This window comes from Suttonella sp. R2A3 (assembly GCF_021513215.1).
Classification (GTDB): Bacteria; Pseudomonadota; Gammaproteobacteria; order Cardiobacteriales; family Cardiobacteriaceae; genus JAHUUI01.
Genome location: NZ_CP090975.1, coordinates 1,520,001 through 1,690,000, shown reverse-complemented (window position 1 = coordinate 1,690,000; position 170,000 = coordinate 1,520,001). Strand labels below are relative to the sequence as shown.

Here is a 170,000-nt window from a genome sequence, read left to right as displayed (position 1 = left end):
ACCCGGCAACCGTCACCGACGCCTACGCGATGAGCGTGCATAAGTCACAAGGCTCTGAGTTTGACTATGTCGCCTTGCTCGGGCGCGCCCAAGACGAAAACATACTCAGCCGCGAATGGTTCTACACTGGGGTAACGCGTGCGAAAACGTCGCTCAGTCTCTATATGGACAAAACAGCGATTCACTACTGCCTTGCCCACCCGAGCCAACGCTCAACCGGACTCGGCATCCTGCTTGATCAACATACCGCTTAATCGCACCAAGGTGCGATTATCGGCAAACACACGTTAGAGACTGATACAATGCGCGCTTCATTTACCGCATAAAACGCTATGACAGACGATACCGAACAAACCCCTTCTTTAATTGAATTTCCCTGCGAATTTCCGATTAAAGTGATGGGAAAAAATACCGCAGATTTCCGCGCATTGGTACTTAAAACCAGCAACACCCTAATCGACAAAGACCGTCTTTTACGCATCGATGAGCAGTTGAGCAGCAACGAAAAATACTTATCATGCACGATTGTCGCCACCTTTGACGACCAAGCCTCGATTGATGCCGTATATCAACACCTCACCGCCAGCCCACTCGTGCTTATGGCGCTATGATCGAGGTTGTTCACTTAGGTCTGCGTCCTTATCGCGAAGTATGGCAGGCAATGCGCGACTACACCGAAGCGCGCGATACAACGAGCGCCGATCAACTGTGGCTGGTTGAACACCCACCGGTTTATACCCAAGGGCTTGCCGGTAAAGCCGAGCATATCTTAAACCCGGCTGATATCGAGGTCATTCAGATCGACCGCGGCGGCCAAGTGACCTATCATGGTCCTGGGCAAGCAGTAATTTATTTACTGCTTGATCTTAAGCGCGCCGAACTTGGCGTGCGACCGCTGGTTAGCTTAATCGAGCATAGCGTAATTGCGCTGCTCGCCGATTATCAGATTGAGAGTGTTGCGCGCGCTGATGCGCCCGGCGTGTATGTGGGTGAGCAGAAAATCGCCTCACTGGGTTTAAAAATCCGCAAAGGCTGTACTTATCATGGCCTCGCGATCAATGTCGCAATGGATCTCACACCTTTTTCAGGGATCAACCCTTGTGGGCTTAATAACATCACCATGACCCAGATCAAAGATCACAGTAGCGAGCAAAACACCCGGACAGTTGCTGAGCGTTGCGCTGCGCATATCCAGCGCTTATGGCAAGAAAAAACCGGACAAAAGTCCGGTTGATTAGGCAGTGTTATTCGCTAAAACGGTGCTTAATTATAAAGCACGAATCGAGACGTTTGCCGTCCCTTGATTGATCACGCCAAGTTTTTGCGCTGCACCTTTAGATAAATCCAAAATACGGTCACCATGGAATGGACCACGGTCATTAACCGTCACAACAATCGATTTACCGGTCGCTTTATTGGTCACTTCAATTTTCGTGCCCAATGGCAGACGCTTGTGCGCGGCCGTCATGGCATACATATCAAAAATCTCACCACTGGCGGTTTTGCGGCCGTGGAATTTACCACCATACCAAGAGGCGCTGCCTTCCTGACTAAAGCCTTCGCTGCTTGACAAGGTGGTGTAGCGTTTGCCGCGTACCGTGTAAGATACGGCGCGCGCCACTGTACGGTTCGAGCTCACAGCGCTCGGGGTTTTCACTTTAACCGCAGCAACGGTCACATTTGCGCGTTCTTCTTCGACGCTCTCAACCACTTTCGCAGCAATCGCGGCTTGGTCATAGACGTTAAAAAGGCTTGGCGCACTCAGGTTTTCAGCAGAAGCAGCAAGCATACAAAACACGCTGCCCAGCGCTAATAGTTGGGTTTTACTCATCATCACTCGTTTGATCCTCACGTTGTTCACGCAACTCGGCGGCCAGATCAATCACCGCCATCGCGTACAAAGGTGAGGTATTATAGCGAGTTATCACGAAGAAATTATGATAAGTGAGCCACCACTCTTCTCCCTCGAGCCCTTCTAAGACAAGGCTGCCCACCATAACGGGTGTTTCAGCGCCTTTCTGTTCCATGACAATTTGTTCATCTTCTTGCTTTTTCTCGAACAAGCTGTTTCGATCGAAATACGGTTTATGGCTTTGCCCAAAATGCTCTGCCGTTGGTGCTTCTTCAAGCCGCTCAACGTACTTACCGCCCGACTCCCAGTCGCGGTTCGCGAGATAATTTGCCACACTACCGATCGCATCATCGGCGCTGTTCCATAAATCCACTTTGCCATCGCCATCATAGTCGAGCGCATCGTTGGTGTAGCTGGTTGGCATAAACTGCCCCATACCCATCGCGCCGGCATAAGAGCCTTGGATTTGTAGCGGATTCCAATTCTCACGACGCGCTAAACGCAAAAATTCATCCCACTGTTCGCAGAAAAACGCCGCCCGCTTCGGATAATCAAAGCACAACGTCGATAGCGCCGCGAATGCTGGCGTATTGCCGGTCACTTTGCCATAGCGCGTTTCCACCCCAATAATCGCGACAACAATAGCTGGATCCACGCCAAAGGTTTCTTCAGCGCGAGAGAGCACCTCAGCGTACTCATCCCAAAACGCCACGCCATTATCAATACGCGCCTGGTCTAAAAAAATCGGCCGGTATTCGGCCCAGGTTTTGGTTTTTTCCGCCGGGCGGCTAATTTTCTCAAGCACTGACTCATCCGGCTCAACCGCAAGCAACAGCGACTGTAAATACGCCTCATCAAAACCCTCATTTTCTGCTAAAGCGTTCGCGCGCGCTAACGCTTCATCGCGAAACGCGTAGCTGTTCTCGTTCACCGTTTCTGCTTCTTCGCCAGTGGCCACCATCGCTAAAACTAATGCACACCACCCTAAAATCTGTCTCATAATCGCCCTCCTTCTACTTGGCGCATATAGCTGCGTCCTAGCGCGAGCGCCAAACCCATACCTGCCAGAAACGTCAACATCGCGCTGCCACCAAAGCTGATAAACAGTAGCGGCAAACCGACCACCGGTAAAAAACCGCTTACCATACCAATATTGATAAAGACATTCACGAATAAAATAAAAAAGATCGCCCCGCACACCATACGCGCGTAGCGATGACTGAGCTGTGTGGATAGCCATAGGCCACGCAAAATCAGCGCAGTGTAAAGGATAAGCAACACGGCGACCCCAAATAGCCCCCATTCTTCAGCCAACACCGCAAAAATAAAATCGGTATCCGATTCAGGCAGGAATTCCAACTGCGATTGGGTACCCTGCATAAATCCTTTACCGCTCACCCCACCGGAGCCAATGGCAATTTTTGATTGAATAATATGATAGCCCGCACCCCACGGATCCACTTCCGGGTTAAATAGCGTCAGTACCCGTTCTTTTTGATAATCCGCAATGCCAAACGCCCAAAATAGCGGCACACCAAAAGCCGCCGCCACACCACCAGCGGCGATAACCCACCAAGAAAGCCCAGCGAGAAACAAGGTCACCAACCCCGATAGCGCCACCAAAATAGCTGTACCCAAATCAGGCTCTTCGCGAATCAGCAACACCGGCAGCGCAATTAGCGCCAAAGACAGCAACACATCGAGCAGATTAGGATGGCGCGGCTTAAACGAAAACCACCAAGCAATGATCATCACCATCACCACCTTACCAAACTCCGAAGGTTGCAAGCGTATCGGCCCAAGGTTAATCCAGCGCTGCGCACCGCCTGCACTTGCACCAACAAAAAGCACCAACACCAACAGCGCCAGAAACCCAACGTAGGCTACAGGCGATAGATGAATGAGCCACTTCACCGGCATCACTAAAATCACAAATACCACCAGCGCGCCCATCAAGATACGCAAACCTTGCGCTTGTACCAGCGCCATACCGCCACCGATACTATAGAGCATCAACAAACTCAGCAGCAGCAACGCGACCACCAGCACGCTGATCCACGGATCGACCTGCCACCATCGCCGCGGCGGCGCAACCGGTGTGTTGACCGAATAATCAAGCATTATCTGCCTCGCTGAGGTAATGATCGATAATCTCGGCCACCATCGGCGCAGCGGTTGAGCTGCCACCACCACCACGCTCAACCACCATACTCACTGCAATCCTTGGCGCGTCTGCTGGCGCATAAGCGACAAACATCGCGTTATCTTGATGCTCATCAGCCAGCTCATCGGCGCTCAAGCGGCGATTATCCTGAAAAGAGATCACTTGTACCGTCCCTGATTTACCCGCCATGCGATACTTCCGCTTCGCCCCGACGTTGCGCGCAGTGCCGTAGCGGCTGTGCATCACCGCTTCCATCGCTTTTTTTACCCGTTGCCAAGCGGCCTCATCATACAGCGGTACTTTTGTGCCTTGCTTACCGGCTTGATTGGTTAAAAAAGCTTCTTTTTCTGGATCATAAACCTGACGCAATAAATGCGGCTGATAAAACACCCCATCGTTGGCGATCAGCGCAGTCATTTGTGCAAGTTGCAACGGTGTCGTGGTAAGAAAACCTTGACCAATACTGATATTGATCGTGTCACCGATATACCAGGACGTGTCATGCTGCGCTTTTTTCCATTCTGGCGTCGGTAAAATACCGCTGCTTTCATCAGGCAAATCGATCCCGGTTTGTTCACCAAATGAAAACTGCGCAGCGTACTCGCTAATTCGTGCTACACCCAATTTATAGCCTAGCGAATAAAAATACACATCACACGACTGCGCTATCGCGTGGTGCAAATCCATCGAACCATGACCGCTGCGGTTCCAACAATGAAAGCGTCGCTTGGTGCTGCTATCAGGGATACGATAGTTCCCTGAGCAAAACACCGAACTGTTTGCATCAAACACCCCATAATGCAACCCAGCAAGCCCCATCATCGGCTTAATGACTGAGCCCGGCGCATAACGCCCACGCACCGCGCGGTGATACATCGGACTAAACGGATCATCGAGCAGGCGCTGGTATTGTCGGTGGGTAATGCCGCGCACAAATAAATTCGCGTCAAACGACGGCTTTGACACCATCGCCAGCACCTCCCCATTACGCGGATCAAGCGCCACACACGCGCCACGATAATTTCCCATCGCCGCATACACCTGCTCTTGTAGCGTCACATCAAGCGATAAATACACATCCTGCCCACGCTGCGCCGGCAGCTCGCTCAACAGCCGCACCATATTGCCGTTCGCATCTGCCTCAAGCTGCTGCGAGCCTGATTTACCACGCAGCCGCTCTTCGTATTGTTTCTCCAGTCCTGAGCGACCAATTGAGTTGATCCCGTGATAATCTTCCAGGTTAATCACCGCTAAATCTTTCTCGCTGATGCGGTTGGTATAGCCAAGCACATGTGAGAGCAAACTGCCGTAAGGATAATAGCGCTCATAAGTCGACTCAATCGCTACCCCGGGAAAACGATAGAGCAGCGTTGACAGGCGGTAGTATTCCGCTTCACCCAGCGAAGGTTTTAACACCACATACTCATAACGCCGACTACGCGCAAATGCCTCGAGAAAATCCGCACGCTCTTGCGCGCTCAGCGCTACCGTGCCGGCCAACGTATCGAGCAAGGCTTGTGCATTCGCGACTTGTGAGGGGTTCGCTACCAACTGATAGCGCAGAATATTTTCGGTTAGCGCGCGGCCCTTGCGGTCATAAATCATCCCTCGCTCGGGCACAATTGGCTTCACCCGCACACGATTACCCTGCGCACGGGTACGGTAATGATCATGGCGCAACACTTGTAAATAAAACATCCGCGCAAACAGCGCGAATAACCCGGCAAATGCCAAGCCGCCGAGCAACAACACCCGCCGCGCAAAGCCTTGCCGCAAATATTGCTCGTTTTCAGCCTTACTCGCTTGAGCCTTACTCATGTGCTGATCCGCGGCGTTTAGGTGCGCGCTGCCAAACCAGCCATTGCACGACCGGCCAAATCAGCGCTTGCGCAAACACACTCCACCACCAACCGGGTACCGCCGCATCACCAACCAACACATACAATAAAAACCACTTCAGCAACACCAACGCCAACGAGGCAAACAGCACAATCACCAGCCGCGTCATTTGTGAGACCAATAGCCACACTCGCCCAACCGGTAGCAGCGCAAAAAACGTCAACGCGTAATACACACCAGTAAAGCCTAGCGACACACCAGCAGTAACATCAGCAAACAACGTAAACGGCAACACCAGCAACCAGCGAATGCGCACCACACCTTGCACCTGCAGCGACAGGAGCAGCAGCAATAAAAGATCCGGTAACAACAACCAGCTCACGCCATAACTCAGCATTACCATCAATGCTGTAACAAGCACCATCATCACCACAAACGCAAAATTACCGTATTTACGCATGATCATCCCCCACACTTGGGGTTTGTTCGCTTTCCGCTGCGTTTTCTTCTCGCGGCGCCGGCGGACCAATCGGCAATACTGGCGGCGCCTCTTCTTCGCTTTTATCGAGTAACAACACCTCAAGCAGCTCGTTGATTTGCGCCGAAGGTGTGAGGGTGGCTTCTAAAAACGAGCGCCGCTGATCGCGGTCAAGTCGTGTGACTGTCGCCACCGGATAACCACGCGGATAAATGCCGCCAAGCCCTGAGCTGATCAGTTCATCGCCTTCTTGTAGATCGCTATTAATACGTAAATTAGAGAGCGCCAAACCGCCGCGTTCACTCGAGCCAGTGACGACCGTGCGTTCTCGCGTGCGCGCCACATACACCGGTAAACGACTGCGCGCATCGCTAATCAGCATCACTTTCGCCTCATGCGCGTACACCTCGACCACTTGCCCGACCAAGCCATAAGGATCAATCACCGCCTGGTGCAGATATACCCCATCGCGCGCGCCCTTACTAATGGTGATCGTTTCGTGGAAGCCATTAATATCGCTATCGCGCAACTCCGCCACAGATACCGGCACCCGCACATCAAGCACCGAATCCATCAGCATACGCAGGCGGCGGTTTTCGGTTTGTAAGTGACCTGTGAGTAGCGTTTGTGCGCGCAGCGCCTGGTTTTCATCACGCAGTCGTTCAATATCGGCCTGCAGTGCATCTTTATCCTGCCATTGTTTGATGCCGCCGCTTATCGCGCGTAACGGTGCTTGTAGCACATCGCGGCTCGGCACATACGCCCATTCATAAATCAACCCACGCAGTGGGCCAAGCAAGGTTGTCTGCTGGGAAAGCGTTAAGATCAACGCCACCAGCACAGTAAACATAATCAATGGCAGGCGCCCACGATCCCGAGGTTGTGTGCGCTCACCGTGCTCTAAAAACACCCCGACCTCTTGATGCGTTCAGCACCATTAATTCATCAAAAATGACGCTACACCGCGCTGATCGAGCAACTCCAATACTTTCCCACCGCCACGTGCCACACAGGTTAGCGGATCTTCAGCGACCACCACATTAAGCCGCGTTTCTTCCATCAGCAAACGGTCTAAATCGCGCAACAGCGCGCCGCCACCAGTCAGCACAATCCCACGGTCAGCGACATCCGCGGCAAGCTCTGGAGGAGTGAGCTCCAGCGCCTGTTTAATCGCGCGAACAATACCGCCTAAAGGCTCTTGCAGCGCTTCCAGTACTTCATTCGAGTTAATCGTAAAGCTGCGTGGTGCGCCTTCTTGTTGATTGGTGCCGCGCACCTCAAGCTCTAAAATCTCACTGCTCGGATACGCACAGCCAATCTCTTTTTTAATCCGCTCTGCGGTCGGCAAGCCAATAATAATCCCGAAATTACGCCGCACATAATCGATAATCGCGCTGTCAAACTTATCGCCACCAATACGCACCGACGCCGAATAAACAATCCCGTTTAACGAAATAACCGCAACTTCCGAGGTCCCACCACCAATATCGATCACCATCGAACCGTAGGCCTCATCCACCGGAATCCCGGCGCCAATCGCAGCCGCCATCGGCTCTTGGATTAAAAACACATCGCGCGCACCGGCCGCTTCTGCTGCATCTCGAATCGCGCGTTTCTCTACCTGCGTAGCTCCTGATGGCACACACACCAGAATCCGCGGACTCGGCTTAAACAGCCCACGCCGCCCATGCGCCTGTTTGATAAAATGCGTCAGCATCATCGAAGTGATTTTATAATCAGCGATCACGCCATCTTGCAATGGACGCACCGTGGTCAAATTGCCCGGCGTACGCCCAAGCATTTGTTTCGCCTGTGTGCCGTAAGCGACAATTTTCTTGCGCCCATCCTGATCTTCAGCAATCGCCACTACCGACGGCTCATCAAGCACCAAGCCCTCATCACGCACATAAACCAACGTATTCGCTGTCCCCAGATCGATCGATAAATCGCTGGAAAACAGACTACTCAACCATTTAAAAGCCATATTGATATCCTCAAAATCACACCCGACCGCGCACAAGCGCTGCCTAAATCAGGTGCATAAACCATGCGGATATGATACCTTTCTATACGTTTTTTTGAAGCATTTTTTCGAATTATGAGCAACCTCGACCGCGACACTATTGCCAAAACCGCCGCGCTTGCCCGCCTTGCGTTGAGCGAAGAGCAACAAACCCGCCTGATGCAAGAATTAGGCGACATCTTTGATCTATGCGAAACGATTAACCGCGATGACATTCGCGCCAAAGCACCGCTCGCCCACCCATTAGGCGAAAAGCAACGCCTGCGCGCCGATGAAGCCACCAAGCGCGACATGCACGCAAGCATCGCCGAAAACGCGCCATACGCCGAAGATGGCTTTATCACCGTCCCGAAAGTGATTGAATAAGGAGCGCTCATGAGTATTCACCAACACAGCGTCGCCGAGCTCAGCCGCTTGTTAGCACAAGGCGAAACCAGCGCCGAAGCGCTTTGCGAACATTACCTCGCGCGCATCCAAGAACACGACAGCGCGCTCAACAGCTTCATCCGCGTTGAAGCAGAACACGCCAAACAAGCCGCGCGCGAATCGGATAAGCGTCGCGCTACCGGCAAAGCCCTTTCGCCACTCGATGGCATCCCGATGGCGCACAAAGACCTCTTTTGCACCAAAAATATCCCAACCACTGCCGCCTCAAAAATGCTCGAAAGTTTTGTACCTTCTTATAGTGCAACGATTGTTGAGCACCTTGAGCGCGCCGGCGCAGTGATGCTCGGCAAACTCTCGATGGACGAATTCGCGATGGGCTCATCGAACGAGCGCAGTTATTTTGGCGCGGTCAAAAACCCCTGGAATCACGAGCACATTCCCGGTGGCTCATCGGGCGGTTCGGCAGCCGCGGTTGCCGCGCGTTTAGTGCCGTATGCGACCGGCTCGGATACCGGCGGCTCGATCCGCCAACCGGCGGCTTTTTGTGGCGTGACCGGCATCAAACCGACTTATGGCACGCTCTCGCGCTACGGCATGATCGCCTTTGCCTCAAGCCTCGATCAGCCTGGACCACTGGCGGCAAGCGCCGAAGACCTCGCGCTGATCTTAAACCAAATGAGCGGCTTTGATCCCAAAGACTCAACCGCCAGCCGACAAACCCACACTGTTTTTGATGGTGAACTCGATCGCCCCTTACAAGGACTGACGATTGGCCTACCGAAAGCGTATTTCGCCGACCTTGACCCAACAATGAGTGAGCGCATTCACGCAGTGGCGAAACAATACGAAGCGCTCGGCGCGACGCTCAAAGACATCACCTTAGAGTATAACGACGTCGCGATCGCCACCTATTATCTAATCGCCAGCGCAGAAGCTTCATCGAACCTCTCGCGTTATGACGGCGTACGCTATGGTTATCGCTGCGACTCCCCGAAAGACTTACTCGATCTCTATCAGCGCAGCCGCGGTGAAGGCTTTGGCGATGAAGTGAAACGCCGGATTATGATCGGCACCCACGCGCTATCGGCTGGCTACTACGACGCATACTACGAACAAGCGCGCCGCGCACGTCGCGCGATCCTGGACGATTTCAACGCCGCGTTTAATGAGGTCGATGTGATCCTCGGCCCGACCACACCAACCCCGGCATTTAAGCTAGGGGATAAAACCGACGATCCGGTGCAGATGTTCTTAGGCGACTTATATACGGTATCAGTCAACCTCGCAGGCCTGCCAGCAATCAGTCACCCGGCCGGCTTTATTAACGGACTCCCAGTGGGTGCGCAGTTAATCGGCGCGCACTTTAGCGAACCGCGCCTGCTCTCAATCGCCCATCAATACCAACAGGTCAATAACGATCACCGCAAGCTACCCGAGGCGCATCAATAAAGCTTGCCAAGGAGTAAGGTTATATAGCTGCGCGCGCCATGTTAGCGCGCGTTTTATTCTGCTATACTTTACCTATCTAATCACACAAAGGAGAACCCTTATGTTGCATGAATACCGCGAGTTAATTGCCGAACTCAAGCAAAGCGACAACCATTTCGCGAAGTTGTTTAACGAACACAACGAGCTTGATGAAGAAGTTAATCGCCTGGAAAATGACCCAGTTGCGGTCAGTCGTCACGACGAAATTGAACAAAAAAAGCGCCGCAAACTGAAATTAAAAGATGAAATTTACGACATCTTGCGTGACACCGAGCGAAACCGCAACAGCTAAGCATGATTTAAATAAATCCACGAAAGCCCCGCCACTGCGGGGTTTTTTCATGGCTCTTGACAAAAAAACGTACTCCGCAGAGAATGAATCTGTTGCAAAAAAACTACAAAAAACTTTTTTTTCGTTTTTCTGCAACAAAAGTGTTGCAACCATACAAAAAACACAGTATGATTGACCTCGGATTAGGCAATCCTTGAATATACATTAGCTCTCTAGGAGACTCACATGAAAAAATCATTGATCGCATTAGCAGTTGCTGCAGGCTCAATCGCCGCGGTACAAGCTGATACTACAACTTTATACGGTTCACTCGGCTACTCAATCTCTGTTGCTGACAGCACTGGCGAAGGCAAAACTGCTGTAGACAAACTCCAAGAAAACGTTTGGGATCTACAAACTACCACTAGCAAAATTGGTGTTAAAGGCACTGAAGACTTAGGTAACGGTTTACAAGCTTTCTTCAAATTTGAAGGTACAGGCGCTTTAGCTGACAGTCGTTATGCTTACATCGGTTTGAAAGGTGACTTCGGTACGGTAACCATCGGTCGTCAAGACAGCGTATGGAAATTAGCGACCACTTATAACGACATTTTCAATGATGTTTACTTCAAAGGCCACATGGGCACAGGTCGTGTACCTAAAGCAATCAGCTATGTATCTCCAAGCATGGGTGGCTTGAACTTAGCTGGCGCGATCATCCTTGATGGCGACGCTTCAGTTATCAAAACCTCTGACAACAAAGGTGTTGATGCTTACCAAATCGGCGCGTTGTACAACAACAACGGCTTGTTCGCTGGTGCAGCTTACCACTTCCAGCACGGTGATGCTAGCAGTCCTAAAGCGACAACTGAGTTTGTTGGCCTGAACATTGGTTACTCAAACGACACGTTTAAAGTAGGCTTTGGTGCTGAACACCAAGCAAGCGCTGATGAGTACTACAACTTAGCTGGTGAGTACTACTTCGGTCAAAACACTTTGCGTGCAGGTATTGGCTACGAAACTAATGACGATAAAGATTTAGAAATCGCATTAGGCTACCAGTACAACTTGAGCCAGCGTACTTACGCTTGGGTTGAAGGTACTTACCTCAAGTCTGACGCTGACGCAAAAGATGGCAACTACAAAGCATTGGTTGGTATCCGCCACGATTTCTAATCTGAACTTTCAGAGTAGAACGAAAAAAGCGAGCTTCGGCTCGCTTTTTTTATGCTCTAAATAATGGCGATGCTCAGATGGATGCGCTGTCACATAAAACAAATCTAATCTGACCCTGAAATCCACGTACAAATGCGTTAAAATACCCCACAAAGATTATACGATACACCCAGCGCTGCACCACTCATCGGTTGCACGCGCTGTCGTTGTTGTATCATTTAAACATCATTAAGGCATCAGGTATTTGTGGAACACTATCTCGGGATCATTTTTGCCACGGTTCTGGTAAATAACTTCGTTCTCAGCCAGTTTCTTGGTCTGTGTCCGTTTATGGGCGTATCGCGCAAAATGGACACCGCGCTCGGCATGGGTTTTGCCACCGCATTTGTGCTTACGCTCGCCTCAGTGAGCGCGTACTTAATCGATAAATACCTGCTCGTGCCCTATGGCATCGAATACTTACGCACCATCAGCTTTATTGTCGCAATCGCTGTGTTAGTCGGGCTCACTGAATTATTTATCGCCAAAACCAGTCCGCTGCTGCACCGCGTGCTCGGCGTGTACTTACCGCTCATCACCACCAATTGTGCGGTGCTTGGCGTGGCACTCTTAAATAGCGCCACCCAGCATAACCTGCTCGAATCCGCCGTCTATGGCTTTGGCGCTGCGGTTGGCTTTTCTTTAGTACTCGCCCTGTTCGCCGCCATGCGCGAACGCTTAGAAGCCGCTGATGTACCGCGCTTCTTCAAAGGCTCACCGATTGCGCTGATCACTGCCGGGATTATGGCGATCGCCTTCATGGGCTTTGGAGGCTGGGTATGATATGGATCATGATTGGTCTTGTTGCGCTGATCGTGATCATCGCGCTATGCGGCGCCCTGCTCGGCTTTTTTGCTGTCCGCTTTAAAACCGATGAAGATCCGTTGGTGGAAAAAATTGATGCGATCTTGCCACAAACGCAATGTGGTCAGTGCGGCTATCCGGGGTGTAAACCGTATGCCAAAGCGATCGCCGATGGCGAGGCAGATATCAATCAATGCCCACCCGGTGGCCAGGAAGGCGTGGAAAAGCTCGCCGATTTGCTCGGCGTGGAAGCCAAACCACTTAATGAAAGCCACGGTGAAGAAAAAGCGCCGGAAGTCGCCTACATTATCGAGGATTGGTGTATTGGTTGCACGCGCTGCATCAAAGCGTGTCCGGTCGATGCAATTTTAGGTGCGAACCAGAAAATGCACACCATTATCAGCGACGAATGCACCGGCTGCGAGCTGTGCGTCGATCCGTGTCCAGTCGATTGCATCATTATGGTGCCGCGTCCGAGCGGTGCAGATGAATGGGTGCCACCGAAACCTGGAGAAAAGTCTTGATGAGACGGTTAAGCGATTGGTTTGCCCAGTTCAAACCAAGTACTAAAGCATTTCACGGCGGGCTACATGTACCGGCGCATAAAACGCAATCAACTCAGAAACCAAGCCGCGCTGCCGTAATCGCGCCGATACTTTTTGTCTCGTTACGCCAACGCGACGGAAAAATGCAGATTCCTGAGGTCAGCGTCGGTGATCGTGTGTTGCGTGGGCAAATTATCAGCCGCCCAAGCTCACCAGCGTCTGTGCCACGTCATGCACCGACTTCGGGCACCGTACAAGCGATTGGCCAACATGCCGATGTGCACGCCTCAAATATGTCCGCGCAGTGTATTGTGATTGAATCAGACGGCAAAGACGAAGCGCAGCCGCCACTGGCGGATTTAAGCGATTACACCGCGCATTCGCGCGACGACCTGCTCGCGCGCATCCAGCAATGCGGTATTGCTGGCTTAGGTGGCGCAGGCTTTCCTACCGCACGCAAACTCCAACACACCACGCGCACACTGGTGATCAACGCCGCTGAATGTGAACCGTATATCACCTGCGACGACATGCAGATTCGTGAGTGCAGCGCTGAAATCATTAAAGGCGCTCAAATCACCGCACATATCTTGGGCGCAGAGCGGATTCTCTTTGGTATCGAAGACGACAAACCCGAAGCGATCGAGACCTTAAAACAAGCCGTCCTTGCTGCCGATGATCCACGTATTAGCGTGCAAGTCGTGCCAACCAAATACCCATCAGGGAATTCACGGCAGTTATTCGAGTTGCTGCTTGGGGTACGTGTGCCACCCGATCAGCATGCCACCGATTTTGGCCTGATTTGCCATAACAGCGGCACCATCAAAGCGATCCACGATGCGATCATCCTCGGTCAGCCGTTGATTGAGCGCTATGTGAGCGTGACCGGTGAAGCGATTGCTAAACCGCAAGTGTTGCGTGCACGCATCGGCACACCGATTAACGCCTTGCTCGCCGAAGCTGGCGGCGCCGATGATCAGGCTCGGTTGCTGATTGGTGGCCCGATGATGGGCTATGCGATCAGCGACTACAGCGCCGGGCTTAAAAAAACCACTAACTGCATCCTGCTCTTGCCCCACACGCCCAGCGAGGTGGAAGAGGCGTGCATCCGCTGCGCCCGCTGTAGCGACGCCTGCCCTATGGAGTTATTACCGCAGCAGCTCTATTGGTATTCGCGCAACGAAAAACACGATCAATTAGCGCATTACCGACTGTTTGATTGTATCGAATGCGGGGTGTGCGCCAGCGTGTGTCCGTCGAATATTCCGTTGGTGCAGTACTATCGCCATAGCAAAGCCGATATGCGCCAGGCCTCGCGCGAACAAGCGCACGCTGAGCGCGCACGCAAACGCCATGAAGCGCGCGAAGCCCGCCTTGAGCGCGAAAAAGCCGAACGTGAAGCGCGTATGGCTGAGCGACGTGCCCACCTACACGCCAAACAAAATGCTAATAACCAAAATGATCAAGCCAGCAACGCAGACGATAAACAAAGCGCGATCGAAGCGGCAAAAGCACGCGCTGCCGAGCGCCGATTCAAGAGACAAAGCAATGAAGGCTTCGACCCAACTACACAAGAGCAAACCAGCGACAGCAAAAAAGCAGCGATTGAAGCGGCTAAAGAACGCGCCGCAGCTAGACGTGCTGAGCGCAAAAAAGCCAACAGTGATGAAACGGATTCTGGCACTTTAGGCGAAAAACCTCGCGAAGACAAATTAGCTGAGGCGCGCCGTCAAGCACGTCAGCAGCAAAAAGCCGCTGAGAGTAAAACAGATAATGAAGCAGGTAGCGCGGCTGAAACCGATGCTACCGAACGTGAGGATAAACTAGCGGCCGCGAAAGCAAAAGCTGAGGCCCGCCGTAAAGCACGTCAACAGCAAAAGACGGCTGAAAATAAAACAGATAACGCAGACGACGTTGACGCTGCCGAGCGTGAAGACAAACTAGCGGCTGCGAAAGCAAAAGCCGAAGCGCGCCGTCAAGCGCGTCAGCAGCAAAAAGCCGCTGAGAGTAAAACAGATAATAAAGCAGAGAGCGCGAACAACGTTGAGGCTACCGAACGTGAGGATAAACTAGCGGCTGCGAAAGCAAAAGCCGAAGCGCGCCGTCAAGCGCGTCAGCAGCAAAAAGCCGCTGAGAGTAAAACAGATAATAAAGCAGAGAGCGCGAACAACGTTGAGGCTACCGAACGTGAGGATAAACTAGCGGCCGCGAAAGCAAAAGCTGAAGCGCGCCGTAAAGTACGTCAACAGCAAAAGACGGCTGAAAATAAAACAGATAATAAAGCAGAGAGCGCGAACGACGTTGAGGCTACCGAGCGTGAAGACAAACTAGCGGCCGCAAAAGCCAAAGCTGAAGCGCGCCGTAAAGCGCGAGAACAAAGGAAGGAATCATGACCAGCGCCCCATATATCCACATTGCCCCGTCTATGCGCAGCATTATGTGGCGCGTGTGCGCGGGGTTGTTGCCTGGTGTTGCGCTACTCATCTATTTCGAGGGCGCGCGCTGGCTGGGCCTGCTCGCCTTTGCCGCCGGTGTCGCACTACTCAGCGAAGGCGTGATCTTACTCATTCGCCGTAAGGCGCGTTTATTCGGTCAGTTAAGCGACGGTAGCGCAGTCTTAAGCGCCCTACTGCTCGTGCTCTGTCTGCCGCCTAGTGTGCCGCTGTGGCTGATCGCAATCGGGATATTTTTTGCCTTGGTCTTTGGCAAGCAACTCTACGGCGGCCTAGGGATGAATATCTTTAATCCGGCGATGGTCGGCTACTGCTTTTTGTTAGTCAGCTTCCCTGTACTGATGAGTCAGCACAGCATCGATTGGTTGCCGCTCTCAAGCCTGTGGCAATCAGTTGACGCCAGCACTGGCGCGACGCTACTCGATACCTCGCGTATGGACCGTATCGCCGGCGAGAGCATCGGGACATACAATCCGTGGCAGGCCTCAATCATGAGTGTAAATCTCGCATGGCTAGCTGGTGGCCTATGGCTCGCTTGGCAGCGCTGCCTTGACTGGCGGATTGTCGCTGGCGTCTTGCTCGGTGGATTTATCACTGCGGCGATGTTTTGGGGGATTGATGGCGAGCGCTATCTCGACCCGATCACCCAGCTCTTTAGCGGCGCACTAATTTTCGGCGCCTGCTTTATCGCCACCGACCCTGTATCAGCGGCAACCACACCGTTAGGGCGCTGGGTTTATGCGCTATTGATCGGTGTGCTGACCATTTGCATCCGCAACCTCGGTAATTTCCCTGATGGCGTGGCGTTTGCTGTGTTGCTCGCTAATGCCTGTGTGCCGCTGATTGACCCACTCACCCAACCCCGCTACCGCTGATGGACCCACTGATGAATCGCTTTATCCCCTCCACCATCACCAAACCGTCGCTGATCCTCGGCGCGTTTTCTGCGGCGTGTTTACTCGCGGTCAGCGCGATCTTTTTCCTCGTCCAGCCGCAAATTGAAACCCAGCGCACGAATGCCCTGCTCGCGCAGTTCCGCGCGATCGCGCCTGAGGCAAACATTGAAGCTGAGCTGCTTGAGCACGCTGAGCTGCGCACCTTAAACGACCACCCGATTGTCGTTTACGCACTCGATAATGGCGCGCATTTTATTAAGGCGACCACAGGAAAAGGCTACAGCGGCGATATCACCCTGCTGATCGGTATCGAAGCCGATAACCAAACCCTGCTTGGTGTGCGCACGTTGGCGCACAAGGAAACGCCAGGGCTCGGCGATAAAATCGAGGCGCGTCTTTCACCGTGGATTTTAGCGTTTGATGGCCGCTCACTTAAAGATACGCGCTTCAGTGTTCGTAAAGATGGTGGCGATTTTGACGCCTTTACTGGTGCCACGATCACCCCACGCGCGGTAACCAATTTGGTCGGTGCGATATTAAGCGATTGGTATTTGGAGAACGAGCATGAATGACGAACAACGCACGCTCATGCACAACGGCTTATGGAAGAATAACCCAGCGCTGGTGCAAATCCTTGGGCTGTGTCCGCTACTTGCGGTGTCAAATAACACGATCAACGCCCTCGGGCTTGGTATTGCAACGCTGTTTGTGTTGATCTTATCGAACACCCTGGTGGCGGCAACGCGGCATTGGGTGCGTAGCGAGATTCGTATTCCAGTGTTTGTGTTGCTGATTGCTTCAGCAGTAACGATTGCCGAAACCTTGATCCAGGCTTTTGCCTATCCGCTCTATCAAGCGCTCGGTATTTACTTAGCGCTGATTGTCACCAATTGCGCAATCATTGCGCGCGCCGAGGCATATGCAGTGAAAAACTCGGTACCGATGGCGGCGCTCGATGGCGCATTTATGGGCGTGGGCTTTATGTGGGTGCTGGTGCTATTGGGCGCGATGCGCGAAATCCTCAGTCAAGGGACGATTTTGGCTGGCGCAGACCGTTTATTTGGTGAAGGCGTTGATCTCACCATCAGCGTGATGAATTTAGAAAGCGGCATCATTTTAGCTGCCCTACCTGCTGGCGCGTTTATCGGCTATGGACTGCTGATTGCAGCGAAAAACGCCATTGATCATTACTCTGGTAAACGCAGAGTCCATCTCGCCAACCCTTATACCAAGACACCCACTTCGATTGAACACGAGCAAATCACTCGATGAATAAAAAAACCATCCGTGAGCTGTTTACTCGTCTGCGCGCTGCAAATCCTGAACCAAAAACGGAGCTCAACTACAGCAATGAATTCGAGCTGCTGATCGCGGTGATGCTGTCTGCACAAGCCACCGATATTGGGGTCAATAAAGCGACAGCCAAGCTGTTTCCTGTGGCCAACACGCCGCAAGCAATTTATGACCTAGGCGAAGACGGCCTAAAAAGCTATATCAAAACGATTGGTCTGTTTAACAGCAAAGCCGCGAATGTGATTAAAACCTGCCGTCTGTTGCTCGATGAGCATGAAGGAAAAGTACCACAAACGCGCGACGGGCTTGAGCGCTTACCGGGCGTGGGGCGCAAAACGGCTAACGTGGTGCTCAATACCGCCTTTGGGCAAGTGGCGATGGCGGTCGATACGCATATTTTTCGCGTGTCGAACCGTACCGGACTCGCGCCGGGAAAAAACGTACGTCAGGTGGAAGACAAACTGCTCAAAGTAGTGCCCGATGAATTTATCCTTGATGCACACCATTGGCTGATTTTACACGGCCGCTACACCTGCACCGCACGCAAACCGCACTGCACCAGTTGTCTGATTTCTGACCTGTGCGAGAATCCACAATTTAGCGATTAAAGCTACAATACACCGCCATGAAACTCACCCCGCAAACCATTCCACCACCAATTCTTTTCCTAAGCTTTGCTTTACTCATGCGCATGATTGCGCCAATTGCCCCACAGATTATGCTGCCGTTTAATCTACGTTTGGGCATGGTGGGGTTGATTGTGGCGTTGGCGATAATCTTTGGTGTGGGTGGTTTATTAGCATTCAAGCGTGCCCGCACAACCACCAGCCCATTTAAAGGCGCACGCGCTGCCGCTTTAGTGACAACTGGTGTGTATCGCTTTTCGCGCAACCCAATGTATTTAGCCCTAGCGTTGTTATTGGTTGCACTCGTGTTTTGGCTACAAGCGCCACTACTGTTTATCGGTGTTGCCGGCTTTATCTGGACGATGAACCATCTACAGATTCGCGCGGAAGAAAACGCGCTGCAGCGCCTATTTGGCAAGGCGTATCAAGACTACCAGGCGCGCGTTTGCCGCTGGCTATAATCCTTGAAGCCTATTTAGAGCATAAAAAAGGCGCAGCAAGCTGCGCCTTTTTTATTTTGCCTGTGGCTTAGACTTGTCGCTCAACAAGTTTCTGCTTGATCTCGGCAATTGCTTTCGCCGGGTTCAACCCTTTCGGACAGGTATTGGTACAGTTCATAATCGTGTGACAACGATAGAGCTTGAAGCTGTCTTCAAGGAAGTCCAGGCGCTCAGCGGTGGCTTCGTCACGACTGTCTTGGATCCAGCGGTGCGCTTGGAGCAAGATCGCTGGACCTAAGTATTTATCGCCATTCCACCAGTAGCTTGGACACGAAGTTGAACAGCTCGCGCACATAATACATTCGTACAAGCCATCAAGCTTAGCGCGCTCTTCTTCGCTTTGTAAGCGTTCACGCTCTGGCGCAGGCGTTTCGGTTTGCAGCCAAGGTTTGATCGAGGCGTGCTGTGCGTAGAAATGGGTGAGATCAGGCACCAAATCCTTAACCACGTGCATATGCGGCAGTGGGTAGATATTGACGTCTTTTTTCACATCATCAATCGATTTGGTACACGCCAGGGTGTTTGTGCCATCGATATTCATCGCACACGAACCGCAAATCCCTTCACGACAAGAACGACGGAAGGTGAGTGTGCTATCGATTTCATTTTTGATTTTGATCAGCGCATCAAGCACCATCGGTCCGCAGTCATCCATATCAATCTCATAGGTATCGGTACGTGGGTTTTGATCGTCGCCCGGATCCCAACGGTAAATCTTAAACGCGCGAACATTGGTTGCGCCTTTGGGTGCAGGATAATGCTTGCCTTTTTTTATGGTTGAATTAGCGGGAAGTTTGAATTCTGCCATGATATTGCCTCCTTAATACACACGTTTCTTCGGTTTGACGTACTCGACTTCATCAGTACCTGTGAAGTCATGGACTGGACGGTAGTCGATTTTGACTGTGCCGTCGTCGTCAAGCCAGGTCAGCGTGTGTTTCATCCAGTTCGCATCATCGCGATCCGGATAATCTTCATGCGCGTGTCCACCGCGACTTTCTTTACGATTCTCTGCGGCCACGATGGAGACTTGCGCACAACCAAGCAGGTTAGCAAGCTCAAATGTTTCAACTAAATCGGTGTTCCAGTTGAGGCTCTTATCGGTCACACGCACGCCATCAAAGCTCTGATATACCTCATTTACTTTGTTCACACCTTCGATTAGGCTGTCGCTGGTGCGGAATACCCCGGCATGATTTTGCATATCACGCTGCATCGCATCGCGAATCTCAGCGGTTGCCGTATCACCATTGGCTTCATGAATGCGCGCAAAGCGATCGAGTGCTTTTTCAAGCGCTGCCTCTGGGATTGGTGCAGGGGTTGTATTTGGTTTAATCACGTCACGTGCGCGGTGCGCCGCAGCACGACCAAAGACGACCAGATCAAGCAGCGAGTTCGAGCCAAGGCGGTTCGCACCATGCACCGAGACACAGCCTGCCTCACCAATCGCCATCAACCCTGGTACCACGTAATCAGGATCACCATCTTTAAGCTGCACTACCTCACCATGATAGTTGGTTGGGATGCCGCCCATGTTGTAGTGGACGGTCGGTAAAATCGGGCTTGGTTCTTTAGTCACATCAACGCCTGCGAAAATACGCGCGGTTTCGGCGATCCCCGGCAAACGTTTGTTGATCACATCCGCACCTAAATGCTCTAAGTGCAGGTAGATATGGTCTTTGTTTTTACCCACACCACGGCCTTCGCGGATCTCGATCGCTTCAGCGCGCGAGACCACATCACGTGAGGCGAGATCTTTAGCGTTTGGTGCGTAGCGTTCCATAAAACGCTCGCCTTCGCTGTTGGTCAAATAGCCACCTTCACCACGACACCCTTCGGTCATTAAGCAGCCAGAGCCGTAGATGCCAGTTGGGTGGAATTGGGTGAATTCCATATCTTGCAGGGCAAGGCCAGCACGCAGTACCATGCCGTTACCATCGCCGGTACAGGTGTGCGCTGAAGTCGCGGATAACCAAGCGCGACCATAGCCACCTGTCGCCAACACCACCATTTGTGCGTTAAAGACATGCAGCTCGCCTTTGGCTAAATCGAGCGCTAATACGCCGCGGCATGAGCCATCTTCACCCATAAGCAGATCGGTAGCGAAATATTCGATGAAGAACTCTGCGTGGTTACGCAGCGCTTGTTGATAGAGGGTATGCAAGATCGCGTGTCCAGTACGGTCAGCGGCGGCACACGTTCGCTCAGCTTGTCCTTCACCAAAGTGGGTGGTCATCCCACCAAACGGACGCTGATAAATTTTACCTTCAGCGTTACGCGAAAACGGTACGCCATAATGTTCTAATTCAATAATTGCCGGAATCGCCTCACGACACATATAGGCAATCGCGTCTTGGTCGCCCAGCCAGTCCGAGCCTTTCACTGTGTCATAAAAGTGCCACTGCCACTTATCTTCGCCCATATTACCAAGCGCGCCAGCGATCCCGCCTTGCGCAGCAACAGTGTGCGAACGGGTTGGGAAGACTTTGGTTACACAGGCGGTTTTTAAGCCTTCGAGCGCCATACCGAATGTGGCACGCAAGCCTGCGCCACCAGCGCCGACCACGACAACGTCGTAAGAATGATGATGAATGGTGTATTTTTTTGTCATGATGAAAAAGGTCCTTAATTAGTGCGCGAGTCCGAGGCGGATAATAGAGACGATGGCAATCAGCGCGCCAATCAAACACACGCCTTTAACCGCAATCAACGCCAGCCATTTGCTCTGTTCGTGGTGAATATAGTCTTCGATCACTACTTGCAGACCCAGCGCCGCATGATAAAAACCGGTGATAATAAAGGCTAAAGACAGACCGCTATTCAGAGGATTAGCAAACCAAGCCTGAACCGCTGCAAAGCCTTCTGCGTCGCTTAACACGATCAGTGAAAAGAGAAAATACAGTACTAAAGGAATCAAAATCACTGCACTGGCGCGCTGGACGATAAAATGATGGGTACCGTTATGACCTGAACCCAGTCCTTTGGCTTTTTTTAAGGATTGTAAAATACTCATAATGATTTTTCCTTATAGCTTAGAGCAAAATGCACAGCCATACGGCTAATGTGATGACTACAGTGGCGATTTGTACGATGCGTGCGCTTTTTTTCGCACAGGGAATGTCCAGCCCTTTACCAGCGTCCCAGGACAAATGACGGATACCATTACAGAAATGATAAATCAGCGCCCCCGACCAGAAAAACAAAATCATCATCACAAAGAAATTGCCAAAAAAGGCACTCGCGGTTTCATAGCCATCTTTGCCGCTTGCGCTCATCGCGAGCCACCAAGTAATCAGCAGCAGGCCTACGGCGCTTGCGACCCCGGTGGCGCGGTGCAAAATGAGACATCGCCATGGTGAATTGCCAACGATACACCTGAAGGTGCGGAGATAAGGGTCGATTATCGTTTTCCATAATTGCCTCGAATGTTATTTTTAGTGGATGCATCGCAAGATCAGCAACCTTGCGGCACTTTGGGTGCTTATAAGGCGTACCAACGCCCTACCATCGATAAAGCACCTTAAGCTTTTCTTAATAAATTATAGCAGAACCACTGCCAGATTGGCGGAGCAATCGCCTGCTAATCTTGACTTAAAAATGAGAATTATTGACGTTTGTAATATCTTAAAAATCCACACAACGCCCGTTACGTTCCCAATCGCCGTAACGCGTTGGTTCAAGCCCTTTCGGCCCGCCAGTTTCTTTTTTGTTATTGCTTGATTGGCTGTTTTCCACCTCGGCTTCAGTGGCTGTTTTGGGCGCGTCTTGCGCGGCATTTTTTGAAGGTTCAGACATCATCTTACTCCTATCGTTAACCTAGCTATACTTATAGTACGCCTATCGCAGCTTTCATGCCAGCTTAGCAGGCGATAAAATGTATCATGGCATGTAATATTGAAATAACGAGGATGAATACTGCCATGACTCAAGAAATGGCTTGGTTGCATTTAACCGGCAGCGACGTTAACAGCTTTCTCCAAGGTCAGCTAACCAACGACCTGACACGCCTAGATCAGGATAATTGGCAGCTTGCCGCTTACTGCTCACCACTGGGTAAAGTGCTCGCGGTGGTGTGGTTATTACGCATTGACGACGGCGTGTTATTAGGCTCTTCAGCCGATGTCATCGACACCTTAGCCAAGCGTTTAAACCTGTTTGTGTTGCGTAGCGATGTCACCATCAGCCCTTATCCTTGTGTGAGCTATACTGAGACACACCAAGAAGAGACTAACGAGCGCAGCGTAGTGCGTAAAGCGGATCGCTTTATCCTCGACGGCTTTGCCGGCTATCGCGTGGTATTAGCCAATCAAGCGCCGGATGAAGCTTTGAGTGTCGCCCTACCGCGTATTCGCGCTGGAATCGCGCAAATTTATCCAGCCACCAGCGATCAATTTTTACCACAGGCTTTAGCGCTTGATGCCGCTGATGGGGTGAGCTTTACCAAGGGCTGCTATGTGGGCCAAGAAAACGTGGCCCGCCTGCACTATAAATCACAAAATCGTCAGTATTTAATCAGCGCAGAAACCGATATTGGCGCCTCTATCGCGCCCGGCGATATTATTCGCAGCGGCACCCAACGCGCTGGTGTGATACTTGATAGCGCTCAAGATGGTGAGCGCTATATTGTGCAAGCAGTAGTCCATGAACGCATGCTTGATATGTTGCTAACATTGGACGGCAAGCACGATCTGCGGTATGTTAAACGCAATTTTAATTAACGAGGCAAGCGACGATGGAACGCATCAAGCGCAAGAAACTAACCACCCGCGACAAAGCATTACTGGTCAACTTAGACGAGCGCAAATATGGGACAATCGTTGAAATTGGCGCTGGTCAAGAAGTGGCGCGCGAATTTTTCCGCGCAGGTGCGGCTGCCGGTACGATTGCGAAAACGATGTCGGCGTATGACATGCAATTCTCCAACGCGATTTATGGCGCGGACCCTAACGGTCGCTATGTCAGTCGTAGTCGGCTGTGCGCAATGCTCGAGCGCGAATTCAGCCAAGTGGTTGATCGTGTGCAGGACACCCGCCCGAAGAGCTCAACCTTTTTTGCCTACGCCGCTACCGTGGCTGCGAAAAGCTTTAATCGCGACAATGAATGCCACGCCTGGAGCGGGATTCGTGTCCAGCTTTATCCTGAAGCGCCACCGAGCGATATTATTGTCCATGTACGGATGCTCGATGAAGACGCGAACGCCCAGCAAGAAGCGCTTGGTGTGTTAGGGGTGAACCTGATTTATGGCGCGTATTTTCTTTATGAAGACCCACGTGAGCTGATTGATTCGCTCACCGATGGGATTGGCACTGATCGCCTGGAAATCGACAGTATCGAATTTTTTGGCCCGTATTTTGAAGACGAAGACAACCGCTGCCTGAACCTACACCTCATCCGCTCTTGGAAAACGCGCGCGATCATGTTTAACCCTGAAGGGAAAGTGTGCGTACCTTCTGAGCTGTTGTATAAAAACAATATCTTGGTGATGCGCGGTGCGTTCAAGCCGTTTACGAAAATCAACGAAGATATGATGGCGCAGGGGATGAAAGAATTTAGCAGCTTACACGGCATCAGTCGCGATAATACGCTGATGCTCGCGGAAATCACCCTCAACCAGTTAGTCGGCAATAATGAAAACGTTGATGACCGGGATTTTGTTGAGCGCGTTGATCAGCTGACTGCGCTCGGTTATCACGTGATGATTTCTGACTATGTGCGTTATTTCCGTTTGCGCGCGTATTTCCGTCAATTCACCCAAAAGCAAATCGGTTTAGTGATGGGGATGAGCAATATCCGCCAGATTTTTGATGAGGATTTTTACCGCGGTGTGCCCGGCGGGATTATGGAAGGTTTGGGTAAATTATTCCCAGATAATACGATTGTTTATGCCTACCCTGAGCTTGATAGCGACGACGAAGAAATCAGCTACCAGAATATCGAACTGCCCAATCATTTAATGCACCTCTACCGACATTTGATTGAAAATGGCTTCTTACGCGGGATCAACGATTCGAACGCGGCGCTGTTTCATATTCAATCGCGCGAGGTGTTACAAGGCATTCAAGAAGGGATTGAAGGCTGGGAAGACGATGTGCCAGAGCCGGTTGCCGCATTGATCAAAGAGCAACGCTTATTTGGTTATCGCTCGCGCTAAACGCGTCACCATCACGCAGCGTTGCATAGTTTGTTATCATAGGACTTTATCGAGATATTTGGCGGAGGATATATGGGAAATGTGGACATGAATCTGATTATTGCCGGCGCGGTCGGTTTTGTGATTGGTGCTGTGATTTTTGGTATCATCGCAATCTCGCGCAAAAGCAAAGACTCTAAAGATTACAGCGCATTGAAAAAGGAATTTGACACCTACCGTAGCGAAGTGAACGCCCATTTCGCGAAAACGGCCGATGCGGTAGATAACCTCACCAAAAGCTACAAAGAGGTGTTTAATCACTTAAGCGACGGTGCGCAGCATTTGATGGATGACAAAGCCTTGCAAGCGCAGTTAGAAAAGCGTCAAGGTAAAGCCGTAACCTTAGCATATCTCGTTGACGAACAAGACGCCTCAGCGGATAAACGCACCTCAATTGACCAGCAAAGTGTGGTCAACAAGCCAACTGATGCTACAAAAAAATCAGCAGCAGAAGCTAAATCAAGTGAACAGGCAGCGCCTAAACCAACCGAAGCTGATGCGAGCGCTAACAAGCAATCTGCCGATCAGACAAAAACAGCTGAAGCAGCAAAGAAAGACGCTCCGAGCAAGCCTGCCACCAATGCTGATAACGCAAAAAAAACTTCTAGCAGCAAACCTGCAAGCGCTGATGCAGAAGCCAAGACCGAACAACCAGCGAAAAGCAATGTCCATATCGCCGCAGAAAAAGCCGGCTTAAAACCTGCTACAAAAAACACAGCCGATCCAATCAAAGCCAATGAGCATGAAACGGCGGTTGAATCAGTCAAAAAACACATCAATGGCAATAAATCATGAACACCCTAGCAAAACGTGCCTTATTAGCGATAGGCGCCACAACCTTTTTAGCAGCTTGTGGCGGTGCCAGCATGTCTGGACTTAGCGAAAACAATCAGACTTGGCAATTGGTCAGTGGCGAGGCCGATGGTCAAGCCATGGACCTTAGCCAGAGTGCTAAAGCGGTCACCTTATCATTTGTTGATGGTGAGGCTATAGTTGGCCAGGGTCCGGTAAACCAATACCGTTACCCAGTGACGATTAGCGGCGGCAATATCCATGCCGATGCCCCATTAATCACCACTCGTATGGCAGGCCCTATGCCGGCAATGCAGTTTGAGCAAAGCTACTTTACCGCGCTTGAGCAAGCCCAGCACATCTCTCGAAGCGATAAAAAGCTGACCATTTCTGGCGATGGCGTAGCGCTTATTTACCAACCGCAATAACATAAATAAGCGCTCTAAAAGCGTTCATTAGGAATCATTTACTCGTACGCCTGCTGATGGCCTGGCGTGCTTTTAGCCTATAGAGGCGCAATACAAGCGCTTAAGATGATTTCTCAGTTGCTGCTTTTGCATAAAAATAAAGCGCAAAAACCACCGCTAGAATATAAAACAGCGGATCTAAAACAAAGCGTGTCATATAGAGATTAGCGATCAGCGCGCTTAAAGTGAGCGGTGCGCACAACAGGCTGAGTTTTTTATAACCATCTCGCCATACAAACACATTAAGATAGAGCACCAGCGTGGCGATTAACGCTGGCCAAACGCTGTAATGCGATATCACACTCTGGGTATGATTGCTTAGCCACTCGCTGACAAATTTGCCAGGCAAACGACTGCTATCATTGAGCAAGGTAATGTTGCTGGCAAGGATAATCAAGGTCAGCAAATAGCGCAGCAAGCATAATAACAACAAACCGTTAAACAGCGCGTGACGCAGCGATGGTGGTCTTTTAAGACAGTAATAGAGACCTATCCCGGGCAGCACGATATAACACAGCAAATACCCTAGCGTGAGCAGCTCGCTGAGCAATTTTGGCAATACTGGCAAATAGCCAATCAGCCTCGATTCGCTGTATTCATAGGATAAAAACGGAAAAAGGTTACTCACCAAAGGCGACAGCAACCAGCACAAGGCAAGCAGCACCAAGCCAAACCAGCGCGATTGCCCACCGCGCAAATATAGCCAAAACGCAGCAATCCACCAGCCGAGCGCTATCACGCTCGGAATAATAAATTGCTGGTAATAGCCGTTCATCACGCCGCCCATTTCGCGGTATAACACATACTCCGGCCATACCACGACTGCGGAGAGAAATGCCGCGACGATAATGATAAATGCGCTAACCAAAACCGCCAATCTGATAAAGCGGTTGATTGAGGAACTCACCGGTTGCACTCCCTAAATGGGTGGCTTAAATATTAACAAATTATAATATCTCGGCAACTTTATCAAGTTATTTTTTCGTGAATACAGCATTCGCTGAGTTAACCTAATACGCAACACCCTATGAGTGCGCTGCGCATTAGGCTTAAGATAAAGCGATTAAATCGTGGTCCAGTCGAGCAGGACCTTACCGCTTTTACCACTAATCATCGTCGCAAAAGCTTGCTCATAATCGCTCGCGGAAAACGTATGCGTGATCATCGGCGCGAGGTTGAGCCCACCTTGAATCAACGCCGGCATTTTATACCACGTTTCAAACATCTCTCGTCCGTAGATGCCTTTAATGGTCAGTCCTTTAAAAATCACCTGATTCCAATCGATCGCCATCTCACCCGGCGGAATACCAAGCAGTGCCACATTGCCGCCGTGATTCATGGTGGCGAGCATTTGTCGGAACGCCTGTTCGTTGCCGGACATTTCCAGCCCGACATCAAAGCCTTCGTGCATTTCCAGCTCGCGCATGACTTCAGTTAAATCCGTGTTACTGACATTGACCGCACGCGTCACACCTAGACGTTCGGCAAGCTGCAGTCGATCAGGGTTCACATCGGTGATCACCACATGACGCGCGCCAGCTTGTTTGGCCACTGCTGCTGCCATAATCCCAATCGGGCCAGCACCGGTAATCAGCACATCTTCGCCCACAAGGTTAAAGGCGAGCGCGGTGTGTACCGCATTACCAAACGGGTCGAAAATCGCCGCCAGATCGTCGCTGATATTATCGGGAATCGGGAACGCATTGAACGCGGGGATCGCTAAATACTCGGCAAAACAGCCTGGACGGTTAACGCCCACGCCTTCGGTATTGCGGCAAAGGTGACGACGACCAGCGCGGCAATTACGGCAATGACCACAGGTAATATGCCCTTCGCCAGAAACGCGCTGACCAATACTAAAGCCTTCTACTTCTGAACCAATCTCAACCACACGCCCGACATATTCATGACCGACATGCATCGGCACAGGAATGGTTTTCTCTGCCCACGCGTCCCATTGCCAGATGTGCACATCTGTGCCACAAATCGCGGTTTTATCAATTTTTATCAAGAGGTCATTGTGACCAATGCTCGGCACAGCAACGTCTTGCATCTCGAGCCCTACGCCAGCGTGTGCTTTAACTAACGCTTTCATTGTTTTCATGAAATTACTCCCAATTTTTGACCAACGCGGGTAAAAGCGTCAATCGCTTGATCGATTTGCGCTTCGCTGTGCGCTGCCGACATTTGTGTACGAATGCGTGCCTTGCCTTTTGGCACCACCGGATAAGAAAACGCGATCACATAGATCCCTTCATCAAGCAGGGCATCAGCCATTTGGCTGGCCAATGCCGCATCATGGAGCATCACCGGAATAATCGGATGCTCACCGGGAACCAATTCAAAGCCAGCAGCGCTTAGGCCTTCCCGGAATCGCTTGGCGTTTGCTTGCACGCGTGCGCGCAACGCTTCACCTTGTTCATTGATCAGAGAGAGCACTTCAAGGCTCGCGGCAACAATCGCTGGCGCAAGACTGTTAGAAAATAAATACGGACGTGAGCGCTCTCGCAATAGGTCAACAATCGGCTGACGTGCGGCAATGTAGCCACCAGACGCCCCACCTAACGCCTTACCAAGTGTTCCGCTATAAATATCGACTTGCTCACTCACCCCACAGTATTCGGGGGTGCCCGCGCCGGTCTCGCCAATAAAGCCAACCGCATGCGAGTCATCAACCATCACCAGCGCGTTATAGCACTCAGCCAATTGACAGATACTCGCTAAATCCGCGATGATCCCATCCATTGAGAACACCCCGTCTGTTACCACCAGCTTAAAGCGCGCCCCATCAGCATCAGCGGCTTGTAATTGCGTTTCTAAATCGGCCATATCGTTATTGGCATAACGGTAGCGCTTGGCTTTACACAGGCGCACGCCGTCGATAATCGATGCGTGGTTGAGCGCATCAGAAATGATCGCATCTTCCGCGGTGAGCAGCGTTTCAAACAGACCAGTATTGGCATCAAAACAGCTCGAATAGAGGATACTGTCGTCGGTACCTAACCAATCACTCAAAGCGCGCTCGAGTTGTTTATGTGGGTTTTGCGTGCCGCAGATAAAGCGCACTGAGGCGCAGCCAAAGCCATAATCATCCATGCCTTTTTTTGCTGCCGCGATCAAATGCGGATTATCAGCCAGGCCGAGATAATTATTCGCGCAAAAATTGATCACCTCTTTGCCGCTAGTCAACGAAATAGCTGCCCCTTGTGGGCCAGCGATAATGCGTTCACTTTTGCTAAAACCAGCTTGCTTAATCCCAGCAAGCTCGTTATTGAGATGATCAAGGAATTCAGTATTCATGCCATACTCCTGTCGAAAAACAACAATGCCCTGCCACAGTGTGGCAAGGCATCTTTTAATCAAAACCGTTTAGAGTGTGCCGGCTTTCTTCTGCGCTGATAAATCAGCCGCCGCGGTGAACAACACATCGGTAGAAGAGTTCAGGCCAGTTTCCGCACTGTCTTGGACCACACCAATGATAAAGCCAATGCCGACCACTTGTGCGGCGATGCCATCATCGATGCCAAATAAGCTACACGCCATCGGAATCAGCAACAGCGAGCCACCAGGAACCCCAGACGCGCCACAGGCGCCCAGAGTTGCCAAGAAGCATAATAATACTGCGGTCACCGGATGTACGTCCACACCTAAAGTATTAGCAGCTGCTAAGGTCATAATCGTGATGGTGATCGCAGCCCCTGCCATATTGATCGTCGCACCCAAAGGAATCGAAATACTGTAGGTTTCTTCGCGCAACTCAAGCTCGCGCGCCAGGCGCATATTCACCGGAATGTTTGCCGCTGAACTGCGCATGAAGAATGCCGTAATCCCACTTTGCATGAGGCATTTAAAGACCAGTGGATAAGGATTTTGGCGCAACTTCACCCAGACGATGATTGGGTTGACCACCAAGGCGACAAATAACATGGCACCGACCAAAATAACGAGTACATGTGCGTAGTTCGCGAGTTCACCCAAACCAGTATCAGCGATGGTGAAGGCGATCAAACCAAAAATACCGATCGGGGCTAAACGGATCACCCAACCAACGATTTTGCCGATCACATCAGCGGCGTCATTGAGCACCGTTTTGGTTGCTCCTTCGGTATGGCGTAGCGCAAAGCCAATCAAGGTCGCCCATACAAGAATACCGATATAATTAGCGTTGAGTACGGCGCGAACCGGATTATCAACCATATTAAACGCTAAGGTTTTCAGTACGCTGCCCAAGCCGCTTGGCGGATCAATGCTCGCCTGATCAATATCTAAGGTAAAGGTCACCGGCCAAATATAGCTTGCCGCAACCGCCACTAACGCAGCCGCGAAGGTTCCAAAGACATACATGATTAAAATCGCGCGAATATTAGTTGGCTGTCCTGCTTGATGCTGGGCGATGGCGTGTGCGACTAAAATGAACACCAACACAGGTGCCACCGCTTTCAGTGCGCTAACAAACAAACTCCCGAGAATGCCGACAGACAAAGCGCCTTGTGGCCAAACGAGTGCTAAAATAATACCTAAAATCAAAGCAATGATAATTTGTAGCACCAAACTACCTTGCATGAGCCGCCGAATGATTTGTTGCATGGTTATCTCTCTATAGTTAAAATCGCGGCAACTATAGCATAGTTTAACGAATCGTCCATAATAATTAATAACTATCGGAAAGCAACAATCTTCCAAGAAGATCAAGGTCAGTATGACAGGAAGCGTTGTGCATTTATTGCGACAATAGTTATTTCAGTAATATGAGAAGCATACAATGAAACAATGGATTTTATTAGGATTGATATTCTGTTCTGGGCTATTACATGCCGCAGAAAAAATATGGGTGATTGACGTACGCAGCGTACAGGAATATCGCGCCGAACACATTGGCGAAGCGGCACTAATGCCCTACGATAACATCGCGCAAATAATTACTTCATCTGAGATTGCCAAAGACGACACGGTCTATCTTTATTGCCGCAGTGGTCGCCGCGCGGAAATAGCCAGGCAAACATTGCAGGATATGGGCTATACGAATGTTGTGAATTTAGGCAGTATGCAAGACGCCAAAGCTTTTTTACTCGAGACACTCCCAGAATAGGCTCGCTTTATCATTACCCTCGCACGAGCGTAATCATGATGTGCAGCCCCTGTTCCGGTGTTTCTCTGTTACAAGCACTGAGTTTGCCAGCCAATTCATCAACGATTACGGCTTTAGCAATCGCCAGTCCCAGACCATAACCACCGGTTTTGCGCGTACGCGAACCATCCAATCGTACAAACGGCATAAATATCCGGGCTAAATCCGCCTCAGCCACCCCACTGCCTTGATCACTGATGCTGATGTTAATGTTGGCAACATCCGCCTGTACAGCCACCTCAATAACACCACCATCAGGACTGTGCGCCAGCGCATTACGCAGAATATTCTCCAGCGCGCTTGCCAAGCGTTCAGGGTTAGCGTACGTGGTGAGTGTTTCAGCGATGTTTAGCACAACGGTGCAGCCACGCTCGCGCCCCTCATAGCGTAAATCGTCACACAACTGCCTTAGTAGCGTTGTCAGATTAACGCGTTGCGCATCATCTTGCTGATGCAATCCGGCCTGTTGAATATGGATAATGTGTCCAACCAACGCGTTCATCCGCACGCTTTCCTTGCTGATTTGTGTCAAATGCTGCGTTGCCTGAGGCGCTTTTTCTTGTGCCAGCGCAATCGCCACATCCATTCGCGCCAACGGTGAGCGTAATTCGTGGGCAATATCGCTAAGCATTTGTTTGCGTGCGCGTTGGTGTTCGCAAAGCTGCGTCGCCATTTGCGCAATATCATTGCCCAGCTCGCCAAGTTCGTCGCTACGCACGTTGACCAACGGCTCGGCAGCTTGATAATCACCTTCGGCAATTTGTCGCACCGCCTGGCGCAAACGTTGAATATGCCTGCTGAGATAGCGCGATAACCACCAGCAAATCAATGCACTAATACCCAATAGAATAGGCAGCCTAATCGATTTTTTTGCTGTCCCGCTGCCGTCCACTCTTCCATACTTAAACGCGGGGTCAGGGTGAGCACATAGCGTTCACCGGCCATACTTTGAATCAATTCCTCACGCTCGTCTGCATAGGCAGACAGCGCAATATCCAGTGAGTTATGCGGTTTGTGAGAATGTTCGCTCGGCGGATTAGGGGTGTGTTTCCGTGAGGCTTCACGCGGCACCCAAAAGAGTGGTTCTCCTTGTGGCGTAGTGATACGAATTTCTCGTGCAAGCGTGGGTTGTTGTGCAAAAATTGTGCGCACGACCGAAAGTTCATCACGACGCAAGGCGTCTCGAATTAAATCACGCTGTTCCAATAATTGCTCAAGATGCTGCATCATAGTCTGCTTGGTGGCGCGCTCACGTAGCCAAAATTCGCTGCGCACCGAAAACACGACAACCAGCACGACGGTAACCAGCATTGAGAAAAAGATTTTCCAGAACAGATTGAGGCGCATCAAATCACCAATTGGTAGCCTTTACCGCGCACCGATTTAATCGGGTCATCGGCAAGCGGATGCAGCTTTTTACGCAACCGCGAGATATGTACATCCACACTACGGTCAAACGGCAACAATTCACGTTGTAAGACTTCTTGCGACAACGTTTCTTTACTCACCACTTCACCATGGCGCCGCAGCAGGCAATCAAGCATATCGAATTCGCTGCCGGTCAGGGTAATTTCATCACCATCAAGCAAACAGCGGCGCATACTCCGATTCAAGCTTAGACGCGGATGATTGGTCGTTGATGACTGTTCATTGTGCGCGCGCTTGCATACGGCATGAATACGCGCCAACAGTTCACGAGGATGACAAGGTTTGGGAAGATAGTCATCCGCACCAAGCTCCAATCCTAAAATACGGTCAATGTCATCACCTTTAGCGGTCAGCATAATCACCGGGACATCCGCCACATTAGGCAACTGCCGCAAGACGCTGATTCCGTCTAATTCCGGCATCATAATATCGAGCACCAACAAATCAATCCCACCTTGTGCGACCCGCGCCAATGCCGCTTTACCATCGTGTACTGTTTCGGTTGATAATCCATGATTGCGTAAATATTCGCTCAGTAATTCGCTGAGTTCATCGTCATCATCGGCAAGCAAAATATTGAGCATACTGCCTCCTGTTTAGACACATTATCTGGCTCAGTGGGCCTATTGCCAAGCGATTTAGTCATTTGTTACCTTTCTTTACTTTTATCTACAGAAGCTTACATGAAGGTTGGTTACGATAAACCTGTCGATATAGCCATCCCTATTCAGCTATGTGACGACCTTAACGTAACAGGAGAGACTCATGAAAAAAACGACTAGTGCTTTTTTAATTGGTTCAGCAGTAACCATTGCTTTAGTGGTTGGTATCGGATTTTTTACCGGTGGATACCACCGCCTGCATAACCATCAATATGGCTACGCAACCGACGCTAATTGGCAGGCGTCACATCAACAAACAAAAAACTGTTGGCGTGGTAGCCATGAGCGTGGTGGCCATGGACAAGGCAGGAATAACTCGATGAAATGGCATCAAAACGCACCACAAAATACCGTGATTGAAGAACCGGTTATAGAAAATCCGCCAGAAACACCCCTTAACCAAGAGACATCCAGCTAAACACTTTATGTGATTAACCCAACATAGCCGCCTTAATTTGGTGGCTTTTATTGTGTCTGACCGCATACAAAACGTACGGTTTCATGTACGCAAATGATATAGTGCCACCTTTTAGGCGAAAGCAGGAATACGCCATGACACAACAAGCCATTATCTTACCGTGCGCTAAAGGCAGCGAACAGGTGCTCGCTGAAGAAGCCGCAGCGCTCGGTCTCGAGAACCCTCGCATTGGGGTATCGGTGGTTTCCGGCTATGGCGATTTACAAACCGCCTATCAATTATGCCTCGGTTCGCGCGTTGCCAGCCGTGTGCTATGGGTACTCAGCGAAGGCGAGATCACAAACCCCGATGAACTCTATGAACTCACCGCCAGTGTGCCATGGGATGATCATTTGAGCGCAGACAACACCTTTGCTGTACGATTTAACGGCATCGGCTGTGGTATCCGTAACACCCAGTTTGGCGGACTCAAGGTTAAAGACGCAGTGGTTGATGTGCTACGCAGCAAGCTGCATCGTCGTCCGGATGTTGATAGTAAAAACCCCGATATCAGCATTGAGGCACACCTGCGTAAAGGCAAGGTCACGCTGGCGCTCGATCTTTCCGGCGGTGCACTGCATCAGCGCGGCTATCGCCAGGCGCAAGGCGTGGCGCCTATTAAGGAACACCTCGCGGCCACCCTGCTCTACCGCGCACAATGGCCAAAACTCGCCGCACAAGGCGCTTCGCTGATCGATCCGATGTGTGGCGCAGGAACGTTGCTCATTGAAGCAATCATGATGGCCGCTGACGTTGCTCCTGGTCTGCAACGTGAACGCTTTGGCTTTGAACATTGGCAGAGCCATGTGCCGGCACAATGGCGACGCTTACGTGATGAAGCCAATGCGCGTGCTGAAGCCGGTTTAGCGGCGATCAAGAACAAAATATACGGCTTTGACCAAGACGGACGTACTCTTGCTGCCGCGAGAGCCAATATTGCCGCAGCTGGATTTGAATCACTGATTCATCTAGAGCGCCGCAGTGTTGCGGATTTACGCGCCCAACCTGCCTACGGCCAGCAAGGGCTCTTGCTCTCGAACCCACCTTATGGCGAACGTATTGGTGAATTACCGGATCTCATCGCAACTTACGAAGCGCTCGGGCAAGCGTTTAAAACCTTCCCTGCCGACTGGCATATGGCGCTGATTTCCAGCAATCAGGATATGCTCAAACGGCTGCATTTGCGTAGCGATAAAACCTATCAGGCGTTTAACGGCGCGATTGAATCGCGAATTGCGCTTTACTTGCGCGCCAGCCAACCCGAAGACGCCGATGAGAGCGCAGCCCCTGATGCACCGAAACTCAGCGATCAGGCGCAAATGTTCGCCAATCGCTTGCGCAAGAACGTCAAGAGCGGACGTAAAGCGGCGGCGAAACGTGGCACCAATGCGTGGCGGGTATATGATCAAGATATGCCTGAATACGCCTTTGCGATTGATGTATATGCTGACTGGGCGCATGTGCAGGAATACGCGCCACCGAAAACCATCGACCCTGATAAGGCGCGACAACGCGTTTATGATGTGGTGCAGGTTATTCCGGAAGTTTTAGACATTCCAGCAGAACACGTGGTGCTGAAAACGCGCGCACGACAAAGCGGCAAACAGCAATACCAGCAGCGTGAAGCACGAGAGCAATGGTTTGGCGTTCAAGAAGGCGCGGCCACCTTACTAGTCAACTTATACGATTACCTCGATACCGGACTGTTTTTAGACCATCGCCTGATGCGCGAACGCCTATCGCGGGAGGCCGAAGGCAAGCGTGTACTCAATTTGTTTTGCTACACCGCGAGCGCCAGTGTGCACGCAGCGCTTGGTGGCGCGAGTTACACCACCAGCGTAGACCTCTCCCAAACTTATCTCGACTGGGCACAACGCAATTTTGACGCCAATGGCTTAAGCGACCGCCATCGTTTAATCAAAGCCGATGTGATGCGCTGGATTGCTGAAGGCCAGAGCGAATTTGATCTCATTTTCTGCGACCCTCCAACCTTTTCGAACACCAAAAAAGAAGATCGCGTGTTTGATGTACAGCACGACCAACGCACCCTGATCGATGCCTGCATGCGCCGTTTAGCCAAAGGTGGTACGCTGTATTTTTCCAATAACTATCGGGGCTTTAAGCTCGATGAAGCGATTAGTGAGGCATATCACGTCGAGGAAATCAGCCCGGCAACGATCGATTTTGATTTTCAGCGTCGCCCGAATATTCATCGCGTCTGGGCGATTACCCATAAGTCATAAACATAAATCACCAGTGGCATAGTCCTTGCTTTACATTAAATTATAAAAATTATTGATTTAAGTTTAGCGCTCTAGCTTGCAGAGGAACTGCAATAGCAACACCTTGGAGCAAAAGGACAGGGAATGAATCATATTTATAAAACCATCTGGAATGAAGCATTAGGCGTTTGGGTTGCGGTAAGCGAATTAAGCAAACAACCGCACACCCGTGCCTGCTCAGCACTATCGCTCGGTGTGTTGAGTGCGCTGTTTTCAACCCAAGCTGTTGGCGGTATAAACTGCCCACCAAGTAATATCACTGGTGACAATGTTGCTTATTACTGCACCTCAGGTTCTGGTAATAGCTTCATTAAAAATGGCATTACTGAATCACAGATCACCCTCGAAGCCAATGATTCAGCGATCAGCATTGATAAAACGGGCAATTATTTTGGTGGCGGCGGTATTGCTCTACGCTATAAAGGCAATGAAGAAGCCAGTATCAAAGTGGATGCTCAAGCATTCGACGCAATAAATACCAATGGCACATATGCGCGTGGCATTTATGGACATATTGAACAAAATGGTGATGTCAACATTGTTCTAGGGGAAAAAGCCGGTAGCATAAATACCGCACAACAAGGCTCTTCTGCGGTTGGCGCTCGTGTTGATGGTACTGGCGACACAAACATTACCATGAATGGCGGTGAAATACGCACGATGGGAGATGGCAGCGCTCACGGCTTAGACGCCAATACCCATGATGGAAATGCTCAGGCAGTATTAAACGCCGGCAGTATCACCACCAACACCAGTAGCTACAGCGCCGGGGTTGCTGCTAGTGTCAGGGGCAAAGGAACAGCAACCGCGACTATGAATGGGGGCAACATCATCGTCGGCACAGACAGCGATATAGAAAACCACAATTCTATCGGTGTTGCTGCAATACAAACTGGATCAGGTGCAGCAAACGCCACAATGACTGGTGGAACCATCACCGTGAATGATACACAAGGTATCGGCACACACGGTGTACAAGCAGTTATCAGGAATACCGATAATAGCGCCGATGCGACCGCTCGTATGACTGGTGGTGAAATATATATTAACAATAACAATTCACGTGCTGTAATTACTCGTGTAGAGGGTCAAGGCAATGCCATTGCTGAAGTGCGCGAAGACACTGGTAGCACAAACATCACGGTAAATGCTCATGATAGCAATGCGATTTTTGCGCGTATTGCTAACCCAGAAGGCCCTCAAACCAGCTCAGGTAACGCTTACGCCACACTCTATGGCGGCACACTAGACCTTACTGGTGACGAAAGTCACGCTATTCGATCAGAAGTTCAAAGTACTGACCCTAATGCTGAGCAAATAGCTCAAGCTAAGATGGAAAATGGTCAGATTAGTACTGATGGCGTTGGTGCTCATGGCGTCTTGGCAAGATTCAGAGATCCAGATGATCAAGGATTAAACCAGCAAGGCACCGCTATCGTCTCTGTGAACGGCGGCACGATCACCACCCAACAAAGCACAAGCACAGGGGCTTATGCTTTCCACCCTGGCTCTCAAGGACGCACTGAAGCCACCCAAACTGCTGGCGAGATCACCACTAACGGTGAAGATAGCGATGGTTTAGTGGCTAAAACTTCAGCATATGACGCTAGTGATTCAGCCTCTATCACCACCCAAGCCAAAGTCATACAATCGGGTGGCAGTATTACCACTTCTGGCAATGCCTCTGAGGGGATCGTCGCACAAACAGGCGAAGGCTATATTGTTGAGGATTTAGCAGCATTTGCGAATGCTGGCGTGGTAGAAGTTACGCAAAGCCAAGGTGCAGCAATCAAGACCAGTGGTAATCAAGCCAATGGCATTACCGCTCAAGGCGGCCAAGATGGCACAGCCACAATCACTCAAGCAGGTAGTATCACAACCACTGGTGCAGGTACCTATGGGCTACCAATCAGTGGTGTTTTTGCCGCAGCAGGTAAACAAGTTACCGTGCAACAAAACGATACCGGTGAGATTTTCTCTAGCGGCAATCAAGCCAATGGCATTACCGCGATCGCAACCCAAGGTGATATTACGCTCGATATTCAGGGAAATATTCGCACGACACGTAACGCCCTTGAGACGCGCACGCAAGTTGCAAAAAATGAGCCAAAAAACACCTCAATAATTAACATTAGCGACAGTGCGGAGCTGAGTGGTGAGCAGGTTTTATTCAACGACGGTGGGCATTCGATAACGACCGTAGGCGCAGCTACATTAGCAGGTGCATTCAGCCTTAATGACGGCAATGATCAACTCACCTTCAATATGACCGATCTCAGCAACATCACTGAGATCGATGGCGGTGTGGATGTTGATGTCAGCAATGAATTTGACAACCTAACCTTGAATGATATCTATGGTGAGTACTCAGCGGATCGACTGAAAAACTGGGAACGCATTAATATCAATCGCAGTCAACTGACCTTAACTGGCGACAACCTTATCGTCGGCAAAGGCAGCGCTGGCGATCAAGTCGGGGGGTTATTCCTTAGCGAAGGCAGCCACTTAGCTATGCGCTCTGATAGTAGCGTCTCGCGCATTACCGGGGATGTGTACAACCAAAATGCTACCATCAATCTTCGCCAGACGAGCGGCGGTCAATTTAGCGAACTCACAATCGATGGTGATTATGCTGGCGATGATGGCAGCTTATTAATGAACACTCAGCTAGGTGATGATAATAGCCCAACCGATAAACTGATTGTCAGCGGTAATACTTCGGGCAAAACCAAGGTAACCGTCACCAATTCAGGAGGACCAGGTGGACAGACGGTTAATGGTATCAAACTCATCCAAATCGATGGCAGCTCACAAGCTGATAATTTTAGCCTGGCACGTCCTGTCCAATCAGGTGCTTATGAATATCGTTTACTCCGTGAAGTTAGTGATGGAGATTTTTATCTACGCAGTCATTACACCAATTCATCGAATGCTCCAGAAATTTATCGACCCGCTATACCAGGCTATGTGATGGCACAATTAGCCAACCAGGAAACGCTAAATGCCCTTTCAGGCAATCGTTTACATCAACGCGTGGGCGAACAAGAATCGTTACGTTGGAACACTGAAACCTCGCATGACCAACAAACCTGGGGACGCACGCATGTTAATAACATCACCCTCGAAGGTAAAGAGCGGTTCGCTTTAGAACAAAATACCCAACTCATCCAGTTTGGATGGGATATGGATATCAATCGCGACAACCAACAAAGGCGCCAACATAGCGGCATATATGCAGGCTACGCCAATAGCGATGCAGCCCTATTTGACCGCAAACGTTCATTACTTGGCCAGGCGACGTATTCCGGCGATCTAGATAGTGACACATTGACGCTTGGTGGCTACCATACCCGCTATAACGAACAAGGCGATTATCTGAACATCATCGGTGGCGTACATTACCTACGCAATCGCTTCCAAGATCGCTATGGCATCAATGCCACACAGCAAGGCTTAGGTGTTACGGCCTCGGTTGAGGCCGGCAGACCACGCGCCATTAACAACCGTGAGCATTGGTATATTGAGCCACAGGCGCAGCTCTCCTGGCAAATGACACGCTACAACAAGTTCAACGATGCCATCAGCCGTGTAGGTAGTAGCATAAGCCAGAGTTTGCGTCCACGCCTTGGTGTGCGTATTGGCTACAACAACAAACCACAAAAAACCAATAAACGCGCAAGTAATGCGTATATTACGGCCAATGTGTTGCAGGAACTGCTACATCCCACCAAGGTTCGCGTTGGTCAAACCAACATTCGTGAAAAGCTTGACCACAAGACCTGGATAGAAATCGATGCTGGCGGACAAATCCCTCTCGGTAACCAAAGTACGCTCTACGGTAGTGCGCAATACATACACACTTTAGACAATAAATCGCGCCAGGGTTTAAGTGGACAGGTTGGCTTACGCTATCAATGGTAGGTGCAAGCATACACACCAAACATATAGTGCATGCAGCAATTCATATTTTGTTATTTTTATAATGAATAACTTTATTGTTTATAGAACAAATGAATTAACGTCCCGCTAATGAACCAGTTCTTAACTTGCAGGATATTAAGCATTCTGATAATGTCAGCTTGTGATTAAGTGAACACTTAATCCCGAATCCGCCGAAGGATTCGCCTTAAACAATAATAAAGGAGCGACTTATGCAGTACAACATTACCGGTAAGCAGTTGGACATCAGCGAAGCGATGCGTAACTATGTTGAAGAGAAGCTCGCCAGAATTGAGGGGCACCACGATAGAATCACCAGTGCGCAAATTACTCTTAAAACAGAAAACCACCAGAAAATCGCTGAAGGAACCTTGCACGTCTCATCCGGTAAAACGTTCCACGGCGACGCGGCGCATGATGATATGTACGCCGCCATCGACAGCTTGGCTGATAAACTCGATAAACAGGTACGACGCCATAAACGCAAAATCACCGATCATCGAGAATAATAACCCAAACTCAAAAGCCTCCACTCGGAGGCTTTTCATTTTCCCCCACCAACCACCAAGCTCATAAAGGTTCAAAGCACCTCAGCCAACCATTGGCGTAGTGTGATAATCCCTGGGTTATTGGTTTGTGCATTAGGAACCGCTAAAAAATAGCCACGTTCAGATTCAAGCACATGGGTATGGATGCGCTGTAACTGCCCGCTTTCGAGTTCGTGATTTAAGAAAAACGATGGGATCAGCGCCACCCCCAGTCCGGCAATCGCTGCTTGAATGAGCATATGAAAGGTTTCAAAAAGCAGACCCGCTTGCGGTGGCTGAGGATCAAAACCACTACCGCTAAACCATTCATGCCACAGCAATGGGCGCGGGGTAAAGGTCAACTGAGGCAGGCTAGCGAGCACTGCATAATCAGCCTCACCATCGAGTAAAGATGGCGAAGCAACGGCAATGAGCCGCTCATTGTGTAGGTTGCTCACTGAAACCCCAGCGGGCACTTCATTGTTAAATGAAATCATCGCGTCATAAGGCTTCGCGCTAAAATCAATCGTGCCAGAATCAGCCGATAAGCGCAGCCGCAGCCAAGGATAGCGCTGATATAAATCGGGAAGGAGCGGAATTAAACATTGTGCAGCAAAGGTGGTGAGCACACCGATATGCAAGGTGTGGTTCGTTTGTTCGTTATCTTCTACTGCGTGTGATAAATGTTGCATACGACGCAGCACAGCCACCGCCTCTTGATAATACCACTGCCCAAGCTCGCTTAAATACAGACGCTGTTTATCGCGGATAAATAAATCCTGACCAAGCTGGGTTTCAAGCCCTTTGATCTGTTTGCTCACCGCGGCCTGGCTCACATAGAGCGCCTGCGCGGCGGCTGTTACGCTAAGCAGGCGCGCGGTGGTGACAAAATAGCGCAGAGCTTTCGTGCTCGGTAGGTTAACAAAGGGTTGTTCATTCATCGCAACATTATAACTTAAACTCATAACCTATAGAAAATATGTTGATTGCCTTGAGATAAAATATTGCTATGCTTAGCAGGATCAAAATGCACGTGCTGCCGTGTTAGAACGACCTGTTGACTGGTTAACAAATCCTATATTCGCTGATTCACTGGCGTTTTATAATGGAGCAGCTGATAGCAATCAGTCACTAAGGTAGCCCGTTTTTCAACCATTGGAGATTATTATGCGCGAATCGATTATGCCCTGCTACGCCCCACCAGAGGTTTTATTTACCAGTGGCGATGGCTGCTATCTTTATGCTGATAACGGCGATCGTTATTCAGATTTCTCCTCAGGGATTGCGGTTAATGCCTTAGGGCACGCGCATCCTAAATTAGTAAATGCTTTGCGCGAAGCCGCTGGGGGCATCTGGCATTTATCGAATATGTTTCGTGTGGACTCAGGCGAGCAATTGGCGAACAAACTCACTGAACAAACCTTTGCCGATCGCGTATTTTTTGCCAACTCTGGCGCAGAAGCGAATGAATGCGGCTTAAAAGCGATTCGCCGCTACCATTATGATAATGGTCGCCCTGAACGCTACCGCATCATTGGTATGAGTGGTTCATTCCACGGTCGCACCATCGCTACCGTTGGCGCTTCAGGCAACCCTTCCTACACCAAAGGCTTTATCCCCACCGATTATGGCTTCGACCAAGTACCTTTTGGCGATATCGACGCACTCAAGGCAATGATTGGCGAACACACCGCCGGCATCATTTTAGAACCGGTTCAAGGCGAAGGCGGGATTAAAGTCGCCGATCCTGAGTATTTAAAAGCCGTACGCGCACTGTGTGACGAGCACGATCTGGTGTTGATGTTTGACGAAGTACAATGCGGATTTGGTCGCAGCGGCTCGTTGTATGCCTACCAAACCCTGGGCGTCACCCCTGATATTCTCTCCAGCGCTAAAGGCCTTGGTGGCGGTTTCCCGATTGGCGCTTGCTTGACCAACGAAAAAATCGGCAAGCACATGGTCATCGGCACCCACGGCTCAACCTTTGGCGGCAACCCGCTGGCCACCACTGTTGGCAATGTCATGCTCGACACTGTTAGTGACGAAGCGTTTTTAACCCACGTGCGCAAGATGAGCGACTATTTACGCAGCGAGCTCACTGAATTAAGTAAGCGCGTACCTGAGGTTTATGGTGAGGTAAGCGGTATGGGGTTGATGCTTGGTATCAAAGTGACCCCGGAAAATACCGAACTGTTAGTCAAAATGCGCGACGAGCAACAGGTTTTGGTGGTCAAAGCCGGCGGTAACTCTTTGCGCTTCTTGCCACCACTGATTGTTGACAAAGCAGAGATCGATGCGCTGATTAAAGCGTTGGAATCTGTGGCTAAATGAGTGAACGATTAAGCGCGCGTTATGCCGAAACGCTAAGCTGGATTGACGACCAACAGCAATCGTTGGTCGCAACCCTCATCGAATGGGCGAATATTAACTCTGGCAGTTATCACCACGCCGGGGTCGATGCGTACCGTGAAGTGATGCGCGCGGCATTTTCTGAGCTGCTTGACGAACAAGACAGCATCGAGCAAGTCAACCTCAAACCATTTAATGTCGTCAATCAACACGGCGAAGAAGTGCCGCAAACGGTGGCTGATGGCCTGATCATCCGCAAACGCCCTGAGGCAAAAAAGCGCATTTTTTTGTGCGGCCACTTAGACACCGTCTTCCCAAAAGATCACTCTTTCCAACGCTGTCAAATACAAAATGACAACCGACTCAACGGCCCGGGTGTAGCGGATATGAAAGGTGGCATTCTAGTGATGCTCACTGCGCTCAAAGCGCTGGAGCGCGAAACGTGTGCGGCCGATATTGGCTGGGATGTGTACTTAAGCCCGGATGAAGAAATTGGTTCACAATCTTCTGCGCCGATTTTTGAGCGTTTTAAAGACAACGCCTTTGGAATGATTTATGAGCCAAGCTTACCCGGCGGTGAGTTCGTTGGCGAGCGTAAAGGCTCGGGCAATTTTAGCGTGGTCGTGCGTGGACAAGCCGCGCATGCCGGACGCGCGTTTTATGATGGACGCAACGCGATTGCTAAATTATCCGCGATCATTAGCGATCTGACTGCGCTGAATGATCCCAACCACCCGACCACGCTTAATATCGCGACTATCGAAGGTGGATCCGCGCTGAATGTGGTGCCGGATTTAGCGATCATGCGTTTTAATATTCGTGTGGCCAGTGATGAAGATGCTCAAGCGATTTTACGCGCTGTTGATGAGGTGATCGCCAACCATCAGGCTGAAGGCTTTGAGATTAGCCGTCATGGCAACCTCACCCGCCCTGCCAAACCGATGGATAACACACAAAAAGCGCTATTTGCCGCGCTAGAACGGGTCAACAACGAATTAGGTTTACCCACAGAAATCATTGCCACTGGTGGTTGCTGCGATGGTAATAACCTCAAAGCGCTGGGCATGGCCAATATCGACACCCTCGGCGTGCGGGGTGGTAATATCCATAGCGCTGATGAATTTGTGTTGCTCGACTCGCTCAGCGAGCGCGCCAAACTTTCTGCATTGATGTTGCTCGGCTTTGCCAGTGGCGACATCATTCTCGAATAAGCTTAGAGGAGATTTTATGCTGTTTTTACGCCCCGTTGAGGAGCGCGATCTAGACGATTTGCTACAGATGTCGGAGGAAGTCGGCACAGGCATGACCTCCATGCCTAGCGACCTCAACACCTGGATGGAACGCGTACGTCTATCAAAAGATACCTTTAGCAATAACGACGAAACGCTTTTTTCTGATCACGGCGTCTATTTTATGGTCGCCGAGGATAGCGAAACCGGGCATGTGGTCGGCACTACTGCGATTTATGTCGGCATCGGCACCACCACACCCTTTTATTCTTACAAACAATCGCTGCTGGTTAAATACTCTGAAACGCTGAATAAATTATTCGAAATTCGCGTACTCAATTTAGTCAACGATTTCACCCGCGCCACCGAAATCGGCTCACTGTTTTTGCGCGAACCCTATCGCATAAACCACACCGGACAATTCCTCTCGCGTGCACGCTATTTGATGTTCGCGGATTTCCCTAAGCGTTTTTCTGAAACGATTATCGCAGAGATGCGCGGCTGGCAAAGCAAAGAAGGGCATTCACCGTTTTGGCAGGCGTTAGGCAAGAAATTCTTTGATCTGCCGTTTGAAAACGCCGACCGCATTTCAGCGACTCACGGCAGTCAGTTTATTCAAGATTTGATGCCGAAATATCCGGTATATGTGAATTTATTACCCAAAGATGCTGCTGAATGTATTGGTAAGCCGCACGATGTGTCGATCAAAGCGATTTATATGCTCGAAAAAGAAGGCTTCCGCCACGATGGTTATGTTGATGTGTTCGATGGCGGCCCCACCGTACAATGCCACCGCTCGTTAATTAAATCGGTTGAAGAAGCCCAGCCACGTGAAGTGGTGATTGGTGAACCCAACGATGCCCCACGACACATCATCAGTAACGGCAACATCAGCCGCTACCGTGTGACCGTCTGCGCGGCAGAAGTCAGTAACACGACCATCACACTTTCTCAGGAAGCCGCCACTGTGCTTGGTGTACAAGCTGGTGACTCAGTGCAATCGATTCAAATGGTGGAGTAATGATCATGCAACAATGTTTTATTAACGGTCAATGGTCTCCTGGTCAGGGCGATGAACTCACTGCAACCAACCCCGCCACTGGCGAAGTTGTCTGGCAAGGACACAGCGCAAGCAGCGAAGATGTTGATCGTGCGTTTCAAGCTGCTGCCGATGCGTTTGGCGCCTGGGCGCTGCGACCACTGGAAGAGCGAATCTCGATCGTCAAGCGTTATCAAGCATTGCTCGAAGCACACAAAGAAACTATGGCTCGCGATATCATGCTCGACACCGGTAAGCCGCTGTGGGAATGTCGTACAGAAGCCGGATCAATGATTGGTAAAGTGGCTTTGTCGATCACCGCTTACCAAGAGCGCACGGGCGAGAAAAGCAGCGGTGACGCATCAATGCGTACCCGTTTAGAGCACCGCCCACATGGCGTGTGTGCCGTATTCGGCCCGTATAATTTCCCAGGCCACCTACCCAATGGCCATATTATTCCAGCACTGATTGCCGGCAATACGCTTGTGTTTAAGCCTAGTGAACAAACCCCACGCAGTGGTGAGCGCATGGTGGCACTACTCGCTGAAGCAGGTGTTCCAGCGGGGGTAATCAATTTCCTTCCAGGTGAGCTCGATACCGCAAAAGCCATCACCGCACATCCTCTGCTGCGTGGTTTCTTTTTTACTGGCAGTTCTCAGGTTGGCAAGCTCATCCATGAGCAGTTCGCCGGACAGCCGGAAAAAATTCTCGCCCTTGAAATGGGGGGTAACAATCCTTTAGTGGTGCTCGATGATGCGCCGACCGATGCGGCTGTCTATCACACCATTCAATCGGCGTTTATCACCGCCGGCCAGCGCTGTACCTGCGCACGTCGTCTCATTGTCCCGCATGGGGAAGCAGGCGATCGCTTTATTGCCGCGCTGGTTGAGGCGAGCAAAGCCTTGCATATTGCCGCACCCGATGCTGATCCTGCGCCATTTTATGCAACGGTGATCAACAACACGACTGCGAATCATCTTCTCAACGCCCAGGAAGATTTAATCGCGCTCGGCGGCAAAGCGCTGCTCACCATGCAGCGCTTAGAAGAAGATAAGCCTTATCTCAGCCCGGCGATTATAGATCTAACCGAGGCAAAAGATGTGCCTGATGAAGAGCATTTTGGCCCTTTACTGAAAGTCTATCGCGTGTCCGATTTGGATGCAGCGATCGCACTGGCCAATGCCACCCAGTACGGCCTCTCTGCAGGTATTTTTACCGAAGATGATGAGGCTTGGCAACGCTTCTATACCCTCTCACAAGCAGGCATTGTTAACCGCAACAAGCCGATTACTGGCGCGAGCGGTAATGCGCCATTTGGTGGCACAGGTTGTTCAGGTAACCATCGCCCGGGTGCGTATTACGCAGCAGATTATTGTGCCTATCCGGTGGCGAGCGTGAGTAGCGATCACTTACACATCCCAAGCGAACAACCGCCGGGTATGAGCAACAGCCGCTAATCATTACGACAATCAAAACACACGAACACGCGCTACTGATACGTAAGCGCACGATAACGAATAGAGGAATAGCATGAGTACGGCTCACGAAATTAATTTTGATGGCCTGGTTGGTAACACGCACAACTATGCCGGCTTATCATTTGGCAACGTTGCCTCAGCGAACAATAAAGGCCAGGCGTCATCGCCCAAACAAGCCGCCCTGCAAGGACTCGCTAAGATGAAAGCGCTTGCTGACAGCGGGCTAAAACAAGGCGTTTTGCCGCCGCATGTGCGTCCGTATATGCCTTATTTACGCGCGCTAGGGTTTACTGGTAACGATAGCGCTGTGTTAAACAGCCTCAAAGACCATCGTGAATACCGCAATATTTGCCATTCGGCGTCGAATATGTGGGTCGCCAATGCGGCAACGATTGCACCTTCGGCCGATACCGCTGATGGTCGCGTTCATTTCACGCCGGCAAACTTACTCTCTATGCCGCACCGTGCGATGGAAGTTGCACAAACGGCACGTAGCTTAAAAGCGATTTTTGCTAACCCTGAGCATTTTGCTCATCATCAGGCGCTACCTGATGGCATTCACAGCGATGAAGGTGCAGCGAATCACACCCGCTTTTGTCGTGAGTATGGCGATGCTGGGGTGCACTTTTTTGTGTACGGTAAATCGGTATTTAGTGGTGGCGCTGCGCCTAAGAACTTTCCTGCTCGCCAAACCCGTGAAAGCTTTGAAGCGATCGCACGCCTGCATGGTCTTGCCGAAGATCAATGCGTGTTTGCCCAGCAAAATCCTGCGGTGATTGATGCCGGCGTGTTTCATAACGATGTGATTTCTGTGGGTAATCGTCAGGTTTTATTCACTCACCAGGATGCCTTTGTCGATCAAGCGGCAGTTTATAACGCGCTACAAGCGCGTTGTGGTGCTGATTTTAGCGTGATTGAAGTGCCACGTGATGCTGTTCCGGTCTCTGATGCTGTGGGGAGTTATTTATTTAATTCACAACTGGTCAGCTTAGGCGATCAGCAGGTACTCATCGCCCCGAGCAACTGCCAAGATTATCCCAGCGTACAACGCTACCTAGAGCATACTCTGCGCCAACATCCTTCGATTGCTGACGTGCGCTATTTCGACGTGCGCCAATCGATGGCTAATGGCGGCGGGCCTGCGTGTTTGCGTTTGCGGGTGGTGCTTACTGAGCGTGAGATAGCCGCCCTTTCAGGTAATGTGTTACTCACTGAAGATTTATACGCCACATTGTGCGATTGGGTAACGCGCCATTATCGCGATCAACTCAATCCTGAAGAACTCGGCGACTCTGCACTTTTAAGCGAAACACACGCCGCACTCACTGAACTTAGCGATATTTTGCAATTACCCGACTTATACGCCTAAAAAAAGGGTGGCCTATCACAGACCACCCTTTGCAACGTTTTACGCTTAAAACTAGGCACGTTTAATCATTTTTAAAATCGCCAACAAAACAACGGCGCCTAAAAAGGCCGTACCAATCGTCGGCAAATTAATGCCGGATGTTTGAGTGGCAAAACCCAGCACGCCACCGAGCCAACCACCAATAAACGCACCAATCACGCCAACAATAATATCGCCAATCAGCCCGAAACCGCCGCCTTTAACAACCAAACCTGCAAGCCAACCAGCAACCAATCCAACAACTAACCAAGCAATAATACTCATATCAACCTCCATTAGTTAAAAAACGCTATGCAAAGAGCCACTTACCTAACGCGCCTTTGACGCCTCTTAACGTACAACAAAGCAGTCTAAGACGCCATTAAGAAATGGTGAACCACCTTGGTTTTAGCACAACGATCAGATTTGAGTTTAAGTAAACTAGACGCTGGTGCACCAATATTTGATGTTGAGATATTCTTCGATGCCATATTTTGAGCCTTCACGGCCAAACCCAGATTGTTTGACCCCACCAAATGGCGCTACTTCAGTTGAAATCAACCCGGTATTATGACCCACCATACCATAGTCAAGCCGCTCCATAACCCGCCAGGACCTTGCGGCATCGTTGGTATAAAAATAAGCCGCCAATCCAAACTCCGTATCATTAGCTGCAGCAATCACTGCTTCTTCGCTAGTAAAGGTATTAATCACGGCAATCGGGCCAAAGATTTCTTCATGGGCGATCCGCATTTCTTGCGTGATACCGGTTAAGATGGTTGGCTCGAAACTCAATGCTGAGGCTTCGTGAGGATGACCACCAAGCACACATTGTGCGCCTTTTTCCAGCGCATCAGCGACCAGCGCTTTATTTTTATCAAGCGCATCTTTATTAATCAGCGGCCCAATATCGGTTTGCTCTTGTGCTCCATCGCCAACGCGCAACGCACGCACTTTGTCGCTTAACTTAGCGATACATGCTTCAGCAATGCTCTGCTCGATGTAAATACGGTTCGCACAGATACACGTTTGTCCGGCGTTACGGTATTTCGAGGCGATAAGACCATCGACTGCTGCATCAATATCCGCATCCGCAAAAACAATAAATGGTGCATTGCCACCGAGTTCCATGGAGAGTTTTTTCAAGGTGGGTGCGCATTGTGCCATCAGCGTTCGCCCAACCTCGGTTGAGCCGGTAAACGATAATTTCTGCACCTCAACGCTTGAGGTAAGCACCCCGCCAATCTCTGAGGATTTACCGGTAACAATTTGCAGCACACCGGCTGGAATCCCTGCGCGCAGCGCCAGTTCACCTATCGCTAGCGCGGTTAATGGGGTTTCGGTTGCCGGTTTGACAATACTGGTACAACCCACTGCCATAGCTGGCGCGACTTTGCGCGTAATCATCGCAGCCGGGAAATTCCATGGCGTAATCGCTGCACATACACCAACAGGCTGCTTGATCACCACATAACGCAAATCGGGCGATTTCGCCGGAATCGTATCACCATAGACGCGTTTTCCTTCTTCAGCAAACCAGCGAATAAAGCTGTTCGCATAACGTATTTCGCCGAGTGATTCTTTAAGCGGCTTACCTTGTTCTGCGGTCATGATCGCGGCAAGGTCCTGGGTGTGTTCATCAATTAAATCCGCCCAGCAGTGCATCAACTGCGCACGATCCTCAGCGGTTCGCCGCGCCCAGGATTTTTGTGTTTTACTCGCGAACTGAATCACCGAGGTGATTTGTTCAGCGCTCAGCTGCGGCACATGAGAAAGCACATCGCCATTAAAAGGATTGGTGACTGCAATCTCAGCCTGATCTGTTGCGCCATACCAGCCGTCTTCGATCAAACATTTTGATTTTAATAATGATTTATCAGATAAATGGAGCATAACCTACCTCCTAAAGTTCGTCAGCTTAAGTACTTGATACGCCACTACGTTAATTCATGCATCGATATTATTGCGTTGTCTTTTCTTAATCCGCAGCTGCGTTAATGTTAAGACAAAGCAATTTAAGTCGATTGCTTGTGTTTAATCAGAGAAAACACCCGCCATGAACCCAGCACGGCATTAATCGCCAGTCCAACAGCAAGCCCGCCCCACAAGCCGTAGAGCCCAAAGTCAAACACATAAGCAAAGGTTAACCCGGCCGGAAAGCCTAAAATCCAATACCCGAGAATCGCGAAGTACATCGCCACACGGGTATCTTGCAATCCACGTAGAATCCCGGCGGCGATTACTTGTGTACCATCGGCGATCTGAAAAATGGCAATAATCGCCAGCACACTGCTGACTATACCGATAATCTCAGCATTATCGGTATAGAGTGCAGCAATTGATTCACGCAAACTGATCAATACACTTGCCGACACACACATCAAGAGCACTCCGAGAATAATCCCACCAAGCGCCACATGATAAACCGCGCGATAATCGCCGCGCCCTTGCTCATTAGCCGCACGAATGGTCATCGCTGACGATAAGCCCAAAGGCAGCATAAACATCATGCCGGATAAATTCAGCGCAATCTGATTCGCTGCAGTGATCAACTCACCATCGCGACTGACGATCAAACCAATCACATTAAATAACCCGGCTTCCATGACAATCGCCACCGCAATCGGCACCCCGACCTTGAGCAACAGACGAATTTGCAGCCAATCAATCGGTGCAAATGATTGAAATAGACGTAAATTGCGCCAACGCGGATTGCGGTAAATCCCATAAAACAGCAACAACGCATAGAGGATAAAGGTGGTAATCGTGGCAAGCGCCATTCCAGGAACGCCGAGTTTTGGGAAAATCCACCAGCCGGTAAGAAACACATAGTTACCGATGATATTCACCGGCAACAGCGACACCTGAATAATAATATTGCTGCGCGGATGCGCCATGCCTTCTAGGAAAAATCGTCCGCTTAACGCAACAACAAAAATCGCCGCACCCGGCGCCATCACCAGCAGATAATGATTAGCTTCGCGGGCAACGTTGGGTACTGTACCAATCCAATACGGCACATTCGAGGCCAATAAAACGAGGAAAAAGGTCAGCACGCCGAGCAAGATACTCAACCACAGCCCTTGCTGGAAACTACGCCGAATACGCCGCGCGTCGCCGTTGCCGTGATAATGCGATACCGTTGCCGAGATCGCAATCGTGGTCCCAAGCATGAATAAGAAAATCATCGAATAAATTTGCCCGGCCAAGCCAACGCTTGCCTGAGTCAGCGGACTATCATCGCCGGCCATGATTGTATCGATAACCGTTGGCGCATAGCCAAGCAGCTGTGTCGCAATCAGTGGAATGCCAAGCGTGATGCTGCGCCATAGCTGGCTAAATAGTGTGGATTGGTTGCGCATTTAGCCCACCTGAATGGAGGTTTGCGCGTATTGCACACGTGATTTTTTGGGCAACGCAATAAAATAGGCCAAGGTTAGTGGTCCAATTCGCCCGGCAAACATCATCGCCATCAACACCCATTCGCCTAATGACGAAAGCTGTGAGGTTAACCCTCGAGATAAACCCACCGTACTCAATGCAGAAACCACTTCAAACACCACATCCAAAAAACTATGCCGCTCTTCAATAACCAACAAGATAAACACACTCACCATAATCATAATGCCGGTGATGATAGTCATCGCCAGCGCTTTTTTTACTTGCCGCTCGGGAACACTACGCGCAAATACCGTTACTTGATTTTGCTGTCGCAAATACGCGCGCGTGGTGAGTAATAATACAACAAATGTGCCTAATTTTAACCCACTTGCGGTCGATAGCGAGCCACCACCGATAAACATCAGCACAATCGTTAAAAACGTGCTGCCGTCGGTGAGCTCAGCGGTATTTAATGTATTAAACCCTGCAGTGCGCGGTGTGATTGTCTGGAACCACGCCGCTAAAGCTTGATCACCAACGCTCAACCCACCAAGCGTATTAGCATTATCGTATTCCAACACCCATAGCAGCACAAACGCAAGTATATTCAGCACCACGGTAGCAATCAGCACCACCTTGGTATTGACACTAAAACGCTGCCAGCGTTGCTGCGCACGGATATCCATCAGCACAAGAAACCCTAAGCCACCAACCATAATTAAGGTGGTGATCGTCAGGTTCACCACCACACTATCCACATAAGGCATCAAACTATCCGCACTAAGCGCAAACCCGGCGTTATTAAATGCCGAAATGGTGTAAAACAGGCCTTGATACATCCCCTGCACCCAGCCAAGCTCACGTCCCCAATAAATACTCAGCACCACAAAAGCCAGGCCTTCAAAGAACAGCGCGATTTTCACCACAGACACTGCGGTGGAAGTGATCTTATTCAAGCTCACTTGTCCAAATGCTTCTTGCGCCGCCATTTGCCCAGCCATACTCAACTGACGCTGCAAGCTGAGCATCGCCAACACCGCAAAGGTCATAAAGCCCAAACCGCCAAATTGAATCAGCAACATAATCACGATTTGCCCAAACAGGGTAAATTGCGCGGTATCAACCACTGCCAAACCGGTGACTGTGACCGCTGAAGTCGCGGTAAAAAGCGCATGCGTTGCGCCAATATCTTCTTTTGCGGCAAAGGGCAGCGAGAGCAAGACCGCACCGAGCGCGATCAACAGCAAAAAACCTACGGTGAGAATCAGCGGGGGGTGCTTAAATAAAAAGCGAGACATCATAATTTGTCGTGCGCACGGTCATAAGATTTCATGGTTTTACTCAACTCGCGCAGCGCATCAAGCGTCCCACCGAGTAGCAAATGATCGCCGGCTTTGATAATGAAATCCTCATCGTGACAAGGCAGCACTTCCGTACCACGTTTCACCATGAACACATCAATATCATGTAAATCAGCAAACGCTTCTCGTACGTTACGGCCATGAAAATACGCTTTCGCCAGCACATGAATCACATACAGGCCATCACCTAACGCCATATGATCGAGCACCATCGGGTAATTCATCGCCTGCGCGATACGTTTGCCCATATCTTGCTCCGGATGCACAATGCGTCGTACATTGAGCGCGGATAAAATAGCATGATGGGCATCGCTTTTCGCCTTTACCCACACATTGTGCACCCCCATATCGCGCAGATTAAGCGTGCAAAGCACACTGGCTTCTAAATTATCACCAATACTCACCAACACCCCATCACATTGCGTGAGATTAAGCTCTTCCAGCGTACTACGATCGGTTGCATCAGCGATCACACAGTGCGTTAACGCATCGCTCAACCGATCGACTTCTTGTGCGTCGATATCTACGCCAATCACCGTATTGCCCATCGACTGTAGCTCGATAGCTGCGCTGCGCCCAAATACACCCAAACCAATGACGGCAAAAAGCATAACCACTCCTCAAAGCACGCCTACAAAGGGTTATCATACACCCGTGCCAAGCTGAATAGCCCGCTTTTTGGGTTTACTGATACCTGATTAACGAGACAAGACAGTCGCTTTATTCAGCTTCTTTATTCAGCAGGCGGTAATTGCCACAGGCTCTTTGGTCGCCATATTGACACGCCTCGCCAAACCACTTAATCGCCTGATCAACATCTCGTTCAACGCCTTGGCCCTGGTAAAGCATCACCGCTAAATTAAATTGCGCCTGTGGCTCATTTTGTTCTGCCGCTTTTTGATACCACTGCACCGCTTGTTGCGCGTCTTGTGCAACGCCACGACCACTCAAATACATACCCGCTAAATTATTTTGCGCACTAGGATGACCTTGCTCTGCCGCTTGCTGATACAAGCGAACAGCATGATCTTCATCTTGTTCAACGCCCTGCCCATCGCTATAGAGCACACCAAGGTTATTTTGCGCATCAGCATTACCCTGCTCGGCCGCTTTTTGATACCAGTCTGCAGCTTCGCTATAATCCTGTTCCACCACAAAACCAACCTCATACAGCAAACCGAGATTGAGTTGTGCTTCAGCCTGTCCCTCATCAGCTAATGCTTTGAACCCTTCGACCATCTGCTCAAGCTCAGCCTCACTCAGAATCTCTTCAGAATCTGTTTGCATCGGAAGCCTAGCTTCGGTATGTGCCCAGAGCGTTCCTGCAAGGCATATCATTAAGACAAACGCCGCTATTTTTTTAATTTGTACCATATTTTTCCTTATCGGAGGTAGTTAAGCCAATTTTTACCCTGAGCATCAATAACCCTGCTCTTCAAGCTGACGGTAGGTAAAGCACGCTTCGCGAAAACCATTATCACACGATTTTCCTAACCATTGTTTCGCAAGCGTTGCGTTCTGCTCAACGCCTTGCCCTGCGTAATACAATGATGCAAGGTTATATTGCGCGGGTCCGTGGTCTTGTTCGGCTGCTTGTTGATACCAATGCACAGCTTGCACATAATCTTTCTCCACCCCGTCACCATAGTGATACATGGTACCAATATTAAATTGCGCCTCGCTATGACCTTGTTCCGCAGCTTTTGTCTCCCAAAGTAGTGAGGCACTATAATCCTGATCAACACCACTACCGAAGGAATACATCACACCAAGCTTATGTTGACCTTCAGCATACCCTTGATCAGCGGATTTTTGATACCAGCGAACGGCCTCACGATCATCTTCCTCAACCCCATAACCATAGCGATAAAGATCACCAAGATGGCTTTGTGCACTAGCATTTCCTTGCGCAACCGCCTGTTTATACCAACGCAACGCCTCGTCATAATCCCGCGCGACGTTATCACCGTGAGCATACATGGTCCCGAGTGCATCTTGCGCTACCGCATCACCTGCTTCTGCGCGGGTTTTAGTTTCAGAAAAGCTATCGGCGTGGCTGAGTGCTGGCACAACACACAAGGCAGACGATAAAAACCACTTGTTCATCGTTTGATTCATGATTCAATCCTAAAAATTGGAAAACTGTCGCACCATGCGCGACAGTGCCGTTTACTAGAGGCGTTAAGTAAGCGCGCACCCATTAAAGGCCGGCTTCATCAATAATACGATAGTTACCACAGCCTAACCCATCACCACTATCGCACGATTTTTTAAACCATGCCTTAGCTTTTGTGACATCCTGCGCCACACCTTGGCCTTCAAAATACATCAACGCCAAATTATTTTGCGCATCCGGCAGCCCTTTTTCTGCAGCTTGTTGGTAAAGTTCAAACGCTTTTGCGTAATCTTGATCAACACCGTAGCCGTTGTAATAGATAACGCCAAGATTATAGAGTGATTCAGCAATACCTTGTTCGGCGGATTGCTCATACCAATACTTGGCCTTGCTATAATCTTGCGCAACCCCATAACCTTGCTCATACATCAGCGCGAGATTGTATTGCGCCTGAGCATCACCTTGTTCTGCAGCCTGGGTGTACAAGCCTACCGCCTTGCTTTGATCTTGAGCAACACCAATGCCATGATCATAGAGTCCACCAAGATTATTTTGTGCTGCTGCCAGGCCTTGATCGGCAGCCTTTTGATACCAGTAACGCGCTTTATCGAAGTCTTGCCCGATCTCTTTACCTTGAGCATAGAATAGGCCTAAGTTAAATTGCGCGGCCGCATTACCTTCCTCAGCCTTGATTTTCGTTTCAGAAAAGAAGTCAGCCAGTACGGTGATACTCACAACATACATCGCTAAACCAATGGCTATTGCCTTTATGTGTCTCATCGTAAGTTCCTTAACTAAGGGAAAATCCGTGACTTTTATTCTACTGCGACACAGCCAGATCGGCAAAACATAAAAAAACCGCCAACAAAGTGGCGGTTTTTAGTGATCATCACAAAGGTTGAGATTTAAGCTTCTTCAACTTCTGGCTGTGGACGATCAACGAGTTCAACGTATGCCATAGGTGCGTTGTCCCCTGGACGGAAGCCGCATTTTAAGATGCGAACGTAACCGCCTGGACGGCCTTGGTAACGTGGGGCAAGTTCGTTGAATAACTTTTGTACTGCATCACGGTTACCCAAACGCGCAAAAGCCAAACGACGTGCTGCAACAGTGTCGTTGTTTTTAGCGTGAGTGATGATTGGCTCGATCACACGACGCAGATCTTTTGCTTTTGGCAAAGTGGTTTTAATCAATTCATGTTCAATCAGCGATACCGTCATGTTTTTAAACATCGCTTTGCGGTGTGCGCTGGTCCGGCTTAGTTTACGCCCGGCTAGTTTATGTCTCATTTTTTTGCTCCAAATCCTTACTCGCTAGTTGGCTTAGTCAACCGGCCAGTGTTCAATATCCATACCCAGTTCCAAACCATGGCTGGCAAGAACTTCTTTAATTTCGTTGAGTGATTTCTTACCCAAGTTCGGGGTTTTCAGCAACTCGACTTCACTGCGGCGTACCAAATCACCAATGTTATTGATGTTCTCTGCTTTCAAGCAATTCGCGCTGCGCACGGTCAATTCCAAATCATCAACCGGACGTAACAACACCGGATCAACCTGAATTTCTTCCGCTTCTTCCTCTTCAATCTCAGTCGATTCAAGATCCACGAATACTTCGATCTGCTTGTGCAGAATGGTTGCTGCATCACGAATAGCCTGCTCAGGATCAAGCGTACCATTTGACTCAATGTCGATAATCAACTTATCGAGGTCAGTACGCTGCTCAACACGGGCCGCTTCAACGCGGAACGCAATGCGCTTAACCGGTGAGAAAGACGCATCCAAGCGCAATACATTCGGTGAGCTGCTTTCTTCATCGCTTTCTAAATTAACCACTCGATAACCACGGCCTTTTTCAACCGAAACCGTCATATTAAACGGGGTATCGCTGGTTAAATGTGCAATGACATGCTCAGGGTTGCAGATTTCGATATTCGATGGTGCTTTGAAGTCTTTCGCTTTCACTTCGCCTGCTTTGTTGACAGACAAACGCATTTCGGCGTGTTCGCCTTCGTGCATAATCAGCGCTAAGCCTTTCAAATTAAGCAACACATCGATGACGTCCTCACGCACACCGTTGATGCCGGAATATTCGTGTAAAACCCCTTCGATTTCACACTCTGTTACTGCCGCGCCTTCGATTGAAGACAGGAGCACACGGCGCAATGCCGTGCCGAGCGTATAGCCAAAGCCACGCTCTAAAGGCTCCATGGTAACCCGCGACGTATTCGGCGCGACTTCCTTGATCTGTACGATACGCGGGGTCAAAAGTTCTGTTAAAGCCATCGTCTAACGCCTCCAGTAAATGCTGTTAATGCCAGTAAACCTTACTTGGAGTAAAGCTCAACCACCAATGATTCGTTAATGTCTGCAGATAAGTCGATACGCTCAGGAACGCGCTTGAACTCGCCGCTCATTTTTGCAGTGTCCACTTCAACCCATTCAACAAACCCACGTTGTGCAGCAATTTCCAAGGCGCTTTGGATGCGAACTTGTTTGCGTGATTTTTCACACACTGAAACCACATCTTCCGCTTTAACTTGATAAGAAGCAATCGTCACACGTTGACCATTGACTTCAATCGCACCATGAGAAACCAGCTGACGTGATTCTGCACGCGTTACGCCGTAGCCCATGCGATAAACCACATTGTCCAAACGCTGCTCGAGCATTTTGAGCAAGTTTTCACCCGTTGAGCCTTTTTGCTTCGCTGCTTTTTTGTAGTAGTTGCGGAACTGACGCTCAAGTACGCCATAGGTACGCTTGAGCTTTTGTTTTTCACGCAACTGACCACCGTAGTCAGACAAACGCGTACGACGCGCGCCGTGCTGACCAGGCGCTGCACTCATATTACATTTTGATTCAACCGGGCGAACGCCTGATTTTAGTTCTAAATCCACGCCTTCACGACGCGCCAGACGGCACTTAGGTCCAATATATCTAGCCATAAATTACTCCGAATATTCCTTACACGCGACGCTTTTTCGGCGGACGACAACCATTATGTGGGATAGGGGTAACATCCGTAATTGAATGGATGTTGAATCCTGTTGCGTTTAATGCACGCACAGCGGATTCACGCCCCGGTCCTGGTCCTTTAATATTCACGTCAAGGTTCTGCACGCCATATTCTTTGGCGGCAGTGCCAGCGCGCTCTGCTGCAACCTGCGCTGCAAACGGAGTACTTTTTCTTGAACCGCGAAAACCAGAACCACCGGCAGTTGCCCAAGAAAGCGTGTTACCCTGACCATCAGTAATGGTCACGATTGTGTTGTTAAATGACGCGTGGACGTGCGCAACGGCGTCCACCACAACACGCTTTGCTTTTTTCTAACGTTTTTTTGTTTACCAGCAGCCTTAGCCATAAATTCTCTCTCTTAGATTAGCGTTTAATTGGACGACGTGGGCCCTTACGGGTACGTGCGTTGGTTTTAGTACGTTGACCACGAACCGGCAAAGAGCGACGGTGACGCAGACCACGGAAACAACCTAAGTCCATTAAACGTTTGATGTTCATGGAAACCTGACGACGCAGATCCCCTTCCACCTGATATTCACCAACAGCCGAGCGCAAAGCTTCCACTTCAGCGTCCGACAGATCGCGAATTTTTTTCGATGGTTCTACTTCGGCAGCCGCGCAAATATCGCGGGCACGAGCAGGACCAACGCCATAAATAGAGGTCAATGCCACTACCGCATGTTTATGCGTTGGGACATTAATACCAGCAATACGAGCCATGTCGTTTACTCCTAAAATAAAGGGGCGAAATTCTACTTAAATAGCGCGGAAATGTCAAACACTTCCACACCTTAGTGCTAAACCATCTTTTTTCTGTTCAGAGGTTTTTATTCGTTTTTAGCTCTAGGCCAGTTCGCGACAAAGACTCTGAAGATCGAGCGGTTTTAGCGGTAAGGTTTGTTTACTTAAGTGTTTAAGGAAACAAACCTTACAAACAGCCGCGTCAGAGGATTAACCCTGACGCTGCTTGTGACGCTTATCAGAACAAATAATACGTACACTACCGTTACGACGAATCACTCGACAGTGACGGCACATTTTTTTAACTGAAGCACTTACTTTCATGTTTTACTCCTAAACGGTTTAGCGGCGATATTGCCCGCCAAAACCAGATAAATTTGCTTTTTTCATCAGCGATTCATATTGCTTAGACATCACATGCGATTGCACTTGTGAGACGAAATCCATCGCCACAACCACTGCGATCAACAAAGATGTCCCGCCGAAGAGGAACATAATTTGCCCTTGCGCGGACCCTAAGTTCATAATCGATGGCAACACACAGACAAAGGCAACATAGATTGCACCAACCAGCGTTAAACGCTCTTGGATCATATCGATGTAGTCAGCCGTTTGACGACCTGGGCGGAAGCCTTGAATAAAGCCATTAGACTTTTTCAGGTTATCAGCCAGTTCGCGGTTTTCAAACATCATCGCAGTGTAGAAAAACGAGAACAAAATGATCAACAAACTAAAGGTTGCAATGTATAACCAGCTGCCTGGCTGAAACGCACCAATCAAATCAGAAAGGTAGCGACCAGCGGTGCTTTGCATATTACCCAAAAACGAAAAGCCCGAAACCAACAAGGTAATGATCGCTGAGGCGAAGATCGCCGGGATAACGCCACCCATATTGACCTTTAACGGCAAATGCGAGCGCTGGCCCATCGCTTGTTGATTACCACGGCGGTTTGAATAGTGGATAGCGATACGACGCTGCGCGCGTTCTACCACCACAATCAACGCAAACAAACCAATAATCACCAACATAATCAAAAAGAACTGAGCATATTGATCGTTCTCTTTGGTTTGTGCGATCAGGCTACCGATACCCGCTGGCATATTCACCGCGATACCCGCAAAGATCAGCATCGAAATGCCGTTGCCAATGCCGCGTTCAGTGATTTGTTCACCAAGCCACATCATAAATAGCGCACCGGCTGCCAAAGCAATCGTTCCAACCAGCAAGAAGCCGGGACCGCTCATCAGCGACATCCCTTGCGCCATCACGGTACGGCTAATCGCGAATCCTTGCACCAAGGCGAGCGCCAAGGTGAGGTAGCGGGTGTACTGGGTGATTTTCTTCTGCCCAGTACTGCCTTGCTGACGCAATTCCTTAAGTGGGCCATACATATGCGACATCAACTGCATAACAATCGATGCCGAAATGTAAGGCGCCACCCCAAGGGCAAGCAACGATGCATTACTCAAAGCCCCACCAGAGAACATATTGAACAACTGGAAGATCGAACCCTCCCCCTGCTCAAACATCTGGCGAATACGGTCAAGATCCACACCAGGCACCGGAATATGCGCACCCACACGATAAATAATCAGTGCAAGCACGAGATACCACAGACGCGAGGTTAACTCTTTATACGGATTTGCCGTTGGCTTCTTTGCCATAATGCGACCCCTTCTTACTCTTCGATCGAACCACCGGCAGCTTCAATCGCCGCCCGCGCACCTTTGCTCACGCCGATGCCTTGCAGCTTAACCGCTGCAGTCACATCGCCTTGCAAAAAGACTTTAGCACCCAGTGTGTGTACTGGAACCAAGCCTTGCTGCTTGAGCACATCTAAAGTGATCACTTCATCACCAGCAAGCTTGTTCAACTGCTCGGTGCGCAACTGAGCGATATTGGTTTTGCTGCGACTACGGAAGCCACGCTTAGGCAAACGACGTTGCAAAGGCATCTGACCGCCTTCAAACCCAACCTTGTGATAACCGCCAGAACGCGCTTTTTGCCCTTTATGGCCTTTACCACTGGTTTTACCTAAGCCAGAACCGATACCACGACCTAAGCGTTTTGCTGATGGACGCGAACCTTCTGCAGGTTTCAATTCATTTAATTGCATGACTTACACCTCTTCAACTTTAAGGAGATAAGACACTTTATTAATCATGCCTCGGTTCTCCGGTGTATCGAGTACGATGCGTGATTGATGCATGCGACGCAAGCCCAATCCAGCAACGCATTGCTTATGATTTTCCAAACGGCCATGCTTGCTTTTAACCAGCGTGACCCGTAATTGTTTATTCGACATTTGCGAGCACCTCTTGAACTGATTTACCACGCTTAGCGGCGATTTGCTGCGGGCTCTTCATATTCTGCAAACCGTTAATGGTTGCACGTACCACGTTACCTGGATTACGTGTGCCCATACATTTTGCCAAAACATCCTTCACACCAGCCACTTCAAATACTGCACGCATCGCACCACCAGCGATCACACCGGTACCTTCAGAGGCAGGCTGCATGTATACTTTCGCCGCACCGTGCTTACCAACCAGCGGATGCTGCAAGGTATCTTTGTGCAAATCAATACGTACCAAGCCTTTTTTCGCTTGATCCATGGCTTTTTGAATCGCCACAGGTACTTCTTTCGCTTTGCCATAGCCATAGCCAACACGGCCTTGACCATCACCAACCACGACTAATGCGGTAAAGGCAAACTGACGGCCACCTTTAACCACTTTCGTGACGCGGTTAACCGCGACTAATTTCTCGAGAAATTCGCTGTCTTGTTGACGTTCTCTTTGTTGCGCCATAACTCCCCCTTAAAACTTCAATCCGGCTTCACGTGCAGCATCTGCTAATGCTTTCACGCGACCGTGATAACGGAAGCCACTGCGGTCAAAAGCAATGTCTTCAAGGCCTAAAGACTTAGCCTGCTCACCGATTGCGGCACCAACTTTTGCTGCTGCTTCGACGTTACCAGTGCTTTTTAAGCCTTCACGTAATCCGGCTTGTACCGTTGACGCACTCGCCAACACTTTATCACCGCTGCCGCTAATGATTTGCGCGTACATGTGACGCGGGGTTTTATTTACCACCAAACTTGGCTTACCCATTTCGCGGATTTTAGCGCGGGTACGTTTACCACGGCGGATGCGATTAATTTTCTTTTGATTCATGATCTCACCCCGTTATTTTTTCTTCGCTTCTTTCATCACAACGCGCTCATCTGCATAGCGCACACCCTTGCCTTTATAAGGCTCTGGTGGACGATAAGCACGGATTTTCGCCGCGACTTCGCCAACAAGCTGCTTGTCTGAACCTTTAACCAACAATTCTGTTGCGCTTGGCGCTTCAATTGTGATGCCTTGTGGGATCGCATATTCAACAGGATGCGAGAAACCCAACGCCAGGTTAAGCTTATTGCCTTGAACTTGTGCACGATAACCGACACCGACCAATTGCAATTTCTTTTCAAAACCTTCGCTAACCCCGATCACCATATTGTTGACTAAGGTGCGCATCGTGCCACACATCGCCCAATGATCAGTGGTTTCTTTAACCGGCTTGACGTTAATCACGCCGTCGTTTTCTTCTGCCGTAATATACGGGTGCAAGTTAAGGTTCAACTCGCCTTTAGCGCCTTTAACCTTAACTTCGCTGCCATTAATCGCAACATTAACGCCTGAAGGCAGCTGTACTGGTTGTTTACCTATACGTGACATACTTACCTCCTTAAGCGACGTAGCAAAGAATTTCGCCGCCGATACCTTGTTCGCGTGCTTTGTGGTCGCTCATGACGCCTTTAGACGTTGAAACAATCGCAACGCCCAAACCACCCTGCACACGTGGCAGCTCATCTTTACCTTTAAAAATACGCAAACCAGGACGACTCACGCGCTTAATTAATTCGATGACCGGCTCACCTTGATGATATTTCAAGTGAACGGTTAACTCAGGCTTTTCATCGCCTTTAACTTCAAACGACTGGATATAGCCTTCATCTTGCAACACTTGAGCAATCGCTGCTTTGTGCTTAGAGGCAGGCATAGTAACCAGTGAACGGCCGATACGCTGCGCATTGCGGATGCGCGTTAACATATCTGCAACTGGATCAGATAACATAGTTAATTCCTCTTGGATTCAGTATCAGGTCTATTGGCAACCAATGACCCTGGAACTTAAACACCTAAACGCACCGCTAACCAGCAAGAGCCAGAGCAAAGCAGTACAAATAGGATTCTTTGCCGAAAAAGAGAACCGCTTGGTGCGAAATCTCCTTACCGCAAGGGGGCAGTATTATACCGCCCAATCAAGCATTGTCAACGCCCTAAAGCCTTATTGTGACAAATAAATCTCTTTTATGACGAATTACTGAATCAAACACTTCGTTTAACGGCCCAATCGATACTCATGAGATAACTTAACGAGCATCCAGAAAACCGACAAATTAATGCTTGTCACCACAATCACCCTCTACCACCAACAACCCTCTGCATACCAAAATGTCGCAAAGTGTAGTTTTTTTAACACGAGAAAATGCTCATTAGACCCTCTACTAAGCCATTCCTTCTCGCCTGGACTATAATTTATAGTATATGTAGATTATTTTCATTGACAACTGTTTCGGATGAAACTATATTGGGGCCATAATCAAAACAAGGAGATAAACATGAGTATTAATATCAAACAAATCCACCACGTGGCTTATCGCTGTCATGACGCTAAAGAAACTATGGAGTTTTACCGCGACAAGTTGAATATGAAATTCCTCTTAGCGATTGCAGAAGACCAGGTTCCTTCGACCAAAGCCCCCGATCCTTATATGCATTTATTTATGGATGCGGGTAATGGCAACATTTTGGCGTTTTTTGAAATTCCAACACACCCTAAAATGGACCGTGACCGCAATACCCCAGAATGGGTACAGCATATCGCCTTCGAATTAGGCAGTATGGAAGAGCTATTAGAAGCCAAAGCTGATCTCGAAAGCAAAGGGCTTGATGTGCTTGGTGTAACCGATCATGGCATTATTAAATCGATCTATTTCTTTGACCCTAATGGTCACCGTATGGAACTCACCGTTCGCACCGATAAGCCTGGTGAACTTGAAAAGCTCAATGAGGTTGCTGTGCCGATGATCGAAGAATGGGCAAAAACCAAAAAAGCACCAAAACATGCCGCGTGGATTCATGAAAATGAGTTCGCTAATAGCTAAATTAGCTGTCAGCGAAAGGATTACACACCATGATGTCAACCTACACATATCCAGAGTTTGCTTATCGCTGCTCTGAAGAACAACAAAGCGGTGTTGCACAACGTCATGACGTTGCCATTATTGGCGCAGGTCCCATTGGGCTAACTGCCGCACTAGACTGTGCGGCACGTGGCATCAAATGTGTGATTTTTGACGATAACAATACCGTAAGTGTTGGTTCACGTGCCGTTTGTTATGCCAAACGGGCTTTAGAAATATGGCAACGCTTAGGCGTTGCCGAGCCGATGTTAAAACAAGGGGTGAAATGGAAAATTGGCAAAACTTTTTTTCATGAAGAACTTGCCTATCAATTTGATTTATTACCAGAAAGTGGTCATGAACTACCCGCGATGATCAACTTGCAACAATATTATTTAGAAGAGTATCTTGTTGAGGCTTGTGACAAACATCCGTTGATTGATCTACGCTGGAAGCATCGTGTGGAAGACTTAGAGCAACACGATAATCATGTTGTGCTCACCGTAAAAACGCCTGATGGGTCTTTTTCTAGTGAAGCGCAGTGGGTTATTGCCTGTGATGGTGCGAGCAGCAGCATCCGTCGCAAAGTGGGTGCAGATTTCGAAGGCCGAGTGTTCGACGACCAGTTCCTCATTGCCGATATTGTGATGCACGGGGATTATCCGAGCGAACGCTGGTTCTGGTTCGACCCACCCTTCCATCCTGGCCAATCGGTTTTATTACATCGGCAGTCTGATAACATTTGGCGGATCGATTTCCAGCTCGGCAACGAAGCTGATGCTGAGGAATGGAAAAAGCCAGAGAATGTCCTCCCACTGTTGAAAAAAATGCTCGGTGATCGCGAGTTCGCCCTGGAATGGGTTTCTGTTTATCGCTTTGCCTGTCGTCGCATAGGTGAATTCCGCCATCAGCGGGTGTTATTTGCCGGCGATGCGGCACATCAGGTCTCTCCATTTGGTGCACGTGGTGCCAACACAGGCGTTGCGGATGTTGATAACTTGATCTGGAAGCTAAAATTAGTCCTGGATGGTAAGGCGCCAGAGCGTTTACTCGACAGCTATATGGCTGAGCGACATTACGCAGCCGATGAAAACATCCAACATTCCAGCCGTGCCACCGATTTCATCACCCCAAAAAGTCAGGCGAGTCAGATTTTGCGCGATAGTGTGCTCGAGCTTGCGAAAACGTACGAGTTTGCGCGTCCTTTAGTTAATAGTGGCCGCCTGTCTACCGCCACCAATTATCATGAATCCCCGCTCAATAGCCCTGATACGATTGGTTTTCGTGCACGCTGTGCCCCAGGTGCATTTTGTCCTGATGCCCCGATTCGTGTTAACGGTAAACCGAGCTTTTTATTACGTCATCTGGGCAAGGGATTTGTGTTACTCGCTGATCAAAGCTCAAATGTCGAAGACCTCGATGTCGATGGTATTCCCGTAAAAGCATTAGTGATTGGTCGTGATATCGAAGACAGCGATGGCGTCATTGCCGATCGTTATAGCATGAAACCAGGCAGTGTATATTTGATTCGCCCTGACCAGCATATTGCCGCACGCTGGAAAAAATACAACCGCGAAGCAGTCATCGATGCCGTACATCGTGCCACTGCCCATACTTGATAAAAAATGCAGTGCAATATGATACAAATGAGTGCAGAGCAGCGATACGCATTATAAAAAATAGCTATTTTTCATTGCATTAACGTTTGGCACACTCGCTGCACAATAAATAATAACCATCACATGAGGATACTATGCCACTGAAAACCACGAATAACAGCGCCAACCCTGACGACCTGTACGCTGCGTTTGTTCATTTACAAGAAGGCGTCGACTTTGCTGACATTCCGGCGCTTTATAGCAAGGCATTGCTGCTCCTCGCCAATCATATCGGCGATGTATCAGTGATTGAAGAAGCCTTTACTATTGCTAAATCTCATACCCTCGAGGAGTAACTTTATGAAACGATTCACTCAACCGCTTGCTGTACTCGCCATACTGAGTGCAGCATTTGCGCAAGCCGAAATCGCCCCGGAAAAGCTCAAGGTTGTGCAAACATTGCCTGCAGACTACCCTGAGCAATGGGTATTTGCTCACGATGGCGCATTCTTTCACATGAGTAACGGGCATTATATGGTGCTAGATCCGGCAGCAGAAACTGGCCCTGAACAATACAAAGGTATGGTTGATGCCTCGTTTATTTCATCCTTTGCGCAATCAAATAAACGCAATGAATTTTATGTGATCGAAACGTTTTATAGCCGCGGCTCTCGTGGTGAGCGTACGGATGTCGTCACCATCTACGACCCAGCCACCCTTTCCCCTAAAGGTGAAATAGTCTTACCTGAAGACAAATTGCGCATGAATTCGATGCCGGAGCGCTACAGCGCATTATTAGTCAACGATGACAAACATCTTGTGATCACCAATATGTCACCAGCAACGTCTGTGACGGTAGTGGACGTTGAAGCACGGAGTGTAACCGATGTACAGCCAACACCAGGCTGTGTACTCAACTACCCAACTGGAAGGAGCAACTTCTCCAGTCTGTGTGTCAATGGTTCATTTGCCAGCTACCATGTTGATGATCAAGGGAAAGCGAGCGCAGTATCGCAAGGCGATTCATTCTTCAGTCCGATGGATAATCCCATTTTTGAAAAACCGGTCATTATTGGCAGTCAGGCTTATTTCATCGCCTTCGATGGGAAAGTCTATAACGTTGATTTGAGCGGTGAGGCAGCTGTTCTTGGTGAAACCTGGTCACTACTGAACGAAGAAGACAAAGCAGCCGGTTATCGTCCAGGCGGCTGGCAACTCAATGCTCAAGATGATAATGGCCTGTTTTATGTGTTGATGCATCCAGAAGGCTACGAAGGCAGCCACAAAGATGGTGGTCCAGAGTTATGGGTTTATGATGCAAACAAACAAGAGCGCGTCAATAAAATCACCTTGGAAACCTGGGGGGTCTCAGTCGCAGCAACCCATGGTGAAAACCCTTATTTGTTAGTGACTAATGCTGAAATGCAGGTTGACGTGTATCAAGACGGTAAATACGTCCGCACCTTGGCACCATTTGGTCAAGAAACGCCGTTTATCATTCACGCAAACGAGATGTAATCATGCTTTATTGGATTGCAACCCTCACTCTTAGCGCCTTGCTTGCTGGTGCGGCATGGCATAAATGGCAGCACAATGCCGATTTTCAATCAGCACTAGCGGCTTACCGCCTGCTGCCCTTAGATGCTGTGCGTGCAACCGCGTTTGTGATTATGGGCTTAGAAGCGCTCACAGCATTACTATTATGGCTAAGCCCCATCGGTGCACTTTTAGCAGCGGCAATTTTTGCGGCTTACGCACTGGCGATGGGCATCAATCTCGCCCGTGGGCGTAGCGATATAGACTGTGGTTGTGGTGGTGTGCCTATCCACATCAGCTGGCATTTATTGCTGCGCAACGCGGCATTGATTGCGCTCGCGCTTGTTGCAGCTTTCAGTGCACCCGTACCGATGAGTATCAGCAGCGCGGTCATGACAATTTTAGCGGCGCTGTCATTATTACTCACCTATTTCACTGTTAATCAACTACTGGCCAATCGGAGTTATTGGATCAGTCAAAAAGGAACCTTCGCATGAGTCAAACGATTTTAACCACTGCTGTCATCATCTTATTTGTTGCCGTCATCGCACTAGGCGTCTTAGTCTTTTCGCTGGCACGACAAATCGGTGTGTTATACGAGCGTATCGCCCCAGCAGGCGCCCTAGCCGTTAATAAAAGCGTTAAGGCTGGCGAACAAGCCCCCGCGATCAGCGTCAAAACCATTGATGAAGAAGTGCTGAGCATTGGCGCTGCGGGCAATCGTGCGACGTTGATGTTTTTTCTCTCCCCCGATTGCCCTATTTGTAAGCAAATACTCAAACCGCTTAAATCTGCGGCTAAAGCCGAAAGCGGCTGGCTCGATGTGATTTTAGCCAGTGATGGTGATAACCTCGGCGAGCACCGCGCGTTTATCGAGCGTGAGTCCTTAGAAGCCTACCCGTATGTATTGTCTGAGGCGCTCGGCAAGACCTATGGTGTGTCTAAACTACCTTATGGTGTGTTAATTGATGAACAGCAACAGATTGTTGCGCTTGGCATCATCAACTCTCGTGAACACTTAGAAAGCCTGTTTGAGGCCAAAGAACGTGGCTTCAGCGATATCCAAAGCTATTTATCCAGCAAATCCACCAGTGACCCAAAAATGGCGTAATTCGAGGAGAATCTTATGAAATGGTTAGATAAATTTACTGAAAAAACCGTGCGTCGCGTAGCACAATCTACCTCTCGACGCAGTGTACTCACTGGCCTTGGCGCTGCCTTGGTTGGTGTGGGCGCAACCCCACTCTTACCGGTCGCACGCGCTTCTGAAAGCAATCAACCCAAATTCCCTGGTGAGGAAGGCGATCCAAACAGCTGTGATTACTGGCGTTTTTGTGCCATCGACGGCTTCCTTTGCGGCTGCTGCGGCGGTAGTGCAAATACCTGCCCACCCGGCACAGAAATGTCCCCCATCACCTGGATTGGTACGTGTAATAACCCAGTTGATGGCAAAAACTACATCATTTCGTATAACGATTGTTGCGGTAAAAGCAGCTGTGGTAATTGCTTGTGTACGCGCAACGAAAGCGATCGCCCGATGTACTTCCAAGGAAAATCAAACGATATCAACTGGTGCTTGGGTACAAGCAGTGCAATCTATAACTGCTCAACCGCGGTTGTGGTTGGTATAGAAGTAGAAAAATGATCCGTAAAACGCTCATGACCACAACGGTGACCGCCATCGCGATTACTGCTGTATTTGCTACTACTGGCACCATGCCAGGCGTGAGCGATCCTGCGCGTATGGAAAGCTTGTATCAGCTGCATTGTCAGGGCTGCCATCTACCTGGAGGTGAAGGTTTCCCTGAACATGATGTGCCGCGAATGACCGACACATTGGGCCACTTCGCCCGCTTAGAAGAGGGGCGCCGTTATTTAATCCAAGTGCCCGGTTCTTTTGGCGCCCCCATTGATAATCAAGACTTAGCAGAAATCACTAATTGGATGATTTATACCTTTAGCCCGAATACCGTCGATGAAACCTTTAAGCCTTTCACGGCTGAAGAGGTTAGTCGCCTGCGCAAGGCTTATGATGGCGATATCCTCGCCAAACGAGAAGAACTGGTTGACGCGCTCAAAGCAGCCGGCAACTATCCCGATTCAACCCAATAATAATATAGAGGAATTATGAGTAAGAAACCTTTTGCATCATCTGCTGATCTCGGCGAAAAGAAAGCGACAGTCGAAGTCATCGCTGATGGCGTATATGCACAAACGGCCGAAGGTGACCCCAACGTTGGCGCTGTAGAAGGTGAAGATTTTGTCGTTTGTTTAGAAGCACTCGCCACGCCGGCAGCCGCAAAAGAATGGTTAGCGCGACTTCGTGAACATACCGACAAACCGGTCAAATATTTAGTGCTTACCCATTACCATGCCGTGCGTGTATTAGGCGCATCAGCGTTTGAGGCCGAAAGCATCATCATGCATGAGACCACCAAAAAATTGATTGAAGAACGTGGTAAGCAAGATTGGGATAGTGAGTTTGGTCGCATGCCACGTTTGTTCCGCGAACCGCAAACCATCCCCGGACTTACTCACCCTGACATCACATTCAATGATCGTTTAGAAATTCCACTTGGTGGCGACCGTGGCAGCCTGTATTTATCATTCTATGGCCGTGGTCATACGGCCAGCGATATCATTGGTTGGCTGCCAAAACATAAAGTCTTATTTGCGGGCGATTTGGTTGAAGCTGAAGCCGCACTCTACACAGGTGACGCCTTTCACTTTGATTGGGCACGTGGCACGCTCGATAACCTCAAAGCACTTGGAGCTGAATACCTCATTGGTGGCCGTGGCCCAGTGGTTAAAGGACGCGATAATGTTGATGCCGCGATCGAACAAACCCGCAGCTTCCTTCAAGGCATGATTGATAAGGTTGGTGAAGTTCATGGTCGTGGCGGTTCGCTCAAAGAAGCATTTTTAGCTACTCACGAGCACCTTGCACCGACCTTTGGCGCCTGGCCAATTTTTGAACATTGCTTACCCTTTGATGTGCAGCGTCTATGGGATGAATACGATGGTATCGATTGGCCGCGTATTTGGACCGAAGAGCGCGATCGTGAAGTATGGGATCAACTGCAAGACTAAATGACAACCAAGTTATATAAGCTATGGCCATATTGCGCCACAGGCTTATATTTCCTATGCTAACTATCAGTAACAGCAGTTGATTTTCGTTCTTTAAGCGCGAACTTCTGCTGCTGATGCATCAATAAAACGAGGAGCATCAATCATGACAACCTTTTCTTTATGGATTAACGGTAAAGCCGTCTCCACCGCTAACACCTTTGACGTTATCAACCCCGCGGATAAATCTGTGGTCGCAGCTTGTCCTCAAGCCTCAGAACAAGACCTCGAAAATGCTGTTGCGGCAGCAAAAGAAGCCTTCCCAGCCTGGGCGGAAAAACCTTGGCAAGAACGTAGCGATTTAATGTTGAAACTCGCTGATGCGGTTGAAGCCAATATGGTCGAACTCTCCGAGCTACTCACCAAAGAACAAGGCAAACCACAAAATGGCTTTGCTGATATGGGGGCTGGCTTTGAAACGGGCGGAACTTTGGCATGGATTCGCGCAACCGCGGGCCTAACCTTACCGGTTGAAACCATTCAAGAAGGCGATGATTTAACGATTGAAGTTCACCGTAAGCCGTTAGGTGTGGTGGGTTCGATCACCCCATGGAACTATCCATTATTAATTGGTATCTGGCATATCATTCCAGCGATGCTTGCAGGTAATACAGTGGTGATGAAGCCTTCGTCACTCACCCCACTTACCACCCTACGCTTTGCTGAACTCGCCAACGAAATTCTCCCAGCTGGCGTTCTTAATGTCGTGAGTGGTGATGGTGGCATCGGTCGAATGATCACCGCCCACGAAGATATTTCAAAAATCGTGTTTACCGGTTCAACGCCAACTGGTCGTCACATTATGAAAAGCGCTGCCGGCAACCTCAAGCGCCTTACCCTTGAGCTTGGTGGTAACGATGCGGCGATTGTGTTGGATGATGTTGATGTAGCCTCAGCGGTTGGTAAAATTTTTGCCACCGCGTTTATCAATAATGGGCAAACTTGTGCCGCACTCAAGCGCCTGTATGTCCAAGATGGCGTTTATGATGCGATTTGTGAAGGCCTGACCGAAATTGCTAACAGTGTGATCACTGGTAATGGCATGAACCCAGATAGCGATTTTGGCCCATTACAGAACCCAGACCAGCTCCAACTGGTTATGGATTTAGCCGCGGATGCTAAAGAGCGCGGCGCACGCTTTTTAACCGGTGGCGAACAAACCAACACCAATGGTTACTATTACCCAATTACCTTGGTCGCCGATATCAAAGATGGTGCCCGCTTGGTTGATGAAGAACAGTTTGGCCCAATCCTGCCAATTATCCGCTTCTCTGACGTTGAGGAGGCGATTGTCCATGCAAACAATAGTCCAAATGGTCTGGGTGGATCGGTTTGGTCACAAGACATCGAACGAGCACGAGAAATCGCCAGCCGACTTGAGTGCGGCTCAGTATGGATTAACCACCATGCGGTTATCCAACCTCACGCACCATTTGGTGGAATAAAACAGTCTGGTTTTGGGGTCGAGTTTAGCGAAGCTGGATTAAAAGAATTCACCAGCATCCAAACCTTGCATGTTTACCCATAGGCTCTCAAGCTAAAAACAAAAGCCTCGCTTAAGCGAGGCTTTTTTATTATTGCTTATAGACCGATTAACCTTCGCGCATCTTTTTAAAGCCGGCGACAAAACGCGCCAGCGTATTGGATAAGATTTCGCGCTCAATCTGAATGTCGATAATATGAAAATGCGCTTCATCAGCCAGCGCTTCAGCAAAACTGTTTGCAAGCGCTGCGCGTGTTGGTGCGCGATGACCTTTTCCTCCTAAGCTTTCACCGATCGCGGCAAAATCAAGCCGAGGCAAATCGTTAAAGGCCGACTCAGGCTGAAAGGTACGTAGCATCTCCCAGCTGGCATTATTAAACACCAAGACAATCGGGTTAAAGCCATAACGAGGGGCATTCAACAACTCCCAACCGGTCATCTGAAACGCGCCATCACCAACCAAGATAATCGGACGACGACCATCAGCGGCCTGCAACCCTAGCCCCGCCGGAATTCCATAGCCCATCGTCGCGTAGAACCCTGGAGCGACCAATTCAGTAGATTCAATATCAAGGGTGGTGAAAAAACAATCCCCCATATCTGCCGCTAACGGCATTTTTTCGTGACGATGAAAATGATCATTGATCAGCGTGGCAACATCGGTTGGCGTAGACACTGCGTCATCGGCGACAAAGCCTTGTGGATAGCTTGGTAGTTGACGTTGCTTTTTAGGTACGTCACAAGCAGGTAAGCGTTCGAGTAACGCGTTTAATAACGGCTTCAAGCCAATATTAGGATAAATATGATAGCCCATCGAGCATTGACCATCGGCGGCGTGCATCACGCGGCGAAAATCAACCCGTTGTCCGGATAAACCGAAGTTATTATCCGTCAAAATCACCCCGAGCAAAAACATCGCATCGGCATCTTCAACCCGAGCGCTTAAATCCGCGTCACCTCCAGAACCAAGATATGTGCCTAACAAGGCAATATCAGGATCGTTGGCCAGCATGCCACGCCCCATCAAGGTGGTCACTACCGGGATATCTAAGCGTTTCGCGAGTTCCGCCACTTGAGCTTCAAGATCAAAACGCCGCACTTCCACCCCAACCACCAAGATCGGCTGTTCTGCATTTTGTAGCCGAGATAAGACCGCATCAGCACACGCATCGAGCGCTGCTTGCTGGTGTGGCCATAAATCATCCACTGGTGCCGGCACGGCCTCACACGGTTGAAAGACTTTATCGCGTGGGATTTCTAAATACACCGGTCTTGAATAGCGCAGGCAATTATCCAACACCCGTGCAATCGTTTGTGGCGCGGTTGATAGGTCATCTAAAATCGCTTGATCACAAGTGACCTCACGGTACACCGCAAGCTGTGAATTAAGGTCTTTTGCCTGATGGTGGACCAATAATCCGGTTTGTTTGTCCGTATCCCCCGGGCCCCCTGAAAGCACAATCACTGGTGATTTTTCTGCATAAGCCGCAGCAATCGGGTTAACCATATTAAAGCCACCTGCGCCATAAGTAACTGCTGCCACAGAAGGCGCGCAACGCATGCGTGCGGCCGCATCCGCAGCAAACCCTACCGCAGGTTCGTGACTGAGGTAATAGCACGGCAAGATCTGGCTTTCTTCAATCGCTTTAAACAATGGCAAAGCGAAATCACCAGGAATCCCAAAGATTTCTGCCACACCGCGCGCTTTTAGCGCATCTAATAAGACTTCTGCTAAAGTCATCGTTGTTCCTTCATTTAATGAATGCTTCAATCAGCTAATTCTTCTCGTTCAGCAAAATAGCTTAATGCCTGTGGGTTCGCAAGCGCACTGAGCTGCTGAACCTCACGACCATGAACCACATCACGCACCGCGAGCTCAACAATTTTGCCCGATTTTGTTCGTGGGATATCAGCAACTGCTAAGATTTTTGCCGGTACATGTCGTGGCGTACATTGCTCACGAATATGCTTTTTAATTGCGCTCACCAGCGTATCGTCGAGTGTGTAGCCCTCTTTGAGCACCACAAATAAAATCACCCGACAGTCGTTATCCCAATCTTGACCAATCACCACGCTATCGCTAATCGCTTCCATGGCATTCACCTGGTTATAAATCTCTGCCGTACCAATACGTACACCACCAGGGTTTAACACCGCATCCGAACGTCCATAGAACACCAGCCCATCATGAGCACTACGCGCGACAAAATCACCATGGTGCCAAACACCTGGAAAACGCGCCCAATACGCCTGATGATAGCGACTGCCATCCTCATCACCATAAAACCCTAGTGGGCGGTTTGGAAACGCATTACAACACACCAATTCACCCCGCTGTTCACGCACCGACTGTCCCTGTTCGTCAAACACTTGTACATCAAGCGCTAAACCACTACCCTGTGTTTCACCTCGATAAACCGGCGTCAGCGGATTACCGATCGCAAAACACCCACAAATATCAGTACCGCCCGCGATACTGGTGAGGTGAATATCGCTTTTAATCGACTGATAGACATAATCAAATTGCTCAGGCGCCAACACAGAACCGGTTGAACACAATGTGCGTAAAGCACGCAAATCATGGCTGGTTACTGGTGTAATCTGCTGCTCTTCAAGGGTGGCCAAATATTTCGCAGCCGTTCCAAACAAACTAAATTTAGCGGTTTCAGCGTAATCCCAAAGCACCTCACCATTTGGGTAAAACGGGGAACCTTCGTATAAGCAAATCGTCGCGCCACTGGCCAGGCTGCCTACCAGCCAATTCCACATCATCCAACCACAGGTAGTGAAATAAAACACCCGATCTCCAGGATGAACATCACAATGTAGGCGATGCTCTTTGAGATTATTCAGTAGCATCCCGCCCACACTATGAATGATGCATTTAGGTTTACCGGTAGTCCCTGATGAATAGAGAATATACAGCGGGTCATTAAACTCACAAGGCACAAAGGTTAGCGGCTTAGCCGAGTAAGCCGCGAGCACCTCATCCCAAGACTCTGCACAGGTTAAACGCGCTGCCTCAGCGCCAATATTGCTGATTTCTATCCAGCATTCGATGCTATCCACCGCTGAGACCACGGCTTGTGCCTTATCACGGCAGGTATGCACTTTACCGTTATAGGTATAGCCATCAACGCTAAAGAGCACTTTCGGGCGTGTTTGGCCAAAACGGTCAATCGCCCCTTCACTACCAAAATCTGGCGAAGTCGAGCTCCACACCGCACCCAACGATGTGGTGGCGAGCATGGCGATTACGGTTTGCGGGAAATTTGGCAAATAACCTGCAACCACATCCCCTGAACCTACCCCTCGCGCCTGTAACACCTGCTGCAATTGACTCACTTGCGCACGCAGATCGCACCAACTTAACGAGCCAATGCTGTTTTCTTCCACTTTATAAAGGATCGCCACCTCATCAGGGTGATGCTCACCGTATTGAAGCATGTTTTCAGCGAAATTGAGCCGAGCATTGGGGAAGAATTGCGCATGCTCAGCGCTTTCTGGTTGCTCGATCACCGGATCAGGAAAATCGCCACGGAGTTGACAAAATTCAACCAAATGCCGCCAAAATGCCGCCTGATGTTTGAGACTAAACGCATGCAGACTCGCATAGTCGCTAACCTCAGGATAATCGTTGTGCAGTGATTGAATCAATAAAGATACATTCGCTTGTTCAATACGCGAATGATCTGGTTGCCAAAGCAATACATTAGCCATCAGCGCCCCTCTCTAATCGTTATATTATGGTGCCAAGTCGCGCTTCTAGGCGCGATAATAAGTTATTAAATTGCTGCTGTTCGTCTTCACTTAACACCTCAAGCCATTGGTTTTCCCAAGCTTGAGCGAGCGGCAATAACACGGCCAGCAGCGCGTCACCTTGTTCGGTTAGACGTAAGCGATTTTGTCGTAAATCACGTTGATCAGCCTCACGCAACACATAGCCACGATCAACCAGGCCGGCGATAGCGCGTGAGGTTTTAGTTTTATCCATACGGGTCGCATCAGCGATAAATTGCGCGGTAACATCTTCTTCTGCTTGCAACCACACCAACACCCGCCACTGCGGCACACTAATGCCAAAATCTTCGTGATAAATTCGTGAAAGTTCGCATGAGGCTTTATCGGCGAGCATATTGAGTTGATAGGGTAAAAATTGCACCAAAGCAAACGAACTTCCCTCACCCATCGTCATCCTCCTGTCCATTGATTAATCAGCGTCGGTAGCCAGAGGGAAAGCCCTGGTATCAGCGCGATAAGCAGTATACGTATAATATCGGCCACGAGAAACGGCATAATCCCGCGGAAAATAGTGCCTGCAGTGACATCGGGCAACACCCCTTGCAAAACAAAGACATTCATACCAACTGGTGGTGTGATCAAGCTGATTTCAATCGCAACCACCACTAAAACGCCAAACCACACCAAGTCAAAGCCTAATCCCGCAACAATCGGGAAAAACAGTGGTACGGTCAGTAACAGCATCGACATACTTTCAAGCATACAGCCGAGCACAAAATAGATGACAATAATCAACATGATCACCATAATCGGTGAAAGCTCAGCCGCACTGATCATGCCCAGCAAGGCGTTTGGTAGTCCGGCACGATTAACAAAATTGGAAAAAATCAGCGCCGCAATGATAATCGAGAACAGCATACAGCTCGTGCGTGCACTATCAATCAGCACCTCACGCAAATCACCCCAACTCAGTTTACGATTAGCCAGAGCTAAAATCATTGCCCCAAAGGCGCCGATTGCAGCTGCTTGGGTAGGGGTAAACCATCCCGCATAAATCCCACCAATAACCAGAAAGAACAACAGCATCGTATGGCTCACACCGAGCAAACTCTGCCAGCGCTCATACCAAGAAGATTTATCAGAACGCGTACAGCCTTCGCGTCGACGAACCGAATAAACGACAGCTAATAAATACAGGATCACGCCGAGGATCCCCGGAATCAGCCCTGCAGCAAATAGATCGATAATGTTCTGTTCCGTAATAATCCCGTAAATCACTAGAATAATACTCGGAGGGATCAAAATCCCTAGCGTTCCACCAGCGGCTATTGACGCTGAAGCCAGACTATCATCGTAGCCATATTGCCGCATTTGCGGCATCGCCACTTTAGCCATCGTTGCAGCAGTCGCCAGACTCGAACCACTGATCGCACTAAAGCCACCACAGGCAAGAATCGTCGCCATCGCCTGCCCACCACGGAAGTGCCCAATAAAGGCATTCGACGCTCGATAGATCGCATCTGAAAGCCCGGCTTTATTAACAAAATTACCCATCAAGATAAACAACGGAACAATCGATAAATTGTATTCCATCGCGGTATCAACAATACGACGGGTGGTCATCGCCATTGCTGCGTTATAGTTTCCGCCGAGTAAAAAATAATAGCCAGCAAACCCTATGAATGCCATAGCAAATGCCAGTGGTACACGCGCAAACAACAATACCATCAGCGCGCCAATACCAAACAACGACTCTGTCATACTTTATCCTTTTTGCCCAAAGCAACCACCATCGCTTTAAGCAATGAAATCAACGCAGAAAGCCACCCCATCACCGCCATTACAGTAATCAAATAGCTAATCGGGATACGCAAAAATTCTGTTACATCGCCATAACTTACCGAGCGTTGGGCAAATTCGAGCAGTTTCCAACCCAGCAAGGCCAGCGCAATACTCGCACCAATATGAATAAGCACTCGCCGGGCGCGATGCAACCAAGAAGGGGTAAATTGATCCAGTAAATCCACGCTAATATGCGACTCATCCCAACAGACTAACGGAAAGATACAAAAAGTCATTACCGCCAATGCCAGTTGAGTCAGCTCAATACTGCTCTTTATGGGGGCGCTAAAGAGTTTAACGCCCAACACATCAACCACAGTAATCAGCATCATCGCCATCAGCATGAACATCGCGGGCCAGGTGAGAAAAGGCAGAAAAATCCGCTCTATCCATTGGCTAAGGCGTGTCATAAAGCGCTCCTCGCAGATTATTGATCAACACCAATATCCTTTTGAAACGCATCTAGCGCCGCTTGTGCGTCGTAGCCGTTACCTTCATTTCCTGCCACCCATTGCTCTGGAAGTTTGGCAGTCAGCTCTTTAATTTCAGCCAAAGCTGCGTCATCCACATGATTAAAGGTATGACCGATCCCTTTCGCATACTCCACGGCAATCGCATCTTGCTCATCCATCATGCGACCAAATAGTGCAGAAAGCTGCTCACCTGAGACTGCTTTGATCGCTTCTTGATCAGCTGCGTCAATTTGCGCCCAGCGATCGGGGTTAACCACGATTGAAAAGCTACCACGATATAAACCACCTGGCACCTGATAGGTGTACGGGAACACATCAGCCAAACGGAACGATTTTAACGCTTCCAGGGTCAATAACGCCCCACTAATCACACCTTGTGAAGCTGCTTCAAAAGTACCTGTTGGAGGCAGCGCAACCCCAGCGATTCCCAGATCTTCGGCAATGGTATTCATAATCCCACCACCAACACGCATCCGCTGTCCATCAAGATCAGCCCAGCCAGTTACTGGCTCTTTAGTAAAGACTTGTCCCGGGCCGTGTACCCCAACACCCAACACTTCCACACCACGATGTTCGTTGGCTTTACTTAAATAATCGCTATACACGCGCCAATAGGCCTTTGACATATCTTCAGATGAGATATCCACAAAATACGGCAACTCCGGCAGTTGGGTGGCGCTAAAACGTCCAGGATAATGCCCATGGAAAATCCAGCTGACATCACCCACACCATCAGCAACCAAGTCCATCTGTGCCTGTGGTGGACCTAAATCATAAACCACATCGAGTGTGACACGACCCTCGGTAGCCTCCTCAATAGCCTCGCCCCACTCAGGCCAAACAGTGGTATTAATGCCATGGTTTGGTGATCCCCAAGTGGATACAGTGAGCACCGTTTTTGCCCATGCACTTGATGCGGCTAACGTTGTCGCACTAATCGCTGCACCAATCAACAAGTGCTGTACATTTTTTTTCATCATTGTGTTTCCTCTATATCGTTGTCATAACAGACTATCTATCGCCGAACCATCACTACAACATTAAGATAATCTATACAGATTATCATTGCATAGGATTGTTTCGTATGCAACTATAGACACACTATTAAAACAGGAGAATAAAACGATGAAACTCGCTTCATTAAATGAAGGGCGTGACGGCAAGCTGGTTGTTGTTTCTCGCGATTTAACCCGTGCGGCGTTAGTCAATGATATTGCCCCTACCCTACAAGCAGCGCTTGATAATTGGGCGGAAATTGAGCCTAAACTGCAAGATCGTTATCGTGCGCTTAACGCAGGCGAGGTTAGCGATGCCTTTGATTTTGAACAAAATGATTGCGCTTCACCACTACCTCGTGCTTATCAATGGGCTGATGGTAGTGCGTACGTTAACCACGTTGAGCTGGTGCGTCAGGCACGCGGTGCCAAAATGCCAGAATCATTTTGGCATGACCCTTTAATATATCAAGGCGGGTCTGACAGCTTTATTCCACCACGTGCACCCATTCCTCTGGCCAGCGAAGACTGGGGCATTGATCTTGAAGCAGAAATCGCAGTCATTACCGATGATGTTCCAATGGGCGTTTCTCCACTGGCTGCTGAGAAACACATCAAATTACTGATGCTGGTTAATGATGTCTCTTTACGCAACCTGATTCCAAACGAGCTCTCTAAAGGCTTTGGGTTTTTCCAATCCAAACCTTCGTCGAGCTTTTCTCCGGTCGCAGTAACCCTTGATGAGCTTGATGACGCCTGGCGTGATGGCAAAATTCACTTGCCATTAACCAGCCACATCAACGACGAACTATTTGGTGAGCCCAACGCCGGCATCGATATGACTTTTAATTTCCCTCAACTGATTGCCCATGCCGCTAAAACCCGTCCGCTTGGTGCTGGCGCGATTATTGGCTCAGGGACAATCTCGAATTATGACCGTTCAACCGGTTCATCATGCTTGGCAGAAAAACGCATGCTAGAAATCGTCACTGATGGCAGCGCAAGCACACCATTTATGCGCTTTGGCGATACCGTACGTATTGAGATGTTTAACAAAGAAGGCGAGAGTATTTTTGGCGCGATTGACCAAAAAGTCAGCAAATATCCGGGGGCTTCATGAGTCCAGCACTTTATGGCTATTGGCGATCGAGCGCATCGTATCGGGTACGCATCGCACTTGCGCTCAAAGGCATAGACTACCATTATCAAACGGTACATTTAGTGCGTGGTGGCGGTGAACAACATCAAAAACACTTCCGCGAAATCAATCCCCAAGGTTTGATCCCGGTTTATCAAGATGAACACGGTGTATTCAGCCAGTCACAAGCGATCATCGATTACCTTGAGCTGCGCCACCCTGAGCCGGCACTACTGCCTGAAGACCCTGCAAAGCAGGCGCATGTGCGTGCACTGGCACAAATCATCGCCTGCGAGATTCATCCATTGGATAATCTCAAAGTGCTGACGTATTTAACCAGTGAGTTCGGGATTAGTGACGAACAGAAGACCGCATGGTATCAGCATTGGATTGCTGAAGGATTCACGGCCCTTGAGGCGCAAATTGGTAATGTATTGCGCGGCATGACGTTTTCTCTTGGTCGCGAGCCCGGCTACCTTGAGGCTTTTATCATCCCGCAAATGTATAACGCGCGCCGCTTTAACTGCCCTCTGACGATTATCCGCAGTTGCTCGCTTTAGACGCGGCTTGCAACGAGCTTCCTGAGTTTATTGCCGCACACCCCGAAAACCAGCCTGACGCACCGAAAGAGTAATCACTGTGAGATCGCGCTACGATAGCGCGATCTCATAAAGCCCGTGATGATAGCTGGTATCACTTTGCAGGCGAATAGGCGTTTTCAATAATGCTTGCAAGTCAGAAAAGCTCAATGATTCTTCCTCACGAATAAAATCAATCAGCTCAGGTGAACCAATCACACTGAGCATTTTTGGATTGAATTCACGGGCTTCGCGCATCAATTCACGAAATAATTCATAAACGATGGTTTCTGTGCTTTTTACATACCCTCGCCCTTCGCACGATGGGCAGGTTTCACACATCACCTGGCGCAGGCTTTCACGCGTACGTTTACGCGTCATCTCAATGATTCCTAAGGGGGAAATCGGGCTGATGGTATATTTATTTTTATCGCCACCGAGCGCCAAGATCAATGCTTCCATCACCCCTTGTTGATGCTCAGCGTTCACCATATCGATAAAATCGAGCATGATGATCCCCCCAAGGTTGCGCAGGCGCAGCTGACGAGCAATGGCATGTGCTGCCTCAAGGTTGGTACGATAAATCGTGTCGTCTTGTGATAATTTACCCACATAACCGCCAGTATTGACATCAATCGTGGTCATCGCTTCAGTCTGATCAATAATCAAATGGCCACCGGATTTCAACGGCACATGGCGTTTAAGCGAGAGTTCAATTTCATCGTCAATCCCAAAGCGGGCAAAAAGCGTTTTCTCGCCTCGGTAATGCAGCAGGCGATCCGACATTTCAAACAGGAAATTTTCGACAAAACGCGACATCTCCTGATACGCATCATGATCATCAATCGCCACTCGCGAAACCTGCGGTGAGACATAATCACGCAGCACTTTCAGATACAGCGGCAGGTCGCGATAAATCAGCGTGCCGGGTTTAGCTTGCTGCTGCGCCTGTAAAATCGCCTCCCACACCCGCTGAAGGTATTGCATATCGGCGCGCATCGCCCACATATCAGCCGATTCAATCGCGGTGCGCACGATAAACCCGCCTTGATGCCCACGATGAAAGCCGACCATTAAATCGCGCAACGATTGCCGCTGCGCCTCGGAAGCAATTTTAATCGACACCCCGATATCATCGGCGTTAGGCAAGAAAACCAGAAACCGCGAAGGAATGGAAATTTCCGTACTCAAGCGCGCGCCTTTGCTGCCAATCGGATCTTTCAGCACTTGCACGAGCAGCGTTTGCCCTTCACGCAACACATCGCTAATACGCTGTGGTGCATCCTCATCTTTGCGTCCTATATTTTTGAGGTGCAAAAAACCCGTGCGCTCTAAGCCAATATCAATAAATGCTGCGTCCATCCCTGGCAAAACCCGCTGCACTTTGCCTTTATAGATATTGCCAACGATGCCCCGTCGGCGTTCGCGCTCAACCATTACATCTTGCAAAATGCCATCTTCAACAATCGCGACACGGGTTTCGTAAGGGGTATGGTTAATCAGAATTTCGGTATTGAACGTCTCCATAAAGTTGCCTCGAAAAAGCCTGTAAAAAAATCATCTCATCCATCTGCCGTAGGCGTCTTACCAGTGCATGAACCGGTAGCCCTACCACATTGAAAAAATCTCCATTGATCGCTTCGATCAACGCTGCGCCGCGCCCTTGCACGGCATAAGCACCGGCTTTACCAAACGGTTCACCGCTGGCTATATACGCTGCAAATAACGCCTCATCGGCCGGCATCATCGTGACCTGTGTACACACTACCTCACGATAGACTTCATCACCACGACGCAGGCAGAATCCTGTCGCCACACGATGGGTACGCCCGGCTAAAGAGCGTAACATCGATAGCGCCTCAGCATCATCAGCGGGTTTGCCGAATAAGCGGTCATCTAAACCAACCAGTGTATCAGCTGCTAAAATGATCTGATCTTGAGAATAACGCCCAGCGACTGCGGACGCTTTACGCTCAGCCAGTTGGCGAACACTGTCTTCAAGCGATACGCCTTGCGCGACTGTCTCATCAACCTCAGCCGCGCACTGGGTAAATGACACGCCAAGCATCGTCAACAGATCACGCCGCCTTGGTGATTGCGATGCCAGAACCAGATTCATCGATCCCCCGATTAGTGATCGCCTTCATTATAGATACCGTAATCAACAACCACCACCTTTGCCAAATTATTTTTTAATCGCTTATTTTTAATATATTTATTTTTTATACTTTTTATGAAACACAGCGGCAAACAACTACCCATTTTTAATGGAAATAGCCAAAAGCCGCTATATATCAGCAATAAAACACTATGCTATAATTTTTCACTCAAAAATTTTATAGGTTCTCGATAGATGATCGTGCGGTATTTGTCCTTGGTGTGCGTGATGTGCCTTTTTCTCGGCGTTGGCGCAGCACGTGCCGATGATGAAGCTGATAGCAAGCACAGCTTTGCGCAAGTTGTTGAACTTGCCAAACAACGCGCCACGCGCGCTGATGCGCCGGAACAGCTCGATTTAACCGGCGTATTCAGCGATTTGAGCTACGATCAATATCGCGGCATTCGCTTTCGCCGCGAGTACAATCCGCTTGCCGACAGCGGCAGCGATTTCGCCGTTGATCTCTTGCCACCAGGATTGTTGTACAAAAGCCGTATCTTGATTTATTTAGTACGCAATGGTCAGGCTGAACTATTGCCGTTTGACCCTCAGGCGCTCGATTTTGCCGATAACCTGTTTAGCCCCGAACAGGCGCAAATCAGCGATGAAGACGCGGCCAAACTTACCTGGTCCGGTTTTCGCATTCGCTATCCGATTAACACAGCGGAGGTCAGCGACGAAATCGCCATTTTCCAAGGCGCAAGTTATTTCCGCGCAGTAGCGCGCGACACACTTTACGGTTTATCCGCGCGCGGTCTGGCGATTGGCACCGGCAGTCCCAAGGGCGAGGAATTTCCGCGCTTCACCCGCTTTTGGATTCATCAACCCATGCCGGGGGCACGGACCATTCGCGTTGAAGCACTACTGGAAAGCACCTCATTGACCGGTGCCTATGCCTTTGACATCACCCCGGGAGCGGAAACGGTATTCGTCGTCCAGGCCAGTCTATTTGCACGGCAAGCCTTGGAAGATTTTGGCATCGCGCCACTGACCTCAATGTATTATTTCTCTCCGGCGCAGCGCGCGCACATCGACGACTATCGCAATGCAGTGCACGACAGCGAAGGATTAGCGATGTTGACCGGCGCCGATGTGCGCTTGTGGCGCCCGCTTACCAACCCGCCGCGTCTGCAATTTTCCGCTTTTCAGGACCTCAATCCCAAAGGTTTCGGACTGATTCAGCGTAGCCGCGCTTTTACCGATTATGAGGACGGCGAAGCGCGCTATGAAGCGCGTCCTTCGGCATGGATTGTCCCACGGGGCGGTTGGGGCGATGGCGCGGTATCGCTCGTGGAAATTCCGGTGAATAATGAATTCAACGACAATATCGTCGCTTTTTGGAGACCCAAAGCAGCGCTACAGGCCGGCAAACGCTATGATTTCGCCTATGACCTCATTTGGTCGGCGGAAGGTTCCCCGTTCTCACGCCGCGCACGCATTGCTGGCACGCGTTCGGGTCGTTCAGTCAATCACAGCGATCAATACAGCTTTACGGTCGATTTCATCCCCAGCCACGCACAATCGTGGCTGGATCCAAACGCCCTCAAGCTTGATGTTCGCGCCTCGACAGGCGAAATTATCGCCGCACATTTGACCACACCGGAAGGCAATGGCAAGCTGCGTGCCAGCTTTGAATTCCGCCCCACGGCAACAGAGCCGGCCGAATTGTCCCTGAGCATCAATGCGGGCAACGAACAAATCGCCGAACACTGGCTGTATCGATGGATCAAACGCTAAGTGCTGTCCCACCGTCGGCGCCTTTGCCGATGCCGGTGCAATCTTTGCGCGAGGCGCCGGCCCGCAGGGCACTGCGCAGCAGCACTCGCACCCGCTGCGCCCGCGTTGTCGCCTTCGTTGGTGCGTTGATAATTGGTTCGCTCGGCAGTTGGCAGCTTTATGCCGCCTTTGGGCACAACGCGAACGCCTTACAATACGCTTTGCTCGCTCTGTTCTCGCTCACTTTTTATTGGATCGCCTTTTCCACCACCACGGCACTGGCGGGATGGTTTTCCACCTCGCGCCACATTGCACCACGCAGCGGCGAAAATCGCAGCCGTTTGGTGCTGGTGATGCCGGTTTATGGTGAAGACCCCTCCATGACCGGCGCCGCACTCCTCGCCATGGCCGAACAACTCGCCAGCACACCGCTGGCTACACGTTGCGAACTGTTCATTATTTCCGATACGCAGAATCCCGATGCATGGAGCACGGAAACCGCGGCATTTGATGTGCTGCGCCGCCATTCACCATTGCCGGTATGGTATCGCCGCCGGGTCAAGAATACCGCACGCAAAGTGGGCAATGTCGCCGATTTTGTTTCACGCTGGGGCGCACGCTACGATTATATGGTGATGCTCGACGCCGATAGTTTAATGGACGCCGCGACAATCAACGCCTTGGTCGCGCGCATGGATGCCGACCCTGAGCTCGGCTTACTGCAAACCATGCCCAGACTTACCGGCGCACAATCTTTACTCGCACGCACCATCCAATTCGCCGGCGCACTTTATGGTCCGGTGGTGGCGCGTGGCGTTGATGCCTGGCAGGGTGAAGACGGCAATTATTGGGGACATAACGCCATCATACGAACGCGCGCCTTTGCGCAAAGCTGTGCTTTACCCACATTACGTGGCCGCAGCCCAATCGGCGGACACATCATGAGTCACGATTTTGTCGAAGCCGCATTGATGCGTCGCGCCGGATGGGGGGTTCGCATGGACGCGGACTTAAGCGGCAGCTACGAAGGCCTTCCACCCACGCTTGGCGACCTTGCCGGACGTGAGCGCCGCTGGGCGCAGGGTAATTTGCAGCATCTCGGCGTCATTGGTGCAAAGGGCCTGCGCTGGCCGAACCGAATGCATTTTCTCATCGGCATACTCAGCTATTTGATGAGCCCTATCTGGCTGGCAATGCTCTTAGTCGGCGGGTTAATTACCGCGCAAACCCTGCTTGTCACCCCACAATATTTCGGCGACCATTACCAGCTTTTCCCGAATTGGCCAACCTTTGATGCCCAACGCATGCGTCTGCTTTTTTCGCCGCAATGGGCTTATTGCTGCTCCCCAAATTTATCGGCTTATGCACCACCTTGTTCAACCGTCATCGACGTCGACGCTTTGGTGGCGCATGGGCAGTAAGCATGAGTTTTATCACCGAACTGCTGATTTCCGCATTGTACGCGCCATTAATGATGCTGATGCAAACCCACCATGTCTTCGATATTCTCTTTGGACGCGACTCCGGCTGGGCCACACAAAGCCGCAACGCCGCAGTATTACCATGGCGTGACGCATTGCAGCGTTCGCGTCTGCATTTATTTTCCGGCTGGTTGCCGCTGCTCGTCCTCGTCGCACTTGCGCCGAATCAAATTATCTGGCTTTCGCCCGTACTCGCCGGACTGTGCTTGTCACCGCTGCTCACCCGCCACAGCGGCAATACACACATTGGCACCTGGCTTGAACGACACGGGTTACTCCTCACCCCTGAAGAATGGCGCACACCGAACATCATGCGCCAGGCCGAAGCACACCGCCAGTTGTTTCACGATGCGGCAGCGCTGAATTTTACCGCCATGTTGAGCGAAAAAAACCGCCTGCACGCACACCTGAGCGGTCTCACGCCCACCTCAGCTCAAGACCGCGAAACTCGCCTGCTTGCCATCACTGCGCCCGCAAAAATCGCGGCAGCGCACGACCTCGACGAAGCGCTGGAACTCCTTAGCCAGCAAGAAACGCTGTACGCCGCAGGACAACCTGATCTATTGTGGGCGCTGCACCACAAAACCCACCCATAGGATGCGCAATGATGGACACCGATATTCGTCTGACGCAATACAGCCACGGCGCAGGCTGCGGCTGCAAAATTGCCCCACAGATCCTCGAAACCATCCTTACTTCGTCGCTAAATCTGCCGCAAGACCCGAATTTACTGGTGGGACACGCCAGCAAAGACGACGCGGCAGCCTATGATTTAGGCAACGGACAGGTCATCCTCAGCACCACCGATTTTTTCATGCCAATTGTCGATGATCCGTTTGATTTTGGGCGGATCGCTGCCACCAATGCGATCAGTGATATTTATGCAATGGGTGGTCGACCACTGATGGCGATTGCTATTTTAGGATGGCCAATTAACACCCTCAGCCCAGAAGTCGCGCAACAAGTGATCGATGGTGGACGACAAGTCTGCGCTGATGCCGGCATAACCCTTGCTGGTGGCCACAGCATTGACGCACCCGAACCTATTTTTGGCTTGGCGGTGACTGGTTTGGTTGATAAAGCGCACCTACAACAAAACACTACCGCACGAGTTGGTTGCAAGCTGTTTTTAAGCAAGCCGTTAGGCGTCGGCATTTTGAGTACTGCACAAAAGCAAGGCAAACTCGCTGCAGCACACGCCCATATAGCGCGTGACAGCATGTGTCGTCTCAATGATATTGGTGCTGAAATCGCCGCCTTAGAAGGTGTACGCGCTATGACCGACGTCACCGGCTTTGGCCTGCTCGGTCATTTACTTGAGCTTTGTCAGGGCAGTAACGTCAACGCTGAGTTACATGAATCAGCGATTCCAATCCTCGATACGGTGCGTGACTATCTCGCTCAAGGTTGTATTCCTGGTGGGACGACACGGAATTTCGCCGCCTATGGCCAGCACATTACCCCGCTTGATGATAGCCAACGCGCACTCTATTGTGATCCGCAAACCAGTGGTGGGTTGTTAATCGCTGTTGACCCTGAACACGCTGAACACGTTGCAGCGCAACTACACGCAGCAGGTCTTTATGATAAACCGATAGGTGAACTGGTAACGCCACGTGAGGATTATCGTATCGCGGTCATGTCATGATAGACGCCGATAAAGCGGATTACCAGCGCCTGATCCTCAACGACATCCCATTAATCGACACCCGTGCGCCGGCTGAGTTCTCTAAAGGTGCTTTGCCGATGAGCACTAACCTGCCGCTAATGGATGATAATGAGCGTGCGCAAGTGGGTACCTGCTATAAAAAATACGGACAACACGCTGCCATTGCTTTAGGGCATCAATTAGTCAGCGGTACGCGCAAAACAACACGTATTGAAGCCTGGCTCAATTTTGCGCATACCCACCCTCAAGGCTATCTCTATTGCTGGCGCGGCGGACTGCGTAGTCAAATTGTGCAAAGCTGGCTTGCTGAAGCAGGCATCTCTTATCCACGCATTTGCGGGGGTTATAAAGCGCTGCGCCAGTTTTTGCTTGAGCAGCAAACGGCAATATTACGCGACACGCCAATGATTATTCTTGCTGGTTACACCGGTAGCGGGAAAACTGACCTATTGAAAAAACAGACCAAATGGCTGGATTTAGAAGGCTTGGCTAACCATCGTGGCAGTGCCTTTGGCAAACATCCTGACGGGCAACCCACGCAGCTCAATTTTGAAAATCGCCTCGCCTGCGCTTTAATCAAGGCGCAGTATCACTATCCAAATCAGCCATTATTACTCGAAGACGAGAGCCACCTTATTGGCCGCTGCGCTGTACCACCAGATCTGCGTGCTACCATGCAACGTGCGCCAATTGTGTTAGTCGAGGCCGATTTAGCGAGCCGCGTGGCGCATAGTTTTACCCATTACATCCTCGATAAACTCAACCTCTGGCAGACCCATCTGGGTGAGGAAGCGGGATTTGACGCTTTTAGTGACGATTTGCGTCAGTCTTTAGCTAATTTGCGCAAGCGTCTCGGCGGCCTGCGCTACCAACAATTAGCCAAAACCCTTGAAAGCGCGCTAATCGCTCACCGACGCGGCAACCCAGAGCAGCACCACACTTGGATAGAAGCCTTGTTACGTGAGTATTATGATCCGATGTATGCCCATCAGCTCGAGCAAAAAAGTGCACGCGTACTCTACCGTGGTAACACTGAGGCTGTGCATGCTTATTTACAGGAAACCAATCTCTAGGCAAAAAAATACCGGATGCTGTCTATCACATCCGGCTCGCCTCAAGAGGGCTGTTAAATAGAACGATTAGGTTCTATGAATTTCGCACCACATCGCCAGTAGACATCTGGCACTTCAATATTAGCATCGCTACTCGCTTCTGCTGACTACTCTTATCAATGAAGCTTGCAGATAAGCGGTAACACGTCGTCGATCACTCGACACTTCTTACATCATCGGTACTTAAATCCGCTGATTTTATTGCTATATTCATACCTGTAAATAATTAATTTAATGTTTTCAATGACTAAGATTTTTAGACTCACCAATTAAGCCGATTAATTCTATTAATTTTTTTACGTTATTGATCAAGTGCGTCACCAATAGTCAAAAATACCGCTAAACAATCTCTCTATTCTCAAAAATTCGTTAACAAATCAGCAAGAAAGGACGCCACTGCCGCAAAAAGTCAGTTCAGTAATGGCTGATGAAATGACTGACAGTTATGGTCAGCTTAGGCCTTAGTTTGATGGAGCATACGGCTTCACGCTAATATGGATACAACCATCATTGAAGGAGACTATCAGATGACGTCTTTACACGCAGCTTGCATCATACAAACCACCCTCGCTGATCAATCGCAAGCTGATGCGCTTATTGCTGCCTTATTAAACCAACAACTGGCAGCGTGTATCCAGCAAGAAAGCGTTCACAGCCACTACAGCTGGCAAGATAAGCTCTGTCGCGATCAAGAAATCCGCCTGAGCATCAAAACGCTCGCTTGCCATTACCCAGCAATCGAAGCGCTAATCAACACCCATCATCCCTATGATTGTCCTGAGGTGGTGATGTGGCAGCTTGATGCCCTTTCTCCTGATTATCATCAATGGCTAAGCGAGGTGTGCGCTGATGGCTAACACCTATCGATATGCGATTAAAGTGCGCAATGACGCGATTGATGTCATGGGGCATGTTAACAACGCGCGTTATGTGAGCTGGATGCAAGACGCCGCGATCGCGCATTGGACGCATATTACCGAAGAGATACAACGCGCACGTTATCTATGGGTGGCCAAGCGCCATGAAATTGATTATCTAAAGCCTGCTTTTGTTGATGAGCAGTTGATTTGTGAGACCTGGGTGAGTGAGTGTCATGGTGCTCTGTGCCTGCGACATTACCGTATCACACGTGGCGACACCCTGCTCTTAGAAGCGCAAAGCCAATGGTGTATGATCGACGCACAAAGCAATCGTGTGGCAAGAATCCCAGGACCCATCAGCGCGTTATTTTCTTAAAATGATTTATAGTCTATTATAGCTAATAATACTCAACACTTAGGATGTTGTGCGCTAGGCATAGCGGTCACCATGTTGCAAGAAATGGCCGAATACCCATCGAATTTAAGAGGATCATGTTATGAAAGCTATTCGCGTTCACGGTTTTCCACAAGCCGATAGTCAGGTTAGCGACCTGCCCCAACCAGAGGCCGGTGAAGGTGAAGTACTTGTTCAAGTTGCCTATTCATCGATCAACTATAAAGACATGCTCGCGGTCACTGGCGCAGGCAAAATCATGCGTAATTTTCCGATGACTGCGGGGATTGATGCTGCTGGTGTCGTTGCACAAGACAGTAGCCCATATCAGGCAGGCGATAACGTCTTGATTACCGGCTGTGGCTTAGGCGAAGCCCACGATGGCGGATTTGCCGAGTGGGTGTGTGTGCCGCAGGAATGGGTGATTCCACTCCCAGAAGGCTGGACAAGCAAAACAGCAATGCTGTTAGGCACCGCTGGATTTTCCGCCGCGATGGCGGTCGATGCCCTCATCGAACACGGCATCACCCCAAAAGATGGTGTCATTGCCGTGACCGGTGCTAACGGTGGTGTCGGCCTATGGGCAGTAAAACTCTTATCTCGGCTCGGCTTTCAAACGTGTGCTTTTGTGCGCAGTCCTGATGATCACCGAGACAAACTGATTAAAGATGGCGCCGATGAAGTGTACGACAGCGAAACCTTAACCACCAAACCACGTGCACTCGATAAGATGCATTTTGCTGGGGCGATCGATCAGCTTGGTGGCGATGTGCTCGCAAACCTTTTGGCACAAACTCAATCCTTCGGCTGTGTGGCCAGTATTGGCATGGCTTTTTCACCCAAGCTTGAGATGACAGTGATGCCATTTATCCTGCGCGGGGTAACCCTTACTGGCATCAGCTCGAGCAATTGTCCACGTGCACGCCGCGAACGCATATGGGCGTTGCTGGCTGAGCAATTTAGCGCTGAAGAGATCGATCAATTACCACATGGTGAAATCGAGCTTAACGAGGTGATCGAGTATTGCGCGCAGTGGTCAAAGCATCGATTTGGCCGTGTGTTGGTGCGCCTCTAACATAGCCAAATACGCCAATAAGATTTATCATAATCTTTTTGCCCCGAGGGTTTTATGCAACGTTTGGTGTTGCTGCTTAGCGCTACCGTACTGACGTTTATCACGCTCTACATCCCGCAGCCTTTGCAGCCACAGCTTGCCGAGCTTTATGGTCGCAGCACAGCTCAAGGTGGTGCGCTCACCACCGTTGCCCTAGCACCTCTAGCGATTGCCCCGATTTTTTATGGTTATCTGCTTGGCGGTATGCACCCTGCACATCTGCTGCGCTTTGCTCTAATCGGTTTAGGGCTTAGCAATATCGCTTTTGCCAGTATCCACGGTTTTCATTGGTTACTCGGCGTGCGCTTTATACAAGGCGCACTAATCCCGATTGTCATCACCGCGATCATCAGCCTGCTCTTACACAATAACCCACGGGTACAAAAAACACTCTCGCTGTATGTCGCCTTTACCATCATTGGTGGCTTTTTAGGACGCTTTTTCGCTGGTTTATTCGACACCTATTTTTATTGGCAAGTATTACCCTGGCTTATTGCCGCCCTTTTGATTGCCATCGCTTTTATGCTGCCTAAACCCACCATTGATCAAAGCAGCAGCTCTTACCAGCGGCCGCACCTCAGCGATTTAATCAACCTGCTCAAACAACGCAGCGTATTAACCTATTATCTGGTGATATTCGCGGTCTTTTCCTGCTTTGTAGGCCTGTTGAATTACCTACCGTTTATCCTTAAAAAAGCTTTCCCAGATTCGAGTTCTCTGACCGCAGGTTTGATGTACAGCGGCTATATTACTGGCGCGATTGTTGCCGTTTTTGCCGAGCGCATTGTACGCCATTTTGGCGTGCGGCAAAGTCTCGCCAACGCGATTATCCTCTTTACTCTGTCCATCGGTGTGTTGTGGTTAAAAAATATCACCTTAACCTTTATCGTGTTGTTCTTATTCTGCGCCGCGCTTTTTTTACTACATACCGTTGCTATCGCCGAAGTCAACAAACACAGCCGCTACGATAAAGGGCTAACTAACGCCTTTTACACCGCATTTTACTATGCGGGTGGCGTGTACGGCTCATTCATTCCAGGCTTGGTGTATCAACACTATGGCTTGAGCGCATTCTTAATCATGCTGATGGTAACCGCCGCATTTGGCCTCATTGGCATTCTCTCCCTAACCGGAACACCCTCAGATCAATGACTCTTGCCCCTTTTGTCCTACTCGACAGCGCCGATACCAACCGTGGTCGCCTCTATCAAGACCTACGTTCCATAGATTATTTGCACGCCAGCGAACTCGATCGTTTGGATGATTGCTTGGCTGACGGCTGGGCAAAAGGTCATCACAATGTACTCTCCCTACCCTATGAGTTTGGTCGTGACCTAATGGGAATCAGCGATCAAAACGCGGCCATGACCTGCGCGTGGTACGCGCAACGCAGCGAGATTGATGATGTCGCTGCGTTGCTCGCCAGGCAACAGATTGATGATGCACCTGCCGGCATTATCGCGCCAAATTTAACGATTAGCGAGGCCGCCTATCATCAGGCCATTGCACAAATTCATGAACACATTCGTGCAGGGGATGCCTATCAAATCAATTTCACGACCCAGTGTGAGTTTGCCTACTACGGACACCCAATAGCGCTTTATCGCGCGCTGCGTCGCGCACAACCAGCACCGTATGCCGCGCTCATTTATCATGGTGAGGATCATTGGACGCTCTCATTATCCCCAGAGCGCTTTTTTAGTGTAGAGAACCAACATCTAGTCAGTGAACCGATGAAAGGTACCGCACCGATTGTTGGTGACGGACAAGACGACGCACGCGCTGCTGCTTTAGCCAAAGATGAAAAGAACCGCGCCGAAAACTTAATGATCGTTGATTTACTGCGCAACGATGTCAGCAAAATAGCGAAACCGTTTAGCGTCCACGTCGTCAATCCTTTTGCGGTAAAAGCCCATGGTAAAGTGTGGCAAATGACTAGCGAAGTTCACGCTGATCTGCAAGAGAACACCTCTGCTGCTGCCATTATTCGCGCCCTATTTCCTTGTGGCTCGATTACTGGGGCACCTAAAGCCATGGCGATGCAACTCATTGATCAGCTTGAAGGGACTCCTCGCGGGCTGTATACCGGCAGTATCGGCTATATAGACCCTGATGGCAGTAGCTGCTTTAACATCGCGATCCGTAGCGCAGAACTAAGCGAACATGGCGGGCGAATCGGGGTCGGCAGCGGTATCACCATCGATAGCACCGCGCACGATGAATACCAGGAGTGCCACTGGAAAATTGCCTTCCTGCAGCATCCACCACAACCATTCACCCTCTTTGAAACCCTGTATGCTACAGAGCGCCAAATTGCCCTCTTGCCTGAGCATTTAGCACGCCTGAGTCGCAGCGCACACGAGCTTGGTTTTCGCTTTGATGCACGCAGCGTCACCCAGGCGTTAGAAAATTGTTTGGCTAACCTCAATCAAAGCGACTACCGGATCAAAATCAGTCTCGCGCAAGATGGATCGACAGAAGTGCGTGCGCATGAGTACGCTGGTATACCTACCAAGGTAGGCGTAGTCGTTCACGAGGAAACGCTTAGCAGGCGCGATCCGTTGCGTCGTTATAAAACCTCACAGCGCGCAGTCTATGATCGCGCCTGGCAGCAGGCAGCGGCTCATGGTGCGTTTGATGGCTTGGTGTTCAATGAAGCAGGTATCTTGCTCGAAGGTGGGCGCAGCAGTGTATTTTTATTACTTGATGGACGCTGGCATACCCCTGATCTTGCCCTTGATATCTTGCCTGGGGTAATGCGCGGCGTCATCCTTGCCAACCCTCAGCGCTATCTCAACACAGAACGCGTCTATGAATCACACCTTACCCGTGCGGATTTAGCGCGCGCTGAGCGCATGGTTATCTGTAACGCACTGCGCGGTGTATTAGACGCGGTGCTTTGCTAAGGCATAAAAAAAAACGCCCGGCAGAACCGGGCGCTTTAGGCTTCAATATAGCGCTTATAAGGCTGCTTTAGCTTTTTCTGCTAAGGCCTCAAAAACGGCTTTATCGTAAACGGCTAATTCCGCTAAAACCTTACGGTCAATCGCGATACCAGCTTTTTTCAAGCCATTGATAAAGCGGCTATAAGACAATCCATGCTGGCGTGCACCCGCGTTGATACGGATGATCCATAGCTGACGGAACTGACGCTTTTTGTTGCGACGGTCGCGATAAGCATACTGTCCTGCTTTGATCACAGACTGCTTAGCAACGCGATAAACCTTACGGCGCGCGTTGTAGTAGCCTTTTGCTGCTTTCAATACTTTTTTATGACGGGCGCGTGCTGTGACGCCTCTTTTTACTCGTGCCATAGTTTACTCCTTAACCAATCATTTGCTTGACAGCTTTAACGTCGCTGTCGTGAACCATCGTTGTACCGCGTAAATCGCGCTTACGTTTGGTTGGTTTCTTGGTCAGGATATGACGCAGGTGTGAGTGTCCGCGTTTGTAACCTGTCTTGGTTTTTTTGAAGCGCTTTGCTGCGCCTCGGTGTGTTTTCATTTTAGGCATATTAAATAACTCCGCATTGTGTTTTTAGCCTTATTTTTCTAACCCACTGGGTCAGTCCTTTAAAAACGCCAAAACACGCAATTACTTGCGTGCTCACCCGGCGCTTATATTTGCGACTTATTTTTTAACCGGTGCCATGACCATCGTCATTTGACGGCCTTCCATACCGGCTTTTTGCTCTACCGTGCCCACTTCAGCCAAATCGGCTTCGATGCGGTTGAGTAAGTCGCGTCCGAGGTTCTGGTGAGCCATTTCGCGGCCGCGAAAGCGAACCGTGACTTTAGCTTTATCACCATCATTGAGGAAACGGGTCAGGTTGCGTAGTTTGACCTGGTAGTCTCCCTCATCCGTGCCAGGACGGAATTTCACCTCTTTTACTTGGATGCGCTTCTGGTTTTTGCGCGCTTCCTGTTGCTTTTTCTGCTGTTCAAAGCGGAATTTACCGTAATCCATGATTCGGCAAACCGGTGGCTTAGCATTCGCTGCCACTTCCACCAAGTCCATATTCTGCTCATAAGCAGCTTCCAAAGCTTCATCAATTGACACCACGCCGCGTTGTTCGCCGTCGGCATCAATCAAACGAATTTCTTTATCGGTGATGTCTTCATTCACCCGAGTTTCTTGTTGCTTAGCTATTGCTAAATCTCCTGTGCTTTCGTATCAATCTTGTCACGCATAAGCTCAATCAAGGCGTCCATATCTATAGCGCCAAGATCACGTCCGTCACGTGTGCGCACTGCGAGGTTGCCAGCGCTCTTTTCTCGATCACCGGCCACCAATAAATACGGCACGCGTGCCAAAGTGTGCTCGCGGATTTTATAGCTAATTTTCTCATTACGCAAATCTTTTTCCACCCGCAGCCCGGCTTCGCTTAATTTGTCGCACACTTTTTCGACATAATCAGACTGCGCATCGGTAATCGGCATCACCACCGCTTGAACCGGCGAGAGCCACAGCGGCATCCAGCCTGCATATTGCTCAATCAAAATCCCGATAAAGCGCTCGAGCGAACCGAGTACCGCGCGGTGAATCATCACTGGCGTTTGTTTCTCACCATGCTCATCAATATATTGCGCACCTAAGCGACCCGGCATTGAGAAATCTAATTGCACCGTACCACACTGCCAACGACGTCCAATACTGTCTTTGAGGGTAAATTCAATTTTCGGCCCATAAAATGCGCCTTCGCCAGGCTGGATGACATACTCCAGGCCTTGCGCTTTAAGCGCGGCTTCCAAATCTGCCTCCGCTTTATCCCAGATTTCATCTGAACCCACACGCTGTTCAGGGCGGGTTGATAAGGCGAGCTCAATGTGTTCAAAACCGAAGTCCTGATAGACTTCGTAGACCATCTTGCAGCACGCCTCGATCTCACTTTTAATTTGCGCTTGGGTACAGAAAATATGCCCATCATCTTGCACAAAGCGTCGCACACGCATCAGGCCGTGCAGCGTACCGGAAGGTTCATTGCGGTGACAAATGCCAAATTCTGCCATACGGATCGGCAGCTCACGGTAGCTGCGCAAGCCTTGATTAAAGATCTGCACATGCCCTGGGCAGTTCATTGGCTTGACCGCATAGTCATGTTCATCGATGCAGCAGGTAAACATATTGCCGCCGAACTTATCCCAGTGCCCCGATTTTTCCCACAAACTGCGGTCCAAAATCTGCGGCGCCATCACCTCTTGATAGCCGTATTTTTGCAATTTGGTGCGCATATAGTTTTCGATTTCACGGTAAATCGTCCAACCGTGAGCATGCCAAAATACCATCCCCGGCGCTTCTTCCTGGAAATGAAACAGGCCTTGCTGTTTGCCGATCTTACGGTGATCGCGTTTTTCTGCTTCTGCGAGCTGTTCAAGGTAGGCGTTGAGTGCTTTCTTATCGCGAAAACCTACGCCATAAATCCGCTGTAACGGTTCGCCACTGGCATCGCCTCGCCAATAAGAACCCGCCAACTTGGTCAGTTTGAACGCTTTGATGTGGCCCATATTCGGTACATGCGGCCCGCGACACATATCGAGGTATTCCTGATGATGATAGAGGCCAACCTCGCGCACAGCGTCGTCAAAATCATCGATCAAGCGAATTTTATAGTCTTCACCTCGCGCGGCAAAAGTTTCACGCGCCTTAGCAACTGGTGTCCACACCTTTTCAACCTCATAACCGGTTTTTGCCAGCTCTTGCATACGCGCCTCTAAGGCTTGCAAGTCTTCTGGATTGAAGCGATGTTCCGCGGCAATGTCATAATAGAAGCCATTTTCGATCACCGGACCAATCACCATTTTCGCATCTGGCCACAACTGCTTGAGCGCATGGCCTAATAAATGCGCGGTGGAGTGGCGGATAATTTCTAACCCTTCTTCATCGCGTGCGGTAATAATCGCCACCCGCGCATCTTCTGCGATTGGGTCGCTTAAATCCTGCAAATGATCATTCACACGCACGGCCAGCGCCGCTTTAGCCAAGCCTGCGCCAATTGAGGCCGCCACGTCAGCGCCCGTGGTTGCGCCATCGAATGATTTAACGCTGCCATCGGGAAGGGTAATATCGACCATAATCGCTCCTTAATTCAGTGTTGACGCTTACCACACGCCAAGTAAATATTTGTAAAAACGCGCCATTGTACCGCGACCATCGCTTTTATACCAGAGATCAGACCGTGCATTACGCCAAACTGGTGCCAAACGCTTGGCTACGGTTAAATAAGGGCAACTCTTATCTTTTTATAGGTAAAAATGATAAAATTAACCCAAACTAAAAACCCTAGAGGAAACCCATGCCCACTCGTCAAGAACACGATCTCCTCGGTTATCGTGAAGTCCCTTCTCACGCCTATTACGGCATTCAAACGCTTAGAGCTTTTGAGAACTTCAAAGTCACCGATGTTCGCCTGAGTCGCTTTTCCACCTTTATTCGCGCGCTAGCGACGGTTAAAAAAGCCGCAGCGATCGCTAACCATCAAGTTGGCGTGTTAGACGAGCCAGTCAAGAATGCGATTTGTGCGGCGTGCGATGAACTGATTGCCGGGAAAATGCACGAAGAATTTATCGTCGATATGTTTCAAGGCGGCGCCGGCACCTCAACCAATATGAATGCCAATGAAGTTATTGCCAACCGTGCGCTGGAAATCATGGGGCATAATAAAGGTGAGTATCAATACTGCCACCCGAACAACCATGTTAACCGCTCGCAGTCGACCAACGACGCTTACCCAACCGCGCTGCATATCGCGCTTGATAATTATATTGAACGCCTGTTACGTTCGATGACCATTCTACGCGATAGCTTTATTCATAAATCCCAAGAATTTGGCGAGCACTTAAAAATGGGCCGCACGCACCTTCAAGACGCGGTGCCAATGACTGCTGGCCAGGAATTTAACGCCTTTGCGACGACGATGAAAAAAGAGATGGTGCGGCTCGAAGACATCCGCCACAAACTCTATGAAATCAACATGGGCGCAACTGCGATTGGCACCGGATTAAACGCCCCAGCAGGCTATGCCGAGGCTTGTGCTGATGCGCTCACTTTACTCACCAACAAACCCTACTACACTGCGGAAGATCTCATTCAAGCCACCCAGGACACCAGCACCTATGTGCAACTTTCCGGTAACATTCGCTTAATCGCTGCCAGGCTCTCAAAAATTGCTAACGATTTGCGTCTGTTGAGCTCGGGGCCACGTGCCGGTCTGGCGAACTATCGTCTACCAGAGATGCAGCCAGGGAGTTCGATTATGCCGGGGAAAGTGAACCCGGTGATCCCAGAAGTGGTTAATCAGGCAGCATTCCACATTATGGGCATTGACCACGCCATTGTCATGGCCGCTGAAGGCGGTCAATTACAGCTCAATGTCTTTGAGCCGGTGATTACCTTCAACCTCTTTACTGGCATCACCATGCTCGCCCATATTTGCGAAACCTTCGCTAAAAAATGCATCGACGGCATCAGCCTCAATGTCGAACATTGCCGTGAAGAAGTACTCAATAATATCGGCTTAGTAACTGCGCTTAACCCGCATATTGGCTATGACAACGCCACCTATGTCGCACAAAAAGCACTTGAGAGCGGACGCAGGGTTTACGACATCGTGCTTGAAGAAGGCATGCTCCCTCAAGATAAGCTCGATGAGATCATCGCGCCACAAAACATGGTCTACCCACAAGTTAAACCGAAACACTAAAGGAGCACATGATGTGGATCGTGCAATTAATCGTCGTTCTTGGCGCCATTTTTATTGGCGCACGACTTGGCTCTATCGCTATCGGTTATGCTGGTGGGCTCGGTGTTGCAGTCTTGTGTTTATTACTTGGCATGAGCCCTGGCAGTATTCCGATTGATGTCATTCTCATCATTATGTCGGTTATCGCTGCGATTGCGGCCATGCAGGTCGCCGGCGGTTTGGATTATTTAGTCCATATTGCCGAACGGATTTTGCGCCGCAACCCCAAACACATTACTTTTTTAGCGCCGGTTGTGACGTATGTGATGACCTTGCTGGCTGGCACAGGACACACCGCATTTTCAACCCTTCCGGTGATCGCAGAGGTGGCTAAAGAACAAGGTATTCGCCCGTCGCGCCCGTTATCGATTGCAGTGGTCGCCTCACAGATTGCCATCACCGCCTCACCCATTTCTGCAGCTGTCGTGTTTGTCAGCGGGGTGTTAGAACCGCTTGGTGTGGGCTATCTGCAACTACTCGCCATCTGTATCCCAACGACTTTTCTCGCCTGTATGCTCACCGCAGTTGTTGCTAATTTTCTGGGCAAAGAACTCGATCAAGATCCAGAATACCAGCGGCGGTTAGAAAACGGACAGGTCAGCTTACGTGGCGCGCAAGCGATTAATATCAAATCTGGCGCTAAACGTTCTGTGTTGATTTTTCTTCTCACCATCGCGGTTGTTGTGACCTACGCTACTTTGATTAGCGATAAGGTGGGGATTATTGAAAACCCAACCTTGCCACGTAACGAAGCGATTATGACCTTTATGCTGGCAGCCGCAACATTCATCGTGTTTGCGACAAAAATTGATCCGAACCGAGTGCTCAATGCCTCAACATTCAAATCGGGCATGAGCGCATGTATTTGTGTACTTGGTGTTGCTTGGCTTGGCGATACCTTTGTCAGCGCCCACTTAGAGGACATTAAAGAAACCGCCAGCCGCATCCTTGATGATTATCCGTGGATGCTCGCGGTGACCTTCTTTTTTGCGAGCATGCTGCTGTATTCACAAGCAGCGACTGCAAAAGCATTACTCCCAGCCGCTTTAGTACTTGGCGTTGAGCCACTTACCGCAATCGCTTCATTTGCTGCAGTCAGCGCCCTGTTTGTTTTGCCCACCTACCCAACCTTATTAGCGGCGGTGGAAATGGATGATACTGGCTCAACCCAAATTGGTAAATTAGTCTTTAACCACCCATTTTTAATCCCGGGAACGCTGGCCATTACGCTGAGCGTGATCTTAGGCTTTACTTGGGGGAGCGTGATCTTATAAGGCATTTTTGATCCATTGCCACTAAGGCAGATAATAAAAAAGCAGGCTCGAAAGCCTGCTTTTTTGATCCAACGATGTTGGTTCTTGCTTAGTTGTCTAATTGACGGAGCACATATTGCAAGATACCACCGTGTTGGTAGTACGCCCACTCTTTCGGGGTATCGATGCGTACACGCACGGTGAAGTTTTTCACCTCACCCTCAGGCGAGGTTGCGGTGACATCAAGCATTTTTGCGCCCTTAGTCAGTTCGGCGAAATCGAAAGTTTCATCGCCTTTTAAGCCTAAGGTTTCGCGCGTTTCACCGTCTTGGAATTGCAGTGGCAGAACGCCCATGCCAACCAAGTTCGAGCGGTGAATACGTTCAAAGCTCTCAGTGATAACCGCTTGGACACCTAGCAAAATGGTGCCTTTAGCCGCCCAGTCACGTGAAGAGCCAGTACCATATTCTTTACCGGCCAACACAACCAATGGAATATTGTTTTCTTGATACGCCATAGACGCATCGTAGATGGTTTCGACTTCGCCATTTAAGAAGTTGGTTGTCCAACCCCCTTCTGTGCCTGGGGCGAGTTCGTTACGCAGACGGATGTTACCAAAGGTCCCACGCACCATCACATCATCGTTACCACGACGTGAACCATACGAGTTAAAGTCTTTTGGTTCAACGCCTCGTCCAACCAAAAACCGTCCAGCTGGCGTTTCTGGTTTGAACGAGCCAGCAGGAGAGATATGGTCGGTAGTGATTGAATCACCTAAGCGTGCGAGAACGCGAGCGCCCTTAATTTGTGGCAACTCACTCGGTGCTTGTTTCGGCATACCTTCAAAGTATGGTGGGTTCTTGATGTAAGTTGAACTTTCATCCCAGTCATAGCTTTTCGATTCAGCGACCTGGATGTTTTGCCACATTTCAGAGCCTTTGAAGACATCGTCGTAGCCTTTGACATACATTTCACGCTCAATCGCTGAAAGTTGCTCATGCACTTCTTCAGAGGTTGGCCAGATATCTTTCAAGTAAATATCTTTACCTTCAGCGTTGGTACCGATCACATCTGAGGTGATGTCTTTACAGACCGTACCAAGCAAGGAATAAGCGACCACCAGCGGTGGTGAAGCCAGGAAATTCATTTTCACTTTAGCATGCACACGGCCTTCGAAGTTACGGTTACCTGAAAGCACGGATGCAACGGTTAGATCATGCTCATCGATCGCATCGCCTACTTCATCCGGTAATGGGCCAGAGTTACCAATACAGGTCGTACAGCCATAGCCGACCACATGGAACCCAACTTTTTCAAGATACGGAATCAGCCCAGCTTTCTCGAGATATTCAGTCACCACTTGTGAGCCTGGAGCCAATGAGGTTTTACACCACGGCTTACGAACCAAACCATTCTCAACCGCTTTTTTCGCCACCAAACCAGCAGCCAGCATCACAGATGGGTTAGAGGTGTTGGTACAACTGGTGATCGCGTTAATCACCACCGCGCCGTCTTCAAGGGTGAAGGTTTCACCATTCATCGTCACCTGCGCTGATTTAGGCTCTGCGGGCAATAATTCATTAGCTTTCTTGCTCAGTTCGGTCAGCTCGATACGGTCTTGCGGACGCTTAGGACCAGCAACCGATGGAACTACAGTCCCCATATCCAAGGTTAAGGTGGTGGTGTATTGCGGACGTGCGCCTTGCTCACGCCACATGCCTTGAGCTTTGGCATACTCACGCGTTAGCTCAATCAAATCTTCATCACGACCAGAAAGACGCATATAGTTCAGCGTTTCTTCATCAATTGGGAAGATGCCACACGTCGCACCGTATTCTGGTGCCATGTTGGCAATCGTTGCACGGTCAGCCAACGGCAGATCAACCAGGCCATCGCCGAAAAATTCAACAAATTTACCCACCACACCAAGTTCACGCAGCATTTGCGTGACGGTTAATACTAAGTCGGTCGCGGTAACCCCTGGCTGCAATTTGCCGGTTAATTCAAACCCAACAACATCAGGCACCAGCATGGTGATCGGTTGGCCAAGCATCGCCGCTTCGGCTTCGATCCCACCAACACCCCAACCAAGGACACCAAGGCCGTTGATCATGGTAGTGTGCGAGTCGGTACCAACCAGGCTATCTGGGTAGACAAGCGCTTCGTCGCCGTCGTTATTCTGGAAAACCACTTGTGCGAGGTACTCGAGGTTGACCTGGTGAACAATACCAGTATCTGGTGGTACCACACGGAATTTATCAAACGCTTTTTGCCCCCAACGCAGAAACTGATAACGCTCATTATTGCGTTCAAACTCAATCGCAGCATTTTTCTCGACTGCATCATCGCTGGCAAAATAATCCACCATCACGGAATGGTCAATAACCAGATCAACCGGCACTTGTGGGTTAATTTTCTGTGGATCACCGCCTAAGGCAACCATCGCATCGCGCATTGCGGCCAAATCGACCACACAAGGTACGCCTGTAAAATCCTGCAAAATGACGCGACTGGGACTAAAAGCGATTTCTTTTTCAGTCAGGCTGGTTGGTGTCCAGGTTGCTAATGCTTGAACGTCATCTTCAGTAACTGATTCACCGTCGCAGGTACGCAGCAAGTTTTCGAGCAAAATTTTAATCGAAAATGGCAGTTTTGCCAGATGATTACCATCAACCACCGATGATAAAGGGTAGTAGGCGTACTGTTTATCGCCCACAGACAACGATTGTTTTTTTGTCGTCATGATTGCCTCACTTTGCTATTTTAGAATAAATTCACTAACGCTCTATTTTACGACATGGCTACGATGAACACAAAGTTATCGCCCCCTTTTATCATCACGTCAGCTTATAAAATGTATTCTTTGTGCTTATATCACTCATTAGCCCATAACAAAGCACAACCATTGTAATAATCATAAAAAAGGGCGTATCAATAGGTCATATATCTAGCAGAGATTTCATTAAAAGTAGCGTATGGGTAGATGAAATAGAGAAACCCTATCTCCGAGGGAAGATACGCTGAATGAGCTTGTGATACCACTTCTCCGTTGTTTTAACAGCTTGTGTGACGTCTTGTCTTTTAGCATGCATAACACTAAGAGCATATTGTGCATCAGCATGCCCCTGCTCCGCCGCTTTTCTAAACCAATTCACCGCTGCTTCATGATCTTGCGCGACGCCTTCTCCCTTAGCATACATAAGACCAAGATTGTATTGTGCCTCAACAACCCCCTGCTCCGCCGCTTTACGATACCAATCCACCGCCGTTTCGTCATTTTGCGCGACGCCTCGTCCTTTAGCATACATAACACCAAGAGAGAATTGTGCGTCAGCATCCCCTTGCTCTGCGGCTTTGCGATACCAATTCACCGCGGCTACATAATCTTGTGTGGCGACTAGTCCTTTAGGATATATAACATCAAGGATGGCTTGTGCATCAGCATTTCCCTGCTCCACGGCTTTTCTCAACCACCCCACCGCTTCTTTATAATCTTGCGCGACACCTTCTCCAAGAGAATACATAATACCAAGCTTGGTTTGTGCCCCAGCATATCCCTGCTCCGCCGCTTTACGATACCATTTCACCGCTACTTCTTCATCACGCGCGACACCTCTTCCCATATCATACATCCAACCAAGATTGGTTTGTGCGTCAGCATCCCCTTGCTCTGCGGCTTTGCGATACCAATTCACTGCGACTTCATCATCTTGTGCGACACCTTCTCCCTTAGTATACGCAAGACCAAGAAAGTATTGTGCAGCAGCATTCCCCTGCTCTGCGGCTTTGCGATACCAATTCACTGCTGCTTCATCATCTCGCGCGACACTTTCTCCCTTAGTATACATAACAGCAAGAATGGCTTGTGCATCAGCAATCCCCTGCTCCGCAGCTTTATTAAACCAATTCACCGCCACTTCATAATCCTGCGTGATGCCTTCTCCCTTAGTATACGCAAGACCAAGAAGGTATTGAGCAGCAGCATTCCCCTGCTCTGCGGCTTTCCTCCACCAATTCACCGCTGCCCCATCATCTCGTGCGACGCCTTTTCCTTTAGCATACATAATAGCAAGATTGTTTTGTGCGTCAGCAGCCCCCTGCTCTGCCGCTTTGCGATACCATTTCACCGCTGCTTCATCATCTTGCGCAACGCCTCTTCCCTCAGCATACATAACAGCAAGATTATGTTGTGCGGTAGTATCCCCCTGTTCTGCTGCTTTGCGATACCAATTTACTGCTGCTTCATCATCTTGTGTGACACCTTTTCCATTAGCATACGCAAGACCAAGATTATATTGTGCGGCAGCGAGCCCCTGTTCTGCGGCTTTTCTCCACCAATTCACCGCTACTTCATCATCTCGTGCGACACCTTGTCCTTTAGCATACATAACACCAAGATTATGTTGTGCGTAAGCATCTCCAGCTTCAGCGCCGACTTTAGTCTCAATAAATCTCATCTTTCCTTCCTAGATCAATCGATCATTAGATTAAACGTCATGCCATTTTATTCGCAACGCATCAAAACAGGTTAAAAAATCAACCGCAGAAACAATAAAACCCCAATTATGAGAGATAATTAGGGTTTCGAGAGATGATTTAAGTGTATTTCAACCCGTACGACGCAATACCGCCAGATCAATATCTAAAAAAATATCGGTTTTGGGCACCGCGCAACAAGCGAGCACTTCGCCCGGCCCAGTATAGGCCAGTGGCGCGCGAACGTAGCTAAACTCGCCCTGCGCGCGTACCCGGCAGCTCCCGCAGTACCCTTCGCGACATTGATATTCCACCGCGTGCCCGGTGCGGATCAGACCATCAAGCAAGGTCTCACCCACCTCAAGGCGAAAACGGTGTTGATTGGTGGTGATTAACGCCATATTAGAGCTCGAAGTCATCCAAGTCGTCGAGATTGACTTCAGAATCGATCTGCCCGATGAGATACGAGCTGATTTCAACTTCCTGTGGCGCCACTTGCACATTGTCTGACGACAACCACGCGTTAATCCACGGGATCGGGTTCTGCTTGGCGTGCGGGAACGCCGGTTCGAGCCCGACCGCCTGCATGCGCAAATTGGTGATGTATTCGACATATTGCGCCAAAATATCACGATTCAAGCCAATCATCGAGCCATCTTTGAATAAATATTCCGCCCATTCTTTTTCTTGCTCAGCGGCCACACGGAAGACTTCAAACGCATCCTGCTCACATTCTTTGGCGATTTCCGCCATCTCCGGATCGTCTTGCCCGCTGCGCAGAATATTGATCATGTGCTGGGTACTAGTCAAATGCAACGCTTCATCACGCGCAATCAATTTGATGATTTTTGCATTCCCTTCCATCAATTCACGCTCGGCGAAGGCAAACGAGCACGCAAACGAGACATAAAAACGAATCGCTTCGAGCACATTCACGCACATCAAGCACAGGTAAATCTTTTTCTTCAGCTCGCGCTTGCTCACGGTAAAGCTGCAGCCATTGACTTCATGCTCACCATAACCAACCATCAAGTAGCGCTGGGTGTATTCGATCAGATCATCGTAATATTTAGCAATATCTTGCGCACGCGCTTTAATGTACTCATTCTCGACAATATCATCGAACACCACATTCGGATCGTTGACGATATTACGAATAATATGCGTATACGAGCGTGAGTGGATGGTTTCAGAAAACGACCACGTTTCAATCCAGGTTTCGAGCTCTGGGATCGACACCAGCGGCAGCAAAGCAACGTTTGGACTACGACCCTGAATAGAATCAAGCAGGGTCTGGTATTTCAGATTGCTGATGAAAATATGCTGTTCGTGTGTTGGCAAATTTTGGTAATCGATCCGGTCTTGTGAGACATCAATTTCCTCAGGACGCCAGAAAAACGACAACTGCTTTTCAATCAGCTTCTCAAACACTTCATATTTTTGCTGGTCATAGCGCGCCACATTCACCGGCTGACCGAGAAACATCGGCTCTTTTAGCTGGTCATTTTTGTTTTGCGAAAACGTACTGTAGCGATACTGGCATGATTCAGTCATGATCCACTCCGATTAAATTTTACACGCCCCGCCGGCACAATCATCGGCAAGGTCGTCTTGGTTATCAACAGCCCCATCACGCGTATTGTGATAGTACAAGGTCTTAACGCCCAGTTTATACGTTAACAATAGGTCTTTAATAAGTTGATTCATCGGCACTTTCCCACCCGGGTAGCGCTGTGGATCGTAGCTGGTGTTTGCAGAAATCGTTTGATCGACGAATTTTTGCATCACCGCCACCAACTGCAAATACCCTTCGTTACCCGGCATTTGCCATAACAGCTCATACTGGCCTTTGAGCCTGAAAAACTCCGGTACCACTTGTTTTAAAATGCCATCTTTTGACGCTTTTACCGACACAAAGCCACGTGGCGGTTCAATACCATTGGTCGCATTAGCAATCTGGCTGGAGGTTTCTGACGGCATCAGCGCACTTAAGGTTGAGTTACGCAAACCATGGGTGGTAATTTCTTTGCGCAGCGCTTCCCAATCAAGCTGCAGCGGTTCATCGCAAATTTTATCGAGCTCTTTTTTATAGGTATCGATCGGCAGCACGCCTTTACTATAGACCGTATCGGCAAATGCCGGACACGCGCCTTTTTCTTTCGCCAAGGTGTTTGATGCTTTGAGTAAATAATACTGGATCGCTTCAAACGCGCGGTGGGTGAGCCCTAATGCAGATCCGTCGCTGTATTTGGTGCCGTTTTTCGCCAAATAATACGCGTAGTTGATCACACCCACCCCAAGCGTACGGCGCTTCATCGTCGCGTTATACGCTGCTGGCACCGGGTAATCCTGATAATCGAGCAACGCATCAAGTGCGCGCACAATCAAATCGGCCACTGGCTCGATATCGGCCAAATCATCAAACGCCCCCAAATTCAGCGCAGACAACGTACACAAAGCAATCTCGCCGTCTTCATCGTTAAGATCATTGAGCGGTTTGGTCGGCAGCGCAATTTCCATACACAGATTCGACTGGCGTACCGGCGCTACCGCAGGGTCAAACGGGCTGTGGGTGTTGCAGTGATCGACGTGTTGCACATAAACCCGCCCCGTACCAGCACGCTCTTGCAACATCAATGAAAACAGATCCACCGCTGGCACGCTACGCTTACGAATCGACTCATCGGCTTCATACTTCGTATATAAGCGCTCAAATTCGTCTTGATCGGCAAAAAATGCTTCGTATAACCCCGGAACGTCTGATGGCGAAAACAGTGTAATATGTTGTTTTTTCAACAAGCGCTGATAGAGCAAGCGGTTGATTTGTACGCCGTAATCCATATGACGCACGCGGTTGGTTTCCACCCCACGGTTATTTTTCAACACCAGCAGTGATTCCACTTCCAGATGCCACATAGGATAGAACAGCGTTGCCGCCCCACCACGCACGCCACCTTGTGAGCAGCATTTCACCGCGGTTTGGAAGTGTTTATAAAACGGAATACACCCGGTATGACGCGCCTCGCCACTGCGAATTTCGCTACCCTCAGCGCGAATACGCCCAGCGTTGATACCAATCCCAGCACGCTGCGACACATAGCGAACAATCGCACTACTGGTGGCATTAATCGAATCCAGACTGTCATCACATTCAATCAGCACACACGAACTGAACTGACGTGATGGCGTGCGCACACCGCTCATAATCGGTGTCGGCAGCGACAACTTAAACGTTGAGGCTGCATCGTAAAAGCGCTTCACATAATCCAGGCGCGTGTCGCGTGGATAGTCAGCAAACAAGCACATCCCGACCAACATATACAGGAACTGTGGGCTTTCATAGACTTCGCCAGTGACACGGTTTTGCACCAAATATTTGCCTTCGAGTTGCTTAACCGCTGCGTAGGCAAAATTCATATCGCGCCAATGATCAATATAATCATTGAGTTCATTAAATTCGGCTTCGCTGTAATCAGACAAAATGTGTTTGTCATATTTACCGCGCTCGGTGAGGTTTTGCACATGCGCGTAAAAATGTGGTGGCTCGAATTCACCGTAGGCAATTTTGCGCAAATGGAAAATTGCCAAACGCGCGGCAAGATATTGATAATCAGGCGCCTGCTCTGAGATCAAATCCGCAGCAGACTTAATAATCGTTTCGTGAATATCTTTGGTACGAATACCATCGTAGAACTGAATATGGCTGCGTAATTCCACCTGTGAGACCGACACATGCTCTAAACCTTCTGCCGCCCAAGTCACCACCCGGTGAATTTTATCCAGATCGATCGGTTCTTTGCGCCCGTCGCGCTTAGTTACTTGTAAATGCTCAAAATCCACCACGCTACACCTCTAAACACAATATATATGGGGTAAAAACGATTAAGAACACTATATAGTGTGCTTTGGTGAGAATCAATCTTATTGTTCGCAGCAATTTACAGCCGCTTGTTTCTATGGCATATTCAGATTGTGGCATGTGTATTTAAGGCCATTGAGACAGGCCGGTCTGTTGATGGGTGCTCATCTCAAACCATACTTGGCTGTATTGCATAATGGTATAGCGTAAATACTGGCCAGTTGTCTGTGGCGTGCTAGGATACATGGTTTGCTGTTTTAACTGTTGTGCTTATGCTGTTTAATCGTTTAACAAGTCGCCTATCGTGCATCGTGCTGTCATGCCTTTCCTTATTTACCTTTGCCGAACCTCTGCCGGTTAAAGAAGCATTTCAACCCTCACTCACCCAAACCGACGATAACCGTTATGCACTAACGATCGATTTTGCCGCAGGGTATTATATTTATGAAGCGCGCACCTCGCTCAGCATCGATGGCGAGACGATCAGCTACAACGCCAGTCCGAGCACGATTAAAGACGACCCCTATTTTGGCGAGATGGCGGTTTGGCACAACCCGCCGATCCTAACTTTTACCAGCGAACAGCCTGTCGAAGAAGTAAGCTTACGCATGCAAGGCTGCGAAGACGGGGTGATCTGTTATCCACCGACGCAATGGACGCTCACGCCTGAACACAGTGCGAGTAGTGGCATCAGCAATTTACTCGACACAAACGACCCACAAAATACCGCAAGTGCAGCAGGTTCTGGCGAACCACTTCCAGAAGAACAGGCGTTTGCAACCACTATCGACGGCAATGGCAACCATATTTCGCTCTCAATTGTCATGCCGGAGAACTATTACCTCTATAAAGACAGCGTGCGTGTCTATGCTAACGGTGAAGAACTGACCAGCCAAATTAGCTTTCCCGCTGGCGAAGCCTATGAAGATCCGTTTCGTGGCGCACAAACCATCTATCGCGACCACCTCACCCTCGATCTTCCCCAGATTGCGGCCGATCAATTAGATTTGGTGCTCAATATACAGGGCTGCCTCGAAGGCTCGATTTGCTATCCACCGCTCACCCGCTCTTGGCAATTTGATAGCGAAACCCTTGAGGCTTTCCAAGGATCAGTGGCAGCTGATGCGCCAGTGCCCGCCCCACAAGCCGATGTTGACGCAGATAATGAGGCCTCATCCTCACCTTCATCGACACAAAGCACCACCAGCCGTGCACTAAGTGATACCGATTACCTCAGCAGTATTCTGCGCGAAAACTTTTGGCGCACCTTGCCGCTCATCCTCTTACTCGGAATTGCGCTCAGCTTTACCGCCTGTATTTATCCACTAATCCCAATCGTCACCAGCTTGGTGGTAGGCAAAGACAGCACTAAAGGACGAAGCTATGCATTGATTAGCGTCTATGTGTTGGCAATGGGCCTCGCGATGGGCGCACTGGGTGCAATCTTTGGTCTATTTGAAATCAACCTCCAGGTTATCTTACAAACCCCGTGGATTACCGCCTTAGTAGCGCTGTTTTTCGCCGCACTTGCGTTGTCACTATTTGATGTCTACAGCTTCCGCGCGCCAAATTGGCTACAACGACCGATTGATAAACTCAACCGCCGTCAACAATCTGGATCCTTTGTTGGTGCGGCGATTATGGGTGCACTCTCAGTTCTGGTGGTGAGCCCTTGTGCCACGCCAGTGCTGACAGCGCTGCTTTTATTTACCACCCAAACCACCCCTCTTAAAGGCGCCATCGCATTGTTTGTCTTCGGCGTGGGTACCGGTTTGCCGCTATTGCTGTTTGCCGGCGTCTTGCGTCGTTTTATGCCGAAAGCCGGTACTTGGATGGATATTGTGAAGAAAGGCTTTGCTTTTGCGCTGCTTGCCATCGCTGTGTGGTTAGTCGCGCGTATTCTCCCCAATCCATGGTCGCTCATTATCTGGGCACTTTATGCCTTGTTATTCGCGGTTACCGTCTTCCCTAGCGAACGCTTAACCGGCTTTATCGCTCGAACGCGCTTATTCTTAGCCGCACTCGGGCTGATTGTTGCACTGAGTCTCGGGATCAGCGCAAGTAACCATTGGTTTACCCCAAAAACCAGCCATTCAGCAAATATAGAAAATAACGCCTATGCGCGCTTCAAACTTATCGATGATGAAGCGACTCTGCATGCCGCAATCGCTAACAGTAACCAGCCGGTTATTCTCGATTTTTATGCTGATTGGTGCGTGAGCTGCATTGAATGGGAACGCAACATCTGGCAAAACCCGCGCTTCAACGCGCCGCTTGCCGACTACACACTACTGAAAATTGATGTCACCAAATTCACCAACCAGCACCAAGCAATCTTTCGCCGTCTGAATTTAGTCGGCCCTCCGGCGGTGCTGTTTTACCCGGCTACTGGTGAGCTAGAAAACCCTAAACGACGCATTATTGGCGAATTATCCGCCGATGAATTTGCGGCGGTACTCGAGGAAGAATCTACACAAAAATAAGTCAAAAAGCGGCTAAATTACGTTATAATGCGGCGATTTAACGCAATTTAACTTAAAACCTGACCGGATTATTTTTTTATATGGCACAAATTTTCGTCATCAATGGCCCCAGCTTAAACCTCCTCGGAACACGTGAACCCAACCATTATGGGCACAGTACACTTGATGACCTTGAGCAACGCTTAAACACGCTTGCTGAAGCCTTCGATCACGATTTGGAATTTATACAACATAACCACGAAGGCGCGTTAATCGACTTAATTCACGCTGCCGGCGAGCACGATGTTGATTTTATTATCTTTAACCCGGCCGCATTCACGCATACCAGCGTCGCACTACGCGACGCGCTCAGCGCTGTTAAGATCCCTTTTATTGAAGTACACTTATCGAACGTACACGCGCGTGAACCATTCCGCAAACATTCTTATTTCAGCGATATCGCTGAGGGCGTGATTAGCGGACTCGGCCCACATGGCTACGAACTGGCATTGATTGCCGCGCATCATTATCTTGAATCATCAAAGCAAAATATATAGAGGAACATTCATGGATATTCGCAAAATCAAAAAACTTATTGAGTTGCTCGAAGACAGCGATGTCAGCGAAATCGAAATCACCGAAGGTGAGGAAACGATTCGCATCAATCGCCAGCAGGCCTCTGCACCTGCAGCGCCTCAATACATTAATTTACCGCCTCAAGGCTACGCCCATGCCGGTGCGCCTGCACCACAACCGGCACCAGCGGCTGAACCACAAGGATCTGCCGAGCAAGCGAGTAAGCCATTAGACGGTAAAATCATCCGCTCACCAATGGTCGGCACGTTTTACGCTGCACCTTCTCCTGATGCGGACGATTTTGTCAGCGTTGGCCAGCAAGTGAGCGTTGGCGATACAGTGTGCATCATCGAAGCGATGAAAATGTTTAACCGCATCGAAGCCGATCTTGGCGGTAAAGTTGTTGAGATTTTAGTCGAAAACGGTCAACCGGTTGAGTACGACGAACCGCTGTTTGTCCTGCAATAAGGAGGCCGTATGTTCGACAAAGTGTTGATTGCCAACCGTGGGGAAATTGCCCTGCGTATTTTGCGCGCCTGCCATGAAATGGGCATTGAAACCGTGGCGGTGCATTCGAAAGCCGATGCGGATTTAAAGCATGTTTTGTTTGCCGATGAATCGGTGTGTATCGGTCCGGCACCTTCCAGCGAAAGCTACCTCAATATGCCGGCCATTATCGCGGCCGCTGAAGTAACGAACGCAGATGCGATTCACCCCGGCTATGGTTTTCTCTCTGAGAATGCCGATTTCGCCGAACGGGTTGAAGAATCTGGCTTTACGTTTATTGGTCCGCGCGCGGAAACGATCCGCATCATGGGCGATAAGGTTGAAGCGATCAAAACAATGAAAGCTGCCGGCATTCCGTGTGTCCCTGGCTCCGATGGTCCGCTCGATAATGACCCACAAACGATCAAAGACACCGCAGCACGCATTGGTTATCCAGTGATAGTCAAAGCTGCAGGTGGCGGCGGTGGTCGTGGCATGCGCGTCGTGCGAAGCGAGGCAGAAGTCGTTGATGCGGTGCGTCTAACCAAAACCGAAGCGCGACAAAGCTTTGGCAACGACATGGTGTACATGGAGAAATTTCTTGAAACACCGCGTCATATCGAAATCCAGGTATTATCGGATAAACACGGTAACGCCATTCATTTGGGCGAACGTGATTGCTCGCTGCAACGTCGCCATCAGAAAGTGATTGAAGAAGCGCCAGCGCCAGGCATCACAGCCGAACAACGCGCTAAAATTGGCGATATTTGTGTACAAGCGTGTCAACGCATCGGTTATCACGGTGCGGGCACATTTGAATTTCTCTACGAAAATGGCGAGTTTTTCTTCATTGAAATGAATACGCGTGTACAGGTGGAGCATCCGGTGACCGAAATGATTACCGGGGTGGATATTGTGCGCGAACAAATTCGTATCGCTGCTGGCGAGCCTTTGGCGTATAAACAAGAAGATATTGTGATCAATGGACATGCCATCGAATGCCGTATCAACGCCGAAGACCCGAAAACCTTTATCCCTTCACCGGGCAAAATCACCGAGTTTCACGCCCCGGGCGGCTTGGGTGTGCGCGTCGAATCGCATCTCTATGGCGGGTATCGCGTGCCACCCCATTACGATTCGATGATCGGCAAATTGATTACCTGGGGTGAGAACCGCGACACCGCAATCGCGCGTGCGCGTATGGCACTCTCAGAAATGGTCGTTGAAGGCATCAAAACCAACATCGCCCTGCATCAAGAACTATTGAACGATGAGGTGGTCTGCGCGGGTGGTATGGACATTCATTACCTTGAACACAAGCTGGGCCTCTCGTGAGCAACGATTGGCTGCAAATCACCTTACACGCCGATAACGAGGCGTCGATCGAACAAGTCGAGGCGGCTTTAGAAGCCGCCGGCGCCATTGCTTTGACCTATCAAGCCGGCGATGACAGCGAAATCTACGAACCGCCTGTGGGGGAAACCCCATTGTGGGCGCAAACCGCGATCACCGGATTATTTGCTAAAGACAGCGCACCAGAGTATGTACTCGCCACTCTTAAGCAGCATTTAGGCGATGATGTTGCCCTGGCACAATCGTTGCTCGCTGATAGCGAGTGGACGCGTGCCTGGCTCGATCATTTCAAACCGATTCCTTTTGGTGAGCGCCTGTGGGTTGCCGCAAGCGAACATGTGATCGAACAAGAGGACGCCATTGTGCTGCGCCTTGATCCCGGTTTGGCTTTTGGCACCGGCACCCACCCATCCACGGCGATGTGTTTGGATTATTTAGCGCATGCCGACCTTGTCGGTAAAAGCGTTTATGACTATGGCTGCGGCTCAGGAATCCTTGGCATTGCTGCAGCCCTGCTTGGTGCCAATAGCGTCTATCAAACCGACATCGACCCGCAAGCAATGACCGCCAGCGCGGACAACGCAGCCAAAAACCACATCAGCGAGCGTATTACGCTGTGTGAGAACCCGGAAAGTGCCCCACGGGTTGATTTGCTAGTCGCCAATATTCTCCTGCAGCCGCTGCGCGCGCTAAAATCGCAGTTTATGCACCATACTGATGCCGCATCGACGCTGGTTTTTGCCGGCGTCTTGGTCGAACAAGCCGAGGATTTAATCGCCCATTATGCTGATACCCACAGCCTGCGTGTGATTAATGAACGTGAAGGCTGGGTGCTGCTTGAAGGGCAGGCGCATTAATCGGTAGACGCTTATGATTCGTTTGGGCCGCTTTCATTATCCTGATCCTGTTGTTGTACTCGCGCCGATGGCTGGGGTGAGCGACCGCCCTTTCCGCAGCCTTTGCCAGCGTTACGGTGCAGATTTTAGCGTTGCAGAAATGGTCAGCGCCAAACCCGATTTGATGCACACAGCGCTATCGAAAACCCGTCTGCAGTTCGATGAAGACCCTAACTACCCAAAAATTGTCCAACTTGTTGGTGGTGAGCCTGCATTAATGGCCGAAGCTGCACAAGTTATGCAGGCACGCGGCGCTGATGTGATCGACATCAATATGGGCTGCCCGGCGAAAAAAGTGGGCAAGCAAAGCGCAGGATCAGCATTACTGGCTGATCTGAAACAAGTTGAAGCGATTTTATGCGCGACTGTCAATGCCGTGACGATCCCGGTAAGCGTTAAAACCCGCTTGGGCTTTAACGATGATACTTACACCTTAGCCGAGATGACCCGTATCGCTCAAGATTGCGGTATCGCCTTATTAAGCGTACACGGGCGCACTCGCGCGCAACGCTTCCGCGGTCAGGCCTGTTACGAACCTATTGCCGAAGTTAAAGCAAACACGCAACTGCCGGTGATTGTTAATGGTGATATAAGCAGCGCTGAACAGGCAAACCGGCTGATTGATGACTACGGCTTCGATGGGGTGATGATTGGTCGCGCCGCCCAGGGTAACCCTTGGTTATTTGCTGAGTGTCAGGCGCGAATTAATACGCGCAGTCTGCCGACGATCACCCCTCACCAAGATATCGCAGAACACATCCACGCCTTGCACGCGCTTTACGGTCGGCAAGGGGTTTTTATTGCCCGCGCGCACTTACACCATTATTATCGTCAATACCCTGATTATCAACGTGAACACCGTCCACGCATTAACCAGGCATGCAATGAGGCCGAACAAACGGCGCTCATCCAATTATTTGCTAAAGCAGCTTAACCCACAAGGCAGCCCATCATGAGCAACCCCGACATCCAACGTGCCATCGATCAGAGCATCGACAGCTATTTAGCGCATTTAGATGGCCAACACAGCGGTCAACTCTATGCATTGATGATTGGTGAGGCTGAAGCGGCCTTGTTGCGTAATGTCCTGCGCCGCTGCGATAACAACCAAAGCCAGGCCGCCAAATTGCTTGGCATCACCCGCAACACCTTGAAAAAGAAAATGTGCGCGCATGGCCTCTATAAACTGTAAACACCAGCAGCCTTGATGCCTCATCGTCTCCTTACCCCACTGTTCACGCTTTTATGGCTCACGCTCAGCTTGGGATTGAGTCCTGCCGCCTACAGCAATGCCTTTATTGATGATGGTGATCGCCGGACTCTGGCCACTTGTGTTAATACACCAGCCAGTCGTGCTAAGGGCTTGATGTATCGAGTGTGGCTGCCGCCCTATTCTGGGATGTTATTTGTGTTTCCCGAGGCGCGTCCTAGAACATTTTGGATGAAAAACACCTGGGTTCCGCTTGATATCCGTTTTTATGATGCTGACGGTCGATTACTGGCGCACTATCCTTACGCCACCCCTTGTTTAAAAGAGCCTTGTCCACTCTACAAGTCCTATACTGAAGCACAGTACGTGTTAGAAACGCGCGCCAAATACCGTCTAGCACAGAACCGTAATGCTATCGAACAACTGATTATTCGTCGCTGTCACTAAGCGCTAATGCTTCCTTTTCTTGCCTAAGCGGCGTATAATTCGCCACCCCGTGGTTCGCAACCATCCCACAGACGCGCTTAGGCGTAGTCAGCAAAAAACTAGGCAACAATATGAACAACACTCGCACTGAATCTCTCGCCGATTTATCCTTACTCGGCAAAAAGCAGACTGAATACGCGCACGATTATGCGTCACAAGTCTTGGAATCCTTTAGCAATCTACATCTTGATAACGATTATTTTGTGCATTTTATCTGCCCGGAATTTACCAGCTTATGTCCAATAACCGGCCAACCGGATTTCGCGACAATCCGTATCGCCTATATTCCGGCTGAACGCATGGTAGAGAGCAAATCGTTGAAATTGTATCTGTTTAGTTTCCGTAACCACGGCGATTTTCATGAGGATTGCATCAATATCATTATGAAAGATCTCATCACACTGATGGATCCTAAATATATTGAAGTTACTGGCGAATTTACCCCTCGAGGTGGCATCGCCATTCATCCTTATGCCAACTATGGTCGTGCGAACAGCCCTTATGCTGAGATGGCACGCACCCGATTACACACCCACACGTTACGAGATTAATCATGCTTTCATTCACCCCCGAGCAACAACGCCACGCCCTCATCTGGTTATCATTTTGGCATATTTTCATCATCGCACTTAGCAATTTCTTAGTGCAATTTCCTTTTGAATTCTATGGCCTACATACCACTTGGGGCGCGTTTTCTTTCCCCTTTATCTTTTTAACCACCGATTTAACCGTACGCGTATTTGGCCCGGCTCTAGCGCGCAAAATCATTTTTTGCGTGATGTTCCCAGCGCTCGCCATTTCTTATGTAGTTTCAGTGCTTTTTCACAATGGCAGCTTTACCGACTTGTCTGTGCTTACCTCGCTCAACACATTTGTCGCACGCATTGCGCTGGCGAGTTTTGCCGCTTACTTGATTGGCCAATTACTTGACATCAGCGTGTTTAATTATCTGCGTCGCCACCATCGCTGGTGGGTCGCCCCTAGTGCGTCCACGGTTCTCGGCAATGCCATTGATACGATCGTCTTTTTCTCAATCGCTTTTTATGCGAGCTCGGATCCGTTTATGGCCGCAAATTGGCCAGAAATCGCCCTGCTCGATTATGCGTGGAAAATCATTATCTGCACGCTGTTTTTCTTACCCGCTTACGGTTTATTACTGCGCTACTTGCTCAAGCGCCTGACCACGCTTGATCCGCATCAGCCCAGCAATGTGGCAAGTGTCATGGGTGAATAGAACCATTTTCTACGCTAAAGGGATTAGCTTCGAAGCCAACCGGCAATTGGCACGATGAGCTCGCTGGCAAACAGCATCGACATATGGGTGTGATCAACCAGCAGTTCAGCGTGCGCGCTGGGTAAATGCGTTTCAGCGCGAGAGACTGTGCCATCGTGGATTGAAGCGTCATCAAAGACTTGAAACAAGCGCCCTACCCCATAGGGTTTGCTGCCAGCTATAGAGAGCAGCGGAATCTCTTGCGGCCAATCAGGTGCGTTGCCGTCCAGGCCTTGAGGCCAGGCATGCTTAATCAGCGTACGACGCATCGCATCCGCATACAAATAGGCGGCTACGGCGCTGCCTTGATGTGGCGTTCCTAAGCTCACCACACGCCCATCTGAAAAGCCTTCTGGCCATTGCGCCTGTAGATGGCGAATCAATAAGCCACCGAGACTGTGGCCAATAAAACCCAACGGCTCACCTTGGGCAAAGGCTCTGAGTGCGGGTATTTGGATTTGCGCATTATCGTGTAAACTCTGACTGCGCGTGGGATAATTAATACTCTTACAATCAAACCCTTGCTGACTTAGGCGTTTATGCAAGGCGAGCATCACCGGCGCGCGCATAAACAAACCATGCACAATCACCAGTTTTTGCCGTTTCATGGGCGCATCCTAAAAAACTTCGCGACGATAAAGCCGAGCAGCATACCGACTATATTAGCCAGCATATCAAAGATATCACCACTGCGGTAGCTGAGCATACTTTGGATAAGCTCAATACCCAAGGCAAATACGATCAACAAGATCACCCAACGCCAAACGTTGCCACCTGCCAATAGCGCAAGCGCCATCGGTGGGGCATAAAAGAGCGCATGGACGATTTTATCGATATGCGGCAGTGTCGGCGGCTGTTCGCTACTCACTGGCATCACACAGGCGATAAGAACCAGTGCAAGCCACAGCCCAATCAACACCCGATAATGGCGCAGAAAAAAGACCCACCAAGGTGGGCCTTGAAATAATCGATGATTGCTCAGCTTACGCACCGGCCATATTTTCGCGCATGCGCACCAAATATTCGCGCAGCTGCTCACGCTCTTCTTCGCTGAAATGCTTGAGCGCGGCTTCTTTCGCTTCCACCGCGATTTCGTGCATATGGCTCATCAACGGCTGGCTTTTATCGGTGAGATAAATCAGGTTGGTCCGACGATCTTGCGGATCTTGACGACGATCGAGCAGACCATCGCGCTCGAGTTTGTCGATCTGACGGGTCAGCGTCATCGGCGCGAGATCCATGTACTCAGCCAATTTGGTTTGACTTACCCCTTCGTAGCGCGAGAGGTAAGTAAGCAGCGTCCATTGCGTGCGGGTAATCCCGAACACACGTACGTGACGATCGTAGTAGCGGTTCATTAACCGCGTCGCATCGTGCATCAAAAAGCCAAAGCCGTAGCGGAGATCATCTTGTTGGGTGTCTTTCATTGTTGATTAACTCTTTTTCGTGGTAGTTCGTGTTTTCCGTTTCGCAGAACCTTTTGCAGTGCTGGCCTTAGTTTTGCGTTTAGTCGTGGCTTTGCTTGACGTTTTTTTCGTCTTTTTGCCCTCGCCACGCTTGGCTTTGCGCTCTTTAGCCTTTTCCAATAACGCCAAACTTTCTTCCAAAGTCACTTCAGCAGGTTCTATCGTTTTTGGGATAGATGCGTTAATAGTACCATTAGTGACATAAGGTCCAAAGCGACCATTTAATACCTTTAAAGTCTCATCCCCATTTTTTATCTCTTTTATATGTTTTTTGCGATCGGCTTCTTTTTTCTCTGCGATTAATTCCAGTGCGCGCTCAAGCGAGACAGCAAGCGGATCTTCTTCCTTTGGCAGGGAGACAAATTTGCGTCCAAAACGCACATACGGACCATAACGGCCAATATTTATGACAATTTCTTCATCTTCTTCGGTTTTACCGATATGACGCGGTAGCTTAAACAGCTCCAGGGCTTGTTCGAGCTCAATATGGTCAAGATTCCAATCGTCCGGGATACTCGCAAATTTTGGCTTTTCTTCGTCGTCTTTACTCCCCAACTGAACAAACGGTCCAAAACGCCCAAAGCGCACACTAACCGGTTTACCGGTTTTCGGATCACTGCCTAACTCTCGCGCCTGCATCACTTCTTCACGCGAAATCTCTTTTTTCTCTTCGACTTGCTGGGAAAAACCTTGCCAGAACTCGTCAAGCAGCGGTTTCCAATCACGCTCGCCGCGCGATACGGCATCTAAATCGTCTTCCAAGCGCGCGGTGAAATCATAATCGACGTATTGCTCGAAATGCCCGGTGAGAAAATCATTGACGATTTTGCCGATCATCGTTGGCACAAAGCGGCGGTTATCTAAATCGATGTATTCACGACCGAGCAAGGTGGAGATGATGCTCGCATAGGTCGACGGTCGCCCAATGCCTTTTTCTTCCAGCGATTTAATCAGGCTCGCTTCTGAATAGCGCGGTGGTGGCTGGGTGAAATGCTGGGTGGCGAGGATGTCGTCAACCGCGACCTCATCTCCAACAACCATTTTTGGCAAAATGCCTTCTTCTTCATCGCTGGCATCGTCTTGATCTTCAAGATAAACGCTCATAAAGCCAGCGAATTTAATTGTTGAGCCGGTAGCTCGAAATTGATTGTCTGCACTGCCGGCATGCAAATCAATACTCACCTGCTCCAAAATAGCTGGCGCCATTTGGCAAGCTATCGTGCGCTTGCGAATCAGTTCGTATAATTTTCTCTCGTCAGCACCCATAGCGCTCAACTGATCAGCACTCAAGCGACAGTCAGTGGGGCGAATCGCTTCGTGCGCTTCCTGGGCATTCTTCGATTTAGTACTGTAGGTACGCGGTTTGCTCGGCAGATAATCATCCCCGTATTGTGCTTTAATCAAGCTGCGCAAATCACTGATTGCTTCTTGTGCCAAATTCACTGAGTCGGTACGGATATAGCTGATGTATCCTTCTTCGTAGAGGCGCTGCGCTAAGCGCATCGTACGTTGTGCGGTAAAGCGCAATTTACGCGCAGCCTCTTGCTGCAAAGTTGAGGTAATAAACGGTGCAGCAGGGTTGCGGCGACGGTCTTTAGCGACCACTTCAGCAACGGTTAAGCTTCCATTACTGAGCGCTTTTAACTCAGCCAACGCCTTATTAGCATCGGCTTCGTTATTAATCGTGAATTGCTTGACCTTCTCACCATGATAGACCGACAGCGCTGCGTTAAAGGCGTTGCCTTTAATCTGATTATTGGCGAGTATTTTCCAATATTCTTGGGCGACAAACGCCTCAATTTCACGCTCGCGCTCAACAATCATCCGCAAAGCTGGCGACTGTACGCGCCCGGCAGAAAGCCCTGGCTGAACCTTACGCCACAATAGCGGTGATAAATTAAAGCCCACTAAGTAATCAAGCGCACGGCGCGCTTGCTGGGCGTTGACTAAATCCATCGCGATATCGCGTGGATTGTCCACTGCATGCTGGATCGCGCGTTGGGTAATCTCATGAAACACCACACGGCGCACATCTTTATCTTTTAGTGCACCACGCTCGCTTAACAGCTGATGTAGGTGCCAGGAAATCGCCTCACCCTCTCGGTCGGGGTCAGTGGCGAGTAATAAGGTGTCGGCATTTTTCAGCGCTTTGCTGATCGCACCAACATGCTTGGCGTTGCGATCAATCACCTCATAATTCATCGCGAAGTCATTATCAGGCTCCACGGCACCATTTTTTGGCACTAAATCACGCACATGACCATAAGAAGCCAAGACTTCATAATCTTTTCCAAGGTATTTATGTAGCGTTTTCGCCTTTGCTGGCGATTCTACAATCAGTAATTTTGTCATAAGTTTATCTTTGTTATTGCCCTCTACGAAGCGTTAGTGCAGCGTTGGGGGACAAATAATACCGTCCATCCCCAGCACCATCGCCTCATTAAATTCTTCTTCAATATTGACCAGAACCATCGCACTGATCCAGCGCAAAATCTCAACCGGCAGCGACGTTACGCCGAGCGCTATCGTGCAATCGATGATCTTTTCAACCGCACCCATCGATACACGAGCATGGCGCGAAATATAGCGCAAATACTCCTGGCATTCGAGACCTAAATAATCGCCCTCTCGAGCGCTAAACACGCGCACAGCATTGCTACATTGCAGCTCAGGCTCGTCTTGTTTTAATTCAGAGAGTCCAACAAACCAATCCACAGCACACTGCACATCTTCTTTCATAAAACCGGCTTCACTTAGTTGGCTCGTGATTTCTTTGACATCGGTGTTGAGTATTTGTTCATTACTCATGATGTCGTCAAATATATAGAATAATACGTCGATAACCGAGTCACGCATAATCCTCTCCCCTCTTTTGTTAACCCAAGCGTCGGTAGCGGCCGCCAGGCATTCGCTCCACCAAACCATCCAACTCAAGTAATAACAGCATGGCGGAAATTTCTTCGTTCGTCAATTCTATGCGTTCGCTCAACTCGTCGATATGACAAGGATCATGCCCGAGCGCTGCGAGTAATGTTGCCTGTTGTGGGTCGCTTACCGTGGGTGACAAGTTTACTTTAGAAGTGCTTTGTATCAACCCTTTACTATGTAACAGCGCCTGCCACTGTGCGGTGATATCCGTCACATCCTCGACTAAAATCGCACCTTGTTTAATCAAAGTGTGACAGCCTTTAGCCATAGGATCGTGAATCGATCCAGGGATCGCAAACACATCCCGACCTTGCTCCAACGCCTGGCGAGCCGTGGTCAGTGAACCACTTTGCTGTGAGGCCTCCACCACCAGCACACCCAACGACAGACCGCTGATGATCCGGTTGCGTCGTGGAAAATTATGCCTGCGCACCCCACTGCCAATCGGCATTTCTGAAACCATTGCCCCTTGAGCGACAATCTCTTTAGCCAGCTGATGATGCGCGGCTGGATAGACTCGATCCAAGCCAGTAGCAACCACCGCGATTGTTTTGCCACCAGCAGCAAGAGCGGCTTGATGCGCGGCGCCATCTATCCCTAACGCCATACCACTGGTTACCACCAATCCGGCACCAGCCAGAGCACTGGCAAAATAGCGGCTGTTGCGCAGTCCGTATTGACTGGCGTTACGTGAACCAATGATCGCCATTTGTGGTGCATTAAGCGCCTCAATCTCACCATAAACAAACAACAGCGGTGGTGGGTCAGCAATTTCGCGTAATTGCGATGGATAACGTGAATCTTCTAGGGTTATGATGTAGCGCAAGGGATCTTCAGCTGCCCAATCCAGATCCGTTTGTCCCGCCTCTGGTGCTTGTCGCCATACCTGCCAACGCTTGGCGTATGCGCTACCTAGCTGTTTATTGAGCATTGCCTCGCTGGCATGAAAAAAAGCCTCCGGAGAACCGCAGGCTTGGAGAATCTGTTGGAAGGTTGCTGGTCCAATACCTGGTGCCCGCCATAAGGAACACCAGGCTTTTAATCCCTCACTCAAGGGCGCACCAGATAGTCGCTTTGTTTAATGCCGCGCGTTGAATCGAGCACAAAACCCAAACTGACCTTGTCATACACTTTATAGATCATCAAAAAGCCAATATCGTCACCAGGAATGACAACCGGCTCACCTTTAACCGATCGCACCTTACCCGTGCTTTGAATTTTCCAGATATCGCCGATTTCTGCACCGTCATCGGCGCCAAAACTCACCGTCACGCTATCAAACTCTTTAATCGACAACGTCTGGCTCTCGGTATTGTTCAAGATATAACCACGCTGACATTGATTAGATGGCAACTTTGGAAAATAACTGACTTGACGCTGCGAGACATCAAGCGGCAATAACACATCTTCTTCTTGCATGGTTTGCGCGACTTCTAAAGGCTTGAGTTTGGTCAGGCCAGTCACTGGATCGCTGTCTAACACACCCACTTCGCCAATATATTGCATTTGATAACCAACAATCGTTGGCCCGTCATAACGTTCTTCTCGCGTTTTGGCTTGTTCCACATTAAAGTCCACCACCGGTTTTGACACCCGATAAACGCCTAAACGCTCACCTTGCGGTGGATTGATCCCTTTGGTGTAGAAAAACTGTTGCTGTGAGAGGGTAATATATTCTTCATCGTTACCAAAAATGACCGGAAGCTTGTCGATAATCGCCTCATCAACAAACTGCGTTTTCGCCACAAATGGCGCGATGATATTCGCTGATAAGCTGCTCGGCTCAGCAGGCGCACCACCGACACCCGGCGAATAACGAACCACCGGACGTCCATCGGCCGTGCGTCGGCCTGTATATTCGCCATGCATGCCGCTATTACCTTCAGTAATCGACAAATACTTCTGCCCATTGATGACCACGATACTCAACACATCACCAGGATAAATTAAATGCGGATTTTTAATCTGTGGATTGTCGTGCCAGATTTGCTTCCAGTACCAGGGTTTATGTAAAAACCGACCGGAAATATCCCACAAGGTATCGCCTTTTTTGACCACGTATTGATTCGGATGGTCTTGAACAAAGGCTTGATTATTACTGATGGCATCCGTATTAGCAGCAACTGCGCCGTCTAAACATTGCTCAAGTGGACGGTCTAAATCAAAAAAACGATCTTTAGGCGTCGCACTACACCCTGCCAACACGATGACCGTTAACGCTAAGACCAGAGGTTTTTTACGGTTTGGCAACACAGCAAGGCTCCTTAATCGTTCATTTATCACGTTTTATAGATCACTGTTTATCAGCAAGCTGTAATTAGCTTTCGTAGTTATCCTTAGCGTATAATATCCTTTTTGAATTATTTTTCATATAGCAACGCAAAGATTACCCTTTTATTATGACTATTTTGCCTATTTTAATCCATCCCGACAAACGCTTACGTAAAACAGCCACCCCTGTCGAGACCTTTGACGATTCACTCAAGTCCATTGTCGATAATATGTTTGCGACAATGTACGATGCGCACGGTATTGGCCTCGCAGCCACACAGGTTGACATCCACCAGCGTATTGTAGTGATGGACATCCCAGCCGATGAAGCGACCCCTGACGCCCCACACGGCAAACACGCTTTTATCAATCCAGAGATCGTTGAACGCAGCGAAGAAACCGCATTCGGCCAAGAAGGCTGCTTGTCAATCCCTGAGCAATACGCTGATGTGGAACGCGCCACCCATATTCGCTACCGTTACCAAGATACCGAAGGCAACACCCACGAAGCCGAAGCCGATGGCTTATTAGGGGTATGTATGCAACATGAAATTGACCATTTAAATGGTGTGTTGTTCATTGACCACCTGTCGCGCCTAAAACGTGAACGACTCGAGAAAAAACTCGCCAAATGGGTTAAAACGCAACCTCTATGAGCACAGCACTACTAAAAGTTTGGTTTGCTGGCACACCGGAATTTGCCGCGCACAGCCTTATTGCGCTCATCAATGCGGCAAACGTTGAGGTTTGTGGGGTATTAACCCAGCCTGATCGTCCAGCTGGACGTGGGCGAAAATTGCAGGCAAGCGCGGTCAAAACAGTGGCGCTTGAGCATGAGCTCCCTCTGGCTCAGCCCGAAAGCCTGCGCCATCCACAGCCACTATTCGAGCAAAGCCCAGATGTGATTATCGTGGCGGCCTATGGTTTATTACTGCCACGTTGGTTTTTAGCGCTCCCTCGCCTGGGCTGTATTAATATTCATGCTTCGCTGTTACCGCGCTGGCGTGGTGCTGCGCCGATTCAGCGCGCGATTGAAGCTGGGGACGAACAAACCGGCATTGCCATCATGCAAATGGATGAAGGCTTGGATACTGGTGCAGTGTGGTTGAATAAAGCACTTACTATTCTTAAAACCGACAGCGCAAGCAGCTTACACGACAAGCTGATGACGCTCGGCGCTGACGCACTCCTTGAAGCGCTACCGATCATTGCCGAGCAAACCCAACAACCCACCCCACAAGATAATACCCTTGCTACTTATGCGCATAAGCTCAGCAAAGCCGAAGCGTTAATCGATTGGTCAGATGACGCACAGACCATTGCACGTCGCGTGCGCGCTTTCTCACCGTTTCCGGTCGCCCATACCACGCTAGAGGATAAAACCCTGCGTATCCACGACGCTCAGGTGAGTAACGCCTCAAGTGAAGCGACTCCTGGGACGATTATCGCACATGATGAGGCCGGCGTGAGCATTGCCTGCGGTGCCGGGGTATTGTGTGTGACTCGACTCCAATTTGCCGGCAAACCGATTAGTGATGCCGCGAGTCTGCGCCACGGCAACAATCTTACTGGCAAGCAATGCGTTTAGAGAACCCTCGGCAAGCAGCGCTCAACACCATCCTTGGTGTCACCAGCAAACAGCAATCGTTAACCACGCTGATCCCACGCGATAAAGCCGACCTCAAACCCAAAGATCAGCCGCTCTACCAGGCGATGGTTTATGGTTGCCTACGGGAATATCAAAGCCTATCGAGCCTGCGCGATGAACTGCTGCACCAACCGCTACAAAAAAATGCGACCACTTTGGCTGCACTGATTAACTTTGGTCTGTATCAGCTACTGCGCATGCAGCTTGGCGATCATGCGGTGATCCACGAAACGGTAGCACTGGCTGAGCACAATAATCAGGCGCGTGCTAAGGGTTTATTAAATGCGGTGTTGCGCAGCGCGCAGCGCCAGCAACAGAAGCTGATCACCCAACTCGATGAGCGGCGCTATTTCAACCTCCCCGCGTGGCTAAAAACACATTATCAACCCGAGAAAGACGCACTCGCTGCGGCTTATACCACTCAAGCGCCATTTACGCTGCGCCTGCGCCCTTCGCTTGATCGTGAACTGTGGTTAAACGAACATTCTGGTGCGCGTGCCAATACTTTAAGCCCGCAGGCGGTCACGATTGCCTCTGGCAGCGACATTCTTGCCGATCCTGCTTTCCAGCAAGGGTTGATTTCAGTGCAAGATGCGGCCGCACAACTCGCTACCGAACTGCTCGCCCCCCAAGATGGCGAACACATTTTAGACGCCTGCGCCGCCCCTGGTGGTAAAACCGGGCATATCCTCGAATACGCCAATAACCTTACACTCACTGCGCTCGATCATGACCAAGCGCGCCTTGAGCAAGTTGCTGACAATCTCGCGCGGCTTAAGCAAACAGCAACCCTGATCGCCACCGATGCTGCTGCGCTAGAAGACTGGTGGTCTGGCAAACCCTTCGACGCTATTTTATTAGACGCACCTTGTTCGGGTAGCGGGGTAATTCGTCGTCACCCTGATATCGCTTGGCTGCGTCAAGCCAAAGACTTAGCCCGTTTTCCAGAGACACAAAAACAATTACTCAACCAGCTCTGGCAAACGCTCAAACCCGGTGGTCGCCTGCTTTATACCACCTGCTCAATTTTACCCGCAGAAAACCAACAGGTGATCGAAGCGTTTTTAAGCGCGCAGCCACAAGCTAAATTAAAAACGATCAGCCATCCAGCGCTACGTGATACTGGCTATGGTATGCTGCACTTACCTGATCGTGATGGTGATGGTTTTTTCTACGCCCTATTGGAGAAAAGCCGATGAGAGCCCTGTTATTCGTATTATCGCTTGTGAGCCTGTGGACGAATGCATCGATCACCACCACCCAAGGCGCTTGCTACCTTAAAGATGGGCAAATTTATCTCGACCTTAATAACAACATTGAACTCGGCGAAGAGCCGCGTGCTGCGCTACAAAGCGGGATTGTGTTGTATTTTGCTTTTGAGGTAACCATCGATGAACACGACGGCTGGTTTGCGAAAAGCCATGATCTGCGGCGCGAACTCATGTTGCGCTATGAACATATCGCCCGACAATTCACCATCGAAGATCCTGTGACCTTACGCCAACACAGTTATAGCTCATTAGATACCGCACTCGTAGCCCTCGGTCACATTCAAGCACTGCCGCTCATCGATCGCAGCTTACTCCCTGATGATGCCAACCCACAAATCAGCGCCAACCTCACCTTGGTTTATGACAACCTCCCCGTCGCTTTACGTCTAAACGCCTTGGTTAACAAAGATTGAAACTCACCGGAGCGCCATGGACATGTCAAGTCGCTATCTAAGCACTAACCGTCTGGTTTGGTCGTTACTTGCTGGTGGCGTATGTATCTTGCTTACCCTTTCAGCCGTCTATGGGCTGAGTAATGCCGCGCTCAATCAGAACGCGCGCAGCAACCACTACATCGCTCTATTAATCGCCGCAGTAATTGGTTTGGGTATTTTGGTGGTCGTGGTTATTTGGCAGATTTACATCATCATCCGTCATCTGCGTAAGCGACAAAGCGGTGCGCGATTAACTGCTTCTTTTGCCCTGTCGATGCTCACTGCCGCCCTACTACCCGTGATGATTATCGCCTATTTTTCCTGGCAATTTTTATCTTATGATTTAGATAAAACCTTTAACAGCCGTGTCTCGACTACCCTCAACGACGCACTGCAACTTACCCGCGAAGCGATCACTCTGCGCGCCCGCCAGGCGCTTGATGATACCCGTGAACTGAGTGATCTTATCTCAGGGATCACTTACGGCGAACTAATCAACAACATCGAAGCGATGCGGCGCAATAATAATGCGATCATGCTTGCGGTGTTTGATCATCAGGGCAACGTGGTCGGCTTTGCCCACCGTAATCTATCGGTAATGACGGTGCCTGCACCAAGCCCACAAGCGCTTAGCCGTGCTAACGAGGAGCGCGAATATTTTGAATTCTCCAGTCATGATGATGAATACAGTATCAATGTGATCAGCAACATCAACAAATTAGGCCGCGAGCCGTTTTATTTACAAGCCGTGTACGCAATGCCTGAGTCGTTTAACTCGATTGCGCAATCAGTGCGACAAAACTACCGTGACTACCAAACCTATAATTACTTACAGCCACATATCACGACCAGTTTATTGCTGGTATTGATCCTGATTTTCTCCCTCACGGTGTTGTTTATTTTCTGGTTAAGCGTGTTGTTTGGTGAACACATGACCCAACCGCTACGCAGCTTGATTCGCGCCACCCGCCGTATTGCTGACGGCGATTACACCACACAAGTTAAAAATTTACCGCGCAATGACCTCGGCGCATTAGGCGCAAATTTTAACCGCATGAGCGCGGCGCTCGGTAAAGCACAAACCGCAAACGAGCAATCACAGCGCCTGCTTGCGGAGCAAAAATCCTATCTTGAAACGCTGATGGACAACATCACAGCCGGGGTCATCGTGCTCAACGCCGAGCAGCGTATTCAAACGTTCAACCCGAACGCCGAGCAAATCTTAGGGTGCTCATTAGACGACCGGCATACCCCGCCCCCAGAAAGCCAGGCGCAAGATGCCTGCGATGAACTATTAATCGCCACCGCTGAGATGCGCGAACAGGATGATGATCATTGGCAGCAGCAAGTCACGCTACGCTTGGCCAATAAACGAACGGTATTGATGTGCCGTGGCAGCCGCGTGCAAGATAATGTCAGTGGCTCAGGGGTAGATATTCTCGTGTTTGATGATATTACTGATTTCATCCACAGTCAGCGTAATGCGGCTTGGGAAGAAGTCGCACGCCGCTTAGCGCATGAGATTAAAAATCCGCTCACGCCGATCCAACTCCAAGGTGAGCGTTTACAACTAAAGCTCAGCAACAAATTAAGCGACGAAGCCGATCAGCGCATTTTACAACGCGCCACCGACACGATTATCAAACAGGTTGAGGCAATGAAAACGATTGTCAGCGATTTCAGCCAATTCGCCCGCCCGATTGAATTGCGCCGACAAAGCATCGACCTTAACGCCTTATTACAAGAGATGACCGAGCTCTATCCGGAACACGATATTCGGGTTATCGCCGATCCATCGTTACCGCAGGTCAGCATTGATCCGGTGCAATTACGCCAGGTTTTTCTTAACCTGACCAAAAACGCCTTGGAAGCGGCTGGTGAAGACGCGATTGTTGAGTGGTCTACCCAGCAAAACGATCACGGCGACATTATAATGTGCGTCGCGGATAACGGCGCAGGATTCAGCGATTTCGAACAAGATCCTTTTGAACCGTATGTGACGGGTAAGAGCAAAGGCACAGGGCTCGGCTTAGCGATTGTTAAAAAAATCATTCAAGAACACAACGGACACATTGCCGTGAGTAACAGTAGCGCCCTTGGGGGTGCTAAAATCACCATTACTTTAGCGAAACAATGAGTATCATGAGTAATCAAAGCATCACTATTTTAATTGTTGACGACGAAACGATGATTTTCGAGAGCATCGCCGATATTCTCGAAGACGAGGGCTATCAGGTGCTAACCGCGGAGAATGCCGAACAGGCACGCGAGCAGTACCGGGCGCATAGTCCTGATTTGGTCTTACTCGATATCTGGATGCCTGACACTGATGGCATCAGCCTGTTGCGCGAGTGGCAAGAAAGCGGCAACCCGAATACGATGACGATTATGATGTCAGGCCATGGCAACATCGAAACCGCGGTGGAGGCGACCAAACTCGGCGCCTATGATTTCTTGGAAAAACCGTTATCGACTGGGAAAATGCTGCTGACGATTAACCGAGCGCTACAAACCCAGGAGCTTAAGAGTCAAAACGCGGCGTTAAAATCAAAAATCGCCCCAGATATTGAACTCATTGGCAACAGCCGTGTGATGCAAGAACTACGTGAGCGCGCCACGCAACTAGCCGAGCAATCGGTGCCTTTAACGCTTACCGGTAGCGCGGGCACCGGTAAACGCCAGCTTGCGCATTATATCCACCAACACAGTCCTCGCCACGAGCAACCGTTTATCGTCGCCAATATCGCAGCGATGGATAATGAGACGATTCTTACTAACTTGGCTGGTGATAGCAAACGCGCGGGGATTATCGCCCAAGCCAATGGCGGCACGCTGTATATCGATGAGGCCAGCTTGCTCCCTACCGACGCCCAGAAACTACTCAGTCAGATCATCGAACACGAGGCCTACCAGCACGGCGATGGCAAAGGCGAGCGACACATCGATACCCGGCTGATTTTTGCCAGCCGTCTGCCGCTGAATCTGCTCAAAGAACGCCTTAGCGCGGAGCTATTTGATCATTTAAGCATCGCGACCCTCACCATTGCCGATTTAAATAGCCACAGCGAAGACATTCCTGATTTACTCGATTATTTTGTCAATCATTTCGCCGACGTTGAAGAAATGCCGTATCGTCATTTCTCGCTGGCTGCGCAAAACCTGCTTCGCCAACATCATTGGCAAGGCAACGTACGCGAGGTACGCAATCTGGTACAACGGCTTTTGCTTGCCAGCGAACAACCCGATATTGGCCTTGAAGAGGCGCGTGAGGCGCTTGCGCCACTTGAGGCACCAAGCGAGGACAATACCTGGTCGCAGATCATTCCTAAAGACTTATCGCTGCGTGAGGCGCGAGAAATGTTTGAGCATCAGTACTTACTCGAACAATTTCGCCACTGCGATGGCAATGTGGCCCAGCTCGCTGGTCGTGTTGGCATGGATCGCACCAACTTGTATCGTAAATTACGCAGCTTAGGTATCGACCCGACTCAAAAATCGTTATGAGTTTGTGGTGAAGCGTCGCTATACTGACGCTGAAGCCAAACAGCGTATGTTTATCAGTCAATAAGGGAGTGAGATCATGAATGAGACGCTATTAGCGACCAGTTCTCTAAAGACCCCACTGGGCGAGATGTATCTTGTTGCTGGTGAGCAAGGGGTATGTTCGCTGGAGTATTGTGACAGTACGCCACTTGCCGACGAATTAGCGTCTTTGGCTAAATACCTTGGTAAATATCGACTCAGCGATCAATCGCCGCATATCGAGCTCGCTAAAGATGAGCTGGTACGCTATTTTAACGGCGACCTGCAAACCTTTGCCACCCCTTTATGGTTGATTGGTACCCCTTTTCAGCAGCAAGTCTGGCGAGCGTTACAAACCATCGCTTATGGTGAAACCTTAAGCTATGGCGCTCAAGCAGAACGCATCAACAACCCTAAAGCGGTGCGCGCTGTGGCGCGTGCCAACGGGCAAAACCGTATTTCTATTATCATTCCGTGTCATCGCGTGATCGGCAGCGATGGCTCACTGACTGGCTACGCTGGTGGGCTATCGCGTAAAGCATGGCTGCTTGAGTATGAACAAGCGGTCAAACACAACCCACGCTCATAACCTTTGTTTTATACTAAACGCATCTTTTTCCTCAAGGAGTTTCTATGAGCGCGATTATCGCTTTTGCCGGCAGCAACAGTTCAACGTCGATTAACCATCAATTAGTCACTTATGCCGCCTCACTCTTAAACGAGGCACAAGTGATTACCCTCACCGATTACGACATCCCAATCTATGACGCTGATTATGAGCGCGAGCAAGGTATTCCCGAAGAAGCGCAACGTTTGGCTGACACGCTCAAACCCGCCAAAGCGCTGATCATCAGCGTCGCTGAACATAACGGCGGGCTGGCTGCTTTTTTTAAAAGCCAGCTCGATTGGTTATCACGCCATCAGCGCGACTTCCTCAAAGACAAAAAAGTGGTCATTCTTGGCACGTCACCTGGTGCATCTGGCGCACAATCCGCGATCTCCACTCTTGAGAAAATGCTGCCGTTTTTCAGCGCTGAGGTGATTGCCACCTGTGCTATCGGGCAGTTCAACGAGGTCTTTCAACAAGGTAAGCTCATCGACAGTCAAGCTGACGCGCGACTGAAAGAAGCGCTGGCCCAATTATGAGTGAACCAGTCACTTACACAATCAGCGCTAAAGATTATGTGGCAAGCATGCGGCTCTTCAGCCGCTTGACGCATAAAGCCTTAATCGTCCATTTGCTCGTTGCCTTTGTCCTGCTGCTACTCGCGCTCTTTTCCAGCATGCCAGCACTACGCGGCGCAGGCATCGGTGGGTTAATCGGTGGGGGCACAGTATTTGTGTTAGTCCGCCTCACTTTACCCTGGTTTTCTCGTCGCAACTACCGCAAATATAAAATGATCCATAAACCGATTACCCTAAGCGTCCATGAAGACAGCGTCGAGTTCGCATCAAAGGATTATGATTCACTGATTCGTTGGCACAATATTTTAAAATGGCGCGAAAATGAACACTATGTGCTGATTTACATCATGCCGCGGTTATTCTATATCGTCCCTAAACGCATTAGCACAGAGGGTTTTGATCTCAAATCGCTCACTGACAGCTTAAGCAAACAGGTTGGCGCTAAAGAAGCCCTTAATCCTTGGTTGTGATCGATCAAAGTGCAATAACACCCTGCTTTCTAGCAATTATTGAAATACACTTACCCATAAAAAAACCCGGCCTAAGCCGGGTTTTTTAGCAAATGCTGCGCTTAAGCATTCATCAGCTTCTTCAACGTTTCACCAATATCAGCTGGTGAACGCACGGTGGCAACGCCAGCCGCTTCCAAAGCTTTGAATTTATCATCAGCTGTGCCTTTACCGCCAGCGATAATCGCCCCAGCGTGACCCATGCGCTTGCCAGGAGGTGCTGTTACGCCTGCGATATAAGCAACAACGGGTTTGCTCACATGCGCTTTGATGTATTCAGCGGCTTCTTCCTCAGCGCTACCGCCGATCTCACCAACCATAACAATCCCTTTGGTTTGTTCATCCGCTTCAAAAGCAGAAAGCACGTCGATGAAGTTGGTACCGTTGATCGGATCCCCACCGATACCGACACACGTTGACTGTCCCAGACCGATTTGTGTGGTTTGGTGTACGGCTTCATAAGTCAGCGTACCTGAACGCGAGACAATGCCGACTGAGCCTGGCAAGTGAATGTGTCCTGGCATGATGCCCATTTTACATTCGCCCGGTGTGATCACCCCTGGGCAGTTTGGACCAACCAAACGCACGTTCGTACCGCTGATTGCAGCCTTAACCCGCATCATATCGAGCACAGGAATCCCTTCGGTAATACAAGCGATCACTTCAATCCCTGCATCAACCGCTTCTAAAATAGAATCGGCGGCAAAGGGAGGTGGCACAAAGATCATCGACGCATTAGCACCAGTTTCGCGCACTGCTTCGTGGCAAGAATTAAACACAGGACGGTCTAAGTGGGTTTGCCCACCTTTACCTGGGGTCACGCCGCCAACTAATTGTGTGCCGTAAGCAATCGCTTGCTCAGAATGGAATGTGCCCTGTGAGCCGGTAAAGCCTTGGCAAATAACTTTGGTGTTTTTATTGATATAAATACTCATGGTGACTCCTTATTGCGCTGCCGCAACGGCTTTTTTCGCCGCGTCGGTGAGGTCATCAGCGGATTCGATGTTGAGTCCGCTCTCATCGAGCATCTTGCGCCCGAGTTCTACGTTTGTCCCTTGCAAACGCGCCACCACCGGCACTTTCAGATCAATTTCTTTCGCCGCGCTGATGATGCCTTCAGCAATCAAATCACAGCGTACGATGCCGCCAAAAATGTTAACCAGAATTGATTTCACATCTTCAGAGCTTAAGATCAGCTTAAACGCTTCTTTAACCCGCTCAGAGGTCGCGCCGCCGCCAACATCCAGGAAGTTTGCTGGTGCACCACCGTGGAGTTTAACAATATCCATGGTCGCCATCGCCAGGCCAGCGCCGTTAACCATACAGCCAATGTTGCCATCGAGCGCGACATAGTTGAGCTCCAACTCACTGGCTTTGTTTTCACGCTCGTCTTCTTGAGTCGCATCGCGCATCTCGGCCAAATCTTTATGGCGATAAAGCGCGTTATCATCTAAGCCGATTTTCGCGTCAAGTGGCAATAAATTGCCTTCGCCGGTCACGATCAATGGGTTAATTTCTAACATCGCCAAATCTTTTTCGACGAACATTTTGTATAAGCCGTTAAGCAATTTAACCAGTTGACCGGTTTTTTGCTTGTCTAAGCCCATTTCAAAGCCGAGGTAACGGCCAATATACGGCTGATAACCCGCGGCTGGATCAACCCCAATATTGAGAATTTTCTCTGGCGTTGACTCAGCAACTTCTTCGATGTCCATGCCACCTTCAGCAGAAGCGATAAACGATACGCGACGGGTTGCGCGATCGACCACAGCCGAGACATACAGCTCATCGACAATATCAAGACCTTCTTCGATGAGCACCATATTAATTGGTAAGCCGACATCGCCGGTTTGCTTGGTTTTCAAGGTGTTACCGATCATGCCGGCCGCATACTCACGCACCTCATCCAACGATTTGGCCACTTTAACGCCGCCAGCTTTACCACGCCCACCAGCGTGTACCTGCGCTTTGACCACCCAAACCGAGCCACCTAATTCTTCGGCGGCGCTCACTGCCTCATCAGCAGAATGTGCCAAAATGCTGCGTGGTGTGGCAACGCCATACTCACGAAACAGCGCCTTAGCCTGATATTCATGCAAATTCATAATTAACTTCCATAGAGTTGATGGATAAAAAACCGAGTCAATGCTACCAAAAAAGCTAAGCGCAGGCTATGTTTTCTGGTCTATCTCAAGATATAATCGATCGTTTGAATCGCTTAACGGATAGAAAAATCATGACTTTTCATCATCATACATCGATAGACATCCGTTGGGGCGATATGGATGCTTACGGACACGTAAACAACACGATCTTTTTCCGCTACCTCGAAAGTGCACGTTTTAAGTATTTTGAAGAGGTTTGCTTACCGGCTGTCGAAGGCCCTGTTCCGATGATTGTCATGGTCGATATCAGCTGTCAATTTAAAGAAGAACTGCGCTATCCTGCGCATATTGTTGTTGGCAGCAAGGTCAGTCGCATCGGTGGCAGTAGCTTTGACGTGAGCGCGGAAATCCGCCAAGGCGATAAGCTATGCGCCACTGCTAAAGCGATCATGGTGTGGATTGATCCCAAAACAAAGAAACCGGGTCGAATTCCCGAGCGCGTGCGCCAAGCGATTGAGAATTTCGAAGCGCAATAAGCGTTTAGGCTTCTTGCTCTACCCTTAGAACGTCAAGCAGCGCAGTAAAATCATCAGGCAGTGGCGCACTGAAGGTCATCGTCTCGCCACTACCCGGATGGGTGAGATGAAGCTCGGCGGCGTGCAGCGCCTGACGTGGAAACTGCTGCACTGCTTCGCGCGCAACCTCGCTCATCCCTTTAGGAACATGCGCTTGCGCGCCGTAGACTTTATCCCCGACTAATGGGTGATGGATATGCGCCATATGCACGCGAATCTGATGCGTACGCCCACTTTCAAGCTGTACACGTAATAACGTCACCCCGTCAAAACGCTCTTCGATACGGTAATGCGTTCGTGCGGCTTTGCCGTCGCTACGTACCGCCATTTTTACCCGCTCACTACGATGCCGACCAATCGGCTCGTCAATCGTGTCTCCGGCAGTCACATAACGATGCACTAAAGCTAAATACGTCCGCCCCATCGTGCGTTCTTGCAGCTGTTCGACCAAATGGGTGTGTGCACGCAGACTGTGCGCAACCACCAATAGTCCGCTGGTGTCTTTATCTAAGCGATGAACAATGCCAGCACGCGGTAGCTCTGCTGTGCTCGGGAAATAGTGTAATAGTGCATTGAGCAATGTGCCATCGTGGTTACCCGCTGCCGGATGAACCACCATACCAGCTGGCTTATTGAGCACAATAATATCTTGATCGTGATAGAGTACATCGAGTGCAATCGCCTGTGGGGCATGCGCCACCTGCACCTCACACCAAACCGCGCCAGAAATCTTATCCCCCAGGCACACGGATGTTTTCGGTTTGGCTTTTTTATCGTTACACAGAATATCGCCTTCTTTGAGGCTTTGCTGCAAGCGGCCGCGCGATACGCCATCGACGCGCTCAGCGAGCACTTGGTCTAAACGGCGGCCATGTTCGCCCTCATCGACACGAAAATCGATGACAAGATGGTTTTTTTCTGAGTTTTGAGTATTAGTAGGCATGGTTTACGTTTATAATGGAGTTTTGAATGATATTTGGGTGTTTTATGCAACGTACACGTATTGTGCTCAGCTTAACGCTTGCCGGGCTACTTACAGCATGTTCTTCACTGCAGCAAGACAAGACGCTGAACTGGAGCGCTGACCAGCTGTATCGCGAAGCCAAAGCAGAAATGGACGGTGGCAACTATAGCACAGCTGCAAATTATCACACCAAATTACTCTCACGCTACCCCTATGGCAAGCTTGCTCAACAAAGTATGCTTGATCTCGCGTTTAGCTACTACCGTGATGGCGAAGGTGAGAAGGCGGAAAAAGCTTATGATAACTTTATCCGCACCTACCCGAACCACCCGTATATCGATTACGCATACTACATGAAAGGCGTGGTCGTTTACGAGAAAGACGTTAACATCTTCTCTAAACTCAATCCGATCAACCTCACCCAGATCGACCCGAGTAAACTACAACGTGCGTTTGATAATTTTAGCTATCTGGTTGAAACTTATCCGAAAAGTGAGTACAGCGAAGATGCACGCTATCGCATGTTGTTCTTGAAAAACCTCATGGCACAGCATGAATTAGAGATCGCTGATTATTATATGCGTCGTGGGTCGTACGTTGCTGCGGCTAACCGCGCGAAAAATGTGGTCACGCGTTACGACGGTGCCCCTAGTGTACCTTATGCCTTGGCTTTGATGAGTCGCGCCTACCAAGAGTTAGCGCAGCCACAATTACAAAACGATGCGCTGCGTGTACTGAAGATGAATTTCGCCTCGATGATGAACGATCAAGAAATTCAGCACTACCTTAACGGCGACATCAGCAAAAAACAAAGCCTATGGGATTTGTTATTCGCTGAGCCAAAAATCTAAGTTCGTTAACGCTTCTCCTGCCACTCGGTAGCAATCATTTGACCAAGTGATTGCTGTTCGGCAGCGCTCACGGTAACTTTATCAATGAAATTCATCTCCTTAGCCTGATTCAACGGCACAAGATGAATATGCACATGCGCCACCGCTAAACCAATCGAGGCCATGCCCACTTTTTGACACGGCACGACGGCTTCGATTGCCTGAGCGATACTGCGTGCAAAGCGCATTAACGCCAGATAGGCTGGCTCATCAAGCGCAAATAGATTTTCGTGCTCGGTTTTAGGCAGGCAAATCACATGCCCACGCGCATTCGGGTTCGGCTCCATGAACGCAATGTGCGCTCCGTCTTCGGCAACCACAATGGCCGGACGTGTGCCTTCGATCATCTCGGTAAATACACTCATGCTTCTCCAAGGTTATGGATTAATGATGGGTTGTGCGCGCAGATTGAATTCAACCGCTAATATTTGATAGCCATCCTCACTGCGCAAAAACCAGACAGTGCGCGTGTCATCAGGCGCACCCCAGCTAATCTGATACACCGGATAGCAGCTTTCATAAAAATCATCACAATGATTCACATAATCCAGCCATGAGCGCGGCAGATTGAGCGAGAAAATCCCAAACTCCTTATCGCGCCGATACGGCTTATACTCGACACCAGAGGCCAACGCTTGTTTGAATGCGCGTAAGAAAGAAACCATGGCTGGATCGTTCACTGCTTGTTCGCGCGTGAGGGTCTTATCTTGATAATACAGCACGATCTCTTCAAAAAGCAGCCCGTCATAGCGTTCAGCCGCTAAGGCGTTGACTAAACCGCCTTCTACAAAGGCGTTGAATTCACGCTGGGTATTGACCGCGTTATAGCGCTTGCCATCAACGCCCTGCCAAACATCGCGCAGCGGATCGTCACTGTCGCCTATTGCAAAAGAAAACCAATCAATCGCATCAACGTCACCAACAAAATCAGCCACAATCACTGTTCCATCACGATCGACTAAGCTTCGCGAACCACCTAGCCAAGACCAGTGCTCATCATCGGAAGAGCGGCGTGCACCCGATAGTACAACACTCATGCCATTTTGCACGCGACTGAGATGATTATATTCCGCTGGGATGATCCATTGCCCTTTGTGATCAAGTAGCCCCATATCCCAATCCGCATTATAGGCACGCAACGTGCCTTCGCTTTCGCAATCACTGATCGCATCAGGCGCATAAGGCCGATAATCCAAACGCTCACCGGTTTTCAGCAATACGCCAGAGCTCACAGTATTCTCATCATATTGTAAATAGCCCATCAAATGCTCGAGCCTTTTAGCGTGGGTGATCCCTGAGAACTGCGGCTCAAGTACCACCTCACCGTCAGCATCTTTAAAGCCAATCAGGATCTCTCCATTCTCATCAAACCCATCAAAAGCCGTCCATAGATCATCTGATGCCGCTTGGGCCAATAGTACGCTAGAGGTAAGGGCAAGCGCCGCAACCCGCGCGATCATTGACTTATCCCGTTGTGGCGCAGTAGCGCATCAACATTCGGCTCACGGCCACGAAAAGCGACAAAGCTCTCCATGCTGCTGCGCGCGCCACCGACTGCGAGAATTTCATCACGAAAACGTGCGCCAACTTCTGGGTTGAACACCCCTTCTTCTTCAAACGCGCTAAAGCTATCAGCAGAAAGCACTTCAGCCCATTTATAGCTGTAATATCCTGCGGCGTAGCCACCGGCAAAAATATGCGCAAATTGCATTGGGAAGCGGTTATCGGCGTAGTCTGGCGTAACCGCGACTTTTGCGCGCACCTCATCGAGCACCTCAAGCACCGGCCGGCCTTGTTCACTGGCGCTGTGAATCCGCATATCGAACAAAGAAAATTCCAGCTGACGCAGCATTGCCATCGCTGATTGGAAGTTTTTAGCAGCTAGCAGCTTATTAAACAGTGCATCAGGGAGTTTCTCGCCACTGTCTTTATGCCGGGTGAGCGCGTCTAAGCCTTCGCGGGTATAGCAAAAGTTTTCCATAAACTGGCTAGGCTGCTCAACCGCGTCCCATTCAACGCCATTGATTCCAGATACGCTATAGATATCCACTTCGCTCAGCATATGATGCAAGCCATGGCCAAATTCATGGAATAAGGTGGTGACTTCATCATGGGTGAGGTAGGCTTCTTCGTCCCCGACCGGCGGAGTGAAATTACAGACCAAATACGCCACTGGTAGCTGCAACGTTTCACCATCACGAAAACGCTGTACTGCACCGTCCATCCACGCACCACCACGCTTTTGCTGGCGCGCGTATAAATCAAGGTAAAAACGCGCTTGCACCGAGCCATCATCGGCTAATACATCATAGGCGAGCACATCTTTATGCCAGGTGCTCAACGCTATATTAGGGGTAAAGCGCGCACCAAAGAGTCGTTCGCTAATCGAAAACAACCCTTCAAGCACCTTAGACACCGGAAAATAGGGGCGTAAATCTTCCTGGGAAATCGCGTATTTCGTCTGCCGCAATTTTTCCGAGACATAGGCAACATCCCATGGCTGCACATCATCCAAATCGAGTTCACGCGCAGCAAAGGCGCGTAATTCCGCCATATCAGCCTCACCCGCCTGCTTACTCGCTTTGAGTAAATTGTCGAGAAAGGCGTCAACCGCCGCCGGCGTCTTCGCCATCTTATCGTCCACCGATAGCGCGGCAAAATCGGCAAAACCGAGCATCTCTGCCATCTGCGCCCGCAACGCTAAAATCTCACCAACGATCGCTGCATTATCAAAGGTATTGGCGTTTGGCCCTTTGTCTGAGGCACGCGCGTTATACGCTGCATACACTTCACCGCGCAGACCGCGGTCATCAGCATAAGTTAAAATAGGGATCACCACCGGCGCATCTAAAGTCACACGAAAACCATGCTGGTCGTGTTGGCTTGCTAAATCTGCCATGAGTGCCTTGGCGCTATGTGGTACGCCTTGCAACGCTTGTTCCTCGTCATCAATCAATTTATGCCAAGCATCGGTCGCATCGAGCACATGATTGGAAAACTGGGTGGATAATTCAGAAAGCCGCAAACTGAGCTTTTTAAAGCGCGCTTTTTCCGCATCCGGCAAAGCCACCCCACTGCGCTCAAAATCTTCCAAAGCGTCATCGATCACTTTTTTCTGGGTAGCGCTCAGCAAAGCAAAATCCTCACTATCACGCAACGACTTAATCGCGGCGTACAGTCCACTATGTTGCGCCATATCAGCGCCGTATTCTGATAATAGCGGCAGCGCTTGTTCATACGCTTGGCGCCAAGCATCGGTGCTACACACGCTGTATAGGTGGCCAATCGGCGAAAACGCTCGTGACAGGCGATCATCCATACGCTCTAACGGCAGAATGAGATTATCCCAAGTGAATGCGTCTTGCTTTAACAGTTCGTCAAGCTGCTCTCGATTCTCATCAATAATCGCAGCAATCGCGCTGACGTGTTCAGGTTTCAGCGCCACAAAATCTGGGGCTGCAGGTGGGTGATACAGTGGGTTGGCAGCAAAATCACGCATAGGGATACTCCATTTAACATCATGTGGATTAGATGGCGGCAAACTCAGAAAGTTCAAGCATTAGGACACTCTGGCACAAGGTATAGTACACCACCGCGCTTACCCGCAAACCTGTTTATATATAATTATTTTATGATATTATTATTTAACAATCTATTGCCTATTCAGGAACAGCCATGTCTCAGCCAATGCGTTTACCATTTTTCCCTATTTCCATGTTCGCGGTCATCATGGGGTTTGCGGGGCTTACCATCGCCAGTCAGCGTATCGAGCAATCATTATCGCTTAACTGGCAGTTTAGCCCAATACTGATTGTTCTGTCTGCAGCCTTATTTTTCCTGATCAGCGTCATTTATGCACTGAAAATCATCAAACACCCACAGGTCGTTACTGAAGAATTCAACCATCCGATACGCTTGCATTTTTTCCCGGCTTTTTCGATCAGTTTACTGCTGTTCAGCATAATCCTTTTACCCATACAGACAACAGCATCGTTGACGTTTTGGCTACTTGGCAGCGTTGTACACTTGGCACTCACGCTAAAAATCATCACCATGTGGATTCAAAATGCACAATTTGAGCTCAAACACATGAATCCGTCGTGGTTTATTCCCGCAGTAGGCAATATTATTGTGCCGATTGCTGGCATCACCCATGCGCCCGCCGATATTTCCTGGTTATTCTTTAGTATTGGCCTGGTGTTTTGGTTAATTTTATTGGTTATTTTCTTCAATCGGATTATTTTTCATCATCCACTACCAGAAAAGCTCCTGCCGACCTTTTTCATCTTACTCGCACCGCCAGCAATTGGTTTTATCGCTTATATGAAGCTTAATGGCGAACAATTAGACGCTTTTGCCCGCGTATTGTATTTCTTTGGTATTTTTATTTTGATGCTACTGATCATGCAGTTATCGCTGTTACGCAAAGTGCGGTTTTATTTGTCGTGGTGGGCGTATTCTTTCCCAATGGCCGCCATAACACTCGCCAGCCTGCAAATGTCTCATGCGACAAATCTTTTGTTTTATCGTAACTTAGCGCTTGTGCTATATGGAATTTTGGGCGTTTTGATTGTGCTATTAAGCGTGCGTACGCTAATCGCGATTTATCATAAAGAGATTTGTATCGAAGAAGAATGAGTATTCTTGTGATATATTACATAATTTTTAAGGAAGCAACCCATGGATGCCATGCTCGCTCAGGCTGACGAAGTCTCACAGTTACTCAAGCTCATCGCCAATAAACACCGTTTAATGGCGTTGTGTGCCTTAGTCGAACAACCGCGCAATGTCACCGAACTCATCGAGATTGTTGGTATCGCACAAACCTCAATGTCTAATCACTTGGCAATTTTACGCGAAGCCAATATTGTCGATTTCACCCGCGACCACCGCACCCTAACCTATTATATTAGTAACGATAACCTGCAAATCATACTCGCGACGTTACACGGTCTATACTGCTCTGATTTCGCCAAATCTGTTAATCAGTAATCACAAAATTCGTTAACGCCTCATCCGCTGCACACGTTATTTCACCAACGTTTTCCACGCTTGCCGCGGGTGGGCCTTGCCACAACCAAACGCTTAGCGCCTCAATCGCCGCCTCATCCCCTTGAGCGAGCACTTCTACCCGCCCATCTTCAAGATTACGTACATAACCGCACACTTCAAGTGCCTTCGCTTGTTTTTGGGTGTAATAGCGAAAAGCCACGCCTTGCACACGACCGCTGACTATAAAACGCTTACATAACATCTGCACCCCTCCTCTCGCTAACAAAGCACCATCATACCTTAGCGCCTTGGTCATAGAACAAACCCTCTCCCACAGAAGGAAAAGCGCGCCGAGGTCAGCGCGGTCTATGTTAAAATAGCCGGTTTGCAACCTGTCAGTAGATCAGCCGTGCTGTGCATAATAAGGATTTGAATTAAGTGGATTTATCTAACGATTATCGGGATCGTCGCACTTTTGCGATCATTTCTCACCCAGATGCGGGTAAAACAACCCTTACCGAAAAACTGCTGCTTTTTGGCGGAGCGATTCAGCTCGCCGGAACAGTTAAGGGCCGTAAAGCCGCGCGCCACGCCACCTCTGACTGGATGGCGATGGAGCAGGAACGCGGTATTTCTGTAACCAGTTCGGTGATGCAGTTTCCTTATCAAGGCAAAGTGATCAACTTACTCGACACCCCAGGGCACGAAGATTTCTCTGAAGACACCTACCGCACACTCACCGCTGTCGACTCTGCGCTGATGGTGATTGATTGCGCAAAAGGGGTTGAAGAACGCACGATCAAGCTGATGGAAGTCTGCCGCCTGCGTGACACCCCAATTTTTACCTTTATCAACAAGCTCGACCGCGAAGGACGCGACCCGATGGAGTTGATTGACGAGGTTGAGGATGTGTTAAAAATCGATTGCGCGCCGATCACCTGGCCGATTGGCATGGGGCGAAGCTTAAAAGGCGTTTATCACCTGTTAGAAGATAAAGTGTATTTTTACGAATCCGGCAAAGGGTCTTTGGTGAATGTAGGGGAAGAAGTCGATGGCCTGGATAACCCGCGCCTAGATGAATTACTGCCCGACATGATTGCCGATTTTCGTGATGAAATCGAACTCATTCGTGAAGCCAGCAATACGTTTGATCAAGAGGCATATCTCAAGGGTGACTTAACCCCGGTCTTTTTTGGCTCCGCGATTGGTAATTTCGGGGTACGCGAAATGCTTAACGACTTTGCTAAATACGCACCTGCACCGCGTGCGCGCAAAACCACTGTCCGTGAAGTACACCCTTCCGAAGACACCTTTAGCGGCTTTGTGTTTAAAATCCAGGCCAATATGGATCCGAAACATCGTGACCGAATTGCCTTTTTACGCATCAATTCCGGTACCTTTACCCCCGGCATAAAGCTGCGCCAAGTACGTTTGGCGCGTGATGTAAAAATCCCAGATGCGCTGACCTTTCTCGCCGCAGAACGCGATCAAGCGACCAAAGCCGTTGCCGGCGACATCATCGGCATCCACAACCACGGCACGATTCGCATCGGCGATACCTTCACCTCCGGCGAAGAATTACAATTTACCGGCATCCCCGACTTCGCTCCTGAGCTCTTTCGTCGCGTCCAACTCAAAGACCCGCTGAAAATGAAAGCGTTACTCAAAGGGCTAGAACAGCTCTGCGAAGAGGGCGCCACGCAATTTTTCAAACCAATCATGGGTAATGATTTAATCCTCGGCGCAATCGGGGTGCTGCAATTTGACGTCGTGCAAGCGCGGTTACAAACCGAATATAAAGTGGATTGTCAGTTTGAAGGGGTCAATGTCGCGACCGCGCGTTGGGTAGAAGCCCCCAACGATAAAGCGCTCAAGCAGTTTGTCGATAAAAATCAGGCCAATCTGGCACATGATCACTACGGCCAGCTGGTCTATGTTGCCCCGTCAAGGGTTAACTTGCAGCTCACCCAAGAGCGCTTCCCTGATATCGAATTCAGCGCCACCCGCGATCATTTGGCGCAATAGCTTAAGGAGCAAGTCATGTACGATGCATTAACCGATGCCGAAGCCGCAGGAAATCGCGCCTTTGCCCGCCTGCAATGGCAAGGCGCGTGGCAACTGGTGCCAATTAGCGTGCGTGATGATGTATTACTTGATGACTTGCTCGGGATTGACACGCAAAAAACCGCAGCGCACAGCAATGTCGCAGCATTTTTAAACAATCAACCATATAACCACATGCTGCTATGGGGCGCTCGTGGTACGGGTAAATCCTCGTTAGTGCGCGCCCTGTTCCACGCGTTTGCTCACTTATCGATTGTCCAGCTTGCCTGCGATGACCTTGACGAGCTGGCGTATTTGCTGTGGTTACTTGGCAAACGCGATACGCAGCATTATCTGCTCTACATCGATGACCTCTCTTTTGCTGCTGACGATGGCAGCTATCGCGCACTCAAAGCAGTACTTGATGGTTCATTACAAGGCATCCCTGATAATGTGATGCTGTGTGTTACCTCAAACCGCCGCCATTTACTGAGCGAATACCATAGCGATGAACGCGCCATCCATCCGCAAGAAGACATCGAAGAGCATATTTCGCTCTCCGAACGCTTCGGGCTACGACTTGCCTTTCATCCGCTCTCGCAAAGCGGTTATTTAACCGCTGTCGCGTATTGGCTCAAGCAGAGCGGCATTGAATATGATGAACAGATTGAGCGCAGCGCGCTGCAATTTGCATTAGCACGCGGTTCACGCAGTGCGCGGGTTGCGGCACAATTTGTGCGCCACTACCAGGCAGGCGAATGAGCCAACCTATCGCGCGCTTCACACAAGGCAACTTGTGGCGGCATGTATCGGTGATGTCGCTGACCAACGCCACCGGCTTAATGATGGTGTTTTTGGTCGATTTCATCGATATCTATTTTATCTCCTTACTCGGTGAATCCGCGCTCGCCGCCGGGGTCGGCTTTGCCGGATCCGTACTCTTTTTTGTCCGTTCAATAGCACTCGCGCTTGCCATCACCACCAGTGTGCTGGTCTCCCGCCACTTAGGCATGAACGATCGCGATGGGGCTGCGCGCATGGCGATGAATATTCCTTTGCTGGGTTTTGTGATTATCGCTGTGGTCGCCACCATCGCTTTTATCTTTCGCGACACATTACTCGCTTGGGTCGGTGCCAGTGGGCCAACCAAACAATACGCCGCTGACTACCTTGCAATCGTCATCCCAGGAACACTCGCCATGTTGCTCGGGATGTGTGGCGGGCAAATTATCCGCGCAATGGGCGAGGCCAAGCTGTCGATGTGGATCGCCATTACTGGCGCATTGACCAATGCTGTGCTTGATCCGATCTTTATTTTTGTTTTTGATTGGGGGCTTTCTGGTGCCGCCTGGGCAACGGTTGCCTCGCAAGTGGTTGCGCTTAGTCTGTCGTGGTGGGCCATTATTGGTCGTTTCCGTTTGATCACCCGCTGGTCATTCTCTGCCTGGTTGCAGGATATTAGCCCGGCAATGGCGATTGCTTTCCCATCGGTGCTCACTAATATCGCCACCCCATTTAGCGCCGCCTTTGCTGCGCGGATGATGGCACCCTTTGGTGATGGCGCTGTCGCGGCATTCGCGGTGGTGATGCGTTTGGTGCCGATGAGTTTAGCCGTCGTATTTGCCTTATCTGGTGCAGTTGCCCCTATTGTCGGTCAAAACGCTGGCGCTGGCCGTTTTGACCGCGTGCGTGACACTTTATGGCAGGCATTAAAATTCAATTGGCTGGTGGTGGTTGCGATGACCACGGTGCTATTTTTGTTACGCCACCAACTGCCACACTGGTTTTCTTTAAACGACGAGGCGGTTGAGCTATTAGTGCTGTTTTGTAGCGGCATGACCCTGCTTTTTGGCTTTAACGGGATGATCTTTTTCTTAAACGCCTCGTTTAACAACCTTGGTCGGCCGTTTTATTCAACCCTTACCAACCTTGCTCGCGTTTTGCTCGGTTCGGTACCTTTGGTCTATTTAGGACAGCATTTGTTCGGCGCACGCGGTGTACTCTACGGTTATATGAGTGAGGGAATTATCGTGAGCATCATTGGTTGGCTGGTTGCGCAACGCCTTGTCGCGCGTTATGAATCTGGCGAACTTCAACTCAGACGACAGCGTCGTCGTGATCAACGCCGTAGCGCTGCGCTATGGCCTTTTAGTAAACGGTGGCCATAATCATGCATATCGCACTCTTTCAACCGCAGATTCCCCCCAATACGGGTAATGTAATTCGTCTCTGCGCGAATACTGCCACCACCCTGCATCTGATTCACCCGCTGGGTTTTGTGTGGGATGACAAGCGCCTGCGTCGTGCGGGGATGGATTATGCGGAGTTTGCCGCGGTCATCCATCACGACCATTGGGACGCTTTTTATCAGGCGATGGGCGAGCGAACCATTTGGGCGCTCACCACACGTGGTACGCGGAGCGTATACGATGCGCACTTTAGCGAAGACGATGTACTGCTTTTTGGTAGCGAAACCGCAGGTCTTTCGCTACAAGCACATGCCGCGTTAGCCACCGAACACAAACTACGTCTACCGATGCACGCCGATTCACGCAGCCTCAATTTATCGAACAGCGTTGCCGTGGTACTCTATGAGGCCTTGCGCCAAACTGGCTTTGCTGGATTATTATAAAAGGAATCATCTTGAGCGGTCTTCACCTCCTTGAACTCATTCGCCCACGCACGCTGTTACTCTCTATCGCCGTCATGCTCCCCGGTAACGCCATGGCAGCCGCTTATGGCGCTTTTTCCGCACTCACCTTTGCGCTGATGCTGCTAACCACCATCGGCCTGCAATCGTTATCGAATATCGCCAATGATTATGGCGATGGCATCCGCGGCACAGACGAACACCGCTCAGGCCCTCGACGCTTAGTTGCCAGCGGTATCTTAGGTGTGAGCACGGCAAAGCACATCATGATGGTGTGTGCGATCTTAACCCTGTTAAGTGGCGCATTACTGATTGCGATCAGCGTCCAAAGCTGGGCTCAGGCGCTGGATTTTATGGTGCTTGGAATTATCGCGATACTCGCCGCCATCGGCTATACCGTAGGTCGCTACGCCTACGGCTATTACGGTCTTGGCGAGGTCGCTGTTTTTCTCTTTTTTGGCCTGCTCGCTGTTTGTGGCAGCTATTATTTACAAACCGCGCATTACAGCGCGCCAGTGTGGCTGATCGCCATCGGCTGTGGTTTACTCGCCGCCACTGTGCTGCATATCAATAACTTACGCGACATCGAAACCGACCACTCTAGCGGCAAACACACGATTGCCGTTTGTCTGGGTTGGCAGTTAGCACGCTGGCAACAGCTGTTTATGATGACTATCGCCCTACTCTGCTACGCCTGTTATGCCATTATCACTAACTATTGGTTCTCGCTGCTATGGTTGCTCGCGCTACCGCTGATTATCAAACATCTGCGCATCATCCTGCGCGCAAAACAACCAGCGATAGTCGGCAAAGAGCTTAAAGCCATCGTGCAAATTAATTTATGGATTAACGCCTTATTCGCTCTTGGCCATTTATTCGTTTAAGCGCCATCACATAATACAAAAGTTATTTTTTCTGCCAATTCAAAAGACTGCTCATTCCCCTCTACCAAGGATTCTAAAAATTAACTATACTAAACAGGTTTGACTTAAATAAGACGGAGAAAGGCAGTGCAAAGAGTGGCGATTTTAGCTTTGGCAGATGGCAGTGTTTTTCGGGGTCGCGCCATCGGTGCAGACGGCATGCGCTGCGGCGAACTGGTGTTTAACACCTCGATGACTGGCTATCAGGAAATCCTCACCGATCCGTCTTATGACCAACAAATCGTTACCCTCACCTACCCTCATATTGGTAATACTGGCGTTAACACGCTTGATGTTGAATCATCGAAAACCCACGCTGCGGGTTTAGTCGTGCGCGATGTTCCTGAGCTTTACAGCTCGTGGCGCGCTGAACAATCATTGCCTGATTACCTGCGTGATAACAATATTATTGGCATCGCCGATATCGATACTCGCGAGCTCACCCGTCGTCTGCGCACCCATGGCACACAAAATGCCTGCTTGATGGCTGGCGATGAGATCGATGAAAACGAAGCGATTGCTGCCGCTAAAGCGCACCCTTCGATGAGCGGGCAAGACCTTGCCAGCGGGGTGAGCGTTAAAGAACAGCAGCCTTGGTCGGGCGAGTCCATCTGGCAAATTGACAGCAATGCTTATGCCAAGCAACAGGACGCGCACTGGCATGTGCTCGCCTACGACTTTGGCACAAAAAGCAACATCTTCCGCTTACTTGCCGAGCACGGCTGCCGCGTCACCATAGTACCTGCACATACTACCGCCGAAGAGGCGCTAGCGCTCAACCCTGATGGTATTTTCCTATCTAATGGCCCAGGCGATCCTGAACCACTCACCGACATCGTCGCCACTATTCAAACCTTTATTGAGCACAAAATCCCCACCTTTGGCATCTGCTTAGGACACCAGTTACTTGGGCTCGCCTGTGGCGCGAAAACGCTGAAAATGAATCACGGTCATCATGGTGCGAACCATCCGGTACAAGACCTGGACAGCAAACAGGTGATGATCACCTCACAAAACCACGGCTTTGCTGTCGATGAGGCGACTTTGCCAGAGAATGTTCGCGCCACCCACCGCTCACTCTTTGACGGTACATTACAAGGCCTGGCCTACACCGATGCGCCAGCTTTTGGCTTTCAAGGCCACCCAGAGGCCAGCGCTGGCCCGCGCGATTCAGAACCGTTATTCACCCGCTTTATTGACGCCATGAAACAGGCGAGCAAATAAGGCATGTTCGGCATTACCGACCTAAGCACTTATATCATTGGCACGGTGGCGATTATTCTACTCCCCGGACCAAACTCGATGTTTTGCTTGGCGGTAGCGGGTCAATACGGCGCTAAAATCGCCTACCGCGCAGTCGCCGCCATTTTTATCGGCGATGGCATTTTGATGTTGGCTTCAGCGCTTGGCGCAGCCTCATTTCTAAAAGCCAACCCACAGTGGTTTGACGTCTTACGTTTAGCAGGCGCGCTGTATCTCGCCTACATCGGTATCACACTTATTATAGGTGCTTACCATAAATGGCAACGCAAGCCGAAACCGGCCAAACTCAGCACCAAAGTACGCGCAAGACGGGTATTCACCAAAGCGCTGACGCTCAGCTTAATGAACCCAAAAGCGATTTTATTTTTTCTGTCGTTTTTTGTGCAATTTGTTGACCCAGCATACCCACAGCCCTACCTCAGCTTTTTTATTTTGGCTTTTATCTTGCAGATCATCAGCATGATCTATCTGAGCGTACTGATTTTTGCCGGCGTTCGTTTGGTACGCGCCTTTCAAACGCATTACCGCGCAGGTGCAACCGGCATGGGCGCCATTGGGACTTTATTTATGGGCTTTGCCGCCAAACTTTGGCAGGCAAGCATTTGATGATTTTTATTTTAGCGACGTTAAGAGAATACTATGCCTAAACGTAATGACCTCCAATCTATCCTCATTATTGGCGCAGGACCGATCATCATTGGTCAGGCGTGTGAATTTGATTATTCTGGCGCACAAGCGTGTAAAGCGCTAAGAAACGAAGGGTTTCGCGTTATTCTGGTGAATTCCAACCCAGCGACGATCATGACTGACCCAGAGATGGCTGATGCAACGTATATCGAGCCGATTCAGTGGCAAACGGTTGAAAAGATCATCGCCAAAGAACGCCCTGATGCGATTTTGCCAACCATGGGCGGACAAACCGCGCTTAACTGCGCGCTTGATCTTGCCAAACATGGGGTCCTCGAACGCTATGGCGTTGAGCTGATCGGCGCATCGGTCAAAGCGATTGAAACCGCCGAAGATCGCGACTTATTTAAAAAAGCGATGGATGAAATCGGCTTAGGCAGCGCTAAATCCTTTGCCGTACATTCGATGGATGAAGCGCGTACCGCGCAAGCAGAATTAGGCTTCCCAGTGATCATTCGCCCGTCTTTCACCTTAGGCGGCTCCGGTGGCGGTATCGCGTACAACCGCGATGAATTTGAAGAAATCACCGCCCACGGCCTCGATTTATCACCGACCAATGAAGTATTACTCGAAGAATCGCTGCTTGGCTGGAAAGAGTTTGAGATGGAAGTGGTGCGCGATAAAGCCGATAACGCGATTATTGTCTGCGCGATTGAGAACTTCGATCCGATGGGCGTACATACTGGTGACTCAATTACCGTAGCACCAGCGCAGACCTTAACTGATAAGGAATACCAAAACCTGCGTGATGCCTCGATCGCGATTTTGCGTAAAATCGGCGTTGAAACCGGCGGTTCGAATGTGCAATTTGCCATTAATCCTGACGATGGGCGCGTGATTGTGATTGAGATGAACCCTCGTGTATCCCGCTCATCAGCGCTGGCTTCAAAAGCAACCGGATTCCCAATTGCCTCGGTGGCAGCAAGATTGGCGGTTGGTTACACGCTTGATGAACTAAAAAATGATATCACCGGCGGGGTCACACCAGCCTCATTTGAGCCAAGTATCGATTATGTAGTCACCAAAATCCCACGCTTTGACTTTGCCAAGTTCAAACAAAGCAACCGCCGCTTAAACACACAAATGCGCTCGGTTGGTGAAGTAATGGCGATTGGCCGCACCTTCAAAGAATCGTTTAACAAAGCGTTGCGTGGCCTGGAGAATGACCACTACGGCTTAGATCGTCCGCAATACGACGGTGAACTCGCTGAAGCGGTTGCCACACCAACCCCTGAACGCCTGTTTTATGTCGCTGAAGCCTTGCGCGAAGGTTGGACAATTGATGAACTTTATCAAACCTGCGCGATTGATCCGTGGTTTTTAGCACAAATGGCTGAATTGATCGCGATGGAAGCGCCGTTACGTGATCAAGGCATTGACGCGCTCAACGATGCGCAAACACTGCTCACTTATAAGCGCGCTGGTTTTAGTGATGCCTTTTTGGCTGATTGCTGCGAGGTGCAAGAAGCCGAAATTCGTGCCCTGCGTCACAAACACGAGATCCACCCGGTTTATAAACGCGTTGATTCCTGCGCGGCAGAATTTGCCAGCGCCACCGCCTATTTATACTCCACCTACGAGCCGTTCTGTGAAGCAGCGCCTAGCGATAATCGCAAAGTGATGATTCTTGGTGGTGGGCCAAACCGCATTGGCCAAGGGATCGAGTTTGATTATTGCTGTGTACACGCCGCTTTGGCGCTCAAAGCTGACGGCATTGAAACGATTATGGTCAACTGTAACCCAGAAACCGTTTCTACCGATTTTGACACCGCCGATCGCCTCTATTTTGAGCCATTAACACTCGAAGATGTGTTAGAAATCGTGCGTGTGGAACAGCCTGATGGCGTAATCGTGCAATACGGTGGGCAAACGCCGCTGAAATTAGCGCGTGCACTTGAAGCTGCCGGGGTAAACATCATCGGCACACCGCCTGATGCGATTGATCGCGCTGAAGACCGCGAACGTTTCCAGGCGCTGCTTAACGACTTAAACCTCTTACAGCCACCAAACCGTATTGCGAGCAGCAGCGAAGAAGCGCGCGTTAAAGCGCAAGAAATTGGCTATCCGCTGGTGGTTCGTCCGTCATACGTGCTTGGTGGTCGTGCGATGGACATCGTATATCAAGATGCGGATTTAGCGAACTACATGCAAGAAGCGATCGTGGTCTCTCCTGATGCGCCAATTTTGCTCGACCGCTTTTTAAACGATGCGATTGAGGTCGATATTGACGTAATCAGCGATGGTACAAACGTCATCATCGGCGGCATCATGGAACACATCGAGGCCGCCGGCGTGCATTCCGGCGATTCAGCTTGCTCACTCCCGCCATACCGCTTAAGCGAAGAAATCACCACAGAAATTGCTGCGCAGGCGCGTGCGATGGCCTTAGCGCTCGGTGTGGTTGGCCTGATGAACGCGCAATTTGCCGTGCAAGGCGACACGATTTACATTCTTGAGGTGAACCCTCGCGCTTCGCGTACCGTACCGTTTGTTTCTAAAGCGACTGGGCGTCCGCTGGCAAAAATCGCCGCGCGCTGCATGGCCGGACAAACGTTGGCTGAACAAGGCATCAGCGGCGATATTGTGCCGGATTTATTCGCAGTTAAAGAAGCTGTGTTCCCGTTTGCCAAGTTCCAAAATGTCGATCCACTGCTAGGCCCGGAAATGAAATCAACCGGTGAAGTGATGGGGCTCGGCGCAACCTTTGCCGAAGCGTTTCATAAAGCGATACGTGGCGCTGGTGAAACTTTGCCTCAACCCGGTGGCACAGTTTTTGTTTCGGTACGTGATGAGGATAAAGCCCAGGCGCTGGAGATGTCGCGCGCCTTAACCGAGGCTGGCTATCGGATTATCGCGACCACTGGCACAGCGGCGTATCTAAGCGAACATGGCGTAAATTGTGAGCGGGTGAACAAGGTCGCACAAGGACGTCCGCATATCGTTGACCATATTATCAATGGCGATATTGATATGATTGTGAACACTACAGCGGGTAAAAAATCGGTGTCCGACTCGTATTCGATTCGCCGCCAAGCATTGATGCATAAAGTCTTTTACTCGACCACGATTGCCGGCGGCCTGGCAACTGCCTATGCGCTCAATCATCGCGATGAAGAAACGGTGCGCAGCCTGCAATCGATACATGGCTAAACACCGCATAAATCGCATGAAGGTTAGCGGTTCATCATGTAGCGAAAAGCCACAAGACAAACGCTAGCATCTGCGTTATAATAGCCTTTTCCACAAGCCCTGCGTTGTAGCGCAGGGCTTTATTCGTATGGTTAAATGGTCAACAAACGGACCACTGACAAAAGAGGTATCCATGGCAAAAAAATCCCCATGACCAAAAATGGCGCTGAAAAATTACGTACTGAGCTTGAAAAACTCAAAGGCGAAGATCGCCCACGCGTGATTAACGCGATTGCTGAGGCGCGTGAGCACGGCGATTTAAAAGAAAATGCCGAGTACCACGCAGCCCGCGAAGAACAAGGCTTCATCGAAGGCCGCATCAAAGAAATTGAGTTCAAACTCGCTAATGTACAGATTATTGACGTGGCCAACCTGCCTCGCGAAGGTAAGGTTGTTTTTGGCACCACCGTTGAGCTGGAAGACCTAGACAGCGGCGAAGCGATGACCTACACCATCGTTGGCGAAGATGAAGCGAGCATCAAAGACGGCTTACTGTCTAACACCTCGCCAATCGCCCGTGCGTTGATGGGTAAAGAAGAAGGTGAAACGGTTGATGTGACTGTCCCTGGCGGCAGCAAAACCCTAGAAATCGTTGCGGTTCACTACGAATAAACGCCTTGATCGGCTTATTGAAGAAACCACCGTTAATCGGTGGTTTTTTTGTGTCTTTAATCGTGCTTATAGATTGACTTTAGCCTTAGCCGCCAGGTGCCATTTAATCACATCGAGGCCGACCAATGAGCCACCCCAGGCAGCACCTGCATCAAGACACGCCGCATCGGCGCCAATCCTAAAGCCCAGCGCGGCCCAGTGACCAAAAATCACCCGATAATCTCGTTGTCCATGGAAATAAAACCATGGTTTAAGGTGTGCTGGCGCATTCTCTGGCGCCATTTTCGCATCAAAGTCCAGTCGACCCTGTTTATCCAGATAACGCATGCGGCAAAAAACATTCACCGCAAAACGCGCTTTATCTAAAGCCGTACGCGCGTGTTTGCCATCTTGCGGTTTATTGCCAAAAACAGACAACAGGAAATTACGGTAGTTTTCACCTTGCAGGCCATGCATGATCGCTTGGTTAGCCACCAGTGCGTCTGCAACTTGCCATTTTGGGAACAAACCCGCATGTACCATGATAATTTTGTATTGCTCATTGATGTGCAACAAAGGCAAATGACGCAAATAATTAAGCAATTCCTCGCCATCATCAGCAGCCATAATCTCACGCCCGGCTTTTTTAAGCTCAATCCCTTTATAACCTTGCGCCTGCACTAAAAAAGCAAAGTCATGATTACCCAGCACAACTTTCGCTTGCTTACCTAAGCCGCGCACATACCGCAACACTTCCAAAGACTTCGGCCCGCGATTAATTAAATCGCCAACAAACCACAACTCGTCATTGCTGGTAGGCGATAGCTGATCTAGTAGGCGCTGCAGTGCATCGTACTGTCCGTGGACATCACCGATGGCATAAATCGCCATAATCCCTCTTGATGGTTATAATATCTGCCCATGATACCAAATAATGCTTTCTTCGCCCGATAATGATACGCCCTCTTTACACGCTATTGCTTTATATTGCGCTGCCGTTTGTGCTGATCCGTTTGCTGTGGAAATCGCACAGCAACGCCGATTATCGTCGCCGAATCAGCGAACGTTTTGCGCGTCATTTGCCTGCTCGATCAGGCGAATTTACTGTGCTGTTTCACACCGTTTCGGTGGGCGAATTTCTCGCCGCCAAACCGCTATTAAACGCCCTGCTTGCAAAACACCCTTCGCTAGCGCTTTGGATCACCTGTACCACCCCCACCGGTTCTGCGCAAATTCAGGCATTCCAACAAACTCAGCCTGAGCGCATCACCCACAGCTATCTACCTTACGACACACCAGCTTTTATGCGCCGTTTTTTGCACCATGTTCGCCCCAAAGCCGTGATCCTCATGGAGACCGAAATCTGGCCGAACCTCATCCTTGCGGCAAATCACTCATGCCCGGTGTTATTAATTAACGCACGCCTTTCCGCGCGGTCTTTACGCGGTTATTACCGCTTTGCCAAGGCGCTGCTCGCTCGTCCACTCTCGCAGTTATACGTGAACGCACAAACCGAACAGGACGCGCGCCGCTTACAAACCCTCGGCGTACCAAAAGCACACATCACCATCACAGCAAACCTCAAATACCAACTCAATCCTCAACCGCGACCAGAAAACATCCCAGAAGCCGGACCACCAATATGGATCGCCGCGAGCACCCACCCAGGCGAAGAGCAAGCGATATTAACCGCACAACGCGACCAGCTTAGCGAAGCCGGTTTACGTCTGATTATTGCCCCAAGACACCCAGAGCGACGCGCTGAGCTATGTAAATTAGTCAGTCAACACGGCTTTACCCCACGCCTGCGTAGTCAAAACGCGTGGTTTCAGGGCGCGAAAGATGTCTTGATTTTAGATACGTTGGGCGAACTCGCTGGATTTTTCCCGCTCACGCAAGTCGCCTTTATTGGCGGCAGCCTGATTCCGCGCGGTGGACATAACCCACTGGAAGCCGTCCACGCCGGCTGTCGGGTGTGTTTTGGCAGCTCGATGTATAACTTTCAGGCGATTCGTGACGAATTGGTCGAGCAGCCGTTTGCGCGCGAAATCGACTCAGTGGGTTCATTGGGCACAACCATTCTCAGCTTATACCACCAAGACGGCGCAGACACTAAAGCGAAGCAGCAACGCTATATTGAACGCCACCAACAGATTCTCGAGCAACATCTGGCGTTTATAGAATCGGCGATCATGATGTCGACATAGCGCTCAGACTAACGCTCGAATAACACCATACTCTCGATATGCGCAGTTTGTGGGAACATATTGATGATCCCGCCGCGCGTTGCGCGATAACCTTGCTCAATCAAAATTCGCCCGTCACGTGCGAGCGTCGCCGGATTACACGAAACATAGAGTAGCCGCTCAGGCCGTTTATGCGCATCAGCTAACGCGCTCACCAAAGCCTGCGCTCCCGCACGTGGCGGATCGATCAACCATGCATCCGCTTTTGTCCAAGCGTTAATATCTTTAGCGGTCACGCTGAACAAATCCGCACGACGTGCGCTGATGCGTTCAGACAGGCCCAGCGTTTGTGCGTGTTCTTTCAAGCGCGCGACCATTGCTGAAACGCCTTCAATAGCTAACACCTGCGCACCAGCACGCACCAAAGGTAAAGAAAAATTCCCCAAGCCACAAAACAAATCAACGATAGCGTGATCTTTTTCCACAGCTAGCCACGATAGCGCTTGGCGCACCATTGCTTGATTCATTTGCCTATTCACTTGCGTAAAATCATCGGGGGTAAAAGGAATCGCTAAATCGTCGTGTGGCCGAAACTGTAACGTAGCTTGCCTTTGCCCAGCTAATAGATAGCTCGCCGTACGATCCTCGCGCAGCCATAGCTGCCAATGAGGTGGTTGTTCAGCAATCCATGCTTGCCCAACACGGGATGATGATTTTGACCAACGCTTAACCTGCAACCCCACAGCAAGCACACCTTCACCCAACTGCAGCGATACCTCATGCACGCGCTGCGGGAGCAAGTTTTGCAATAATTCACGAATTTTGGGAAAAATGTCGCTCATTTCAGGCGCAAGCACCACGCATTCATCCACATCGACCACATGATGGGATTGTCGCGCTTTAAATCCAAGTAACACACGACCACCAACATAAGCAACCGATAGCCGCGCGCGGTGGCGATAATGCCAAGGGTCGCCGCTCAATGCAGGCGCAATAGTTTCTGGGATCACACCGCCTAAGCGTTTTAATTGCGCACGCCAGAGATTTTCCTTAGCTTGTGTTTGCCAGCCACTCTCAGCGTGTTGTAAATCACAACCGCCACAATCGGCATAATACACACAACGCGGTGTCACCCGCACCTCGGCTGGATTGATCACCGCATCAACCGCACCTTCGGCAAAGCGTTTATGCTGGTGGGTAATGCGATAACGCACCGTTTCTTCAGGTAACGCACCGGCAATAAAAATCGCCTGACCATCGACTTTTGCCACCCCACGGCCTTGATAATCCAGCGATTCAATCGTTGTTTGTTGGTTCATTGCTCTCAATCATTTATCTTTTTTGCGCCTTCTTAAACAGGTTCTCACCTCGAGCGCATGGTTTTGATCTCACTAAAGCCAGCATGATACTGCAAATGCGCGATGATTCATGCACAAATTAATTGACTCGCCCAAGAAAGCCACTATAATACGCCGCCTGACGACATCGTCCGCGATCGGATCTCGTATGATCCCAGTGCCAGCAGTTCTGCTGTTTCTTCATGATTGTTGCCGATGATTTTGCCGCGCATTGGAAGATTTTCAAAAACGCGCCCATTTACGGCAGCACCACCCTAAATACGTTTTTACTCTGCTTTAAAGCAGGGCAGACGGTCGTCTGTGGTGTGCATTATGATAAGGAATACACCATGTCTGATTTAACTTTTGACCAGCTCTCTTTAGCTGCCCCTTTGCTTAAAGCTTTACATGAAAGCGGCTATAGCAAACCTACCCCCATTCAAGCGCAAGCGATTCCTTTTGCTTTAGAAGGTCGCGATTTATTGCTCTCAGCACAAACCGGTAGCGGTAAAACTGCTGCGTTTGTGTTGCCTGTGCTCGATTATTTAATCAACGACACCCGCCGCAGCAAAAAACCTCGTGTGCTGATTCTTACTCCAACACGTGAATTAGCGCTGCAGGTTAACGACAGCGTACGTCGCTACGGTAACGAGTTGAAATGGTTATTCAGTGTGCCGCTGGTTGGTGGCGCGCCTTATGGCGGGCAAATCCGTGCGCTGAAAAAAGGCGTACAAATCATTATCGCCACCCCTGGCCGTTTGCTCGATCATATGCGTGATGGACGCGTCGATTTCAGCGAACTCAACACACTGATTCTTGATGAAGCCGATCGTATGCTCGATATGGGCTTTTCAGACGACATTAACGCGATCATCGATGCCGCCCCCGCACAGCGTCAAACCATCATGTCTTCAGCAACATGGGATGGCCCGGTGGGTAAAATCGCCGCAACGTTTACCCGCAACCCTGAGCGCATTGCGATCAAAACCGAAACCGCACACATCGAAGAGCGCGTCTACTTCTGCGATGACCTTGGACATAAAAATAAAGTCCTTGAGCGCCTGGTTTGCGACCCGGATATGACACAAACGATCATCTTTACTGCCACCAAGCGTAGCTGTGAAGAGGTCGCGGACACATTACGTGATAACGGACACCGTGCACGCTTTTTACACGGCGATTTACCGCAGCACAAACGCAACCGTATCGTCGAAGATTTGCGTAAAGGTAAATGCGATATTCTGGTTGCCACCGATGTTGCCGCACGCGGCATTGATATTCCGGCGATCAGCCATGTGATTAACTACGACTTGCCTCGTCAGGTAGAAGACTATGTGCACCGCATTGGCCGTTCTGGTCGTGCCGGACGTAGCGGTATGGCGATGAACTTATGCAGCCTGGCTGACCGCGCGCAACTTGCCTCAATCACCCGCTACCTCAAACGCGAAATTAGCGAAGAACAGCTTGAAGGCCTTGAGCCACGCAAAACAGCCGCCGCGGTCAAAGCGAAAAAACCTAAAGGCAAATATCGCGGCAAAGGCGGACAAAAAGCGCGTCGTGGCAATGATGGTTTTAAAGCACGTGGTCAAGGTGGACGCGGCAAACCCAGCGGCAATGGTAAGGGCAAACCCGCTTACGCTGGCAAGAAACGCCAAAGCCGTGGTGCACGCGCCTCTGCTTAAGCCAACCATCATCACCCATTTTGACTAGCCAATAACCCAAGCCCCATGAACACAATCCACGCATGGGGCTTATTCTTATTGTACACATAGCTCGTTCACGATAGGCTTATACGACACTCCGGCATGAAAAAATCCGTGAACCGTACCGAACGATTGTTTGCCTTATTACATATTCTGCGTCATCATCGACGCCCAATCAGCGCGGAACGATTGGCCGAACAGCTTTCTGTCAGCACAAGAACGCTATACCGTGACATCAACACCCTACGCTTACAAGGCGCTGATATTCAAGGTGAAGCGGGTCTCGGCTTCATACTCAAAGAACGCTTCACTTTACCGCCGCTTATGTTTACCCCAGATGAAATCGAAGCCCTGGTATTAGGAGGACGATGGGTCAACGCTTATGGTGATGATGCGTTAACCGATGCCACCCGCAGCGCACTGGCAAAAATTCGCGCGGTTTCGAGCAAAGCCATCGTACGTCATATCGACGCGCATACATTATTTGTACCCCCCGTAAAAGACGCCAACGCACGCCCCCTGAGGTTCGCTCACACGATTCGCAACGCCATCCGTGAACAACATAAAATCCAGCTATACTATGAAAATGCCGAAGGATCACTCTCCGACCGTGTGATCTATCCTTTTGCGCTGGCATTTTTTGGTACCACACAAATGATTGCGGCGTGGTGCGAACAACGTGCTGATTTTCGTCATTTTCGGGTCGACAGAATACTGGCATTGACAGAATTGTGCATACCATACACCCCCAATAAACAGACCTTATTAACACGTTGGCGCCGTGCACAAAATATCGATGACACATTTGACCAAGTCTAAAGAAAAGGTTACTTTGTCCCATACTTATATCATTCTGCAGATGATTTAATCGAACAATCGAGCTATGCTTTGTTTGCTGATCTTTGCTGAAAAACCAATACCCAACAAGATTATTGTTGCCTTGGATTGCTGATTACTGTGCCCCGATTTATGGCCGATGAACCACTCAGGCGCTCGTAGCATAACACCAGCAAGAAGAACAAAGCATTAGCGCCAATAAACCCATCGTATGCCCCCGAGGGAACCTGCCATGCCGCAACATGAAAGCCTTAATTATATTGAGATTCCAGCTACAGATTTACCGCGTACTAAGCAATTTTTTAGCGACGTGTTTGCTTGGTCATTCACCGACTATGGCGAGCAATACACCGCTTTTTCTACCACACACTTAGACGGTGGGTTTTATCAATCAGAACAGTGCGCCACCACCCAGCAAGGCAGTGTTCTGGTGGTTTTTTACAGCAAGGATTTAGAAACTACCCAAGCAAAGATCGAAGCAGCCGGCGGTGTGATTATCCAGCCAACCTTTGCCTTTCCTGGCGGGAGGCGCTTTCATTTCAGCGAACCTAGCGGCAATGAATTCGCAGTTTGGTCGGATAAGTAATCACTACTGACAAAAACTGACACATTTCATTGCTACAATCATCACACACCCACTTAAACGGAGACGATGATGAGCACACTAACCTTTTATACCAACCCCCAATCACGTGGCGCAGTAGTGCGCTGGCTGCTCACCGAGCTGGGATTGCAGGACGGCGTAGACTACACCACAGTGATCCTGCAATATGGCAGCGACGCCAGTCCTGACGGAATCAAGTCCGCGAATTACTTAAACATTAACCCCATGGGTAAAGTCCCCACCCTGACAGACGGCGATACCGTCATCAGCGAAACCGCTGCCATCTGTGCTTATTTAACCGACAAATATCATGACAGACAGCTCGCACCAGCCATTGATAGTCCGCTACGTGGTGAATACTATCGTTGGCTGTTTTTTGCCCACGGCGTCTTAGAACCGGCGCTGTTAAATCACCATTTTCATTTTGAACTCAAAGAAGAACAGACCAGCACGGCAGGTTATGGTCAATTAAGCGATGTCATCAACACCCTGGTAAGCAAACTTAAAACGTCCCACTATCTCGTTGGTGATCGCTTTAGCACCGCCGATTTATATCTCAGCAACGCCTTGAATTTTTATCTGACATTTGGTTTGATCGAACCATTGCCCGAATTCCAAGCATACGCAGCCAGGCATACCGCACGCGAAAGTTTTCAGCGCGCTAAAGCGATTGATGGCGCCTTGCTGAACCAATAGTATGTGCCCTCAAACACAAAATTACTGGCTTGCCGTGGCGTCTAAAAACCATGTCACGCTTGGTATCTCTGGCGGCTTTATGCAAGTGTGTCATGGTAAACGTGCGCCGCAGGCGCGCGTCAAAGCCGGTGACAAGGTCGTTTATTACTCTCCGAAAACCAGCCTTAAAAATGGCAGAGCATGTAAAGAATTTACCGCCATTGGTGAGGTTATTAGCGAAGATCCTTACCCATTTGACATGGGTGGTGGCTTTGTGCCATTTCACAAAGATGTTCGTTTTTATGATGCGCACGCCGTCAGCATTTATAAAATCATCGATCAATTAACCCTCACCCAAGAGAAACATTGGGGATATCAGCTTCGATTTGGCTTAATCAATATTAGCGAACAAGACTTTCAACTAATTCAATCTGCGATGTGCATAACACACTGACATCGCATCTTTAACTACAGGAGCACACTATGATTATTGACCATATTGGCATGAGCATAAGAGACCATCAAACCAGCAAAGCATTTTACGCACAAGCGCTTGCCCCATTAGGCATCGAGCTGGTGATGGAAGTACAAGGCTGGGCAGGTATGGGTAAGGATGGCAAGCCCGAATTCTGGTTTGGCGAAGGCGAGAAACCACACGCGCCCATGCACATCGCTTTTATCGCGTCTAACCGCCAAGCCGTTGATGCGTTTTATCACGCCGCCATTGCCGCTGGTGGTAAAGACAACGGTAAACCCGGTGTTCGCGAAATCTACCATCCTGATTACTATGGTGCGTTTGTGCTTGACCCCGATGGACATAACATCGAGGCGGTCTGTCACAGCCCGGAATAATCCTTTATTTCTCATACTCATTCTGCATCTAACCTGCTAAAATAGTGCGTTTTTGGTTGTTGTGGGCAAAGTCATGCGGGCACTATTCGCTGGGGTTCAATCGCTGATATTCATCGTGCTGTGGTTCAGTGCGCAGAGCGCTATTGCCCAACAGTCAGGTATGTATGACACAGTGGTTGCTGCAAGCAGCGCGCAAATTGAGGTTGCTAAGGAAGAAATTACCAGCCTGGAAGAACAAATTGTTCAACTACAAAATAACATTAAACACATCACCGAAGCGCTCAATAACCCGGCATCAAGCAACGCTATTATCAAACAAGGGGATCTTAACCAAGCACGCATCGAATTAGAGCAGGAGCAGTTGCGCCAAGACAATCAAAAAAACCGCTTGATAACGCTCGATAAAACCATTGAAGACACCAAAGCGACCACCCAACAGATCAATACGCAGCTACAAAAGCTAGCCAACCCCCTCGCCACAAACGATAACGAGCAAAATATTGATCAAGAAACGCTGCAAAATCGCCTTGAACGCAATGAACGTTATCATAGCTTGTTGCAAGAAAAGCGTAAGCGGCTTAACCATATCATCGAGCTCGATCGACAATATGTTGCCCTACTCAGCACCCGCTATCAGCGCTACAACGAACGCTATTTAGAAAACGACGACGCGCGGCGCAATAGCTCCGAGGCGCCTTCTGACTTAGAAAGCCAGTCACAGCAGCTCATCAAAGAGCGCGATCGCCTTAATATGGTGTTGCGTGATAGTTCGCTCAATTCAGAACAGCGTTTACATCATAATATTCTCATTGCCATCTTAAACAAGCAGATTATGTTCAACGCCATTGGCGAGGAAGTCAGTCAAATTGAGCAACGCATGCAAGAGTTGCAATTTGTCGATTTTTCGAGCGTTTCGCTAGAGCGTATCCGTCGCGAGCAGAGCGAGCTCGAGGCTTTTCGTTCTCGTCTCAACGATGCAAACATTCGACTAGACAATAATTTTACGACAATTAAAGACCAATACGAACTGTTTAGCAATCAAAAAAATGGTATCCCTGAGCTGATTGCCCAGCAATACGCCGACATGCAGCGAACCCACCAAGATATTGGTAGCGCGTTGGACAATAATTTATTCAGCGTGGCATTGCTAAAAGAAAAAATTGATGGTGAATTCACCACAGTCTCAAAAAACTATCTCAAACGACAATTCCGCTTTGGCGGTTCAATTATGGCGCTACCGCAAATTGCGCAAAATATCACTACCGCCTTTGGCACCTTCGCCGGTCAATATTTAGTGTCGGCTAAAACCCTGCTTGATGCGTTAAAAAATATGCCGTTAATGCGCTGGGTGATGCTGACTGTCGCCGTGGTCGCGATTATTTTAGTCACTATTTCGGTCACCATCTGGAATAACCGTCTCTCAAAACGCTACCGCAAACATATACGAATGGGCTTCGCACCACGCTTTTTATTGTTTATTTTCGGCATGTTAAAGCATAACTTCCCGTATATCGGCTTCTTATTGCTTAGTCTGACCCTGGTTCACGTCGCCCAACTTAGCGCGCCAAGCTATGGGCTGTTATTGCTCCCGGCGATTTTGATGTTGATGATCGCCATTCCTTATTTTGCAATGCGCATCTTAATCGACACCCAACTGTTAGAAACCACCGATAATTACCGTGTGGTGCGCATTGTCGGCATCCTATCAGCCATAGGCAGTATTTTATTTGCCCTAGTAATGATGGCTGAACAAATTCTCAACGATCAAACCACCATCGATACATTCCGCTGGATTTATGGGGTTTATATTGCGTTGGTCACGCTCCCGATGTGGCATGCGATTAATCGCGCCGTCAGTTTCCTCAATGGTTATTACAGCGAGTTTTACACCTACCGCATTTTGCGTGTCGTGGTTTATATCATCCCAATCGGCTTTACCTTATTCACCATAAGCAGCTTACTCGGCTATCTCAATTTCGCTTGGTTAAGCGCACAATATTTATTGTATTTACTGCTAGTTGCCTTAATTTGGATTGGCTTTCTCGCGTTGTGTAAAGATGCCTCGCTGTGGGCAAAACGCTACGCCTTACTCAACACCAATAATGGGGTGTTCTGGGCACAGGATGTGATAGGCCCATTACACACCATCCTGCGCTACGGCAGTTTATTACTGCTTGCGTGGTTATTGCTGCGTATTTACGGCTGGAACAGCCACACCCCTGTCCTGAGCGATTTTCTTACATTGCTGAAAAAACCATTATTCTCCAGCAGCACCGATAGCCAATTTACCTTGATGAATATTTTATTAATGGCGTTGCTGATCTATATCGTTTTCCGTATTGGTAGCTGGCTGAAATCATTCTCCTACCGCTGGATTTACAGCAAAGTTGTCGATTTAGGCATCCGTAACAGCCTGGCAGTATTCAGTCAATACGCCGCAGTCACATTTGGGTTTTTACTCGCCCTGCGCATCATCGGCCTCGACCTCACCACATTTACCGTGCTTGCCGGGGCAATCGGTGTGGGGATCGGTTTTGGTATGCAAACGATAGCCAACAATTTCATTAGCGGCATCTTATTGCTCATCGAGCGCCCTCTGCGTAGCGGCGATATTATCTCTGTGGGTGGTTATGATGGCACAGTCGAACGTATTGGCATGCGCTCACTGACCATGACCACCTTCGATAACGAAAGCGTGATCCTACCCAACTCCGATTTCGTAACTTCCGCTTTTAAAAACTGGTCGCACACCGATCAACTCAAACGCATGGTTCTCTATTTTGACATCAGCTATCGTCATGATCCGGCGGAAGTCGAAGGCGTGCTCATGAATGAATTGCAAGAAATGCTCGCTCTGGGTGAACTTAGCGATCAAGAACCGTATATGAAGAACCGTGCCTTCGCCTTTGGTTGTAGCGAGCGCGGCATCACCTATCGTGTACAATATTATTGGCATTTACTCGATCACGACTTTGCCACCACCCGCCACAAACTCATCACCCGCATTTGGCAGGCGTGTAAACGCAATGGCTTCGAGATTGCCTACCTCAAACACGATATTTATTTCCCAGAACACCAGGATCAAGACGCCCATAAAGTCTTACCATTACCGTTCGCCCCACCACATAATCATAAAAACGGCGAATAATGACGGTTCTTGCTACCTTAGCGCCAATCATCGCGGCGGTCATTCTCGGCGCCATTGCAGCAAAGATCATCCCAACCCGCCTAGCGCACCGTTTAATCGCGGCCGTCGGGCCACTGGTTTGGGTACTGTTATTCCTTATTGGCAGAGATTTTGGCGATGTGCTGGCTAACGCTGGTGCATTGGGTAAAGCGCTACGCAGCGCCGCCTGGTTCACCCTATTCAGTACTTTAATCCCTGCCGCACTCATTGCGTGGTTTTTTGACCATCAAGAACCAAAACAACGTCCACGCAGTGCGGTATCGATTTCTCGACTATGGCCGCCGCTGCGCTCGTGTTTTCTCGCCTTATTGATGGTTGCCCTCGGCGCACTTACCCATCTGCTACCCTTTGATGAATTACCGCTTCCCTCAATCAACGCCGTCTTGCTACTGATGGTCTTTTTGGTTGGGATTGATCTTTATCATCTGGGACTTAAAATCCATCATTTCCATCCGCGTATTTTCTTGTTGCCGCTCTCCATCATCATCGGCGCTTTGATAGGAGGATTAATCACCGCTTGGTGGATCGATATGCCGATCCGTCAGGCATTAGCATTAGTCAGCGGTTTTGGTTGGTTTACCCTATCGAGCGTCATGGTTGGCGAACAATTAGGCACCTTTTACGGCACCACAGCGCTACTGATTGACCTCACCCGAGAATTACTCGGGATCGTGTTATTGTATCTACTCGGCGTACGCTACGGCTATATGGCGATGAGCGTCTCAGGCGCTGGCGCGATGGATACTGTGCTGCCGATCGTAAAACAAGCCTGTGGCGCAGAAAAAGTCCCACAGGCACTCGCCAGCGGTATCCTCTTAAGCCTACTCGCCCCAGTGTTCCTTAGCTTATTTCTTGCTTAAGTCTAGAAAACCATGCATGCATTTTATTTAGCTTAAGTTTTCTCTCTTACAAGCACTTAAACGATCTATTTCGTATTCATCACCCGCAAGATTTGTACGTACTTGCCTTTTAAATTACTTTCTACTGTACATTAAATCAAAAGATCCACACAAAATATTGTGCCCATCTTAAACTTGAGGTAAAACGAATAAATTATCTGCCTGCTTCATCTTGTTATAAGCTATTTTTTCTTCCTCGAATGAGTAAACTGATGAAGAATAAAAGGCTCTAACTTTTCCATCATAAGACTTGTAAGCTTATTTATATGTTCCGGCATCAACATCTCTCCTTCTTTCGCGCCACAATTTTTAAACGCATACTTTACAGCAGCATCAAGGACGCGGTCTCTTTCCCGTTCAATAGATCGCTCTATACCTGCTGGAATGATTTTCTCAAAGGCAGCCTCCACTGAGCCTTTTGGGATCTTTTTGTAGTCATAAGCCTCACGTATATCCTCTTTTGAAAAGTCTAATACAACTGTAAGGCTCAATTCTTCACCGGTAATTGGATTAATAGCGTAAGTATTTGATAGATCGCGACCTTCATAGGAATCTGATAAGCAAAGAACGATACGTTGCACGCCGAAATATTCCACATATCCAATTACCTGCCTAGTTTTGCTACACCCTTTGATTGAAACACAATGAAACGGAGTTCCTTCTGGTCGATTTTTTATTAAGTCAGATTCATAGAAATACCCGAAACAGGCTTCACCATCTTCTTTTCTTAGATAGTTTGTTGCTGCACCGCATATTTCTGCCGGAATGCCAGAAGATACTGCTAGTGCTAATGCTGACTTCACAATAGAGCGGCCTGCTTCATGACCACCAAATGATAAATTAAACTTCAACATATCTGAGCAATAAAATGACTCAGATTTTGCGCTATCTAGAAATTCGTTTAGATTTAGTTGTGGATATTTTCTCTTTACCCCTTTAAGCATTTTCTTTGCTTCAGAGATAGAGCGAGCTTTAATTTGTATTTGACCGCCTTCGCCAGAATCCAGTGGAATTTCTGAATACAAAGGTTTTTCAATATCCATGCTTCCATCTGAATTAAGTTTTAACCTATCCCCTCCTGATGTTTCAAAAAGTTGAGAAGGTGTTTTTCCGCTCTCACGGCTAATCCCAAAGAATAAGCTCAACGGGTTTAACTGTTTCGCCAATGCAGATTCCCAATTACTTCCAGACGTATTGTTACAACTTTCACAAATAAATCCCTTTACCTTTTTCCTTCCACCAATTGCATTGGGAATAACATGTTCTTTTGTATCATTTTCTTCAGCGATTTCTTTTTCACAAAGAGCTCATTTTGGAGCAGTCACGTTACTTCCTTATAAAATAAAGTACCTGAGTACCTTAATATTGATAGAGCAATCAGTTACTAACACTGAACTCCCCTAAATTAATATCACTCTCAGAAAGACCTTTCTTAAGTATTCTGTCAAAATTTGTGTGGAGATCAAAGGCAATAAATAGTTTAACGCACTATATCTCATTCATAATTTCAATTTTAACCACTGCTAAATTACGCTCATTCTACGCGTTTTGATTACTTTATCTCGTGCATTAAAAAAGCCCCTAGTATTGCTACTAGGGGCTTGCGTTAAACCCTGATGGTGACCTACTCTCACATGGGGAGACCCCACACTACCATCGGCGATGCTGCGTTTCACTACTGAGTTCGGCATGGATTCAGGTGGGACCACAGCTCTATGGCCATCAGGAAAACCGGTTGTCAGTACTGGATATAGAGCCTTAGCTCCGTTTTCCCTATCCAGTACTCAAGAAACATTCAATATCTCTTCTAAATCGTCTTAAGATAACTTGAGCGTTGTATGATCAAGCCTCACGGTCAATTAGTATCGCTTAGCTTCATGTGTTACCACACTTCCACAGGCGACCTATCAACGTCGTCGTCTTCAACGGACCTTGAGAACGCTTATAGCGTTAGGGAGATCTTATCTTAGGAGGGGCTTCCCGCTTAGATGCTTTCAGCGGTTATCCCTTCCGAACATAGCTACCCGGCAATGCAATTGGCATCACAACCGGTACACCAGAGGTTCGTCCATTCCGGTCCTCTCGTACTAAGAACAGCTTCCTTCAAATCTCCAACGCCCACGGCAGATAGGGACCGAACTGTCTCACGACGTTCTGAACCCAGCTCGCGTACCACTTTAAATGGCGAACAGCCATACCCTTGGGACCTGCTACAGCCCCAGGATGTGATGAGCCGACATCGAGGTGCCAAACTCCTCCGTCGATATGGACTCTTGGGAGGAATCAGCCTGTTATCCCCGGAGTACCTTTTATCCGTTGAGCGATGGCCCTTCCATTCGGAACCACCGGATCACTAAGACCTACTTTCGTATCTGCTCGACTTGTATGTCTCGCAGTTAAGCGGGCTTCTGCCTTTGCACTCTTGGTGCGATTTCCGACCGCACCGAGCCCACCTTCGCACTCCTCCGTTACTCTTTAGGAGGAGACCGCCCCAGTCAAACTACCCACCAGACACTGTCTGCAATCCCGTTTCAGGACCTACGTTAGAACATCAACATTACCAGGGTGGTATTTCAAGGATGGCTCCACCAAAACTAGCGTCTCGGTTTCATAGCCTCCCACCTATCCTATACAAGTAAGGTCAATGTTCAGTGTCAAGCTGTAGTGAAGGTTCACGGGGTCTTTCCGTCTTGCCGCGGGTACACAGCATCTTCACTGCGATTTCAACTTCACTGAGTCTCGGGTAGAGACAGCGCCGCCATCGTTACGCCATTCGTGCAGGTCGGAACTTACCCGACAAGGAATTTCGCTACCTTAGGACCGTTATAGTTACGGCCGCCGTTTACCGGGGCTTCAATCAAGAGCTCTCACCCCATCATTTAACCTTCCGGCACCGGGCAGGCGTCACACCGTATACGTCCACTTACGTGTTTGCACAGTGCTGTGTTTTTGATAAACAGTCGCAGCGGCCTATTCTCTGCGACCCTCCAATGCTTACGGAGCAAGTCCTTCACATCAAAGGGCATACCTTCTCCCGAAGTTACGGTATCATTTTGCCGAGTTCCTTTACCCGAGTTCTCTCAAGCACCTTAGAATTCTCATCCCACCCACCTGTGTCGGTTTGGGGTACGGTTGTCAATAACCTGAAGCTTAGAGGCTTTTCCTGGAAGCATAGCATCAACTACTTCGTCTCCGTAGAGACTCGTCATCACGCCTCAGCCTTAAGATCCCGGATTTGCCTAAGATCTCAGCCTACACGCTTAAACACACATCCAACAGTGTGATAGTCTAGCTTTCTCCGTCCCCCCATCGCAGTTATTAACAGTACAGGAATATTAACCTGTTTCCCATCGACTACGCGTTTCCGCCTCGCCTTAGGGGCCGACTTACCCTGCGCCGATTAGCGTTGCGCAGGAAACCTTGGGTTTTCGGTGTGCGGGTTTTTCACCCGCATTATCGTTACTCATGTCAGCATTCGCACTTGTGATACCTCCAGCATGCTTCTCAACACACCTTCATCAGCCTACACAACGCTCCCCTACCATGCGTGTAAACACGCATCCGCAGCTTCGGTATATGATTTAGCCCCGGTAAATCTTCCGCGCAGGACGACTCGACTAGTGAGCTATTACGCTTTCTTTAAAGGGTGGCTGCTTCTAAGCCAACCTCCTAGCTGTCTTCGCCTTCCCACTTCGTTTCCCACTGAATCATAATTTGGGGACCTTAGCTGGCGGTCTGGGTTGTTTCCCTCTCCACGACGGACGTTAGCACCCGCCGTGTGTCTCCTGTAATTGCACTTTACGGTATTCGGAGTTTGCATCGGGTTGGTAAGTCGGTATGACCCCCTAGCCGAAACAGTGCTCTACCCCCGTAAGTGATTTACAAGGCACTACCTCAATAGTTTTCGGGGAGAACCAGCTATCTCCGAGCTTGTTTAGCCTTTCACTCCTATCCACAGGTCATCCCCTAACTTTTCAACGTTAGTGGGTTCGGTCCTCCAGTTGATGTTACTCAACCTTCAACCTGCCCATGGATAGATCGCTCGGTTTCGGGTCTAATCCTAGCAACTATGCGCCCTATTAAGACTCGCTTTCGCTTCGGCTCCCCTATAAGGTTAACCTCGCTACTAAAATTAACTCGCTGACCCATTATACAAAAGGTACGCCATCACACGTCTAATACGTGCTCTGACTGCTTGTATGCATACGGTTTCAGGTTCTATTTCACTCCCTTCACCAGGGTTCTTTTCGCCTTTCCCTCACGGTACTGGTTCACTATCGGTCGACAACGAGTATTTAGCCTTGGAGGATGGTCCCCCCATGTTCAGACAGGATATCACGTGTCCCGTCCTACTCGATTCATCTATTAAGGTTGTCGTGTACGGGGCTTTCACCCTCTTCGGCCATACTTCCCAGTATGTTCCACTAACTCTTAATAAACTTAATTGGGCTACTCCGCGTTCGCTCGCCGCTACTAGCAGAATCTCGGTTGAT

At 49.7% G+C, this 170,000-nt stretch carries 168 protein-coding genes, 2 rRNA genes and 1 pseudogene (2 of these 171 cut by a window edge); 94 read left to right on the top strand and 77 right to left on the bottom strand.

The features are described 5' to 3' along the window. The 3 genes from recD to lipB form a co-directional block, all read left to right on the top strand. A protein-coding gene (recD, locus tag L0B52_RS08145; RefSeq protein ID WP_235064232.1) for an exodeoxyribonuclease V subunit alpha crosses the window boundary here: on the top strand, positions 1 to 254 show its final stretch. Its footprint begins 1,324 nt before the window's first position; the window shows 254 of its 1,578 coding nt (coding positions 1,325–1,578); its start codon lies off the left edge, out of view; its stop codon occupies positions 252 to 254. Between the two features lie 78 nt (positions 255 to 332). Beyond that, on the top strand, positions 333 to 611 hold the full coding sequence (locus tag L0B52_RS08140; RefSeq protein WP_235064231.1) for a YbeD family protein: 279 nt from the start codon (positions 333 to 335) through the stop codon (positions 609 to 611). Next, the gene (gene lipB / locus L0B52_RS08135) at positions 608 to 1,234 is read left to right on the top strand and encodes a lipoyl(octanoyl) transferase LipB (protein ID WP_235064230.1); all 627 of its coding nucleotides are present in this window, start codon (positions 608 to 610) and stop codon (positions 1,232 to 1,234) included. Before L0B52_RS08140 ends, lipB begins: the two co-directional genes overlap by 4 nt. Before the next feature lie 33 nt (positions 1,235 to 1,267). Here lipB and L0B52_RS08130 read toward each other — a convergent pair whose 3' ends face one another. The 7 genes from L0B52_RS08130 to L0B52_RS08100 are packed head-to-tail and all read right to left on the bottom strand — an operon-like array spanning position 1,268 to position 8,317. Then, positions 1,268 to 1,834, bottom strand: coding sequence for a septal ring lytic transglycosylase RlpA family protein (locus L0B52_RS08130; RefSeq protein ID WP_235064229.1), 567 nt, complete (start codon positions 1,832 to 1,834; stop codon positions 1,268 to 1,270). Next, the gene (mltB, locus tag L0B52_RS08125) at positions 1,824 to 2,852 is read right to left on the bottom strand and encodes a lytic murein transglycosylase B (RefSeq protein WP_235064228.1); all 1,029 of its coding nucleotides are present in this window, start codon (positions 2,850 to 2,852) and stop codon (positions 1,824 to 1,826) included. Before mltB ends, L0B52_RS08130 begins: the two co-directional genes overlap by 11 nt. Further along, positions 2,849 to 3,973 (bottom strand): rod shape-determining protein RodA, encoded by a 1,125-nt coding sequence (gene rodA / locus L0B52_RS08120; RefSeq protein WP_235064227.1) that lies wholly within the window; start codon positions 3,971 to 3,973, stop codon positions 2,849 to 2,851. Before rodA ends, mltB begins: the two co-directional genes overlap by 4 nt. Then, positions 3,966 to 5,834 (bottom strand): penicillin-binding protein 2, encoded by a 1,869-nt coding sequence (gene mrdA, locus L0B52_RS08115; RefSeq protein WP_235064226.1) that lies wholly within the window; start codon positions 5,832 to 5,834, stop codon positions 3,966 to 3,968. Before mrdA ends, rodA begins: the two co-directional genes overlap by 8 nt. Further along, positions 5,827 to 6,315, bottom strand: a complete 489-nt coding sequence (locus tag L0B52_RS08110; RefSeq protein WP_235064225.1) for a hypothetical protein — start codon at positions 6,313 to 6,315, stop codon at positions 5,827 to 5,829. The genes mrdA and L0B52_RS08110 overlap by 8 nt, the downstream gene beginning before the upstream one ends. After that, the gene (gene mreC / locus L0B52_RS08105) at positions 6,308 to 7,243 is read right to left on the bottom strand and encodes a rod shape-determining protein MreC (protein ID WP_235064224.1); all 936 of its coding nucleotides are present in this window, start codon (positions 7,241 to 7,243) and stop codon (positions 6,308 to 6,310) included. The genes L0B52_RS08110 and mreC overlap by 8 nt, the downstream gene beginning before the upstream one ends. A gap of 27 nt (positions 7,244 to 7,270) precedes the next feature. Next, complete coding sequence (locus L0B52_RS08100; RefSeq protein WP_235064223.1) at positions 7,271 to 8,317, bottom strand: rod shape-determining protein; 1,047 nt, start codon at positions 8,315 to 8,317, stop codon at positions 7,271 to 7,273. 114 nt (positions 8,318 to 8,431) lie between these two features. On the opposite strand from L0B52_RS08100, the gene gatC reads away from it, so the two are divergent. The 12 genes from gatC to L0B52_RS08040 all read left to right on the top strand — a co-directional run bounded on the left by gatC (position 8,432) and on the right by L0B52_RS08040 (position 18,795). Then, a complete protein-coding gene (gatC, locus tag L0B52_RS08095) occupies positions 8,432 to 8,722 on the top strand; it encodes an Asp-tRNA(Asn)/Glu-tRNA(Gln) amidotransferase subunit GatC (protein ID WP_235064222.1) in 291 nt (96 codons plus the stop codon). A gap of 15 nt (positions 8,723 to 8,737) precedes the next feature. After that, positions 8,738 to 10,192 carry an Asp-tRNA(Asn)/Glu-tRNA(Gln) amidotransferase subunit GatA gene (gene gatA, locus L0B52_RS08090; RefSeq protein WP_409202339.1) on the top strand — a complete coding sequence of 485 codons (1,455 nt, stop codon included), beginning with the start codon at positions 8,738 to 8,740 and terminating at the stop codon, positions 10,190 to 10,192. A 100-nt stretch (positions 10,193 to 10,292) separates the two neighbouring features. Continuing rightward, positions 10,293 to 10,523, top strand: coding sequence for a YdcH family protein (locus tag L0B52_RS08085; protein WP_235064220.1), 231 nt, complete (start codon positions 10,293 to 10,295; stop codon positions 10,521 to 10,523). Between the two features lie 225 nt (positions 10,524 to 10,748). Next, complete coding sequence (locus L0B52_RS08080) at positions 10,749 to 11,678, top strand: porin (protein ID WP_235064219.1); 930 nt, start codon at positions 10,749 to 10,751, stop codon at positions 11,676 to 11,678. 246 nt (positions 11,679 to 11,924) lie between these two features. After that, a complete protein-coding gene (gene rsxA, locus L0B52_RS08075) occupies positions 11,925 to 12,500 on the top strand; it encodes an electron transport complex subunit RsxA (protein ID WP_235064218.1) in 576 nt (191 codons plus the stop codon). Beyond that, the gene (gene rsxB, locus L0B52_RS08070) at positions 12,497 to 13,045 is read left to right on the top strand and encodes an electron transport complex subunit RsxB (RefSeq protein ID WP_235064217.1); all 549 of its coding nucleotides are present in this window, start codon (positions 12,497 to 12,499) and stop codon (positions 13,043 to 13,045) included. Before rsxA ends, rsxB begins: the two co-directional genes overlap by 4 nt. Continuing rightward, positions 13,045 to 15,459 (top strand): electron transport complex subunit RsxC, encoded by a 2,415-nt coding sequence (rsxC, locus tag L0B52_RS08065; RefSeq protein ID WP_235065484.1) that lies wholly within the window; start codon positions 13,045 to 13,047, stop codon positions 15,457 to 15,459. Before rsxB ends, rsxC begins: the two co-directional genes overlap by 1 nt. Further along, the gene (locus L0B52_RS08060; protein ID WP_235064216.1) at positions 15,456 to 16,394 is read left to right on the top strand and encodes an RnfABCDGE type electron transport complex subunit D; all 939 of its coding nucleotides are present in this window, start codon (positions 15,456 to 15,458) and stop codon (positions 16,392 to 16,394) included. Before rsxC ends, L0B52_RS08060 begins: the two co-directional genes overlap by 4 nt. Positions 16,395 to 16,405: 11 nt before the next feature. Continuing rightward, positions 16,406 to 16,987, top strand: a complete 582-nt coding sequence (locus tag L0B52_RS08055; protein WP_235064215.1) for an RnfABCDGE type electron transport complex subunit G — start codon at positions 16,406 to 16,408, stop codon at positions 16,985 to 16,987. Next, positions 16,980 to 17,687: an electron transport complex subunit E gene (locus L0B52_RS08050; RefSeq protein ID WP_235064214.1), complete on the top strand. Its 708-nt coding sequence runs from the start codon at positions 16,980 to 16,982 to the stop codon at positions 17,685 to 17,687. The genes L0B52_RS08055 and L0B52_RS08050 overlap by 8 nt, the downstream gene beginning before the upstream one ends. Beyond that, a complete protein-coding gene (nth, locus tag L0B52_RS08045; RefSeq protein ID WP_235064213.1) occupies positions 17,684 to 18,316 on the top strand; it encodes an endonuclease III in 633 nt (210 codons plus the stop codon). Before L0B52_RS08050 ends, nth begins: the two co-directional genes overlap by 4 nt. Before the next feature lie 17 nt (positions 18,317 to 18,333). Then, positions 18,334 to 18,795 (top strand): isoprenylcysteine carboxylmethyltransferase family protein, encoded by a 462-nt coding sequence (locus tag L0B52_RS08040; protein WP_235064212.1) that lies wholly within the window; start codon positions 18,334 to 18,336, stop codon positions 18,793 to 18,795. Positions 18,796 to 18,862: 67 nt separating this feature from the next. Here L0B52_RS08040 and L0B52_RS08035 read toward each other — a convergent pair whose 3' ends face one another. From L0B52_RS08035 to L0B52_RS08015, 5 genes are all read right to left on the bottom strand, one after another. Further along, complete coding sequence (locus L0B52_RS08035; protein WP_235064211.1) at positions 18,863 to 19,642, bottom strand: succinate dehydrogenase iron-sulfur subunit; 780 nt, start codon at positions 19,640 to 19,642, stop codon at positions 18,863 to 18,865. Between the two features lie 12 nt (positions 19,643 to 19,654). Beyond that, the gene (gene sdhA, locus L0B52_RS08030) at positions 19,655 to 21,445 is read right to left on the bottom strand and encodes a succinate dehydrogenase flavoprotein subunit (protein ID WP_235064210.1); all 1,791 of its coding nucleotides are present in this window, start codon (positions 21,443 to 21,445) and stop codon (positions 19,655 to 19,657) included. An 18-nt stretch (positions 21,446 to 21,463) separates the two neighbouring features. Next, positions 21,464 to 21,847: a succinate dehydrogenase, hydrophobic membrane anchor protein gene (gene sdhD / locus L0B52_RS08025; protein ID WP_235064209.1), complete on the bottom strand. Its 384-nt coding sequence runs from the start codon at positions 21,845 to 21,847 to the stop codon at positions 21,464 to 21,466. Between the two features lie 19 nt (positions 21,848 to 21,866). Next, complete coding sequence (sdhC, locus tag L0B52_RS08020; protein WP_235064208.1) at positions 21,867 to 22,172, bottom strand: succinate dehydrogenase, cytochrome b556 subunit; 306 nt, start codon at positions 22,170 to 22,172, stop codon at positions 21,867 to 21,869. Positions 22,173 to 22,458: 286 nt separating this feature from the next. Then, positions 22,459 to 22,629 carry a DUF1674 domain-containing protein gene (locus tag L0B52_RS08015; protein WP_409202338.1) on the bottom strand — a complete coding sequence of 57 codons (171 nt, stop codon included), beginning with the start codon at positions 22,627 to 22,629 and terminating at the stop codon, positions 22,459 to 22,461. 113 nt (positions 22,630 to 22,742) lie between these two features. Here L0B52_RS08015 and L0B52_RS08010 point away from each other — a divergent pair, with 113 nt between their 5' ends. The 4 genes from L0B52_RS08010 (at position 22,743) to L0B52_RS07995 (ending at position 26,244) form a co-directional block, all read left to right on the top strand. After that, the gene (locus L0B52_RS08010) at positions 22,743 to 23,552 is read left to right on the top strand and encodes a folate-binding protein YgfZ (RefSeq protein ID WP_235064206.1); all 810 of its coding nucleotides are present in this window, start codon (positions 22,743 to 22,745) and stop codon (positions 23,550 to 23,552) included. 14 nt (positions 23,553 to 23,566) lie between these two features. Next, positions 23,567 to 24,985 (top strand): hypothetical protein, encoded by a 1,419-nt coding sequence (locus L0B52_RS08005; protein WP_235064205.1) that lies wholly within the window; start codon positions 23,567 to 23,569, stop codon positions 24,983 to 24,985. A gap of 87 nt (positions 24,986 to 25,072) precedes the next feature. Then, on the top strand, positions 25,073 to 25,819 hold the full coding sequence (locus L0B52_RS08000; RefSeq protein WP_235064204.1) for a YhcB family protein: 747 nt from the start codon (positions 25,073 to 25,075) through the stop codon (positions 25,817 to 25,819). Beyond that, positions 25,816 to 26,244, top strand: a complete 429-nt coding sequence (locus L0B52_RS07995; RefSeq protein ID WP_235064203.1) for an META domain-containing protein — start codon at positions 25,816 to 25,818, stop codon at positions 26,242 to 26,244. Before L0B52_RS08000 ends, L0B52_RS07995 begins: the two co-directional genes overlap by 4 nt. A gap of 100 nt (positions 26,245 to 26,344) precedes the next feature. Here the strand turns inward: L0B52_RS07995 and L0B52_RS07990 are convergent, their stop codons facing one another. From L0B52_RS07990 to sstT, 4 genes are all read right to left on the bottom strand, one after another. Continuing rightward, the gene (locus L0B52_RS07990; RefSeq protein WP_235064202.1) at positions 26,345 to 27,190 is read right to left on the bottom strand and encodes a hypothetical protein; all 846 of its coding nucleotides are present in this window, start codon (positions 27,188 to 27,190) and stop codon (positions 26,345 to 26,347) included. Between the two features lie 156 nt (positions 27,191 to 27,346). Then, complete coding sequence (gene tdh, locus L0B52_RS07985) at positions 27,347 to 28,378, bottom strand: L-threonine 3-dehydrogenase (protein WP_409202337.1); 1,032 nt, start codon at positions 28,376 to 28,378, stop codon at positions 27,347 to 27,349. Between the two features lie 5 nt (positions 28,379 to 28,383). After that, a complete protein-coding gene (locus L0B52_RS07980) occupies positions 28,384 to 29,583 on the bottom strand; it encodes a glycine C-acetyltransferase (protein ID WP_235064200.1) in 1,200 nt (399 codons plus the stop codon). 69 nt (positions 29,584 to 29,652) lie between these two features. Next, positions 29,653 to 30,870 (bottom strand): serine/threonine transporter SstT, encoded by a 1,218-nt coding sequence (gene sstT / locus L0B52_RS07975; RefSeq protein WP_235064199.1) that lies wholly within the window; start codon positions 30,868 to 30,870, stop codon positions 29,653 to 29,655. Positions 30,871 to 31,045: 175 nt separating this feature from the next. On the opposite strand from sstT, the gene L0B52_RS07970 reads away from it, so the two are divergent. Next, on the top strand, positions 31,046 to 31,372 hold the full coding sequence (locus L0B52_RS07970; RefSeq protein ID WP_235064198.1) for a rhodanese-like domain-containing protein: 327 nt from the start codon (positions 31,046 to 31,048) through the stop codon (positions 31,370 to 31,372). Between the two features lie 13 nt (positions 31,373 to 31,385). On the opposite strand, the gene L0B52_RS07965 is transcribed toward L0B52_RS07970, so the two are convergent. The 3 genes from L0B52_RS07965 to L0B52_RS07955 are packed head-to-tail and all read right to left on the bottom strand — an operon-like array spanning position 31,386 to position 33,423. Further along, positions 31,386 to 32,255 (bottom strand): cell wall metabolism sensor histidine kinase WalK, encoded by an 870-nt coding sequence (locus L0B52_RS07965; RefSeq protein WP_235064197.1) that lies wholly within the window; start codon positions 32,253 to 32,255, stop codon positions 31,386 to 31,388. Then, a complete protein-coding gene (locus L0B52_RS07960) occupies positions 32,237 to 32,758 on the bottom strand; it encodes a hypothetical protein (protein WP_235064196.1) in 522 nt (173 codons plus the stop codon). Before L0B52_RS07960 ends, L0B52_RS07965 begins: the two co-directional genes overlap by 19 nt. Then, on the bottom strand, positions 32,758 to 33,423 hold the full coding sequence (locus tag L0B52_RS07955; RefSeq protein WP_235064195.1) for a response regulator transcription factor: 666 nt from the start codon (positions 33,421 to 33,423) through the stop codon (positions 32,758 to 32,760). Before L0B52_RS07955 ends, L0B52_RS07960 begins: the two co-directional genes overlap by 1 nt. A 181-nt stretch (positions 33,424 to 33,604) precedes the next feature. On the opposite strand from L0B52_RS07955, the gene L0B52_RS07950 reads away from it, so the two are divergent. The 4 genes from L0B52_RS07950 (at position 33,605) to hpf (ending at position 40,688) form a co-directional block, all read left to right on the top strand. Then, a complete protein-coding gene (locus L0B52_RS07950) occupies positions 33,605 to 33,919 on the top strand; it encodes a hypothetical protein (protein WP_235064194.1) in 315 nt (104 codons plus the stop codon). 134 nt (positions 33,920 to 34,053) lie between these two features. Further along, a complete protein-coding gene (rlmKL, locus tag L0B52_RS07945; RefSeq protein WP_235064193.1) occupies positions 34,054 to 36,201 on the top strand; it encodes a bifunctional 23S rRNA (guanine(2069)-N(7))-methyltransferase RlmK/23S rRNA (guanine(2445)-N(2))-methyltransferase RlmL in 2,148 nt (715 codons plus the stop codon). 123 nt (positions 36,202 to 36,324) lie between these two features. Next, positions 36,325 to 40,161 (top strand): autotransporter outer membrane beta-barrel domain-containing protein, encoded by a 3,837-nt coding sequence (locus tag L0B52_RS07940; protein WP_235064192.1) that lies wholly within the window; start codon positions 36,325 to 36,327, stop codon positions 40,159 to 40,161. Positions 40,162 to 40,391: 230 nt separating this feature from the next. Beyond that, a complete protein-coding gene (hpf, locus tag L0B52_RS07935; RefSeq protein ID WP_235064191.1) occupies positions 40,392 to 40,688 on the top strand; it encodes a ribosome hibernation-promoting factor, HPF/YfiA family in 297 nt (98 codons plus the stop codon). A 71-nt stretch (positions 40,689 to 40,759) separates the two neighbouring features. Here hpf and L0B52_RS07930 read toward each other — a convergent pair whose 3' ends face one another. Next, complete coding sequence (locus tag L0B52_RS07930; protein ID WP_235064190.1) at positions 40,760 to 41,647, bottom strand: LysR substrate-binding domain-containing protein; 888 nt, start codon at positions 41,645 to 41,647, stop codon at positions 40,760 to 40,762. A 226-nt stretch (positions 41,648 to 41,873) separates the two neighbouring features. Here L0B52_RS07930 and L0B52_RS07925 point away from each other — a divergent pair, with 226 nt between their 5' ends. The 5 genes from L0B52_RS07925 (at position 41,874) to astB (ending at position 48,170) form a co-directional block, all read left to right on the top strand. Further along, entirely contained in the window at positions 41,874 to 43,037 is a 1,164-nt protein-coding gene (locus L0B52_RS07925) for an aspartate aminotransferase family protein (RefSeq protein ID WP_235064189.1), read from the top strand. Further along, complete coding sequence (locus tag L0B52_RS07920) at positions 43,034 to 44,266, top strand: hydrolase (protein WP_235064188.1); 1,233 nt, start codon at positions 43,034 to 43,036, stop codon at positions 44,264 to 44,266. Before L0B52_RS07925 ends, L0B52_RS07920 begins: the two co-directional genes overlap by 4 nt. Positions 44,267 to 44,282: 16 nt before the next feature. After that, positions 44,283 to 45,305, top strand: coding sequence for an arginine N-succinyltransferase (locus L0B52_RS07915; RefSeq protein ID WP_235064187.1), 1,023 nt, complete (start codon positions 44,283 to 44,285; stop codon positions 45,303 to 45,305). Between the two features lie 5 nt (positions 45,306 to 45,310). Then, positions 45,311 to 46,780 (top strand): succinylglutamate-semialdehyde dehydrogenase, encoded by a 1,470-nt coding sequence (gene astD, locus L0B52_RS07910; protein ID WP_235064186.1) that lies wholly within the window; start codon positions 45,311 to 45,313, stop codon positions 46,778 to 46,780. A gap of 73 nt (positions 46,781 to 46,853) precedes the next feature. Then, a complete protein-coding gene (astB, locus tag L0B52_RS07905) occupies positions 46,854 to 48,170 on the top strand; it encodes an N-succinylarginine dihydrolase (protein ID WP_235064185.1) in 1,317 nt (438 codons plus the stop codon). Between the two features lie 51 nt (positions 48,171 to 48,221). On the opposite strand, the gene L0B52_RS07900 is transcribed toward astB, so the two are convergent. From L0B52_RS07900 to rpsH, 21 genes are all read right to left on the bottom strand, one after another. Beyond that, positions 48,222 to 48,473: a GlsB/YeaQ/YmgE family stress response membrane protein gene (locus tag L0B52_RS07900; protein WP_235064184.1), complete on the bottom strand. Its 252-nt coding sequence runs from the start codon at positions 48,471 to 48,473 to the stop codon at positions 48,222 to 48,224. 156 nt (positions 48,474 to 48,629) lie between these two features. Beyond that, a complete protein-coding gene (locus L0B52_RS07895) occupies positions 48,630 to 50,081 on the bottom strand; it encodes an NAD-dependent succinate-semialdehyde dehydrogenase (RefSeq protein ID WP_235064183.1) in 1,452 nt (483 codons plus the stop codon). A gap of 122 nt (positions 50,082 to 50,203) precedes the next feature. Then, entirely contained in the window at positions 50,204 to 51,550 is a 1,347-nt protein-coding gene (locus L0B52_RS07890) for an MATE family efflux transporter (protein WP_235064182.1), read from the bottom strand. Then, entirely contained in the window at positions 51,551 to 52,870 is a 1,320-nt protein-coding gene (locus tag L0B52_RS07885; RefSeq protein WP_235064181.1) for a TrkH family potassium uptake protein, read from the bottom strand. After that, positions 52,867 to 53,541 carry a TrkA family potassium uptake protein gene (locus L0B52_RS07880; protein WP_235064180.1) on the bottom strand — a complete coding sequence of 225 codons (675 nt, stop codon included), beginning with the start codon at positions 53,539 to 53,541 and terminating at the stop codon, positions 52,867 to 52,869. The genes L0B52_RS07885 and L0B52_RS07880 overlap by 4 nt, the downstream gene beginning before the upstream one ends. A 109-nt stretch (positions 53,542 to 53,650) precedes the next feature. Further along, positions 53,651 to 54,217, bottom strand: a complete 567-nt coding sequence (locus L0B52_RS07875) for a tetratricopeptide repeat protein (RefSeq protein ID WP_235064179.1) — start codon at positions 54,215 to 54,217, stop codon at positions 53,651 to 53,653. A gap of 132 nt (positions 54,218 to 54,349) precedes the next feature. Continuing rightward, positions 54,350 to 55,048, bottom strand: coding sequence for a tetratricopeptide repeat protein (locus L0B52_RS07870; RefSeq protein ID WP_235064178.1), 699 nt, complete (start codon positions 55,046 to 55,048; stop codon positions 54,350 to 54,352). A gap of 82 nt (positions 55,049 to 55,130) precedes the next feature. Further along, the gene (locus L0B52_RS07865) at positions 55,131 to 55,826 is read right to left on the bottom strand and encodes a tetratricopeptide repeat protein (protein WP_235064177.1); all 696 of its coding nucleotides are present in this window, start codon (positions 55,824 to 55,826) and stop codon (positions 55,131 to 55,133) included. A 125-nt stretch (positions 55,827 to 55,951) separates the two neighbouring features. Beyond that, a complete protein-coding gene (gene rplQ / locus L0B52_RS07860; protein WP_235064176.1) occupies positions 55,952 to 56,335 on the bottom strand; it encodes a 50S ribosomal protein L17 in 384 nt (127 codons plus the stop codon). Positions 56,336 to 56,368: 33 nt separating this feature from the next. After that, positions 56,369 to 57,328 (bottom strand): DNA-directed RNA polymerase subunit alpha, encoded by a 960-nt coding sequence (locus L0B52_RS07855; protein ID WP_235064175.1) that lies wholly within the window; start codon positions 57,326 to 57,328, stop codon positions 56,369 to 56,371. 41 nt (positions 57,329 to 57,369) lie between these two features. Then, positions 57,370 to 57,990 carry a 30S ribosomal protein S4 gene (rpsD, locus tag L0B52_RS07850; RefSeq protein WP_235064174.1) on the bottom strand — a complete coding sequence of 207 codons (621 nt, stop codon included), beginning with the start codon at positions 57,988 to 57,990 and terminating at the stop codon, positions 57,370 to 57,372. Between the two features lie 19 nt (positions 57,991 to 58,009). Further along, positions 58,010 to 58,354 (bottom strand): 30S ribosomal protein S11, encoded by a 345-nt coding sequence (rpsK, locus tag L0B52_RS07845; protein WP_235064173.1) that lies wholly within the window; start codon positions 58,352 to 58,354, stop codon positions 58,010 to 58,012. A gap of 70 nt (positions 58,355 to 58,424) precedes the next feature. Beyond that, positions 58,425 to 58,781 carry a 30S ribosomal protein S13 gene (rpsM, locus tag L0B52_RS07840; protein ID WP_235064172.1) on the bottom strand — a complete coding sequence of 119 codons (357 nt, stop codon included), beginning with the start codon at positions 58,779 to 58,781 and terminating at the stop codon, positions 58,425 to 58,427. Between the two features lie 231 nt (positions 58,782 to 59,012). Further along, the gene (gene rpmJ / locus L0B52_RS07835; protein WP_235064171.1) at positions 59,013 to 59,126 is read right to left on the bottom strand and encodes a 50S ribosomal protein L36; all 114 of its coding nucleotides are present in this window, start codon (positions 59,124 to 59,126) and stop codon (positions 59,013 to 59,015) included. Positions 59,127 to 59,144: 18 nt separating this feature from the next. Next, positions 59,145 to 60,467 (bottom strand): preprotein translocase subunit SecY, encoded by a 1,323-nt coding sequence (gene secY, locus L0B52_RS07830; protein WP_235064170.1) that lies wholly within the window; start codon positions 60,465 to 60,467, stop codon positions 59,145 to 59,147. A gap of 14 nt (positions 60,468 to 60,481) precedes the next feature. Further along, positions 60,482 to 60,919: a 50S ribosomal protein L15 gene (gene rplO, locus L0B52_RS07825; RefSeq protein WP_235064169.1), complete on the bottom strand. Its 438-nt coding sequence runs from the start codon at positions 60,917 to 60,919 to the stop codon at positions 60,482 to 60,484. 3 nt (positions 60,920 to 60,922) lie between these two features. Next, positions 60,923 to 61,108, bottom strand: a complete 186-nt coding sequence (gene rpmD / locus L0B52_RS07820; protein ID WP_235064168.1) for a 50S ribosomal protein L30 — start codon at positions 61,106 to 61,108, stop codon at positions 60,923 to 60,925. Continuing rightward, a complete protein-coding gene (gene rpsE, locus L0B52_RS07815; protein WP_235064167.1) occupies positions 61,098 to 61,613 on the bottom strand; it encodes a 30S ribosomal protein S5 in 516 nt (171 codons plus the stop codon). Before rpsE ends, rpmD begins: the two co-directional genes overlap by 11 nt. 9 nt (positions 61,614 to 61,622) lie before the next feature. Next, positions 61,623 to 61,979 (bottom strand): 50S ribosomal protein L18, encoded by a 357-nt coding sequence (gene rplR / locus L0B52_RS07810; protein ID WP_235064166.1) that lies wholly within the window; start codon positions 61,977 to 61,979, stop codon positions 61,623 to 61,625. Positions 61,980 to 61,991: 12 nt separating this feature from the next. After that, complete coding sequence (gene rplF / locus L0B52_RS07805) at positions 61,992 to 62,525, bottom strand: 50S ribosomal protein L6 (RefSeq protein WP_235064165.1); 534 nt, start codon at positions 62,523 to 62,525, stop codon at positions 61,992 to 61,994. Between the two features lie 10 nt (positions 62,526 to 62,535). Beyond that, complete coding sequence (gene rpsH, locus L0B52_RS07800) at positions 62,536 to 62,925, bottom strand: 30S ribosomal protein S8 (protein WP_235064164.1); 390 nt, start codon at positions 62,923 to 62,925, stop codon at positions 62,536 to 62,538. Positions 62,926 to 63,472: 547 nt separating this feature from the next. On the opposite strand from rpsH, the gene L0B52_RS07795 reads away from it, so the two are divergent. The 10 genes from L0B52_RS07795 (at position 63,473) to L0B52_RS07750 (ending at position 71,827) form a co-directional block, all read left to right on the top strand. Next, positions 63,473 to 64,018: a VOC family protein gene (locus tag L0B52_RS07795; protein ID WP_235064163.1), complete on the top strand. Its 546-nt coding sequence runs from the start codon at positions 63,473 to 63,475 to the stop codon at positions 64,016 to 64,018. Positions 64,019 to 64,050: 32 nt separating this feature from the next. Continuing rightward, positions 64,051 to 65,655 (top strand): FAD-dependent oxidoreductase, encoded by a 1,605-nt coding sequence (locus tag L0B52_RS07790; RefSeq protein ID WP_409202336.1) that lies wholly within the window; start codon positions 64,051 to 64,053, stop codon positions 65,653 to 65,655. Positions 65,656 to 65,789: 134 nt separating this feature from the next. Next, entirely contained in the window at positions 65,790 to 65,990 is a 201-nt protein-coding gene (locus tag L0B52_RS07785) for a DUF2783 domain-containing protein (protein WP_235064161.1), read from the top strand. A gap of 4 nt (positions 65,991 to 65,994) precedes the next feature. Further along, a complete protein-coding gene (locus L0B52_RS07780) occupies positions 65,995 to 67,152 on the top strand; it encodes an amine dehydrogenase large subunit (RefSeq protein ID WP_235064160.1) in 1,158 nt (385 codons plus the stop codon). Positions 67,153 to 67,154: 2 nt separating this feature from the next. Next, the gene (locus L0B52_RS07775) at positions 67,155 to 67,667 is read left to right on the top strand and encodes a MauE/DoxX family redox-associated membrane protein (RefSeq protein WP_235064159.1); all 513 of its coding nucleotides are present in this window, start codon (positions 67,155 to 67,157) and stop codon (positions 67,665 to 67,667) included. Further along, positions 67,664 to 68,281 carry a redoxin family protein gene (locus L0B52_RS07770; protein WP_235064158.1) on the top strand — a complete coding sequence of 206 codons (618 nt, stop codon included), beginning with the start codon at positions 67,664 to 67,666 and terminating at the stop codon, positions 68,279 to 68,281. Before L0B52_RS07775 ends, L0B52_RS07770 begins: the two co-directional genes overlap by 4 nt. A gap of 15 nt (positions 68,282 to 68,296) precedes the next feature. After that, complete coding sequence (locus tag L0B52_RS07765) at positions 68,297 to 68,815, top strand: methylamine dehydrogenase light chain (protein WP_235064157.1); 519 nt, start codon at positions 68,297 to 68,299, stop codon at positions 68,813 to 68,815. Continuing rightward, positions 68,812 to 69,282, top strand: a complete 471-nt coding sequence (locus L0B52_RS07760; RefSeq protein WP_235064156.1) for a cytochrome c — start codon at positions 68,812 to 68,814, stop codon at positions 69,280 to 69,282. The genes L0B52_RS07765 and L0B52_RS07760 overlap by 4 nt, the downstream gene beginning before the upstream one ends. Before the next feature lie 15 nt (positions 69,283 to 69,297). Continuing rightward, positions 69,298 to 70,260: an MBL fold metallo-hydrolase gene (locus tag L0B52_RS07755; protein WP_235064155.1), complete on the top strand. Its 963-nt coding sequence runs from the start codon at positions 69,298 to 69,300 to the stop codon at positions 70,258 to 70,260. 145 nt (positions 70,261 to 70,405) lie between these two features. After that, entirely contained in the window at positions 70,406 to 71,827 is a 1,422-nt protein-coding gene (locus L0B52_RS07750) for an aldehyde dehydrogenase family protein (RefSeq protein ID WP_235064154.1), read from the top strand. Between the two features lie 64 nt (positions 71,828 to 71,891). Here L0B52_RS07750 and ipdC read toward each other — a convergent pair whose 3' ends face one another. The 6 genes from ipdC to L0B52_RS07720 are packed head-to-tail and all read right to left on the bottom strand — an operon-like array spanning position 71,892 to position 78,818. Next, positions 71,892 to 73,523: an indolepyruvate/phenylpyruvate decarboxylase gene (ipdC, locus tag L0B52_RS07745; RefSeq protein ID WP_235064153.1), complete on the bottom strand. Its 1,632-nt coding sequence runs from the start codon at positions 73,521 to 73,523 to the stop codon at positions 71,892 to 71,894. A gap of 26 nt (positions 73,524 to 73,549) precedes the next feature. Then, positions 73,550 to 75,502, bottom strand: a complete 1,953-nt coding sequence (locus tag L0B52_RS07740) for an acetoacetate--CoA ligase (RefSeq protein WP_235064152.1) — start codon at positions 75,500 to 75,502, stop codon at positions 73,550 to 73,552. A 19-nt stretch (positions 75,503 to 75,521) separates the two neighbouring features. Next, complete coding sequence (locus L0B52_RS07735; protein ID WP_235064151.1) at positions 75,522 to 75,971, bottom strand: MarR family winged helix-turn-helix transcriptional regulator; 450 nt, start codon at positions 75,969 to 75,971, stop codon at positions 75,522 to 75,524. Between the two features lie 2 nt (positions 75,972 to 75,973). Beyond that, positions 75,974 to 77,284 carry a TRAP transporter large permease gene (locus tag L0B52_RS07730; RefSeq protein WP_235064150.1) on the bottom strand — a complete coding sequence of 437 codons (1,311 nt, stop codon included), beginning with the start codon at positions 77,282 to 77,284 and terminating at the stop codon, positions 75,974 to 75,976. Next, positions 77,281 to 77,775 carry a TRAP transporter small permease gene (locus L0B52_RS07725; RefSeq protein WP_235064149.1) on the bottom strand — a complete coding sequence of 165 codons (495 nt, stop codon included), beginning with the start codon at positions 77,773 to 77,775 and terminating at the stop codon, positions 77,281 to 77,283. The genes L0B52_RS07730 and L0B52_RS07725 overlap by 4 nt, the downstream gene beginning before the upstream one ends. Before the next feature lie 17 nt (positions 77,776 to 77,792). Further along, entirely contained in the window at positions 77,793 to 78,818 is a 1,026-nt protein-coding gene (locus tag L0B52_RS07720) for a TRAP transporter substrate-binding protein (RefSeq protein ID WP_235064148.1), read from the bottom strand. A 145-nt stretch (positions 78,819 to 78,963) separates the two neighbouring features. On the opposite strand from L0B52_RS07720, the gene L0B52_RS07715 reads away from it, so the two are divergent. Together L0B52_RS07715 and maiA are read left to right on the top strand one after the other, a co-directional pair. Further along, positions 78,964 to 79,953, top strand: a complete 990-nt coding sequence (locus L0B52_RS07715; RefSeq protein WP_235064147.1) for a fumarylacetoacetate hydrolase family protein — start codon at positions 78,964 to 78,966, stop codon at positions 79,951 to 79,953. Beyond that, positions 79,950 to 80,605: pseudogene (gene maiA, locus L0B52_RS07710) on the top strand (maleylacetoacetate isomerase). The gene L0B52_RS07715 and the pseudogene maiA overlap by 4 nt, the downstream one beginning before the upstream one ends. Before the next feature lie 16 nt (positions 80,606 to 80,621). Here maiA and L0B52_RS07705 read toward each other — a convergent pair. Both L0B52_RS07705 and L0B52_RS07700 read right to left on the bottom strand, forming a co-directional pair. Continuing rightward, positions 80,622 to 82,076 carry an Rne/Rng family ribonuclease gene (locus L0B52_RS07705; RefSeq protein ID WP_235064145.1) on the bottom strand — a complete coding sequence of 485 codons (1,455 nt, stop codon included), beginning with the start codon at positions 82,074 to 82,076 and terminating at the stop codon, positions 80,622 to 80,624. Further along, positions 82,045 to 82,668 (bottom strand): nucleoside triphosphate pyrophosphatase, encoded by a 624-nt coding sequence (locus L0B52_RS07700; protein WP_235064144.1) that lies wholly within the window; start codon positions 82,666 to 82,668, stop codon positions 82,045 to 82,047. Before L0B52_RS07700 ends, L0B52_RS07705 begins: the two co-directional genes overlap by 32 nt. 267 nt (positions 82,669 to 82,935) lie before the next feature. Here L0B52_RS07700 and L0B52_RS07695 point away from each other — a divergent pair, with 267 nt between their 5' ends. The 10 genes from L0B52_RS07695 (at position 82,936) to pabB (ending at position 93,959) form a co-directional block, all read left to right on the top strand. Beyond that, positions 82,936 to 84,444 (top strand): glucan biosynthesis protein, encoded by a 1,509-nt coding sequence (locus tag L0B52_RS07695; protein WP_235064143.1) that lies wholly within the window; start codon positions 82,936 to 82,938, stop codon positions 84,442 to 84,444. Beyond that, on the top strand, positions 84,429 to 85,844 hold the full coding sequence (gene mdoH, locus L0B52_RS07690; protein WP_235064142.1) for a glucans biosynthesis glucosyltransferase MdoH: 1,416 nt from the start codon (positions 84,429 to 84,431) through the stop codon (positions 85,842 to 85,844). The genes L0B52_RS07695 and mdoH overlap by 16 nt, the downstream gene beginning before the upstream one ends. Positions 85,845 to 85,846: 2 nt before the next feature. Next, the gene (locus L0B52_RS07685; protein ID WP_235064141.1) at positions 85,847 to 86,500 is read left to right on the top strand and encodes a hypothetical protein; all 654 of its coding nucleotides are present in this window, start codon (positions 85,847 to 85,849) and stop codon (positions 86,498 to 86,500) included. 11 nt (positions 86,501 to 86,511) lie between these two features. Beyond that, complete coding sequence (gene selD / locus L0B52_RS07680; protein ID WP_260088724.1) at positions 86,512 to 87,552, top strand: selenide, water dikinase SelD; 1,041 nt, start codon at positions 86,512 to 86,514, stop codon at positions 87,550 to 87,552. Beyond that, positions 87,552 to 88,646 carry a tRNA 2-selenouridine(34) synthase MnmH gene (mnmH, locus tag L0B52_RS07675; protein WP_409202335.1) on the top strand — a complete coding sequence of 365 codons (1,095 nt, stop codon included), beginning with the start codon at positions 87,552 to 87,554 and terminating at the stop codon, positions 88,644 to 88,646. Before selD ends, mnmH begins: the two co-directional genes overlap by 1 nt. 566 nt (positions 88,647 to 89,212) lie before the next feature. Further along, a complete protein-coding gene (cutA, locus tag L0B52_RS07670; RefSeq protein ID WP_235064138.1) occupies positions 89,213 to 89,542 on the top strand; it encodes a divalent-cation tolerance protein CutA in 330 nt (109 codons plus the stop codon). Next, on the top strand, positions 89,535 to 89,921 hold the full coding sequence (locus L0B52_RS07665) for a thioesterase family protein (protein ID WP_235064137.1): 387 nt from the start codon (positions 89,535 to 89,537) through the stop codon (positions 89,919 to 89,921). The genes cutA and L0B52_RS07665 overlap by 8 nt, the downstream gene beginning before the upstream one ends. A 121-nt stretch (positions 89,922 to 90,042) precedes the next feature. Continuing rightward, positions 90,043 to 91,014 carry a YhdH/YhfP family quinone oxidoreductase gene (locus tag L0B52_RS07660; RefSeq protein ID WP_235064136.1) on the top strand — a complete coding sequence of 324 codons (972 nt, stop codon included), beginning with the start codon at positions 90,043 to 90,045 and terminating at the stop codon, positions 91,012 to 91,014. A 54-nt stretch (positions 91,015 to 91,068) separates the two neighbouring features. Next, on the top strand, positions 91,069 to 92,205 hold the full coding sequence (locus tag L0B52_RS07655; protein ID WP_235064135.1) for an MFS transporter: 1,137 nt from the start codon (positions 91,069 to 91,071) through the stop codon (positions 92,203 to 92,205). Beyond that, positions 92,202 to 93,959: an aminodeoxychorismate synthase component I gene (gene pabB, locus L0B52_RS07650; RefSeq protein WP_235064134.1), complete on the top strand. Its 1,758-nt coding sequence runs from the start codon at positions 92,202 to 92,204 to the stop codon at positions 93,957 to 93,959. Before L0B52_RS07655 ends, pabB begins: the two co-directional genes overlap by 4 nt. A gap of 54 nt (positions 93,960 to 94,013) precedes the next feature. Here the strand turns inward: pabB and rplT are convergent, their stop codons facing one another. The 4 genes from rplT to thrS form a co-directional block, all read right to left on the bottom strand. Further along, a complete protein-coding gene (rplT, locus tag L0B52_RS07645) occupies positions 94,014 to 94,367 on the bottom strand; it encodes a 50S ribosomal protein L20 (RefSeq protein WP_235064133.1) in 354 nt (117 codons plus the stop codon). Between the two features lie 10 nt (positions 94,368 to 94,377). Further along, positions 94,378 to 94,566: a 50S ribosomal protein L35 gene (gene rpmI / locus L0B52_RS07640; protein ID WP_235064132.1), complete on the bottom strand. Its 189-nt coding sequence runs from the start codon at positions 94,564 to 94,566 to the stop codon at positions 94,378 to 94,380. A gap of 117 nt (positions 94,567 to 94,683) precedes the next feature. Continuing rightward, positions 94,684 to 95,178 carry a translation initiation factor IF-3 gene (gene infC, locus L0B52_RS07635; RefSeq protein ID WP_409202293.1) on the bottom strand — a complete coding sequence of 165 codons (495 nt, stop codon included), beginning with the start codon at positions 95,176 to 95,178 and terminating at the stop codon, positions 94,684 to 94,686. 26 nt (positions 95,179 to 95,204) lie between these two features. After that, positions 95,205 to 97,124, bottom strand: a complete 1,920-nt coding sequence (gene thrS / locus L0B52_RS07630) for a threonine--tRNA ligase (RefSeq protein ID WP_235064131.1) — start codon at positions 97,122 to 97,124, stop codon at positions 95,205 to 95,207. Positions 97,125 to 97,345: 221 nt separating this feature from the next. Between thrS and aspA the strand changes: the two genes are divergently transcribed. Both aspA and L0B52_RS07620 read left to right on the top strand, forming a co-directional pair. After that, a complete protein-coding gene (gene aspA / locus L0B52_RS07625) occupies positions 97,346 to 98,752 on the top strand; it encodes an aspartate ammonia-lyase (RefSeq protein WP_235064130.1) in 1,407 nt (468 codons plus the stop codon). Positions 98,753 to 98,763: 11 nt separating this feature from the next. Beyond that, the gene (locus L0B52_RS07620; protein WP_235065479.1) at positions 98,764 to 100,065 is read left to right on the top strand and encodes an anaerobic C4-dicarboxylate transporter; all 1,302 of its coding nucleotides are present in this window, start codon (positions 98,764 to 98,766) and stop codon (positions 100,063 to 100,065) included. A gap of 88 nt (positions 100,066 to 100,153) precedes the next feature. Here L0B52_RS07620 and acnA read toward each other — a convergent pair whose 3' ends face one another. The 5 genes from acnA to nrdA form a co-directional block, all read right to left on the bottom strand. Continuing rightward, the gene (gene acnA / locus L0B52_RS07615) at positions 100,154 to 102,787 is read right to left on the bottom strand and encodes an aconitate hydratase AcnA (RefSeq protein ID WP_235064129.1); all 2,634 of its coding nucleotides are present in this window, start codon (positions 102,785 to 102,787) and stop codon (positions 100,154 to 100,156) included. 256 nt (positions 102,788 to 103,043) lie between these two features. Then, entirely contained in the window at positions 103,044 to 104,501 is a 1,458-nt protein-coding gene (locus tag L0B52_RS07610) for a tetratricopeptide repeat protein (protein WP_311195334.1), read from the bottom strand. Positions 104,502 to 104,651: 150 nt separating this feature from the next. Beyond that, positions 104,652 to 104,921 carry a class I ribonucleotide reductase maintenance protein YfaE gene (gene yfaE / locus L0B52_RS07600; RefSeq protein ID WP_235064128.1) on the bottom strand — a complete coding sequence of 90 codons (270 nt, stop codon included), beginning with the start codon at positions 104,919 to 104,921 and terminating at the stop codon, positions 104,652 to 104,654. Position 104,922: 1 nt separating this feature from the next. Beyond that, positions 104,923 to 106,074 carry a class Ia ribonucleoside-diphosphate reductase subunit beta gene (nrdB, locus tag L0B52_RS07595; RefSeq protein WP_235064127.1) on the bottom strand — a complete coding sequence of 384 codons (1,152 nt, stop codon included), beginning with the start codon at positions 106,072 to 106,074 and terminating at the stop codon, positions 104,923 to 104,925. A 12-nt stretch (positions 106,075 to 106,086) separates the two neighbouring features. Then, positions 106,087 to 108,360 (bottom strand): class 1a ribonucleoside-diphosphate reductase subunit alpha, encoded by a 2,274-nt coding sequence (nrdA, locus tag L0B52_RS07590; protein ID WP_235064126.1) that lies wholly within the window; start codon positions 108,358 to 108,360, stop codon positions 106,087 to 106,089. Positions 108,361 to 108,690: 330 nt separating this feature from the next. Here nrdA and dsbD point away from each other — a divergent pair, with 330 nt between their 5' ends. From dsbD to L0B52_RS07540, 10 genes are all read left to right on the top strand, one after another. After that, positions 108,691 to 110,862, top strand: a complete 2,172-nt coding sequence (gene dsbD, locus L0B52_RS07585) for a protein-disulfide reductase DsbD (protein ID WP_235064125.1) — start codon at positions 108,691 to 108,693, stop codon at positions 110,860 to 110,862. An 80-nt stretch (positions 110,863 to 110,942) separates the two neighbouring features. Next, positions 110,943 to 111,398, top strand: coding sequence for a type II 3-dehydroquinate dehydratase (aroQ, locus tag L0B52_RS07580; protein ID WP_235064124.1), 456 nt, complete (start codon positions 110,943 to 110,945; stop codon positions 111,396 to 111,398). Positions 111,399 to 111,408: 10 nt separating this feature from the next. Continuing rightward, positions 111,409 to 111,885 carry an acetyl-CoA carboxylase biotin carboxyl carrier protein gene (gene accB, locus L0B52_RS07575; protein WP_235064123.1) on the top strand — a complete coding sequence of 159 codons (477 nt, stop codon included), beginning with the start codon at positions 111,409 to 111,411 and terminating at the stop codon, positions 111,883 to 111,885. A gap of 9 nt (positions 111,886 to 111,894) precedes the next feature. Beyond that, a complete protein-coding gene (accC, locus tag L0B52_RS07570) occupies positions 111,895 to 113,238 on the top strand; it encodes an acetyl-CoA carboxylase biotin carboxylase subunit (protein WP_235064122.1) in 1,344 nt (447 codons plus the stop codon). Continuing rightward, the gene (gene prmA / locus L0B52_RS07565; protein WP_235064121.1) at positions 113,235 to 114,113 is read left to right on the top strand and encodes a 50S ribosomal protein L11 methyltransferase; all 879 of its coding nucleotides are present in this window, start codon (positions 113,235 to 113,237) and stop codon (positions 114,111 to 114,113) included. Before accC ends, prmA begins: the two co-directional genes overlap by 4 nt. Before the next feature lie 13 nt (positions 114,114 to 114,126). Then, positions 114,127 to 115,086: a tRNA dihydrouridine synthase DusB gene (dusB, locus tag L0B52_RS07560; protein ID WP_235064120.1), complete on the top strand. Its 960-nt coding sequence runs from the start codon at positions 114,127 to 114,129 to the stop codon at positions 115,084 to 115,086. Positions 115,087 to 115,104: 18 nt separating this feature from the next. After that, the gene (locus L0B52_RS07555) at positions 115,105 to 115,344 is read left to right on the top strand and encodes a helix-turn-helix domain-containing protein (protein WP_235064119.1); all 240 of its coding nucleotides are present in this window, start codon (positions 115,105 to 115,107) and stop codon (positions 115,342 to 115,344) included. 15 nt (positions 115,345 to 115,359) lie between these two features. Next, a complete protein-coding gene (locus L0B52_RS07550) occupies positions 115,360 to 115,809 on the top strand; it encodes a DUF192 domain-containing protein (protein WP_235064118.1) in 450 nt (149 codons plus the stop codon). Between the two features lie 110 nt (positions 115,810 to 115,919). Beyond that, a complete protein-coding gene (queF, locus tag L0B52_RS07545; RefSeq protein ID WP_235064117.1) occupies positions 115,920 to 116,399 on the top strand; it encodes a preQ(1) synthase in 480 nt (159 codons plus the stop codon). A gap of 2 nt (positions 116,400 to 116,401) precedes the next feature. After that, the gene (locus L0B52_RS07540) at positions 116,402 to 117,082 is read left to right on the top strand and encodes a 7-cyano-7-deazaguanine/7-aminomethyl-7-deazaguanine transporter (protein WP_235064116.1); all 681 of its coding nucleotides are present in this window, start codon (positions 116,402 to 116,404) and stop codon (positions 117,080 to 117,082) included. A gap of 23 nt (positions 117,083 to 117,105) precedes the next feature. On the opposite strand, the gene L0B52_RS07535 is transcribed toward L0B52_RS07540, so the two are convergent. From L0B52_RS07535 to L0B52_RS07505, 7 genes are read right to left on the bottom strand one after another with little or no spacing between them, the layout of a single operon-like run. Beyond that, complete coding sequence (locus tag L0B52_RS07535) at positions 117,106 to 117,729, bottom strand: hypothetical protein (RefSeq protein WP_235064115.1); 624 nt, start codon at positions 117,727 to 117,729, stop codon at positions 117,106 to 117,108. Beyond that, positions 117,726 to 118,112 carry a VanZ family protein gene (locus L0B52_RS07530; protein WP_235064114.1) on the bottom strand — a complete coding sequence of 129 codons (387 nt, stop codon included), beginning with the start codon at positions 118,110 to 118,112 and terminating at the stop codon, positions 117,726 to 117,728. Before L0B52_RS07530 ends, L0B52_RS07535 begins: the two co-directional genes overlap by 4 nt. Next, on the bottom strand, positions 118,105 to 118,548 hold the full coding sequence (locus tag L0B52_RS07525; RefSeq protein WP_235064113.1) for a MarR family winged helix-turn-helix transcriptional regulator: 444 nt from the start codon (positions 118,546 to 118,548) through the stop codon (positions 118,105 to 118,107). Before L0B52_RS07525 ends, L0B52_RS07530 begins: the two co-directional genes overlap by 8 nt. Before the next feature lie 6 nt (positions 118,549 to 118,554). Further along, positions 118,555 to 120,939, bottom strand: a complete 2,385-nt coding sequence (gene topA, locus L0B52_RS07520) for a type I DNA topoisomerase (protein WP_235064112.1) — start codon at positions 120,937 to 120,939, stop codon at positions 118,555 to 118,557. A gap of 33 nt (positions 120,940 to 120,972) precedes the next feature. After that, a complete protein-coding gene (locus tag L0B52_RS07515; RefSeq protein WP_235064111.1) occupies positions 120,973 to 121,443 on the bottom strand; it encodes a DUF494 family protein in 471 nt (156 codons plus the stop codon). Positions 121,444 to 121,462: 19 nt separating this feature from the next. Further along, positions 121,463 to 122,569: a DNA-processing protein DprA gene (dprA, locus tag L0B52_RS07510; protein WP_235064110.1), complete on the bottom strand. Its 1,107-nt coding sequence runs from the start codon at positions 122,567 to 122,569 to the stop codon at positions 121,463 to 121,465. Beyond that, complete coding sequence (locus L0B52_RS07505; RefSeq protein ID WP_409202334.1) at positions 122,566 to 123,618, bottom strand: LysM peptidoglycan-binding domain-containing protein; 1,053 nt, start codon at positions 123,616 to 123,618, stop codon at positions 122,566 to 122,568. The genes dprA and L0B52_RS07505 overlap by 4 nt, the downstream gene beginning before the upstream one ends. A 296-nt stretch (positions 123,619 to 123,914) precedes the next feature. On the opposite strand from L0B52_RS07505, the gene def reads away from it, so the two are divergent. From def to L0B52_RS07460, 9 genes are all read left to right on the top strand, one after another. Continuing rightward, on the top strand, positions 123,915 to 124,442 hold the full coding sequence (gene def, locus L0B52_RS07500; protein WP_235064108.1) for a peptide deformylase: 528 nt from the start codon (positions 123,915 to 123,917) through the stop codon (positions 124,440 to 124,442). Then, a complete protein-coding gene (gene fmt / locus L0B52_RS07495) occupies positions 124,439 to 125,374 on the top strand; it encodes a methionyl-tRNA formyltransferase (protein WP_235064107.1) in 936 nt (311 codons plus the stop codon). The genes def and fmt overlap by 4 nt, the downstream gene beginning before the upstream one ends. Further along, positions 125,365 to 126,633 carry a 16S rRNA (cytosine(967)-C(5))-methyltransferase RsmB gene (gene rsmB, locus L0B52_RS07490; protein ID WP_235064106.1) on the top strand — a complete coding sequence of 423 codons (1,269 nt, stop codon included), beginning with the start codon at positions 125,365 to 125,367 and terminating at the stop codon, positions 126,631 to 126,633. The genes fmt and rsmB overlap by 10 nt, the downstream gene beginning before the upstream one ends. Beyond that, positions 126,630 to 127,118 carry a DUF4390 domain-containing protein gene (locus L0B52_RS07485; RefSeq protein WP_235064105.1) on the top strand — a complete coding sequence of 163 codons (489 nt, stop codon included), beginning with the start codon at positions 126,630 to 126,632 and terminating at the stop codon, positions 127,116 to 127,118. The genes rsmB and L0B52_RS07485 overlap by 4 nt, the downstream gene beginning before the upstream one ends. 22 nt (positions 127,119 to 127,140) lie before the next feature. Then, complete coding sequence (locus tag L0B52_RS07480; protein WP_235064104.1) at positions 127,141 to 129,276, top strand: ATP-binding protein; 2,136 nt, start codon at positions 127,141 to 127,143, stop codon at positions 129,274 to 129,276. A 5-nt stretch (positions 129,277 to 129,281) separates the two neighbouring features. Beyond that, positions 129,282 to 130,643, top strand: coding sequence for a sigma-54 dependent transcriptional regulator (locus tag L0B52_RS07475; RefSeq protein ID WP_235064103.1), 1,362 nt, complete (start codon positions 129,282 to 129,284; stop codon positions 130,641 to 130,643). 76 nt (positions 130,644 to 130,719) lie between these two features. Continuing rightward, the gene (locus L0B52_RS07470) at positions 130,720 to 131,250 is read left to right on the top strand and encodes a methylated-DNA--[protein]-cysteine S-methyltransferase (protein ID WP_235064102.1); all 531 of its coding nucleotides are present in this window, start codon (positions 130,720 to 130,722) and stop codon (positions 131,248 to 131,250) included. A gap of 44 nt (positions 131,251 to 131,294) precedes the next feature. Then, the gene (locus L0B52_RS07465) at positions 131,295 to 131,807 is read left to right on the top strand and encodes an NADPH-dependent FMN reductase (protein WP_235064101.1); all 513 of its coding nucleotides are present in this window, start codon (positions 131,295 to 131,297) and stop codon (positions 131,805 to 131,807) included. Continuing rightward, positions 131,804 to 132,316: a YcxB family protein gene (locus L0B52_RS07460; RefSeq protein ID WP_235064100.1), complete on the top strand. Its 513-nt coding sequence runs from the start codon at positions 131,804 to 131,806 to the stop codon at positions 132,314 to 132,316. The genes L0B52_RS07465 and L0B52_RS07460 overlap by 4 nt, the downstream gene beginning before the upstream one ends. Positions 132,317 to 132,417: 101 nt before the next feature. Here L0B52_RS07460 and sucD read toward each other — a convergent pair whose 3' ends face one another. Further along, the gene (gene sucD, locus L0B52_RS07455) at positions 132,418 to 133,290 is read right to left on the bottom strand and encodes a succinate--CoA ligase subunit alpha (RefSeq protein ID WP_235064099.1); all 873 of its coding nucleotides are present in this window, start codon (positions 133,288 to 133,290) and stop codon (positions 132,418 to 132,420) included. 9 nt (positions 133,291 to 133,299) lie between these two features. Next, positions 133,300 to 134,460 (bottom strand): ADP-forming succinate--CoA ligase subunit beta, encoded by a 1,161-nt coding sequence (gene sucC, locus L0B52_RS07450; RefSeq protein WP_235064098.1) that lies wholly within the window; start codon positions 134,458 to 134,460, stop codon positions 133,300 to 133,302. Between the two features lie 131 nt (positions 134,461 to 134,591). Between sucC and L0B52_RS07445 the strand changes: the two genes are divergently transcribed. Next, positions 134,592 to 134,996, top strand: coding sequence for a thioesterase family protein (locus L0B52_RS07445; RefSeq protein WP_235064097.1), 405 nt, complete (start codon positions 134,592 to 134,594; stop codon positions 134,994 to 134,996). Between the two features lie 4 nt (positions 134,997 to 135,000). Here L0B52_RS07445 and rluD read toward each other — a convergent pair whose 3' ends face one another. Further along, positions 135,001 to 135,978, bottom strand: a complete 978-nt coding sequence (rluD, locus tag L0B52_RS07440) for a 23S rRNA pseudouridine(1911/1915/1917) synthase RluD (RefSeq protein ID WP_235064096.1) — start codon at positions 135,976 to 135,978, stop codon at positions 135,001 to 135,003. Positions 135,979 to 136,022: 44 nt separating this feature from the next. Between rluD and L0B52_RS07435 the strand changes: the two genes are divergently transcribed. Further along, positions 136,023 to 136,850 (top strand): outer membrane protein assembly factor BamD, encoded by an 828-nt coding sequence (locus L0B52_RS07435; RefSeq protein WP_235064095.1) that lies wholly within the window; start codon positions 136,023 to 136,025, stop codon positions 136,848 to 136,850. Between the two features lie 5 nt (positions 136,851 to 136,855). Here L0B52_RS07435 and L0B52_RS07430 read toward each other — a convergent pair whose 3' ends face one another. From L0B52_RS07430 to L0B52_RS07420, 3 genes are read right to left on the bottom strand one after another with little or no spacing between them, the layout of a single operon-like run. After that, positions 136,856 to 137,254 carry an HIT family protein gene (locus L0B52_RS07430; protein WP_235064094.1) on the bottom strand — a complete coding sequence of 133 codons (399 nt, stop codon included), beginning with the start codon at positions 137,252 to 137,254 and terminating at the stop codon, positions 136,856 to 136,858. A 12-nt stretch (positions 137,255 to 137,266) separates the two neighbouring features. Next, entirely contained in the window at positions 137,267 to 138,349 is a 1,083-nt protein-coding gene (locus tag L0B52_RS07425; protein ID WP_235064093.1) for a WG repeat-containing protein, read from the bottom strand. Further along, positions 138,346 to 140,388, bottom strand: coding sequence for a M3 family metallopeptidase (locus L0B52_RS07420; protein ID WP_235064092.1), 2,043 nt, complete (start codon positions 140,386 to 140,388; stop codon positions 138,346 to 138,348). The genes L0B52_RS07425 and L0B52_RS07420 overlap by 4 nt, the downstream gene beginning before the upstream one ends. A gap of 176 nt (positions 140,389 to 140,564) precedes the next feature. Here L0B52_RS07420 and L0B52_RS07415 point away from each other — a divergent pair, with 176 nt between their 5' ends. Together L0B52_RS07415 and L0B52_RS07410 are read left to right on the top strand one after the other, a co-directional pair. Then, positions 140,565 to 141,527 carry an SLAC1 anion channel family protein gene (locus L0B52_RS07415; RefSeq protein WP_235064091.1) on the top strand — a complete coding sequence of 321 codons (963 nt, stop codon included), beginning with the start codon at positions 140,565 to 140,567 and terminating at the stop codon, positions 141,525 to 141,527. Positions 141,528 to 141,569: 42 nt separating this feature from the next. Continuing rightward, on the top strand, positions 141,570 to 141,881 hold the full coding sequence (locus L0B52_RS07410) for a helix-turn-helix transcriptional regulator (RefSeq protein ID WP_235064090.1): 312 nt from the start codon (positions 141,570 to 141,572) through the stop codon (positions 141,879 to 141,881). Here the strand turns inward: L0B52_RS07410 and yccX are convergent. Further along, positions 141,871 to 142,143 (bottom strand): acylphosphatase, encoded by a 273-nt coding sequence (gene yccX / locus L0B52_RS07405; protein ID WP_235064089.1) that lies wholly within the window; start codon positions 142,141 to 142,143, stop codon positions 141,871 to 141,873. The genes L0B52_RS07410 and yccX overlap by 11 nt on opposite strands. A 176-nt stretch (positions 142,144 to 142,319) precedes the next feature. Between yccX and L0B52_RS07400 the strand changes: the two genes are divergently transcribed. The 9 genes from L0B52_RS07400 (at position 142,320) to greA (ending at position 153,248) form a co-directional block, all read left to right on the top strand. Then, positions 142,320 to 143,906 (top strand): peptide chain release factor 3, encoded by a 1,587-nt coding sequence (locus L0B52_RS07400; protein ID WP_235064088.1) that lies wholly within the window; start codon positions 142,320 to 142,322, stop codon positions 143,904 to 143,906. Positions 143,907 to 143,921: 15 nt separating this feature from the next. After that, the gene (locus tag L0B52_RS07395; protein ID WP_235064087.1) at positions 143,922 to 144,686 is read left to right on the top strand and encodes a DUF815 domain-containing protein; all 765 of its coding nucleotides are present in this window, start codon (positions 143,922 to 143,924) and stop codon (positions 144,684 to 144,686) included. After that, on the top strand, positions 144,683 to 146,092 hold the full coding sequence (locus L0B52_RS07390; protein ID WP_235064086.1) for an MATE family efflux transporter: 1,410 nt from the start codon (positions 144,683 to 144,685) through the stop codon (positions 146,090 to 146,092). Before L0B52_RS07395 ends, L0B52_RS07390 begins: the two co-directional genes overlap by 4 nt. Continuing rightward, positions 146,092 to 146,556, top strand: coding sequence for a tRNA (cytidine(34)-2'-O)-methyltransferase (locus L0B52_RS07385; RefSeq protein ID WP_235065477.1), 465 nt, complete (start codon positions 146,092 to 146,094; stop codon positions 146,554 to 146,556). Before L0B52_RS07390 ends, L0B52_RS07385 begins: the two co-directional genes overlap by 1 nt. A gap of 11 nt (positions 146,557 to 146,567) precedes the next feature. Continuing rightward, on the top strand, positions 146,568 to 147,458 hold the full coding sequence (gene menA, locus L0B52_RS07380; RefSeq protein ID WP_235064085.1) for a 1,4-dihydroxy-2-naphthoate octaprenyltransferase: 891 nt from the start codon (positions 146,568 to 146,570) through the stop codon (positions 147,456 to 147,458). Between the two features lie 126 nt (positions 147,459 to 147,584). Further along, complete coding sequence (carA, locus tag L0B52_RS07375; protein ID WP_235064084.1) at positions 147,585 to 148,721, top strand: glutamine-hydrolyzing carbamoyl-phosphate synthase small subunit; 1,137 nt, start codon at positions 147,585 to 147,587, stop codon at positions 148,719 to 148,721. Positions 148,722 to 148,724: 3 nt separating this feature from the next. Further along, on the top strand, positions 148,725 to 149,366 hold the full coding sequence (gene leuE, locus L0B52_RS07370; protein WP_235064083.1) for a leucine efflux protein LeuE: 642 nt from the start codon (positions 148,725 to 148,727) through the stop codon (positions 149,364 to 149,366). Positions 149,367 to 149,399: 33 nt separating this feature from the next. Then, positions 149,400 to 152,597: a carbamoyl-phosphate synthase large subunit gene (gene carB, locus L0B52_RS07365; protein WP_235064082.1), complete on the top strand. Its 3,198-nt coding sequence runs from the start codon at positions 149,400 to 149,402 to the stop codon at positions 152,595 to 152,597. Positions 152,598 to 152,732: 135 nt separating this feature from the next. After that, positions 152,733 to 153,248 (top strand): transcription elongation factor GreA, encoded by a 516-nt coding sequence (gene greA / locus L0B52_RS07360; protein ID WP_409202292.1) that lies wholly within the window; start codon positions 152,733 to 152,735, stop codon positions 153,246 to 153,248. A 66-nt stretch (positions 153,249 to 153,314) separates the two neighbouring features. Here the strand turns inward: greA and L0B52_RS07355 are convergent, their stop codons facing one another. Beyond that, positions 153,315 to 154,118, bottom strand: coding sequence for a symmetrical bis(5'-nucleosyl)-tetraphosphatase (locus L0B52_RS07355; RefSeq protein WP_235064080.1), 804 nt, complete (start codon positions 154,116 to 154,118; stop codon positions 153,315 to 153,317). A gap of 62 nt (positions 154,119 to 154,180) precedes the next feature. Here L0B52_RS07355 and L0B52_RS07350 point away from each other — a divergent pair, with 62 nt between their 5' ends. Then, positions 154,181 to 155,434, top strand: coding sequence for a 3-deoxy-D-manno-octulosonic acid transferase (locus L0B52_RS07350; RefSeq protein ID WP_235064079.1), 1,254 nt, complete (start codon positions 154,181 to 154,183; stop codon positions 155,432 to 155,434). A gap of 8 nt (positions 155,435 to 155,442) precedes the next feature. Here L0B52_RS07350 and L0B52_RS07345 read toward each other — a convergent pair whose 3' ends face one another. Beyond that, complete coding sequence (locus L0B52_RS07345; RefSeq protein ID WP_235064078.1) at positions 155,443 to 156,732, bottom strand: TRAM domain-containing protein; 1,290 nt, start codon at positions 156,730 to 156,732, stop codon at positions 155,443 to 155,445. Between the two features lie 368 nt (positions 156,733 to 157,100). On the opposite strand from L0B52_RS07345, the gene L0B52_RS07340 reads away from it, so the two are divergent. From L0B52_RS07340 to L0B52_RS07305, 8 genes are all read left to right on the top strand, one after another. Further along, entirely contained in the window at positions 157,101 to 158,432 is a 1,332-nt protein-coding gene (locus tag L0B52_RS07340; RefSeq protein ID WP_409202333.1) for a DEAD/DEAH box helicase, read from the top strand. Between the two features lie 123 nt (positions 158,433 to 158,555). Beyond that, complete coding sequence (locus tag L0B52_RS07335) at positions 158,556 to 159,272, top strand: YafY family protein (RefSeq protein ID WP_235064076.1); 717 nt, start codon at positions 158,556 to 158,558, stop codon at positions 159,270 to 159,272. A 250-nt stretch (positions 159,273 to 159,522) separates the two neighbouring features. Next, positions 159,523 to 159,876 carry a VOC family protein gene (locus L0B52_RS07330; protein WP_235064075.1) on the top strand — a complete coding sequence of 118 codons (354 nt, stop codon included), beginning with the start codon at positions 159,523 to 159,525 and terminating at the stop codon, positions 159,874 to 159,876. Positions 159,877 to 159,942: 66 nt separating this feature from the next. Then, entirely contained in the window at positions 159,943 to 160,590 is a 648-nt protein-coding gene (locus tag L0B52_RS07325) for a glutathione S-transferase family protein (RefSeq protein WP_235064074.1), read from the top strand. 34 nt (positions 160,591 to 160,624) lie between these two features. Then, positions 160,625 to 161,023, top strand: a complete 399-nt coding sequence (locus tag L0B52_RS07320) for an EVE domain-containing protein (RefSeq protein ID WP_235064073.1) — start codon at positions 160,625 to 160,627, stop codon at positions 161,021 to 161,023. Positions 161,024 to 161,055: 32 nt separating this feature from the next. Then, complete coding sequence (locus tag L0B52_RS07315; RefSeq protein WP_409202332.1) at positions 161,056 to 161,421, top strand: VOC family protein; 366 nt, start codon at positions 161,056 to 161,058, stop codon at positions 161,419 to 161,421. A gap of 73 nt (positions 161,422 to 161,494) precedes the next feature. Then, positions 161,495 to 164,569, top strand: a complete 3,075-nt coding sequence (locus tag L0B52_RS07310) for a mechanosensitive ion channel domain-containing protein (RefSeq protein ID WP_235064071.1) — start codon at positions 161,495 to 161,497, stop codon at positions 164,567 to 164,569. Further along, entirely contained in the window at positions 164,569 to 165,468 is a 900-nt protein-coding gene (locus L0B52_RS07305) for a lysine exporter LysO family protein (RefSeq protein WP_235064070.1), read from the top strand. The genes L0B52_RS07310 and L0B52_RS07305 overlap by 1 nt, the downstream gene beginning before the upstream one ends. A 221-nt stretch (positions 165,469 to 165,689) precedes the next feature. On the opposite strand, the gene L0B52_RS07300 is transcribed toward L0B52_RS07305, so the two are convergent. From L0B52_RS07300 to L0B52_RS07290, 3 genes are all read right to left on the bottom strand, one after another. After that, positions 165,690 to 166,796, bottom strand: coding sequence for an HNH endonuclease (locus L0B52_RS07300; protein WP_409202331.1), 1,107 nt, complete (start codon positions 166,794 to 166,796; stop codon positions 165,690 to 165,692). Positions 166,797 to 167,118: 322 nt separating this feature from the next. Continuing rightward, positions 167,119 to 167,234, bottom strand: a 5S ribosomal RNA gene (gene rrf, locus L0B52_RS07295). A 111-nt stretch (positions 167,235 to 167,345) separates the two neighbouring features. After that, a 23S ribosomal RNA gene (locus L0B52_RS07290) occupies positions 167,346 to 170,000 on the bottom strand; it runs 217 nt beyond the window's last position.

Bases quoted from the DNA above. Each gene is read 5' to 3' on its own strand.
- L0B52_RS08140 (WP_235064231.1), top strand. From the start codon at position 333: ATGACAGACGATACCGAACAAACCCCTTCTTTAATTGAATTTCCCTGC.
- lipB (WP_235064230.1), top strand. From the start codon at position 608: ATGATCGAGGTTGTTCACTTAGGTCTGCGTCCTTATCGCGAAGTATGG.
- L0B52_RS08130 (WP_235064229.1), bottom strand. From the start codon at position 1,834: ATGATGAGTAAAACCCAACTATTAGCGCTGGGCAGCGTGTTTTGTATG.
- mltB (WP_235064228.1), bottom strand. From the start codon at position 2,852: ATGAGACAGATTTTAGGGTGGTGTGCATTAGTTTTAGCGATGGTGGCC.
- rodA (WP_235064227.1), bottom strand. From the start codon at position 3,973: ATGCTTGATTATTCGGTCAACACACCGGTTGCGCCGCCGCGGCGATGG.
- mrdA (WP_235064226.1), bottom strand. From the start codon at position 5,834: ATGAGTAAGGCTCAAGCGAGTAAGGCTGAAAACGAGCAATATTTGCGG.
- L0B52_RS08110 (WP_235064225.1), bottom strand. From the start codon at position 6,315: ATGCGTAAATACGGTAATTTTGCGTTTGTGGTGATGATGGTGCTTGTT.
- L0B52_RS08100 (WP_235064223.1), bottom strand. From the start codon at position 8,317: ATGGCTTTTAAATGGTTGAGTAGTCTGTTTTCCAGCGATTTATCGATC.
- gatC (WP_235064222.1), top strand. From the start codon at position 8,432: ATGAGCAACCTCGACCGCGACACTATTGCCAAAACCGCCGCGCTTGCC.
- L0B52_RS08085 (WP_235064220.1), top strand. From the start codon at position 10,293: ATGTTGCATGAATACCGCGAGTTAATTGCCGAACTCAAGCAAAGCGAC.
- L0B52_RS08080 (WP_235064219.1), top strand. From the start codon at position 10,749: ATGAAAAAATCATTGATCGCATTAGCAGTTGCTGCAGGCTCAATCGCC.
- rsxB (WP_235064217.1), top strand. From the start codon at position 12,497: ATGATATGGATCATGATTGGTCTTGTTGCGCTGATCGTGATCATCGCG.
- rsxC (WP_235065484.1), top strand. From the start codon at position 13,045: ATGAGACGGTTAAGCGATTGGTTTGCCCAGTTCAAACCAAGTACTAAA.
- L0B52_RS08060 (WP_235064216.1), top strand. From the start codon at position 15,456: ATGACCAGCGCCCCATATATCCACATTGCCCCGTCTATGCGCAGCATT.
- L0B52_RS08055 (WP_235064215.1), top strand. From the start codon at position 16,406: ATGAATCGCTTTATCCCCTCCACCATCACCAAACCGTCGCTGATCCTC.
- L0B52_RS08050 (WP_235064214.1), top strand. From the start codon at position 16,980: ATGAATGACGAACAACGCACGCTCATGCACAACGGCTTATGGAAGAAT.
- nth (WP_235064213.1), top strand. From the start codon at position 17,684: ATGAATAAAAAAACCATCCGTGAGCTGTTTACTCGTCTGCGCGCTGCA.
- L0B52_RS08040 (WP_235064212.1), top strand. From the start codon at position 18,334: ATGAAACTCACCCCGCAAACCATTCCACCACCAATTCTTTTCCTAAGC.
- L0B52_RS08035 (WP_235064211.1), bottom strand. From the start codon at position 19,642: ATGGCAGAATTCAAACTTCCCGCTAATTCAACCATAAAAAAAGGCAAG.
- sdhA (WP_235064210.1), bottom strand. From the start codon at position 21,445: ATGACAAAAAAATACACCATTCATCATCATTCTTACGACGTTGTCGTG.
- sdhD (WP_235064209.1), bottom strand. From the start codon at position 21,847: ATGAGTATTTTACAATCCTTAAAAAAAGCCAAAGGACTGGGTTCAGGT.
- L0B52_RS08015 (WP_409202338.1), bottom strand. From the start codon at position 22,629: ATGTCTGAACCTTCAAAAAATGCCGCGCAAGACGCGCCCAAAACAGCC.
- L0B52_RS08010 (WP_235064206.1), top strand. From the start codon at position 22,743: ATGAATACTGCCATGACTCAAGAAATGGCTTGGTTGCATTTAACCGGC.
- L0B52_RS08005 (WP_235064205.1), top strand. From the start codon at position 23,567: ATGGAACGCATCAAGCGCAAGAAACTAACCACCCGCGACAAAGCATTA.
- L0B52_RS08000 (WP_235064204.1), top strand. From the start codon at position 25,073: ATGAATCTGATTATTGCCGGCGCGGTCGGTTTTGTGATTGGTGCTGTG.
- L0B52_RS07995 (WP_235064203.1), top strand. From the start codon at position 25,816: ATGAACACCCTAGCAAAACGTGCCTTATTAGCGATAGGCGCCACAACC.
- tdh (WP_409202337.1), bottom strand. From the start codon at position 28,378: ATGAAAGCGTTAGTTAAAGCACACGCTGGCGTAGGGCTCGAGATGCAA.
- L0B52_RS07980 (WP_235064200.1), bottom strand. From the start codon at position 29,583: ATGAATACTGAATTCCTTGATCATCTCAATAACGAGCTTGCTGGGATT.
- sstT (WP_235064199.1), bottom strand. From the start codon at position 30,870: ATGCAACAAATCATTCGGCGGCTCATGCAAGGTAGTTTGGTGCTACAA.
- L0B52_RS07970 (WP_235064198.1), top strand. From the start codon at position 31,046: ATGAAACAATGGATTTTATTAGGATTGATATTCTGTTCTGGGCTATTA.
- L0B52_RS07960 (WP_235064196.1), bottom strand. From the start codon at position 32,758: ATGCGCCTCAATCTGTTCTGGAAAATCTTTTTCTCAATGCTGGTTACC.
- L0B52_RS07955 (WP_235064195.1), bottom strand. From the start codon at position 33,423: ATGCTCAATATTTTGCTTGCCGATGATGACGATGAACTCAGCGAATTA.
- L0B52_RS07950 (WP_235064194.1), top strand. From the start codon at position 33,605: ATGAAAAAAACGACTAGTGCTTTTTTAATTGGTTCAGCAGTAACCATT.
- rlmKL (WP_235064193.1), top strand. From the start codon at position 34,054: ATGACACAACAAGCCATTATCTTACCGTGCGCTAAAGGCAGCGAACAG.
- L0B52_RS07940 (WP_235064192.1), top strand. From the start codon at position 36,325: ATGAATCATATTTATAAAACCATCTGGAATGAAGCATTAGGCGTTTGG.
- hpf (WP_235064191.1), top strand. From the start codon at position 40,392: ATGCAGTACAACATTACCGGTAAGCAGTTGGACATCAGCGAAGCGATG.
- L0B52_RS07930 (WP_235064190.1), bottom strand. From the start codon at position 41,647: ATGAATGAACAACCCTTTGTTAACCTACCGAGCACGAAAGCTCTGCGC.
- L0B52_RS07925 (WP_235064189.1), top strand. From the start codon at position 41,874: ATGCGCGAATCGATTATGCCCTGCTACGCCCCACCAGAGGTTTTATTT.
- L0B52_RS07920 (WP_235064188.1), top strand. From the start codon at position 43,034: ATGAGTGAACGATTAAGCGCGCGTTATGCCGAAACGCTAAGCTGGATT.
- L0B52_RS07915 (WP_235064187.1), top strand. From the start codon at position 44,283: ATGCTGTTTTTACGCCCCGTTGAGGAGCGCGATCTAGACGATTTGCTA.
- astD (WP_235064186.1), top strand. From the start codon at position 45,311: ATGCAACAATGTTTTATTAACGGTCAATGGTCTCCTGGTCAGGGCGAT.
- astB (WP_235064185.1), top strand. From the start codon at position 46,854: ATGAGTACGGCTCACGAAATTAATTTTGATGGCCTGGTTGGTAACACG.
- L0B52_RS07900 (WP_235064184.1), bottom strand. From the start codon at position 48,473: ATGAGTATTATTGCTTGGTTAGTTGTTGGATTGGTTGCTGGTTGGCTT.
- L0B52_RS07895 (WP_235064183.1), bottom strand. From the start codon at position 50,081: ATGCTCCATTTATCTGATAAATCATTATTAAAATCAAAATGTTTGATC.
- L0B52_RS07890 (WP_235064182.1), bottom strand. From the start codon at position 51,550: ATGCGCAACCAATCCACACTATTTAGCCAGCTATGGCGCAGCATCACG.
- L0B52_RS07885 (WP_235064181.1), bottom strand. From the start codon at position 52,870: ATGATGTCTCGCTTTTTATTTAAGCACCCCCCGCTGATTCTCACCGTA.
- L0B52_RS07880 (WP_235064180.1), bottom strand. From the start codon at position 53,541: ATGCTTTTTGCCGTCATTGGTTTGGGTGTATTTGGGCGCAGCGCAGCT.
- L0B52_RS07875 (WP_235064179.1), bottom strand. From the start codon at position 54,217: ATGCAAACAGATTCTGAAGAGATTCTGAGTGAGGCTGAGCTTGAGCAG.
- L0B52_RS07870 (WP_235064178.1), bottom strand. From the start codon at position 55,048: ATGAATCAAACGATGAACAAGTGGTTTTTATCGTCTGCCTTGTGTGTT.
- L0B52_RS07865 (WP_235064177.1), bottom strand. From the start codon at position 55,826: ATGAGACACATAAAGGCAATAGCCATTGGTTTAGCGATGTATGTTGTG.
- rplQ (WP_235064176.1), bottom strand. From the start codon at position 56,335: ATGAGACATAAACTAGCCGGGCGTAAACTAAGCCGGACCAGCGCACAC.
- L0B52_RS07855 (WP_235064175.1), bottom strand. From the start codon at position 57,328: ATGGCTTTAACAGAACTTTTGACCCCGCGTATCGTACAGATCAAGGAA.
- rpsD (WP_235064174.1), bottom strand. From the start codon at position 57,990: ATGGCTAGATATATTGGACCTAAGTGCCGTCTGGCGCGTCGTGAAGGC.
- rpsM (WP_235064172.1), bottom strand. From the start codon at position 58,781: ATGGCTCGTATTGCTGGTATTAATGTCCCAACGCATAAACATGCGGTA.
- rpmJ (WP_235064171.1), bottom strand. From the start codon at position 59,126: ATGAAAGTAAGTGCTTCAGTTAAAAAAATGTGCCGTCACTGTCGAGTG.
- secY (WP_235064170.1), bottom strand. From the start codon at position 60,467: ATGGCAAAGAAGCCAACGGCAAATCCGTATAAAGAGTTAACCTCGCGT.
- rplO (WP_235064169.1), bottom strand. From the start codon at position 60,919: ATGCAATTAAATGAATTGAAACCTGCAGAAGGTTCGCGTCCATCAGCA.
- rpmD (WP_235064168.1), bottom strand. From the start codon at position 61,108: ATGTCGAATAAACAATTACGGGTCACGCTGGTTAAAAGCAAGCATGGC.
- rpsE (WP_235064167.1), bottom strand. From the start codon at position 61,613: ATGGCGCAACAAAGAGAACGTCAACAAGACAGCGAATTTCTCGAGAAA.
- rplR (WP_235064166.1), bottom strand. From the start codon at position 61,979: ATGAATCAAAAGAAAATTAATCGCATCCGCCGTGGTAAACGTACCCGC.
- rplF (WP_235064165.1), bottom strand. From the start codon at position 62,525: ATGTCACGTATAGGTAAACAACCAGTACAGCTGCCTTCAGGCGTTAAT.
- rpsH (WP_235064164.1), bottom strand. From the start codon at position 62,925: ATGTTATCTGATCCAGTTGCAGATATGTTAACGCGCATCCGCAATGCG.
- L0B52_RS07795 (WP_235064163.1), top strand. From the start codon at position 63,473: ATGAGTATTAATATCAAACAAATCCACCACGTGGCTTATCGCTGTCAT.
- L0B52_RS07790 (WP_409202336.1), top strand. From the start codon at position 64,051: ATGTCAACCTACACATATCCAGAGTTTGCTTATCGCTGCTCTGAAGAA.
- L0B52_RS07785 (WP_235064161.1), top strand. From the start codon at position 65,790: ATGCCACTGAAAACCACGAATAACAGCGCCAACCCTGACGACCTGTAC.
- L0B52_RS07780 (WP_235064160.1), top strand. From the start codon at position 65,995: ATGAAACGATTCACTCAACCGCTTGCTGTACTCGCCATACTGAGTGCA.
- L0B52_RS07775 (WP_235064159.1), top strand. From the start codon at position 67,155: ATGCTTTATTGGATTGCAACCCTCACTCTTAGCGCCTTGCTTGCTGGT.
- L0B52_RS07770 (WP_235064158.1), top strand. From the start codon at position 67,664: ATGAGTCAAACGATTTTAACCACTGCTGTCATCATCTTATTTGTTGCC.
- L0B52_RS07765 (WP_235064157.1), top strand. From the start codon at position 68,297: ATGAAATGGTTAGATAAATTTACTGAAAAAACCGTGCGTCGCGTAGCA.
- L0B52_RS07760 (WP_235064156.1), top strand. From the start codon at position 68,812: ATGATCCGTAAAACGCTCATGACCACAACGGTGACCGCCATCGCGATT.
- L0B52_RS07755 (WP_235064155.1), top strand. From the start codon at position 69,298: ATGAGTAAGAAACCTTTTGCATCATCTGCTGATCTCGGCGAAAAGAAA.
- L0B52_RS07750 (WP_235064154.1), top strand. From the start codon at position 70,406: ATGACAACCTTTTCTTTATGGATTAACGGTAAAGCCGTCTCCACCGCT.
- ipdC (WP_235064153.1), bottom strand. From the start codon at position 73,523: ATGACTTTAGCAGAAGTCTTATTAGATGCGCTAAAAGCGCGCGGTGTG.
- L0B52_RS07740 (WP_235064152.1), bottom strand. From the start codon at position 75,502: ATGGCTAATGTATTGCTTTGGCAACCAGATCATTCGCGTATTGAACAA.
- L0B52_RS07735 (WP_235064151.1), bottom strand. From the start codon at position 75,971: ATGGGTGAGGGAAGTTCGTTTGCTTTGGTGCAATTTTTACCCTATCAA.
- L0B52_RS07730 (WP_235064150.1), bottom strand. From the start codon at position 77,284: ATGACAGAGTCGTTGTTTGGTATTGGCGCGCTGATGGTATTGTTGTTT.
- L0B52_RS07725 (WP_235064149.1), bottom strand. From the start codon at position 77,775: ATGACACGCCTTAGCCAATGGATAGAGCGGATTTTTCTGCCTTTTCTC.
- L0B52_RS07720 (WP_235064148.1), bottom strand. From the start codon at position 78,818: ATGATGAAAAAAAATGTACAGCACTTGTTGATTGGTGCAGCGATTAGT.
- L0B52_RS07715 (WP_235064147.1), top strand. From the start codon at position 78,964: ATGAAACTCGCTTCATTAAATGAAGGGCGTGACGGCAAGCTGGTTGTT.
- L0B52_RS07705 (WP_235064145.1), bottom strand. From the start codon at position 82,076: ATGGAGACGTTCAATACCGAAATTCTGATTAACCATACCCCTTACGAA.
- L0B52_RS07700 (WP_235064144.1), bottom strand. From the start codon at position 82,668: ATGAATCTGGTTCTGGCATCGCAATCACCAAGGCGGCGTGATCTGTTG.
- L0B52_RS07695 (WP_235064143.1), top strand. From the start codon at position 82,936: ATGTGCCTTTTTCTCGGCGTTGGCGCAGCACGTGCCGATGATGAAGCT.
- mdoH (WP_235064142.1), top strand. From the start codon at position 84,429: ATGGATCAAACGCTAAGTGCTGTCCCACCGTCGGCGCCTTTGCCGATG.
- L0B52_RS07685 (WP_235064141.1), top strand. From the start codon at position 85,847: ATGAGTTTTATCACCGAACTGCTGATTTCCGCATTGTACGCGCCATTA.
- selD (WP_260088724.1), top strand. From the start codon at position 86,512: ATGGACACCGATATTCGTCTGACGCAATACAGCCACGGCGCAGGCTGC.
- cutA (WP_235064138.1), top strand. From the start codon at position 89,213: ATGACGTCTTTACACGCAGCTTGCATCATACAAACCACCCTCGCTGAT.
- L0B52_RS07665 (WP_235064137.1), top strand. From the start codon at position 89,535: ATGGCTAACACCTATCGATATGCGATTAAAGTGCGCAATGACGCGATT.
- L0B52_RS07660 (WP_235064136.1), top strand. From the start codon at position 90,043: ATGAAAGCTATTCGCGTTCACGGTTTTCCACAAGCCGATAGTCAGGTT.
- L0B52_RS07655 (WP_235064135.1), top strand. From the start codon at position 91,069: ATGCAACGTTTGGTGTTGCTGCTTAGCGCTACCGTACTGACGTTTATC.
- pabB (WP_235064134.1), top strand. From the start codon at position 92,202: ATGACTCTTGCCCCTTTTGTCCTACTCGACAGCGCCGATACCAACCGT.
- rplT (WP_235064133.1), bottom strand. From the start codon at position 94,367: ATGGCACGAGTAAAAAGAGGCGTCACAGCACGCGCCCGTCATAAAAAA.
- rpmI (WP_235064132.1), bottom strand. From the start codon at position 94,566: ATGCCTAAAATGAAAACACACCGAGGCGCAGCAAAGCGCTTCAAAAAA.
- thrS (WP_235064131.1), bottom strand. From the start codon at position 97,124: ATGGTCGATATTACCCTTCCCGATGGCAGCGTTAAATCATTCGATGGC.
- aspA (WP_235064130.1), top strand. From the start codon at position 97,346: ATGCCCACTCGTCAAGAACACGATCTCCTCGGTTATCGTGAAGTCCCT.
- L0B52_RS07620 (WP_235065479.1), top strand. From the start codon at position 98,764: ATGTGGATCGTGCAATTAATCGTCGTTCTTGGCGCCATTTTTATTGGC.
- acnA (WP_235064129.1), bottom strand. From the start codon at position 102,787: ATGACGACAAAAAAACAATCGTTGTCTGTGGGCGATAAACAGTACGCC.
- L0B52_RS07610 (WP_311195334.1), bottom strand. From the start codon at position 104,501: ATGAGATTTATTGAGACTAAAGTCGGCGCTGAAGCTGGAGATGCTTAC.
- yfaE (WP_235064128.1), bottom strand. From the start codon at position 104,921: ATGGCGTTAATCACCACCAATCAACACCGTTTTCGCCTTGAGGTGGGT.
- nrdB (WP_235064127.1), bottom strand. From the start codon at position 106,074: ATGACTGAATCATGCCAGTATCGCTACAGTACGTTTTCGCAAAACAAA.
- aroQ (WP_235064124.1), top strand. From the start codon at position 110,943: ATGGCACAAATTTTCGTCATCAATGGCCCCAGCTTAAACCTCCTCGGA.
- accB (WP_235064123.1), top strand. From the start codon at position 111,409: ATGGATATTCGCAAAATCAAAAAACTTATTGAGTTGCTCGAAGACAGC.
- accC (WP_235064122.1), top strand. From the start codon at position 111,895: ATGTTCGACAAAGTGTTGATTGCCAACCGTGGGGAAATTGCCCTGCGT.
- dusB (WP_235064120.1), top strand. From the start codon at position 114,127: ATGATTCGTTTGGGCCGCTTTCATTATCCTGATCCTGTTGTTGTACTC.
- L0B52_RS07555 (WP_235064119.1), top strand. From the start codon at position 115,105: ATGAGCAACCCCGACATCCAACGTGCCATCGATCAGAGCATCGACAGC.
- L0B52_RS07550 (WP_235064118.1), top strand. From the start codon at position 115,360: ATGCCTCATCGTCTCCTTACCCCACTGTTCACGCTTTTATGGCTCACG.
- queF (WP_235064117.1), top strand. From the start codon at position 115,920: ATGAACAACACTCGCACTGAATCTCTCGCCGATTTATCCTTACTCGGC.
- L0B52_RS07540 (WP_235064116.1), top strand. From the start codon at position 116,402: ATGCTTTCATTCACCCCCGAGCAACAACGCCACGCCCTCATCTGGTTA.
- L0B52_RS07535 (WP_235064115.1), bottom strand. From the start codon at position 117,729: ATGAAACGGCAAAAACTGGTGATTGTGCATGGTTTGTTTATGCGCGCG.
- L0B52_RS07525 (WP_235064113.1), bottom strand. From the start codon at position 118,548: ATGAAAGACACCCAACAAGATGATCTCCGCTACGGCTTTGGCTTTTTG.
- topA (WP_235064112.1), bottom strand. From the start codon at position 120,939: ATGACAAAATTACTGATTGTAGAATCGCCAGCAAAGGCGAAAACGCTA.
- L0B52_RS07515 (WP_235064111.1), bottom strand. From the start codon at position 121,443: ATGCGTGACTCGGTTATCGACGTATTATTCTATATATTTGACGACATC.
- def (WP_235064108.1), top strand. From the start codon at position 123,915: ATGACTATTTTGCCTATTTTAATCCATCCCGACAAACGCTTACGTAAA.
- fmt (WP_235064107.1), top strand. From the start codon at position 124,439: ATGAGCACAGCACTACTAAAAGTTTGGTTTGCTGGCACACCGGAATTT.
- rsmB (WP_235064106.1), top strand. From the start codon at position 125,365: ATGCGTTTAGAGAACCCTCGGCAAGCAGCGCTCAACACCATCCTTGGT.
- L0B52_RS07485 (WP_235064105.1), top strand. From the start codon at position 126,630: ATGAGAGCCCTGTTATTCGTATTATCGCTTGTGAGCCTGTGGACGAAT.
- L0B52_RS07480 (WP_235064104.1), top strand. From the start codon at position 127,141: ATGTCAAGTCGCTATCTAAGCACTAACCGTCTGGTTTGGTCGTTACTT.
- L0B52_RS07475 (WP_235064103.1), top strand. From the start codon at position 129,282: ATGAGTAATCAAAGCATCACTATTTTAATTGTTGACGACGAAACGATG.
- L0B52_RS07470 (WP_235064102.1), top strand. From the start codon at position 130,720: ATGAATGAGACGCTATTAGCGACCAGTTCTCTAAAGACCCCACTGGGC.
- L0B52_RS07465 (WP_235064101.1), top strand. From the start codon at position 131,295: ATGAGCGCGATTATCGCTTTTGCCGGCAGCAACAGTTCAACGTCGATT.
- L0B52_RS07460 (WP_235064100.1), top strand. From the start codon at position 131,804: ATGAGTGAACCAGTCACTTACACAATCAGCGCTAAAGATTATGTGGCA.
- sucD (WP_235064099.1), bottom strand. From the start codon at position 133,290: ATGAGTATTTATATCAATAAAAACACCAAAGTTATTTGCCAAGGCTTT.
- sucC (WP_235064098.1), bottom strand. From the start codon at position 134,460: ATGAATTTGCATGAATATCAGGCTAAGGCGCTGTTTCGTGAGTATGGC.
- L0B52_RS07445 (WP_235064097.1), top strand. From the start codon at position 134,592: ATGACTTTTCATCATCATACATCGATAGACATCCGTTGGGGCGATATG.
- rluD (WP_235064096.1), bottom strand. From the start codon at position 135,978: ATGCCTACTAATACTCAAAACTCAGAAAAAAACCATCTTGTCATCGAT.
- L0B52_RS07435 (WP_235064095.1), top strand. From the start codon at position 136,023: ATGCAACGTACACGTATTGTGCTCAGCTTAACGCTTGCCGGGCTACTT.
- L0B52_RS07430 (WP_235064094.1), bottom strand. From the start codon at position 137,254: ATGAGTGTATTTACCGAGATGATCGAAGGCACACGTCCGGCCATTGTG.
- L0B52_RS07425 (WP_235064093.1), bottom strand. From the start codon at position 138,349: ATGATCGCGCGGGTTGCGGCGCTTGCCCTTACCTCTAGCGTACTATTG.
- L0B52_RS07420 (WP_235064092.1), bottom strand. From the start codon at position 140,388: ATGCGTGATTTTGCTGCCAACCCACTGTATCACCCACCTGCAGCCCCA.
- L0B52_RS07415 (WP_235064091.1), top strand. From the start codon at position 140,565: ATGTCTCAGCCAATGCGTTTACCATTTTTCCCTATTTCCATGTTCGCG.
- L0B52_RS07410 (WP_235064090.1), top strand. From the start codon at position 141,570: ATGGATGCCATGCTCGCTCAGGCTGACGAAGTCTCACAGTTACTCAAG.
- yccX (WP_235064089.1), bottom strand. From the start codon at position 142,143: ATGTTATGTAAGCGTTTTATAGTCAGCGGTCGTGTGCAAGGCGTGGCT.
- L0B52_RS07395 (WP_235064087.1), top strand. From the start codon at position 143,922: ATGTACGATGCATTAACCGATGCCGAAGCCGCAGGAAATCGCGCCTTT.
- L0B52_RS07390 (WP_235064086.1), top strand. From the start codon at position 144,683: ATGAGCCAACCTATCGCGCGCTTCACACAAGGCAACTTGTGGCGGCAT.
- leuE (WP_235064083.1), top strand. From the start codon at position 148,725: ATGTTCGGCATTACCGACCTAAGCACTTATATCATTGGCACGGTGGCG.
- carB (WP_235064082.1), top strand. From the start codon at position 149,400: ATGCCTAAACGTAATGACCTCCAATCTATCCTCATTATTGGCGCAGGA.
- greA (WP_409202292.1), top strand. From the start codon at position 152,733: ATGGTCAACAAACGGACCACTGACAAAAGAGGTATCCATGGCAAAAAA.
- L0B52_RS07355 (WP_235064080.1), bottom strand. From the start codon at position 154,118: ATGGCGATTTATGCCATCGGTGATGTCCACGGACAGTACGATGCACTG.
- L0B52_RS07350 (WP_235064079.1), top strand. From the start codon at position 154,181: ATGATACGCCCTCTTTACACGCTATTGCTTTATATTGCGCTGCCGTTT.
- L0B52_RS07345 (WP_235064078.1), bottom strand. From the start codon at position 156,732: ATGAACCAACAAACAACGATTGAATCGCTGGATTATCAAGGCCGTGGG.
- L0B52_RS07340 (WP_409202333.1), top strand. From the start codon at position 157,101: ATGTCTGATTTAACTTTTGACCAGCTCTCTTTAGCTGCCCCTTTGCTT.
- L0B52_RS07335 (WP_235064076.1), top strand. From the start codon at position 158,556: ATGAAAAAATCCGTGAACCGTACCGAACGATTGTTTGCCTTATTACAT.
- L0B52_RS07330 (WP_235064075.1), top strand. From the start codon at position 159,523: ATGCCGCAACATGAAAGCCTTAATTATATTGAGATTCCAGCTACAGAT.
- L0B52_RS07325 (WP_235064074.1), top strand. From the start codon at position 159,943: ATGATGAGCACACTAACCTTTTATACCAACCCCCAATCACGTGGCGCA.
- L0B52_RS07310 (WP_235064071.1), top strand. From the start codon at position 161,495: ATGCGGGCACTATTCGCTGGGGTTCAATCGCTGATATTCATCGTGCTG.
- L0B52_RS07305 (WP_235064070.1), top strand. From the start codon at position 164,569: ATGACGGTTCTTGCTACCTTAGCGCCAATCATCGCGGCGGTCATTCTC.